Annotated in this window: 176 protein-coding genes, 2 tRNA genes and 1 other RNA gene (2 of these 179 only partly in view); 107 read left to right on the top strand and 72 right to left on the bottom strand. The window is 41.1% G+C overall.

The window, feature by feature from the left end:
- Both ilvB and ilvD read right to left on the bottom strand, forming a co-directional pair.
- A protein-coding gene (gene ilvB / locus BMW53_RS01135) for a biosynthetic-type acetolactate synthase large subunit (protein WP_038561210.1) crosses the window boundary here: on the bottom strand, positions 1-1,589 show its 5' portion. The gene continues 109 nt to the left of window position 1, outside the view; 1,589 of the gene's 1,698 nt are visible here — the first part of the coding sequence; its start codon is at positions 1,587-1,589; its stop codon lies off the left edge, out of view.
- A 73-nt stretch (positions 1,590-1,662) separates the two neighbouring features.
- A complete protein-coding gene (ilvD, locus tag BMW53_RS01130) occupies positions 1,663-3,492 on the bottom strand; it encodes a dihydroxy-acid dehydratase (RefSeq protein ID WP_074780091.1) in 1,830 nt (609 codons plus the stop codon).
- A 392-nt stretch (positions 3,493-3,884) separates the two neighbouring features.
- Here ilvD and BMW53_RS01125 point away from each other — a divergent pair, with 392 nt between their 5' ends.
- Together BMW53_RS01125 and BMW53_RS01120 are read left to right on the top strand one after the other, a co-directional pair.
- A complete protein-coding gene (locus BMW53_RS01125) occupies positions 3,885-5,351 on the top strand; it encodes a TolB family protein (protein WP_051567957.1) in 1,467 nt (488 codons plus the stop codon).
- Positions 5,352-5,361: 10 nt separating this feature from the next.
- The gene (locus BMW53_RS01120; protein WP_038561216.1) at positions 5,362-7,122 is read left to right on the top strand and encodes a DUF6057 family protein; all 1,761 of its coding nucleotides are present in this window, start codon (positions 5,362-5,364) and stop codon (positions 7,120-7,122) included.
- 38 nt (positions 7,123-7,160) lie between these two features.
- Here the strand turns inward: BMW53_RS01120 and BMW53_RS01115 are convergent, their stop codons facing one another.
- From BMW53_RS01115 to BMW53_RS01090, 6 genes are all read right to left on the bottom strand, one after another.
- On the bottom strand, positions 7,161-8,357 hold the full coding sequence (locus BMW53_RS01115; protein WP_038561219.1) for an MFS transporter: 1,197 nt from the start codon (positions 8,355-8,357) through the stop codon (positions 7,161-7,163).
- A gap of 249 nt (positions 8,358-8,606) precedes the next feature.
- Positions 8,607-10,472 (bottom strand): RagB/SusD family nutrient uptake outer membrane protein, encoded by a 1,866-nt coding sequence (locus BMW53_RS01110; protein WP_074780085.1) that lies wholly within the window; start codon positions 10,470-10,472, stop codon positions 8,607-8,609.
- A gap of 29 nt (positions 10,473-10,501) precedes the next feature.
- On the bottom strand, positions 10,502-13,933 hold the full coding sequence (locus tag BMW53_RS01105) for a TonB-dependent receptor (RefSeq protein WP_051567959.1): 3,432 nt from the start codon (positions 13,931-13,933) through the stop codon (positions 10,502-10,504).
- Positions 13,934-14,066: 133 nt separating this feature from the next.
- Positions 14,067-15,035, bottom strand: a complete 969-nt coding sequence (locus BMW53_RS01100) for a FecR family protein (RefSeq protein WP_038561225.1) — start codon at positions 15,033-15,035, stop codon at positions 14,067-14,069.
- 125 nt (positions 15,036-15,160) lie between these two features.
- Entirely contained in the window at positions 15,161-15,760 is a 600-nt protein-coding gene (locus tag BMW53_RS01095) for an RNA polymerase sigma factor (RefSeq protein ID WP_051567960.1), read from the bottom strand.
- Positions 15,761-15,880: 120 nt separating this feature from the next.
- The gene (locus BMW53_RS01090) at positions 15,881-17,527 is read right to left on the bottom strand and encodes an alpha-L-fucosidase (RefSeq protein ID WP_038561229.1); all 1,647 of its coding nucleotides are present in this window, start codon (positions 17,525-17,527) and stop codon (positions 15,881-15,883) included.
- A gap of 239 nt (positions 17,528-17,766) precedes the next feature.
- Between BMW53_RS01090 and BMW53_RS01085 the strand changes: the two genes are divergently transcribed.
- From BMW53_RS01085 to BMW53_RS01070, 4 genes are all read left to right on the top strand, one after another.
- Positions 17,767-18,492, top strand: coding sequence for a FadR/GntR family transcriptional regulator (locus BMW53_RS01085; protein WP_038561232.1), 726 nt, complete (start codon positions 17,767-17,769; stop codon positions 18,490-18,492).
- A 14-nt stretch (positions 18,493-18,506) separates the two neighbouring features.
- A complete protein-coding gene (locus tag BMW53_RS01080; protein WP_038561235.1) occupies positions 18,507-19,940 on the top strand; it encodes a transglutaminase-like domain-containing protein in 1,434 nt (477 codons plus the stop codon).
- 100 nt (positions 19,941-20,040) lie between these two features.
- Positions 20,041-21,228, top strand: a complete 1,188-nt coding sequence (locus tag BMW53_RS01075; protein WP_051567961.1) for a C40 family peptidase — start codon at positions 20,041-20,043, stop codon at positions 21,226-21,228.
- Positions 21,229-21,246: 18 nt separating this feature from the next.
- Positions 21,247-22,260 (top strand): dipeptide epimerase, encoded by a 1,014-nt coding sequence (locus tag BMW53_RS01070; protein WP_038561238.1) that lies wholly within the window; start codon positions 21,247-21,249, stop codon positions 22,258-22,260.
- 101 nt (positions 22,261-22,361) lie between these two features.
- Here BMW53_RS01070 and murQ read toward each other — a convergent pair whose 3' ends face one another.
- Positions 22,362-23,183 carry an N-acetylmuramic acid 6-phosphate etherase gene (gene murQ / locus BMW53_RS01065; protein ID WP_038561241.1) on the bottom strand — a complete coding sequence of 274 codons (822 nt, stop codon included), beginning with the start codon at positions 23,181-23,183 and terminating at the stop codon, positions 22,362-22,364.
- Between the two features lie 4 nt (positions 23,184-23,187).
- Complete coding sequence (locus tag BMW53_RS01060; RefSeq protein ID WP_038561243.1) at positions 23,188-24,024, bottom strand: hypothetical protein; 837 nt, start codon at positions 24,022-24,024, stop codon at positions 23,188-23,190.
- A gap of 217 nt (positions 24,025-24,241) precedes the next feature.
- Between BMW53_RS01060 and BMW53_RS01055 the strand changes: the two genes are divergently transcribed.
- The 8 genes from BMW53_RS01055 (at position 24,242) to BMW53_RS01020 (ending at position 39,249) form a co-directional block, all read left to right on the top strand.
- Positions 24,242-27,214 (top strand): golvesin C-terminal-like domain-containing protein, encoded by a 2,973-nt coding sequence (locus BMW53_RS01055; protein WP_051567962.1) that lies wholly within the window; start codon positions 24,242-24,244, stop codon positions 27,212-27,214.
- Between the two features lie 17 nt (positions 27,215-27,231).
- Positions 27,232-28,698 (top strand): glycosyltransferase family 2 protein, encoded by a 1,467-nt coding sequence (locus BMW53_RS01050; protein ID WP_174416376.1) that lies wholly within the window; start codon positions 27,232-27,234, stop codon positions 28,696-28,698.
- An 87-nt stretch (positions 28,699-28,785) separates the two neighbouring features.
- On the top strand, positions 28,786-29,721 hold the full coding sequence (locus BMW53_RS01045) for a DUF4922 domain-containing protein (RefSeq protein ID WP_038561249.1): 936 nt from the start codon (positions 28,786-28,788) through the stop codon (positions 29,719-29,721).
- Positions 29,718-31,049, top strand: a complete 1,332-nt coding sequence (locus BMW53_RS01040) for a SpoIID/LytB domain-containing protein (RefSeq protein ID WP_038561252.1) — start codon at positions 29,718-29,720, stop codon at positions 31,047-31,049. Before BMW53_RS01045 ends, BMW53_RS01040 begins: the two co-directional genes overlap by 4 nt.
- A 1-nt stretch (position 31,050) precedes the next feature.
- Positions 31,051-33,228 (top strand): glycoside hydrolase family 9 protein, encoded by a 2,178-nt coding sequence (locus BMW53_RS01035; RefSeq protein WP_245749004.1) that lies wholly within the window; start codon positions 31,051-31,053, stop codon positions 33,226-33,228.
- A gap of 14 nt (positions 33,229-33,242) precedes the next feature.
- Positions 33,243-33,503 (top strand): hypothetical protein, encoded by a 261-nt coding sequence (locus tag BMW53_RS21205; protein WP_245749003.1) that lies wholly within the window; start codon positions 33,243-33,245, stop codon positions 33,501-33,503.
- Between the two features lie 26 nt (positions 33,504-33,529).
- Positions 33,530-35,371, top strand: coding sequence for an MFS transporter (locus tag BMW53_RS01030; RefSeq protein WP_038561258.1), 1,842 nt, complete (start codon positions 33,530-33,532; stop codon positions 35,369-35,371).
- A gap of 1,655 nt (positions 35,372-37,026) precedes the next feature.
- On the top strand, positions 37,027-39,249 hold the full coding sequence (locus BMW53_RS01020) for a tetratricopeptide repeat protein (protein WP_038561264.1): 2,223 nt from the start codon (positions 37,027-37,029) through the stop codon (positions 39,247-39,249).
- A 112-nt stretch (positions 39,250-39,361) separates the two neighbouring features.
- On the opposite strand, the gene BMW53_RS01015 is transcribed toward BMW53_RS01020, so the two are convergent.
- Both BMW53_RS01015 and BMW53_RS01010 read right to left on the bottom strand, forming a co-directional pair.
- Complete coding sequence (locus BMW53_RS01015; RefSeq protein ID WP_038561267.1) at positions 39,362-41,266, bottom strand: AMP-dependent synthetase/ligase; 1,905 nt, start codon at positions 41,264-41,266, stop codon at positions 39,362-39,364.
- A gap of 143 nt (positions 41,267-41,409) precedes the next feature.
- Entirely contained in the window at positions 41,410-42,447 is a 1,038-nt protein-coding gene (locus BMW53_RS01010) for an aldose epimerase family protein (protein WP_038565187.1), read from the bottom strand.
- Positions 42,448-42,779: 332 nt separating this feature from the next.
- On the opposite strand from BMW53_RS01010, the gene BMW53_RS01005 reads away from it, so the two are divergent.
- The 9 genes from BMW53_RS01005 to BMW53_RS00965 all read left to right on the top strand — a co-directional run bounded on the left by BMW53_RS01005 (position 42,780) and on the right by BMW53_RS00965 (position 50,433).
- Positions 42,780-43,787: a GntR family transcriptional regulator gene (locus BMW53_RS01005; protein ID WP_038561270.1), complete on the top strand. Its 1,008-nt coding sequence runs from the start codon at positions 42,780-42,782 to the stop codon at positions 43,785-43,787.
- A 123-nt stretch (positions 43,788-43,910) separates the two neighbouring features.
- A complete protein-coding gene (locus BMW53_RS01000) occupies positions 43,911-45,200 on the top strand; it encodes a galactokinase (protein WP_038561273.1) in 1,290 nt (429 codons plus the stop codon).
- A 191-nt stretch (positions 45,201-45,391) separates the two neighbouring features.
- Complete coding sequence (locus tag BMW53_RS00995) at positions 45,392-46,435, top strand: UDP-glucose--hexose-1-phosphate uridylyltransferase (RefSeq protein ID WP_038561276.1); 1,044 nt, start codon at positions 45,392-45,394, stop codon at positions 46,433-46,435.
- A 30-nt stretch (positions 46,436-46,465) separates the two neighbouring features.
- Positions 46,466-47,767, top strand: coding sequence for an MFS transporter (locus BMW53_RS00990; protein ID WP_038561279.1), 1,302 nt, complete (start codon positions 46,466-46,468; stop codon positions 47,765-47,767).
- Between the two features lie 169 nt (positions 47,768-47,936).
- Complete coding sequence (locus tag BMW53_RS00985) at positions 47,937-48,851, top strand: metallophosphoesterase (protein WP_038561282.1); 915 nt, start codon at positions 47,937-47,939, stop codon at positions 48,849-48,851.
- A gap of 157 nt (positions 48,852-49,008) precedes the next feature.
- Positions 49,009-49,082: transfer RNA gene (locus BMW53_RS00980), tRNA-Asp, on the top strand.
- A 42-nt stretch (positions 49,083-49,124) separates the two neighbouring features.
- Positions 49,125-49,198 (top strand) — tRNA-Asp (locus BMW53_RS00975).
- A gap of 32 nt (positions 49,199-49,230) precedes the next feature.
- Positions 49,231-49,479 carry a GIY-YIG nuclease family protein gene (locus BMW53_RS00970; RefSeq protein WP_038565190.1) on the top strand — a complete coding sequence of 83 codons (249 nt, stop codon included), beginning with the start codon at positions 49,231-49,233 and terminating at the stop codon, positions 49,477-49,479.
- A gap of 186 nt (positions 49,480-49,665) precedes the next feature.
- Positions 49,666-50,433 carry a Mut7-C RNAse domain-containing protein gene (locus tag BMW53_RS00965; protein WP_217642861.1) on the top strand — a complete coding sequence of 256 codons (768 nt, stop codon included), beginning with the start codon at positions 49,666-49,668 and terminating at the stop codon, positions 50,431-50,433.
- 26 nt (positions 50,434-50,459) lie between these two features.
- Here BMW53_RS00965 and BMW53_RS00960 read toward each other — a convergent pair whose 3' ends face one another.
- From BMW53_RS00960 to crcB, 5 genes are all read right to left on the bottom strand, one after another.
- Positions 50,460-50,654, bottom strand: coding sequence for a hypothetical protein (locus BMW53_RS00960; protein ID WP_074780079.1), 195 nt, complete (start codon positions 50,652-50,654; stop codon positions 50,460-50,462).
- A gap of 355 nt (positions 50,655-51,009) precedes the next feature.
- Complete coding sequence (locus BMW53_RS00955) at positions 51,010-51,840, bottom strand: C-GCAxxG-C-C family protein (protein ID WP_051567964.1); 831 nt, start codon at positions 51,838-51,840, stop codon at positions 51,010-51,012.
- A 201-nt stretch (positions 51,841-52,041) separates the two neighbouring features.
- Complete coding sequence (gene eno / locus BMW53_RS00950; protein ID WP_038561285.1) at positions 52,042-53,340, bottom strand: phosphopyruvate hydratase; 1,299 nt, start codon at positions 53,338-53,340, stop codon at positions 52,042-52,044.
- Positions 53,341-53,565: 225 nt separating this feature from the next.
- The gene (locus tag BMW53_RS00945; protein WP_038565199.1) at positions 53,566-53,934 is read right to left on the bottom strand and encodes a putative PII-like signaling protein; all 369 of its coding nucleotides are present in this window, start codon (positions 53,932-53,934) and stop codon (positions 53,566-53,568) included.
- A 105-nt stretch (positions 53,935-54,039) separates the two neighbouring features.
- Complete coding sequence (crcB, locus tag BMW53_RS00940) at positions 54,040-54,420, bottom strand: fluoride efflux transporter CrcB (RefSeq protein WP_038565202.1); 381 nt, start codon at positions 54,418-54,420, stop codon at positions 54,040-54,042.
- A 109-nt stretch (positions 54,421-54,529) separates the two neighbouring features.
- Here crcB and dacB point away from each other — a divergent pair, with 109 nt between their 5' ends.
- The 19 genes from dacB (at position 54,530) to BMW53_RS00850 (ending at position 79,184) form a co-directional block, all read left to right on the top strand.
- Positions 54,530-55,957 (top strand): D-alanyl-D-alanine carboxypeptidase/D-alanyl-D-alanine endopeptidase, encoded by a 1,428-nt coding sequence (gene dacB / locus BMW53_RS00935; protein ID WP_038561287.1) that lies wholly within the window; start codon positions 54,530-54,532, stop codon positions 55,955-55,957.
- Between the two features lie 279 nt (positions 55,958-56,236).
- The gene (locus BMW53_RS00930; RefSeq protein WP_038561290.1) at positions 56,237-56,833 is read left to right on the top strand and encodes a contractile injection system cap protein; all 597 of its coding nucleotides are present in this window, start codon (positions 56,237-56,239) and stop codon (positions 56,831-56,833) included.
- Between the two features lie 56 nt (positions 56,834-56,889).
- The gene (locus BMW53_RS00925) at positions 56,890-57,705 is read left to right on the top strand and encodes a hypothetical protein (RefSeq protein WP_139177985.1); all 816 of its coding nucleotides are present in this window, start codon (positions 56,890-56,892) and stop codon (positions 57,703-57,705) included.
- Between the two features lie 18 nt (positions 57,706-57,723).
- The gene (locus tag BMW53_RS00920) at positions 57,724-59,148 is read left to right on the top strand and encodes a phage tail sheath family protein (protein ID WP_038561294.1); all 1,425 of its coding nucleotides are present in this window, start codon (positions 57,724-57,726) and stop codon (positions 59,146-59,148) included.
- A 25-nt stretch (positions 59,149-59,173) separates the two neighbouring features.
- Positions 59,174-59,608 (top strand): phage tail protein, encoded by a 435-nt coding sequence (locus tag BMW53_RS00915; protein ID WP_038561297.1) that lies wholly within the window; start codon positions 59,174-59,176, stop codon positions 59,606-59,608.
- A gap of 2 nt (positions 59,609-59,610) precedes the next feature.
- Positions 59,611-60,042, top strand: a complete 432-nt coding sequence (locus tag BMW53_RS00910) for a phage tail protein (RefSeq protein WP_038561300.1) — start codon at positions 59,611-59,613, stop codon at positions 60,040-60,042.
- 4 nt (positions 60,043-60,046) lie between these two features.
- Entirely contained in the window at positions 60,047-60,208 is a 162-nt protein-coding gene (locus BMW53_RS20865) for a DUF5908 family protein (RefSeq protein ID WP_168136436.1), read from the top strand.
- Between the two features lie 22 nt (positions 60,209-60,230).
- Entirely contained in the window at positions 60,231-60,935 is a 705-nt protein-coding gene (locus BMW53_RS00905; protein WP_217642860.1) for a CIS tube protein, read from the top strand.
- The gene (vgrG, locus tag BMW53_RS00900) at positions 60,928-62,673 is read left to right on the top strand and encodes a type VI secretion system tip protein VgrG (RefSeq protein ID WP_038561307.1); all 1,746 of its coding nucleotides are present in this window, start codon (positions 60,928-60,930) and stop codon (positions 62,671-62,673) included. The genes BMW53_RS00905 and vgrG overlap by 8 nt, the downstream gene beginning before the upstream one ends.
- A 1-nt stretch (position 62,674) precedes the next feature.
- Positions 62,675-62,968, top strand: a complete 294-nt coding sequence (locus BMW53_RS00895; protein WP_038561310.1) for a PAAR domain-containing contractile injection system baseplate protein — start codon at positions 62,675-62,677, stop codon at positions 62,966-62,968.
- Position 62,969: 1 nt separating this feature from the next.
- Positions 62,970-63,380, top strand: a complete 411-nt coding sequence (locus BMW53_RS00890; protein WP_038561313.1) for a gp25 family contractile injection system sheath assembly initiator — start codon at positions 62,970-62,972, stop codon at positions 63,378-63,380.
- 11 nt (positions 63,381-63,391) lie between these two features.
- Complete coding sequence (locus BMW53_RS00885) at positions 63,392-66,496, top strand: baseplate J/gp47 family protein (RefSeq protein ID WP_038561315.1); 3,105 nt, start codon at positions 63,392-63,394, stop codon at positions 66,494-66,496.
- A complete protein-coding gene (locus BMW53_RS00880; protein ID WP_038561318.1) occupies positions 66,484-69,246 on the top strand; it encodes a contractile injection system baseplate wedge protein in 2,763 nt (920 codons plus the stop codon). The genes BMW53_RS00885 and BMW53_RS00880 overlap by 13 nt, the downstream gene beginning before the upstream one ends.
- 10 nt (positions 69,247-69,256) lie before the next feature.
- Complete coding sequence (locus BMW53_RS00875; protein WP_038561321.1) at positions 69,257-71,872, top strand: hypothetical protein; 2,616 nt, start codon at positions 69,257-69,259, stop codon at positions 71,870-71,872.
- A gap of 241 nt (positions 71,873-72,113) precedes the next feature.
- Positions 72,114-73,604 carry a contractile injection system tape measure protein gene (locus BMW53_RS00870; RefSeq protein ID WP_038561324.1) on the top strand — a complete coding sequence of 497 codons (1,491 nt, stop codon included), beginning with the start codon at positions 72,114-72,116 and terminating at the stop codon, positions 73,602-73,604.
- Between the two features lie 4 nt (positions 73,605-73,608).
- Positions 73,609-75,747 carry an eCIS core domain-containing protein gene (locus tag BMW53_RS00865; protein ID WP_051567967.1) on the top strand — a complete coding sequence of 713 codons (2,139 nt, stop codon included), beginning with the start codon at positions 73,609-73,611 and terminating at the stop codon, positions 75,745-75,747.
- A 181-nt stretch (positions 75,748-75,928) separates the two neighbouring features.
- Positions 75,929-77,071 (top strand): ATP-binding protein, encoded by a 1,143-nt coding sequence (locus tag BMW53_RS00860; RefSeq protein ID WP_139177984.1) that lies wholly within the window; start codon positions 75,929-75,931, stop codon positions 77,069-77,071.
- A 130-nt stretch (positions 77,072-77,201) separates the two neighbouring features.
- A complete protein-coding gene (locus BMW53_RS00855) occupies positions 77,202-78,467 on the top strand; it encodes a glucuronyl esterase domain-containing protein (RefSeq protein WP_074780076.1) in 1,266 nt (421 codons plus the stop codon).
- An 18-nt stretch (positions 78,468-78,485) separates the two neighbouring features.
- Positions 78,486-79,184, top strand: coding sequence for a 3-keto-disaccharide hydrolase (locus BMW53_RS00850; RefSeq protein ID WP_038561328.1), 699 nt, complete (start codon positions 78,486-78,488; stop codon positions 79,182-79,184).
- Positions 79,185-79,316: 132 nt separating this feature from the next.
- Here the strand turns inward: BMW53_RS00850 and BMW53_RS00845 are convergent, their stop codons facing one another.
- Complete coding sequence (locus BMW53_RS00845) at positions 79,317-80,579, bottom strand: aminotransferase class I/II-fold pyridoxal phosphate-dependent enzyme (RefSeq protein WP_038561331.1); 1,263 nt, start codon at positions 80,577-80,579, stop codon at positions 79,317-79,319.
- 266 nt (positions 80,580-80,845) lie between these two features.
- On the opposite strand from BMW53_RS00845, the gene BMW53_RS00840 reads away from it, so the two are divergent.
- The 6 genes from BMW53_RS00840 to BMW53_RS00815 all read left to right on the top strand — a co-directional run bounded on the left by BMW53_RS00840 (position 80,846) and on the right by BMW53_RS00815 (position 86,745).
- Complete coding sequence (locus BMW53_RS00840) at positions 80,846-81,661, top strand: outer membrane protein assembly factor BamD (RefSeq protein WP_217642859.1); 816 nt, start codon at positions 80,846-80,848, stop codon at positions 81,659-81,661.
- Between the two features lie 3 nt (positions 81,662-81,664).
- On the top strand, positions 81,665-82,000 hold the full coding sequence (locus tag BMW53_RS00835) for a DNA-directed RNA polymerase subunit omega (protein WP_038561334.1): 336 nt from the start codon (positions 81,665-81,667) through the stop codon (positions 81,998-82,000).
- Between the two features lie 18 nt (positions 82,001-82,018).
- Positions 82,019-83,221 (top strand): bifunctional phosphopantothenoylcysteine decarboxylase/phosphopantothenate--cysteine ligase CoaBC, encoded by a 1,203-nt coding sequence (coaBC, locus tag BMW53_RS00830; protein ID WP_074780073.1) that lies wholly within the window; start codon positions 82,019-82,021, stop codon positions 83,219-83,221.
- 3 nt (positions 83,222-83,224) lie between these two features.
- Positions 83,225-84,136 carry a type IX secretion system protein PorD gene (porD, locus tag BMW53_RS00825; protein ID WP_038561337.1) on the top strand — a complete coding sequence of 304 codons (912 nt, stop codon included), beginning with the start codon at positions 83,225-83,227 and terminating at the stop codon, positions 84,134-84,136.
- Between the two features lie 105 nt (positions 84,137-84,241).
- On the top strand, positions 84,242-85,897 hold the full coding sequence (gene recN, locus BMW53_RS00820) for a DNA repair protein RecN (RefSeq protein ID WP_038561339.1): 1,656 nt from the start codon (positions 84,242-84,244) through the stop codon (positions 85,895-85,897).
- Between the two features lie 11 nt (positions 85,898-85,908).
- Entirely contained in the window at positions 85,909-86,745 is an 837-nt protein-coding gene (locus BMW53_RS00815; RefSeq protein WP_038561340.1) for a CvfB family protein, read from the top strand.
- Positions 86,746-86,898: 153 nt separating this feature from the next.
- Here the strand turns inward: BMW53_RS00815 and BMW53_RS00810 are convergent, their stop codons facing one another.
- From BMW53_RS00810 to BMW53_RS00795, 4 genes are read right to left on the bottom strand one after another with little or no spacing between them, the layout of a single operon-like run.
- Positions 86,899-88,086 carry a DUF6340 family protein gene (locus tag BMW53_RS00810; protein WP_038561343.1) on the bottom strand — a complete coding sequence of 396 codons (1,188 nt, stop codon included), beginning with the start codon at positions 88,084-88,086 and terminating at the stop codon, positions 86,899-86,901.
- A 3-nt stretch (positions 88,087-88,089) separates the two neighbouring features.
- Positions 88,090-89,109: a DUF6340 family protein gene (locus tag BMW53_RS00805; RefSeq protein WP_038561346.1), complete on the bottom strand. Its 1,020-nt coding sequence runs from the start codon at positions 89,107-89,109 to the stop codon at positions 88,090-88,092.
- Entirely contained in the window at positions 89,106-90,158 is a 1,053-nt protein-coding gene (locus BMW53_RS00800) for a DUF6340 family protein (RefSeq protein ID WP_139177983.1), read from the bottom strand. The genes BMW53_RS00805 and BMW53_RS00800 overlap by 4 nt, the downstream gene beginning before the upstream one ends.
- 18 nt (positions 90,159-90,176) lie before the next feature.
- Positions 90,177-92,264, bottom strand: coding sequence for a hypothetical protein (locus BMW53_RS00795; RefSeq protein WP_038561355.1), 2,088 nt, complete (start codon positions 92,262-92,264; stop codon positions 90,177-90,179).
- A 166-nt stretch (positions 92,265-92,430) separates the two neighbouring features.
- Here BMW53_RS00795 and BMW53_RS00790 point away from each other — a divergent pair, with 166 nt between their 5' ends.
- Positions 92,431-94,194, top strand: a complete 1,764-nt coding sequence (locus BMW53_RS00790; RefSeq protein WP_038561359.1) for a M28 family peptidase — start codon at positions 92,431-92,433, stop codon at positions 94,192-94,194.
- Positions 94,195-94,197: 3 nt separating this feature from the next.
- On the opposite strand, the gene BMW53_RS00785 is transcribed toward BMW53_RS00790, so the two are convergent.
- Complete coding sequence (locus BMW53_RS00785) at positions 94,198-94,887, bottom strand: YdcF family protein (RefSeq protein ID WP_168136437.1); 690 nt, start codon at positions 94,885-94,887, stop codon at positions 94,198-94,200.
- Between the two features lie 82 nt (positions 94,888-94,969).
- Between BMW53_RS00785 and BMW53_RS00780 the strand changes: the two genes are divergently transcribed.
- From BMW53_RS00780 to BMW53_RS00735, 10 genes are all read left to right on the top strand, one after another.
- Positions 94,970-96,403, top strand: a complete 1,434-nt coding sequence (locus BMW53_RS00780) for a RapZ C-terminal domain-containing protein (RefSeq protein ID WP_038561369.1) — start codon at positions 94,970-94,972, stop codon at positions 96,401-96,403.
- Between the two features lie 273 nt (positions 96,404-96,676).
- Complete coding sequence (locus BMW53_RS00775; protein WP_038561374.1) at positions 96,677-97,387, top strand: YebC/PmpR family DNA-binding transcriptional regulator; 711 nt, start codon at positions 96,677-96,679, stop codon at positions 97,385-97,387.
- Between the two features lie 161 nt (positions 97,388-97,548).
- Positions 97,549-98,778, top strand: a complete 1,230-nt coding sequence (locus BMW53_RS00770; protein WP_051567970.1) for a hypothetical protein — start codon at positions 97,549-97,551, stop codon at positions 98,776-98,778.
- Between the two features lie 222 nt (positions 98,779-99,000).
- Positions 99,001-100,005 (top strand): Gfo/Idh/MocA family protein, encoded by a 1,005-nt coding sequence (locus BMW53_RS00765; RefSeq protein ID WP_038561379.1) that lies wholly within the window; start codon positions 99,001-99,003, stop codon positions 100,003-100,005.
- A gap of 239 nt (positions 100,006-100,244) precedes the next feature.
- Positions 100,245-100,910, top strand: a complete 666-nt coding sequence (locus BMW53_RS00760; protein WP_051567971.1) for a redox-sensing transcriptional repressor Rex — start codon at positions 100,245-100,247, stop codon at positions 100,908-100,910.
- A 17-nt stretch (positions 100,911-100,927) separates the two neighbouring features.
- A complete protein-coding gene (locus tag BMW53_RS00755; RefSeq protein WP_038561385.1) occupies positions 100,928-101,128 on the top strand; it encodes a hypothetical protein in 201 nt (66 codons plus the stop codon).
- A gap of 178 nt (positions 101,129-101,306) precedes the next feature.
- Positions 101,307-102,143, top strand: a complete 837-nt coding sequence (locus BMW53_RS00750; protein WP_038561391.1) for a sugar phosphate isomerase/epimerase family protein — start codon at positions 101,307-101,309, stop codon at positions 102,141-102,143.
- Between the two features lie 147 nt (positions 102,144-102,290).
- Entirely contained in the window at positions 102,291-103,031 is a 741-nt protein-coding gene (locus BMW53_RS00745; RefSeq protein WP_051567972.1) for a hypothetical protein, read from the top strand.
- 361 nt (positions 103,032-103,392) lie between these two features.
- Positions 103,393-103,980 carry an RNA polymerase sigma factor gene (locus BMW53_RS00740; RefSeq protein ID WP_038561396.1) on the top strand — a complete coding sequence of 196 codons (588 nt, stop codon included), beginning with the start codon at positions 103,393-103,395 and terminating at the stop codon, positions 103,978-103,980.
- The gene (locus tag BMW53_RS00735; RefSeq protein WP_038561400.1) at positions 103,970-105,472 is read left to right on the top strand and encodes a tetratricopeptide repeat protein; all 1,503 of its coding nucleotides are present in this window, start codon (positions 103,970-103,972) and stop codon (positions 105,470-105,472) included. Before BMW53_RS00740 ends, BMW53_RS00735 begins: the two co-directional genes overlap by 11 nt.
- Before the next feature lie 47 nt (positions 105,473-105,519).
- On the opposite strand, the gene BMW53_RS00730 is transcribed toward BMW53_RS00735, so the two are convergent.
- Positions 105,520-108,408: a CHAT domain-containing protein gene (locus BMW53_RS00730; RefSeq protein ID WP_038561405.1), complete on the bottom strand. Its 2,889-nt coding sequence runs from the start codon at positions 108,406-108,408 to the stop codon at positions 105,520-105,522.
- 136 nt (positions 108,409-108,544) lie between these two features.
- Here BMW53_RS00730 and BMW53_RS20860 point away from each other — a divergent pair, with 136 nt between their 5' ends.
- The 3 genes from BMW53_RS20860 to BMW53_RS20850 are packed head-to-tail and all read left to right on the top strand — an operon-like array spanning position 108,545 to position 109,020.
- Positions 108,545-108,691 (top strand): hypothetical protein, encoded by a 147-nt coding sequence (locus BMW53_RS20860; RefSeq protein ID WP_157470848.1) that lies wholly within the window; start codon positions 108,545-108,547, stop codon positions 108,689-108,691.
- A 30-nt stretch (positions 108,692-108,721) separates the two neighbouring features.
- Positions 108,722-108,859 (top strand): hypothetical protein, encoded by a 138-nt coding sequence (locus BMW53_RS20855; RefSeq protein ID WP_157470851.1) that lies wholly within the window; start codon positions 108,722-108,724, stop codon positions 108,857-108,859.
- Between the two features lie 17 nt (positions 108,860-108,876).
- Positions 108,877-109,020 carry a hypothetical protein gene (locus tag BMW53_RS20850; RefSeq protein WP_157470854.1) on the top strand — a complete coding sequence of 48 codons (144 nt, stop codon included), beginning with the start codon at positions 108,877-108,879 and terminating at the stop codon, positions 109,018-109,020.
- Between the two features lie 73 nt (positions 109,021-109,093).
- Here BMW53_RS20850 and BMW53_RS00725 read toward each other — a convergent pair whose 3' ends face one another.
- From BMW53_RS00725 to guaA, 6 genes are all read right to left on the bottom strand, one after another.
- Complete coding sequence (locus BMW53_RS00725; RefSeq protein WP_074780067.1) at positions 109,094-110,230, bottom strand: THUMP domain-containing class I SAM-dependent RNA methyltransferase; 1,137 nt, start codon at positions 110,228-110,230, stop codon at positions 109,094-109,096.
- A gap of 16 nt (positions 110,231-110,246) precedes the next feature.
- Entirely contained in the window at positions 110,247-111,173 is a 927-nt protein-coding gene (epsC, locus tag BMW53_RS00720) for a serine O-acetyltransferase EpsC (protein WP_038561408.1), read from the bottom strand.
- Between the two features lie 85 nt (positions 111,174-111,258).
- A complete protein-coding gene (locus BMW53_RS00715; RefSeq protein ID WP_168136438.1) occupies positions 111,259-111,783 on the bottom strand; it encodes an ATP/GTP-binding protein in 525 nt (174 codons plus the stop codon).
- Positions 111,767-112,372, bottom strand: a complete 606-nt coding sequence (gene pnuC, locus BMW53_RS00710; RefSeq protein ID WP_038561417.1) for a nicotinamide riboside transporter PnuC — start codon at positions 112,370-112,372, stop codon at positions 111,767-111,769. Before pnuC ends, BMW53_RS00715 begins: the two co-directional genes overlap by 17 nt.
- Before the next feature lie 5 nt (positions 112,373-112,377).
- A complete protein-coding gene (locus BMW53_RS00705) occupies positions 112,378-114,012 on the bottom strand; it encodes a S41 family peptidase (protein WP_038565218.1) in 1,635 nt (544 codons plus the stop codon).
- A gap of 77 nt (positions 114,013-114,089) precedes the next feature.
- Positions 114,090-115,619 (bottom strand): glutamine-hydrolyzing GMP synthase, encoded by a 1,530-nt coding sequence (guaA, locus tag BMW53_RS00700; RefSeq protein WP_038561422.1) that lies wholly within the window; start codon positions 115,617-115,619, stop codon positions 114,090-114,092.
- Between the two features lie 204 nt (positions 115,620-115,823).
- On the opposite strand from guaA, the gene BMW53_RS00695 reads away from it, so the two are divergent.
- From BMW53_RS00695 to BMW53_RS00675, 5 genes are all read left to right on the top strand, one after another.
- On the top strand, positions 115,824-118,247 hold the full coding sequence (locus BMW53_RS00695) for a LysM peptidoglycan-binding domain-containing protein (protein WP_081804891.1): 2,424 nt from the start codon (positions 115,824-115,826) through the stop codon (positions 118,245-118,247).
- A gap of 73 nt (positions 118,248-118,320) precedes the next feature.
- Positions 118,321-118,854: a DUF8685 domain-containing protein gene (locus BMW53_RS00690; RefSeq protein WP_038561431.1), complete on the top strand. Its 534-nt coding sequence runs from the start codon at positions 118,321-118,323 to the stop codon at positions 118,852-118,854.
- Positions 118,855-118,856: 2 nt separating this feature from the next.
- Positions 118,857-119,759: an alpha/beta hydrolase gene (locus BMW53_RS00685; RefSeq protein WP_038561435.1), complete on the top strand. Its 903-nt coding sequence runs from the start codon at positions 118,857-118,859 to the stop codon at positions 119,757-119,759.
- 75 nt (positions 119,760-119,834) lie between these two features.
- Positions 119,835-120,371: an NUDIX domain-containing protein gene (locus tag BMW53_RS00680; protein ID WP_074780064.1), complete on the top strand. Its 537-nt coding sequence runs from the start codon at positions 119,835-119,837 to the stop codon at positions 120,369-120,371.
- Positions 120,368-122,149: an aminopeptidase P family N-terminal domain-containing protein gene (locus BMW53_RS00675; protein ID WP_038561436.1), complete on the top strand. Its 1,782-nt coding sequence runs from the start codon at positions 120,368-120,370 to the stop codon at positions 122,147-122,149. Before BMW53_RS00680 ends, BMW53_RS00675 begins: the two co-directional genes overlap by 4 nt.
- On the opposite strand, the gene BMW53_RS00670 is transcribed toward BMW53_RS00675, so the two are convergent.
- From BMW53_RS00670 to BMW53_RS00655, 4 genes are all read right to left on the bottom strand, one after another.
- A complete protein-coding gene (locus BMW53_RS00670; RefSeq protein WP_051567976.1) occupies positions 122,146-123,327 on the bottom strand; it encodes a hybrid sensor histidine kinase/response regulator in 1,182 nt (393 codons plus the stop codon). The two genes, BMW53_RS00675 and BMW53_RS00670, sit on opposite strands and share 4 nt — an antisense overlap.
- The gene (locus tag BMW53_RS00665; RefSeq protein ID WP_038561437.1) at positions 123,328-123,735 is read right to left on the bottom strand and encodes a response regulator; all 408 of its coding nucleotides are present in this window, start codon (positions 123,733-123,735) and stop codon (positions 123,328-123,330) included.
- Positions 123,736-123,742: 7 nt separating this feature from the next.
- A complete protein-coding gene (locus BMW53_RS00660) occupies positions 123,743-125,155 on the bottom strand; it encodes a PAS domain-containing sensor histidine kinase (protein WP_051567977.1) in 1,413 nt (470 codons plus the stop codon).
- A gap of 186 nt (positions 125,156-125,341) precedes the next feature.
- The gene (locus tag BMW53_RS00655) at positions 125,342-126,670 is read right to left on the bottom strand and encodes a sodium:solute symporter family protein (RefSeq protein WP_168136439.1); all 1,329 of its coding nucleotides are present in this window, start codon (positions 126,668-126,670) and stop codon (positions 125,342-125,344) included.
- Between the two features lie 177 nt (positions 126,671-126,847).
- Here BMW53_RS00655 and BMW53_RS00650 point away from each other — a divergent pair, with 177 nt between their 5' ends.
- The 8 genes from BMW53_RS00650 to BMW53_RS00615 all read left to right on the top strand — a co-directional run bounded on the left by BMW53_RS00650 (position 126,848) and on the right by BMW53_RS00615 (position 138,815).
- The gene (locus BMW53_RS00650) at positions 126,848-128,809 is read left to right on the top strand and encodes a GNAT family N-acetyltransferase (protein ID WP_038561444.1); all 1,962 of its coding nucleotides are present in this window, start codon (positions 126,848-126,850) and stop codon (positions 128,807-128,809) included.
- A gap of 126 nt (positions 128,810-128,935) precedes the next feature.
- Positions 128,936-131,041, top strand: a complete 2,106-nt coding sequence (locus BMW53_RS00645; RefSeq protein ID WP_038561449.1) for a S9 family peptidase — start codon at positions 128,936-128,938, stop codon at positions 131,039-131,041.
- Between the two features lie 181 nt (positions 131,042-131,222).
- The gene (locus tag BMW53_RS00640; RefSeq protein WP_217642858.1) at positions 131,223-132,569 is read left to right on the top strand and encodes a 3-keto-disaccharide hydrolase; all 1,347 of its coding nucleotides are present in this window, start codon (positions 131,223-131,225) and stop codon (positions 132,567-132,569) included.
- 3 nt (positions 132,570-132,572) lie between these two features.
- The gene (locus tag BMW53_RS00635; RefSeq protein ID WP_038561451.1) at positions 132,573-133,916 is read left to right on the top strand and encodes a Gfo/Idh/MocA family protein; all 1,344 of its coding nucleotides are present in this window, start codon (positions 132,573-132,575) and stop codon (positions 133,914-133,916) included.
- A gap of 168 nt (positions 133,917-134,084) precedes the next feature.
- Positions 134,085-135,020 carry an FAD:protein FMN transferase gene (locus BMW53_RS00630; protein WP_038561454.1) on the top strand — a complete coding sequence of 312 codons (936 nt, stop codon included), beginning with the start codon at positions 134,085-134,087 and terminating at the stop codon, positions 135,018-135,020.
- A complete protein-coding gene (locus tag BMW53_RS00625; protein WP_038561459.1) occupies positions 135,017-135,940 on the top strand; it encodes a DUF6807 domain-containing protein in 924 nt (307 codons plus the stop codon). Before BMW53_RS00630 ends, BMW53_RS00625 begins: the two co-directional genes overlap by 4 nt.
- A gap of 213 nt (positions 135,941-136,153) precedes the next feature.
- Positions 136,154-137,464, top strand: coding sequence for a Gfo/Idh/MocA family protein (locus BMW53_RS00620; RefSeq protein WP_038561462.1), 1,311 nt, complete (start codon positions 136,154-136,156; stop codon positions 137,462-137,464).
- 220 nt (positions 137,465-137,684) lie between these two features.
- Positions 137,685-138,815 (top strand): glycerate kinase, encoded by a 1,131-nt coding sequence (locus BMW53_RS00615; RefSeq protein ID WP_038561465.1) that lies wholly within the window; start codon positions 137,685-137,687, stop codon positions 138,813-138,815.
- Positions 138,816-138,953: 138 nt separating this feature from the next.
- Here the strand turns inward: BMW53_RS00615 and BMW53_RS00610 are convergent, their stop codons facing one another.
- The 3 genes from BMW53_RS00610 to BMW53_RS00600 form a co-directional block, all read right to left on the bottom strand.
- Positions 138,954-139,373 (bottom strand): putative quinol monooxygenase, encoded by a 420-nt coding sequence (locus BMW53_RS00610; RefSeq protein ID WP_074780060.1) that lies wholly within the window; start codon positions 139,371-139,373, stop codon positions 138,954-138,956.
- 359 nt (positions 139,374-139,732) lie between these two features.
- Complete coding sequence (locus BMW53_RS20845) at positions 139,733-139,873, bottom strand: hypothetical protein (protein WP_157470857.1); 141 nt, start codon at positions 139,871-139,873, stop codon at positions 139,733-139,735.
- A 105-nt stretch (positions 139,874-139,978) separates the two neighbouring features.
- Complete coding sequence (locus BMW53_RS00600) at positions 139,979-140,389, bottom strand: hypothetical protein (protein WP_038561471.1); 411 nt, start codon at positions 140,387-140,389, stop codon at positions 139,979-139,981.
- Positions 140,390-141,053: 664 nt separating this feature from the next.
- Here BMW53_RS00600 and BMW53_RS00590 point away from each other — a divergent pair.
- Complete coding sequence (locus BMW53_RS00590; RefSeq protein WP_038561477.1) at positions 141,054-141,788, top strand: DUF6261 family protein; 735 nt, start codon at positions 141,054-141,056, stop codon at positions 141,786-141,788.
- 540 nt (positions 141,789-142,328) lie between these two features.
- Here the strand turns inward: BMW53_RS00590 and BMW53_RS00580 are convergent.
- On the bottom strand, positions 142,329-144,125 hold the full coding sequence (locus tag BMW53_RS00580; protein WP_074780057.1) for a histidine kinase N-terminal 7TM domain-containing protein: 1,797 nt from the start codon (positions 144,123-144,125) through the stop codon (positions 142,329-142,331).
- Positions 144,126-144,412: 287 nt separating this feature from the next.
- On the opposite strand from BMW53_RS00580, the gene BMW53_RS00575 reads away from it, so the two are divergent.
- Both BMW53_RS00575 and BMW53_RS00570 read left to right on the top strand, forming a co-directional pair.
- Entirely contained in the window at positions 144,413-146,560 is a 2,148-nt protein-coding gene (locus BMW53_RS00575) for a S46 family peptidase (RefSeq protein WP_038561499.1), read from the top strand.
- Between the two features lie 238 nt (positions 146,561-146,798).
- The gene (locus BMW53_RS00570; protein ID WP_038561501.1) at positions 146,799-150,209 is read left to right on the top strand and encodes a sensor histidine kinase; all 3,411 of its coding nucleotides are present in this window, start codon (positions 146,799-146,801) and stop codon (positions 150,207-150,209) included.
- Between the two features lie 28 nt (positions 150,210-150,237).
- On the opposite strand, the gene BMW53_RS00565 is transcribed toward BMW53_RS00570, so the two are convergent.
- Positions 150,238-151,215, bottom strand: a complete 978-nt coding sequence (locus tag BMW53_RS00565) for a lipid A deacylase (RefSeq protein ID WP_038561504.1) — start codon at positions 151,213-151,215, stop codon at positions 150,238-150,240.
- A 129-nt stretch (positions 151,216-151,344) separates the two neighbouring features.
- A complete protein-coding gene (locus BMW53_RS00560) occupies positions 151,345-152,157 on the bottom strand; it encodes a hypothetical protein (RefSeq protein WP_038561506.1) in 813 nt (270 codons plus the stop codon).
- 113 nt (positions 152,158-152,270) lie between these two features.
- Here BMW53_RS00560 and BMW53_RS00555 point away from each other — a divergent pair, with 113 nt between their 5' ends.
- Positions 152,271-154,328, top strand: coding sequence for an acetate--CoA ligase family protein (locus BMW53_RS00555; protein ID WP_038561508.1), 2,058 nt, complete (start codon positions 152,271-152,273; stop codon positions 154,326-154,328).
- A 194-nt stretch (positions 154,329-154,522) separates the two neighbouring features.
- The gene (locus tag BMW53_RS00545) at positions 154,523-155,767 is read left to right on the top strand and encodes an ATP-binding cassette domain-containing protein (RefSeq protein ID WP_038561513.1); all 1,245 of its coding nucleotides are present in this window, start codon (positions 154,523-154,525) and stop codon (positions 155,765-155,767) included.
- A gap of 71 nt (positions 155,768-155,838) precedes the next feature.
- Here the strand turns inward: BMW53_RS00545 and BMW53_RS00540 are convergent, their stop codons facing one another.
- Together BMW53_RS00540 and BMW53_RS00535 are read right to left on the bottom strand one after the other, a co-directional pair.
- Positions 155,839-156,627 (bottom strand): class I SAM-dependent methyltransferase, encoded by a 789-nt coding sequence (locus BMW53_RS00540; RefSeq protein ID WP_038561516.1) that lies wholly within the window; start codon positions 156,625-156,627, stop codon positions 155,839-155,841.
- A 121-nt stretch (positions 156,628-156,748) separates the two neighbouring features.
- Positions 156,749-158,371: a PepSY-associated TM helix domain-containing protein gene (locus BMW53_RS00535; protein ID WP_139177982.1), complete on the bottom strand. Its 1,623-nt coding sequence runs from the start codon at positions 158,369-158,371 to the stop codon at positions 156,749-156,751.
- A gap of 210 nt (positions 158,372-158,581) precedes the next feature.
- Here BMW53_RS00535 and BMW53_RS00530 point away from each other — a divergent pair, with 210 nt between their 5' ends.
- Together BMW53_RS00530 and BMW53_RS20715 are read left to right on the top strand one after the other, a co-directional pair.
- Complete coding sequence (locus tag BMW53_RS00530; RefSeq protein WP_038561520.1) at positions 158,582-160,201, top strand: thiamine pyrophosphate-dependent enzyme; 1,620 nt, start codon at positions 158,582-158,584, stop codon at positions 160,199-160,201.
- 6 nt (positions 160,202-160,207) lie between these two features.
- Complete coding sequence (locus BMW53_RS20715) at positions 160,208-160,789, top strand: indolepyruvate oxidoreductase subunit beta (protein WP_038561523.1); 582 nt, start codon at positions 160,208-160,210, stop codon at positions 160,787-160,789.
- A gap of 177 nt (positions 160,790-160,966) precedes the next feature.
- Here the strand turns inward: BMW53_RS20715 and tnpA are convergent, their stop codons facing one another.
- A complete protein-coding gene (gene tnpA / locus BMW53_RS00520) occupies positions 160,967-161,374 on the bottom strand; it encodes an IS200/IS605 family transposase (protein WP_038561526.1) in 408 nt (135 codons plus the stop codon).
- A 371-nt stretch (positions 161,375-161,745) separates the two neighbouring features.
- Here tnpA and BMW53_RS00515 point away from each other — a divergent pair, with 371 nt between their 5' ends.
- The 9 genes from BMW53_RS00515 to ppgK all read left to right on the top strand — a co-directional run bounded on the left by BMW53_RS00515 (position 161,746) and on the right by ppgK (position 170,272).
- Positions 161,746-163,035 carry a DcaP family trimeric outer membrane transporter gene (locus BMW53_RS00515; RefSeq protein WP_038561529.1) on the top strand — a complete coding sequence of 430 codons (1,290 nt, stop codon included), beginning with the start codon at positions 161,746-161,748 and terminating at the stop codon, positions 163,033-163,035.
- Between the two features lie 3 nt (positions 163,036-163,038).
- A complete protein-coding gene (locus BMW53_RS00510) occupies positions 163,039-164,358 on the top strand; it encodes a phenylacetate--CoA ligase family protein (RefSeq protein WP_038561532.1) in 1,320 nt (439 codons plus the stop codon).
- A gap of 75 nt (positions 164,359-164,433) precedes the next feature.
- Entirely contained in the window at positions 164,434-164,868 is a 435-nt protein-coding gene (locus BMW53_RS00505; RefSeq protein ID WP_038561535.1) for an ACT domain-containing protein, read from the top strand.
- Between the two features lie 33 nt (positions 164,869-164,901).
- The gene (locus BMW53_RS00500; protein ID WP_038561538.1) at positions 164,902-165,081 is read left to right on the top strand and encodes a symporter small accessory protein; all 180 of its coding nucleotides are present in this window, start codon (positions 164,902-164,904) and stop codon (positions 165,079-165,081) included.
- Between the two features lie 9 nt (positions 165,082-165,090).
- On the top strand, positions 165,091-166,677 hold the full coding sequence (locus tag BMW53_RS00495; RefSeq protein ID WP_038561541.1) for a sodium:solute symporter family protein: 1,587 nt from the start codon (positions 165,091-165,093) through the stop codon (positions 166,675-166,677).
- A gap of 108 nt (positions 166,678-166,785) precedes the next feature.
- Positions 166,786-167,217: an ACT domain-containing protein gene (locus tag BMW53_RS00490; RefSeq protein WP_038561544.1), complete on the top strand. Its 432-nt coding sequence runs from the start codon at positions 166,786-166,788 to the stop codon at positions 167,215-167,217.
- 65 nt (positions 167,218-167,282) lie between these two features.
- Entirely contained in the window at positions 167,283-168,581 is a 1,299-nt protein-coding gene (locus BMW53_RS00485; protein WP_038561547.1) for a phenylacetate--CoA ligase family protein, read from the top strand.
- Between the two features lie 4 nt (positions 168,582-168,585).
- A complete protein-coding gene (locus BMW53_RS00480; RefSeq protein WP_038561550.1) occupies positions 168,586-169,014 on the top strand; it encodes an ACT domain-containing protein in 429 nt (142 codons plus the stop codon).
- A 523-nt stretch (positions 169,015-169,537) separates the two neighbouring features.
- A complete protein-coding gene (gene ppgK, locus BMW53_RS00475; protein ID WP_038561553.1) occupies positions 169,538-170,272 on the top strand; it encodes a polyphosphate--glucose phosphotransferase in 735 nt (244 codons plus the stop codon).
- Between the two features lie 61 nt (positions 170,273-170,333).
- Here the strand turns inward: ppgK and BMW53_RS00470 are convergent, their stop codons facing one another.
- The 4 genes from BMW53_RS00470 to BMW53_RS00455 all read right to left on the bottom strand — a co-directional run bounded on the left by BMW53_RS00470 (position 170,334) and on the right by BMW53_RS00455 (position 174,055).
- Positions 170,334-171,119, bottom strand: a complete 786-nt coding sequence (locus tag BMW53_RS00470) for a DUF6090 family protein (RefSeq protein ID WP_051567982.1) — start codon at positions 171,117-171,119, stop codon at positions 170,334-170,336.
- Positions 171,094-172,137, bottom strand: a complete 1,044-nt coding sequence (locus BMW53_RS00465) for a serine hydrolase domain-containing protein (protein WP_038561556.1) — start codon at positions 172,135-172,137, stop codon at positions 171,094-171,096. Before BMW53_RS00465 ends, BMW53_RS00470 begins: the two co-directional genes overlap by 26 nt.
- Before the next feature lie 28 nt (positions 172,138-172,165).
- Positions 172,166-173,254, bottom strand: coding sequence for an acyltransferase family protein (locus BMW53_RS00460; RefSeq protein WP_038561559.1), 1,089 nt, complete (start codon positions 173,252-173,254; stop codon positions 172,166-172,168).
- A 201-nt stretch (positions 173,255-173,455) separates the two neighbouring features.
- Positions 173,456-174,055, bottom strand: coding sequence for an ankyrin repeat domain-containing protein (locus BMW53_RS00455; protein ID WP_038561562.1), 600 nt, complete (start codon positions 174,053-174,055; stop codon positions 173,456-173,458).
- Positions 174,056-174,266: 211 nt separating this feature from the next.
- On the opposite strand from BMW53_RS00455, the gene BMW53_RS00445 reads away from it, so the two are divergent.
- A complete protein-coding gene (locus tag BMW53_RS00445; RefSeq protein WP_038561567.1) occupies positions 174,267-176,321 on the top strand; it encodes a helix-turn-helix domain-containing protein in 2,055 nt (684 codons plus the stop codon).
- 176 nt (positions 176,322-176,497) lie between these two features.
- Here the strand turns inward: BMW53_RS00445 and BMW53_RS00440 are convergent, their stop codons facing one another.
- The 7 genes from BMW53_RS00440 to BMW53_RS00410 form a co-directional block, all read right to left on the bottom strand.
- Entirely contained in the window at positions 176,498-178,357 is a 1,860-nt protein-coding gene (locus BMW53_RS00440; protein ID WP_217642857.1) for a BamB-related PQQ repeat family beta-propellar protein, read from the bottom strand.
- 3 nt (positions 178,358-178,360) lie between these two features.
- Positions 178,361-179,545, bottom strand: a complete 1,185-nt coding sequence (locus tag BMW53_RS00435) for an exo-beta-N-acetylmuramidase NamZ family protein (RefSeq protein WP_038561570.1) — start codon at positions 179,543-179,545, stop codon at positions 178,361-178,363.
- A gap of 352 nt (positions 179,546-179,897) precedes the next feature.
- Positions 179,898-181,730, bottom strand: coding sequence for a RagB/SusD family nutrient uptake outer membrane protein (locus BMW53_RS00430; RefSeq protein WP_038561573.1), 1,833 nt, complete (start codon positions 181,728-181,730; stop codon positions 179,898-179,900).
- A gap of 13 nt (positions 181,731-181,743) precedes the next feature.
- Positions 181,744-185,109 carry a SusC/RagA family TonB-linked outer membrane protein gene (locus tag BMW53_RS00425; protein WP_038561577.1) on the bottom strand — a complete coding sequence of 1,122 codons (3,366 nt, stop codon included), beginning with the start codon at positions 185,107-185,109 and terminating at the stop codon, positions 181,744-181,746.
- A 132-nt stretch (positions 185,110-185,241) separates the two neighbouring features.
- On the bottom strand, positions 185,242-188,238 hold the full coding sequence (locus BMW53_RS00420) for a serine hydrolase domain-containing protein (RefSeq protein WP_038565252.1): 2,997 nt from the start codon (positions 188,236-188,238) through the stop codon (positions 185,242-185,244).
- A 47-nt stretch (positions 188,239-188,285) separates the two neighbouring features.
- Entirely contained in the window at positions 188,286-189,395 is a 1,110-nt protein-coding gene (locus BMW53_RS00415; protein WP_038561580.1) for an acyltransferase family protein, read from the bottom strand.
- Between the two features lie 772 nt (positions 189,396-190,167).
- Positions 190,168-190,602 carry a hypothetical protein gene (locus BMW53_RS00410; protein ID WP_038561583.1) on the bottom strand — a complete coding sequence of 145 codons (435 nt, stop codon included), beginning with the start codon at positions 190,600-190,602 and terminating at the stop codon, positions 190,168-190,170.
- A gap of 635 nt (positions 190,603-191,237) precedes the next feature.
- Here BMW53_RS00410 and BMW53_RS00405 point away from each other — a divergent pair.
- The 4 genes from BMW53_RS00405 to BMW53_RS00390 all read left to right on the top strand — a co-directional run bounded on the left by BMW53_RS00405 (position 191,238) and on the right by BMW53_RS00390 (position 198,963).
- The gene (locus BMW53_RS00405; protein WP_038561589.1) at positions 191,238-195,140 is read left to right on the top strand and encodes a hybrid sensor histidine kinase/response regulator transcription factor; all 3,903 of its coding nucleotides are present in this window, start codon (positions 191,238-191,240) and stop codon (positions 195,138-195,140) included.
- Positions 195,141-195,615: 475 nt separating this feature from the next.
- On the top strand, positions 195,616-196,191 hold the full coding sequence (gene nrfH, locus BMW53_RS00400) for a cytochrome c nitrite reductase small subunit (protein WP_038561592.1): 576 nt from the start codon (positions 195,616-195,618) through the stop codon (positions 196,189-196,191).
- 9 nt (positions 196,192-196,200) lie between these two features.
- Positions 196,201-197,724 carry an ammonia-forming cytochrome c nitrite reductase gene (gene nrfA, locus BMW53_RS00395; protein ID WP_038561595.1) on the top strand — a complete coding sequence of 508 codons (1,524 nt, stop codon included), beginning with the start codon at positions 196,201-196,203 and terminating at the stop codon, positions 197,722-197,724.
- Positions 197,725-197,745: 21 nt separating this feature from the next.
- Positions 197,746-198,963: an alginate export family protein gene (locus BMW53_RS00390; RefSeq protein WP_038561598.1), complete on the top strand. Its 1,218-nt coding sequence runs from the start codon at positions 197,746-197,748 to the stop codon at positions 198,961-198,963.
- Between the two features lie 281 nt (positions 198,964-199,244).
- Here the strand turns inward: BMW53_RS00390 and BMW53_RS00385 are convergent, their stop codons facing one another.
- A complete protein-coding gene (locus BMW53_RS00385) occupies positions 199,245-200,810 on the bottom strand; it encodes a Fic family protein (protein WP_038561601.1) in 1,566 nt (521 codons plus the stop codon).
- A gap of 976 nt (positions 200,811-201,786) precedes the next feature.
- Between BMW53_RS00385 and BMW53_RS00380 the strand changes: the two genes are divergently transcribed.
- The 5 genes from BMW53_RS00380 to BMW53_RS00355 all read left to right on the top strand — a co-directional run bounded on the left by BMW53_RS00380 (position 201,787) and on the right by BMW53_RS00355 (position 205,424).
- A complete protein-coding gene (locus tag BMW53_RS00380) occupies positions 201,787-202,383 on the top strand; it encodes a mobilization protein (protein WP_139177980.1) in 597 nt (198 codons plus the stop codon).
- A 111-nt stretch (positions 202,384-202,494) separates the two neighbouring features.
- Positions 202,495-202,845: a helix-turn-helix domain-containing protein gene (locus BMW53_RS00375; RefSeq protein ID WP_038561606.1), complete on the top strand. Its 351-nt coding sequence runs from the start codon at positions 202,495-202,497 to the stop codon at positions 202,843-202,845.
- 357 nt (positions 202,846-203,202) lie between these two features.
- Positions 203,203-203,928, top strand: coding sequence for an ATP-binding protein (locus BMW53_RS00365; RefSeq protein ID WP_139177979.1), 726 nt, complete (start codon positions 203,203-203,205; stop codon positions 203,926-203,928).
- Positions 203,929-204,103: 175 nt separating this feature from the next.
- Positions 204,104-204,511 (top strand): ribbon-helix-helix domain-containing protein, encoded by a 408-nt coding sequence (locus tag BMW53_RS00360; protein ID WP_038561614.1) that lies wholly within the window; start codon positions 204,104-204,106, stop codon positions 204,509-204,511.
- Between the two features lie 10 nt (positions 204,512-204,521).
- Positions 204,522-205,424: a relaxase/mobilization nuclease domain-containing protein gene (locus BMW53_RS00355; protein ID WP_038561618.1), complete on the top strand. Its 903-nt coding sequence runs from the start codon at positions 204,522-204,524 to the stop codon at positions 205,422-205,424.
- A gap of 75 nt (positions 205,425-205,499) precedes the next feature.
- Here the strand turns inward: BMW53_RS00355 and BMW53_RS00350 are convergent, their stop codons facing one another.
- On the bottom strand, positions 205,500-205,835 hold the full coding sequence (locus BMW53_RS00350; RefSeq protein ID WP_038561621.1) for a winged helix-turn-helix transcriptional regulator: 336 nt from the start codon (positions 205,833-205,835) through the stop codon (positions 205,500-205,502).
- 232 nt (positions 205,836-206,067) lie between these two features.
- On the opposite strand from BMW53_RS00350, the gene BMW53_RS00345 reads away from it, so the two are divergent.
- The 3 genes from BMW53_RS00345 (at position 206,068) to BMW53_RS00335 (ending at position 207,979) form a co-directional block, all read left to right on the top strand.
- Positions 206,068-206,502, top strand: a complete 435-nt coding sequence (locus BMW53_RS00345; RefSeq protein ID WP_038561624.1) for a cupin domain-containing protein — start codon at positions 206,068-206,070, stop codon at positions 206,500-206,502.
- A gap of 93 nt (positions 206,503-206,595) precedes the next feature.
- Positions 206,596-207,099, top strand: coding sequence for a YybH family protein (locus BMW53_RS00340; protein ID WP_051567984.1), 504 nt, complete (start codon positions 206,596-206,598; stop codon positions 207,097-207,099).
- A 127-nt stretch (positions 207,100-207,226) separates the two neighbouring features.
- Positions 207,227-207,979 (top strand): 3-keto-alpha-glucoside-1,2-lyase-like domain-containing protein, encoded by a 753-nt coding sequence (locus BMW53_RS00335; RefSeq protein WP_051567985.1) that lies wholly within the window; start codon positions 207,227-207,229, stop codon positions 207,977-207,979.
- 228 nt (positions 207,980-208,207) lie between these two features.
- Here the strand turns inward: BMW53_RS00335 and BMW53_RS00330 are convergent, their stop codons facing one another.
- The 14 genes from BMW53_RS00330 to BMW53_RS00265 all read right to left on the bottom strand — a co-directional run bounded on the left by BMW53_RS00330 (position 208,208) and on the right by BMW53_RS00265 (position 224,312).
- On the bottom strand, positions 208,208-210,448 hold the full coding sequence (locus tag BMW53_RS00330; RefSeq protein ID WP_038561627.1) for a xanthine dehydrogenase family protein molybdopterin-binding subunit: 2,241 nt from the start codon (positions 210,446-210,448) through the stop codon (positions 208,208-208,210).
- A gap of 21 nt (positions 210,449-210,469) precedes the next feature.
- Positions 210,470-210,925 (bottom strand): (2Fe-2S)-binding protein, encoded by a 456-nt coding sequence (locus BMW53_RS00325; RefSeq protein ID WP_038561630.1) that lies wholly within the window; start codon positions 210,923-210,925, stop codon positions 210,470-210,472.
- Positions 210,926-210,983: 58 nt separating this feature from the next.
- Complete coding sequence (locus BMW53_RS00320; protein ID WP_038561633.1) at positions 210,984-211,436, bottom strand: nuclear transport factor 2 family protein; 453 nt, start codon at positions 211,434-211,436, stop codon at positions 210,984-210,986.
- A gap of 227 nt (positions 211,437-211,663) precedes the next feature.
- On the bottom strand, positions 211,664-212,944 hold the full coding sequence (locus BMW53_RS00315) for a PQQ-binding-like beta-propeller repeat protein (RefSeq protein WP_038561636.1): 1,281 nt from the start codon (positions 212,942-212,944) through the stop codon (positions 211,664-211,666).
- Between the two features lie 256 nt (positions 212,945-213,200).
- A complete protein-coding gene (locus BMW53_RS00310) occupies positions 213,201-213,896 on the bottom strand; it encodes a carboxymuconolactone decarboxylase family protein (RefSeq protein ID WP_245749002.1) in 696 nt (231 codons plus the stop codon).
- 55 nt (positions 213,897-213,951) lie between these two features.
- Positions 213,952-215,598: a carboxylesterase/lipase family protein gene (locus tag BMW53_RS00305; protein WP_038561642.1), complete on the bottom strand. Its 1,647-nt coding sequence runs from the start codon at positions 215,596-215,598 to the stop codon at positions 213,952-213,954.
- A 36-nt stretch (positions 215,599-215,634) separates the two neighbouring features.
- Positions 215,635-216,081: a nuclear transport factor 2 family protein gene (locus BMW53_RS00300; protein ID WP_038561645.1), complete on the bottom strand. Its 447-nt coding sequence runs from the start codon at positions 216,079-216,081 to the stop codon at positions 215,635-215,637.
- A 27-nt stretch (positions 216,082-216,108) separates the two neighbouring features.
- Positions 216,109-217,119, bottom strand: a complete 1,011-nt coding sequence (locus tag BMW53_RS00295; RefSeq protein ID WP_217642856.1) for an alpha/beta hydrolase — start codon at positions 217,117-217,119, stop codon at positions 216,109-216,111.
- 110 nt (positions 217,120-217,229) lie between these two features.
- Positions 217,230-218,210 (bottom strand): alpha/beta hydrolase, encoded by a 981-nt coding sequence (locus BMW53_RS00290; protein ID WP_139177978.1) that lies wholly within the window; start codon positions 218,208-218,210, stop codon positions 217,230-217,232.
- A 194-nt stretch (positions 218,211-218,404) separates the two neighbouring features.
- On the bottom strand, positions 218,405-219,388 hold the full coding sequence (locus BMW53_RS00285) for an aldo/keto reductase (protein WP_038561651.1): 984 nt from the start codon (positions 219,386-219,388) through the stop codon (positions 218,405-218,407).
- 22 nt (positions 219,389-219,410) lie between these two features.
- On the bottom strand, positions 219,411-220,262 hold the full coding sequence (locus BMW53_RS00280; protein ID WP_038561654.1) for an aldo/keto reductase: 852 nt from the start codon (positions 220,260-220,262) through the stop codon (positions 219,411-219,413).
- A 17-nt stretch (positions 220,263-220,279) separates the two neighbouring features.
- Entirely contained in the window at positions 220,280-221,422 is a 1,143-nt protein-coding gene (locus BMW53_RS21200; RefSeq protein WP_245749001.1) for an alpha/beta hydrolase, read from the bottom strand.
- 114 nt (positions 221,423-221,536) lie between these two features.
- A complete protein-coding gene (locus BMW53_RS00270) occupies positions 221,537-223,768 on the bottom strand; it encodes a DUF5916 domain-containing protein (RefSeq protein ID WP_217642855.1) in 2,232 nt (743 codons plus the stop codon).
- A gap of 49 nt (positions 223,769-223,817) precedes the next feature.
- Positions 223,818-224,312, bottom strand: a complete 495-nt coding sequence (locus tag BMW53_RS00265) for a cupin domain-containing protein (protein WP_038561657.1) — start codon at positions 224,310-224,312, stop codon at positions 223,818-223,820.
- Positions 224,313-224,499: 187 nt separating this feature from the next.
- Between BMW53_RS00265 and BMW53_RS00260 the strand changes: the two genes are divergently transcribed.
- On the top strand, positions 224,500-225,393 hold the full coding sequence (locus BMW53_RS00260) for a helix-turn-helix domain-containing protein (RefSeq protein ID WP_074780033.1): 894 nt from the start codon (positions 224,500-224,502) through the stop codon (positions 225,391-225,393).
- Between the two features lie 692 nt (positions 225,394-226,085).
- Here the strand turns inward: BMW53_RS00260 and BMW53_RS00255 are convergent.
- Together BMW53_RS00255 and ssrA are read right to left on the bottom strand one after the other, a co-directional pair.
- Positions 226,086-227,303 carry a site-specific integrase gene (locus BMW53_RS00255; RefSeq protein ID WP_038561660.1) on the bottom strand — a complete coding sequence of 406 codons (1,218 nt, stop codon included), beginning with the start codon at positions 227,301-227,303 and terminating at the stop codon, positions 226,086-226,088.
- Between the two features lie 251 nt (positions 227,304-227,554).
- Positions 227,555-227,952, bottom strand: a transfer-messenger RNA (tmRNA) gene (gene ssrA / locus BMW53_RS00250).
- A 404-nt stretch (positions 227,953-228,356) separates the two neighbouring features.
- Here ssrA and BMW53_RS00245 point away from each other — a divergent pair.
- Complete coding sequence (locus BMW53_RS00245; RefSeq protein WP_081804895.1) at positions 228,357-230,234, top strand: sulfatase family protein; 1,878 nt, start codon at positions 228,357-228,359, stop codon at positions 230,232-230,234.
- A gap of 401 nt (positions 230,235-230,635) precedes the next feature.
- Positions 230,636-230,686: the 5' portion of an ArnT family glycosyltransferase gene (locus BMW53_RS00240; protein ID WP_038561663.1), read on the top strand. 1,503 nt of this gene lie beyond the right edge of the window; only the first 51 of its 1,554 coding nucleotides appear in the window; its start codon is at positions 230,636-230,638; the stop codon falls past the right edge of the window.

Raw genomic sequence — 230,686 nt, 5'->3', positions numbered from 1 at the left:
AGCATTTTTTTGATACTTGCATCCAGATCCTCGCGTTTGTCAACGGTGTGGCCCGGAATCCCAAATCCTTTACCGATTGTTATAAAATCAGGATTATGCAGCTCGGTAAACGAATAGCGCTTCTCGAAAAATAACTGTTGCCACTGACGTACCATTCCAAGGAAGTTGTTATTCAGTAACATGATTTTAACCGGCAATTTATTCTGTGCAATCGTTCCCAGTTCCTGAATGGTCATTTGGAAACCACCATCGCCAACCACTCCAACCACAGTACGGTCGGGCGCTCCAAGTTGCGCTCCCATGGCAGCCGGCAAACAAAATCCCATTGTTCCCAAACCTCCTGAAGTTACATTACTTCGCGATTTTTTGAATCCGAAATAACGCTGGGCGATCATCTGGTGCTGACCAACATCGGTAACAAGAATAGCCTCATTATTTGTTTTTTCTGATACTATTCTAACAGCTTCACCCATGGTTAATCCAGGTTTTGTCGGGTACAGGTCTTTCTGAATCACCTTTTCGTTTTCAATGGCATCGCATTTTTTAAATTCGTTGTGCCAGTTCTCGTGGTTGTTCGGGTTTACATTGTCGATAAGCATTTTTAAGGCTTTTTTTGCATCGCCCAATACGGCCACATCTGTTTTTACGATCTTGTCAATTTCAGCCGGATCGATTTCAATATGAATAATCTTAGCCTTTTTGGCGTATTCGCTAACCTTACCGGTAACACGGTCGTCAAAGCGCATTCCCACAGCAATTATCAGGTCGGCTTCGTTGGTTAATTTATTCGGCCCGTAGTTTCCGTGCATTCCCAACATTCCAACATTCAGCGGATGATCTGTTGGCAGTGCAGAAAGTCCCAGCAAAGTCCAGGCTGCGGGAATTCCGGTTTTTTCGATAAAAGCTTTTACTTCTTCTTCAGCGTGGCTGATAATAATTCCCTGGCCAACAAACAGCAACGGTTTTTTAGCTTCGTTTATCAACTCGGCAGCGGCTTTAATCTGGTGCGGATCAATACTGGTCTCGGGCACGTAGCTACGAATTTTTGTACATTTTTCGTATTTGTAGTCGAGTTCTCCAAACTGAGCATCTTTTGTTACATCAATTAAAACCGGGCCCGGCCGGCCTGTTGTGGCAATATAGAAAGCTTGTGCAATTACTCCCGGAATTTCTTCGGGTGTGGTTATCTGGTAATTCCATTTGGTAACAGGAATTGACATTCCCACGATATCCGATTCCTGGAAAGCATCGGTTCCGAGCAGCGGCTCAGCAACTTGTCCGGTAATACATACCAGAGGAGTTGAATCGATCATTGCATCAGCGATTCCTGTCATCAGGTTAGTGGCTCCCGGGCCAGAAGTGGCCAACACGATTCCTGGTTTGCCGCTTACACGGGCATAACCCTGGGCACCGTGAATGGCTCCCTGTTCGTGGCGGGTTAAGATATGTTTTACCTCTTTGTCAAAATCATACAACGCATCGTAAACGGGCATAATTGCACCGCCGGGATAGCCGAAAATAGTATCCACCCCTTCTTCCATAAGCGACAGAATCAATGCTTGTGAGCCGGTAACTTTTTTTGCTGTCATATTGTTTGTTTTTTAGGCCGGTGCTGAATGCCGGCTATCAGTTTGTTCTATGTTTTATTCTTTTTTATTTTAATTAGTCTATTAATCTTACGGCGCCCATATCGGCCGATGAAACGAGGCTTGCATAAGCTTTAAGTGCTTTTGATACGTTGCGGACCCGCGTTGCCGGCTTCCATGCTTTTACGCCTTTTGCCTCTTCTTCGTTGCGGCGTTTTTGTAATTCTTTGTCAGAAATTACCAGGTTGATCGAGCGCCCGGTAATGTCGATGGCAATTTTATCGTTGTTGCGAATGAGTGCAATTGCACCACCACCAGCTGCTTCCGGCGATACGTGGCCGATCGACAATCCTGATGTTCCACCCGAGAAACGTCCGTCGGTAATCAGTGCACAGTGTTTATCCAGTTGCATCGATTTCAGGTACGAAGTAGGGTAGAGCATTTCCTGCATTCCGGGTCCTCCTTTTGGCCCCTCGAAGCGAATAACGATAACATCACCTTTTTGAACTTCAGCACCAAGAATCCCGTTTACGGCGTCTTCCTGCGAATCGAAAACTTTTGCTGTTCCGGTGAATTTAAAGATTGATGCATCAACACCTGCAGTTTTTACAATGCAGCCTTTTTCAGCGATGTTGCCGAAAAGAACAGCTAGTCCGCCGTCTTTGTTGTAGGCATTTTCAAAATCGCGGATACATCCGTTGGCACGGTCATCGTCCAGTTCTTTGTAAACACTTTGCTGCGATCCCATAACCAGGTTGCGCCCTCCGCCCGGAGCCGATTTAAAACGGTTTATGGCATCTTCGGTAACGGTATCGCGTTTGATATCGTATTCGGCAATGGCTTCGCCCAAGGTCCTTCCGTCGATGCGCGGAACGTTGGTTTCCATTAATCCGCCGCGTTCCAATTCGCCTAAAATCGACAGGATTCCGCCGGCACGGTTTACATCCTGAATATGATAATGACCGTTTGGCGCTACTTTACACAAGTTGGGTGTAATGCGCGAAAGCTCGTCGATGTCGTTCATGGTAAAGTTTACTTCGGCTTCGTGCGCAATGGCCAGCAGATGAAGAACCGTGTTGGTCGATCCACCCATGGCAATATCGAGTTTCATGGCATTTAAAAAGGCATCGCGTGATCCTATACTTCTTGGAAGTACGGAATCGTCGCCATCGAAATAATAAGCTTTTGTTGCCGCTATAATTTTTTGGGCCGCTTCTTCAAATAATTTCTTTCGGTTGGCGTGTGTGGCTACAATTGTTCCATTTCCGGGAAGTGCCAATCCAATGGCTTCGGCCAAACAGTTCATCGAGTTGGCGGTGAACATTCCCGAGCACGAACCACAGGTAGGACAAGCGTTTTCTTCCACTTTTTGTACATACGAATCATCGATTTTTGTGTCGGCAGCCATAACCATGGCATCAACAAGGTCGAGGAATTTATCGTCAACTTCGCCGGCTTCCATCGGCCCGCCCGAAACAAATATTGCCGGAATATTCAGGCGCATAGCGGCCATCATCATTCCCGGGGTAATTTTATCGCAGTTCGAAATACAAACCATTGCATCCACTTTGTGGGCGTTACACATGTATTCAACACTGTCGGCAATCACATCGCGCGACGGAAGCGAATATAACATTCCGTCGTGGCCCATTGCAATACCATCGTCGATGGCGATGGTGTTAAATTCAGCAGCAAAATAGCCTTCTTTTTCAATTAAACTTTTTACATACTGGCCAATTTCGTGTAAATGAACATGCCCCGGAACAAACTGTGTAAACGAGTTAACTATTGCAATCAAAGGTTTTCCAAAGTGTTCTTCTTTCATTCCGTTAGCTCTCCAGAGGCTGCGTGCCCCGGCCATTCTACGACCCTGTGTGGTTGTGTTGCTTCGTAATGTGTTATGCATACTTTTTTGTCTTTTTCTGTCAGTTGTAACATTAAAAAAGCCTTTCTCTGTTTTGAGAAAGGCTTATAAATATCTTTAGTATCTATACAAATTAATGACCTTTCTCAGTATTTCCAAGAATGACAACGAGTAGGACAATAATATTGATAGATAAAACTTTCATAATTTTTTATAACGATGAAGCAAATGTAAAAATTAAAATTTATTATCAAAACGAATTGAAATCAAAATCCATAAATATGAACGAAATTTAAAGATATTTGAAGAATTACTTCTGAATTGTAATTGTTTCGGTCACAAATCTATCAATTATTTCCAGGTATGATAGGTGTGTGTTTTGAATGATTTTATTAATTTCAGGCTTTACAATAAACGCTAACATAGAACTAACAATGAGCCTGCGGTACCATTCCATATGCCTTATCGGGGTACTTTTTTTATCCGCCTGTGTATCAAAACCCAAAGGGGATATTCTGAAAAATAGTGATTCGGTAAAAATTTATCCCGATTACACCGAAGTAATAATTCCGGCCAATATTGCACCTCTGAATTTTTTTGTGGAGCAAGAAGGAGATGCTTATTATTTGAATATTTTAGGTGAAAATGAAGGTAATTTATCCGTTTCTTCCCGTGACGGAGCATTTCGCCTTTCTGAGAAAAAATGGAAAAAGCTTCTTGACGAAAACCGTGACGCAAAAATCAGTTATCAAATATCGATTGAGAAAGATGGCAAATGGATTCAATTTCCAGAGTTCAGCAACACTGTTTCTTCCGAAAAAGTTGATCCGTTTTTGTATTACCGATTGTTGTATCCGGGGTACGAAAGCTGGACGGAGTTGAGTATTGTACAACGAAGCCTCGAAAGTTTTAAAGAAAAAACCGTCATTCAAAATAATGTGGTGGGGCAAAATTGCGTTAACTGCCATGCTTTTAATAACCAGAATGCGGAAAACTTTATGTTTCACATGCGCGGAAATTTGGGCGGAACTTATTTTGTTGAAAACGGAGATTTGAAAAAGGTAAACCTGAAAACCAAAGAAATGGAAAATGGGGCGGTGTATCCGCGCTGGCATCCGTCGGGAAAATATGTGGCGTATTCAGCCAATAAGGTGGTTCAGCAATTTCATTCGATGAAAAACAAAAAGATTGAGGTTTCGGATTTAAATTCTTCGCTGGTGCTATACGATATTGATAAAAATGAAATGATGCAGGTGCCGGTTGATCCGGAAACGCAATTTATGGATACTTATCCGGAGTGGTCGGCTGATGGAGAGTTTTTGTATTTCTGCCGCGCTGCTCAAATTGCCGAAAATTACGATTACCGGGATATTAAATATGATTTGTACCGTGTTGCTTTCGATCCGGAGCAGCGAAAATTTTCAGCACCAGAGTTGGTGTTCGACGCTGCAGGCATAGGAAAGAGTGTTTCCTTTCCGCGGATATCGCCGGCCGGAAATGTGTTGGTTTTTACCTTGCACGACTATGGAAACTTTTCGATTTGGCATAAAGAGGCCGATTTGTACTCGATTAACCTGGGAAATTTGCAGGTGAAGAGATGTGAAAATAACAGCGATTTTACCGAAAGTTACCACAGCTGGTCGGCCAATAGTAAATGGTTGGTATTTAGCAGCAAACGCGGAGATGGCTTAACGGCTCGTCCGTATATTTCGTTTGTTGATGAAAACGGAATTACCAGCAAACCTTTTGTTCTGCCACAGCAAGATCCCCGGTTTTACAGGGAATTTGTAAAAACATTTAATATTCCTGAATTTGCCATAAAAGACGTTGATCTTACTCCGGGCGAAATTCGCAAGGCTGCGGGAAAAGAAGCCATACAAGCCCAGTGGGCCACTAACTAAATCTATTGAAATGAATTCTGTTCTGCATAAAACCAATATAATAACCCGTTTTCTTCCTGCCGCGTTGCTGTTTCTGTTCGCAACAGTTTTTCTATACCGTTTTGCCGACTATATTTTCTTTTACCAGGAGAAGTCATCCCTGTTTCAAGTCTCTTTTGCTTACCTGAACCAACATCTCGACAAACCGGGGGGTTTCCTGGAATATCTGGGGCAGTTACAAATTGCATTTTATTATTATCCTTTGGCTGGTGCACTGATTGTGGGTTTCCAGCTATTATTAATTGTTTTGATAATTTCGGAAATTGGCAAACAGTTAGGCGCTGAAAATTTTCTGTTTGTGCCATTCTTAGCGGGAGTTCTGCTTTTTTATCTGCAAACCAATTACCAGTATCAGGCCATAAACAACCTGGGGATTTTGGCTCAGCTGCTGCTCTTTTGGGGACTGATAAATAGTAAACCCAGGTATCAGTGGTGGGTGGTAATTCTGATTCCAGCTGTGTATTTTCTTTTTGGAAGCTTCTCTTTTCTGTTGCTAGGATTGTCAACACTTTACTTCCTATACCAAAAAAGTTGGATGAAACCAGCGTTAAGTTGGGTCAGTATTGCGGTTTTCTTTTGGATCGGGAACGAATTCTTGTTTTTTTATACCACCGATTCGCTTCTGGTATTTCCGTTTTCGGTTATCGCTATCGGGGGGCAGCTTGTACTGTTTGGATTGACGGCTTTGATATTGCTGTTTATTCCAGTGTTTGCAAAAATCAGGATTAAAGCAATCGAGCGGATAAAAATCAAGAACATAAAATTGGCCGGACTGTCTCCATATTTGATTTTGGTTTTGCTGGTAATTGCTGCTTTTCAGCATATTGATGAAAAGAGTAAACACTATTTTCACGCCGAAAAATTATTTTACGAGCAAAAATATGATGAGCTGATTCGTTATAATTTTAACGAGCCCACCAACAACAAACTAACGCTGTTTTTAAATAATGTGGCTTTGGCCGAAACCGGACGTTTGGCCGATTCGTTTTTTAAATTCAGGCAAAGCAGCGATGGTAGTACGCTGTTTTTAAAGTGGCAAAATATAGGTCAGTATTTACAGTTTGGTGGTTATTATTATTATGCCATTGGCGTTATAAACGAAGCGCAACGCTGGGCATATGAATACACGGTAATTTATGGCTATACCCCTGAAACGCTAAAAATGCTGATTAAAACCGAGCTGATTAAAGGAAATTACCGAACAGCAGTAAAATACATCTCGATTCTTGGCAAATCGTTGTTTTACAGGGATGATGCGCGCCAATTCAGGAAGTTTCTGAACAATGATGCTGCCGTTTTGAGCGACGACGAATTGGGGAAAAAGAAGCAACTAGATACCAAACTCGATTTTTTTGTAAAAAGCGATACGCCCTGGTTAAACCTGCTGCCTGTTTTAGAGGCCGACTCGAATAACCCGGTTGCATTGCAATATGAACTGTCGTGGCTGATGCTTCAGAAAGACATGAAAGGAATCGTAAACTTGCTTCCGGCGATGGAAAATGCGGGTTTGAAAGAGATTCCTAAAAATGTTGAAGAAGCTGTGGTTACCTATAAATTAATGCGGGTAGGAGAGATGCCCGGGCTAACGAAGCTACAAATTGATTCCAAAACCGAACAGCGTTTTCAACGGTATTACCAGCTATATCAGCAAAACCAGGCGAGCAAACGTAAAGCACAAATTGCGCTGCGTGATTTTGCTGATACGTACTGGTATTATGTTTTTTTCAATTAACGGTTTTCCTCACTTTTTTTGTTGATTTCTAATTGAAATTATCTCGATTTTAAGTGTTCGTCGTTGTTTTTAAATAACAACATAAATGCAACAACAAGTACCACCGAGCTTAGGGTGGTTATTCCCCAAATGGCATTCCAGTTATAACCTGCATCGCTTTTAAAGTTGGCTATCAATTCGCTGCAAATAAAGTTGCCAACCAAAAGGCCGGCACCAAATGTTACCAGGAAAATAAAACCCTGTGCCTGCGATTTTAATTCGGCAGGAGCTTTTTTATCGATATAAATCTGGCCGCCAACATAAAAGAAGCCAAAGATTAACCCGTGAATCAAAATTCCGATAAAATACATCCAGCTTTGGTTGATAACACCACCGGCATAAAATGAAAAGTAGCGAATGGTTAAAGCAATCAGACCAAAGATCATTACTTTGCGTAAGCCCAGCTTTTTAATGGCCAGCGGAACCAGGAGTAAAAATCCCATTTCGGCCAACACGCCCCAGTTCATGGTTATCGAAATGTATTTGGTATTGATGTTTAAAAGGAACTCAGAAAAAAATGAGTAATACATGGCAAAGGGAATCATCGAGAGGAAAGAGAAGGCAATAAAAATGGCAAAATTTTTATCGCGCATTAGCTCAACTGTTCGCAAACCAAAAGCATCAATTAACGAACCTTTTTGCCCTTTGGCCGGAGGTGGTGTATTTGGCAAGGTAAGGTTTACGAATACGGCAACGATACTTACTGCGGCACCGCAATAAAAAGGAATATTCGTTCCGTCGAAATCAAAGCCCAGGAAGCGAATAAAAATAACACTGAAAATACCGGATGCCACCCAGCCTATGGAGCCAAACACCCTTATTTTTGGAAATTGTTCGGATGGAATGTGCGCCATTGCAATAGAACTGGTTAAACTCCAGCTGGGCATGTAACCCAACATGGCAATCAGCAGAAAAATAAAGAGCAAATCGGGTTGATTTGTAGTTCCGGCAAGCAACAACATAACAGCATTCAGCAAATTTAACGAGGCCAACACTTTTTGTCCCGGGAAAAAACGATCAGCCAGCATGCCAATTACCGGCGAAACGATACAGCCAATAGCCATTGAACTTAAAATCATCGATTTTTCGAAACTGCTAACATCGAGGTTGGTTAAATAAGCAGCCAAAGGAACCCACCAAACAGCATACATCATGTATTGGAGGAGCATCATCAGCGACAGTTTTAGTTTAATCATTACAATAGGATTTTAGGCAATGGGCAAATGCCACTGCATAGGTTTTAGCAATATTATTAATTTGAGAACCGTTAACCTTTTCAGGTTCAGATAAGTTTTATTGAATGTTTGGTAAAATTCAGCTTGTATTTATTTATGTTCAGTTACTGAACTTTGTCTTTCTTATTGTGAAAAATACTGAAAGAACAGGTAGATATAAAAAGACCGGCAAACTGAGCCGGTCTTTTATATACTAACTAAACTAAACGACTAGTTGTAACCGGGATTCTGTTTCAACTGTGGAGCTTTGTTTATTTCCGTACGTGAAATAGGTAACCAGTAGTTGGCATCCTTCCACGCTCTTACATCAGCATCTGATGAAGTGTCGTAGAACCATTCGTGGCTACCATCTTCGTAATGGTAGATTTTCATCGGGTGAACAGTTTTGATCACGTCTTCTGCTATCATCCATTTACGAATCATATACCAGCGGTCGCCTTCTCCGAAGAATTCAACCATTCTCTCGTGGCGGACCCATTCTCTGGCTTCCGCCTGGTCAGTTGTCATTTTATCAGGTAGTCCTGCACGGTTACGAATCATATTCAGTGCTTCCATACCTTTTTCAACTTCGTTCAACTCAATACAAGCTTCGGCATAGTCTAATACTACCTCGGCGTATCGCATTTCAATCCAGGCATTTTCGTTGTTAAAGTATTGCCCAACGGTTGCCGGATCCTGGTATTTTTTTATGTAATAACCGTTTTTAGTACCGTTCCATGCTTCAATTGGACCCTGGCGGGTATCAACTCCTGATGCTTTTGTGCTACCATCGGCTGCAATATAATAACCGGTTTGAACACGATTCTCGGGGTCGAAAGCTACTGCATCTGTTGGACGCTCGATCCACGGTGCACCATCAAAAAGAACGGTTGCATAAAAGCGAGGTTCTCTTCCAACGTATGGATTGATTTCCGGATCAGCTGCTAATTCTGCAGCTGTAGCTTCGCGTACTTCTTCGTCTCCCGGATTGTATTTATCCCAAACGAAAGGACTACCATCGGCCATTTCAAATTCGCGAACAGCGAGTTCGTTCGGACCATTGTTTCCCCAGTTGTGGTACCCATTTGGGCCCCACCATCTGTTTTGTGTGGTTGTATTTCCTTGCGATTGCAGGTGTTGCACACCCCAGATCGCTTCATCATCCCATTCTCCTTTTTGTGTAAAAATGTTAAAGAAGTTTTCAGAATAAGCTTCAACATCTGCTTCGGTTAATGGAGACGGAGGATCGTCGGTTCCACCGGTTAATGAGTAATCTCCATGCATTCCGTCCATGATTTCTTTGGCTATGGTTTGCGCTTGAGTCAGTAATGACTCTCTGCTGTGCGACTGGAACGAAACCAGCGGATCATTAGAATAGGCACCGTGCATTAATTCTCCGGTACTCCAGCTTAAAATTCGTGATTTTAATGCTGCAGCTGCACCTTTTGTGGCACGTCCCTGTTCCATTTCGTCTTTGGTTGGAAGTCCGGCAATTGCCTTGTCAAGGTCGGCGATAATAAAATCAAGTGTTTCATCTAACGAAGACCTGTTAATAGATAAGAAATCTTCACCTAGTTCAAATGGCTCGTTAACCAGTACCAAACCACCGTAAGAGCGCATTAAGTTTACATAGTCGAAAGCACGGATAAAATAAGCTTCGGCTATATATGTAGCCAGTAGTGCTTCTTCTCCGGAATTCTCGGTAGGCACGTTTTGTGCATTTGCAAGAAATACGTTTACGTTTTTAATATTGCTGTATAAGTTCCACGTAATCCAGTTAAAACGCCAGTTTCCAAAGTGTCCTAATTCGTCGGGGCTCATAATCCCTTTCAGAAACGGATAGCCGCTCGGACGGTGTATGCACAGTAGCTCGTCAGTAGCTCCGGCCAGAAGGTCTTCCCTTAACCCCAATAACATATTGTTATCAACGCCAATATAGTCATAACATCTGCCCAAATATGCTTTTGTTAGGTTTAAGTCTTCAAAAACAGATTCCTCGTTAAAAGCATCAACCGCTTTTTGGTCGAGAATATCGTCGCATGATGTTGTTGCAATAATCAGCGTCAACACCAGTATCGAACCTAATATTTTTTTCATATTCTTCATTTTTCAAAATTCATTAATTACTAAAATGTAACTTTAACACCAAGCGCCAGCGTTCTTACGGCCGGGTAGTTCATAGGAGCTCCAATTTCCGGATCGAAATTTTTCTGAGCAGCATAAATCAGGAACAGGTTGTTTCCTGCAAAATATACCTGAGCTCTTGAAATTCCCAGGTCGCCAAATACCTCGTTAGGTATGGTATAGGTGAGAACGGCATTTTTTAAACGGCAATAAGCCATGTTGTCCAGGTGGTATGTACTCATATTGTTATCAAACGACCAGTATAAGTCATCGCGGTTGTAGGCTCTTGCTACATCGGTATTGGTGTTTTCAGGTGTCCAGCGATCGTCGAAACTCCACTGGAAGTAGTTACCTGCTTCACCACGACGTCCGTCAGCAATGTTCATACGGTAATATTTGCCCTGGCCTTGTGCCAGTAACGAAAGGTGCCAGTTTTTGTAGTCTAAGTCGATAGATAAACCGTAAGTAACTTCCGGCATATCGGTTTGATCAACAAGGATTTTGTCGTCGCTGGTAATCGATCCGTCGCCATCTACATCGCGGAAAATAACATCTCCAGGTTTGGCGTTGTCCCAGGAAGGATATCCGTCAACAGCTGCCTGATCGGCAAAAATACCAATGGCATCGTACATTAACCAGGCTCCGTAAGGGTGTCCGGTGCGTTGTTGCCAGGGCTCTGCTCTTTCCGGCTCGTCCATAAATACCACTTCGTTGTGGTTGTACGAGAACTGGCCGGTAAGGTCGAGACGAAGATCGGAAGTAATATTCTTGTGGTATCCGGCTTCCAGCTCAAAACCACGGTTATCAACTTCTGCAATATTCTCATCAGGTAATGCCAATCCTGTAAATTGTGGTACTGAAGCATCTCTTGAAGCTAAAATATCAGAACGTTTGCTGTAGAAAACATCAGCATCGAACGAGAATAAGTTATCAAGAATTTGCGATTCGAAACCAATGTTGTAAGTCGTTTGTTTTTCCCAGGTAATATTTGGGTTTGCCACACCATCTTGTTGTACAACGGTTTCAACCTGTTTTCCTGATCCCATGGTTAAACCGGTTCCCAGAATGTATTTATTCATGAACTGGAAAGGATCACCCGGGTCCATACCCATTTTACCATACGATGCCTTCAGTTTGAAGTAGTTGATGGCAGATAAATTATTTTGCCAGAAACTTTCTTCCGAAGCTCTCCATCCCAGCATTAAACCAGGGAAATTACCCCAACGGCTGTCAGGAGGGAATTTTAACGAACCATCGCGACGGAACAGTGCTTCAACCAGGTATTTTCCTGCATAACTATAGTTGGCACGACCAATGATTGATTTGCGCGCATAAATCCAACTCCAGCCCCAGTTATCTTTATCGGTATCGGAACCTGCATCGATAGTTTGAACAACGTCTGAAATGTAATATTTGCGGAATGCTCCCATTTCATTTCGGCTTTGGTCAATCTGTTCATAGGCACCGAAAATTGAGAATGAATGTTCACCAAAATCACGTGCATAGTTGAAATTGAAGTTGGCTAATTTTCGAATCTTCCTTTGGTAGGTTTCAGCAAGTTCTGGAGAAGAGTATCCACGTTTAGCAGGAGTTAAATCCATATCGATGATATATCCCTCTGAATCATAGGTTGCTGAATCTTCGTTTTCAGTGTATAGTGTCCATGGTTTACGGAATTCTTTTCTATACCAGTTTGATACATCGTAAGAATAATATCCGCTAAGCGTTAAACCTTTAATCGATGGCGGTGCAATTGTTGCCTTAAAAGTTAACTGGTTGATGTAGTCTTTCTGATCGTCGTAACCACCTTCGAAAGTTGAAGTAACAACAGGGTTGTCACCGTATTCAATATCCGGGCCGGGTAATCCGTTTGGCCAGAACGACCAACGGGTAGGCAGCAAACGGGTTGATTGACCATAAATATCGCCTGCACCTTTAGTTGGGTACATTTTGTTATTCAGGAAACCTGCATAATCAATCGAGGTGGTTAACCAATCGGTAATAGGAAGTTCCAGTTTTGCACGCAAATTATATTGCTTGTAATTGGTTGATTCCTGCTCGTATATTGCTTCTTCGTTTTTATAACCCAACGATACGTAGTAATACATTCCGTTACTTCCACCGTCGATACTGAAATTGTGTTTGCTGGTGGTGGTCCAGTTAGATACAAGGTCGCCAACCCAGTCGCTATTCGGGTGTTTCCAGGGGTCTCTGCCGCTGTAAAACAAGGCGATATCTTCATCAGAATACGTACGCTCTTTGTTTTCGTAGTCCTGGTATTCACTCAACATTGTGGCATAGTCGCCAGCGTTGGTTACTTCAGGAAGAATAGTTGGAGACATAAAACCCTGATAGAACTGGTAGTTCATTCTTGGTTTTCCTGATTTTCCCCGTTTGGTAGTTACCAGAATAACACCGTTTGCTGCCGATGATCCGTAAATGGCAGCCGATGCATCTTTCAGTACCGATACACTTTCAATGTCAACAGGGTCAACATCGCCCAGCGAACGGCCAGGAATTCCATCAATAACCACAAGCGGAGCTGTAAGCTCAGGATTGTCGTTTCGGTCTCCTAAAGTGGTACGTCCACGCACAAGAATAGTAGCGTTACTCTGTCCCGGCTCGCCGGTTGTTTGAATACCGGTAACACCACTCATGCGGCCCGAAAGGGTGTTGGTAACGTCGGCAGCAGGAATAGCTTCAATTTGCTCTCCGCTAACGGTTGCAACCGAACCTACTACATTGGCTTTTTTCTGCGAAGCGTAACCTACGGCAATAACTTCTTCCAAACCGATTGCTTCAGCCTCGAGAGTAATGTCGATGATTGCTTTGTTGCCAATGTTTACTTCCTGTGTTCTCATTCCTACGAATGAAAAAACCAGCACTTTGGCATCTTCAGGAATACCGGTTAAATTGTACTTACCGTCAACATTGGTTACAATACCTACGGTTGTTCCTTTAACGATTACCGATACGCCCGGAAGAGGCATGCCTTCTTCGTCGACTACAGTACCCGAAATGGATTTTTCCTGCTGACTGGCGGAGCTGACAGCAGATGTTTCCTTACTTGCTTCCGGATAAACAATAACTTGTCGGTCAATAACCTGGTAAGCGAGATGGTGTTGTGGTAAAATTTCATTTAAAATTTCTTCAACACGCGCATCTTCAGTCGTTACCGACACTTTTTGATTGTCGTTTACAACGTCGTTGTTGTAAACAAACTTGAACTCGCTTTGATCAGCGATGGTTTGAAATACTTCTTTCAGGCTGGCCTTTTTCATTTTTAAATCGAACTTAACCGATTCAGAATACGTGCTGGCCTGTACACTAACAACTATCGCCAGTAACAATGCCATGGTGACACCGGCTACGCGACGAAATTTTGTTAGCCATCCCGATGAACAGGAAAGCTTAGCATTAATGCATTTTTCCATACAATAATAGTTTAGTTTGTTAAACAATAAAATTTAGTTCATTTAAATCTCCCTTGTAAAGAGTTGATCAGACTCACCGGAAGATTTTCAGTTTTGTTCTTAATTCATCATTTCAATCGTGTCTTGTTTTATTTTATTCTATAATTATTCCGTTATTATTTATTTTGTATTCAAATGTTTTGGCCACGCTCAGTAATTCGAGTATCCTTTCCAGCGATTCTTCTTCAAATTCGCCTGAATACTTAAAGTTGCCTGTAACTGAATCGGAAACAAAAATCCGTGTTTCAAAATGGCGTTCCAGTTTTTTCGAGATGCTAAACAAATCTTCATCGTAAAACCGCAATATTCCATCGCGCCATTGAGCCGGTTTGCCCAGGTCGGTGTGCAATAGCTTCATTTTGCCGGTGTTGGTGTGGTAATAAGCGCGATCGCCCGGATTCAAAATAGCGGTATTGTTATTTGTATTCGGATTTAGCTGAACCTTGCCTTCGTATAGCGAAATCTCATGAATATCGTCGGTAGGGTAGGCAACAACATTAAAATGGGTTCCCAAAACTTTTGTTTTAAGGTTCGAGGTTTCGATAATAAAAGGCTTTTCAGCGTTTGGTGCAACTTCAAAGTAAGCTTCTCCAAACAAGGTGACTTCTCTTTTGTCGCCAATAAACGGTTCGCTGGCAATTAACAACGACGATGAGTTTAACCATACTTTGGTTCCGTCGCTTAAGGTTATATTTTTAATTTCTTTGGCTCTGCACCTGTACTGGTTTAATGTGGGCGCCTGTTTTCTTTCTATTAAATAGTTTATTGAAAATGCCATTGATACAATTAATAATATAGTAGCTGCAATTCCGATCCATTTCCATTTACTGGTTTTCGGACTTTGGTGATATGTGAATCCGAGCTTTTTTTCAGTTTGCTGTATTATAGTGTGTTTCTTGGCTTTTGGGAAATATTTCCTCCAAAAGGTGTTAATTATGGAATAGCTTCGTGCAGTGGATATATGTTTGTCCATCTTATCATTAAGAAGACCATCTTCTTCTTCGCTGATGGATTCTGTTAATTCTTTTACAATAAGCTCGTAGATATTGTCTTTCTTCGTCATCTTTTGTCTTTCTATCTAAAAAGACGTTTGTATTTTATTCTATACCTAATTCAACAATAAAAAAATCAATAATAATTAATTTCTAAGGTAAGAGGGCGGGAAGTAGGTTTGTACGCCGAGCGCTTTTACCATACAAAGGAGAATAAACTGGCTTGTTTTAACGGCGAATTTTTTGCTTTGTTTTTCTTATCAATGCCCAGCGCTTCGGTAATTTTTTTGAGTGCGGTTACCAGGTGGTTATTCACTGTTTTTTCTGAAATGTTCATTATTTCAGAAATCTCGCGGTGTTTAAACCCATTTATTTTTGCGAGCGAAAAAGCTTCTCGGCATTTCGGAGGCAGTTCGCCAATGGCTTCGTAAATTTTATTTAGCATTTCTTTTTCTATCGTCTCCTCGTCGGTACTTTCTACCGCGGGGAAAAGAAAATCGTTGTATTCGTCGATGAATACAATTTTTTCATTTTTCATTTTGCGGAGATGCGACAGGCAGCTGTTTTTTACTGCAATAAAAAGGTAGGATCTGATATTATGGATGTTGGGTAGTTCTGATCGTTTATGCCATATCTTAACATAAACATCGCTTACCAGTTCTTCGGCAATTACCTGATTGCGTACAAAACTTAAAGCGTACTGAAGTAATTCATCGGAGGTGACTTCCATTAATAACTGAAAGCTGCGGGTGTTACCTCCGGCAATTAACAGTTTAGTTTTTTGATCGTTTAGCATCTAGTTATAGCTAGTTGTGTAGCTCTTCTATCAAAAAGATACACTTTAGTTTAGTTTAATTAAAATAAAAGTAGTGAACCTGAACGTAAAAAAAAAGTATTTTTACATAAAATGATTTGTTTAGTTTATTGATATGGTTCTGTAATTGCCATAAATAGTGGCTTTTGGGTGTTTTGCAACCGTTCGGTACTGGTAGGTAATTTTTTTGTTTTTTACCGGAAGCCTGAACATAAATACGTTATCTGTTATTTCCAGATTTTTAGTTTCCGTCCATTGATTAGCAATGAGCTCATCAATAAAGTCCGGGCGAACACGATATTGAAAACAAACGTTAAGATTGTTTCCGTCGCCCTGTTCAATAATTTTACCGTTAAATTGTATGAAATTTGTGCTGCCTGATGGTATGATTTGTGCCTCTTCGGTAGCAACTACAGGCGGATGAAACGCAGGCCGGACATTGGTAATTTTTAAAACAAGCGGGTAGTTCCATTTATTATTGTTGTATAAACGCTGTGCGCGCACACACGAAATGTGCAGGCCATCTTCTTCCTGGTTAAAAAATGTAGTTCCATTTGTTTCCGGCATGTATTCAACACGTTTTCCCGATTGCCCCAGCACTTCAACATTGGAATTTTCAGTAGTACCAACCGATTTCAATACAAATTCGCGACGTTCGCCACGCGGCCATTCCGTTTGTTGGGTAAGAATGGCATAAAGTGTTTTGTCTTCCGGTTTCCAGGTAAACCAAATATTTTCTTCGTTCGGAATAATCCACGGTTTTGTTGCTTCAATTGCTTCGCCGTTAAGGAAATTCCAGGCGGCAATTTCGCGCAACAGGTTTTCCTGCTCTTCGGCAACTGCACCATTTGGTTTTGGCCCTATATTGAGTAGTTGATTACCTCCTTTTGCGCGTGTTTCAACCAATATTTCAATTAGCCGGGCACCGGATTTATATATTTCGTTAGCCGGTTTGTAAGCCCATTGCGTTCCCATGGTTAAACATGCTTCCCACGCATCGGGAAGCGGGGTGCCGGGCAACGTTTGTTCCGGTGTTTCCATGGCGCCGCGGGTAATTACCACATCGGGGTGAAGTTCCCACGCTACTTGTTTGCATTTTTCAAGTAAAGGTCCTTCGCCTCCATCGTAGAAAAGAATATCGATATCGCCATATTTGGCCATTAGTTCAATGGTCTGAAGTTCATTCAGCTCCGCATATTTGTTCATAATATGCTGAGGAATGTCGTTGATGTTTGTGCGGCGGATTTCGAGCCCGTTTTCATGCAGGAAATGAAAATCTTCAGGAGAAAAATAAAATCCAACAGCCAGCCCTGCCTCGCGCGTAGCTTCTACATATTCTTCCAGCAGGTCTTTTTTATAGGGCGTGTTGGTAATGTTAAAGTCGGTGGTTTCGGTGTCCCACATGCAAAAGCCGGAGTGGTGTTTTGTGGTGAACACAATGTATTTCATTCCGGCCAATCTGGCCAGAGTTGCAATTTCTTTGGCATCAAAATCTTTCGGGTTAAACGTTTTTGGAAGCTCGTTAATGTAACGGTCCAGGTAATCTTCAGATGCTCCAACCATCGAATGGCTGATTACAACTCCCAGTTGGCTGTCGAAACTAAAATGGATGAACAGGCCAAAACCGAGATCGCGAAACCATTCAACACGTTCGGGTTTGTTCAGGTTTAGTACTTCGTTGTTTGGTGTTTGTGCCCATAAAGCTAACGAGAATGTTAGTAGCAGAAATGTTATGCCCGACTTTATCATAGTAAGAAAGATTGATGTTTTAAGGACTGTTAATGTACTAAAAAATAGCTGGCGTGCAAGTTCTGAAATGGGGATGTTTTTTTTGAGAAAAGCAATGTTTTGCTAATCAGGACTATACATTTTTTATACAATGAAATAAAACCATATCGACTGGAAAAAACCAAAATTTCTATTAAAATACTACATTTGTAATATGTAGTACATTAAACGTATTTACCACTCGACCAAAATTTACCAAAATGGATGAAGTCTTTAGAAAAATCGGGAGCAAGTTAACGCTGAGCCAAAAAATTGAGCGCAGAATTGAAGCTGCTATTCGTGAAAAAAAATTGCCGGTAGGATCAAGATTACCAACCGAAAGAGAATTGTGCGAATCGTTTGGTGTTAGCCGAACAGCATTGCGCGAAGCACTGCGTAGGCTAAGTGCACGAGGATTGGTAGAAATAACAAAAGGCAGCGGAATGACGGTTACCGGGTTAAAGATTGACGATGCCATTGAAAACCTGAACTTGTATTACGACATGCAGTTCGACCACAACCTGATTGCACAAATTATTGAAGTGCGCAGGTTATTTGAGCCCGAGATTGCCGGCCTGGCAGCCAAACAACGCACACAAAACGATTTAAGCGATATTCAGGATAATATTGAAGCTTTTAAAGCCTGTAACCCTGATAATATTCAAATGGAAGCCGATTTGGACAATAAATTCCATTTGCTTATTGCAAAAGCAACGCATAACCCGATTGTACAGATTTCGATGGAGCCAATATATTCGTTGCTGCCACGTATGAGAAACCTTATTTATGCAAATGTGGAAGGCGAAAAAGACATTACTCTGGAATATCATCTGAAGATTTTTGATGTAATAAACAAACAAAAAAGCGACGAGGCAGCAGAGCTGATGAGAGTGCATTTGCGCCGTACAATGGAAATCTATCAGAAATACCTGCACAACTCTTATTAGCATAAAATGGTTGTATGAAATTTTTAACTGGAGTTTTTTTTATTGGGCTGGCATTATTTGTTTTTGCCTGTCAAAATAAAAACAGCGAAGTGTTCAACTATCAAAATTATTTATCAAAGGGAAAATTCAAAGAAGCCGAAAGCAGGTTGAATGAGCAACTTGCTGATGACCCGCAGAACGACAAGTTGCTGGTTCAACTGGAAACCATTCGTCGTTTACGAAAAGAGTTTCCTTACACGCAGGCTGATGTAAAAGAGCAGTTGCGCGAATATTTCCCGGATATCACCGACGAAGACCTGAAGCAATGGGAAAATGCCAGGCAGTTGGAGATGCGTGTTATCGATGGTGAAAAGCGCTATTTCTCAAGGTCGGTGAGTAACTTTTTTCGTTTGAATGAAGCCGCGGGAAAAATAAGGGAAGAAAAAAACGGGAAAGCTTACGATGGCGTGGAAGATTTTCAGCAAACCGTTATTCCGCAGTGGTTTAAAAAAAACATGGAGCCACGCACGCCTTTTGCTCCGCAGCGAATAAAAGTAAATTATACGATTACCTTGGATGCCAATGCCGTGCCGGATGGCGAACTGGTAAAATGTTGGTTGCCCTATCCGCGAACCGGATCGGAGCGTTTGCCGAAAGTGGAATTTTTGGAGGCCAGCCAGGGCGATTATACTATTGCTCCGAACGAAACCATGCAGCGAACCGTTTACATGGAGAAAAAGGCAGTGCAAGATGAGGAGACCGTTTTTCAAATCTCCTACCTGTTTGAATCCGCAGCACAGTGGTTCGATATTAAACCGGAAGAAGTTCAGGCTTACGACAAAAACTCTGAACTATATAAAAAATTTACTGCCGAGCGTTTGCCGCACATCGTATTTAACGACCACGTAAAATCGTTAGCTAAAAGTGTTGTTGGCAGCGAAAAGAATCCGGTAAAGCGGGTCGAATTACTGTATTACTGGATGAACGATAATATTCCGTGGGCCGGTGCGCTCGAATATTCGGTTATGTCTTGTATTCCGTGTTATGTGCTCGAAAACAAGCACGGCGATTGCGGTATGCAAACCTTTTTGTTTTTGAGTATGGCCCGCAGTCTAGGAATTCCGTGTAAATGGCAAAGTGGCTGGTATTTGTTACCGCAAACCAAAAACCTGCACGATTGGGCCGAAGTGTATTACGAAGGAGTGGGTTGGGTGCCGGTAGATCCATCGTTTAAACTGATCGATTCAGACGATATGCGTATAAAAGAGTTTTACCTGAACGGACTGGATTGTTACCGTTTGGTGGTAAACGATGATTATGCCTGCGAACTGGTTCCGCCTAAAAAGTTCTACAGAAGCGAACCTTTTGATTTCCAGCGTGGAGAGCTGGAGTGGGAGGGCGGTAACCTGTATTTCGACACATGGGATTATCACCTCGATTTTGAATATTTGCCGGCTACCGAAAACTAATCGTATATTGATGTTTAGTATGAATTTTTAATGGGTTATTCTTCGGAAACATCGCTTTAAAATTTATATTTGTAATATGTAATACAAATCTTGTAAGGCAATGAAATTTACTCACATAATTTTTCTATTCTTTTTGCTTATGGCATCTTGTACGCAGCAGCAGCAATCATCACACATTGAGCAACAAGTTGATCAGTTGATCGATCAGCAAATTAAAGATAAACGTGTAGAATACTGTAAAGTAAGTGTTTCTGAAAAAGATGGTCAGACGGCGATAACCGGAGCCACCGTTTCGAAAACTACCTTTGATGCGTTGAAAACATTTGCATCGGAAAAAAGATGTGACTTTTCTGTTGTCCTGTTGCCCGATGACACTTTTAGCGAAAATCCGTGGGGCATTGTAACTATCTCGGTTTGTAATATTCGGAGTAATCCAAGGCATTCAGCCGAAATGTTAACGCAGGCCATTTTGGGAACACCTGTTAAAGTTTACCGCAAAGACGATGGCTGGTATTTAATCCAAACGCCCGACCGTTATTTTGGCTGGGTTGACGGCGCCGCGATTGTCGTAAAAAGCAACGAGGAAATGGTGGAATGGAAAGCCTATAAAAAAGTTCTTTATAAAAATCAATATGGTTTTGCCTATGCTGAAGCGGATGCGAAATCAAGCATCGCAACCGACCTGGTACTGGATAACTTGCTGACTGTGGCCGATGAAACAGCCGGATTTTATAAAACTGTTTTGGCCGACGGGCGTGAGGCTTTTGTGAAAAAAGACGAATGTATGGGCCTTGATAGTTGGTACAATAAAAGTGTTGCAGCAAAAGATGTGCTGGCAACGGCCCAAAAATTTATGGGTGTTCCGTATTTGTGGGGCGGTACTTCGGCAAAAATGGTGGATTGTAGCGGATTTGTTAAATCGGCTTATTACAATTACGGAGTAATTTTGCAACGCGATGCATCGCAGCAAACTTTATACGGAGAGTTGGTTGACACGCAAAATGGCTACGATACATTAGCGCCCGGTGATCTGGTGTTTTTTGGACGAAAAGCTACTGCTGACCAACTTGAAAGAGTTACTCATGTTGGTTTGTTTTTGGGCGATCAGGAGTTTGTTCACGCATCAGGAAAAGTGCGTGTAAACAGCTTGAATCCCGACAGTGAAAAATATACCGGGCATTACGAAAAAGGCTTTGTTCGTGCCCGCCGTATTATCGACAATGTTGATGGCGATGGAATTGAGTGGGTGGTCGACAACGTGTTTTTTAAACAGGTTTTACCGGAATAATATCAAGAATAAGAACACATGCAATTACGTTTTAAACCTTTTGAACTTCAGTTAAAACACACGTTTACACTAGCCACAAGTTCGCGCACAACCACACCAGTTATGTTGGTTGAGTTGGAACACGATGGGCTGATTGGATACGGCGAAGCTTCGATGCCGCCGTATTTGGGCGAATCGCACGAAACAGTTGCCCGATTTTTGAAAAAAGTGGACTTGACGGGTTTTAACGATCCGTTCCGTATGGACGAAATTCTGGAATATGTAGATCAGTTGGAGCCCGGAAACCGCGCGGCAAAAGCCTGTATTGATATTGCATTGCACGATTTGGTAGGTAAAATACTGGGGCAGCCCTGGTATAAAATATGGGGATTAAAACCGGAAAACACGCCCTACACAACATTTACCATTGGTATAGATACGCGCGAAGTGGTAATTGAAAAAACCAAGGAGGCTGCCGAGTTTAAAATGCTAAAGGTGAAGATGGGGCGCGACAACGACAAAGAGCTGATTGAAACCATTCTTTCGGTTACTGATGTGCCTTTATGTGTGGATGTAAACCAGGGCTGGAAAGATAAACATGAAGCGCTGGAAATGATTCACTGGATGAAGGAGAAAGGGATTGTTTTTGTGGAGCAGCCCATGCCAAAAGAACAGCTGGATGACATGGCCTGGCTAACAGCACACAGCCCGCTGCCAACGATTGCCGACGAAGCTTTTCAGCGCATTTACGATATTCCGAAATTTAAAGATGTTTACTCGGGTATAAACATTAAGCTGATGAAAAGCACCGGCATGCGCGAAGCAAAGAAAATGATTGATGTGGCGCGGGCTCTTGATATGAATGTAATGATCGGGTGTATGACAGAAACTTCGTGCGCCATTTCTGCAGCCTCGCAATTATCGCCACTTTGCGATTGGGCCGATCTTGATGGTGCCTTGCTAATTACCAACGATGTTTTTGATGGGATGAAAGTGATTGACGGAAAAGTTACTTTGTTCGATCTTCCGGGAATTGGCGTGGTTAAGCGCTAATTGGTTCGAAACCGCTTAGCGCTTATACAAAAAAAAGAACCGAAAAACTGAGTCGTCAGTAGTTTCGGTTCTTTTTTCTTTTGTAAAGACTTTTAACTGTCTTAAAGCGATTTCTGTTCTTTTTTCTTGTAGTTATCGAGTACGGCCCGAACTGAACCGTGCAGGAGTAAAAGGCGTTTGGCTTCTTCAAAATCAATACCCAGTTCATCAACGATCATTGTCGATCCGCGCTCAACCAGCTTTTTGTTTGTGAGCTGCATATCCACCATTTTGTTGCCTTTTACGCGTCCCAGTTTTATCATCAGCGAGGTGGTGATCATATTCAACACCATTTTTTGTGCTGTTCCGGCTTTCATTCGTGTGCTTCCGGTTACAAACTCGGGGCCAACAATGGGCTCTATGGCGATTTTTGCCACCTTTGCAATTTCCGAGTCCGGGTTACAGGTGATGCAGGCCGTAAGCAGTCCGTTGTTGTTGCCATCTTTCAGGGCGCCAATAACGTAAGGTGTACCTCCCGATGCTGCAATTCCAACAATGGTATCACGCTCATTCACCTGAAACTTTTGCAGGTCTTCCCAACCACCATGAATATTGTCTTCAGCAGCTTCAACAGCTTTGCGAATGGCGCGGTCGCCACCGGCAATAAGACCGATTACAACGCCATCGGGCATGCCATATGTAGGTGGTATTTCCGATGCGTCAAGAATGCCCAATCGTCCGCTGGTGCCGGCTCCCAAATAGAACAGGCGGCCACCTGACTTGATGCGGTCAACCAGTTGGGTAACCAGTTTTTCTATCTGTGGAATTTCTTTTTGTACGGCAATATGAATTTTTGCATCCTCGTTGTTTATTCCCGTTAACAGCTCTTCAACTGTCATTTGGTCGAGGTTGTCGTATAAAGATGATGATTCTGTAACCCTCATTTTCTTATAAATTGGTATGAAATTTTTTTAGACCGTTTATCGGTTTGTCAATAATATTTCCGATCTCTATTTTCCGATTGAATGCGACTTCTTTTAGTAAATCTGAATAGTGGTACGCAATAGAACCCACAAAGTTTACTGTGTAGTTCTGGTAGTTGTTATAGCGCTCAATGTTTCGGAAAAAGAAATCGGTAAAACTTCTTTTAATCAGGTTTTGAACGTAAATATGATTTCTGTTTTGGTTAAGAAAAACTGAAAATTTAGCCAGGTAGCGACTGGGGGACGATTCGCGATAAACAGAATTTAAAACATCCGCCATTTCCAGATGCAGTTCGCTTTCCATTTTTTGTTTCAGGTCTTCGGGAACGGCACGTTTAAAATAGTCGTTCATAAGAAGTTTTCCCAAATAAGCGCCACTTCCTTCGTCGCCCAAAATAAAACCCAGCGTTGGAACTTTATCTGTAATTTCCGATCCGTTGTAAAGGCACGAATTGGTTCCGGTGCCCAGTATGCAGGCTATGCCCGATGATCTTCCCAAGAGCGCGCGTGCGGCTCCGAGAATATCGTCTTCAACCGATATTGTTGCTTTTGAAAATACTCTTTTCAGTGCATCTGAAACAACGTGGTCGGTTTTTCCTTTTATGCATCCCGCACCATAGAAATGTACTTCGCTCACCTCTTCTTTTTGGTCGTTGGTGAATGTGCCTGAAAGAGAAGCAAAAATTTCTTCTGTTTGCTGGAAGAAGGGATTAATCCCGTGGGTGCTAATAATGAATTCTTTTTCAGGATTCAAAAACAACCAATCGGTTTTTGAGGAGCCACTGTCTGCTATTACAATCATTCTGATATTGTTGATTTATTTTCAGAAATTTTCTGTGACAAATGTACAAAATCTTTTCTAATTTGTAATATGTAATACAAATTTTGCCTACATTTGTTGCCATTGTCTTAGTCGGAAACTATGAAATGGGCATGTTAATGGATTCTTGCCATTCAAAAATGACTAAATTTAAATTACGAATTCCATACGGTGCTAATCGAGTAAACAATTTTGTCGTATGAAAAATTTAAACCTGACTAAATCCCACGTGCTTAAAGTAAGCAAGAAAATGGTAAAATTCCTGTTTTTCTTGTTCTTTCTTCTCTTTTCTACTTCTGTAAGTGCTCAGCAAAACGAATCGCTGAAAGAGCAGGTAAACAATGTGCTAACGCAAAAAAGCAGTTCGGCTTTCTACGTGGGTAACGAAAATTATATAAACGGAAAAAGGGTGGCGCTTGACACTGCATACTTTTCGCCAGACAATGATACATTGTACCTCTATTTTGATAAAGCGCTGGCAGAAATGCCTTTTCGGGAAAGTAGTTTGCCGGTAGTGCAAGACTCCATCAGAGCGGTCTTGCCCGATTCTTTACAAAATATTCCTTTAAAAATATGGGCCAATCAGTTGGCGTTAGAAGAACTGGTTCCGAATTATTACAGAAACGAAATTTCTGTGGATAAAAACAGGCTAACACCCGAAGCGCGACATCGAAAAAATGTGGTTAAAAAATTACGCCCTTATTCGATTTCGGAAGGTTTGGATGGAGCAAATATTGCCTTGTGGAACAGCCATGGCTGGTATTACGGACCTGCCCGCGACCGCTGGGAATGGCAACGTGCACGTTTATTTACCAACCTCGAAGATATTTCGCCGAGTTCGTTTGTAATTCCTTTTATTATTCCGATGCTGGAAAATGCCGGTGCCAATGTTTTTAATGCCCGCGAGCGCGACTGGCAGATTCACGAAGTGGTTGTTGATAATGACCAATCGACAGGGAAAAGCAAATTCAAAAAACCACGAAAACGCAACGATGAGGATAAAGGATTTGTTTATTCTGAATTCATACAGGGAACAACAAATCCTTTTCAGGAAGGGACTGCAATTCAGTTTGATAGTAGAAATAAACCCAATGTTGCTACTTATATTCCTGATTTTCCGGAGGCGGGAGAATACAGCGTTTATGTATCGTATGCAAAAGGTGATGGGCCGGTGACTTATCGTGTAACGCATTCGGGTGGTGTAAGTGATTTTCTGGTTGACCAACGAATGGGCTACGGAACCTGGATTTATCTCGATAAATTTTATTTCAATGCAGGAAAAGATAAAAAGGCTGCTAAAGTAGAGTTGATCGCCCCGGAAGGCGAGGGAAAAACATTTTCGGCCGATGCTGTACGTTTTGGCGGAGGAATGGGAAATATTGCGCGCAATGGAAGAGCAGGCGGATTGGCACGTTATTTTGAAGGTGCCCGTTACAACCTGCAATATTCCGGTGCGCCCGACACGCTGGTGTGGAATCTGCACAACGGCGAAGACGATTACAAAGACGATTATATGAGTCGTGGTGAATGGGTAAACTGGCTGATGGGGGCGCCATTTGGCCCGACCAAAAACCGAATGGCTCCGGGATTGGAAATCCCTATTGATCTGGCTTTTGCATTTCATACCGACGCCGGAATTTTGCCCGACAATAAAATTGTGGGGACCTTGGGCATCTATTCAACCGACCGGGATACTTCTGTTTTCCCCGATGGACAATCAAAATACGCCTCGCGCGATTTGACCGATCTGATACAAACGCAGATTGTAAGCGATATAAATGCCGTTTATAAAAGCAACTGGACGCGCCGCGGAATGTGGAATTCGCAATACAGCGAGGCCTACCGTCCACAGGTGCCGACCATGTTACTGGAGTTACTGTCGCACCAAAACCTGGAAGATGCAAAATATGTGCTGAACCCTAAATTTCGGTTTGATGTTTCGCGTGCCATTTACAAAGGGATGTTACGTTTTATAACATCGCAAAACGGGCAGGATTACATAGTGCAGCCTTTGCCGGTTGATCATGTAAACGCCCGGTTCACCAACGGAAATGCCGTTAAGTTAGCATGGAAACCCGTAATGGATGAGCTGGAGCCAACAGCTGTTCCAGAAAAATATATGGTGTATAAACGAATTGGCGACAATGGTTTTGATAACGGAACATTGGTAACCGAACCGGAAATTACCTTGACCGATCTGGAGCCCGGTAAAGTTTACGGATTTCGGGTAACTGCCGTTAATGCCGGCGGTGAAAGTTTTCCCTCGGAAACAGTGGCAGTAGGTAGGGCAGAAAACAGCAAAGGACAGGTTTTGATTGTAAATGGTTTCGACCGCACTGACGGGCCGGCCATCTTTGAAACCGATTCGTTGGCCGGCGTTTGGCGTTTCCTCGATCATGGAGTGGCTTATGGTTACGATGTGTCAACCACCGGCGATCAGTACGATTTTGAGCGTGAATCGGCTTGGTTGGATGATGATAGTCCCGGTTTAGGAGCGAGTTATGCCGATCTGGAAACAACCATTTTCAGAGGCAATACCTTTGATTTTTCATTGGTTCACGGCAAGAGTTTGCTGGCCAATGGTTATAGTTTTGTAACATCGAGCGATGAGGCAGTGGAGAATGATCTGGTTGTTCTTAAAGACTATCAACTCGTTGATTTGCTCTACGGCGAAGAAAAACAGACTTTGTTACCCGGAAAAGATTCAGTTCCTTATTTTGAAATCTACACCGAAAAAATGCTAAATGCGCTTTCGGAATATGCCGAAAATGGTGGAAACATATTCATGTCGGGAGCGTATGTAGGAACTGAAATCCCAAAAGAAAAATTGCAAAAGGAACGAATTGGTAATCTGCTTGGGTTTAAATGGCGAACAGATCATGCGGTAAAAAACGGGCAGTTTTATTCCGTGAATTCAAATAGTAACTTTACCGGAACGTTCAACACCGATTACGTTTTGGAGCAATACCCGGTTGAAGCACCCGATGGAATAGAAGCATTTGATGAAAACGGGAAAACGATTTTCCGATACGCAGAAAACGGAATTAGTGCAGGTGTTTATTACGAAAGCAAACACAAATCGCTGGTGCTGGGCTTTCCTTTTGAGAGTGTAAAAGGGCAGAGTGAGCGTGATGCCTTAATGCGTGAGATACTTAGAATGTTAAATGAATAAGTAAAAAACAATTTATAATGACTAAAATTAACTGTTTCGTACCCGCTGCGGCATGGTCGCAAGTAGCGGAAATGATTGGAGAATTACAGGCCAATCCTTCAGTAAATAAAATATTTTTACCCGAAAATGTGGCCAAAGAAGCCGGCGAAAAGGCAGAGGCTTTTTCCTTTGAAACACTAACTTCTACCGATACCGTAAAAGCTATGGCTGCTTTGGCAGAAGGTGTGGATTACGTTTTGTTGCTTACAAAAGTAACGGCTGTAAAGCTGGGGCAATTTGCCATCGAGCGTTTGGTTGACACCGCAGAATTAACCGGCGCCGTTAAAGTGTATTCCGATTATTACGAGGTGAAAGAAGGCAAACTGGCCACACATCCGGTAATCGATTACCAGCAGGGCAGTTTGCGCGACGACTTTAATTTTGGGCCATTGGTGTTGTACAAAGCCGATGCATTTACAACGGCAGTAAAAAATATGACACAGAATTTTGAACACGCCGGAATGTATTACCTGCGTTTAAAAGTGGCACAGCAGGGCGAATTGTTCCGCATTCCTGAGTTTTTATATACCATTGATGAGACCGACAACCGCAAAAGCGGCCAGAAAATATTTGACTATGTTGATCCGAAAAACCGCCAGGTGCAGGTTGAAATGGAGCAGGCTGCCACCGAACATTTAAAAGATGTAGGCGCGTGGTTGAGTCCTGATTTTACGCCGGTGGAGTTGGATGAAAAGGCTTTTGCGAAAAAAGCGTCAGTAATTATTCCGGTGCGAAACCGCGAAAAGACTATTGCCGATGCTATGGAATCGGTATTGATGCAAAAGACGGATTTCGATTTTAACCTGATCGTTATCGATAATCACTCCACTGATAAAACCACTTCAATTGTTCAATCTTTTGCAGATAAAGATGATCGCGTGGTACACCTTATCCCGGTGCGCGAAGATCTTGGAATTGGCGGATGCTGGAACCTTGGAGTTCACGATTCGCGTTGCGGAATGATTGCTATGCAACTCGATAGCGATGATATTTACAAAGACGAAAACACGCTGCAAAAAGTGGTTGATGTTTTTGAAGCCGAAAAATGTGCCATGGTTGTGGGCACCTATCAACTGGTGAATTTTGATTTGGAAGAAATACCACCGGGTATTATCGACCATAAAGAGTGGACACCAGACAATGGAAAGAACAATGCCTTACGAATTAACGGTTTGGGAGCGCCGCGTGCTTTCTATACGCCGGTGCTGCGCGATGTGAAAATTCCGAATACCAGCTACGGAGAAGATTATGCAGTTGGTTTGGCTATTTCACGAAATTACCAGATCGGCCGTATTTACGACAATCTGTACCTGTGCCGCCGCTGGGACGATAACTCGGATGCAGCCCTGGACATTGTAAAAATGAATGCGCATAATACGTACAAAGACAGGATACGTACTATCGAGTTAAAAGCCCGCCAGAAGAAAAATAAACGCTCCCTTTAGTTCTCCAATAGGGAATGCATGAAGATGAATAAAACAAATTTATAGTATATCAAATTCCTCCCCTCTGGGGAGGTTAGGAGGGGCTTTATGTCAATTACAATAGAAATAAAACAACTGCTTGCCGATCAGAAAACGGAATGGGAACTGGCAGGAAAAAACTTCGCCGGACTGGAAAATGTGCAGGTGCGCGAATTTCAGTTCGACGGATTTTCGGTAAAAGTACAGTTTAACCCCGGTCGAATTGTTTCGTCGGCAGCCAAAGTGGATAAAAAGTCGATTGAAGCGCGCCCGTGTTTTTTGTGTGCGGCCAACCGACCGGCGGTGCAGCGCGGCGTAACTTTTGGCGATTACGAGGTATTGGTCAATCCATTCCCGATTTTTCCGGAGCATTTTACAATCCCCGCCTTTGCGCACACGCCTCAGCAAATAGAAGGAAACTTTAGTGATATGCTTGATCTGGCAGAGGTAATGGAAGGTTTTACCGTGTTTTACAATGGGCCAAAATGTGGCGCCTCGGCACCCGATCATTTCCATTTTCAGGCCGGAAACGCAGGTTTTATGCCCCTTGATGAAGAAATGGTCGCATTAAAAGAAAAATATGGTGATGAGTGGGAAAAGAACAAGGTGAATTTTTGCGCCATAAAAGACGGTCTTCGCAATTTTTTGGTGTTGGAAGCGGCCGATAAAATGGCCATAACCCATGCTTTTTCACACATTTATACTGAGCTGGAAGCTTCACAAAGTGATGAGGAACCAATGCTGAATATTCTTGCCCAATATATCGGTGGCGGTTGGCGCGTTTGGGTTTTTCCACGTGCGCTGCATCGTCCGTCGCAGTATTTTGCCGAAGGCGAAGAAAATATTCTGATCAGTCCGGCCTCGGTTGATATGGGTGGTGTTTTAATTACGCCACAGGAGAAGGATTTTTTTAAGATCAGAAAAACCGACATTGAAAGTATTCTAAAACAGGTTTTGTTGCCTGTTGACCAATTTGATAAACTAACTACAAAACTTAAGCAATGAACAGACCAAATATTCATGTAGGCATAATGAGTGCCGATAAAATCGATTTTAAATTTCACGGCGAATACCAGTTGGTGGGGACAAAACATACTTTTTCGGGAGATGGATCAGTATGTTTCGAAAATGGAACGCTTCAACTTGCCGACTCCAAAATCAGTGGCGATAAATTGTATTTTATGCCGCTCGACAAAGGGAACTCGGAGTTTGAATTAAAAGATGTTACCATCGGTGTAAATTTTCACTGGGAGCAAAAGGAAGATCAGAAATTTCAGGGAGCACTGAAGTTTATCATCGAAGAGGGCCAAATTACTGCTGTAAATATTTTGTCGATCGAGGATTACCTGATCAGTGTAATTTCATCGGAGATGAGTGCGAAAAGTTCGCTCGATTTGCTGAAAGCGCATGCCATAATTTCGCGCAGCTGGTTAATTGCACAAATTGAAAAGCAGGATAAACTGACCGATGCAGGAGAAGCGTATGAAAGCACTTTTAAATCTGATGAGGAGTACATAAAATGGTACGACCGCGAAGACCATACGAATTTCCATGTTTGTGCCGACGATCATTGCCAGCGCTACCAGGGAACTACGCGTTCGCACAACCCGAATGTGGTGAAGGCGGTGAACGAAACGGCCGGCGTGGTACTTTCCTATAACGGTGCGATTTGCGATGCACGTTTCTCGAAATGTTGCGGTGGTATTGCCGAGCTTTTTGAGAATTGCTGGGAGCCTGTAAATCATCCGTATTTAACGGCAGTAATTGATAATCCGGCAGCTCCAAAAGGTTTTGAAACCGATCTGACTGTGGAAGAAAATGCCGTTCCGTGGTTAAAAAATGCACCGGAAGCGTTTTGTAATACCGATGACGAAGAGGTGCTAAAACAGGTTCTGAATGAATACGACTGGACTGCCAAAGATTTTTACCGCTGGACAGTGGAATACAAACAAGATGAACTTTCGGCATTGATACTGAAACGCTCGGGGCATGATTTTGGAAAAATTCTGGATATGATTCCGGTGGAACGTGGTGCGTCAGGGCGCCTGATAAAACTGAAAATAGTTGGTTCGAAAAAGACTTTGACAGTTGGTAAAGAGCTGGAAATCCGCAGATGGCTGAGTGAGTCGCATTTATACAGTTCGGCATTTCTGGTTGAGAAAGAGGATGTGGTTGATGGAGTTCCCGGCAAAATTGTTTTGCACGGAGCCGGTTGGGGGCACGGCGTTGGACTGTGCCAGATTGGAGCGGCCGTAATGGGCCACAAAGGTTATAAGTACGACGAAATTCTGAATCACTATTTTAAAAATATTAAGCTCGAAAAACGATACTAGCATGATTAAACAAGCTGTCCTTTTGTTCGTATTTGTGTTGGCTGCGGCAAGTGTTTTTGCACAGCAGAAAGTTATTCGCATCAATCAGTTGGGCTACCTGCCTCAGTCGGTTAAGGTGGCTGTTTTTCTTTCAACAGAAGCGGAAAACGCCGGACAGTTTCAGGTGTTTGATGCCTTAACCGATAAGCTGGTTTATGAGGCGAAAGTAAAGCAAGTTGATGGCTCCGATTGGGGAATGAAGGCCGCTTTTCGCCTTGATTTTTCTGCAGTAGAAAACAGAGGCGGTTATTACCTGAAGTTAGGCGAAACCCGTTCTCCGGCTTTTCAAATTGCGTCGGATGTGTACGACGGAACAGCCGATTTTCTGTTAAACTACATGCGCCAGCAGCGTTGTGGCTACAATCCGTATTTGCAGGATTCATGTCATTTGCACGATGGAATAATTGTGGATCATCCAACAAAAACAGGACAGAAAATTGATGTGACTGGTGGTTGGCACGATGCCTCGGATTACCTGCAATACCTTACAACATCGGCCAATGCTACTTACCAGCTGTTGTATGCCTACGAGCAAAATCCGGCGGTGTTTAACGATGAATACCGGGAGAATGGTGAGTCGGGAGCCAATGGAATTCCTGATATTCTGGATGAAGCCAAATGGGGCCTCGACTGGCTGGTGAAAATGAATCCGTCGGCCGGGGAAATGTACAACCAGATTGCCGACGACAGAGATCACCGCGGTTATCGTTTGCCCAATAAAGACACGGTGAGCTACGGGCTCGAAGGAGAATATCGACCTGTATATTTTATTACAGGGAAACAGCAGGGGGTGGCTGAGCATAAAAACCGCACTACCGGAGTTTCGTCGAGTGCTGCAAAATATGCGTCATCATTTGCTTTGGGATCGCTGATGATGAAAGAGTTTTACCCGGAATTTGCCGAGCAAATAGCCGCGAAAGCTGCCGAAGCCTACACGTTTGCATTGAGCGATATAGGCGCTTGTCAAACAGCCTGTAATGTGTCGCCGTATTTTTACGAAGAAGCCAATTACGTGGACGACCTTGAACTGGCGGCCACAACTTTATATCAGTTAACCGGTGAGGCTTATTACCTTACTGAGGCCAAAAAATGGGGTAGCGTTGAAAATGTTACTCCGTGGATGTCAACAGGTTTTGCGCGCCACTACCAGTTTTATCCTTTTGTGAACCTGGGGCATGTAAAGCTGGCCGAAAAGGATGAAACTTTTGCCACTTATCTGAAACAGGGATTAACGCATCTTTATGATCGGGGAAAGGACGATCCTTTTCTGAATGGAATACCGTTTATCTGGTGCTCGAATAACCTGGTGGCAGCAGCGATTACACAGGCCCGTACCTACGAAGAAATTACCGGCGACCGATCGTTTGCCGAAATGGAAGCCGCCTTGCGCGACTGGCTTTTTGGCTGTAATCCGTGGGGAACAAGTATGATTTGCGGATTACCAGCAGGTGGTGATAATCCGGAGGAGCCACATTCCTCCATCACCAAAATTTTGGGTGAAACCACTTATGGCGGTTTGGTTGACGGGCCGGTTTATAATTCAATTTTTTCAGGGCTTATTGGTATCGAAATTCAGCAACCCGATCCGTTTGAAGCTTTTAACAAGGGCAAAGCGGTTTACCACGACGATCTGGGGGATTATTCATCGAACGAACCCACCATGGACGGAACAGCAAGTTTGAGTTACTATTTGTCGTCGATGGAAAAAATGGGAAGGAAGCAGCAACAGAATTACAAAAAAGATGAACAGGGCGCTATTCGTTATTTCAATACAAACGAAAAAAATATTTACCTTGTATTTTCGGCGCATGATAAAGCTGAAGGCGCAGCGCATATCTTAAAGACACTCGATAAAAAGAACAGTAAAGCATCGTTCTTTTTTACCGGCGACTTTTTACGCGACAATCAATTTCAATCTACCATAAAAAAAATAATCAAAAGCGGCCATTATTTGGGTGCACATTCCGATAAACACCTGTTGTATTGCGACTGGATAAAACGAGATTCATTGCTGGTTGACCGTACCACTTTTGAGCAGGATTTAAAAGAAAATTACAAGGCTTTGCAGCAATTTGGTATCAACCGCGAAAATGCAGGCTGGTTCTACCACCTTATGAGTGGTATAATTCCGCCATTGTAAACTGGACTTCAGCAATGGGATTGACGACAATCAATTTTTCGCCCGGAATACGGAGTAACGCCGATTATACCATGCCCGATATGGCGAATTATATGTCGTCTGATAAAATCTTTAAAAGCATTTTAAAGGTAGAGGAGGAGCAGGGGTTAAACGGTGCAATTATGCTCATTCATCCCGGAACGGAGGAAAAAAGAACGGATAAATTTTATCTTCGTTTGGAAGAACTGATAGAAACATTGCAGACAAAAGGATACAATTTTAAACGATTACCATAATTCAACAAATAAACCGATCAACCAGCATGGCTAAAACAAAAACTCAACGCAATCCGTGGTTTTGGATTCCCACACTTTATTTTGCAGAAGGATTACCCTACGTAATTGTAATGACCCTTTCGGTGATTATGTACAAACGCCTGGGCATATCAAACACCGATATTGCTTTATACACCAGCTGGCTGTATTTGCCGTGGGTGATAAAACCGTTGTGGAGCCCGATTGTGGATTTGCTGAAAACCAAACGTTTTTGGATTGTAATCATGCAGTTGGTGGTTGGCGTAGGCCTGGCCGGAGTGGCGTTTACCATTCCTGTCAGTAATTTCTTTCAATATACGCTGGCGTTTTTCTGGTTGCTGGCTTTTAGTTCGGCCACTCATGATATTGCTGCCGATGGTTTTTATATGCTCGGATTGAGTCAGGGCGACCAGTCGTTTTTTGTGGGCATCAGAAGTACGTTTTATCGTTTTGCCATGCTTACGGGGCAGGGGCTTTTGGTTATTCTTGCCGGTGCTTTGGAAACGGCAACCGGCTTGGAGCCGTTAGAGGTAAATGTAACCGCACAGAATATTCCTGTTCAGGAAATTTCGTTTAATCCTGAAAGCTATCAGAAGTTGCACGAATCGGGGTATATTTATTTTGTGTCGGAGAACGAGGTGAAAGTGCCCATTGGTTTGGTTTCAAAAGAACAGGCTGCTGACATTAAACGCAAGGTGGATGAATGGAACATCAGCAATAACTTTTATGCCAGCGAAACGCCGGTAGCAACAAAAGATGCCGGCTGGTGGACACGAAAAGTGTCAACTCCTTTAAAAGAAACGTTAAAAGAAAAATTCAATAAAGAAACGGTTGATCGGAGTTCGGAAGTTGGTAACCTGGCCATCATTCCTATTCAGCTTTCAACCTTACCAAAGGCAGGCGAAGAGGTGGTGCTGAATTTTGGCTACGAAAAAGGCGATGCCAGTATAAAACTGGTACATACTTACCGTTATGTGTTTAATGAAACGAATTGCGACAAACCTGCTTTTGCCGTTGTGCAACTCGATCCGAAACTGAAGAAAGCCACACAGGCTACTTTTGTTGGGCGCTCGGGAAATATACGTTTTTCATGGTTGGTGGTTATGGCCTGCATTGCCGTTTTGTTTGTGGCCTTTTCGCTGTATCACCGTTTTGCATTGCCGCACCCTGCAAGCGATGTGGCCAACAAAACCGAAGGCAAAAGTGTGTTGGGCGAGTTTTTCGAAACCTTTGCTGCCTTTTTCCGCAAAAAGGAAATTGTGTCGATAATGTTGTTTTTGTTGTTGTACCGCCTGGCCGAATCGCAGCTGGTGAAAATGGCCTCGCCGTTTTTGCTCGATGCCCGCGAAGCCGGAGGACTGGGACTTACAACCGGCGATTTGGGTTTGGTGTACGGAACAGCCGGAATGATTGCGTTAACAGTTGGCGGTATTTTAGGCGGGATTGTAGCCTCGCGCAAAGGACTAAAACACTGGCTGTGGTGGATGGCGCTGGCCATTAACCTGCCTAACCTTTGTTATTTGCTGCTGTCGTTGTTCAACCCCACATCGTTGTGGTGGATTTCGGCCGCGGTAGTGATCGAGCAGTTTGGTTACGGCTTTGGTTTTACGGCTTATATGCTTTTCTCTATCTATGTTTCGGAGGGAAAACACAAAACCGCACACTACGCCATTACAACCGGATTTATGGCACTGGGAATGATGATTCCGGGAATGTTAAGCGGTTGGCTGCAGGAAATCATCGGTTACCAGAGTTTCTTTGTTTGGGTGATGATCTGTACTATCCCGATCTTTTTGGTGTTGCCTTTTGTAAAGGTTGATCCGAAATTTGGAATTAAGGATAGGGAGTAGTTTTCCGGTTTTTTATAACCGCTAAGCGCATAGTTTGCACAACAAAAGGTTCGCAAGGGATGTCATCTCTCTGAGTTTTTTATAGAGAGATGACATCCTTATTGGTACTGCAAGGATTTTACTATCCCTGCGGGCTTGCTGACCGTCCTGCAGGGGTTTGTACCGTCCTGCAGGGGGTGGCCCCTTTCCTGCAGCGCAGGGAAGCAACAAAATGTTGCAGGAAGCCTAAAAGTGCTGCAGGATTGTCAAAAAGTGCCGCAGGGCGGGTAAAAACCATGCAGGGAGAGCCAAAAGCGCCGCAGGACGCTAAAAAAGTTCGCAGGACGGGAAATAATCCCGCAGGATCGGGATTTTTTGTGGACTTTTGGTTAAGCGCTAAGCGGTTTAAAACCGCTAAGCGCATGGTTTGCACAACAAACGGTTGGTAAGGGATGTCATCTTTCTGAGTTTTTTATAGAGAGATGACATCCTTGTTTGCACCTGAAATGGTGAGTTTTCGTCCTGAAAGGACAGGTAATTTTAGCCCAGGGCATCGCCCTGGGGATATTTGCAGAAGTGATATCGGGCTGAAAGCCCAGCTTAATAACCGGCCCTTTCAGGGCGATGAGCCAACAGACTGTCGGTTTCCCAAGGCGTCGCATTCGCTTTGCCGTTGGGTTAGAATAAATTGGGCTTTCAGCCCGGTAATATTTTCAATGTTTGGTTAAGCGCTAAGCGGTTCAAAACCGCTAAGCGCATGATTTGCAGAACAAAAGGTTCGCAAGGGATGTCATCTTTCTGAGTGTTTATAGAGAGAGATGACATCCTTGTTTGTATTAATAACCTGCCCTTTCAGGGCGATGAGCCAACAGGCTGTCGGTTCCCCAAGGCGTCGCCTTCGCTTTGCCGTTGGGTTAGAATAAATTGGGCTTTCAGCCCGGTAATATTTTCAATGTTTGGTTAAGCGCTAAGCGGTTCAAAACCGCTAAGCGCATGGTTTGCAGAACTAAAGGTTGGTAAGGGATGTCATCTTTCTGAGTGTTTATAGAGAGAGATGACATCCTTGTTTGTACCAGAAATGGTGAGTTTTCGTCCTGAAAGGACAGTTTATACCGATTTAACAACAAAATGTCGCATACTTTCACTTCGTTCAGTCTTCTCCTTTGTTGTATTATCGGCATTTACCATTGTAAACTTTCTTATTGCCATGCGGCAAAATAAAGTACAATTGGTATAATTTTAGCCCAGGGCATCGCCCTGGTGATATTCGCAGAAGTGATTTCGGGCTGAAAGCCCAGCTTAATAACCTGCCCTTTCAGGGCGATGAGCCAACAGACTGTCGGTTTCCCAAGGTGTTGCATTCGCTTTGCCGTTGGGTTAGAATAAATTGGGCTTTCAGCCCGCTGATATTTTCAATGTTTGGTTAGCACTAAGCGATTCAAAGCCGCTAAGCGCATGGTTTGCAGAACAAAAGGTTCGTAAGGGATGTCATCTTTCTGAGTTTTTTATAGAGAGATGACATCCTTGTTTGCACCTGAAACAGGACGTGAATTTTTCCTACAGGACGGCCATTTTTTGAAACTTTGTCAGCCCCAAGGCCCGTTTTGCGACAAATCCGCCGATAACAATTTGTGGAAAGCTTTTTGATTAGCCTTAGTCTTTATAACTTTGATAAAATGAACGACAAAGACCTTAAAATAAAATACGATACCATTTGCCAGCATTTGGCTGAGCGGAAATTGAAACCGGCTTTCGATTTGCTGGAAAAGCTGATTCGTGAAAGCGGCCTGCTCATTCATCTCGACGAATGGCGCAACCTGGAGCAAAACTACAGCTACATGCTAAAATATACGGTGGAAGGAATTCAGGATCCCGAGCGCCAAAAAGTGTATCGGAAGCTGATTATTTCGGTTTTTGAGCTGTGTGACAAACTATATGATGAGCTGAGGATGAAATTATCATCGACAGTTACCTACGAGAAAAAACGTGGTTTTAATACCACTCTTCAATTTGATACGCTTTTAGAGGAACTGGAAGATTTTTACCTGCAGGAACAGCTGGTTTCGCTGGTTGACGATGCCGAGGTGCAACAGTCGTCGAAGCGGATTAGCGCACGCGATCATCAGCAAAAAATGGTGACTTTGTTCTATTTTGTATGGTTTCAGAACGAATTAAACGACGAGCATCGTTCATTTTTAAAAGCCTTTTTAAACAGCGAATTGATTGAGAAGTCGTATAAGTCGTTTATTGTTTCGGCCTTGCTTATAAGTTTGTTACGTTACTTCGATGAGGCCAAGTTTTCGGTGCTTTTTGATGCCTACGAACACGAACTGCCCGAAATCAATCAGCGGGCAATTGTTGGCTTGCTCATTGCTTTTTACCGTTACGACAGTCGCTTGTCGTATTACCCGGCAATAAGCGGCCGGCTGAAACTGCTGAACGAAAACCCCGATTTCAAACACAACCTCGAACAAATAATTATTCAACTGATCAGAAGTAAGGAGACGGAAAAGATTCAGAAAAAAATTACCGATGAGATTTTGCCGGAGATGATAAAGATTAGTCCGAACCTGAAGGACAAAATCAATCTTGACAGTTTGATGGACGAAACGCCTGGCGAGGATGAAAACCCCGAGTGGGAGAAGATATTTGAAGATTCGCCGGGACTGATGAATAAAATGGAAGAGTTTTCGGAGCTGCAAATGGAGGGCGCTGATGTGTTTATGAGCTCGTTTGCCATGCTGAAAATGTTCCCGTTCTTCAGCGAATTTACCAACTGGTTTATGCCGTTCTTTACCAAAAATCCGGAGATAGATTTTGTGGTCAATCGCGCCGATTCGGTTACCGACCAGTTTCTGAAAGCCATTTCTGCTGCGCCGGTGTTGTGCAATTCCGATAAGTATTCGTTCTGCTTTAGTCTGCAAAATATTCCGGCTCAAAACCGCGAATTCATGGCGGAAGGATTAAAGGCCGAAATGCAACAGTTTGACGAACTTCAAAACGATGAGATTTTGACTGATCCGGGTAAAAAGGCGGCCTTCATTTCAAATCTGTACATTCAGGACTTGTACCGCTTTTTTAAACTTCATCCGCGCAAAAACGATTTTGAAGACATTTTTAACTGGCGTTTCGATTTTCATAACAAACAAATGCTTGGCGAAATGCTGAAAGAAGATGCCGGCATTGTTCGAAATATTGCCGAATACTATTTCTCGAAAAATTATTACAACGAGGCCGCCGAAGTATTTAATTACCTGCTGAGTGAGGAGAAAAGCGGGGAGTTGTACCAGAAGCTGGGTTACTGTTACCAAAAGCTTGGCGATTTTGAACTGGCCCTGAAAGCGTATAAAAATGCCGAGTTGTTTGAGCTGAATAAAAAGTGGAACCTGAATAAAATAGCTTTGTGCTACCGCAATTTAAAACAACCGAAAAAAGCGCTGGAATATTACCGCGAGATAGAAATGCTGGATGAGGAGAATTTGAATGTTCAGCTGAATATCGGGCATTGTTTGCTGGAGCTGGATCGTTTTGAAGAGGCTTTAAAAACTTATTTTAAAGTAGAATACCTGATGCCGGAAAACAAGAAAGTGTGGAAACCTATTGGCTGGTGTTCGTTGGTGGCCGGTAAATTTGAGCAGGCCGAAAAATACTTCAAAAAATTGATAGATGACAGCCCGAACAAACACGACCTGATGAACATGGGGCATGTGCAGTGGTGTTTGGGAAAACGAAAAGAGGCGCTGGATTATTACAAGCAGTCGATTGTTAAAGCCGAATTTACCGAGCGTGCTTTTTTCGAGGTTTTCCACGAAGACCTGCATTATTTAATCAAGTTGGGAGTTGATAAGGATGATGTGCCGATTATGCTCGATCAGCTGCGGTATTTTGTTGAAGAATAGCCGGGGAATATTGAATGATGATTAACGAATGCTGATTTTAGATTTGAGAAAAAGACCGTTCGTATTTTTCAATCGTCAATCAGTATTCGTTAATCGAAATTCATCATTCAATCTATTTCATCCACTTTTTCATCGCCTCAATATTCATTTCGTTAACGATGTTTTTGGCTTGCGCGGTGTACAAAAATTCCAGCTCTTTGGCAAAGTAAGCTGTAACCTTATCGCGAACCATTTTCATAGTGGCGTTCAGCATTTTATTTTCGGTGGTAAATGCTTCGGGTAAGATCGCAACTGTTGCAGGCAGCCAGCGTTCGGGAAACTCTCCGTGGTACTTGCCGCCTTTTTTGTATTCGTTAATTTCTTTCTGAATAATTTCTATTGCTGCAGTTACAGCTTCGTCGCTGCCTTTTGCAATGCCGTGGCGTTTAAGCTCGCGGTTAATGGCTTCCATATCGGGCACAACCATGCCAACCGTGTAGGGATTCTGGTTGTTGTAAAGCATTACCTGTTGAATGTATGGCGATTGGTCGACCAGTGCTTCTTCAATACCTTCGGGGCTGTATTTTTCGCCATCGTTACCAATTAGCAAACTTTTAAAACGGCCCAGAACATAGAGGAAATCATCTTTTCCCATATAGCCCATATCGCCGGTGTGTAACCAGCCGTCTTTCAGGCTGTCGGCGGTGGCAGTTGGATTGTTCCAGTAGCCTTTCATAACGTTATCGCCTTTAATTACAATTTCACCTTTTTCGCCTGTCGGAAGTTCGTTGCCATTATCGTCAAGAATTTTTATCTCGAGATTCTTCACCAGTTTGCCCGATGAGCCAAAAACTACGTCGTGCGGCACATTCGACGAAATAACCGGAGCAGCCTCGGTAAGGCCATACCCCTGACAAATGGGAAGTCCCACAGCATAAAAGAAACGTTGTAGTTCCACATCGAGTAAAGCGCCGCCTCCGATAAAGAATTTCAGATTTCCGCCAAAACCTTCACGAACTTTGGCAAACAGAATTTCGTCGAATAGCCAATACAGTGGTTTCAGGAAAAATCGCCAGCCTTTGCCGCGGTTGTTGCCATAGCCGTTGTGGGCATACGCCACTTTTAAAGCAAACTGAAAAACTTTATACAGGAATTCTCCTTTTTTGCGAATGCCTGCTTCAATGTTTTTCCTGAACGTTTTTGAATAGGCCGGCACACTCATCATAAGCGTAGGTTTAATTTCCTGTATGTTTTTCGGGATATTCCGGAGGGTTTCCATTGGTGAGTTACCAATTTCAACCGATGCAATACTTGCTCCTTTGTACATAAACACATACAGACAGGTGGTGTGCGCAAAGGCATGATCCCACGGTAAAATGGCTAAGGTAATCCATTCCGATTGCATATCGAGCAGCGAATTGGATTGCACCACATTGGCCGCATAATTCAGGTGGGTAAGCATAATCCCTTTCGGGTCGGCGGTAGTTCCTGAGGTGTATGAAATATTTGCCACATCATCGGGCTGAATTCCTTTCCAAACCTGTTCGGTAAGCTCGGTGTTTTCTTTTCTGAATTTTGCTCCGGCAGCTACTAATTCTTTGTAATCAATATCATTTTCGCCCGGGTTTTCTTTGCCATCGATGTAGATTACTTTCTCTACTTCGGGCAATTCATCGCGAATCTCCTCAACTTTTGCGGCGTGTAGTTTCGATACAAAAATATACCTACTGCCACTGTGTTTTAAACGGAAAGTAAGCTCGTTGTTTTGCAAACGAATGGAGAGCGGCACGTTAATGCCACCGGCGTAGAGCATTCCCAGTTCGCTAATGATCCAGTCGTTGCGGCCATCGGCTATTAGTGCGGCCCGGTCGCCTTTTTTAAACCCTAATTGAATTAATCCCGCTGCCAGGTCCAGGACCTTCTCGCGGGTTTGTTTGTAAGTAGTAGGCCGGTATTCTCCTTTTGATTTTTCCCAGAGATAGGGATTATCGGGGTAGTTAGCAACAGCGGTTTCAAATAGCGCAACAATGGTTTTCATAAGTTGATAAATGTTAAAAAAGATCCCGGTCAGATCTTCTATTTATATTCACACAAAATGTTCGTATTCAAAAATAGAAAAAATACTGTAAGTTGGTTTTGTTGGAGGCAGATCAAAAAAAAAATGCCCGAAAGGGCATTTTTTTATTCGGTAATAAATTTGTAAATCGTTTTCTGATCGTAAAGCTCTCCGGGCTTTAAAGTTGTAGTTGGAAATTTTGGGTGATGCACCGAATCGGGGTAGTGTTGTGTTTCCAGCGCAATACCCGAGTAGCTTCCGAATTTCTTTTTACCATCGATGGTGAACTCGGGGATCCAGTAGCCGGTATAAACCTGCATTCCCGGTTGGGTGGTATATACTTCTACCTTACGGCCACTTTTTGCTTCGCTAAGCGTTCCGGCCATAATCAGATCGCCATCTTCGTTGTCAAAAACAAAGTTGTCGTCGTAACCCATTTCCAATCCGTCGGCATTAATTTTTTTTGCCGAAGTAAAATCAAAAGCAGTTCCCACCACCGGAAGAATTTTTCCTGTCGGAATCTGTTCCTCCATGTCTGTTATTTTTGTCGCATTCAATTCCAGCTCGTGGTTTAAAATGTTCTCTTTGCCACCGGTTAGGTTAAAATAAGTGTGGTTGGTTAGGTTCACCACAGTTGTTTTATCGGTTTCGGCGTAATACTGAATGCCCAGATCGTTTTCTTCGTTAAGCGTGTAAATGCAGGTAACTTTTAAGTTGCCCGGGTAATTTTCTTCACCATCGGGGCTGAGGTAGCTTAATTTTACACCAACTTCGTTTTCCGTTTCAATAAGCTCGGCCTCAAACAATTTTTTGTCGAATCCTTCCAAACCTCCATGCAAGTGGTTAGGGCCGTTGTTAATGGCCATTTCGTATGTTTTGCCTTCAATTTCGAGGTGGCCTTTTGCAATGCGGTTTCCAAACCGGCCGATAATAGCTCCGAAATAAGGGCAGTTGCCCAGGTATTCGTCGCTTTGGTAGGTTTCCACATTGTTAAAACCACAAACGATATTATCTATCGAACCATTTTTATTTGGCATATCAATGGCCGTAATAATGGCTCCGTAGTTGCTTATTTTAATTTTAATGGTATCGTTGCTAAGTGTGAAAAGCTGCGCTTCGCGCCCGTCTTTTAGTGTTCCGAATGGTGTTGTAGTTATTTTCATTTTAATCTGTATTTTTTTTCACTTTTTTGAGCAACCGGTTAATCTCCGGTCTTCAATTTTTTTGATTTTATCGAATTAAATTATCAAGTGCTATTTTACTCTTTTTTCCTGAATTTTCATTCAATTTTAGCTTTGGTTAAAATATAGCCAGTTAAAGTTAATACGCAGCGAATACACCTGCTGCGTGGTTTACTTTGTTAGTAACCGTTGGCTTTTAATATATTGAATTGACAAAAATGCAAAAATCAATAATTTAACTGGTAGGTACTGGTGGTGTTTTAAAACATCATTTTGTAATAAAAAACTACTATTTTTGTGAAAAGCTTAACTAAATGCCAAGAAGACGAGTAATTGCAATCAACTCCAAATCGTCCGTGCCGAAGTATCGTCAGATCATCGATTCGGTGCAGAAAGCAATAGAAAAACGACATTTGAAGAAGGGAGATAAAGTCCCGTCGATAAATCAAATCTGTTCAGAATTTAACCTTAGCCGCGACACGGTGATGTTTGCTTTTAACGAGCTAAAGTCGAAAGGCATTCTGAAAAGTCAGCCCGGAAAGGGCTATTATATTGCCAGCACCGAGATAAAAGTTGAAGAACGTGTTTTTGTTTTATTCGATGAGTTGAATGCGTTTAAAGAAGACCTGTACAATTCGCTGATAAATTCGCTAAAAGGCAAAGCAACAGTTGAAGTGTATTTTCATCACTTTAATTACAAGGTGTTTAAAAGTCTGGTAACAGAAAGTATCGGGAATTATACCTCGTATTTAATTATGCCGGCCACGTTTGATAATACAAGTCATTTATTATCGAAATTGCCGCAAGACCGGGTTTATATTATCGACCGTTTAAAACCGGAATTATCAAAATATCCGGTGGTTTACCAGGATTTTGAGCAGGATTTTTACGACGCCCTGGTAGAAGGGAAGGAGATGATAGCGAAATACCGAAAGCTGGTGTTTGTAAATCCGGGCGGAAAAGAACCGGCTGAACGATCGGAAGGGTTTCGGCGTTTTTGCAAGGAAAATAATTTTAAGTACGAAATTGTAAAATCGATTACAGGCGTAAAACCCGCGTTGTGGGAAGCCTATTTCCTGATATCAGACCGCGACCTGGTAGAAATGGTAAAAATAGCCAAATACTGCAAGTTTAAACTGGGGAAAAAATTTGGTATCGTTTCTTTCAACGACACCATGTTAAAAGAAGTGGTTGCGGGTGGAATTACAACCATTTCAACCGATTTTACTGAAATGGGAAAAATGCTGGCCAATATGGTGGTTACACGCGATAAGTCGCAGGTTCGAAACAAAGCACGAATGATTGTCAGAAATAGTTTATAATTATTAAATCTGTTGTGCAACATCTTTTTGAGGTGTTTGTAGCTGGCTTTAAAAACTATATTTGTACCCACCAGTACCTACCAGTTGAAAAATAGAAATTATAATATAAATCAATAGCAGATTATGACTAAGATTAGCACATTAAATGAAAAGATTAACGGAGGAGATAATCCGTTATTCAAGGAGTTATACGGTAGCGATGTGGCCGAATTGAAAGTTCAGGCAGATCGTTATGCTGACTTGATGGGAGAGTTTGAAAAAACGTTTGGAGCCGATGATGTTTCGTTGTTTAGTTCTCCGGGACGTACAGAAATTGGCGGAAACCACACCGACCATAACCACGGACGTGTTTTGGCAGGTGCCGTAAACCTCGATAATATTGCAGTAGCTGCTAAAAACGGAACAAATACCGTTCGCATTAAATCGGCTGGTTATGCTCAATTTGAAGTGGAATTGAGCGATTTTCAACCCAACGAAGAAGAGTTTTACACATCAACTTCGCTGGTAAAAGGTATTGCAGCCAAAATGAAAGAGAACGGTTACGAGATTGGTGGTTTCGATGCCTGTATTGAAGGCCGTGTTCCAAAAGGATCGGGTTTGAGTTCTTCTGCATCATTCGAGGTGTTGATCGGCGCCATTTTTAGCGAGCTGTTCAACGACGGAAAAATGGATGCTGTTGAAAACGCCATCATTGGTCAGTGGAGCGAAAATAACTACTTCGGAAAACCATGTGGATTGATGGATCAAACAGCTTGTTCGGTTGGTGGTTTAATTACCATCGATTTTGAAGATCCGGCTAACCCTATTGTTAAAGAAGTTGATTTTGATTTTGTGTCAACCGGCTTTTCGTTGGTAATTACCGATGTTGGTGGTGGTCATGACGATCCTGCTTCTCAGGCTGAATATGCATCGCTTCCTACAGAAATGAAATCGGTTGCTGCCGAGTTGGGCGCAAATGTTCTTCGCGAAGTTACACTAGAGCAAATTGTAGATAAAATTCCTGCAATCAGAAAGAAAACAGGTGATCGTGCAATTCTTCGTGCCTACCACTTCCAGGGCGATAATGCTCGTGTTGTAAAACAGGTTGAGGCGCTGGAAAACAATGACTTTAAAGCTTTCCTTGATATGGTAGTTGAGTCGGGTTACAGCTCGTATATGTACAATCAGAACATTTACGATATCGTTCACAAAGACGAGCAGGTAGTTTCGCTGGGTCTGGCATTAAGCGAAATGGTGCTGAAAGGCAGCGGCGCATGGCGTGTTCACGGTGGTGGATTTGGTGGAACTATTCAGGCATTTGTACCACAGGATAAATTGGATGAGTATGTAAAAGTGCTTGAACACGTTTATGGCGAAGGAACATGCCATAAATTATTTATACGTGCCAAAGGATCGATTAAGCTCGATCTGTAAATAAACAGTAAGGTTTAAAGCCAAAACTGTTATTTATCATTGGAAGAAAGATAGTTGTAAAAAATACATCTTATTTCTTCTGAATTTCAAACGATATTTTAACTTTGAGGCCGAATATTTGACTTATCCCGATTCTTCAGTCGGGATAAGTTAGTTTTTCGACCTAAATTATAACTGACATAATAAATCAGATGAGTTTTAACATAGAAGACCATCCGCATAAAAGATATAATCCATTAAATGGCGACTGGATTCTTGTGTCGCCACACAGGGCAAAACGCCCCTGGCAGGGACAGGTTGAAAAACCGGTTGTTGAAGAACGACCAAAATACGATCCGAATTGTTACCTCTGCGCAGGTAACGAAAGAGCCGGCGGAAAAGTAAATCCTGATTATAAAGGAACCTTTGTATTTACCAACGATTTTAGCGCACTGCTTACCGATACTCCTGAGGGAGGTATTGATGATGGCGAACTGTTTCAGGCGCAAAGCGAAAGCGGCATTTGTAAGGTAATTTGTTTTAGCGAAGATCACAGCCTTACCATTCCGGAAATGGAAGTAGCAGATATTCGTAAAGTAGTTGATCTGTGGTGTGAGCAATATGCCGAGCTGGGCGAAAATCCAGCTATTAATTACGTTCAGATATTCGAGAACAAAGGTGCCATAATGGGCTGTTCAAATCCGCATCCGCACGGACAGATCTGGTCGTCGAAAGGAATTCCTACCGAACCGGCAAAAGAAAGCAAAACACAAAAAGCATATTTCGATAAACATGGAAAAACCATGTTGCTCGATTATGTAAATGCCGAACTGGAAAAGAAAGAACGTTTGCTCAATCAGAACGATTCTTTTGTGGCATTAATTCCGTTTTGGGCAGTTTGGCCGTTCGAGGCAATGATTATCAGTAAACATCCGGTTCAGAATATTCTGGAGCTGACGGATGCCGAGCGAACCGATTTGGCAGATATCTACAAAAAGCTAACCGTAATGTACGATAACCTTTTTGAAACATCGTTTGCCTATTCGGCCGGTTTGCACCAGGCTCCAACCGATGGCGAAGACCATCCTGAGTGGCATTTGCACATGCATTTTTACCCGCCTTTATTACGCTCGGCAAGCGTTAAAAAGTTTATGGTTGGTTACGAAATGCTCGGAACTCCGCAACGTGATATTACGGCCGAAGGAGCCGCCAAAAGGTTACGTGATTTGCCCAAAATGCACTTCAAAAAGAATTAATTATTAATTACTTAAATCAATAAAATTATTATGGAAGCTAAAAAACAAAATTACACAGTGCCTATTATCATGATGATTCTGCTGTTTGGTATGATTGCGTTCGTTACCAACCTTGCAGCTCCAATGGGTGTTGTGCTTAAATCACAATTCGGTGCAAGTAATTTGCAGGGAATGTTGGGGAATGCCGCAAACTTTATTGCTTATGCGGTAATGGGAATTCCCGGTGGTTTATTACTGCAGCGTGTTGGCTATAAAAAAACCGCATTAATAGCAATTGCTGTTGGATTTGTAGGTGTAGGTATTCAATACTTATCAGGCCATTCAAGTGAATCAATGGCATTTACTGTTTACCTGATTGGTGCATTCGTATCAGGTTTCTCAATGACTTTGTTAAACACTGTTGTAAACCCAATGCTTAATACCCTTGGTGGTGAAGGTAATAAAGGAAACCAGTTAATCCAGGTTGGAGGTTCATTCAACTCTGTAATGGCTACTTTTACTCCTGCCTTTGTAGGTATTTTAATTGGATCGCAGGTAGCTAGTGCCCGTATTACCGATATTTTCCCGGTAATGTACATTGCGTTGGGTATTTTTGCTTTGGCTTTCTTTGTATTGTTGGCAGTTAATATTCCTGAGCCTCACGTTAGTGCAGCATCTGAATCAATTAAAAGTCTGATGGCAGGTGCTATGCAATTCCGTCACTTCATTTTCGGAGCAATCGGAATTTTTGTGTACGTTGGTATTGAAGTTGGAGTACCGGGAACATTGATTTTCTGGTTAACAGATCCGAGTGCCGCTATTGGTATGGATGCAGGTACCGCAGGTTCTGTAGCCGGTACATATTGGTTGCTAATGCTTGTTGGCCGATTGATCGGAGCTTCTATTGGTAGTAAAGTGTCGAGTAAAACTATGTTAACAGTTGCTTCATTCGTTGGTATGATATTGGTTCTTTTGGCTATCCTTCTACCTACATCAACTGTAGTAAGTATGCCTGCATTCCAGGCGCAAAGTAGTTCATTGTCGTTTGTGTTCGCACAAGTTCCAATTAACGCCATGTTACTTGTATTGGTAGGTTTATGTACATCAATTATGTGGGGTGGAATCTTTAACCTTGCTGTTGAAGGTTTGGGAAAATATGTTGCTGCTGCTTCAGGTATTTTTATGACACTGGTAGTTGGTGGAGGATTGCTTCCTTTACTTCAGAATGGTGTTGCCGACGGTATCGGATTCCAGCCTTCGTACTGGGTACCATTCCTGGGCTTGGCTTACCTGTTCTTCTATGCAGTAGTTGGTAGTAAAGTAACTAAACGTGCCGAAAGCGTTAAACTTTAACGACTATTAAAACCTCACTTGTTGGGGAATTAAATATCGAATTCGGGATTATCCCGGAAAGCCATCCGTTAGCTGACGGATGGCTTTTTTTCTGCTACAAAAAAAGAGAGGGGAGATCGTTATGTGTTGCATACATTATTTTTTATTTTAGCAACACTTAATTACTACTATGTACGACATTATTGGAGATGTTCATGGATATGCAGCCCAGCTAAAAAAGCTATTGATTAGTATGGGCTACCGGAAAACGAATGGTAGTTATTCGCATCCTACCCGAAAAGCAATTTTCGTGGGCGATTTTATCAACCGCGGGCCCGAAATCAGAAAAACAATCCGTACGATCAAAGCAATGGTAGAAAGCGGCAACGCATACGCCGTGCTTGGTAATCACGAACTCAATGCAATTATTTATCACCTGAAAGACAAACAGGGAAGATCAATTATATCCAAACCGAGTAAATACTTTTTATCGCTTTTTAAAACCATCAACGAGTATTCAGCCGGATCGAATGAACTGAACGAGCAGTTGCGATGGATGCGTACATTGCCGCTGTATCTCGATTTGGGCGAAATAAGGGTGGTACATGCCTGTTGGTGCGAAGATGCCATTAAAGTGGCCGATTCGCTGTATGAAGATGGCCGAATAAGAAAGCGCGTGTTTCGTAAAGTTTACAAGAAGTCAGGTTCGGAAGAAGCAAAAAGTGTGTGGCGGCTAACAAAAGGAGTTAACCTGAAATTACCGCCGGATATACGAGTAATGAATAATAAAGGTGTTTCGCCCCGTTCTTTCCGAATCCGCTGGTGGGATAATCTGGATGGAAAAACATTCAAAGAAGCTTCGTTCGAAAGTAAGTTCGCAATGCCATCATATACTATTCCTCCCGAAATCGTACCGGAGACCTTCCCATATCCCGATGATGCGCCGATTGTTTTCTTTGGACACTACTGTAGAGGGGCCGGACCACACATAATAAAACACAATGTTTGTTGCGTTGATTCGTGTGTTGCGGGCACTAAATCGCTTTTAGCCTATCGGTGGAGCGGAGAAAAGGAGCTAGATATGAACAACTTAGTAAAATTATAAGAAGAATATCTGTCCTAAAATGTTCATAATGAGCTGATTAAATAAAATTTCAAAAAAATATTCTTTTGTATTGCAGGTAAAAAAAAAGAGTATATATTTGCATCACCTTTCCAAAGGGTACTAGCCCAAAAGAAAGGAGAGAGTTCTAAGAAAAAACGGTGGCGTAGTTCAGTTGGTTAGAATGCCGGCCTGTCACGCCGGAGGTCGCGAGTTCGAGTCTCGTCGTCACCGCTTATTTTTTTTTGACAAAAAAGTTTAGAACATCAATTTATTGGTGGCGTAGTTCAGTTGGTTAGAATGCCGGCCTGTCACGCCGGAGGTCGCGAGTTCGAGTCTCGTCGTCACCGCAAAAGCAGCTCACAAGGCTGCTTTTTTTGTTATGAAGTATTTCGTTTACATCATCTATTCTCCGGGAATTGATTCCTATTATAAAGGACAAACATCTTGTTTGGAGGATCGTTTGTTCCGTCACAATTCCGGCTACGAAAAAGCAACACGGCACGGTGTTCCCTGGAAATTGGTATGGAGCACAAGCAAACCAACACGAGGAGAGGCATTAATGCTTGAAAAGAAGTTAAAAAATTTGTCAAGAGCGAAAACCATTGAATTTATTAAGAAATATAGCTGAATGGGTTGCGAGCCCTGACGTCCGAAGGAGTCAGGATGCTGACCTTAGCGTCAGCATTCGAGTCTCGTCGTCACCGCAAAAGCAGCTCACAAGGCTGCTTTTTTGTTATGAAGTATTTCGTTTACATCATCTATTCGGATCTTGCAGATTATGTTGTAAATTTAGTATTCATAAAAACGGAGAGGAGTGAAAGAATCGGAAACAAATCACGAAGCACTTCTGCGCACATCCATTTTTCGCTTTTACGAAGAGTTGAACGAGTTTTTACCTGTTCGTCAACGAAAGAAATCATTTGAATATACTTTTACGGGTACGCCATCGGTAAAAAATTGTATCGAGGCAATTGGAGTGCCGCACACCGAAGTGGACTTAATTTTGGTGGATGGTGTTTCTGTTGATTTCGAGATCTTGCTGAAAGGAGGCGAGCGGGTTTCTGTTTACCCGGTTTTCGAGTTGCTGGATATTTCTCCGCTTGTTCGCCTTCGCCCGAAACCTTTGCGGGAAACACGATTTATAGTAGATGTTAATTTGGGGAAATTAACTAGAAAGCTGCGTTTACTGGGTTTTGATACGCTTTTTCGAAATGATTTGGAAGATGATGAAATTGTAGAAATAGCTGTTAACGAAAACCGTGTTATCTTAACCCGCGATAAAGGCGTATTAAAACATACAGCAGCCATTCGAGGTTACTGGGTGCGTAACAGTGATCCGCAGAAACAAGTTCGCGAAGTGGTAGAGCGTTTGCAACTTCAAAACAGTTTTCGGCCATTTACGCTGTGTTCTTCCTGCAACGGAAGGTTAGCAGCAGTTGATAAAGTAGAAGTGAAGGGTAATGTTCCCAATGATACTTTAAAAATGTGCGACGAATTCTGGAAATGTAAAGGATGTGGCCAGATTTACTGGGAAGGTTCGCATTTTAGCAAAATAAGGAATTGGATTGAAGATTTAAAGTAGATAAAAGCACAGCAGCTTTCGGTTCTTTACTTTCGCTTTTTGCGTCGCCAGTAAATGTACAGAATAACGATTATAACCGGCAGCACAATAAATACGATAATATTTGTCAGGGTTAACTCCAAAGGCTCGGGAGTGCCCGACGGAATACCACTGGGTACTTGTGCCATTACCACTGCTGTAACCATAAGTAATAAGGAGAATATCGCTGCTTTTTTTATCATGCGCTGTAAGTTTATTATTCTTACTACTAAAGCAAGTAGATGGGGTGGTTTGTTCAAGGGGATTCAATTAATTCTCAAAATTTCAAACCAAAGTTTAAGGCATAAAAAAAAACGCCCTTCAAACGAAAGGCGGTTTTGTATCTTTTGGGATCGAAGGTATGAAACCTCCTGTTTATCTGCGGTTAAAAACCGCAAATCCCTACTTCTTGCAGATTTTTTTTGTACGGTTATTTCTTCATTTTAACCTGTATAATTGCCAGTTTAACCTTTTTTACAAATCTGCTCATGTAAGTTAAGGTACTCGTAAATAAAATTGGTACTCCAGGATTATTATTTGCTTGGTGATTTTTAATACTTACTCCATGTATTTGTAATGTATATCGCCAAATACTTCATGTGCAAGAGATTTGGTGTGGCACGAGTTACAGTTCATTTGTCCGCTAATATTGTTCAGTTTACCTTTTTCTCCGTGGCAGGTAAGGCAAGTTCCGGCATTTTCGTTGTTCTGATACACCGTAACATAATTATGGTTGAAAAAGGCATTTAGCGATGTTGTAACTTTAGCTGCTACTTCGCCCGTTAGTCGGCGACACCGCTCTTTTCGTTCATCGCTGTCGATCTTAAAACCCGACGCTTTTCCCCAGTTGGCAGTAGATGCATGGCAAAGCGTAGAATGTGAAACCGACGATGCCGGGGTGTAATTCATTACTGCTTTCTTGGGTTTAAAAACCGGAAGCTGGCTGTTTTCGTACCATTGAAAGAGATCGTTTATCATGCTGTCGCGTGTTTTTTTATCGCTTACAAACAAGCCTATTAGCGCGGCACCTCCATTAAGCGCACCACACAAGGTTCCGAACCCACCAACTCCTCCGTGGCCATATTTCATCATATCAAAAGGAAAGGAAGCATAAGGTTCTCCAAGTTTGGCTGCAATTTGCGAAGCCACACCATAAAAGGTGGCGTACATACAACTTCCAACACTGTATTGGTGGTAAGCTATTTGGCCCGATTCGGTTGGATCTAACTGCGCATATTGCCAGTTTGTTGCATTTTCGCCGGGTTCGAGTTTCTGTGCCGGTTTTTCGGGAAGTGGTTCGGGCTTAAAAGCCTGGGTAAGCGAAATTAATCCGGCTCCACCTCCAATCATAGCGCCGGCCGCTATTTTCATTGCGTTACGTCGATTCATTTTTAGTTGATTTTGGTGGGTCTAAAGTGCATTTTTTTCAGCAAAAACGAACTAATGTTTTACGAAAAGCACGAATGGCAATTATAATTTTACAATGAAATAATAGAGTAGGGGAAAGGCTGGATTGTGTCGGGGGATTTAAAGAAAAAAACCGCTTCGTTGGTTGACGAAGCGGTTTCGTTATATCGTTAATAAATAAGTTTACTTCTTGTAGATTTTTTTGTATCCGTAGATAGCGCTTGCACCCAATTCTTCTTCAATACGAAGCAGTTGGTTGTATTTTGCCATACGGTCTGAGCGGCTCATAGAACCTGTTTTAATCTGACCAGAGTTGGTAGCCACTGCAATGTCGGCAATGGTTGAATCTTCAGTTTCGCCCGAGCGGTGAGAAGTTACTGAAGTATAACCTGCACGGTGTGCCATTTCAATAGCATCTAACGTTTCAGTTAATGTACCAATTTGGTTTACTTTAATAAGGATTGAGTTTGCAGCACCCAATTCAATACCTTTTTTCAGGTACTCAACGTTGGTTACAAAAAGGTCGTCGCCAACCAACTGGCATTTGTCGCCAATGGCAGCGTTCAGTTTTACCCATCCGTCCCAGTCGCCTTCGTCCATACCGTCTTCGATTGAATCGATAGGGTATTTTGCAATCAATTCAGCCAGGTAAGCAGCTTGCTCTTCCGAAGTGCGTTTAACACCGTTGGGCTCGAAAATGCTGTAATCGTAAACACCATCTTTGTAGAACTCTGATGAAGCACAGTCCATAGCAATAGACACATCGCCACCGTCTTCGGCGCGACCGGCTTTGTAACCTGCATTTTTAATTGCAGTAAGAATTGATTCGATAGCTTCTTCAGTACCACCTAATGCCGGAGCAAAACCACCTTCGTCGCCAACCGCAGTTGAAAGGTTTTTAGCTGCCAATACCTTTTTCAGTGCGTGGAAAACTTCAGCACCCATACGTAAACCTTCGCGGAAAGTTGGAGCGCCAATAGGGCGGATCATAAATTCCTGGAAAGCGATAGTTGCATCGGAGTGCGAACCACCGTTAATAATGTTCATCATCGGAACAGGCAATGTTTTTGCGTTAGTTCCGCCGATGTATTTGTATAAAGGAAGTTCAGAGTACTCAGCAGCAGCTTTAGCAACAGCCAAAGAAACACCCAACATAGCGTTGGCACCTAAGTTCGATTTTGTTTTTGTACCGTCAAGTTCCAGGAGTTTACTGTCAATAGCTACCTGGTCAGTAGCGTCCATGCCAATAATTTCTTTTGCAATAACGTCGTTTACGTTTGCAACAGCTTTTAAACAACCTTTTCCTAAGTAACGGCTTTTGTCGCCATCACGTAATTCAAGTGCTTCGTTTTCGCCGGTTGATGCTCCTGATGGAACAGCCGCACGGCCAAATGCACCACTTTCGAGTGTTACATCAACTTCAACAGTTGGGTTACCACGAGAATCGATAATCTCTCTTGCTTTTACGTCGCTAATTAACATTGTGAGTAGTTTTTATTAAATTAAAATATAAATCTGTTATTTTCAGTAAATCAAGGCATTATGCCGTGATTTTTAAAAAGCAGACCAAAGTTAGTAAATTCTTGCACACCAAAACAGGGGGAGGTTTTCTTGTAGCAATTATTTGATGTTGGGTTAACAGTTGAAAAACTCTTGTTGGGCTTGGCTTTTGGCAAGCTGGAATCTGGCACAAGCGGTGAAAAAAATTTAATGGTATTCTTCGCGGTATTTTAGCCCTTTTTCGTAACGAACCACATCCAGTTCCTGGAAAGTTACCAATCCTCCTCTTTGGCTTTGGTCCATTATTTTGTTCAGCTTTTCTATAAATTGATCAAGCTTATCGATGTTATCGATGATTTCAATGGTTATCGGCAAATCGCTCGATAGGGCAAATATTTTCATGGTATGTATGCTGTGGCTGGCACCAAACGACATTATTCCTTTATAAACGGTGGCACCGGCCAGCCCGGCATTTCGTGCTTCAAAAACAATTTCTTCAAACAACACCCGGCCATTTATTTTATCCGATTCTCCGATGTAGATCTTCAGAATTCCTGTTTTCTCCGATGTTTTCATAGCGCTGTTAATTTTAGGTTTTTCACTACAGAGTTTTACAGAAATAATGGTTTTAAGTTTCAATAAATGCCTTGAAACTAACCGGGAAAAATGGGGCGGATAAATTTACCAAATAAGGCGTACGAGAATCATTCCGAGGTAAACCGCCAGTAATCCAAAGAATAAACTTCCGCCCACATTTAATATAAACTGGCCGTAGGCTTGTTCTTTTAACATGGTGAGGTTGTTGTAGGCAAACGACGAAAAAGTGGTAAAACCGCCGCAAAAACCTACGGCTAAAAACATGCGCCACTCAGCATTCAGCAGGTTGCCTTTTTGCGCCAGGGCAAACACTACCCCAATAATAAAACTTCCGGCCATGTTGGCAACAAATGTTCCCCACGGAAAAGTGGTGCTCATTCCTTTTTCCACAAATAACTGAACAAGGTAACGCAAAACACTTCCGATAAAACCTCCCGAGCCAACTAATAGTATTGTTCGTAGCATATGTTTATTTTTTGGTATTAATTGATTGAATTTGTCATACAAATTAGTTCCGATTTGTACAGCAAAGTCAAACAATCTGCTATTTTTAGACTTTCAAAAATAATAAAAAATGCAGGTACGCTATTTTTCTTTACTTTTTCTCCTGGTTTTTAGTGGGCAAATCCTTGCTCAGAATCGTTTAAAATTGGCAGTTGAAGAGCTGCTTCAGCAAGACGATTACAAAAATGCTTCGGTTGGGATGAACGTGATCGATCTCAATTCGGGCGAAACGGTTTTTAGTCTGAATCCCACTAAATTGTTGATTCCGGCTTCAACCATGAAGATGATCACTTCGGGAACGGCCTTAGAAATTCTGGGGGCTGATTACCGCTTTAAAACACAAATTTCGTACACCGGAAAAATCGATAAAAATGGTGTTTTAGATGGCGATTTAGTGGTGGTTGGTGGTGCCGATCCGGCTTTGGGATCGGAGTATTTTCAGGATCATTATTTTGAGTTTTTGAAGAACTGGGCTAAACAGGTAAAAGCATCGGGCATAAAAAAAGTAAAAGGCGACTTGATTCTCGACGGTGGAATTTACGATACAGAACGAATTCCCGACAGCTGGGTGTGGGGCGATATTGGCAATTATTATGGCGCCGGCGCTAATGCTTTTACGGTTTTTGATAATATGTACCGAATAACATTTTCGTCGCCCAAGAAGGCAGGAAAGCTTACGAAGGTGATTCAAACCTATCCTAAAATTGATGGTTTGCACATCGATAATGAAGTACTTTCGGCGGAAAATAACGGCGATAATGCTTATGTTTTTGGCGGCCCTTTCGACAAACATCGAATAATTCGGGGTACTATTCCGCGTAATCGCAGTGCTTTCACCATTAAAGCATCTGTTCCCAACCCGGAAGAGGTTTTGACTGCTGCATTTCTGCAAAACCTTTTAGCTGAGGGTGTTTTTGTTGACGGAGAAACACGTTTCGAAAAAAATGTGAGCAACAAAGAAACGTTGATCTATACCCAGGAATCGCCAACGCTGGCTGAAATTGCGGAAGTGTTGAACCATGAAAGTGTAAACCTGTTTGCCGAACATTTTCTGAAACAGATTGCTGTTGAAAAAAACGGATTGGGAAACCGAAATGATGCCATCGATTTGGTAAAAGACTACTGGAAAGAGCAGGGATTAAGTATGGAAAACATTTTTATGGAAGACGGTAGCGGGCTGTCGCATTTTAATGCTGTTTCTCCGGAATTCTTTACCCGCTTTTTAACCCGAATGGCTTCGAACGATGCTTTTGTCCAGTCGTTGCCGGTTGCCGGAAAAGGGACATTTAAACGTTTCGATACCCAAAAACTCCCCGGCAAAACACTGCAGGCAAAAAGCGGTTCGATGACACGTGTGCGCTGCTATTCCGGTTACGTAACAACCGATAAAGGAAACAAATTGGTATTCTCATTCATGTTTAACCATTTTGGTGGTTCGCACAGCGCATTGATTAAGGAAATAGAGCAACTTTTTGTTGATTTAAAACAAAACTACTAGCCCCTTGTTTCTTCAAAATTCGGAAAATCAATAAAAATACTTGTTGTTTAACCATCTGATAAACAGCGGAGAATTGTCTTTTTGCTTATTTAGATTCAGTATAAGTATTGACTTGTACCTCATATTGTCGTAACTTGTATTCACCATTAAATGATTGAGGCTCCTAAAAGTTTCAATAAGTACAGAAGATAATAACCATTGCCCTTTTAGTATTAGGATATCCTTTTATAAGGACGCGACTTACTATGTTTTGATAGTAAGAAAACTAAAAAGGTAAATATGATTTACGAAGCTCTTCAAATTCTTAAAGAACAACTGGAACGTTATCTGGACGATGTCGGATTGGGTAAAATTGTGGTTCTTGAAAACCTTGCATTACTTGATTCAGGAAATGATAAAGCCGATAACCTCGAAAATAAAGTTGTTATTTCCTTATTGAATATCGAGGAAGAATCGACCTTAAAAAATATACCTGCAAATAAAGTGGTTAACAACAAAGCCGAAAGTTATAATCCGGCAGTTAATGTTAACCTCTTTTTTATGGTTAGCGCCAACTGCGATTTATATAGCAACTCCTTAATTAGTATTTCTAAAACTGTGGAGTACTTCCAGGGGAAAAAGGTGTTTACTGCACAAAACACGGTTTACAACCGCTCAAATGTATCCATGCAGGAACTGGATGATTTCAAATTTATTGTTGAACTGTACACACCGGGTTTCGAGGTGTGGAATCACATTTGGGGAACACATGGTGGCAGGCAATTGCCATCGGTAATTTATAAAGTACAACTACTGCAGGTTGACCGCCACAAAAAACAAGCAAGCACCGAATTAATAACTGAAGTAAACGGAACTCTTACGGATATAAACTCATGAGCTTTAAAACAAAATATAAGCCTTTATTTGCTGTAAATATTCTTCATAAATATTTTTTGAATAAAGGCAATGACGATTATTTCAGCATGACTGATGTTGAAAAAGAAAAACAATTGGCCGGTTATCCTCTTTCCGAACTCTTTTCTATCGTTCCTTCAGCACTGACCAAACAAAAACTGAATGGTCATAAATTGATTTGTAAAAATACCGATCGTGGATTCATGGTCTGGTTGCAAATAGCAGAGAGCGACAATAACAATTCTTTTGTCCCGTTAAGCGACTCTCTGTCCCTCTCTTTTCTGCTGAAAACAACAAATAGCACATTCAATCACTTTACTCAGCTCGGATTGACAAATGCCGGTCATTGTTTTTTCTTTTCCAATAATCGTTTATCAACCGAAGATCCCGGGTTTCCGCTTATAAAAAAAGCGAATAACACAACAGCAGTTAACGATTCATACCGATTAAATAGCGTAAGTTTTAACAACGAAATGGAATTGTTGAACGCTGAAGAACAGCAAAACCTAATTGGTATAATTCGTATTGGAATGAAAGGCGAAAACGGTTCTTATCACATCACTAAAACCGATGGTTCGTTGCGCAATGAGCACCGCGAATTCAATATTGTTTTTGCCAATCGTAAAACAACGTGGCGTTATTTTTTCAATGCTGATCAGCAAACCAATAACAGCGACGATGTTAAAAAGGAAAACGGAAATCCACGTCAGCTTATTACCAAAACAGAGCAACCGCTTACCACAAAAGGTTTTGTTCCCATAAAGCTGGGCGAGTTGGAGTTACCTAATCCCGATGCGCGTCAAATAAATGCAAACAGTACTCTCACAAAAATATATTCAGAAATATTCATGTAACATTAAAATTTAATACTTATGGCAACAACGTACAAAACACCAGGCGTTTACGTCGAGGAGATTTCGGTTCTACCGCCTTCGGTGGCTCAGGTTGAGACCGCCATTCCTGCCTTTATTGGCTACACTGAAAAAGCAAAAAACATTGTTGACGATGATTTGCTGAATACGCCCAAAAGAATAACATCGTTGCTCGAGTATGAGCAATATTTTGGAGGAGCAGATAACGAAAAAAACATTGTAGTAAATATCGATGATGTTTACGATTCATCGGGAGCACTTACCCGTACTGTTGAAGTTCCGGAGCCGGCCACAAAATCGCCCTATAAAATGTACTACTCCATGCAAATGTATTTTGCAAATGGTGGAGGGCCATGCTACATTATCTCAGTTGGCGATTACGATACAACTGTAAGTAAAACCGATTTGGGAGCTAGTGGTGGCTTGGCCGAATTAGCCAAAGAAGACGAACCAACATTAATTGTATTTCCCGATGCAACAAGTCTTGCTGCATCAAACAATTTTTACGGTTTAGCTGAAGAGGCGCTTACGCAGTGCGAAAAACTGCAAGACCGCTTTGCAATAATTGATACGTTTAACGAAGCCGCTTCGTTTGCCAGTACTTTGCGTTCGGGAATAAGTCTTGGAACCGATTTCCTGAAATACGGAGCTGTTTATTATCCGTGGCTAAAAACCAGCTTGCCTTATGCCTACAACGAGGGTGAAGTTTCCATTGCACATAACGAAACTACTCCGCCTGCGCCAACCGCAGCGGGAGCTTTAGATGGATTATTTGTAAACGACACAAGTGTTGTTGAAAATACAGGCTTGTACAACCAAATTAAAACGGAATTGGCAAAACTAACGGTAACGCTGCCTCCTTCGGGTGCAATGGCCGGTATTTATGCCCGCGTTGACCGTACACGTGGTGTATGGAAAGCACCGGCAAATGTTGGAGTTACAAATATTATTGGCCCTAATAAAAAGGTAAGCAACCAGGAGCAGGACGGATTAAATATTGATACTTCAGGAAAATCGATAAATGTGATTCGTGCATTTGCCGGACGAGGTACTTTGGTGTGGGGAGCCCGCACATTGGCCGGAAACGATAACGAGTGGAAATATATTCCTGTTCGCCGCTTTTTTAACATGGTTGAAGAATCGGTGAAAAAAGCTACCGCACAGTTTGTATTCGAGCCCAACGATTCAAATACCTGGGTTAAAGTTCGTGCAATGATCGAAAACTTTTTGGTGCTGCAGTGGCGGGCCGGTGCGCTTGCCGGCGCTAAACCCGAAGAAGCATTTTTTGTACGTGTAGGACTTGGCCAAACAATGACCGCCCAGGATATTCTGGAAGGTAAATTGAATGTGGAAATTGGTATGGCAGCTGTCAGGCCCGCTGAGTTTATTATTCTCAAGTTCTCTCACAAAATGCAGGAATCATAATTGTTAAAATTTAAAAGAAGAAATCATGGCAACAGAATATCCAATTGTAAAGTTTCATTTTCAGGTAGATTGGGGTGGAACCAAAATAGGATTCACCGAAGTTTCGGGGTTAGATGTTGAAACCGAGGTGGTAGAATATCGTCACGGCGCAAGCCCTGAATATGTTAAAACCAAAATGCCCGGAATGCAAAAGTACAGCAATATTACGCTTAAGCGCGGAACCTTTGCTACCGACAACGAATATTTCGATTGGTGGAATACGGTAAAATTAAATACCATCGAACGCCGAAACATTACCATTAGTCTGCTGAACGAAGAGCATTCGCCGGTGGTAGTCTGGAAAATTAAAAATGCATGGCCTACTAAAATTCAGTCGACCGATTTAAAAGCCGACGGAAACGAAGTAGCCATTGAAACCATGGAGTTGGCACACGAAGGTTTATCCATTCAAAATGAATAAAAATGGCTGATTATTATCCACCACTCGGTTTTCATTTTAAAGTTGAATTTGTGGGTTATCCTGGCGAATTCCAGTTTCAATCGGTTTCCGGCCTTACGGTTGATGTGGAAACCGAACAGATTGCCGAAGGGGGAGAAAATCGGTTTAAACACAAAGTTCCGGTTCGTACAAAGTATCCGAATTTAGTATTGAAACGGGGCTTGTTGGTTGATTCAGAACTAATAAAATGGTTCAGAAATGCAGTTGAAAATCTTGATTTCAAGCCGACAAACCTAATTGTGAAATTGCTGAATGAAAAGCACGAACCCTTGCTGAGTTGGAATGTAGTACATGCTTACCCGGTAAAATGGAGCATCAGCGATTTTGATGCTGAGCAAAACAACCTGGTTATTGAAACACTGGAACTTTCCTACAATTATTTTAACGTAATGTAGTCTTATGCCTATTGAAATTAAAGAATTGCATATAAAAATTGCGGTTGGAGAAAACGGAACGCAGCCGACGGAACAAAATACCGAAGCAACCGGCAGTCGCGATGAAATTATTGAAGCCTGTGTGGAGCAGGTAATGGAAATTTTATCGAGAAAGGAGGAACGCTAATATGGCGGGTGAGTTAATAAAATTGCAAATAAAAGCTTATTCCGACGAGATGTTCAGAACGGAAGTTGCGAATGGCGAATTCCGTACTTTGCTCAATCCTGAAAAGTATAACTTAAAATACAAGGTTGAACAAAACACTCGTCAGGGAGCGGGTACCAGTTCTTCGGCGCCACGATATAACCGTACTCCACCCGAAGATCTTCAGCTTGAGTTTATATTCGATCGTAGCGGAGTGCTGATAAATTACGGCGGTCCGGGCGATTTTGATAATAAACTGAATGTTGATGAAGGTGTTGGGATTGATGATGACATCAAACTTTTTAAACGTGTTGTTTTCGATTATAATGGCGATGAACACAGGCCCAATTACCTGGTAATTTCGTGGGGAACACTTTTGTTTAAAGGTGTTTTAACCGAGCTGGATATTACCTACAAAATGTTTAAAGCCGATGGTACACCGTTACGTGCCACCGCTACTGCTAAATTCAAAGGTTTAATTGAGGACAACCTGCGTGTGGCTAAAGAAAACAATTCGTCTCCCGATTTAACGCACGTACGAATTGTTAACGAGGGCGACACGCTGCCCTTGATGACTCACCGGATTTATGGCGATTCGAAATACTACCTCGAAGTGGCTAAAGCAAACAACATAACGAACTTCCGTAAATTAAAAACCGGACAGAAAATATTTTTTCCACCCATAAAACAAGTAACTGTCAATGCCTGAAAAAAGAGTCATACCTACAGCCCGCTCAGTCGATTTGGTTAGCTACAATGTTTTGGTTGACGGAGAAGAATTGTCATCGGTTTACCAGCTGTTGAGTATCACTGTTGAGAAAGAGATTAACCGTATTCCGTGGGCAAAAATTGTATTGGTTGATGGTGATCCTGCATCGCAGGATTTCGAACTGAGTAACCAGGATTTTTTTGTTCCCGGGAAAGAGGTTGAAATTAAAGCCGGTTATCACGCACAAAACGAAACTATTTTTAAAGGAATCGTAATACGTCACAATTTAAAAATTCGTTCGGGTGGGGCAGTATTGATAATTGAATGCAGAGACCTGGCTGTAAAACTTTCGGTAGGAAGAAAAAGTAAGTATTTCTACGAAAGTAAAGACAGTGAAATTGTTGAGCAAATAATTGACGCATACGGAATAGAAAATGAAATTGAAGAAACAAATGTGGAGTATCCGGAAATGGTGCAGTATGATGTTAGCGACTGGGATTTTTGTGTAACACGTGCCCAGGCAAACGGAAAAGTTTGTGTTGCTGACGATGGGAAACTGTCGGTTTTAAGTCCGGATTTTAATCAGACCGAAAAACTAAACCTGGTTTATGGTGCTACAATTTTTGATTTCGATGCGGAGATTGATGCCCGCAATCAATTCGATACAATAACATCGTATGGATGGGATGCGGCCAATCAGGATTTATTTGAAATTGATGCAAATACTCCTGAAATAAATACCAGTGGAAATATTTCGCCTGCTGAATTAGCATCGGTAATTGGTGCTGAAAAATTGGAATTAAGAGACGGTAGCGAAATATCGGATGCCGGTTTACAAGATTGGGCAAATGCCAAAAGTTTATTTAACCAGCTTTCAAAAATACGTGGGAAAGTAAAGTTTCAAGGGGTTCACGATGTGAAACCCAATACTACCATAACCTTATCAGGAGTTGGGAATCGTTTTAACGGAAAGGTTTATGTATCGGCGGTTCGACACGAAATTGCCGATGGAAACTGGACTTGCGACGCACAGTTCGGCATAAATCCAAAGTGGTTTTCTGAAACTGTAGATATAAATCCATTACCGGCTTCGGGTTTATTGGCAGCGGTAAACGGGCTTCAAATTGCCAAGGTAACGCAACTTGAAGATGACCCTAAAGGCGAACACCGTGTTTTGGTGCGAATGCCACTGGTAAATAACCAGGAGCAGGGCGTTTGGGCGAGAGTTGCAACGCTGGATGCCGGCGAGGATCGGGGATCTTTTTTCCGCCCTGAAATTGCCGACGAAGTAATTGTTGGTTTTTTAAACGGAAATCCAAACGATCCTATTATTCTCGGAATGCTTAATAGCAGTGCAAAACCTGCACCAATTAATGCCTCGGATGAGAACCATGAAAAAGGTTTTGTTACTCGAAGCGGGATAAAGTTCATATTTAATGATGAAATGAATTCGGTGACCCTCGAAACGCCAAACGGAAAAATTATAAAGATTGACGAAGATGCCGATGTTATAAAGTTGGAGGACGAAAGCTCGAATAGTATAACGCTTAATAGCGATGGAATAACAATGGAGAGCCAGAGAGATATAAACCTAAGTGCTTCCGGCGATGTGAGAATTGAAGGAACCAACGTGGAGATATCGGCAAACGCCGATTTTAAAGCTGAAGGAACTACAGGTGCAGAAGTTTCTGCGCAGGGCATTACAAATATTAAAGGATCACTTGTAAATATTAATTGATATGCCAGCAGCTGCAAGATTAAATGATATGCATACATGTCCGATGCTAAATCCAAACGCATTGCCACATATTGGTGGACCAATAATTGGCCCGGGAGAAACTACTGTGTTAATTGGCGGAATGCCGGCAGCGGTGGTTGGCGATAAGGCAACGTGTTCCGGACCGCCTGACTCAATAGCCGTAGGATCAACAACCGTAATGATTGGAGGCAAGCCGGCTGCCCGAATGGGAGATTTAACATCGCATGGAGGAACAATTGTAATTGGATGTCCAACGGTAAATATTGGAGGTTAAAATGGCAACATACAATTCATTTTTAGGAACAGGATGGAGCTTTCCTCCCGAATTTCAAAAAGAAACAAGGGGGGTAAAAATGCTTCAGGATGAGGCGGACATAAAAAGCAGTCTCGAGATTTTATTGTCTACCCGTTTGGGAGAACGAATAATGGTGCCCGACTATGGTTGTAATCTCGACGAACTGTTATTTAAACCATTAAATATTACCGTAAAAACATACGTGGTCGATTTAATAAAAACAGCAATTCTGTACCACGAACCACGAATTGATGCACGAAAAATAAGCATTGATCAAACAAACGAATTGAATGGTGAACTGCTGATTAATATTGAATACATCATCCGGGCAACAAACTCAAGAAAAAATATGGTATTCCCTTTCTACAAAGGCGAAGGCACCGAACTCTAAAATGTTGAAACATGGCAAATTGTGGCAAAAATATATTATTAGCGCGAGAAGGGACTGAACAGCAGGAACGGTTTCTCGAATCACTAAAACCGGAATCACTTCATCTGAATGATTTTGGCTTGGAGCAGTGGATGGAGTTTGCGTATAATTTTGCTTCTCATGTTAATTATTTCGATACACAGGATGCTGCAACACCAAAGGGTAACTGGCAGGATTTTTTTAAAACAAAACCAGAGATTGAGGATTTTATTTCGGAACTTGAAAAAGACGGTGCCGTTACTCCGCATCTGGCATTATTCGTTACTTTTCTAAAATTGCTCGAACACTCAAAACAACGTTTTAACAAGCTTACTAAACGGCATCTTGATTTTTACTTCGGGCAAATACTGCAGATTGAAAAGCAAAAACCAACAGCGGATAAAGTACATGTCGTTTTTGAACTGGCAAAAAATGCTGTTGCTGAAAAAATTGAAAAAGAAACACTTCTTGATGGCGGGAAAGATGCGAATAATAAAAAGCTACTTTACGAAGTAACTGATGAGTTAATCGCCAATAAAACAAAAGTTGCCAGCTTGAAAAGCGTTTATAACGACCACGATAATTCGAAGCTGAAAGCCGCAGCAGTGGCTGATTCGTTTGATGGTAAGGGGGAGGATTTTCCGGACAAGGAAGTTAGTTGGTGGCCTTTTGGTTATTACGAGCAAAAAAATAATCCCGACACACGCGAATACCCCGAACTGGCTGATGCTAAAGTTGGATTTGCAGTGGCCGGAGAAATTTTGGAATTACAAGAAGGGAAACGAACAGTTCAGTTGCGTTTGAGTTTTGCCAAAGCATTGGCGCAAAACATTTCTGCTAAAGATTTACAAGACAACTTATCCATTTTTTGCACAGGAGAAAAAGATTGGTTGGGACCATTTGAAATTATAAATACCACTGAATTTGTATCAGGATCAGAAAGTAACAGAAAGGATTTAAATATTGCATTTCAAATTCCGAATGAAGAAAAAATGGTGATGGGCTACAGCGCCAAAACTCACGGCGAAAGTTTTAAAACTTCACAAGCAGTTTGTCGCATTCTCATAAAAACCGGAAATAAAAGGGGGCATCAGTTATACCGTAATTTTGTAGCTCAAAGTCTTACAAAAGTAAACTTGAAAGTTACCGTTTGTGGTATTAAAAAACCTGCTTTGCAAAACGACGTGGGAGCACTTAATCCTGAAAAACCATTCTATCCTTTTGGCAACCAGCCTGTGGAGAAATCCAAATTTCACATCACTTACCCCGAATTATTCAAAAAGAATTGGGACAATTTAAAAGTTAATGTAGAATGGAAAAATGCCCCGGATAGTCTTAAAGATTGGTACGAAGCCTATCAGCATTCATTTCTTAATGGTTTGTCGCATCAAAAGATGGCAAAATATTATTTGTCAAAAAAGAAATCGAACCTGATTGTTAAAAGTGATAGTTACTTTACTGCAGAAGTTGAAATTAATGATGCGAATGATTGGAAACCTTTGGATGAACCACAGAATATTCAATTGTTTCATAGAAACGGAGATAGTTCTTATACTGAATTCTCGGTGCCAAACGCAGACCGAAAAACGACAAGCAAATCAATACGTTTGTCGCTTAATCAATCCTTTTTGCACGACATGTTTCCGCGACTTTACGCCTTGTCAATAACTGATGAAAATGCATCAATACCCAACGAACCTTATACTCCATTTATTGAGCAAATAAGTTTGGACTATTCAGCATTGGCAACTTTTAAACCCGGAGACAAAAAGTTTACAAATGAGTTTCAACTTTTTCACGAACATCCGTTTGGGCAAAGTGAGGTAGTGCCATCCAACGCGGAGGATGCAGATATTTTTGTGGTACCGGAGTATTGTAAAGGAGGGGAGTTGTATATTGGCCTCGAAAATGCAGCACCGCAACAAATCGTCTCCCTTTTAATTCAGGTTTTGGAAGGTAGTGAAAATCCGGAGGTGAAATCGTTTGTTGGAAAACAACACGTTGAGTGGGACGTGCTTTGTTCTGATAATTGGCAGTCGCTGGATTCATCAGCCATTATTTCCAATAATACCGGGAATCTGTTGAAATCAGGAATTTTGAAATTCAATTTACCTAAAGAAGCAAACACCGATAATGCTTTATTGCCGGCAGGTTTAATTTGGCTGCGCGCCCGGATTCACAAAAACTACAATGCTGTTTCAAAAGTTATTGGAATTCATGCGCAGGCTGTTTTGGCAAAATTCAATAATAACGATAACGACCTAAAACATTTAAGCAATAGTTTGCCGGCTGAAACCATTTCAAAAATGGTGAATCGTATTCCAAAAGTAAAAGGACTTACTCAACCTTATAATTCATTTGGTGGGAAACCGCAAGAAAGCGATGAGGATTATTACCGGAGAATAAGCGAGCGATTGAGACACAAGAATCGTGCAGTAAGTATTTGGGATTATGAGCATTTAGTACTGCAGAATTTTCCGGAAATTCATAAAGCAAAATGTTTGTCGCACACCTGTACAAAGGTTGTAGGTAATAAACGGCAAACCAAATATCTGGCTCCCGGAAGTGTTGTTGTAGTAGTAATTCCCGATATCGTCAACAAAAACGTTTTCGATATTTATCAGCCGCGGGTAAGCAAAGCTACCTTATCGAAAATTCAGCAATTTCTTAAAAGGCATAATTCAAAACTGGTACAAACACTGGTCATTAATCCTGAGTATGAGGAGGTGCGAATTGATTTAAAAGTGAAATTTCATAAAGGATACGACAGCGTTTATTACAAAAGTGTATTGAATGACGATCTTACCCGTTTTCTTTCTCCCTGGGCTTTCGATCGCACTGCACCCATTCGTTTCGGGCAAACACTGCATAAAAGTGTAATTATAAACTATACCGAACAGCTTGATTATGTTGATTTTATTACTGACGTACGGCTGTTTCAGAAGACTGCAGCTTCAGGAGCAGTATCGGAAGTGAAAATTGCAACTCCATCGAGCCCTGAAGCGATTTTGGTTTCATCGAAGCAACACAGTGTAAAAGATGCAGTAAAAAATTGTTTAGCAACAACCATTGAACCGGCAGAAACATGTCAGAAGTAAACAAACATATCACCATACCGAAAGAGGTAAATTCGGGCAACGATCTGGATTATCAGTTTCTGAAGGAAAAAGGACAGGAGTATATCGAGAAACTGGCAAATAATATCTGGACTGATTACAACTCGCACGACCCGGGAATTACAATTCTGGAAATGTTGTGTTATGCCATTACCGATCTTGGAGCACGTATTTCATTGCCTATAGAAGATATTTTGGCACCGGCTGACAGTACAAAATCAAACGAAGATCAGTTTTTTAACGCATTGCAGATTTTACCATCGAAACCGGTAACCGAAGATGATTACCGGAAACTATTTATAGATATTGAAGGTGTTAAAAATTGTTGGCTTCAGAAATACGAAAAAACAGTTTATGTAGATTGTAAAAACGATCAGCTTTCGTATGATTCCGATGCTTTTAATACCGTAGAAGTTGAACTGCGACGAAGTTTTCAGTTAAATGGTTTGTATAAACTAGTTGTGGATTTTGATGAACTGGACGATACTAAATTTCCGCACAAAGCTGATAAAGATGCAGAGATAACCCGCTTAAAGGATTTAATATTCTCGCGTTATCACAAAAACAGAAATCTGTGCGAAGATTTGATAGAAGTTTCGGAAGTGGAAACGCACCCTATTGAAGTATGTGCCAGCATTGAAGTAGAGCCGGAAACCGACGAAGAGTTGGTGCATGCCAAAGTATTGCGGGCCATCGATCGTTATTTTTCTCCCAATTTGTGGTTTTATTCGCTTCAGCAAATGTTGGACAAAGGTTATTCAAGCGACCAGATTTTTGAAGGACCAACACTTACCAATGGTTTTATCGATCCAAAAGAATTGGCAGATGCTCGACTGCGAACAGAAGTTCGCTTATCGGATTTGATGCAGCTGATTATGAAAATTGAGGGAGTAAAAGTCATTAAAGATATATCGATAAATGACTGCCTTGATGAGGAAAATAAAAATGATGCATGGTTGATTTGTGTTCAGCCCGGACTGAAACCCAAACGTTGCGACAGCAGTGCATTTAGCTACTACAAGGATGTACTTCCATTAAATGTAAACAGCAAAAAAGTAAAGGAGTATAGTCAGCAATTATACGCCGAAGAACAGGAAAAACAAGAGCTTGCCAATGTGGGCATGGAACTTCGCGGGCCAAAAGGAAGTTTTGCCAATGTTGGTGAAACAACCACTATACAGAATGATTTTCCGGAAACTTATGGAATTGGAGCAGTTGGTTTGCCGGCGCGAGCCACTGAAGAACGTAAGGCACAAGCCAAACAATTAAAAGGCTACCTTTTGTTTTTCGACCAGATTTTTGCCACTTATTTTGCACACCTTGAAAAGGTTAAAGATCTGCTATCAGTAGACGATAAACTAGCTGCTACATACTTTACACAGGCTGTTAAAGATTTAGACGGGATGTCTGACCTGGTGAATAATTACCCATTGGCAGATGATGAGACACTCACCAAAAATCTATTGGAAGACCTCGACGATAATATTTTGCGTAAAAATGAATTGTTGGATCATCTGATTTCGCGTTTTGCCGAAAAATTCAGCAAGTATTCATTTTTAATGAAAGAGATTTACGGAACCTACGCTGACCAGGCAATAATAGATGCTAAGCAACTATTCTTATCGGAATATGGCGAAATTAAAAACACTGATGGAAGCATTAAAAACAAAGGAATAAGCAACTGGCGTGCAAGTGCTTTCAATTATTTTAACAGAACACCCGAAGAAATTTGGGATACCGAAAATGTGGCAGGAGCGCAAAAACGAATTGCCCGATTAAGTGGCATTCGTAATTTTAAACGCCGCAATCTTTCCCCTTCCTTTATCGAAACCTACAAACTCACCAATTCCGATAATAAAGAAGTATTTCGCTGGCACGTGAAAAACAACGATGGTGTTTACTTTCTTTCGTCAACCGAAGAATATAACACACGTGCTTTTGCCGAAGACGAACTGTACCAAACCATTGTTAAAATTGTTGAAACCCGGCCCGAAACAGTGGAAGCCATATTTGCCGAAGGGGTTGCCGACGAAAAGGAAGTTGGCAATTTTGAAATTCAGGTGTCGCCAAGTGGTAAATATTCGTTTGATGTAATAAATACAAATGCCGACCCGAAAAGTACCGACCGTATTATTGCCCGTCAGTTTTTGTATTACGAAACTCCAGGCGAATTGAAAACTGCAATTCTGGAAATGATAGAATTTTTCACGGTTGATTTTATTGAGGAGGGGATGTTCATTGTTGAGCATATTTTGCTTCGCCCCGACGTAACAAGCGACGCCGGAATGCAGGATCAATTTATGCCTGTTTGTACAAAACAGTGTACCAGTTGCGAACCTGTTGATCCGTATTCGTACCGGGTTACCGTTGTTTTACCCGGCTGGACACATCGTTTCCGGAATATGGATTTTAGAAAATTTATGGAAGAACTGATACGGAAAGAATTACCTGCCCACGTACTTGCCCGCATTTGCTGGATTGGCGAGCGTGATAAACTTGTGCCGGATGAGGAAAATGAAATGATACAGTTTGAAAAGGCTTATCATGAATTTTTACTGGCAAAAACAAATTCGGGACAGGAACAGGACGAAACAAAATTGAAAAATTTGATTGCGATACTTACAGAATTGAACACGATATATCCGACAGGAAGACTTATTGATTGCGACGATGATGAAGATTTGCTGGGAGGCAAAATTGTTTTGGGTCGCACAAATATTGGAAACCTTTAATTGAAAAGCGATGGAATCGAAATTAGCGAAAATAACAAACGGCTACCACACTTTTATAGAAAACCAGGTATTAACAGCCGAGCAGTTGAATGAATTTGTGAACTATTTGGATGACCAGAACAGACTGTCAAAAGTGTTTCTGCATGGCGTTGGAATTGTTTGTGGGTTTCCGGTAAAAATGAGCCAGCCGGCAGAAAATGGACCGTTGAATTCGGATAACGACAATACTGTTGAGATTGGTCAGGGTGTTGGCCTAACCACTGATGGCGATTTGTTACAGTTGAAAAAGGCATCGCAAATAATTGATGGCTCGGTTACCTATACACACTATAAAAAGTTCACGGATGAAGTTGCAGAATATGAGCCTTTCAGAGAAGATTCGGAAGTAATTGATATGTGGGAAATCTTCCCGGAAAGTGGCGATAACCGGACAAAACTTAATAACCTGAAACTGGATGACAAAATTGCTTTGCTTTACATCGAATCGTATGAAGACGGTGGAAACTTGTGCACCAGTATCGACTGCGATAATCAGGGAATTAAACAGGTTCAGAATTTAAGGGTTTTGCTGGTGACTGAAAAAGGTGCCGAGCAGATTATAAAAAACGATTCAGTTTTTACCTGGCATAATGTGCCCGAATTATATACGCAACTGCCGGAGATAAAATTACCGCGAATTAGTTTGCTAAATGTTGACAGTCTGGCTGCTTTTCGTCAAAGTTTTTTAGCTGCATTTTCGCAAACAGTTATTACCAATTTAAAAGATGGTTATGAGGCTATTTTGGATTTATTTGGACTTCCTTCGGTTTCAACAAAAATCGACGAGTTGCTAAAACTCAATCTAAGTGCGATCAATTCAATGGTCGATTTTCAGTACCGTTACGATTTATTGGCCGATTTAATTGATACGTACAACGAAATCAAAAAATTGTTGTTACACATTAATGTTGAGTGCTCGCCTGCAATTGATTCTTTTCCAAAACACCTGTTACTGGGGCGGCTTCAGGAAACTGAACCGTATAAAACTTTTCGTCACCGGGTTTATAAATCACCTTTGTCAGCTACAGAGCAGTTTAATCGAAGTAAAATTAAGAGCTTAATTTTGAGGGCGCAACACTTGCTGAATAACTACAATGTTACTTTAAATGAGAGTGTTCAGGAAATTCGTATCACACCATCGCAGTTGAATGGAGAATTAGGCTGCAAGGCAATTCCATTTTATTACAATTTAGATGCAGGATTTTTAGAAACCTGGAGTTTTGAGAAAACAACGAATCTCAAACAAAATTATAATCTCAGTTATTCAACCGATGTACTTGCTAATGTTCCGGAAGTTCAAAGCCCGTTACAATTTAGTACCGATGAATTTAATTTTTATCGAATTGAAGGCCATTTGGGGCTCGACGCAGAAGCCTGCGAAAATGAGATCGACAATTTGCTAAGGACAAATGGACTTGATTTTAAGTGCCGGATAATTCCGCTTGATGATACTGAAAATCCGTTTGCCCAGTTTCTAAAAAAGCACTCTCAGGCCGTGCATCGTGGAGGCGTTGTAAAAGGCGGAACATTTTTGTTGGTAGCACAGCAAAACAAGGTTGTGTCCGATTTATTTCTGCCTTACCGCATAATTGAGGAAACGGCACAAAACGATTGTTGCTCGTTAATGGAATGTACATATCCATGGATTAGTTCGTTGAAATACCTGAATAACCTGGCACGCAGTACCAAAGGCACGCAAAGCCGAAACAAAGTTATGCCAAAAGAATATGTGTTACAGGTGGTAGAATACCGAATTAACAGACAAAATTTGATAAATGGAACTACAACAATTCGTATTCCTCTACAGCAAATATTTTTACGGCGAATACACGCCATAACGGAGGCTTTGAATACGCGATTTGATAAGGGTGTGGTTTTTGATTTTAACGAGAGTCAGAAACGGTTTGTAATTACCCGCGCCAAAGAGGATTCGTTTGTGATTCGGTTACGCGATGTCACATTAAATTATTCGAATCCGATTTACACTTACAGTAACAAAGGAATGTTCCGAAATAACCTCGTTTTTAGAGCGGATGCTATGCGGTGTCGCGATTTGAAAAAATATAACCCAACGTTTTACGAGGCATTGCAGGGCAAAATTGCTCCGGTGAATAAAGATGACGATTATGGAAAATTTAACGATAAGTGGGCAAAATGGAATGTGCTGAAAGAACGCATAAAAACCCACCCGGAAATTGTTCGGTTAAAACTTACCCGAATGATAAGCAGTGCAAGCGAGCTTCCAGGAGAAATAAAACGACAGCTGAGAACACTAAAAGCAGACTTTCAGCAGCGAACAGAAACTGATTTGCAGTTTAAATTAGATGGCGATTGGGTTACCGGCGATTGGGTAAATTCAACCATGTTGGATTTTTACAAAGCCAATAAAAAGAACACGCACGATGATTTGGTTTTGTTTGTACAGCTTAGAAAATACCTGCATAGCGAAACCGGCGTAACCAAACTTTCAATATACCTAACAAATGAATTGTATACCAATAATTTTGATGAGCTAATTGAACGTTATAGTGGTTTTGCTGATATTTATTTTGGTACACCTACGGGAGAAAATGCAATAGACCTTTAATGATGAGAACGTATATAAATAAAAAAGGATATCAGTCGTTTAAATGTATACGTCGAATGATATCCCGATGGGCAAAAAACACTTTGAAAATTGTACTAAACTTAACAGACAAAAATAAAGCCGCTAACGCTTTGCACTATCATCGCTATGTCAACCAACCCAGTAATTCATCTCTGAATCCTATGTTATCAAATTTAGGGTATTTGGAAATAAAATGCAAGAGATAAGCATTTAAAATAGAATGTATTCTGAAAAAAAACATATCATCGAAAAAGTTATTCTTGATATCAATGAATCGGGAGAGCAACAGGCGCAACAGATTAAAAATTATATTGGTGATTATGCGCAAAACAAATTATTTCCGGTAATTCAAGAACTATTAAATGAATACGATACCGAAGAAAATATTATTCGTTTAGACCGGCTTGATATTAACTTCTCTTTGCAGGACTGGGAAGATGATGAGACCATGAAATTTAAGCTAAGCGAGAAACTAAGAGCTCAGTTAATTCAGGCAACAAAAACGGCTTCGAAAACTCATGCAGAGCAAAACGGAACTGGGCAACCTGGTAGCGAATCACAAATTGTAAAAACGAAAGACAACATACAAAATACCTTTTTGTTTTTTATAGAAAAAGGCTACCTGCCATGGTTTGGGAAACCAGAATATATTGACGAAATAACTTCTGCCTCAAAATGGAATAAAAGTATTGCCGATCAAAAATTTGTAGCAGAACTTAAACGTTTGTTTCGGAAAAATGATACTGCAACAGAACGATTTACTCTGCAGGTTTCGGAGGAACTTATCCTGAAATTTATTGGTGTTTCGGGAGTGTTGAAAATCAAAAACGAGAAAAAGTTGTTGCATTTTGTCAATTCGTGTGACACCGGTTTTAGAAAAAACTTTTTGATGGCGCTTATACTGCTTTCAGTAAATGCTACGAGAGGTTATGAGTTTTTAAGAAAGATGCTACTTTTTCAAATAAAAGAGCATAAGATTACAGACGCCAATTTAGAGGGAATTGTAACCCATTTAAAGATTTTAATTAATGAAATCAATCGACATTTTGAGGAAGAACCTATTAGTGAGTTTCTTCCTACAGAAGATGAAATAAGAGAATTTGTTGAAAAAGAAAAGGGATCCAAAGAGTCGGTTAATTTGAGCAGAAAAATTGAACCAACCATTTTAAATCTTTCCGATAAAAAAGAGTTCCAATTTTTTGATAAGGACAAAACTGAAATTTTTGTTCGTAATGCGGGGCTCGTAATTTTGGGTCCTTTTTTACCAACTTTTCTGAAACAATTTAACTGGACCAGCAAAAGTGGCAAGATTAAGAAAGATGCAAAAGTAAAAGCTGTTCAGGCTTTTTACTTTTTAGCCACTGGCGAAATCCACTTTTTTGAAGCCAATATGGTATTTGAAAAATTTTTGTGTGGGCTGCCACTTTCAACTCCAATACCCCAAAAAAGTTTGCTGAATAACGAAGTGAAAGAAGAAGCAGAAGATTTGTTGCGCCAGGTTATAAAATACTGGCCGGCCTTAAAGAATACTGGTGCCGGTGGTTTGCGCCAAATGTTTCTTAATCGAAATGGGAAACTCATAAAAACGGAAAATGGGTTTAAGCTCCTGATTGAGCGCAAAACTCAGGATATACTATTGGACAAATTGCAGTGGAATATCTCGCTGCTAAAATTGCCATGGAAAGAAGAATTGTTATTTGTAGAATGGTAAGCTTATGAAAATAAAAGTAAAGAGACCCGGAAGTTCAGGGAAAAGCAGTCAGTCGTTCTTTTCAAAAAATAACGAGTCAGGCTTTTTCTCCAGGCAGGCTAAATTGAATGTTGGTCAACCCAACGATAAATACGAACAAGAAGCAGATCAGGTTGCCGATCAGGTTGTAAGCGAAAGCAACAGTTCAAAACCATTTTTTAGTCCTGCTGAAAATTCAATAACTCAAACAAATTTACTTTCAGAATCGATAACTCCATTGGTGCAGAAACAAGAGGAAGAAGAGGAAGAAGCTCAAGCTAAAATGGAGACGCAGAACATACAACGAGAATCTGAAGAGGAAGAGTTGCAGCCTAAGTTGGAAATTCAGCAAGAATCTGAAGATGAAGAAAAGGAAGAAGCACTGCAGCTAAAACAGGAAAATAGTGGCGTTAGTAGGCAAAATATGACAGAACAGTTAATTGCTAAGAGCAGAGGCGCGGGAAGTCCGTTAACTACAAAAATACAGGCGGAAATGGAAAGTGGATTCGGGGCTGATTTTAGTGGTGTTAAAATACATACTGGCAGTCGTGCAATTCAAATGAATAAAGATTTGGGTGCCCGGGCCTTTACGTCTGGCAACGACATTTATTTCAATTCCGGGCAGTTTCAACCTGCTTCTGACAGTGGGAAAAAATTGCTCGCTCACGAGTTAACACATACTTTACAACAAGGAGCCAGCTCTACACAAACATTGGTACAGCGATCGACAGCAGACGAGGCTTATCAACAGGTTGTTGATGCTGCAAGTGGCTGGGGAACCGATGAAGAGGGTATTTTTAGCGCAATAAGAAGCTGTAGCGAGAGAAATCAGTTAAGAGGCCGAATTCAGGGGATTTTAAGTTCTGAATTATCCGGTTACGATTTGTTTAAGGCTAGGTTGTTGTTAAAATATGGTCCGGAAACCAATTTTCCACCGGGAATTTTAACCATATGGGAAGCCACCGATGGAGCCGGAACAAATGAGGAATTGGTGTACGATGCAATTAGAAGTTCTTCAAACCGGGCTTTATTGAAACGGTCAACATGGGTGCAGCGAACTTTAACAAATGAAATGTCGGGACATGAATATGCAAAAACTCAATTGCTTTTTAGGTACGGAATCGAGTCTTCTTATCCCGCTTATATAAACTCATTGTGGACTGCTACTGTTGGAACAGGTACAAATGAAAGTTTGATCTATAATACCATGCTTACCATGTCGCCTACACAGCTTGCAGAATTGCGAACGAATACAACTTTTGTGGGAGTTGTTCGCGATGACTTGTCGGGGGCAGAATTGCAGCGCTTTAACTCCATGTTAAGCGGGACAGATCCTGCCATTCAGGCAAACGATTCAACAGCGGGTTATGGAGCAACACAAACCGGGCCGATTGCAACCACAGGAGGCGATCGTGATGATACCGATGCGTATTCTCCTGATGATATTCGACAAGGTGCTCTCGGCGATTGCTATTTCCTTGCATCACTTTCTGCTGTTGCCAGAAGTAACCCTGCATCGCTGAGAAATAGAATAACAAGACAGTCGGACGGTTCGTATAACGTCATTTTATATGTGAGAGATGAGGATAATTTTAGGCAACAGGTTGTTAATGTAACGGCAACTTTTCCGCAGGGGAGTGGTGGAACCGGTGGCTTTACCTATGCACGCGGAGGTGATGCAAATGCACATGGAACTGAACTTTGGGTAAGGTTATTTGAGAAGGCTTATGCCAAGCTGCGCGGAAGTTATGATGCCATTGAAGCGGATTGGGCAGCAGTGGGGCTTGGTGCTGTAACAGGTGAGCAGGCTGAAAATATTGCCCTGAGTAGTATCACTAATGCCAATTTAAAAACAAGAATCGATCAGGCGTTTAGAGCCCAAAAACCGGTAACAGTTACTTCAAATAGCGAAAGCTTTTTTAACGGATTAACAGGAATATTACAGACATATGCCAACTCGCACAATATTGTTGGACCGCATGTATATGCAGTAATGTCGGTAACCGACGATGAAATTACCTTGAGAAATCCACACGGAGGAAGTACTGCAGTAGTGACGATGCCGTGGGTATTGCTCAGGTATTATTTTTACAGAGTGACAAGCATTCGACTTCCATCAAGATAAAAGAAGAAAAGTGAGATTTAGCCAGATAGAAACAGATTTAGTGAATTTTATTCGGTATCGATTAGACATTGAATTAAAGAATAAAATTTTAGACCCAATTGAAATAAATTCGGATAGCAATAACTTCGAACTCTCTCAATTCATTAAGGCCCATAAACTATCTACACCTGAAATTGTAACGATGTTAATTGCTCTTGTACCACATTTATCTCCCGAATTCTTCAGTAATATAATTGCCGAGTATCTTCCTAATGGCGGCGATTTTCCTGAGTTTGGTGGCGTAAAGGGTAAAAATCATCGCGGACTTTTACCAACAGGAGAAACGGTGCTTTACATTTTGGCTGGGTACGATATTGAAAAGCGAATTGAATTGGCCAAAATGTTTGAGGAAGACCATTTGTTTGCACAAAAAAGTATACTGTATGTTGAGCCCGTTCCTGCCGGAGAACCCAAAATGAGTGGTCGCTTAATTATGGACGACGAATATGTGGATCTTTTTACTTCAGGTAAAGTGTCGAAGCCCAAACTTAGTAGCGATTTCCCGGCACAGCGGATATCAACTAATTTGGAATGGACCGACCTTGTATTAAAAGACAAAACTTTAGATGAGGTAAAAGAGCTTGAAACCTGGTTAAATTTCAACGAGCAGTTAATGAGCGAGTGGGGTATGCGCGAAAAAATAAAACCAGGTTATCGCGTGTTATTTCATGGCCCGTCGGGAACCGGAAAAACATTAACCGCCTGTTTACTTGGAAAATATACCGGTCGCGATGTTTACCGCGTTGATTTATCGATGGTGATTTCGAAATATATTGGCGAAACAGAGAAAAATCTGTCGGGATTGTTTAACAAGGCAGCCCACAAAAATTGGATTTTGTTTTTTGATGAGGCCGATTCGCTCTTTGGTAAACGCACAAACGTTCGCGATGCACACGATAAATACGCTAACCAGGAAGTTTCGTACCTTTTGCAGCGCATTGAAGCTCATCAGGGTTTGGTTATACTGGCATCGAATATGAAAGGAAATATCGACAGTGCTTTTACCCGCCGGTTTAATGCATTTGTAGAATTTGATCCTCCTGGAGTTGCCGAACGCTTGAAATTGTGGAAGGTTTACATGCCCAATAGCAACAAAGTGAGTAAAAAGATTGGGCTGGAAGAGCTGGCTAAAAACTACGAATTAACCGGCGCCAACATCGTTAATACAATTCATTATGCCGGTTTGCTAACCATTAAAGACAAAAAAGCACAACTTGATAAAAACGCGTTGATGGCCGGAATACGAAAAGAGTACAAGAAAGAAGGAAAGATATTTCAGAAGTAGTTCTTTTCAGTACATATTCGGTTTGGTATTTAGTTGGTTTTTTAAAGAATAAAATTTTAACGAATCCTTTGGCATAACATGCACAATTTCCCAATTTTAGAAAATATTGATTAAATCCATATTTCAACTTATGAATAGACTTATTTTGTGCCTGCTTTTTTTTGCCTTTGTATCAACCGCTTCGGCGCAGTTTGATGCTAATTACGATGAAAGTAAAGTTCCCGAATTTAAATTGCCGGATCCATTAAAAATGTTTAACGGTAAAAAGATTCGCAATTCAAAAAAGTGGGAAAAAAATCGGTGTCCGGAACTACTCAATTTTTTTACCGAAAATGTGTATGGTGAGGTTCCCGGCGAGTTGGCAATTTCTTCGGTGCAAATATTGGAACAAAGCGAAAATGCTTTGAATGGAAAAGCAATACGAAAACAAGTTGATCTTGTTTTTAAGAACCACGGTAAAACATTAGATTTTACCGTTTTAATCTATCTACCTAAAAGTGTTGAAAAAGCTCCCTTGTTTGTCGGGTATAATTTCTATGGAAATCACACAATAACTGAAGACGTCGAGGTTATAATCTCGGGTTCGTGGGCAAGAAATAATCCGTCGTTTGGAATAATAAACAACCAGTTAACGGAGCAGTCGAGAGGTGTTAGAACCAACCGTTGGTGTGTTGACAAGATAATTGACGCAGGTTTTGGACTGGCAACTATTTATTACGGAGAAGTAGATCCCGATAAAGATGATTTTTCGGATGGTATTCACCCGTTATTTTATATCGACGATCAGCAACAACCTGCTGCCAACGAATGGGGATCGATCGCAGCCTGGTCGTGGGGCTTAAGTCGTGCAATGGACTATTTTGAGCGCGATAATGCTATCGATGAATCGAAAGTAGTGGTTTTTGGCCATTCGCGCCTGGGAAAAACAGCTTTGTGGGCTGGTGCAAGCGATGAGCGTTTTGCCGGGGTAATTTCTAATGAACCAGGATGTGGCGGTGCTGCGCTATCGAAACGCCGGTTTGGCGAAACAGTGTGGCGGATTAATAATTCCTTTCCGCACTGGTTTTGTAAAAATTTCAGAAACTACAGTAAAAACGAGGAGGCCTTACCGGTTGATCAGCATGAACTGATTGCTTTAATTGCGCCGCGTCCTGTTTATATTGCAAGTGCCGAAGAGGATCGGTGGTCGGATCCAAAAGGCGAATTTCTCGGAGCCTTATACGCCACCCCGGTGTTTGAACTTTACGGAAAAAAGGGAATAGAGCAAACAGAAATGCCGGGAGTTAATCAGCCCATTCAAAACACAGTTGCTTATCATATTCGGACAGGAGAACATGATGTAACTGAATTCGACTGGGAGCAGTACATAAAATGGGCGCAGAAATTCATTCATTAATCAACTAAATTTACTACTGTGAAAAAACTTGGTCTATTATTTATCCTGGCAGTATTTATTGCCTGCAACAAGGAAAAGGCACCTGAAACAATACACTTGTTTAACGGAACAGATTTATCGGGTTGGCATGCCGACGTGCCTGATGCTGATAATAACTCCAATATTGAGAAATCGTTTGTAGTTCGCGATTCTTTGCTGGTAAGTATGGGCGATCCGAGGGGCCATTTAATTACGGATTCGGTTTATCAGAACTACCGACTGGAGGTGGAATATCGCTTTGCCGGTGAGCCGGGGAACTGTGGTGTTTTGGTTCATGCTTCAACACCACGGGCGTTATATGATATGTTTCCTAAATCGTTGGAGGTACAAATGCAGCATGGCGATGCCGGCGATTTTTGGTGTATTGTTGAAGATATTGAAGTGCCGGATATGGTTGTAAGACGCGGACCGAAGGAAGAGTGGGGGATTACTGAAGGTAAAAAACGTCGGATAATGAATCTGACAGACGATTCGGAAAAACCTTTGGGCGAATGGAACAACATGCTAATTGAGTGTGTGGCTGACACCATAAAAGTTTGGGTAAACGACGATCTTGTAAATTACGGTTATAATTGTACTGTCACCAAAGGACAAATTGCCGTTCAGGCGGAAGGAGCAGAGGTTGAATTCAAAAAGATTGATTTAGCTCCTATTCTCAAAACCACACCGATTGATTAAGCTACTTTGAAAGGCGTAAAAAGCAAATCATGATTTCCGGGAATCACTAACAGAATTAAAATAAGGACAGATACACGCTCATAAAAAAAGGGAACTTTGCAGTTCCCTTTTCAATATCGTAGTGATTGATAATTATTTATCCACTTCAACTTTTGCCAGATGTTCACTTTTGTAAGCTCCCGAAAGTAATTTCTCACGTGCTTCTTTAAATGCTTTCAGCGTAAGTTCTACATCCTCTAAAGAATGCATTGCCGTTGGTATCAGGCGTAAAAGAATTTCTCCTTTAGGAATTACCGGGTAAACCACCATCGAGCAGAAAATTCCATAATTTTCGCGAAGATCGTAAACCATTTGTGTTGCTTCAGCTTCGCCACCTTTCATGTAAACCGGAGTAACTTGCGTATTGGTTTTTCCAAGGTCGAAACCGGCTTCTTTTAAGCCGCCTTGCAACGCATTAACAATTGTCCACAGTTTTTCGCGTAACTCAGGCATGGTACGAATCATGTCCAAACGTTTCAATGCACCAATTGTCATCGGCATTGGTAACGATTTCGCAAAAGTTTGCGAACGCATATTGTAACGTAAAATGTAGCAGATATCCGTTTCGCAAGCAACAAAACCACCAATCCCGGCCATTGCTTTTGCAAATGTTCCGAAGTAAATGTCAATTCCATCCTGAACGCCAAAATGCTCACCCGAACCGGCACCTGTTGGTCCCATTGTTCCAAAACCGTGTGCATCGTCAACAAACAAACGGAAATCGAATTCTTTTTTCAGTGCAACTATCTCATCAAGTTTACCAACCTGACCGGTCATACCGAAAACCCCTTCAGTAATTAATAAAATACCACCTCCGGTTTCGGCAGCGCGTTTTGTTGCGAAACCTAACATCTTGCGGCATTTCTCCATATCGTTGTGTTGGTACACAAAACTTTTTCCACCTTTTGCTTTATGAAGGAAAACCCCGTCCATAATACAAGCGTGCGATTCCGAATCGTAAACAATAACATCGTTACGGCTGGCAAGCGCGTCGATTGCAGAAACCATTCCCTGATAACCGTAGTTCAATAAAAATGCATCAGGTTTGCTAACAAAAGCAGCTAACTCACGCTCCAGTTGTTCGTGTTTAACTGTTTGTCCCGACATCATTCTAGCTCCCATCGGATAAGCCATACCATACTGTGCTGCAGCTTCAGCATCAGCTTTTCTAACCTCTGGGTGGTTGGCCAATCCCAGGTAGTTGTTCAAACTCCATGTCAATACTTCTTTACCACGGAAATTCATTCTGGCTGCAATTTCGCCTTCCAGTTTTGGAAACGCAAAATAACCGTGAATTTGGTCCATCCACTTGCCAATATCACCTTTATTATTTCTGAATTTATCAAATATATCCACGATGATTTGTTTTTAAGTTTAAATTATAAGGATGCAAATGTAATCTTTTTTAAAATCTCAGCAAATGTGTTAAATAATACTAACACATCAACTTAACGTTAGCAATTAGTCCTATTTTCACACACTGTAATTAGAGGTATTATAGCTATGCAATTGTTAATGAGTGAAATAACATATTTGGGAAAAGCTGTAAATTCCTTAAATTTTGACGATTAATTCGTTTCAATTAATTAAAAAAAGTATATTTTTGCGCCATGTTTATGAAAATGAGATTTTTGGGGATCGGACTACTAGTAATTTTATTGATCACAGCTTCGTGCGGAGACTATAACAAGATTGTAAAAAGTACCGATTACGAGTTTAAATACAAAAAAGCTGTTGAGTATTACGAAGACGGCGAATATGTTCGTTCAGCAACTTTGTTTAGAGAATTGGTGAACATTTACCGCGGAACCTCGCGAGCCGACAAAATTTATTATTACTATGCTAAAAGTATGATCGGTCAGAAAGACTATTTAATGGCGGGTCATTATTTTAAGTCGTTGGTAAAAGAGTTTCCAACGAGTGAATATGTGGAAGAGGCACAATTTATGATTGGCTACTGCTCTTATTTATTGTCGCCAAAACCAAGGCTCGATCAGCAGGTAACTCAACAGGCTATTGATGCCTTACAATTATACATTAACTTGTATCCGTATAGCGACCGTGTTGACGAAGCTAACCGCTTAATTGACGAATTGGTTGATAAGTTGGTATACAAATCGTTTTTAAGTGCTAAATTGTACTACGATTTTGAGCAATACAAAGCGGCGGTAATTGCTTTAGGTAATAGTCTTGATAAATACCCTGAAAGTAAATATCGCGAAGAACTGAAATTTATGTTGTTAAAATCGAAGTATTTGCTGGCTGAAAAAAGTATTGTTGAAAAACAAAACGAACGATATACAAATGCGCTCGACGAATATTTTTCATTTATCGATGAATATCCCGACAGTGAACACAAAAAAGAGGTAGATAAGTTTTACGAAACAGCCTCTGAGATATTGAATTATAAAGAAGAAAATGATTTAAACATTAATTAGAATATGGATTACAAGAAAACAAAAGCAGCTCCGTCAACTATTTCGCGCGATCTTGAAGTATTAACTCAAGAAACCGGAAATATTTACGAAACCGTAATGATTCTTGCTAAAAGAGCAAATCAGATTTCGTCGGAATTAAAAGAAGAGCTTAACCAGAAATTACAGGAATTTGCTTCGTATACCGACAATTTGGAGGAAATCTTTGAAAACAGGGAACAAATCGAGATTTCTAAATTTTACGAGCGTTTGCCAAAGCCAACTCTTATTGCGTTTGAAGAATTAAAAGAAGGTGAAATTTACCACCGTAATCCAACGCGCGAGAACAAAAAACGTATCTAATTTTTCTGATGCCCTGATATGAGGCTCAAAGGAAAAAATATAATACTCGGAATAACAGGAAGTATTGCAGCTTATAAGGCAGCAATGCTTCTTCGGCTTTTTATAAAGGAGGGTGCCGAAGTGCAAGTGGTAATAACACCTGCAGGAAAAGAATTTATTACACCCGTTACTTTATCAGCATTGTCGAATAAACCTGTTATTAGCGAGTTTTTTGGAGCAAACGATGGTACGTGGAACAGCCACGTTGATCTGGGATTGTGGGCCGATGTAATGGTTATTGCGCCGGCAACTGCTTCAACAATGGGGAAAATGGCCAATGGTATTGCCGATAATATGTTGATAACAACCTATTTGTCGGCTAAGTGTCCGGTAATGGTGGCACCTGCCATGGACCTCGATATGTTTGCGCATCCTTCAACACAACGTAATATTTCTATTCTGAAAGAGTACGGAAATATTATTGTTGAACCCGGTGAAGGAGAATTAGCCAGCGGTTTAACCGGCAAGGGCAGGATGGAAGAACCTGAAAAAATACTCGAAGCAGTTATTCAACAGCTTGGAGTAAAAAAAAAACTGCTGAATAAATCCTATCTGGTAACTGCCGGACCTACTTTCGAAAAAATTGATCCTGTTCGTTTTATTGGTAATTATTCTTCAGGGAAAATGGGGTATGCCATTGCCGAAGAACTAGCCGAACAAGGTGCCGAAGTAACTTTAGTATCGGGTCCTGTTTCAGTTACTACTCAGAAAACTGGCGTAACCGTGGTTCCTGTTGAAGCGGCTGAAGAAATGTATAATGCATCGATTGAGCATTTTAAAACTGTTGATGGTGCAATTATGTGTGCAGCAGTAGCCGATTTTACTCCTGCAAAAAAGGAAGAGGAAAAAACAAAGCGGGGCAAAGAAAACTGGCATATCGAGTTGCAACCAACAAAAGATATTGCTGCCGAATTGGGTAAATTAAAAACCAACAAGCAGCTTTTAATAGGTTTTGCCCTGGAAACCAACAACGAACTGGCAAATGCAGCGAGTAAACTTTTAAAAAAGAACCTCGACTTTATTGTACTGAATTCGTTAAAAGACAAGGGAGCCGGATTTGGTGTTGATACCAATAAAATAACGATCATTGAAAAGGGCAATAAACAAACCGATTTTGAGTTAAAAGATAAAGCTGAGGTAGCAAAAGATATCGTAGCAAAAATTATAGAATTGAATAATTAGCATATGATAAAGCAAATCGTAATAGCGCTTTTCTTTCTGTTTATTTTCATTGGAGAAGGTGTCGCTCAGGAACTTCGTTGCAACGTAACCGTTTCGGCACGGGGAATTCAGGGGGCAAACCAAAACCTGTTCCGTACCATGCAGTCTGACTTGTATGATTTTATGAATAACCGAAAATGGACTGATCATGTGTATAGTTACGATGAAAAAATCAGGTGCAATATTCTAATCCGTCTCGACGAGCAAATTTCTGCCGACGAGTTTAAAGGATCAATTCAGGTGCAGTTAACACGCCCGATATTTAATACCAGTTACACGTCAACTGTGCTTAATATTAAAGACAATGATTTTCATTGTAAGTATGTGGAGTTTCAGCCGCTGGAGTTTAACGAAACATCAAACCGCGATAACCTGACCAACATTATGGCGTTTTATGCCTATGTGATTCTGGGTTTTGATTACGATACTTTTTCGGAAGAAGGCGGAACCGAATATTTTCAGAAAGCACAGGCGATTGTAAATAATTCGCAAAATGCACGCGAACGCGGCTGGAAGGCTTTCGAGAGTGAAAGGAATCGCTACTGGTTAATCGAGAATGTATTAAATAAATCCTACTCATCGTTTCGCACCTGCATGTACAATTATCATCGAAATGGCCTGGATTTAATGTCGGATAAAGTAGAAGAGGGCAGGGCAAACATCGCCGATGCATTGCGCGATATTCAGAAAGTATTTCGTCGTCGCCCATCTACTTACATTTTGCAGATGTTTTTTGATGCCAAGGCCGATGAATTGGTAAATGTTTTTTCCCAATCGTTCCCCGATGAGCGAAATCGGGTTATGGCTATTCTTAACGAGGTTGATCCTTCAAACGGCAGAAAGTACGAGAAGATTGCCGAAAACGAAGGCTTTTAACAAGGTGGGCTAAAAAGATATCCCCATTTTTTCCAGAAAGTAAATCCGTGTGCTCATTTTGGCTATTTTAGCCATTGAAATTATTAATGAAGATCTATTGTCATTATGCTATCCAGATTATCCATTTCGAATTACGCACTCATCAATAAATTGCAGGTTAATTTCCATGCCAATTTAAACACCGTTACGGGTGAAACCGGTGCCGGTAAGTCGATTATTCTTGGGGCTTTAAGCCTTATTCTGGGGAATCGTGCCGATCTTTCGGTGCTGAAAGAAAAGGATAAAAAGTGCATTGTTGAGGGGCAGTTTGAAGTGAGTAATTATCCTGTTAAACGTTTTTTTGAAACCAACGATCTGGATTACGATACTTCCACAATTTTACGTCGCGAAATAACGCCTTCAGGAAAATCTCGGGCTTTTATAAACGACACGCCGGTTAACCTGAAAGTAATGCGCGAACTGGGATTGCAGCTAATCGACATCCACTCGCAACACCAAAACCTGGAGTTGAGCAACCAGAAGTTTCAGTTGAACCTTGTTGATTCGGTTGCCGGTGCCAGTGAGGTGTTGGCGAAATACAAAACTCAATTCTCAGCCTACAAAAGCACAAAAAAAGAGCTTCAGCAGCTGCAGGAAAATGCAGAACAGGCGCAGGCCGATCTTGATTATTACCAGTTTCAGTTTACACAACTGGAAGAAGCAAGACTTGAAGAAAATGAGCAGGAAGATCTGGAAGCAGAACTGGAGCAGTTAAACCACGCTGAAGAAATTAAAACAGCGCTTACTGAAACGGTGGCTTTGCTGGATAACGAAACATTTTCGGTGTTGCAGGGCGTAAAAGACGGACATCGTACCCTTAGCAAGGTAACCGGCTACCTGAAAGATGCGGAAAGTTTTGCCGAACGTTTGGAGAGCGTTGCCATCGAATTAAGCGATATTCACCAGGAACTGGAAATGCTGGCAGAGCGCGTGGAATTTAATCCGGCGCGAATTGAAGAGGTGAATGACCGGTTGAATTTGTTGTATTCGCTGCAGCAAAAGCATCATGTGGCAACGGTGGCTGAATTAATTGTTTTGCGCGACGAGTTCGATCAGAAAATAAATAAAGCGGTGGGGTACGGCGATGAAATTGAAGCCCTGAAAAATAAACTGGAAAACCAGAAAAATGATTTAGAAAAGTTGGCTGAAAGTTTAAGTAAAACGCGGCAAAAAGCTTTTAAAAAGATCGAAAGTTCGGTTGTTGGCGATTTGAACCAGCTGGGAATGACAAAGGCCAGGCTACAGGTGGTACACAATTACCTCGAAGATTTTCAGCCGGATGGTAAGGATGAGATCGCGTTCCAGTTTAGCGCTAATCCAGACTCAGAACCGGATGAAATCTCGAAAATTGCATCGGGCGGTGAAATGTCGCGGTTAATGCTGGCCATTAAAAACCTGCTTCGCAACTCAAAAGCATTGCCAACCATTGTGTTTGATGAAATTGATACCGGCGTATCGGGCGAGATTGCATTAAAAATGGGCACTATTATTAAATCATTTTCGGCAAATACACAGATTATAAATATTACGCATCTGCCGCAAATTGCAGCTAAAGGCGATACGCACTTCAAGGTATATAAATTCGAAGAAAAGGGAAAAACCTTTACTTCAATTAAGGCATTGGATGCCGCCGAACGTGTGGAAGAGCTGGCAAAAATGGTGGGTGGCGAAAATCTTACGGAAACAACAATTAAAGCAGCAGAAGAACTGTTGCGAATTTGACAAATTCACTCATGGCAGAAATAGGAAAATTTAATACCCTGGAAATTCTCAGGGAAACAGACAACGGTGTATATCTCGATGGTGGTGAACACGGCGAAATTTTAATGCCGCGAAAGTACGTTGAGGAAGAAATGAAAGAACAGGGAACTGCAGAGGTTTTTGTTTATACCGACTCGGAAGACCGCCTGGTTGCTACTACCGAAAAACCTTTGGCAACGGTAGGGGAGTTTGCCCGTTTAACCGTAAAAGCTACTGCTAAATTTGGTGCATTTCTCGATTGGGGGCTGGCAAAAGATTTGTTGGTGCCGTTTAGCGAGCAGCGCAGTAAAATGCAGGAAGGCAACAGCTACTGGGTTTACGTTTACCTCGATTTGTTAACCAACCGTGTTGTGGCTTCGGCAAAACTGCATAAGTTTCTGGATAATACGCCTCCTGAATATACCAAAGGACAGGAAGTTAGCCTGATTATTCTGGAAGAAACTGATTTGGGTTATAAAGCCATCATTAATCAGGAACACACCGGAATGCTGTATAAAAATCAGGTATTTCGGCAACTGGAAATTGGCAGCCAGACAAAAGGCTACATTGCTAAAATAAGAAACGATGAAAAGATCGATTTGATGCTGGAAGAGCCTGGTTACGAAAAGGTTGATTCCATTTCGGAAAAGATTTTGACAGCGCTGGAAGCCAGTGGTGGTTTTATGGCTGTATCGGATAAATCGTCGCCGGAAATGATTAAAGCGATGTTTGGTATCAGCAAGAAAAATTTTAAGAAAGCAATTGGCGGATTGTATAAAAAACGACTGATTACTTTTGTTTCTGACGGGATTAAAATGTTAAAAAGCTAAATACCTTTTATAAAACATAAGTTTGAATTTGGAACTTTACAACTAAAAGTTCTAATTTTAAAACTACAATATTTTCATGTTGTGATTTTTGGTTAAATATGGAGGGAAACACTGGTTTCCCTCTTTTCTTTTAACCATTCCCGATTCGAGGTACTAATCTCCAAATTGTTGCTCCAGAAGCTTCATGTCGGCTTGCCGGGTACTCAACAGCTTGATGTATTCCATACAATTTTGGGCATGCAGTTCATTCTTTGATCCCAGAATATGATACGATTTAACCACCCATGCCAAAGCAGCTTCCAGGTCGCCTTCCATTTCACATGCCAGGCCCAGGTTGTACATACATTTTGCAACAATATTCTGGTTATCGTTTTTAAGTTGTTTGCGCCACAATTCTGCCACATCCAACCATTGAGCTTTCTGAATGAGTTCGTCGGCTTGCTGCAGTTCCACATGCCCCGACGAGTAATACATTCGTTGTACCTGCACCCAGTGTGGCACAATTGATTGTGCAAAATTTTCGGCAGATATTTCTGCTGCATTGTAAATTGCATCAGTTCGCGGTGGTAAAAGCTCATCCGCTTTACTCTGGCTCGATGAATATTCCATCCACTTCACCGTGTCGGGTTTTGAATAGGCCAAAACATATTTCATGTCAATAAGATCGTAAAAGCTCCATTGTGTCCAGTTGATAACCGGTTCGCTGCCAAGTTCCATCTGGGGGTAGAAATAGCGTCCATCACTGGCACCAAAAAAATCGAGCGAAAGCAAAAGGTCGGCATCTGTGTTATTGCGAATCGATTGAAGTTGCCCGGGCGTGTATAACCCGAATTGCGGATGTATAATTAACGAATCGGTTTTGGGATGAACCGACGATGTATTGGCCTGCAAAAAATAGCTTGAATTAAACACATTAATCTGTTCCGTAGTCATGCTTACCCGAGTTGCCGAATCTTCACGGAAAAAAGGTTTGTAATCAACTGTGTCAATAATTCCGGTTGTAGAATAATTACGCTCGTTTATGGTAATTAAAGTATCGAAAAATGCCTGTTTGTTAATCGCTGAGATGAAATTTTCGAAATAAATGCGCGAGGCAATACTGTCGGAGTTTTCTTCCTCCGTTTTTTGTTTCCCAAATTCTTCGTACTGGCTTAAGTACTGGTTTGGCGAACAATTAACGTTGTTATACTGAACCGCAATATTTCTGTATTTCGGGGAGATAGTCAGTACTGAAGGTTCAACAATTTCGATGTCGATGGTTTTTACATTGTACAGCGTATTACAGCTGGCAAAAACCAGCAGTACTAAAACGCCAAACAAAAAATCAGCGCGGTTTTTCATTGGTTATTGGTTTAAACGCAAGATATCTTTTTTTCTTTTAGCAAGTAGCTGTTGGTATTTGAAAATCATTTTCAGATCTTCCTTGCTGTTGTATGCAGTGGCAATTTGTAAAGCGGCATTTAGCCATTTTTCGGCCGTATCAAAATCGTCTTTCATCTCGTAGCCCAGCGCCAGGTTGTACCGCGCGTTAATGGCCATTTTTCCGTTACTGTCGTCGGCGTATCGTTTCCAAAGCATAATTGCATTGTCCCAATCACCTTTTTGTACATACTCGTCGGCCATAGCAAAATCGGGCAGTGGCGGAACAGAATACATCCTGTTCACATTTTCCCATGAAGCAAAAAAGCGTTTCGAATAATTTTCGCCAACCATTTGCGAAGCGATTTTCAGTGCGGTGATACGCGGTGGCAATTTGGCCTTTCGGTTATAATTTCCGTTTGCATCGTAGCCGTTCCAGAAAATGGTGTCAATCATTGTTTTTCGCTCAATAAGTTGCTGATCGAAAGGACTGTAAACGGCCCAAACAGCAGCGGTAATCACTTCGTTCGATTTTGTCGGCATCTCAGCCGTTGTTGAATATTCAGAGTAAAAACTGGAATAGGTCTCCAGCGAAATTACCAAATCGGTATTGGTTTTTGTGGCCAGTTGCTGAATCGCCTCCATATTTAACGCCGGAAGTTTATCGCTCGTATGTGGCTCGAAAAGTTCGGGGAATATGCGAATTTCCTTAAAAGCATTTTTCTCTTTCAAATTTTTTGCCAGTTCGCTCATGCTTAAATTCACTAAAATACTGTCGAGGTTTTTCGGATCGTTTTTGGCTTTCTTCAGGCGGAAATCATCCTGAAAATAGTGAATCAGCGTGTCGTTGCTGTATTTGAAATTCCGGTAAACAATGGCTACATTTTCGGCATTGGCCGGATAGGCAATTTCACCGGGAGTGTAAATTTCTATGGGGTAATCTTTGTAAACAGTACACGAAACCGTACTAAGTAGTAGTAAAGTCCATAAGCTCAATCGGTTCATTTTGAGTTGTTTTTCGGTTGTTTTTTCTTGCTTTTAAGCAATTCAAGATACTGATAAGTGATGGGGTGGTAGGCTGTATTATACGATTCGAGCGCATATTGAATGGCACAGTCGATATCGCCCTGTATTTCGCAGGCGGTGGCCAAATTAAATAAGGCTTTGCTTTTTTCGCTTTTCGATCCCGATTCGCTGGCAATTTTTTGCCACGCTTCAATGGCTGTAGCCCAATCTCCGTTATCGATGCGTACGGCTGCCTCTTTTAGTGCAGTACTTCCTTTGTCGAACAGTATCCGGTATTCGCTTTGCCAGCCTGTACTTATTGTTTCTGAAAAATCGAGTGCTATTGCAATTCCTGCTTCTGTAAGCGCTTGTTTAACAGGGGTGAAATCTGCGAACAAATTTCTTACACTAAGTGCATAGTTTTCCCAAAACAGTGTATCCTGAAAGACTTCACGAACCAGAATTTTTTCCTGCTGCGGATCGTAAATACGAAACAGGGCATCGTAAACAATAGCCATTTTTGCACCAACAGCCGTTCTGAAAACTCCTTCATTCGGATCGAAAACTGATTCTTCAGAGAGTTCTGTTGCAACGTGTGTTTTTAACAGATCCATTGACAGAACAGCATCGGTTTGGTAAAGGTCGCAAAGTTCCTTCGCCTCCTGCCAGCTCATCGAACTGGAGAAGAATGCGTTTTTATCGGCGTTCAGAAAACGGTCTTCCGGAATTACGTAGTCAAACCTGCCCGATTCAAAAAGCAATTCGCCCAGAACTTTTAATGAGGTATCAGCTGCGGTGAGATCATATATGGTCGTATCGAGATTAAAATCCTTCTGATAAAATATTTTTTGCATCGAATCGGCGGGCAGATCGTTGTACTTGTCGTCAACAGTTCGGTTTACCAGCAGCAGGCTCTGTATATCCTGCGGAATTTCGTTTTTCGGCTTTTGCGGAAACTCAACCATAATCCGCTTTGTAGGGCTACAAGCATACGACAAAAGAACAATGCTAACAAGTAGGATGTAATTTGTTTGTTTAAAAATGCTCATACGTAAATTGAATAATGTTTAGTAAATTCCCCAGTACTTTCTCAAAAACCATTCCGCACTTAACAGCACTAGTAAAACAATAAATAACCAACGAAGGTTTATCAGCTGATTTACCATCTCCTGAAAGTATGTTGTTGCTTTTAATTTACTGGTTTTTTGCAATTCGTTTACCAAATCGTTGGCTTGCGAGGGCTGATAGAATTTGCCGCCGCTTAACTCGGCCAGTTGGTATAACAGGTTGTGATTGGCCTGGGTAATAATATTCTCAATATTAACCGGAACAACGGTAAAATTGCCTGTTTCGGTAAAAGCTTCGTTACCAATGTTTACTTCGGCAGTAAATGAATAATCGCCCAGTGGCAGGTGGCCGGCGTTGAGGTAATAATTTTTATCCTGCATATCGAAAGTCAGGTTGTATTCTTCGTTGTTTTCATTTTGCAGTTTAATGTTTACTTCTTCGGACCCGATTTGCTCAAAAGCATCGTTATAAACTTCGGCCGTTAAAACCACGTTCTCCACTTCATTGTAAACCGGATTGAACTCAACAATAAAATTATCCTCGTTTTCGCGCAAGGCAAGGTATTGTACCAGTTGGTTTATGAGCTCGTTAAAATGGGTGTGTTCCTGGTTTTGGTAGTAATCGAACAGTCGCCAGCGCCAAATTCCTTCACCAAAAATATAAGCTCGTTTCTGTCCTTCGAGTTTCCCGGTGGCGATTAGCGGTTTGCCGGTTGTTATGCCTTTTAGCTTTTGGTACAACAGTGGAGAGAATTCCGCATTCAACTCGAAATTGGCAAACGGAACCTGAACCGGAGGAAATTGAGGAATAAGTTCGATCAGCTCTTCCGACAAATTAAATGTGGCGTAATTTGAATTAAAAACCGGTTGCGCTTCTTCTCCGCTTCCGGCAAGTGGTTCAATGTTTGCACCCTGACTTAAAATATTCAACTGTGGCAAATAGGTTTGGTTACCAACGATGAAAAGTAGGGGCAAACGATTGTTATTTGCTTTTTCCATTACTTCGGCCATCGACTTTCCTGTGCTTGGCAGCTGGTTTAAAATAAGCAGGTTGTATTCGCTCAGATCGGTGGGATAAGGTTCGTCGGTAAATACCGAAACCTCGTATGTTTTTTGCTGATCGAGTGTATTTTTTATAGCTCCCACATCGGGGTGCGATCCGTTGGAAATAATCAGTACTTTTTGTTTGTTTTCCAGCACGTTAATCACAAAACCGGCGCTGTTGTTTTTGGTATTTCGTTCGTTGGCTGCAGCCTGAATTTGCATGGTGTAGTGTTTCAATCCGGCAGATCCGGCTTCAAGAACAAATTCTTTGGTGTCGAAAAAATTATCGTTCGATGGAGTAATTATCACACTTTGCAGCTCTTCAGCATCCTGAAAAAGCGAAAGTTTCAGCGGCGTGTTTTTAAGTTTCGAAAATAGCAGCTCCACTTCAACCGGAAATTTATTTCCGGAAAATGTGGTTCGGTTAACGCGGATGTTTTGTACGCGGGCATCGGCAATAACCGTGGTGTCGCCAAGCCCGATGGTGTAAATCGGGAAGCTCACCTGGTCGAGCATGTTCAGCGGATTTTTTCCCTGGTTGTAAATACCGTCTCCGGCAACAATCAGCGCTCCGATATTCTGGTTAAAATGATTGTTCGTAATTGTGGCAATCAAATCGCTGTAGTTCGATCCTTTTTCGGTAAAGTTTAAAGCGTTACCGGTTTGTGTTTCTTCGCCAAAAGTGTAGCTTACCAGTTCAAAATCGCTTCCTAATTGCTGTTCAATTTCGGCTTTTTCATCATTAATGGCTTTGGCAAGTTGCAACGAATCGGCATACGAAACAACCGAACCCGAATTATCCCAGGCTGTAATAATTACCGGATTCTGTGTTACCTTTTTCAGGTTGCGGATAAAAGGCGATAAAAGCAAAAATGCAATGAAGAAAAAAGCCAGAAACCTGAGTGCCATTAACAGGCTTCGCTGAAGTTTTGAGAGTTCTTTTAGCGCTTTGTTTTTATAGTATAGAAGTACTACAACTCCCGCCGATGCGACGGTGATGGCGAGCAAGAATAAAAACCAGTATTTTATGCCAAATGAGATCAAAATTGTTAGTTTTTTAGGAAGTGGTAAATATACACATCTCCTTTTTTTATATCGTGTTTTATGGTTATTATTGCTATGCAGTTGTCAACTCGTTAAAAGTGTGTACAAAACATAAAACCAAAACTATTCCCTGATGTTTTCAAAACCAAAAATAAATTTCGTGTTTATGAAGAATTTCGTATTTGCTGCGCTTGCGATTCTTGTGGTGGCTTGTGGCCCAAAATTCGATAAAGAAATAACGCTTGATGATATTCGTGAGAATATCGACTACCTGGCTTCCGATTCGTTGAAAGGGCGTAAATCGGGCGAACAGGGCGATTTGCTGGCAGCACAATACATTGCTCAAAAGTTTGAGGCTGCAGGTTTGGAACTGATGTTCGATAACGGTTTTCAGGAATTTAACCTGGTAGCATCAGCCGAAATTGCCGATGGGAATCAGTTGCAGGTAAACGATACGGAGTTCGAAGTTGAAAAAGACTTTTTGCCTTATGCTTTCTCCGCCAACACAAGCATAACTGCCGAAGTTGTTTTTGCCGGTTTTGGTATTGAAGTAAACCGCGATTCATTACAATGGAATGATTTTGCCGGCGCTGATGTAACTGGAAAATGGCTATTGGTATTGCAGGGCGATCCTGATCTTGACAATCCGAACAGTCCGTATCTTGAATTTTCGAGTGAACGCGCAAAAGCATTAAACGCATCGGATAAAGGAGCTGCAGGAATAATTTTGGTGGCAGGTACAAAATTCAGTGAAAATGACGAGTTATCATCTTTGTTCTTTGATAAAAACAGCAGTCGTTTTTCTATTCCTGTAATTCAGATAACAAGGAAAGTTGCGAATGAAATATTAAAGACCACAGACCAAACGGTAGAAAAACTTGAAGCAAAAATACTGGAACAAAATGCCGGTTTAAACCTCGCGGTGTCGGTAACGGTTAGCGCAACAGTAAATGTGAAATTGAAAGAAACAACCACCCGAAACGTGGTGGCCATGTTACCTGGCAACGATGAAATCTTAAAGGATGAATATGTGGTTGTAGGCGCCCATTTTGATCATTTGGGAATGGGTGGACCCGGTTCCGGATCGCGCGCAATCGATACAGTTGCGGTTCATAACGGTGCCGATGACAACGCCTCGGGAGTTTCGGCAGTTATTCAGCTGGCAGAAAAATTGGCCGGAGATAAAAGCAATAAACGCAGTGTACTATTTGTGGCTTTTGGAGCGGAAGAAATAGGGCTGCTGGGCTCGAAAGCGTTTACAATGAAACCGCCGGTTGAAACGGATAAAATGGTGGCCATGTTTAACTTTGATATGATTGGCCGCCTAAAAGAGGATAACAGCTTAACGATTAGCGGAACAAAAACCGCTGAAGAAACTGAAGATTTGTTAAATAACCTGAATCCGGATTTTACGTTGGCGTTTACCGGCGAAGGAATCGGACCATCAGACCATGCTTCGTTTTACCTGCAGAATATTCCTGTGATTTATATTTCTACCGGTGCGCACCCCGATTATCATACCCCGCAGGACGATGCGGAACTCATCAATTTTGAAGGTGCACAGAAGGTAATGAGCTATTCGGCTGCATTGCTTGACGATGTGGTGAACCGTGCTGAGAAATTAACTTTCCAGGAGGCCGGAAGTAAGTTTCAGCGAAGCCGGGGAGGACGTTTTAAAGTTACGCTGGGAGTAATGCCCGATTTTGCCGGTGTGGAAAAACGCGGAATGCGTGTTGATGCCGTTTCGAAAGGCAAACCTGCGTATGCTGCCGGAATGAAAAAGGGTGACATTATTATTGCCATCGACGGGAAAAAGGTGAGCAATATTTATGAATATATGGATCGGCTGCAGAAACTGGAAGCAGGTACAACCATTTCGGTTGATATTTTGCGCGACGAAAAACCAATTGTTTTAATCGTTCAGCTCTAGTATTTAAATCCAACCCCGAAGTTTGTAGTAGCTAAGTGCGACCATTTCGCGGGCAATCAGAATCTCATATTTTAAATGGTTCCACATTTGGTAACGCATATTTATGTTGTTGCCAACGTCTGGAATCATAATGGAGTTGCCGCCCAGTTCATCGTCGGTAAACGAAAAATCGGCTTCGGCAGCATTTTCAAAAGCGGGTAGGGCGTTTACCTTCTCAAAGCCAACTTTTTTGAACGCCAAAACGGCACGGCGCATGTGTTCAGGAGAAGTGACCAATAAAATGGGATCCTGCATTTTTATTATTCCCTGGCAATTCAAAGCCTGCGAGCGTGTGTTTGTTCCTTCAGGTTCAAAAGCAATCCGTTCAGCAGAAACACCTCTCAGTTCCAATTCCGATTTCATTAACTGAGGCGTGCTTAAAGGGTCGCTTAGTGCGCCGGGCATAGCTACAAGTACTTTTGATGCGGGAAACGATTTTGCCGCTTTTTCGGTGTACCAGCTGCGCATCAGGTTGCTTTGGCTTGGCATTCCGCCACCGCCCAGTAAAATAATAGTTTTGGGTTCCCATTTTAATTCGGCTTTGCTTGTGCCCAGCCAGTGGTAGCCCCAATACGGTTGTTCGGTGAAAGAAAATACGAGACAAACAACAAAGAAAATTCCAATCAGTACCAAGAATTTTCGTAGTAATCTCAAAAAAAGGATACTTTTGAATTTTGTTTTAAACATAGCTCACGTTTAAGACTATAAATGTAAGTTTAATTTAAAAGATCGATCATTGAAGACATCAGAAAAAAACGAAATAATCCAACTCTTTGAGAGTCATTTTAACGAAAAAGTTGAAGGTTTTGAGTTACTGCCTCCGTCGGGTTCATACCGCCAGTATTGCCGGTTGAGTAGTGAAAACCGAACTGTGATTGGTGCTACTAACAACGATGTAAAAGAGAATACGGCTTTTCTTTCGTTCAGCAACCATTTTTATAACAAAGGAATAAAAGTGCCGAAAGTGTATGCGGTTAGCTCCGATTTAAAAAAGTATTTGTTGGAAGATTTGGGTAATACCACACTTTTCGAATTTCTGACAAAAACGCGCGAAGAGGAAGGATTTTCGGAAAATATTATTTCCGTATATAAAAAGGTGCTTCAGGCCTTGCCAAAAATTCAGATAATTGCCGGAAAGGAGATCGATTACTCAGTGTGTTATCCGCGCGAAGCTTTCGATAAACAATCGATGATGTGGGATTTGAACTATTTCAAGTACTATTTTCTGAAACTGGCAAAAATACATTTCGATGAACAGGCACTGGAAGATGATTTTCAGTTGTTTAGCAATTATTTGCTAAGTGCCAGTTCCAACTATTTCTTGTACCGTGATTTTCAGTCGCGCAATGTCATGTTAAAAGACGATGATGTTTATTTTATCGACTATCAGGGCGGACGTTTAGGGGCATTGCAATACGATTTGGCATCGTTGCTTTACGATGGAAAAGCCGATATCCCGGAGAGCGTGCGCGCGCAGCTTTACGACTTTTATATTTCGGAGTTGAAGAAATACATGAAGGTTGATGAAGAGAAGTTCGCGGCTTATTTTAAAGGTTTTGTACTCATTCGTATTATGCAGGCGATGGGAGCATACGGATTTCGTGGCTTTTACGAGAAAAAGGAACATTTCCTGAAAAGTATTCCATACGCCCTGAAAAACCTGGAAGTATTACTTGACGATTTAAAATTGCCGGTTGATTTGCCGGAACTGACCAGCGTGTTGAAGCAGCTTACCCATTCCGAAGTACTAAAGGAAATAGGGCAGGGAAAATCGAATTTAACTGTTCGTATAACCAGTTTTTCGTATAAAAAAGGGTACCCCGAAGATCCATCGGGAAATGGTGGCGGCCATGTTTTCGATTGTCGCGCTATCAATAATCCCGGGCGCTACGATGAATACAAAAAGCTAAGTGGTAAAGATATGTCGGTTCAGGAATTCCTGGAGCAAAAATCAGAGATCAGGCTTTTTATCGATGCCGTAAAAGTACTGGTCGATCAATCGGTGAAAGTTTATCTCGAGCGCGGATTTACACATCTTTCGTTAGGTTTTGGTTGTACCGGCGGACAGCACCGATCGGTTTATTCGGCCGAGAAAATTGGCGAATATTTGCAAAACAATTATCCTGTAAATGTTGTTTTAGTACATCGTGAACAGGAAAATTGGAGATGAGCAAAAAAGCATGTAAAAAAAAGGATTTTCAAGATAAAGAAGATCCAAAATACAGCTGCAAAAAATGTGGCGCCAAAGTAAAAAAGGAAGACAAGGTTTGTAAACCGAAAAAGATTGCAATCCAGAAAGTGGAATAACCGGATACATTTATACGGCACATTTCTTACCGAAAATTCTAACAGTAGTGTTATAAAGGTAAAAACCCTAGCGCTGTTTTTGGTAATTAGGTTTTCTGTATTTATTTTCGCAAAAATTTTCAAAACAGACTTATTCATGGGAAGAGCATTTGAATACCGGAGGGCAGCGAAGGAGAAACGCTGGGATAAAATGTCGAGAGTTTTTCCAAAACTTTCGAAGAAAATAACCATTGCAGCTAAAGAAGGTGGCCCTGAAGCGGATTTGAATCCTGCACTACGTACCGCAATCATGAACGCCAAGGCGCAAAACATGCCAAAGGCGAATATTGATGCAGCTATTAAACGTGCATCGGGAAAAGATGCAACGGCATATATTGAAACTACCTACGAAGGAAAAGGCCCGCACGGAGTTTTGGTTTTTGTTGAGGCAGCAACCGATAATACAACCCGTACAGTGGCTAACGTTAAAAGTTATTTTAACAAAGCTGGCGGAGGTCAGGTTCCAAACGGTTCGTTAGAATTTATGTTCTCACGAAAAGCTGTTTTCGAGTTTGATATGCCGGAAGGTATGGAACTGGAAGAGATTGAGCTAGAGCTGATTGATGCCGGTCTCGATGAAATTGAGGAGAACGAAGGAACGTATTATGCTTATGGCGAATACACCAGCTTTAGCGACATGGCTCATAAATTTGAAGAGCTGGAAATAGACGTTAAAAAAGCAGAATTGCAACGTATTCCAACTACTCCGGTTGAATTTACCGAAGAACAAATGGAAGAAATTGAAAAGATGTTGGATAGAATGGAAGAGGACGAAGACGTTCAGGCTGTTTATACCAACATTGCATAATAACCTGCAAGTATCATTTCAAATGCATTGACTTCTGTTCAGCGTTTGAAATGATACTTACAGCTTCAAAAGCTCATTTAACCCTCAAAAATCCCACGATTATCTAATAAATTGCCCGCATTTCTTTTGTATCCACTAATTTCGGTGGAAAACAAAGATTTATGCTACCTGTTCAGAATTACATCAACCATTTTAAGGAAATGTGGGAACGAAGCCCCGAAACCTTTCCGCAATTTCACAAAACTTATTCTGCAGAAGAAAAACTAACTCACGAGCGCAATTTCGATGGTTTTCAGAAAAAGTTGAAAGAGCTGCAGAATGTTAGCAAAGTTCAACAGGTTAAAAATGATCCAACAAAATCTTTTTTCCCCACGTTCCGGTCGTTCCTTGAAACTGTTTTTGATTTTGATCCCGGTCATCTTAAAATTATCCTGTCAGAAGAATTTAAAGATGTTTCGAAAGGTTTTTTCTATCGGGTTAGGGCATTTGGCCCCGAGTTAAAACCGGAAGACATTTACCAAGGAATGCGAAATGTGTGGATAATGAATGGCTTGCAGCTGATGGCTGAAAAGCCGGTAAATATCACTCCCTCGGTTTTTGCTTATTCAATGATCTATCCGTACAGCGATAATTTATTGGATGATCCCAAAATCAGTGATAATCAAAAACAAGCCTTCTCAGCACGTTTCGATCGACGTTTGCATGGCATATTAGAAGTGCCCTTAAATCACACCGAAAAGCAGCTGTTTAAATTGATACGTATGTTTGAGGAGGAATTTCCACGTAGCAAATTCCCCAAAGTTTATGAAAGTTTATATGCCATTCAGCAGGGACAAACCAATAGTTTGAAAATGATAGCGCATAATGGATTATCTGATGATGAGATCTGTAACATTTGTTTCGAAAAAGGTGGAGCATCAGTTTTAGCCGATGGTTATTTGGTTGCCGGTGAAATGTCCAGAGAGCAGGAACAAGCACTTTTTGGTTACGGAATTTATTTGCAGTTGCTCGACGATATTCAGGATGTGAGAGAAGATTCACTGGCTTTTACCAAAACTCTTTTTTCTTGTTTGCCTGAAAGTGATTTGGGAAGATTTGTAAATAAGACCATCCATTTCGGGCGGATGGCACTGGAAGAGATGCGTTGTTTTAAAGGTGTAAAAAGCGATGATTTTTTAGGTTTGATGAATCGGAGCATTGAAATGATGATTGTTGAATCGGTGGGCCTGAATGAGACCTGGTATAGTAACGATTATTTAGAAGCGATAGAAAAAGTATCACCCTTGCATTTCGCGTATTTACGCAAGAAACGCACGCAAAGCAAATCGCAACGCTTCGCATTATTTCAAAAATATTTCGACATGCCGAAATCGAAGCAAATGGTGGTGTAAATTCTTGCATCGGGTTAGGAGTTTGCAAACTAAAGGCTCATTTCGGTATTAAATCGGTATAAATTGCCAGTTGAATTAATGCCGGTAACGAAGCGTATCGGTAACAGGTGCCATAGTGCCCCGAAGCACTGCATCTGAAAAATGGGAAGCGGATTCTACCCCGGGGTTTTATACTTTTGATTTAGTTTGTACATTTAGCCTCCAAACTAAATCGAAAAAATAATGAGTAAAATATACAATTGGGCGGTACTAGGATGTGGCAGAATTGCCAATAAGTTTGTTAACGATCTTAAATTGCTGCCAAATGCCAAACTGTATGCCGCAGCGTCGCGCGACTTGAATCGGGCACAGCAGTTTGCAAACGAACTGGGTTTTGAAAAAGCGTATGGAAATTACACCGAAATGGTTAATGACCCCAACGTTGATGTAGTTTATATCGCAACGCCGCACTCACATCATTTTGAGCATACCATGTTGTGCCTGAAGCATAAAAAAGCAGTACTTTGTGAGAAGGCATTTGCTATGAATCAGCACGAAGTAGCGCAAATGATACAATGTGCAAAGGACAATAATACTTTTCTGATGGAAGCTTTCTGGACCATGTTTCAACCTAGTTTTCAAAAAGCTCTTGAGATCATCAAATCAGGCGAATTGGGGAAGTTAAAAATGGTTCGGTCAGACTTTGCTTTTAATGCCGAGTTTAATGAGGACAAACGCTTGTATAACGTCAAACTGGGTGGCAGCTCGCTTTTGGATATTGGTATTTACCCGGTATTTGCAGCACTTTCAACACTTGGCGTTCCTGACCTTATAAAATCATTTGCAGATTTTAGCAGCACCGGAAGCGAGGAAAGTGTGCAAATGATCTTTAAATACAAAGGCGGAGAAATGGCCAGTCTGTCCTCAAGTTTTGCTGTACATTCACCGGTTCAAACCGAATTTTGCTGCGAAAAAGGATATATCGTTTTGCATCCGCGCTGGTTTACACCAACCGATTTAACGGTTTGGAAAGATGGGGAAAAGCAACAGTTATTTCCAAACGAAACAAAAGAAGGTGCCGGTTATCAGTACGAAGCCAAACATGTTATGGAATGTTTGGATGCCGGATTGATTGAAAGCCCCAAAATGACCTGGAAAATGAGCGAGGATTTAATACAAACGCTTGACCGTGTTCGTATTGATGCAGGAATATTCTTTCCCGATCATGATAAGAAATTATTTTTCTGAAAGCTGTAGATTACGAATTTAAAACTTTACTTTCTGTATTTTTAATTAATGACTTAATCTTACACCGATTGGAATAGTGTGTTTAATGAAATTTACATCATTCTGTGTAAATTGCAAACTGCTCTTTGCAATTGAAAACTAATAGGATTTATTTGTTAACTTTTGGTAAATAATTGTAGAGATATAATAAAGAAAAAATTCTCTAATGTTGAATTGTTGCTATATTTAACGTAAACTAAATGACAAAAGCTACAAAAGTGATTGCAGTAAGAAAAAATAAAAAGCAGGTTCCGGAACCAACTTTACGAAGGTTGCCGGGCTATTTATTTTTTCTTGAAAAAGTTCGGGAGAAAGGGGTGATGAATATTTCAGCACCATCAATTGGAAAAGAATTAAAGTGCGATCCTACACAAGTGGTGAAAGATTTGGCATTTACTGGTGTTAAAGGAAAACCCAGGGTAGGGTACAATACCTACGAATTGTGTCATGCGTTGGAAAAATTTCTGGGATTCAATCAGGTAAATGAAGCTTTTCTGGTTGGAGCCGGTAATTTAGGTTCTGCTTTAATGGCATATCAGGAGAACCAAACGTTGGGGCTGAAAGTGATAGCTGCATTTGATGTAGATGAAAAAAAAATTGGGCAAAACATCGGAAATACTCCGGTTTTAGAATATAACAAGTTGTTCCACCTCTCGAACCGCTTAGACGTTGAGATTGCCATTTTAACCACACCCAATAATGTAGCACAGGAAGTAGCTGAAGATTTGGTGAACTGTGGAGTAAAAGCAATTTGGAATTTTACGCACGAAATATTGGATCTGCCCGATCATATAATAGTTCAAAATACTTCAATGAGTTCGTCCACCGCTGTTTTGTTGCAACGCTTGAACGATTCAAAGAAATAACTCAAAAAAGCAAAAAAATGAAAAAGGTTAATTTATTTTTTAGATGCGTAGCTGATAGAATAAAGAAAAAATTCTTTAAAGGCGAAAAAAATGACAATAGTCAGGCGTGTGTTGAGCTCCAAAATATGGAAGCTGAAAGTAAACTAACAGCTGATGAGATTTACCGCGAAGAGTATGCTAAAAATTATTGTATAACAACCCGCTGGCAAACCGTTTAATTGCTTTATACTGCTATTTCAACTGCATTTTGTTCCCTTTAACTGATTGTTAAGCGAGTGTAATTCACTGCACAGAATTTAAACCTGCGATTCTCAAAAACATGCAACGCTTGTAATAGCCGTGTTGTATTGGTTTAATTGTTACATTTGTTTTTCTGAAACAACTAAATTTAATACAATGAACAAGTCAGCACTTACTTTTCTGCTACTACTTTTCTTTACCCTCTCGTTAACTGCGCAGGATGTAAAACGTCCTGACCCTCAGCCGGCACCTGAAACCAATGAATCGTTTAAACTTGGAATGGCAGGTTATACTTTCGTACATTTCGATTTGCAAACCACATTGGAAACCATGAAACGGTGCGATGTGCATTACCTCTGCATAAAGGATTTTCATTTACCGGTAAACAGTACTTCGGAAGAAATTGAGGCATTTCATAAAAAATGTGCTGAATACGGTGTTACCGGTTATGCGGTTGGACCACTTTACATGAAAAGTAAAGAGGATATCGATAAGTATTTTGATTATGCCAAACGAGTGGGTGTTAACACGATTGTAGGTGTGCCCGATTACGCGTTGCTTCCCTACGTAAATGAAAAAGTAAAGGAAACCGGTTTGTATTTTGCCATTCATTTGCATGGCCCCGATATTGATGTGTATCCCGATGCTGATGATGTGTGGAAACATACCAAAGATCTTGATCCGCGCATTGGCATGTGTCTCGATATTGGTCACGATACGCGAAACGGAAAAGATCCGGTTGCCGATTTGAAAAAATACCACTCCAGGGTTTTCGATATTCATTTAAAAGATGTAACCGGCCGAACAAAAGACGGTTATTCGGTAGAAGTTGGGCGAGGTATTATTGATTTTCCCGCTTTTGTAAATATGCTTCGTGAAGTGAATTATACCGGAGCTGTAAGTTTGGAACACGAACGAAATATGGATGATCCGTTTATGGGAATAGCAGAATCAATCGGTTATTTCAGAGCAATGATCGCCGCAACAAAATAAATTCAGCTAAATAAAGTGAAAAGAGTTTTCCATGCCTGGGGAACTCTTTTTTTGTTTGTTTATCCCGGATCATGTTCAACATAAATAAATTAGTATTCTCATTGATTTCCGGCTTATATCGCAGCTAATTTTATATTTTTGCTGCAAATGAAGATTGGAGAGTTATACAGAAGAAATGTTTATGGAGTAATCGGTACGCTGGTATTTCATATTCTGTTATTTTCTGCGTTTTTGCTGGCCGATGTAAACAGGAAAGGCATTGTAAAAGAAGAGGAAATTTTAATTGAATTTCCGGCGGAAATGCTCGAATCCGAAATTATTGAACCCGAAACTGCAGAAGAAGAAAGTACAGATCAACCCGATAACGAGCAAACTACCAATACTCGAACAAATGTTGCTTCAAACCGGTCGGCAACGGAAAATACCACAACTTCAACCGACGAGTTTTTCGACGATGACTATTTAAAAGAGGTGGAAGCCGCCAAACAACTCGTTTCAAATGTCAATAAAAATCTTGCAAAAGAAACAGTTGATTTAAGCGATATTGAAATGCCGGTTGAAACAACTGAAGGCATGGATCGCGATTCGATAAAGAACGTAATTTATGCCGGTGAAAGTAATATCGTTTATTACCTCGAAAATCGGTATCATTTGCGTTTGCCTGTTCCGGTTTACTTAAGTCAGGGTGGAGGAACAATAATTGTCGATATTGTGGTAAATCGTCAGGGCGAAGTTATTGAAGCCGAACCTCGCGACGATCGGTCAATCCGTGATAAGCAGTTGTTCGCCTACGCAAAAGAGGCTGCAACCCGAACTGTTTTTAACAGCGATAACTCAGCGCCGGCGCGCCAAAAAGGAACAATCCAATACACTTTCGTAGCACAGTAAATTCAATGTTAATTGTTGGCAGGTTTAACACCATTTAACATCTTTTTCTTGTTGAATTTGCGCCATGGCTTTATCTTTGCGGTACGTTTATTTTCATAAGTTTAGGTTTAGTTAGGTTAGTTAGTTTAATGAGAAAAGGATGGGTTGTTGAACCCGTCCTTTTTGTTTTTATAAGCCCTCAGAACATTAAGTCCAAAAGTTTCTTCTTTTTTAATTTAATTTTTATCTTTATCAAATCTTGTAACCGCTTGTTAATAAGCGAAATTACACGTTTGCCAGGCGGGCAGGTATTAAGTTGAGGATAGAATAATTTTAAAAACAGGGTTACCTTTTACCCAATAATCGAATAATATATTAGAAGATGATAAATTATACGGATGCGCAAATCCTGAAAGGAATCTTAAGGCACGATAATTTAATTTTGCAGTACATATACAAACAGTACTACTATAAAGTAAATTATTTCATTAAGAAAAACCAAGGAAGTGAGGACGATGCCAGTGACATTTTTCAGGAGGCTATTATCGTAATTTACAGGAAAATAAAAGAAAATGATTTAATTTTCGAAAAGAGTTCTTTTCAAGGTTATTTGTTTTCAGTGTGTCGGTTTTTGTGGTTAAAGCAACTGGAGAAACGACGTATTGAGAAAGAAAAGCTGAACGATTCATTACCGTTCCAGGAGGATGTTTACGACGACAACCTGGTAGAATTGGTGGACAAAAACCAGAAATACGGATTATATCAGAAGCATTTCAAAACTTTGAGTACAGATTGTCAGAAGCTATTACAGATGTTTTTCGAAAAGGTTCCGCTAAAAGAAATTGCGAGAATCATGGGATACAAATCTGAAAAATATGCTAAAACAAGAAAGTATAAATGTAAAGAACTGTTGATAAAGCGCATAAAGCAAGATACAGAATTTAAAAAGATACTTGAAGATGACACCTAAAGCAGAATTATTTGGACGCATTGAAGATTACTGTTTAGATCTTTTAAACAAACCAGAGAGAGAAGAATTTGAAAAAGAGTTAAAATTAAACCCGGAATTAAGAGAAGAAGTTGAACTTCAGATGAATATCCAGAATGCCATATTGGAGATGGATGTTCTTGATCTTAAGGGGAAACTCGAAAAAATTCAAACAAACAGTACAAAAAATGGCAAGTTAAATGGCTCTTTCGAGCTGTTAGACGATTTCAGCGAATTTGAAGAAGCCACCGCAGAGTTAACACCCGAAGAACTCATTGAAAGTTTCGAATCGCTCCCAAAAGTTCATGTGTATCAGCATGAGCGAACCAGCAACGAAAACATACACCATTATTACAAAGAGCAAAACGGCTCTGAGCAGGTTGTTGTTGAAGATGACCTGAATGGTTTTGATATGGAAGGTCTGGAAGGACTTGAAGAGGCTATTCTGGAAACAGACATTTTGAACTTGCGCGAAACATTGCAGCAGGTTGCAAAATCTGTTGAACCACAATACTCGGTTGAAGATATTGACGCCTATCTTGAAGGAGAAATGGGGGATGATATTTTGGCCGAATTTGAAGGAGAGTTGAGCCAAAATGAACTGTTGCAATCTGAAGTTAATTTGCACAAGGAGCTTGAAATGGCTGTTGCAGAAAACGATGTAATGGATCTGAGAAGTGAATTGCGAAATATCATGGAGTCTGAAACATCGTGGAATGTTAGTGAGCAAGCCATTGAAGACTTTATTGATGGAGTACTGGAAGAAAGTTTGTTAGAAGAATTCGGTGCCGAATTGAAAGAAAATACCGATCTGATGGCGGAAGTGGCACTTCGCGAGAACATAAACGCTGCCGTTTCGGAAATGGATATTATGGGCTTACGTCAGAAACTGAAAGACGCAAGAGACGAATCGGAGAAGAAAGAGGTGAAATCGATAATAATGCCTCGTATCGAGATCGGTTCTACCAAATTCTGGCGCAGCAGTGTAGCCGTTATTTTGGTGCTGGTTGGTTTACTTGGCGTTATGCGAATGAATACCAATACGCTTGACAATTCGTACGATAAGTACATTGAATCATCAACATGGGCATCTGAACGTTCGGTTGACAGCGATATGAGCATAATACAGCAAGCTCAAATGTACTATCAGCAGAATGAGTTCCAAAAAACTATCGACCTGTTAAATAATGTAACGGTTAACGCTGATGAGCAATTTGTGCCACAGTTTTATAAAGGATTAAGCTATCAGAATTTGAATAAATACCCGAAAGCGGTTACCGAATATTCTAAAGTTATCGATCACGGCAATAACATGTTTATCGAGGAAGCCGAGTGGTATAAAGCACTTTGTTACCTGAAAATGAATAAAAGGGCAGAAGCTAAGAAAGAATTGCTGGCAGTTATTGATCGCAGAGGTCATTACCAAAAAGATGCCAAGGCAATTTTAAGAAAGCTGAAGTACTCTTTTAAATAATTGAAGAATCGTCCAATAGATTAATTCGAAAATAGATACACATTCAATTAAGCCTGTCGGTTTCGACGGGCTTTTTTTATGCGAATTCCCTGATCAATAGAAAAGGCAATAATCAGAAGAATAAGAATGGCAAAAAAGTAAAGATCGTAACTGGTATAAACCGGAGAATTATCGCCAATACATTTAAAACTCATCCAGTAATGCGGATGAGAAAGTCTTGAATTCGATTCTTCCAGGTATTTTAGTTTTGCCAGCCGAAGTGCTTCGTCTTTTGTTTTTCCTGCTTTTAAGTACTTATAAAAGGAGGTCATAATTTTTGTGCCGGCCGCATCTTCAACTTCCCACAGCGACATAATTACCGATGGGCATCCGGCATACAAAAAACCTCGGGCCAAACTCATCAAACCTTCTCCCTTTTGTAGTTTTCCTACACCGGTGTTACATGCGCTAAGCACGGTCATGCTTGCATTTAAGTCAAGGTTGTAAATATCAGCCGTATTTAGCCAACCGTCATTGTCCAATGTGGTTGAGTCGGCTATTTGGCTAAAAGCTAAACGAGAGTAGGCTGGTAACGAGTCGTTTATGTAGGCGTGCATTGCCAGGTGAAGAATGTCAAAATTGCCGCTCTTCTCTCTGAAATTTTGCTCGCTGGCATCTTTACTTCTAAAAATTGTCGTGTTAACTGATTTTGCAATTTCGTCAACTTCTTTTTGTACGCCCGGTAGCGGTGCCAGTTTATAGCTTGTGCCTGTCATTTTAAATTCTTCAGAATTGTATTCAGGAGCAAATGCCAGTGTATGGTTTCGAAGCTTTGGTTTTGAAGCTTTGTTTTTCAGGAAAATATTTACTGAATTGGCGTAATTAATATTTACATCTTTTACCAGGTAATTCAGTTCGTTAAAGCGTATGGTTTCGCTCGTGTCGGGTAATGTTTTTAGTAAGCCGTCGAATGAAATGTAATTTAGTTTACCATCAGGTATAATAGTCAGATGTTTTTCATGAAGATCGTTTTCAAAAGGAGCAATTAGTAAATTGTATAGATTGTGCGAAGAAATACAGTACTGTTTAGCATCTTCGTTGTGTGTAAACATGTAATCGGTTGATGACATAAACCGAAAAGTTTCTTCTAAAGCTTGTATGTCAGAAGGACGAAGTGTCTTTTTGTGAAAATCAATCTTTTCGTTTGTAATAAAAAACGTGTACAACGAAGCAAGTGTGTCGGTTTCATTGCCATTGTTAATTTTTTCTGATGCTGGTTCAGCTAAAAAATACTCAACAATCGCTTCTTTTCTATCAACCTTATCTTGAATTTCATTTAAACTGAGGGCAGAATTGGAATATTTTAACTGGTAATAATCGGGGTAGCTTTCTTCCATGTAACGATTCAATTCGTCTCGTTGACGTGATGCACTAAAAATCTTATCGTTATATTCTTCCAATAATGAACTATCCGGTTCATTGTAGCTTAATTCTTCGTATTGTAATTCGGAATAGTTGGCAATGGTATTGTTTAATTTACGTTCCAGTTCCAACAGGCTATCAGGAATTAAACTATTTTCCTGAGCCAGTTCATTGGCAATTTTATCGAACAGCGCGCTACTTTTTAGCTGTTCTGAATTGTTAAAAGCAATGTAAAGGAACTCCTGATTTTTCGAGTAATTGTAGGCAAGATACGCGGTTTCAATAATTTTGCTAATGGTTTGGTATTGCAGGTTCGACAGCTGAATTTTGCTTTCATCGTTCGAAATTTCTTTTCTGGCCTGTTGGATAAGGTTGCTGGTATTATTATAAGAGCTTAGGGCATAATCAAGGTTTTTACTGAACTCCATGCCTTTATTTTCATTGTCAAGCAGAGCTATTTCATGGTAAACATCACCAATTACTTTTATCAGACCAATACAGTCTATTAGAGAACGAGTTTGTCGGACTTTTATGTCAGAATATTCAGGATTAGTTTGTTCAACTTCCAAGGCAGCTAGTCCTTTTTTATAGGAATCTATTGATTTTATAAGATTTTGTTTTTTCTCTCTTCGGAATCGGTTTATTTCCTGCGTATTTATAGCTCTATTTCGGTATATATTTCCTTCATATTCATAGTAATTGGAAAGTTCTCTTCCAAAATTTTGTTGATTTTGCAATATTTTATATGCTAGAGATAGGTTTTCAATTGCCTTTTCAAAGTTATTAATTGCAGAAAGAAATTCTGCGTAACTCATATAGGCATAGGCGAGGTCTAAACCTTTGCCATAATACCGTTGTGAGAATGATATAGCATGGTTGTAATGATAATCTGCTCTTTCGAATTGTTTAAGGTTGTAATAACTACCTCCCATAATATTATCAAAATATATTTGATTGGATGTATCTGCTGATGCATAACATTTTTTAGCAATCTCGATAACGGATTGGTAGTTCTTTGTAACAAACTCCACCTCTGCAATAGCATAATAAGAGTCTACTAGATTTGCTGTATTTATTGGAGTTTGTGAATTATAGAAATTAACTGCTTGATTATAATATTTCAGGGCATTGGTATAATCCAATTTAGCTCTGTATGTATTTCCAATATTTATATAAAGGTTACCGAGCAAACCATAATTTAATGGCTCCCGAAGAAACATATTTTTCTCAGACAACATATAATTTTTCAATGCCTTTTCATTTTCTCCTAGATTTTTATAGCTGATTCCGATGGAATAATAGGCTGTTGCCAGATAATAATTTTCATTTCCGAAAATTTTTTTTCGATACTCGAGGTATTGTTTAAAAACTTCCAGTGCCTCGTTGTGTTTCCCATCACGAGTAAAAATCGCTCCTTCTCTTCGTAAGGCGTTGGAAATCTGAAGTAAGGAGTCGGTATTCAGTACTTGGCTAAGTAATATATTGGGTAGGAATAATAAGTAAAAAACGAAGCTTATTCTCTTTGCAATTGTCATCAGATGTTGTGATTTATACCACCAAAATAGAACTTTTTTCAATTTTTTTCAAAAAAGAGGGGTTACCTTTTTCTACTTATCAGAATATATTAGTGAATGTGTGTTTTAAAAGTTTAACGAATTAATTTATTATACGATGAAAAGGGTACAGTTTGAATCAACAGAAAATACTTTCGAAGTTAAGGGTTTTGAAGTAATCAGCGAGCAAGCAATGAGCGAAGTTCGTGGTGGCGGAACTCCAAAATCAAGAGACAAAGACATTTTTGACTTTGAAGAAGAATAAGAAAGTATTTAACTGGTAAGATTTAAAGATATGAAAGTTATAGCTGATTTTTTTATAGAAAGCAATAGAGGTTTTGATGTATTGACTGAAGAAGCGATGAACGAAGTTCGTGGTGGAGGAACGCCAAAATCAAGAGATAAAGATATTTTCGATTTTGAAGAAGAATAAGTCATAAAAACAGAACGATGAAAGCTATAACGATACAATCACAATACAATTTAGATAATTTCGGTTTTGATGTTCTTTCGCAAGAAGAACTAAATGAAGTTCGTGGGGGAGGAACACCAAAATCAAGAGATAAAGATATTTTCGATTTTGAAGAAGAATAGCCTATATACAGAACCAATTGAGTTGTTAGTACAGGGGTTAAAACACGGACGGTTTTACCCCTTTTTTTTGTACTTACTTTTCCTTTCCCTCAAATAGCCGGTAATTATTAAATTTACATTTTAAAGCCCCGTTAAACAAATCGATTCGTTGTGCTGGTTTTAGTCCAACAAACTTTAAACTATCTATCGATGAGCTTAAAATCCAGGCACTGTTGCCGGCATATTGGTGTTTTAAGCGCTCACCAATCATTGCATAAAGACCATCGAGGTCATTTTCCTTCAACCTTTCTCCGTATGGAGGATTTGTAACGATGGTTGCATTATCTAAATCAATATCCAGGTTTTTAAAATCGGTACAGGCAAATTGTATTTTATTAAACACTAAGGCACGTCGTGCGTTAGTTTGTGCATTTAATAAATTACTTCCCGAAATATCCGATGCATAGATTTTATGTCTGAATTCTCTTTTCTCAACCGGTTCCGTAACTTTTTCCCAAAGCAAAGGGTCAAAATCGTTCCAAAGTTGAAAAGCAAACTCTTTTCTGAATTTAGCCGGAGGAATATTCTGAGCAATCATTGCGGCTTCAATAGGCAAGGTTCCTGATCCGCACATCGGGTCCATAAAATCCGAATTTCCAAGCCAACCTGAAATATAAATCATACCGGCAGCAAGTACTTCGTTTAAAGGTGCGTCGCCCTGTTTTACACGATAACCTCTTTTGTGTAACGATTCGCCCGAGCTGTCAATCGACAAAGTACAGTTATCCTGAAAAATATGAACATTTATAATAATATCCGGATTATCGGTGTCAACACTAGGACGTTTCCCGAAATTCTCACGAAAATAATCGGCAATGGCATCTTTCACCTTAAGTGAGGCAAACATGGAGTTTCTGAACTCTCGTGAGTTTACAACAACACTGTTAATTACAAAATTCTGATCGACGTTAAAATAGTTTTGCCACTTTATTCTTTTGCATTTTAAGTAAAACTGATCGACGTTTTTAAAATTGAAATGTTCAATTTCTTTTAAAATGCGCAAAGCTGCACGAAGGTTATAGTTTGACTTATAGATGATTTCAAGGTCTCCGTCATAAAATACGGCACGTTTTCCGCGTCGTACGTTTTTACCGCCAATGCGCTTCACTTCTTTGGCCAAAACATCTTCCAGTCCGGAAAAGGTTTTTGCAATTAATTTATACTCTTTCAATGATTTGATTTTTTTTTTAAATACCTGCTCCGTCCATAAACGGAATATCTCTCGGGCGTTTTTGCACTACACGAGAATTGGCCGGAAGGTCGTTGGTTACCCACACATTACCTCCAATAACAGAGTTTTCGCCAATTGTTACGCGGCCCAGAATGGTTGCTCCTGCATATATAACTACGTTGTTTTCCAAAATCGGGTGACGTGGAATTCCTTTTATCGGGTTACCATCGTCGTCAAGTGGAAAACTTTTTGCTCCTAAGGTTACTCCCTGATATATTTTTACATGATCGCCAATAATACATGTCGATCCAATTACAACTCCAGTACCGTGGTCGATCGTGAAACTCTCGCCAATTTGAGCACGTGGATGGATATCTATTCCGGTTTCGCTGTGCGCCATTTCGGTAATAAAACGTGGAATAAGCGGAACGTCCAACTGTAACAATTTGTGGGCGATTCGGTAGTTTGTAATTGCCCGGATTCCCGGATAGCTAAAAATAACTTCGCCAAAGTTTTTTGCTGCCGGGTCATTTAGAAACGTGGCCTCAACATCGGCTACTAATCTGCGCCTGATTTCGGGCAAAAACTCGATAAAAGCAACCGCTTTTTCCTGAGCACCTGTTCTGTGCTTTTCAACTCTTTGTTCCGACTCGTCGGTGCACTCAAAACACAGTCCGGCTAAAATCTCACGGGTAAGCATGTCAAGTAACTCATCAACATAAACTCCCATATAATGCGGAGTTATGGTGGTTTTTAACGTGGTTGTTCCGAAATAGCCGGGGAAAAGAATCTCGCGAACCAGGTTGATAATTCGTTTCAATTGTTTATTTGATGGTAGCGGGTCTCCCATCAAATGTTTATGACAAACTAATTTGTACGATTCCGGGTTACTCAGTTTGCTTACTGTTTCTGAAATTATCTGGTCTACTGTATTATTTGTCATATTCTCGAATTATATTACAAAACTAATTACATTCATTTAAGAATTGTAACATATAACGTATAAAACAAGGTTCTTGTTGAAGGTTTTAATCTAAACTTGAGATGACCTTAATTACTGCTTTTTTCCGCTCTTCGTAATTCCCCTTTATTATATGATAAGGGAAGTCGTAATTTTTCAGTTCCTGGATGTAAGTTTGCTGAAGTTTTTCGCGATCAATTCCGCCGTTCTCGCGAACACTGTCCGGAACCCACGGCAAATCAATATCACATACTAAGAAAGTGTCTATATGGATTTCTTTTATCGCCTGTTCAATCCAGGAAGGAACTTTGTCATATACAACATCCAGCCAGATTTTAGTAATCAGAAGCCAGGTATCTAAAATAATTAATGGGGGCTGCTGCAAAACCATTTCGTTGTATTGTTCAATTTGCTTTTTAGCAATCAGAATAACATCATCGTAGGTGTATGAGCGATGCAATTGTTCTACGTAACTTCTTGCAAATTCGGGTACGAAAGGTACATTATAATGCGTTGCCAATGCTTTGGCAAGTGTACTTTTCCCGGTTGATTCGGCTCCGGTAATGGCAATTATTTTAGTTTTTTGCTTCAATATTTTTCAGGTCTTTTCTCCACTCAATATAGCCCAGCAGAGCCATAACGGTGTAAACAATAAATAAAATTACGGTTGCCCACAAGCCTTTGTACACATACAGTCCTGCTGAAAACGCATCGATAAATATCCAAAGCAGCCAGTGTTCGATGTACTTTCGTGCAAGCATCCAGGTGGCAACAATACTTAGTGCTGTTGTAACTGAATCCATGTGCGGAACATCGGAATTGGTATAATTGCTTAATATAAAAAAGAGTAGGGCATAAAGGGCAATTGAAACCACTGTCAACTTCATCCACAATGCTTTGCGCGTGGTTTTAACAGCAACCTTCTTTTCGTTTTGTTTTTTACCCGTAAGCCAGAAATACCAGCCGTAAATACTAATAACGACGTAATAGGCCTGAAGGCCCATGTCGGCGTATAAGCGGGCATTAAAAAATACAAACACATAAAGAGCCGAGGTTAATAACCCGGTTGGCCACGTTAAAATGTGTTGTTTAATGGAAAAGAAAATGTAAACTAAACCAAGAATGGCTCCCAGTATTTCAATATAATTACCTAAGAGCCATTCCAAAACTATATCAGTCATAAAATTTAATCAACTGTATCAACTGTAACTAAGAGCGCTGCATATTTATCCTGGTTATCAAAAACCTCAAGAGCTTTTAAAATAGCATCGTCATCTTCGTTCAAAATTTTATACATGTCGTTTCTGGAGTACACATCGCGGGCAATCAAAGCTTTGAGTTCGCGCTTAAGCTCATCTTTAAGGTATGATAAACTTTCTTCGTCTTTCTCAATTCCTTCCTCAATACCAATGGCAACAATTTGCTCAATGTTCTCTTCCGTGATTTCGAATTTGTCATTGAACCTGTCAAAGTCAGGATATTGTTTGGCCATATCTTCACGATGAAGATCAACATAATCTAAAACAAAATTATAGGTAACCCGCTTTCTTCTCAGGTTATTAATGTAGGCATAATGCGAAGATGTGTCCATGGGTACAAAAATATCAGGCATTACACCACCGCCACCATAAACATTACGGCCGTTAACCAGCGTTTTATGTTTTAATTCATCGTCAAAATGAATACTATCGGCATTAAACATCTCACCGTTACTAATTCGGTTGGCATAATCTTTACGGTATTCGCTAATGCCTTCTTCATAAGGCTTCTGAATACATCTGCCACTTGGTGTGTAATAGTGTGCCGTTGTTAAACGAATCATCGATCCGTCGTTCAGGAAGAATGGTTTTTGTACCAATCCTTTTCCAAACGAGCGACGGCCAATTATCACTCCACGGTCCCAATCCTGAACAGCTCCCGAAACAATTTCGCTTGCAGAGGCCGAACCTTCGTTAACTAAAACAACCACTTTCCCGTCCTCAAACGAACCTTTTGCTGTAGCTTTGTAGTCTCTTTTCGGATCGTTTGTGCCATCCGTATAAACAATCAACTGGTCATCGGTTAAAAACTGGTCGGCTAACTCAATGGCCGACTTTAAGTAACCTCCGCCATTGTTTCGTAAATCAAGCACCAGGTTCTGGATTCCTTCTTGTTTTAAATCCGACATGGCTGATAAAAACTCTTCGGTTGTAGTTGCCGAGAATTTATTTAGTTTGATATAGCCGGTAGTCTCATCAAGCATGTAAGAAGCATCCAGACTATAAATTGGAATTTTGTCTCTTTCAATGGTAAATTCAAGTGGATTGGCTTCCCCTTTTCTGGCAATGGATAAGTCAACTTTGCTACCTTTTTCCCCACGTAACAAATCAAAAACATCCGAGTTTTTCAAGCCTATTCCGGCAATGTTTTTACCGTCAACCTCAATTATCCGGTCGCCTGCAAGCAAGCCAACTTTTTCGGAAGGACCTTCGGCAATTACGGTAGTAACCATCAAGGTATCTTTATAAATGTTGAATGAAATCCCGATCCCCTCGAAGTTTCCTTTTAGCGGTTCGTTCATTTTATCCACTTCTTCTTTCGAAATATAGGTTGAGTGCGGATCAAGCTCCTCAAGCAAATGCACAATGGCTTTTTCTGTTAAGTCATTAACATCTGCAGAGTCAACATAGTAGCCATCTACCAGTCGCAGTAAACGGGCAAATTTTACCTGGTTTTCCTGCACCTCGTTTTGTGCTTGCGTGTAAACAGGGCCAATCAGGAATATTGCTAAAAATAAACCCAGACCAATTGTTTTAATATGTTGAATTTTTGTTACAGCCATAATTCTCATTTTTTAGTAATAACGAAACAATCACGCAATAAGTCTGCCAAATTTAATTTCGTTACATTGTGCAACAACTATTCCCACTCAATTGTTGCAGGTGGCTTCGAACTGATATCGTAAACTACGCGGTTGATACCGCGAACTTTATTTATGATTTCGTTCGACATTTTTGCCATAAAATCGTAAGGAAGATGTACCCAGTCGGCAGTCATTCCATCAGTTGAAGTAACGGCGCGTAAGGCAACGGTATTTTCATAAGTACGTTCGTCGCCCATAACACCTACCGACTGAACCGGAAGTAACATTACGCCGGCCTGCCAAACTTCGTCGTACAGTCCCCAGTTTTTTAGCCCGTTAATAAAAATGGCATCAGCTTCCTGAAGCATACTAACTTTCTCGGGAGTTACATCGCCAAGAATACGAATTCCCAACCCCGGTCCCGGGAATGGATGACGGCCTAACAATTCTTTCTTAATGTTTAAAGCAGCACCTACACGACGTACTTCATCTTTAAACAAAAGTTTGAGTGGTTCAACCACTTTAAGCTTCATTTTCTCAGGAAGACCACCAACATTGTGGTGCGATTTAATGGTTGCAGAAGGCCCGTTTACCGAAACCGATTCAATTACATCGGGATAAATGGTTCCTTGCGCCAACCATTTTACATCCTGTATTTTGTGTGCTTCTTCATCAAAAACTTCGATAAAGTTGCGACCGATAATTTTTCGTTTTTGTTCCGGATCAGTAACTCCGGCCAAATCGTCCCAGAATTTTTTACGGGCATCAACGCCAATTACGTTCAATCCCATATCTTCGTACGAATGCAAAACATCTTCAAATTCGTTTTTACGAAGCAGGCCGTTGTCAACAAATATGCAGGTAAGATTTTTTCCAATGGCTTTATTTAATAAAACGCCGGCAACCGACGAGTCAACACCGCCCGAAAGACCCAACACAACTTTGTCGTTGCCCAGTTGATCTTTTAATTCCTGAACCGTTGTTTCCACAAACGAATCAGGAGTCCAGTTTTGTTCGCACCCACAAATTGTGGTAACAAAATTCTGTAGCAACTGCTTTCCTTCTGTGGTGTGGTAAACCTCGGGGTGGAATTGAATTGCCCAGGTTTTTTCGTCATCAACTTTATATGCTGCGTAGTTTACATCTTCGGTTGATGCAATTACCTTATAATTTTTCGGAAGTTTTACAATGGTATCGCCATGCGACATCCAAACCTGCGAGTGCAGACTAATATTTTCAAACAGAATACTATCGTGATCGATAAATCCCAGATTTGCTCTTCCGTATTCGCGCGTATTCGATGGGGCCACTTCGCCACCATAAAAATGCGCCATGTACTGTGCTCCGTAACATACACCCAAAACCGGCAGTTTACCTTTAATTTCTGATAGATCAGGACGAGGTGCATTTTCGTCGCGAACCGAATACGGACTACCCGAAAGAATCACACCTTTTACACTTTCATCAATTTTCGGAAAGTGGTTAAAAGGATGAATTTCGCAATAAACATTTAGCTCGCGGACCTTGCGACCGATCAATTGTGTGTATTGAGAACCAAAATCAAGGATTAAAATCTTTTCCTGCATGAAAAACTTCTTTAGTTAATGAAAGCACAAAAGTACTAATAACGTGTCAAAATCTTTTCAAAAGTGAATGAAATTAAGGCTCGTGTTAATATTAGGATTGTGTTTGCCTCAGAATATGTGAAATTAATTCCGAAACTATGCGTTAAGATTTAAGTGTTCTTTCAGAATTACTAAATTTGAGCGAATTTTTAAATCCACTTTTTAATGAGAAGTTTTTTGCTGCTATGCATGGCGTTTTTACTGTTGTTACCAACCGAACAGGTTTTTGGGCAGAATTTTGCTCAAAACGAGGTGGTTATTTTTCAAGGCAAAAAGTTTGTTATGCACCAGGTGCGCACCGGCGAAACCGTTTATTCGCTTAGTAAGAAGTTTGGTGTATCGCAATCAGCGCTTGAGGAAAATAATCCGGGAATAGATAAAGGGTTAACAATAGGGCAGGTGCTAAAAATTCCTTATGTTGAAGGTATTGAACTGCCGGATTCTAAAGCCGATCAGAAAGGAGATCCTTCTGGATTTACCAAATATAAAATCGAGTCGCGTAAAGAAACAGCTTATTCCATTGCTAAAAAGTTTGGAATAACGGTGGAGGAACTTTATGCCTACAACCCAACCGTTCGGAAATTTAAAAAGCGAACAGTATTGAATATTCCTTATTGGGAAAAAGAGACAATTTCAGAGATCGACGATTTAGCTCCGAAAACCGAAACGGGCGTACAAACTATATTGCATCAGGTAATTTCGGGAGAAACCTTGTATTCGCTTGCCCGGAAATACGGAACAACCGAGCAGGAAATTCTTGCATTAAATCCCGATGCCAGGCAGCTAAAAACCGGAATGACCCTGAAAATAAAAACCGGCACTTTGGAGGGCAATGTAAATAAACCACAGCCAATGGAATATGCCGGTGATCGAAATTACATCGAACATATTATTGAATCGGGTGAAACAATGTGGGGGATAACCCGCAAATACAATGTATCGGAAGAGGAGCTAAAAGCAATAAACCCGATTTTGAATACCGGATTTCCGGCAGGAGCGGTAATTAAAATTCCACTTGCAGAAGCCAGCGAACCAATAGCCAAACCGGTAAACGAAGAAGCTTTTGAACAGCATTTGGTGGAAATAGGAGAGACTTTATATGGTTTGTCGGAACAATACAATGTTAGTATCCCCGACATTATAAAATATAATCCGATACTCGATCGCCGGAATCTGGCGTACGGCGAAACCATTTTAATTCCTAAAAAACCGGAGGATGTTTTTGCCCGGCCGGAAAGTGACAATATCGTAATTGAAGACATTGATTCGGCTAAAATGCTCGAAGAATTTTATGCCGTGGAAATGCCGGTTGAAATTCCCGAGTCGTGTGTGCCTGATTTGTCGGGATCATTTTCGGGAAAAACATATAATGTTGCCTTGTTTTTGCCTTTTTATTACGAAGCGAATGATACACTGAACCGCGAAGATATAGTAATTGATTCAACAGCAATTTTTACAAGGGAAGAAACCGAAATTGCACAGGATACAACCATTGAACTGGAAGAGCGAAAAGAATTGTTTAAGCAGTTTTATGGCGGAAGTGAGAACTTCGTACAGTTTTACGAGGGTGTACTTTTAGCTGTTGATTCCTTGCAACGAATTGGTTTCGATGTAAAGCTCAATGTTTTTGACACACAGCGAAGCAAAGATTCGATACGCCAGTATTTTACTACTAACGAATTCTTTATGACTGATTTAATTATTGGGCCGATTTTCCCAAGTGTGCAACAGGAAATTGCAGGCTACGCAGCGAAGAACCGGATTCCAATTGTTTCGCCACTGGCTTCGCAGGCCGCAATTACACAGTCGAATTCCAGTTACTTCCAGGTAAATCCTTCGCGCGATTACCTGACTCGTCAAACGGCAGAAATGGTGGCCGAAGAGCATTTTAACAGTAACTTCATTATCTTAAAAACATCCGATTATGCAGGTACCCCGGAAGGAGAACTGGTTGAATTGTTGCGCGAAAAATTCTTCAATTCAGGAATGTTAAGCAGTTTCGAGGGCGTTAACTTTACGATCTACGATTTTGAAAACGAAGGAAGTTTCGGTTTGCGTCGAATTATGTCGAAAACCAAAGAAAATGTGGTTTACATTCCTTCTGAAAATGAGGGTGAGTTAAGTGTGGCCATTTCTAATTTAAACAACTTGTCTGACGAGTATTCGATTACGCTGATTGGTTCAAACCGTTATCCAAACTATTCGAGTATTCAGTTGGAGCAGTTTCATAATCTGAAGCTGAAATACATTGCGCCATACTACACCGACTATGCGAATAAGCAAACCATTAATTTTGTTGAAAAATACAAGAACAATTTTGGAACAGAGCCTGATAATTTTAGTTTCCAGGGCTACGATGTAACGCTTTATTTTTTAACGGCATTAATTACTTATGGAAACGATTTTGCCGCTTGTCTGCCATACATGCATACTTTCCAAATGCAGGGGAATTATCATTTCGGGCAATTAACGCAGTTTGGAGGCTATATGAACGAAGGGGTTTCTGTAATTTCATATACCCGCGATTACGAGGTAAAACGTAAACGCATTAAGGGGCAGCCTCGTTTGGTTATGGCTTCCGACAATTAATAGTTGGGGGTATTTTCCATAAACTGATACCTGAAAATATTTTATCTTAACCAATCAATAAACTCAACTTAAAATGGAAGATTTAACTGTTGGAACCAGGGTGGAACATCCGCGTTACGGAGAGGGTATTATTAGTAAAGACAACCTTACTGCCTACGAAATATTTTTTGAGCGGGGCGGTAAAATAGAAATTACAAAACGAAATACCGACCTTACTGTTTTGGAGGCCAATGAAACTGCACCAAAATCACAACTTTCAATTGGCGAAATAGAGAAGGTTTTAAGCTACGTATTAGATAAACATGCTGCACTGAATGAGGTGGTTCCTTTAGGCGAAAAATGGGAAGGTGGAACAATGATACTTCAACCGGCCAATCCAGAGCTAAAACCAAAAGAAATTCCTGTTGAAACATTCTTTCACAAAATTGTAATGTTGCGCGACAGACTGCGTGTTTTGGAGCAAAATATCAACAGTAGCAAATCGCTCACCGACGAAGAAAAAGTAAATATCCAGCAATACATAACGCGTGCCTATGGTTCGCTAACAACTTTTAATGTGTTGTTTGCCGAAAAGGAGCATTATTTTGTTGGAGCAAAAACTAAATAATTATGAAGACAATCAACCTAATCCTTCTATTTTCATTACTAACCGGAATTACTATCGCACAAAATAAAACACTAAAAGTGTGGCCCAACGGCGCACCAAACGACAACGGAGTGACCGAGCCCGAAGAGAAATACGACGGTGTGCGCGTTCGAAATGTGTCGGAAGCGGAAATGTATGTTTACACTCCTGCAGCTGAAATTAATAGCGGTGCGGCCGTGGTAATTTGTCCGGGCGGAGGCTATTGGATTGAGGCAATGGACCACGAAGGATTTGATATTGCCCGTTTTCTTCAGGGTAAAGGAATTACCGGAATTGTACTAAAATACCGATTGCCTTACGGTAACCACGAAGTTCCGTCGAGCGATGTCCGGCAAGCCATTCGAATGGTGCGTGCAAATGCCAAAGAGTGGGGCATCAATCCTGAAAAAATTGGAATTGCGGGCTCTTCAGCCGGTGGTCACCTGGCTTCAACAGCCGGAACGGTTTTCGATTATGGAAATGCCGAAAGTGCGGACAAAATTGAACAGCAAAGTTGCCGGCCCGATTTTATGTTGTTACTCTATCCGGTAATTACCATGGATGAAACGTTTACGCACATGGGATCGCGCGAAAACCTGATTGGAAAAGGACACGATAAAGAATTGATCCGGAAATATTCGAACGAGCTAAATGTGAGTGCTGAAACGCCACCAACTTTTCTGGTGCTGGCCGACGACGACACAGCTGTATTGCCAAAAAATTCGATTAGTTTTTATTCAAAACTGAAAGAATTTGACGTGCCAGCAGAGCTGCATATTTTTCAAAAAGGTGGTCACGGTTTTGGTATTCGGGAAAACGGTATTCCGGCAGATAACTGGCCAAATTTGTTTATCGACTGGCTAAAAGCAAGAGAAATAATAGAATAATGAATGTAGAATGACGATTAACGAGTTGGGAAGGAAAATCTAAAATCATTAATCATCATTCGCAAATCGAATTAAATGAATACCCATCCTTTAAAAGTTTTAAAATATTGTCCGAAGTGTGGTTCTGCTGAGTTACACAAATCAGGCGACCGTTCGTTAAAATGCGCTGACTGTGGTTTTCATTTCTTTATTAACTCATCGGCAGCAGTAGCCGCTTTGGTAACCGATGAATCAGGTAAATTAATGCTGGTAACGCGTGGCGTTGAACCCAATTACGGAAAGCTGGATTTGCCCGGCGGTTTTATCGACCCGTTGGAATCGGCAGAAGATGCCGTGCGTCGCGAACTGAAAGAAGAGCTGGGCTTGAAAGTAAAAAACTTAAAATACCTGGAATCAGCACCAAACGAGTATGTGTTTTCTGCATTTACCGTATTTACACTTGATATGGCATTTCAGGTTATCGCAGAATCGGTTGAGGACCTGAAACCGATGGACGATATACTGGCTTATAAATTCTATGCAGAAGAAGAACTGGATTACGATGATATTCCTGCACCTTCGATACGGAAATTTGTGAAAGACTATTTTCAAAGCACAAAGCATAAACAATGAAAACAGAAATAAAACAACGACTAACGGCCTTACGCGCCGAAATGAAAAAGATTGGTGTTGATGCGTGGTACATCTCGGGTACCGATCCGCATTCGAGCGAATATTTACCCAAACGATGGGAAACACGCGAATACATTTCGGGATTTACAGGCTCGTATGGTTTGGTGGCGGTAACGCTTGAAAAAGCAGCTTTATGGACCGATTCGCGTTATTTTTTACAGGCTGCCGACGAGCTGCAAGGTACCGGAATTGAGATGATGAAGATGCGCGTTGCAGATGCTGTATCGCCCGAAACGTGGCTAAGCCGGAATTTGCCAGCCGGAAGTAAAGTGGGGCTCGATGCAAAATCGTTAACTGTTGACGCATTCAGAAGTTTACAGAAAGGCTTTTTGAAAAAAGATATCGAGCTGGTGGAAACACCGGATTTGCTGGAAGCGATTTGGGAAGATCGCCCCGCTGCTCCCGATGATAAAGTTTTTGAACTCGATGTAAAATACGCAGGAGTTGCACGACCTGAAAAGCAACAAAAAATTGCCGGTGAATTGGCTGGCGTTGGTGCCGGTGTTCATGTGGTTTCGATGTTAGATGAACTGGCGTGGCTGTACAATCTTCGAGGTTCGGATGTGCCTTACAACCCTGTTTTTACCGCTTTTGCCGTTATTGGAAAAAATGAAAGCATACTTTTTGTCGATCCCGAAAAAATTGATTCGGAGCTAAAATCGAAATTGGAAGCCGATGGTGTTACGTTGAAAGATTACACCACTTTTTACAGCTACCTGGCGGAAATTAAAGGAAAAACGATTTTCATCGATCCGTCAACATTAAATTTTGCAGCCTACAGTGCGCTTGCCGGCAAAAACGAAATTGTTGAAGGAACTTCATTGGTGGCCATTCAAAAGGCTATAAAAAATGAAACCGAGCTGAAAGGTTTCAGAAATGCGATGAAAAAAGACGGTGTGGCACTGGTGGAGTGTTTACACTGGCTAAAAGATACGATTGGAAAAACAACGATAACAGATTACGAGTTTGGGAATAAGCTGGCCGAATTCAGAGCGAAACAAGAGGGATTTAAAGGCGAAAGTTTTCCGCCAATTGTAGGCTACAAAAGCCGCGGTGCGCTTGTTCACTTACATATTGGTGCCGATGATGCTTTGCCACTGGAAGCCGATGGTGCCGTGCTTTTTGATTCCGGCGGCCAGTACATCAACGGCACTACCGATATTACCCGCACGGTTGCGCTGGGGCCGGTTTCCGATCAGTTTAAAACCGATTTTACGCTTACCCTGAAAGGAATGATTGGCTTAACGCAAGCCAAATTTCCTTACGGTGTAAAAGGTTGTCACCTCGATATTCTGGCGCGTCAGGCATTGTGGGAAAACGGCATGAATTACGGCCACGGTACCGGTCATGGTGTTGGCCATTTTCTGAATGTACACGAAGGGCCTATGGCAATCCGGTTGGAATACAACGAAAACCTGATGCTGCCCGGTCAGGTACTTTCGAACGAACCTGCGTTTTACCGCGAGGGGCAATACGGACTTCGCACCGAAAACATGATGGTTTGTGTTGAGCGCGAAACCACTGAATTCGGGCGCTTCCTCGGTTTTGATACGCTTACACTTTGCCCCATCGACACAACCTTGATAAAAGTAGATTTACTGACCGATAAAGAGCGAAAGTGGCTGAACGATTACCACCAATGGGTAAACGGTCAGCTAAAGCCACTACTTAATGATAAGTATCACAAATTTTTGGATGAGTTAACAGCCAAAATTTAAATTGCTGCCGGTAAGGTGAAACTGAAGGTGCTGCCTTCGTTTTCCTTGCTGGTAACAGCTATTTCTCCGCCGTTTTTTTCCACAAATTCTTTACAAAGAAGAAGTCCTAATCCTGTTCCGCTTTCTTCCGATGTGCCAGCACGCTGCGTTTTGCTATTCAACTTGAACAAGTCATCTTTTGTTTTTTCATTCATGCCAATACCGTTGTCGGTAACGCTAAATTCATGATATTCGTTTTTTGTACAACCGGTAATCGTTATATTTCCCTGCGGATTGGTAAACTTTATGGCATTGGAAATAAGGTTTCGGAAAACGGTTGAGATCATGTTCTTATCGGCCTGACAAAGAACTTCATTGTTTATTTTATTCGTAATTGAGATCTGTTTCGTATCGACATGTTGTTTTAAAACCATAATATTTTCATTAACCAACTCTACCGGGTTAAATACTTCGGGATTAATTTGCAAACTTCCTATCTGCGAACGCGACCATTCCAACAGGTTTTGCAACAATGCGTAGGTGTTTTTCGAGGTATTGTGAATATCCTGAACAAACTCCAGTTTGTCTTCATTTTCAAATATTTCCCAGTTTTCGAGCATGGCATCCGATAAGCCTAATAGTGCATTAAAAGGGCTTTTCAGGTCGTGTGCAATAATGGAAAAGAACTTGTCTTTAGCGGCATTGGCTTCTCTTAATTCTTCAGTACGTTGGGCAACCTGCTCTTCTAACGACGCATTTAGCTCCAGTAATTTCTTATTCTGTTTACGAATTTTAATTTCCTGAATAAAACTTTTTACCGCCTCTTTTACGGTTAATACCAAATCGGCTTTATCCCAGGGTTTAGCGATGAAACGATAAAGCTGGGCATTGTTAATGGCGTTGCTAATTCCTTCGATACTGGCTTGTCCGGTAAGCAATATTTTTAGCGATTCAGGCGAAAGTTTGTGTATTTCCTTCAATAATTCGTCGCCTTTCATGCCTGGCATAATATAATCCGAAATAATTACCGGAACCTGCTGGCCTTCATCCATTAGTTCTTTAAAAAATTCCAGTGCATCTTCTCCGCTATCTGAAGTTTCAATATTATATTCTTCCCCAAATGTTGATTGAAGTTGTTCCTGTATCGCTTCCAGGATTATTTCTTCATCGTCGACACAAATGATTGTTTGTTTTTGCATTTACTCCTGATTTTCAATTTTTGACAAACCTGTTTTTATTACTTTTTCTAAATCTTCAGCCGACCATGGTTTTGAAATATACGCATGCAATTCAGCATTTTTAATTGCATTGTTAATGGCTGCCTCATCAGCTTGGCCGGTTAACATTACCTTTACTATTTTTGGAAATTTTTTGTGGACTTCAATTAAAAATTCGTCGCCTTTTTTTCCCGGCATCAACCAGTCGGAAACAATTACCAGTACATCAACTTCTTCTTCTGTTAATTCTTCAATTACTTCCAGCCCCTCTTCAGCATTTTCGGCTGCTTCATACAAATATTCATCTCCAAAGATATTTTTTATCTGCTCGCCTAAGCTATCGAGAATTATGCTTTCATCGTCAACACAAACTATTGCCTTTTTCTTCATAACTTAATTAATTAACTGGTAATGTAACAGTAAAGGTGGTTCCTTCTCCTACTTTGCTCTCGAACTCTAAATTACCACGGTGTTTTTCAATAATTTTTGATACAAGCTCAAGGCCGATTCCCGTGCCTTCTCCAGCCTTTTTGGTAGTAAAGAAAGGTTCAAATATTTTTTGCTGTATTTTTTCCGGAATTCCGCAACCGGTATCCGCAATCGAAACTTGAATACGTTCTCCCAGATTTTTTATTGTAATCGTTAGTTGCCCTTTGTTGTTCATTGCCTGAATTGCGTTGGAAACCAGGTTGTTCCACACTTGCACCAGCTCGTCCGGATAACAGCTAATTAAAGGAAGGTCATCATCGTAATTCTGAATAACATCAATGCCTTGTTTTATGCGGTTATGATGCAGCGTAAGCACCATATCAATATTTTCTTTCAGGTTGCTCAACTCTTTTGCCATTCCCTGATCTTTATGGGTAAAACGTTTCAGAGCATATACAACTTTCGAGGCCTTTTCTACAGCCATTTTTATATTTTCAGCGTTTTTCCGCACCGAGTAAATGTCCCGAATCGATTTTAAAATGAATTCAGGATTATCCACTTTCAGCAATGCAATTATTTGATCTACTGTTTTGTAAAGATTCAGGTAAATCACATGGTCTGTCATCGTATACGTATCTTCAAAACCGGCATTATCCAGCTTTTCTTTTACCAGTTTTTTGTAGTAGCGTTTTTCTTTTGAGACCATCGGTGGCTTCTTTCGGTCGATCATGTTCATCACCTCAAGAAAAACCTTCAATTCATGTTCTGATAAACGGGTAAATAGAATGTATAGGTTCTCAATCGCCGCATCAAGCGATCTGGAGATATTGTCAATGGAAGCGTTAATGGCTCCAATCGGAGTGTTTATTTCGTGTGCAACACCGGCTATTAGATTTCCAAGCGCCCGCATTTTTTCTGACTGAACCAGTTGCGATTGGGTTTGTTTCAGGTCGGCAATGGTCGCTTCCAGTTCTTCGGTTTGTTGTTTTAATTTATCGTTTTGCTGGCGGATTGTTTTTTCGCGCTCAACGTGTCGGGTAACATCGTGGGCTACTCCTTCAATGGATATAAGTTCACCGGTTTCGTTATACAGAGGCGACTCGGTAATCGCCAGAACTTTTATTGATCCGTCTTTAGCAAATAATTCCAGATGAAAGGTATTTTGCTTTACCCCGGTTGCACTTTTTTTCTGCGTTTTTTTTGCCTTGTCATTCAACTTGCTGTCAGTCATGTGTTTTAAAAGACCAAGTTTTGCCTCTTCCACATCGTAACCCAAAATGGCTTTTACCGATGGGCTCATGTACAGATAATCACCATCAATATTATGAGAATAAAAAAAATATTCGTTTTTCAGGCTTTCAATAAGCTGCTTGTATTTCATTGTCCCTTTTGTTTTGTATAAGCGTCTCTCAATTTTCGGATTTCCCTGTTTCAATAGTATTAAACCTACTTACGTTTGTAACGAGGAATTGTTTAAACGCAACAAAATAAAAACAATTGTAGGAAAATTGAATATGGAAAAGCAAATTCAGCCCAAATTGTGAAGAATTTAAAGTATGTTGATCGTTCAGCTGTGTTTTTTTGGATTACGTCCGGCAAAAAGGAAAAGGCTGTTTACAAAATAACTGAGAATGACAATACCATTTCCCAGGCTCTGATAATTAGATAAAGTTAGCAGTTTGCCTGCCAGAGCTGTGACTCCGCCAAAAACAATTGCCCAAATTACGTTTTTGTTGTTTACTTTAAACCCCAGCAATCCGCATAATACCGGCACTACAAATGCCCCCGAGAAAAAACTGAGCGCCAAAAGTAAAGCCTGAATTACCGAAGTGACATACAATGCGATGATCAAGCTTAAAATGCCAATTACAACAACCAGCCAACGGGTAAGCGGGAGTGCTTGTTTTTTCTCCAGGTTTCCGCTAAACAGCTCGCTTAAAATCATACTCGAAGTAAGCAACGTAGTATCGGCCGACGACATTACTGCCGAAAGCAGTGCCGCAATAAACAATCCGTAAGCCCAGTTGGGAAGCAGGTGCCCGGCAAATGCCATAATGCCTTCATTTTCTTTTCCGGAATAAACGCCTAAATAGGTTAGTGCAAATGAAACGGGGATTAATATTGACGCAACAATAATGATACTTCTTCGTGCAGTTTTTTCATTGCCGGCACAAAACAGGCGTGAGTAAATATCGGGGCCTACAATAAATGTTACCGAATAAGTCATTAACAAAACGATCAGATCGACAACCGAGAATTTTGAATTGAACAGCGCTGAAAATTTTAGTGGCTCAACCTGCAAATGTTCCGGCGATTGAATGGCAAAAAACAGCAGCGCCACCAATCCGCTAATGATTAATATGGCCTGAAAAGTGTCTGTTTTCAGAATACTTAACTGGCCGCCCAGCAAGGTGTAGGCAATAAAAACCAGTCCCGACAAAATCGCTGCATTCTGGTACGAAATGAAACCCAATCCCTGCAGAATTTGCGCCGCAGCAATAATTTGTGCCGCTACAATTCCCAGCCAGGCTAACGGAATTATAATGGTAGAAAAACGTTCTGCTTTACGTCCAAAAAATTTTCCTAAAAGTTCTGGCAGTGTGTAATTCCCGTAGCGACTTACATATTTTGAAATGGGAGCCAGAATAAACAAGCCGATTGCTGCCGAAAACAAAAACCACAAGGCTGCCCAGCCTCTGCTTTGGCTTAACTCAATGGTGCCCATCAATGCCGAGCCGCCCAGAATGGTAGCTAGTAAACTACCTGAAACTGGTAATAATCCCGCTTTCTTTCCGGCGACATAATAATCCGATGGATTTTTGATTCGAAATGCTGAATAAACGCCAATTGCAACAATAAAAACAAAATAAATAAGTATGGTTATTTCCGTTTGCATAATTAAGTTGACAAATATCGGAATTAATGTTTCAATATTGTATTTTTGCTTGTCAATAAAATAGGAAAACGTATTCATTTTATTGATCCTGTGAACAGAGGCGGTAGTTGCCGAAAAGTGTTTACGGGGTTGAAGTGTTAATTAGGTTTCAATTAGTTTTGATTTATAACGCAATAAATGGATTTGAATATCAGGAAATCACAACCCGGTGATTTTTATTTCCTTGAAAAGCTGGAAAAAGAATCTTTCCCTCATTTTCAACAGAGTTCCCGTAAAAGTTTAAAACACAGTCTGGATAGTACATTTCAGGAAGTTCTGATTGTAGAAGCGAAAGAAGACCAAAAGGTAACTTCGGTAGGGGCGCTTACATTGTTTAAATACAAGCATGCACTGCGAATTTATTCGATCGCGGTGGTGGCAGAATACAGAAATGCCGGTTTGGGCACTTTCATGCTGAATTATGTGAAGAATAGGGCAATCGAAAATCATTATCAAAAAATATTGATTGAGGTTCAGTCTAAAAACAGCGAGCTCATCGAATGGTATAAAACGAAGGGGTTTAAGCAATCGCATACCTTAACGGATTATTACACGAGTGGGGAAGATGCCATAAAAATGGAATGGAGTGTGGAGGCCGAAGAGGTTCGGAAAAAGACAACGAATATTATTGTAATCAACCAGCCGCACAAATGGACTTTTACCGATGTGAATGCTAAAGTTATTTCGGTAAAAGAGTACATCAGCAATCCGGTTTACCAGAACAGTACCGATATGCGGGTGTTTAACCTCTGCAGTTCGTACAAATACCAGAGTTACGGTTATTATGTGTCGTTGCTGGCGGCAGCCCGCGGGCACCGTGTAATTCCCAGTTCGGTTACTTTGCGCGACTTTAAAATGCTGAATGTTATCCATTCCACATCGTACGACATTGATGAACTGATAAACAAAGCGCTGCAAAAAGTTAAAGACGATAAATTTCAACTGAAAATTTATTTCGGGCAGACGGCCACCAAAGGATTTAGCTCCATTGCCAACCGGCTTTACCTGTTGTTTGAAACGCCGCTTTTCGAGATTGAATTTGTAAAACAAGAGAAATGGATCATTAAGGGAATAAAAGTTCTCACTTTAAACAAGTTGCCTGAAAGCGAAATTGAGGTGATTTACGAATTTGCCCGTAAATATTTCAGCAAGCGGCGTTTTAACAAAACCACGCTCATTAATTATAAATACGACATTGCCATTCTGATCGATCCTGAAGAGGAAACGCCACCATCGTGCAAACGGGCGCTTCAGAAGTTTAAAGCGGCGGCCAACCGAAAAGGATTGTATGCCGAGTTTATTACAAAAAACGATTTTGATAAGATCAACGAATTCGATGCACTGTTTATCCGCGAAACCACCAATGTAAACGACCATACCTACGAATTTTCGCGAATGGCTTATGCCGAAGGGTTGGTGGTTATTGACGATCCGTGGTCGATATTGCGGTGCTCCAATAAAATATTTCAGAACGAGATTTTCAGAAAACATAAAATCCTGACGCCGCAAACGGTTGTTTTCACCAAAAATATTTTTGAAAAGAAAGATCTTGACGATATGAATTTTCCGCTGGTGTTAAAACAACCCGACAGTGCATTTTCGCTGGGAATAACAAAAGTGGAAAATAAGGAAGAGGCTGCTGATGCCATCAATCAGCTGTTTAAAAAATCGGATATGATTGTTTGCCAGGAGTTTCTTTATTCGGAATTCGACTGGAGAATTGGCGTGCTTGATAACCGGCCGCTTTTTGCCTGCAAATATTACATGTCGAAAGGGCACTGGCAAATTTACAACTGGACGGGTGAAGCCGAAGAATATTCCGGCGATTCGGAAACAGTGAATATCGAAGATGTGCCCGAAGAAGTAATAAAAACAGCCTTAAAAGCGGCTGCTTTAATTGGCGACGGATTGTATGGCGTTGACCTGAAACTGGTAAACGATAAGGTTTATGTAGTTGAAGTGAACGATAATCCGAACATCGATGTGGATATTGAGGATTACATTTTGAAGGATAAACTGTACGATCAGGTTATCGAATCGATTTATAACCGGATTGAAATTTTAAAAAATATCCAGAAGATAAATTTCCGAAATAAGTAAAGGTCTTTTTCGGATGTAAGATTAATCATAATAGAATGAACTTTCATTTTGAAAGTTGGTTGTTTAGTTGTAATTTAAAAACTTCCTGAAAAAAATATTAATAATAATCACCTAATTACCAATAGCATGAAGAAGTTAATTTATTTGGGTTTTATTTGCGTTCTATTTTTAGTGGCATGTACTTCGAAAGAGAAGATTGAGCCACCTGTTGCAAAAAAGATAATGAAAGAACTTACGATACATGGTCATACGCGTGTTGACAATTATTACTGGTTAAACGAACGCGAAAATCCTGAAGTAATCGCACATCTTGAAGCCGAAAATGCTTACAAAGATGCCATGATGAAACACACCGAACCGCTTCAGGAGAAATTGTTTGAGGAAATTAAGTCGAAAATTAAGCCGGAAAATGAGTCGGTACCCTACAAAAAAAATGGTTACTACTATTATTACAAGCAGTTACCGGGGAAAGAATACGATGTAAACTGCCGCAAGAAGGGGAGTCTTGATGCCGAAGAAGAAGTGATGCTCGATGAAAACGTGCTGGCTGAAGGGCAGGATTTCTTTATGCTTGGCGGATTGTCGGTAAGTCCCGATAATAAATTGATTGCCTACGGTGTTGATACCGTTAGCCGGAGAAAATACACCATTCATTTCAAGAACCTAGAAACCGGCGAAACGTTGGAAGATGCCATTCCGTTAACCACCGGAAGTGCGGTTTGGGCCAATGATAACAAAACGGTTTATTATACTTTGAAAGACGATGTTACGCTGCGTTCAGAAAAAATTATGAAGCACGTAATTGGTACTCCTGTTGAAGATGATGTGGAGGTTTTTTACGAAGACGATGAAACTTTTTCGGTTTTTATCTTTAAAACCAAATCGCAAAAATACCTGATCATCGGCAGCGAAAGTACACTGACTTCGGAATACCGGTTTTTGGATGCCAACAACCCGGAAGGAGAATTTAAAATTGTTCAGCCGCGCGAACGTGGACTGGAATATTCGGTAGATCATTTTGGTAACGATTTTTACATTCGCACCAATCTCGATGCCTTGAACTTCCGCTTAATGAAAACACCGGTTACAGCTACTGAAAAAGAAAACTGGAGCGAGGTTATTCCGCATCGCAGCGATGTTTTCTTCGATAATTTCGAAATTTTAAAAGATTACCTGGTGCTTACCGAGCGTATCGAGGGCATTAACCAGCTTCGCGTTATTCCGTGGAATGGCGAAGAATATTTCATCGCTTTTGATGAGGAAGTTTACACGGTTAATCCGAATGTGAATTTAGATTTTGATACCGATGTTTTCCGTTTTAGTTATACTTCGATGACCACACCGAATTCGATTTACGATTACAACCTGAAAACGAAGGAGCGCACCTTGTTAAAGCAGGATGAGGTGTTGGGTGGTTTTAACAAAAACGATTACGAAACCAAACGTATTTATGCAACTTCCGGCGACGGAACAAAAATTCCAATGTCGATTGTATATAAAAAGGGCATGGTGAAAAATGGCGGTAATCCAACTTTGCTGTACGGTTATGGTTCATACGGATATACATACAATCCAGGCTTTTCGTTGGCGCGTTTGCCTTTGCTCGATCGTGGTTTTGTGTATGCAATTGCGCATGTTCGCGGAAGCCAGATCAATGGGCGCCAGTGGTACGAAGACGGTAAATTGCTGAAAAAGATGAACACTTTTACCGATTTTAACGACTGTGCACAATTCCTGATCGATGACGGATATACCAGCTCCGAAAAATTATTTGCTATGGGCGGAAGCGCCGGCGGATTGTTAATGGGAGCCTGTATAAATCTTCGCCCCGATTTGTACAAAGGTGTTATTGCCGCGGTTCCTTTTGTTGATGTGGTAACTACCATGCTCGACGAAACTATTCCGCTTACTACAAGCGAATTCGACGAATGGGGAAATCCAAAAAACGAAAAATACTACCATTATATGCTTTCGTATTCGCCCTACGACAATGTGGAAGCCAAAGATTATCCGGCCTTGCTGGTTACAACCGGACTGCACGATTCGCAGGTACAGTATTGGGAACCCGCCAAATGGGTAGCCAAATTGCGCGAATTGAAAACCGATGATAATCCGCTCTTATTTCATATTAATATGGATTACGGGCACGGTGGCGCCTCAGGTCGCTTCGAGTGGATAAAAGAAACGGCACTGGAATATGCATTTATTTTCGACCAGATCGGAATAGAATAATAGAGCTGATAAAATGTAAAAAAGCCTCGATATTAATTTATCGGGGCTTTTTTATTCCTTCCAGATTATCTTGAATTTTAAAGCAATCGCATTGCCAACTCTAAAAATTGATTAAATTTGCTGGTGTCGTGTTCGTACACGACTACTATAATAAACCAATTTAAACGTAAATCTAATACAAGTGAAAAACTTCATTTCTATTTTATTCTTTACTATCTTTTCAATTTTTGTAACCAATGCAAGTGTTCAGCAAGGCTGGGAGAATCTATTCAATGGCAAAAATCTCGACGGATGGATACAGCGTAATGGCAACGCAAAATTCGACGTGGTTGATGGTGTTATTGTTGGAACTACGGTTGCCGGTACGCCAAACTCTTTTTTATGTACTGAAAAAAATTACAGCGACTTTATTTTCGAAGTGGAACTTTTGGTGGAGCCCGATATGAATTCGGGTATTCAGTTCAGAAGTTTAAGCTCGCCGGAATATAACAACGGGAGAGTACATGGTTATCAATGCGAAGTCGATCCCTCGGAACGTGCCTGGAGTGGTGGTATTTACGATGAGGCACGGCGCGGCTGGTTGTATCCGCTCGACTTAAATCCCGATGCCCGGAAAGCCCTCAAAATGGGACAGTGGAACAAGTATCGCATTGAATGTATTGGAAACTCAATTCGTACATGGGTAAACGATATTCCGGTTGCTCATGTTATCGACGATATGACTTCCGAAGGTTTTATCGCACTTCAGGTACACGCAATCGGGAACAATAAAGAAAAGGAAGGCGAGCAAATAAAATGGCGTAATATTCGCATAAAGACCGAAAACCTGGAGCCTGATTTTTATTCTGATATTCACGTGGAAAACCTTGTTGCCAATAACTTGAATATTGTAGAAAAGAAACAAGGCTTTCATCTCTTATTTGATGGACAATCAACCGAATGCTGGAAAAATGAAAAAACCGGAGAATTTCCGGAGAAAGGGTGGCAGGTAAAAGATGGCATCTTAAGTGTATTATCGAGCCGTCAGGATTCCAGCCAAAAAGGAGGTGATATTATAACCAAAGAAATGTTTGGCCCTTTCGAATTTAAATTTGATTTTATGTACACCGAAGGAGCTAACAGCGGAATAAAATACGGCCTTGGTAATAACGGACCGGGCATCGGATTGGAATATCAGATTTTGGATGATGAGAAACATCATGATGCTAAAAAGGGTGCAGTGGGCAACCGTACCATGTCGTCGTTGTACGACCTGATACCATCGGGTAAGGAAAAACGATTTACAAAAGGTCCCAACGAATGGAATCGCGGTCGTATCGTTGTTTTTCCCGACGGAAAAGTACAACATTGGTTAAACGGAAGAAAAGTAGTTGAATATACCCGTGGCGATAATATTTATAAAGCGCTTGTTGCACGCAGTAAATATGCCAATTATGAAGGTTTTGGAATGGCCGAAAAAAGCCCCATCCTTCTACAGGATCACAACGACACGGTTCACTTTAGAAGTTTAAAAATACGAAATTTATAACCTATGACTAACAGAAGAGATTTTCTAAAAAAAGTGTCGGCAGGTGCCGCCGGTGTTGCAGTTGGTGGAACTGCCATGGGCATGTCGGCAAAAAGTTACAGCAAAATTTTAGGTGCCAACGATAAACTGAATGTTGCCATTATGGGGCTGGGCCGCCGTTTGGGGGCTTATTACGAACCAATTGCTGAAAAAGAAAGCAATGTGGAGTTAAAATACCTGTGCGATGTTATGGAGCACCAACGAAAACGTGCTGCCGAAAACTTCTCGAAACACATCGATTATCAACCAAAGCTGGAGAACGATTTCCGAAAAATTCTGGATGACAAGGATGTAGATTGTATTATAAACGCTACTCCCGATCACTGGCATACTCCCGGTTCGGTTATGGCCATGCAGGCCGGAAAACATGTTTATGTTGAAAAGCCCTGCAGCCACAATATGGCCGAAAATGAGATGATCGTTAAAGCAGCTGAAAAATATAATAAAGTTGTTCAGATGGGGAACCAGCAGCGTTCGTCGGATCATACCATCGAAATTATTAAGGAAATACATAACGGAATAATTGGAGTTCCGTACCGGGCAGTGGCTTTTTATGTAAACCAAAGAGGCGAAGTGCCGGTACAGAAAAAAGCAGCAGTTCCAAACGGCCTGGATTGGGAAATCTGGCAAGGACCGGCAATTCATCGCGAGTACACCGAAGAAACCTGGGATTATAACTGGCACTGGTACGGCTGGAATTACGGAACCGGCGAAACCGGAAACAATGCAACACACGAGCTGGATGTGGCGCGTTGGGCATTACAGGTGGGCTTGCCAAATAATGTACATGTTGAAGCCGGTAAACGGCACTTTTTTAACGACGGTTGGGAAATGTACGACACCATGGATGCTACTTTCCTGTTTGTCGGCGATAAAGTAATTAAATGGGATGGCCGCAGCCGATCGGGTCACGACACATACGGAATGGGAGGCCGCGGAACAATTATTTACGGTAGCGAAGGAACCGTTTTTGTCGATCGTGGAAAGTATATTCTTTACGATCGCGGTGGAAAAATTGTAAAAGACAGCGTTTCGGCTTCGCAGGAAGCCGGTACAGCACTTGGCGGTGGCGGCGATACATCAACCAGGCACGTTCAAAACTGGTTTGGGGTAATTCGCGGTAAAGGAACACTGAATTCGCACATTATGGAAGGTGCCATTAGCCAAACAATGGTACATTATTCAAATGTGGCTTACCGTATCGGACACGGTTTCGATATTTGCGATAAAACCGGAATTATGTACGACCGCGATGCCATGAAATTGTGGGGCAGGGATTACGATCAAAATTGGGAACCAAAACTATAGAATATAACAAAATTGAAAAGGCGGGGATTTCCCTGCCTTTTTTCTTTCTTTCAGGTTAAAAAGAAGGAATATAAATTAGCTAAAGTGCCGGATTTGTTCGCACGAAGATCACTAATTTTGGCTTACTTTTTTAATTTAGTGCTCAACTGAAACAATAAAACTTTTTGAATGACAGAACCTGCTATTTTTAGTGATACTTTTCTGGCCTTTGGCAGCCATTGCGACGTAGTGCTCCCAAATCTTGAGGCCGATACCGCAAAAAAAATATTTCAACAAATAAAAGCCGAAATGGAGCAGCTGGAAAGTACCATCAGCCGCTTTAGTTTATTGTCTGACATTCATGAGCTGAATCAGGCCGGAAAAGGCGTGTGGATGGATGTTTCCGGCGAGTTGTGGGAAATCATCACCATTGCCAGCGATTTTAACCAGATGAGCCAGGGCGCTTTCGATGTAAGCCTGTTTCCGCTGCAATCGCTTTGGGTTGAAAAGGAAACTCTTGATGAAAACGAACTCCGGGAAGCACGACAAAAATGTGGTTTCGATAAAATAGAACTCGACATTGATAATAAACGACTTCGTTTTAAAGAAGAAGGTGTTGAGTTGGATTTTGGTGCCATCGAAAAAGGATATGCTCTTGATTTGATTAAACCGCTTTTGATCGAATTGGGTGCTCACGATGCTATTGTCAGTTTTGAGGAAGATGTGGTTTTGGCACTCGGAAACCATCCGGCTGGTACAGAGTGGCCACTGGGAATCAGAAACCAGCAGCAGCCCAACGAGTTTGTGCATGTTTTCGAAGTATCAGGACAAACGGTTTATTCCACCGGAACTGTTTATATACGCGATGACGGCGAGGGAATGAAAACCCGCAAGATTATCAGTCCGGCAACCGGCCTTCCTGTTCAAGGAAAACGAACCGTTTCGGTAAAGGCCGACTCCGCAACTATGGCAGCTTTTATTGCCAATATCTGGCTTATCCTACCCGAAAACGATAAAGTCATTATCTCCAACCAACTCAGTAATATTGAAATTCTGGAAGTTGAATATACCGAAGATGATGTTAAAACAACAACAACGATAATAGAAAAGGAGGATCCGTCATGAAAAGATCTTTCATACTATCGCTACTCTTTGTGCTGCTCACCAATGGTTTGGTGTGGGGGCAATTGACCATGAAAAAGCAGCAGGATGGAATTAAAATCGTTGATGGTTCTTCAAACGTGTTGTTTTACCAAATGAGTCCCTTGAATAAGGATGGGGCTTACGAGCGCTGTAACTATATTCATCCGCTTTGGGGATTAAACGGCAAAATTCTTACCGAAGATTTTCCTGCCGATCATTTGCATCACCGTGGTATTTTTTGGGCCTGGCACCAGGTTTGGATTGGCGATAAGCGCATTGGCGATCCCTGGGAAATAAAAGATTTTGATCAGGAAATTACCGAAATCGAATTTGTGAAAGATCCGGATGAAACCGTGTGGCTGAAAAGCGAAGTGCTTTGGTTGTCCGACAAGTGGAAAGTTAATGGCATCAAAAAGCCGTATATTCAGGAGAATGTTGCTATTCATATACACAAAAGCAATTTAAAATACCGAAGAATTGATTTTGAAATCAGCCTGCTGGCACTGGAAGAAAATTTACGCATTGGCGGCTCGGATGATGAAAAAGGTTATGGCGGTTTTTCTGTTCGTATGATTTTACCCGATGATGTTCAGTTTTCAGGAAAAAATGGAAGCATAAAACCTCAGGAAACGGCCGTTGAGTCGCAGGGATTTGTGAACATCTCCGGATCGCTCGGAAAGGGAAATTCCAAGGCCGGAATTGTAATGCTCGATAACAAGGAAAATCCCGGTTATCCGCAAAATCTCATTCTGCGCGAAAAAAACAGCATGCAGAATATAGCCTGGCCGGGTGCTGAACCGGTTGCACTATCTACAACAGAACCATTGGTTTTAAAGTATTCGCTTATTGTTTATTCAGGCAAAATGAATGCAAAAAAAATTGCAAAGTTGATTGACGAATAAAAAAAAATTGGATGTCCGCAATTGGTCACAACCAGCACGTCACCCTGAACTTGTTTCAGGGTCTTTCTTGCAAATAGTTGATTATTAGATGCGAGAGATGCTGAATCCGTCAGCTGATGGACAGCATGACTTGCTAAATAATAATTATGACATAGAACGGATAATCAATTAAAATAATAACAACTACAGAAAACATAAGATTTTGATACAATAATGACAGATAGAAGAGAATTTATAAAACATTCGGCAATAGCCACAGCGGCAGTTGGCGTTGCTCCGGGGCTTCTAAATGCTTGTGCATCGCCAGCCGAGCAGGTAAATGTGGCGCTTATCGGCTGTCGTTCGATGGGATTTAATAATCTGAAAAGCTTTTTGCGCGAGGAAAACAATGTAGCCTGTGTGGCGCTGTGCGATGTCGACAGTAATGTGCTGGAGAAAAGAGCTGCTGAAGTGGAAAAAATGACGGGTAAACGACCGCTAACTTACGCCGATTTCAGAGATGTATTGGATAATAAAGATGTGCAGGCTGTAATAATTGGTACACCCGACCACTGGCATGCCATAATGATGATGATGGCAATGGATGCCGGCAAACATGTTTATGTGGAAAAACCAATGGGCCACAGCATTGAAGAATGTAATGCCATGGTAGCTGCCCAGGCCAAACATCCTGAGCTATATTGCCAGGTGGGCATGTGGCAACGGAGCTCGAAACATTGGTTCGAAGCATCAGAAATGGTGAAATCAGGAATATTGGGCGAAGTTCATTTGGTAAAAGCATGGATTTATAAAGGCTACGATACGGCCTATCCGGTAATGGAAGATTCCGTAGCACCAGATTATGTTGATTACGATATGTGGCTGGGGCCGGCACCCCAACGCCCGTTTAATATGAATCGTTTTCATTATAATTTCCGCTGGTGGTGGGATTATGCAGGCGGTGCCATGACTGATTGGGGTGTTCACCTGCTCGATTTTGCGTTATATGCAATGGACGCCGGTATGCCTATGTCGATTTCTCCGGGCGGCGGTATTTTTTACCACAAGCCGGGAGCCATTGAAACACCCGATATTCAGCAGGCCATTTATCAGTACCCTAAACATACTATGATTTGGGAATGTGGCTTAAATCCGGGAATCGGCCCTTACCAAAAAGCGCATGGAGTGGCTTTTGTTGGCGAAAAAGGAACCCTGGTAGTTACCCGAAGTGGCTACGAAATTTTACCCGACCATAGCAACGAACTGAAAGGTCCGTTTTTTGAAGCGAAAGCCCAAAAAGCATATGGCGATGGCCTTGACGAGCACGTACAAAACCTGCTGTCGTGCATTCGAAAAGGTGGTACCTTAAATGCTCCGGTTGAAGTGGGCGCGAAAACGGCTATCGTTTCCGAGATGGGAAATATGGCTTATCGGGTGGGGCAACGCATTCACTGGAATAATGATTCGCAGTTGTTTAACGAAGCGGCTGCCAACGATCTTATGAAACTGAACTACAATAAAAACTGGCAGTTGCCAAACGTGTAGTCAATCTTTAAAAATTAGGATAGTGAAAACGGGAGGTTATGGCTTCCCGTTTTTGCGTACCATCAGGTTCTTATAAATATTCTTATACCGATGATGAAAAACATTGAGCCATTGGTTCGCTGACTCCCAATGCCTGTGTTTTTTTATATCGGCATTATACCAATCTGAAAATAGTTAAAAATAGCCTAAACATTTTCAGAATTGGTATTATTTTAGGGAAATGAAGAAGATCGTAATCGCGCCCGACAAGTTTAAAGGATCGTTAAGCGGAATTGAATTTTGTAATGCCGTTGAGCGTGGCATTAAAAAACAAATCGAAAATGTTACGATTGTGAAGTTGCCATTGGCCGATGGAGGCGACGGAACGGTTGATGCCCTGAAATTTTATACCGGCGGAAAGTTGATAGCTGCTGCGGTACACGATCCCTTACTACGGCCCATACAGGCCAGGTATTTGTATGCCGAAAACGAAATGCTGGCTTTTATCGAAATGGCCGAAGCTTCAGGAGTTCGCTTATTGAAGAACAACGAGCTAAATCCGTTGGAAACTTCCACCTACGGAACCGGCGAGTTGATACTGGATGCCATAAATCGTGGGGCTAAACATATTCTGTTGGGAATTGGCGGAAGCGCAACCAACGATGCCGGAATGGGAATGGCATGTGCACTTGGCTTTCGTTTTTTTGATGCTGAAAACAATTTATTGGAGGGGAGAGGGAAGGATTTAAACCGCCTGACGACTATCGATACTTCAATGGTAAATACGGAGCTCAGGAATATAAAATTTGAAGTGGCCTGCGATGTGGATAATCCCTTGTTTGGACCCAAAGGTGCCGCACCTGTTTATGCGCCGCAAAAAGGCGCCACAAAAAGGGTAGTGGAAGAGCTGGATGCCGGCCTTAGAAATTTTAACGAAAAAGTGGAAACACAATTTGGTAAGAACCTGCAAAATATTGCCGGTGCCGGCGCTGCCGGAGGACTGGGTGCCGGCTGCGTATTGTTTCTGAATGCAGAGTTAAAATCGGGAACTGAGCTGATAAAATCAATTGCCAATTTTGATGAACAGGTAAAAGATGCCGACTGGATTGTTACCGGCGAAGGCAAATTTGATGAGCAAACATTTTCAGGAAAAGTAATTAAAGGAGTGCTCGATTCAAGAACAAACCAGCAACTGGCTGTGTTTTGCGGATTAAGTGAATTAACTGCAGAACAAATAGCAGCGCATAAAATCGATTATCTGGCTGAAATAATACAACAGGCCAGTGGTGTTGAGGATTCAATAAAAAATGCAGGAAAATACCTGGAAGAAGCCGCCGCACAGTTTGCTGCAAACGGTATAGTATCTAAATAATTTTCGGGGAATTAATGATTGCCTGAATGATTTCGGTGTTAAAGGTAACTTGTAAGTTGTAGGGGCGGAGTTGGCGCACCAATGAACCCCGCCCTGCAATATGTGCCATGTAAGCTGCCGGCTTTTTTCAATTTGTATTTATTGCCCAATTTTTTTAAATATTTTTGGCATTGTTTGTTCGTCTATTGCACTCATGTCAATAAGTTCCAACGATTTTACCATTTTTAAAGTTGTCGTTTTATAATGCTTGAAATGAGGTGTTTGCAAATGGTTTTCGTAGGCTTTTTTGTCGGTATAAATTTCCAATATCCTGATTTCATTTGGATTTTCTTTTTGGAACATTGGATAAATAGAAATTACACCTGGTTCCAATTCAACTGAAGCCCTCGCTTCTTCTTTTAGGATGGATAAATATTCGTTAAGATACTCCGGTTCTATTTCTATTTCCGATATTCTGATCATCATTTTATCCATATTAATATTTTCTTTTTTTTGATTTTCCTGAGCAGAGCAGTTAAAAGTTAACGCAATCAATAAAGTCAAATAAATTAATCTCATATTATCTGTTTTTTTTAGTTATACCATATTAGTATTTTAATTTTAGTTTCAGCATTATGTCGGTCTGTTCATCATCTCCCAGTTTAAAGAAATGTCTGTCGGGTTTTGATCCAAATTGAAAATATCGGTTTCATTTTTAAAGGTTAAAGTTATTTGGTTCCTTTTTTTATGTTTATTTATAACGGTTGGTACATGTTGTTGGAGCGGGTTTCGAAGAACTATTCTGTGCGCGTGGACGGAACGATGTTGCGAGAGCCGCAGTTGGCACACCACCACACCCCGCTATGCAATATGGCACTTTGTTGGCAAATTGTTATTTTTTTTTACAACTCAATTGGGCGCTATTTTTAATGAATAAATCATTCCAAAGCAAATTTATAAGTCGAACCACCAAAGGCAATAACAACCATTATTTTCCCATCGGCATTTACTATTTCGTTGTATATCTCACTTTGTGACCAATCGTAGTATCCATATTTTATTTGGTTCTTTACACCCATTGCCCCAGTTGTTAATTCTTTGTATCCAGTTAACGTAACTGTGCCGTCTAAAAAAGATGCCGAACTTAAGTTCGCCTCTATTTTTTTACCTTCTGATGTTTTAATTTAAATAATTCCATTTTTAACACCTATCATACTTGCTTTAATGTCTTTATATTCATAAAGTTTAAATCGAATGGAGCCGTTAGTATTTTTGACAGTCTCGATTGATTTTTTAGCGTATTTTAAAGTAGTCTGAATTTGTTTTTCTGTATATCCATATTCGTTCAGTTGCTGTTTCAAATAATCTTTATATTCATCTAAGCTTTTAAATTCTGGCATTTTTTCTAAAATTGAATGCACATGTAAAGGAGAATCATTAGTTGCTGAATTTGAAAAAGTACCTATCGAAACATTTCTTTGAACTTCACCAATTTTATCGCCAAATTCATCCACTAAATCAGTCTTTTCGAAAAGAGATTGAGCATAAGTAATATTTATAAATAATAGAAAGGAAAGTGTTGTTAATATTTTCATAATTATCTTGTTTTTATACTGTCTGCTAAACTTGCTTGTTACACCCCAATACGATAATTGTTATCAGGTTTAGGCGTACAATATCCAATTTTGTAAATGCTATTTTCTTTTGTTATTTTCAGATGTGTATTCACGCATATCGGTTTTTAGTACACTAAAACTAATCATATTTTTTATGTTTCAGGCAACAAATACATGAAAACACTTCATCACAACTAATAGGATTAAAATAACCGGCAATTTGTTTCTTCGGAAAACCGGAAGGCAAAATCCGGCCCCGATTTATACTTCCGAAAAACCGGAGATGAAAAACAAGCTCCAGTTTTTGCTTCCGAAAAACCGGAGATAAAAATGAGCTCCCAATTTAATACTCCGAAAAACTGGAGGGCAAAATCCGGCACCGATTTATACTTCCAAAAAATCGGAGATAAAAAACAAGCTCCAGTTTTTGCCTCCGAAAAACCGGAGACAAAAATTAGCTTCCAATTCAGAACTCCGAAAAACCGGAGAACAGAAACAATAAAGCTTTTCGCCATTCTTGCAGATTTAAAGTGGCGGAAATTTTAGCGAATCTTTCCGGATAATTTTATGTTATCTGTTGACTTTCTGAAAAAATGACCTTAACTTGTATTTCTAATTTTAATCACCAATAAAATATTTAATCATGAAAAAGGTTATTTTCTCCTATTACACACTTGCTGCATTAACTGCATTGGCACAAAAAATCATTAATCTTTTAAACGCTAAACTTCCTGAAAACGCAATGGTAATTGCCCTGCTTAACCGTTTTCAGCCGCAGATTGAAACAGCTCTGCAGGCTATTGGAAGCTCAAGGAAAACACCGCTTACCCAAATTGTAACAGCTGCCGATTTGCGCCGCGATGATACATTCCGTTCGTTGCGCGACACGATTAAAGCCGGGTTGCGCCGCCAAAACGAAGCGTATCGTAGCGCTTGCGAAGCACTTTGGCTCGAGTTTGAAAAAAACAACCTGGAGCTGTATTACCTCGCCCGCGATAAACAAACTGCCGCTACTGAGAGTTTGTTGGCTGACCTGCGCAAACCTAAAAACGCCCCGCACCTGGCAACTACTAATACTACCGAATGGGTAACAGAACTGGATAACGATAATCAGGCATATGTAGCAGCAGCTACACAACGCAGTGCTGCCCGCTCGGCCGACGATACCTTGCAAGATGCCGAGGCCTTAAAGGACCTGAAAACATCGCTCGAACTGCTGGAAAATATACTAAACACCATGCAGGCCATGCAGGAACCACAAAATATCGACGAGGTGGTGGCCGAAGTGTCGCAATACATCGCCGAAGCCAATGCCGCTGCCAAACAAAGTCAAAGCAACAGCAGCAACGACGAGAACGATAACGACGACACGGAATAAACATCAATCCAAAAGAAACTCTCGGTCGATAGGTTAAATTTTGGTTTTACCGGCCTGCCCTTTCTGGGGTGGGCCGGTTTTTTGTAGATGCCGGCAGCATCACATGTTTATAGCATAATACGAATGAAAAATATCCGACTCCGGTGGGAGTCGCACCATGCCCCGTCAATTAATTTTCTATAAATAGTTGAATCCTCCGGATTCGATCAATACCCCCTGGTAAGAGCTCCCGTCAGGGAGAGGGGTTGAGAATAAAAATCTCATTATACCAATTGTACTTTATTTTGCCGCATGGCAATAAGAAAGTTTACAATGGTAAATGCCGATAATACAACAAAGGAGAAGACTGAACGAAGTGAAAGTATGCGACATTTTGTTGTTAAATCGGTATTAATTGCTTTACCCTTTTGTCTGTCGACATTTCCCCTCACGAGGGGAAACCGTTTTGATGAAAAGTCTGTTAACAACCGGCTCCCCTGGCGAGGGGAGCTCCCGTCAGCTGAGAGGTAGGGGGTCTTCCCATTTTGGCGGGGCATTTGTCTATCGCACCTCAGTAAGTGCGTCAACCCTTACCGCCGGAAGTTTAAAATAAAACAGCGAGCCGGCACCTTTTTCGCCGGTACTTTCAACACCCACTTTACCGCCCAGCTTTTCGATAATACGTTTTACAATCGATAGCCCAAGTCCGTAACCGCCGGCTTTATCGGGTTGCAGTCGTGTATGTTTCCGGAATATTTTCGTGTGCTGATCTTCAGGAATTCCATCGCCATTGTCTTTCACCCAGTATTTCACCATTCCTTGTCCGCTAAGTTCGCAGCCCACTTTTATATGTGGCGGAGCACCTCCGTATTTCATCGCATTCGATAACAGGTTTATCCAGATTTCCTCAATCCACGGCGCATAAGCCTGTGCATCAATCCAATTGTTTTCCAGTTCAATGGTGGCTTTGCAATCGGCAACCATATCGGCAATCTGTGCCATTGCGGCAGCATAAACTTGCTGCATTTCAATGGGGGCGATTTTAACATCCTCGTGTCCGGCAGTGGCCATTTTCAGCAATTCGTTGGTTACGCTTATGGTTTTAGCCGACGATTCTTTAATTACCGCCGAAAACTCCTTAATCGCATCCATATCGCCTTCTTCAATTGCTCCTAAAATAATATCGCTTGACGAATAAATTACGCCTAACGAGTTTTTCAGATCGTGCGCCAGCGTGTGGGCATACGCATCCAAATCGTCGATTAGCTTTTCGTTTCGTTTATTCTGTAACTTTAGCTGTTCGTTCTTTTTGGTAAGCTCAATTTCCGCCAGTCGGCTTGACGAAACATCGCTTAAAACCATCAGCTTTCCGCTAAGTTTTCCCCGCTGGTCGTAAAGTGCAGTAATCCTTACCTGGTAATAAAATGTTTGGTTATTGTGCTTCAATTCAAAGTCGGTAAACCGATCTTCATTTGCCTGAAGCAACTCAATAATAGCAGGGAATTGTTGAAACGTATTCATAAAGTTGGAATGAATGCATGTCTTTTTATTCAACCCAAACGTTTTTATCAGGGCCGGATTGGCTTCTTCAATAATCCCGTTGGTATTGATTACCAAAACCCCTTCATTCATGGTGCCCAGCAGTTTCTCGCGGGCCAGCGGAATCAGCTCAAATATTTTGTAGCGGAATATCCCAAATGCAATAATCAGCCCGGTTAAAACAAACGAAACGGTGGTCCAGTCGAAACCCGGAACCGGATTAATATTGAAAATATACATCAGGTTGGCAATTACCGGAATAAGCGAGGCAATGATGAGTATTCGGATTTGTTTTTTGTAAAAACTGGTAAAGGTCGAAATTGAGCTAACCAGGTTAAAAATCCCCCAGGCAATTAGTGTAAACGCATACATATCAAAAATCCAAAACCAAATGCCGTGTTTGTAATACAGCATATTGGTGCTGCTGTCTAAAGTGTAATCTTTCCAGATAAGCCCGTGTTTGTTGTTGGTAAATACCAGAATTAGCGTTATTATCGGAATAATAAGCGAAAGAAGAATACTCTGTTTATTTACCAAACTAAATTTCTGACTAAAAGCGGTGGTGAAAAAGAAATAGGTAAGCGGGATAAACACGATGCCCAGATACGACATTTGCGAGAAGAAAACTTTTTCTTCAAAAACAGGAGTACCAAACTCAAGGGCGTAACTAAATGCCCAGATGGTAACAAAAAACTCCAGTAAAATAAGGAAGCGAACCTCAGCGGCTTTTCTGAACTTCCATAAAAGTAAACATGTGCCAATGGCAGTAAAAGCAGTTATTAATTGAATAAGACTGTTACTCGGTAAAAAATCTATCATAGTAAGGGTCTGTTGCTATTTTTTCAAAATTAATCATTAAACCGAATACTTAGGCATCCTGCTAAGTATTGTTGGAACCGGGATTTTACAATTGGCAATAAATGATTACTACAATCCTTCACTGTTTTACTTGCTAAAAAAAGATCTGGCTTTACGTCAGCACTCCGTAATAGCACAATAATTGTTTCCTGTTATTAAGTCAAATGACAATTCAACCATCAAAATGTTTTAAATCCTTGTTTTTTTTCCGGCGTTTTATTCTCTTTAACGCATTAAAATATTTTAAGATGATGAAGAAAAGTTTGTTGCTGGTATTACTTGTTTTTAGTTTGTTTCAGCTTTCGGCCAAAGAAGGAATGTGGATTCCTATTCTGCTGGAAAAATACAACCTGGCAGAAATGCAGGAAATGGGGTTTAAACTGAGTGCCGATGATATTTACGATGTAAACCACTCGAGCATGAAAGATGCAGTGGTAATTTTTGGCGGAGGATGTACCGGAGAACTGATATCGGATGAAGGACTGCTGATTACCAATCACCATTGCGGATACCGCCAGATTCAATCGCACAGCACCGTAGAACACGATTACCTTACCAATGGTTTTTGGGCCATGAGCCGCGATGAAGAATTGCCCAACGAACGCTTAACGGTAAGTTTTCTGGAGTACATGAAAGATGTTACCGACAGTGTATTGGCCGGAACCGAAAATATGGATGGCGAAGCAGCAGACAAAAAAATAAAGGAAAATACCGACCGCATTATTAAAGAAGCCCGTAACGACGGGAAATTTACCGCTTCGGTAAAGCCGCTTTTTTATGGCAACCAGTATTTCCTGTATGTTTACAAAGTATATAAAGATGTGCGTTTGGTGGGGGCGCCACCATCGGCCATTGGCAAGTTTGGCGGCGATACCGACAACTGGATGTGGCCGCGCCATACCGGCGATTTTTCGCTGTTCCGTATTTATGCCGATAAGAACAACGAACCGGCAGAGTATTCGCCCGACAATGTGCCTTTTAAACCAAAAAAATCGTTCCCCGTTTCGATGAAGGGTATTCAGCCCGGCGATTTTACAATGGTTTTTGGTAACCCGGGAACTACCATGCAATACTGGCCACACCAGGCAGTTGATGTAACCATGAACCAACGCGATCCGGATCGTATTATGCTGCGCGATAAAAAACTGGATATTATTGGAAGCGATATGGAATCGGATCCGAAAATTCGTATTCAGTATGCTGCAAAATATGCAGGTATCAGTAATGCGTGGAAAAAATGGCAGGGCGAAATTAAAGGGTTAAAACGCCTCGATGCCATTAATAAAAAGCGGGACTACGAAGAAGAATTCAAAAAATGGGCACAGCAAAACAATACCTGGGAAAATAAATACAAACCGGTGTTTGATGCTTTCGATGTGCTGTATGCCGACTATTCAACCTACATAAAAGCTTACGATTATTACCGCGAAATTGTGATGAGCGGAGTAGAGGTGTTTAAAGGCGCACGCACCATCAACTCTATAATCAATAACATTGAGAACGACCAGGATGAAAGAGCCGAAAGCATGCGTTCGGCCATGCTTAAAGGGCTGCCCGGCTTTTACAAAGATTTTAACCAACCAACCGACGAAGCTTTGTTTGCCACGCTTATGCCCGAGCTGATTAATGGCCTCGATGCCTCGTTTTTACCTGCTGAAGTGGTGGAGACAATTAGAAACCTCGATCAGGAAAAACTGGTGAAAAAAGTCTATCAGAAATCGATACTTACCGATCGGAAAAAGCTGGAAGATCTGCTGGAAAATGGTTCGGAAAAACAATTGTTAAAGTTGCGCAAAGATCCGCTTATTTCTATGTTCAACCAACTGAACTTTATTTACGAAAAGGATATTATGCCGGAGGTTCGGAAAATCAGTAAATCAATCGACGATAACATGAAGGTTTACATGGCCGGATTGATGGAAATGAAAAAAGGACAGGCTTTTTACCCCGATGCCAACCTTACGTTGCGTGTTGCCTACGGACAAGTGGAAGGTTACGAGCCCAAAGACGGTGTGAAATACAAGTACTATACAACGCTTACGGGGATTATGGAAAAAGACAATCCGGAGATCTACGACTACGATGTGCCTGATCGCTTAAAAGAACTTTACCACGCAAAAGATTTCGGACAATACGAAGTAAACGGCGATGTGCCGGTTTGTTTTACAGCCTCAAATCATACTACCGGTGGTAACTCGGGCAGTCCGGTTGTAAATGGTAACGGCGAGTTGATCGGGGTAAATTTCGATCGTTGCTGGGAAGGGACAATGAGCGACATTATGTTTGATCCGGAGCGCTGTCGCAATATCTCGCTCGATATTCGTTATGCCCTTTTTATTATCGATAAATTTGCAGGAGCCGGTTATTTATTGGAGGAGATGGAGATTGTGAAGTAAATTCAAACAGGTAAATTTTACGGTTAAGGCTAATCGGTTTTATTTAACTAAAACACAATTAAAATTATAGTCTGGTATCGATTTTTAATCTTTTTTGAAGGCAATATCAGCCCTTTTAACCTATTGACTTTTAAAAATTACAATATTTTTGTAGTTAACTGAAGTGAACATCAATAGTAATTCTCTATTTATTCGGGAAGGGATAAGAATTATCGGGATGTTTTAAAGGGCTTTTTTTATGTATTACCGAAACCAGCTGACTTTTAAATTGTTTAAGAGTATGGTTTTTATGATAAAATCGATTAAAAAAAAATATTGGGTTAAATCTCTCTTACTGTTTTGTACAATCATTATTTCTGTTGTTTCATTTGCCGAAACCATCGATTTAATTTATGCAGATCCGATTCCTGATAAAGAATTTAAAAGTAAAAACAGTACATGTATTGTTCAGGATGATAAAGGATTTGTTTGGATTGGAACCAACGACGGACTTTATTGCTTAAGGGGCGACAATTTGGCGCGATACCTCTCAGGAGGTAATGATAGCACAAGTTTATACGATAACCGTATTCAGGATTTGTTTGTCGATAAGTCAGGAAAGCTTTGGATTATATCCATAGATGGCTTATGTACGTACAACCCGTGTTTCGATAACTTTAACCGTATTATCAGCTCGTTTGAATTGGGTGATGGCGAATTTCGTCAAATTTCAGCTATACAACAGGATCAGACGAACAATATTTATATCTCTGTTACCAATTCAATTTACCGAATCGATAAGGAGCAAAATACACTCGAGCTTGTTTTCCACAATCCCGATTTCTGGATAACTGACTTTCTTTTCGATGAAAACAATAATATATGGATTTCATCGAATAACGGAGGATTGACCTATTTTGACATCACTGAACGCACATCGGAAAGATTTCTTTCAGATGCCACAGATAAAACGAGCCTGAGCAATAATCATATCTTTGATATTTCTTTAGTAGATAATTCAAAACTCTGGATTGCAACTTATGGTGGTGGTGTTAATTTACTGGATACTAAAACCCGGGAAATTAAAAGATATACCACTGGGGATAATTATTCTGATTATGTGGTTTTCATCTATGCCGATCGCAATAATACTATTTGGATTTGTGATTTAAAAGGTATGCGGAGATACGATAAAGAATCAGATACTTTTGTGCGGATACAAAGCGTTAATACCGCCGGAGACCTTGTTAAAGAATTTCCTTCCCGGGTGCTTCAGGACAAGCAGGGGAATTACTGGACCGTTAATAGCCCCGGTGGTATTGGTTTAAGATATCAATCGAAAGGAATAAGCATATATGATGAAAATCCGGGGAAATTCTGGCATACGATTAATAACAATACTTTGACAATTGCTTTTAATGATAATAACGTTTGTTGGATTGGAAATGCGAATGATGGTATTGATGTTTTTGATTTTAAAAACAAACGTCACCGGGTTTATCATTCTGACCTGAATGATCCCGGGAGTTTGGGACGAGGCGCAGTTTGCTGCTTATATAACGACAGCCAAAACAGAATGTGGGTGGGGACCAACCTCGGAGGCCTGCAGTGTTACGACCCGGTGAACGACAAGTTTATTACTTATGTGCATGATCCGCAGGATTCATTGTCGATTTCGAATAACGATATCAGGGGAATACAGGAGGATGCTGATGGTAATTTCTGGGTGATTACGCACGGAAAAGGAATTGATTATTTTAATTATAAGGAACAAAAATTTTATAATTACAACGTTGCAGAAAACGGATTATCGAATGACTGGCCTTTTCAGCTATTGCTTGATTCGGATGAAAATCTTTGGGTAGCATCGCCCAGTGGTGTGAGTGTATTGAAAAAAGGTGAAAAGAAATTCACATGCTATTATCATGTGCCGGAATATTCGTATACCATTCCCAGCGATTATATAAATTGTTTGTTTCAGGATTCAAAAAAACGAATCTGGATTGGCACATTCTCGGGATTGTGCAGATACATACCTGATGGTGATAATTTTCATCGGGTTGATCCCGGATTTCCTGCGCATAACATTTGTTCTGTTGAAGAAGACCGGAACGGAAATTTGTGGGTTAGTTCGGTTACCGGAATTACAGGTTTTAATCCTGAAACAGAACAATTAATTGTCAACCTTGATGAAGCTGACGGACTTCCCTCTGGAATATTTAAAGCCGGAAGTAGTGCAAAAAGTGCAAATAACGTGCTGTTTTTTGGAGGCGATAAGGGAATAGCGAGTTTTAATCCTGAAAAACTAAAACTAAATACCGGGGTGCCGGATGTATTTATCAGTGGAATTTTTCTTCAGAATAAGAAAGTTGAAAAATTCGGGCCAGATGAAATTCTTCCAAAGAGCCCGCTTTGTGCCGACAATATTAATTTAAAATACAACCAAAATTCCGTTGGTTTTGAATATACTTCCACCAACTATGTCGATCATGCCAATAATAAGTATAAATACAAACTTGAAGGTATTGATGAAGACTGGATTGAAACGAATCATTCGCATGTAAACTATAATTACCTGCCACACGGTAAATATGTGTTCAGGGTTATTGCGGCAAATAACGATGGAATATGGAACAACACAGGAGCATCGATGAAAGTAATTATTCAACCTCCTTTATGGTTGGAATGGTGGTTTATTGCAAGCTTTATCGTATTTCTTGGATTGCTGGTTGTTGTAATTTTCAGATACCGGGTTGCTAAACTTAAAGCAGAAAAAGAAAAGCTGGAAACCCTGGTAGAAGAAAGAACCAAAGTTTTAAACGATAAAAACCGTTTACTTGAGCTCCAGAAGGAGAAACTCCATGTACGAAATTCGTTGCTAAAACAACAAAAACAGCAAATTGAAACCCAGGCAAATAAAATTACCGAGGTGGCTGAAAACCTCTCGTTGTTAAATGCTGAACTTACAACCGCGAATACTACAAAAGACAAGCTTTTCTCCATAATTGCACACGATCTCATCAATCCGTTTAATGCAATTTTAGGTTTCTCGGAAGTGTTAAATAAAGGATACAAAAACATGGATGAAGAGAATCGGGTGGAGATAATAAAGCATATACACGAGTCGTCGCGCAACGCATTTGATTTGCTGAACAGCTTGTTACACTGGGCCCGAAGTCAGGACAAAAAAATTGAGTTTAACCCGGAGAATTTAACTATTGCTGAAATCTTTTCAAATGTAATGGTTGAAGTTTCGGCAACGGCATTAAAAAAGCAGATAAATGTTGAAAGCAAACTCGAGAATAAGGATCTGGCAATATATTTCGACAGGAATATTATCCGGCTTATTTTGCGAAACCTGTTGATGAATGCCATAAAATTTAGCAACAACGAAAGTAGTATATTTATTAATGCGGTTCAAACAGAGGCGGATACAGTGCTGTTCTCTGTAAAAGACTTTGGTGTGGGAATGAACGCTGATTATGCATCAACTATTTTCAGTGACGACATGAATATTGATGTGACAGTAGGCACAAATGGCGAGAAAGGTGTTGGCCTCGGACTATCGTTATGCAAAGAGTTTGTAACCAGCCATAACGGTAAAATCTGGGTGGAAAGCGAACCTGGAAAAGGCAGTACCTTCTTTTTCACTATTCCGGGGAAACAGTAAAATTCAAGCTCACAATTCCTGTCTGCAATTAATTACCAAAAACGTAAATAATGGAAAGTTGTTGCTGTTGATCGAGTGTATCCCAATCAACAACATGCATCGACAGGTTGAATTTTCCCTTTATTTTTTCGTGATTAATAAAATACCAGATGAAATCGGTGCGCCAGTAATCATCGGCCTGGTAGTAGGGATCGCCATACATAAACTTATGTCCGCCGCCCATATTCAGCACCGATTTTATTCCAAGGTTTTTGTAACTACCGGCTAACTCTGCAAACAGTGTGGTCGAAACATCATAACCATCAGTTATACCACGTTCACGGTAAGTTGAGTTCAGAATTCCTGCCTTAAAGTGTCCTTGCATGGCTGAATTTTCCGTGGTGCGAATACCTCCCTGCAGTGCAAATCCCATAAAATCTTCAATATGTAACGGCGGATCGTTATTCAGCGTGTGGGCATTATGAAACATCAAGAGGTAATTCTGAAAAAACAGGTTTTTATGGAAGATCTCGCCCGAGAATCCGGCCATAAACTGTTCGCGTTGTGTTTCGGTTTGGCGGCCAACCCAGTCAACAAAACCATTCTGATGGCCCCAGTTCCAGCTGATTTTTCCATACAGTCCTTCAATATTCGGTCGGTAGTACTGTAAAGTATCAGTTAGCATAGCCAGCGGAAAATCAATTTTATCGCGGCGCGGAAAGGCTCCAAACGCAAATTCTTTGCCTTCACCCTCAAACTGGTAATACAAGGTTAATTTTGGTTTTTGTGCATCCAAATCGCTGCCAAACTCCAGCAAGTGGCTCAATCCTCCGCGTAATTGATGGTTGTCGATATTAACACCCACTTCAAAGGCACCGCGGCTGCCCATAATGGTTTGCGGATAGGCATAAGGCTGCGAAAATTCGCGGTTATCGCCAATGCCTTCAAATAATAATTGGTATTTAAATTCCTGTGCGTGGGCTAAAAATCCCATTAATGTCAGTAGTGCGAGTAGCGTTTTTTTCATGCTGAAATGTTTGTTTGCGAATGTAATAAAACCTTTATCAAATGGTAAATTGCAAAACTGTAAAATTGAATAATTGTTAAACTGCTAAATTGTTAAATTGAGACTGGAAACTGTGACTGCGAGCTGATTTTAGTCGCACAAAATATAGTTGTCTTTGCGTGGATTAATAACCAATACCGGCAATTTTCCTGCTGCTTTTATCACCTTTCTTTCGGGCAAGCCAATCAGCAAATCCAGTGGAGTAATATTCGAACTGCCCAAAATTACCAGCAAGTTACAATCCGACGCCAGAGCCAGCTCCAGTGCTTCAAAAACATTGCGTAAACTCGATCGGCTTCCTTTAAAACGTTTGTGCACGATCTTGAATTTTTCGTACAGTCTCCGTGTCATTTCCGTATTTTTCATCACATTTTGTTTGGCTTCCTGTGTTTTGTCGTTTGCCGAGATGGTAACGATCTGCGCAGCATTAAACCGGCCGAAATAAGAGCACCAGAGCGAACTGTCACTAATTTCTTTACGCAGGTCAATAGGTTGCAGCAGATGGTTGTAATCCATAATTTTCGACTCGGGATGAACGAACAAAAATGGTATTGAAGTTTCGGTAAGTGCCGTTGAATAGTTTTTTAAATTAAGCGAGTTTAATACCATTATTATCGCTTCATAATCTTCGGCAAGCAAATCGGGAAGTTGTGTCTGACTTTCGGATAACAAAAGTGTGGAAATTTTTTGTGTTGGTACTTCCTGTTTTACAATAGCCGCATAATTCTGCAGTTTTTGCTTAAACGCTTGGTGTTGCTTTTTTTGTTTTAACTGGTAATTATAAAGTAAACAAAGCTCTTTTTTGAAAATAGCTGCCAGTTTCAATCCATGAACGATTAGTCCCTGGTCCGAATCTTTTAGCTCGGTAACCACAACTATTTTCTGCTCTTTGCTATTGGTCATAGACGTTTTTCAGGTAAAAATAAGGTTTTAAGCCATGCTTTTATTTGATGTTGAAAAAAATCAGGAAAGGTTAACATGGATTTACCTACTTTTATGCTGCTAAAGCACGAACTATGATTAACGAAAAATTGCTCAGGCCCAACAGTATTGTAGTTGTTGGGGCGTCGAATAATATTGCAAAGCCCGGTGGAAAGATCATTAAAAACCTGTTGGATCATCATTTTGCCGGCGATCTGTTTGCTATCAATCCCAACGAATCAAAAATTCAGGGAATTCCGGCCTTCCCCGATGTGGCGGAGCTCCCGGAGGTAGATTTGGCTATTTTGGCCATTCCTGCAAAATATTGTTTGCAAACCATTACCGATCTGGCAGAGCAAAATAACACCAAAGCTTTTATCATTGTTTCGGCCGGATTTGGCGAAACCAGTGAAGCCGGCAAAGAAATCGAGCAGCAAATTGTAAAAGTGGTAGAGGAGCACGACGCTTGTTTAATCGGGCCAAACTGTATTGGTGTGATGACACCCTGGCATGCCAGTGTTTTTACAACGCCTATTCCGGAGCTTACTTCCGAAGGTTGCGATTTTATTTCCGGATCGGGAGCTACCGCTGTATTTATTATGGAATCGGGAATCCCGAAAGGCTTACGTTTTGCCAGTGTTTTCTCGGTGGGGAACAGCGCACAAATTGGAGTTGAAGATGTTTTGGCTTACCTCGATGAGCACTACATTGATGGTGAAAGCCCGCGCGTAAAGTTGCTTTATATCGAGAATATTAACGATCCGGATAAGTTGCTTTATCATGCTACTTCATTGATAAAAAAAGGTTGCCGCATTGCTGCCATAAAAGCCGGAAGTTCGTCGGCCGGAAGTCGTGCAGCATCGTCGCATACCGGGGCGCTTACCAGTTCCGATGCCGCGGTGGAAGCACTGTTCCGTAAAGCCGGAATTGTGCGTTGCTATGGCCGTGAGGAGCTAACAACAGTTGCCAGCGTGTTTATGTGCAAAGAACTTCAGGGAGATAAGCTGGCGATTATCACACACGCAGGAGGCCCGGGAGTAATGCTTACCGATGCCCTGGAAGATGGTGGATTAAAAATACCTGAGATCGCCGAATCGGATGCAAAAACAGCTTTACTGCAAAAGTTATTTCCCGGATCGTCGGTAGAAAATCCCATCGATTTTCTGGCGACAGGAACCGCTGAACAATTGGGGCACATAATCGATGCCTGCGAGAATGATTTCGAAGTTAACGGAATGGCCGTGATTTTTGGAAGCCCCGGATTATTCCCGATTGGCGATGTTTACGATGTGCTTTCCGAAAAAATGAAGGTTTGTAAAAAACCGATTTATCCGATTCTGCCATCCATTATAAATGTAAAAGATGAGGTTGCCCATTTTTTGTCGCGGGGAAATGTAAACTTCCCCGACGAAGTGTTGCTGGGGCGTGCACTAACAAAAGTTATGAATACGCCACAGCCCGTTGCCGAAACAGAAGATGCACAGGAGGTTGATCCGGAGGCGGTTAAAGCTGTAATTGCCGAAACTGAAAATGGTTACCAGCCGCCGGAAGTAATTCATAAACTGTTTGATTTGGCAGGCATTCCGCGGGTAAAAGAGATGGTGGCCAAATCAGAATCGGAAGCAGTATTGGCGGCAATGAACATTGGTTTTCCGGTGGTGATGAAAGTAGTTGGCCCGGTGCACAAAACCGAGGTTGGCGGCGTAATACTGAATGTGCGGAATGTTACCCAGGTACGCAAAGAGTTTCATCACCTGTTTCAGATTGAAGGAACAGAAGGCGTTTTAATTGCCCAGATGGCTGCTGGTAATGAACTGTTTTTGGGAGCTACCTACGAAGAAACCTTTGGGCACGTTGTTTTGTGCGGAATGGGTGGTATTTACGTGGAGGTGATGAAAGATGTGGCTTCGGGTCTGGCGCCGTTAACACACAGCGAAGCACGCTCGATGGTTTCCAGTCTGAAATCGTATAAAATACTAAAAGGTTTTCGTAAACAGGAAGGTGTAAACATCGATAAGTATGTGGATATTATTGTGCGCTTGTCGTGGTTACTGCGTTTTGCCACCGAGATAAAAGAAATTGATATTAATCCGTTGTTGGGTAACGAACAGGAAATCTTGGCTGTTGACGCCCGAATCCGGATAGAACATTAAAAAAACGGCTGTAATGAACAAAAAGTCACGAAGATTAAGACTCAAAATTTTAGTGTTCTTCGTGACCTGGTGGTCTAAAAAGCTTATCAAAGTGGCTGGTAACGTCATTTTGTCGGTCAATTTTATTCGAATGCAGAAGTTCAGCGCACAAATTGGTCAGATATTTCTAATTTGGCGTATTCAAAACACGGAATATGCTTAAACATGTGGCTTTAAACGGCGATGATCTGGCGATGGATTCGGCATTTATGAAACAACTTTTGAAAGGGGAGTGCTCAGAGCATTTCCCCGAACTAACAGGAAAAAGGGGGGTGTTGTTTTCAAATACAACGCTGGCGAAGTTTATCGAGGAAGAATTCAGACACGATAATTTCGAGCTGACCAGAAGCTTTGGGCGCAGCATACGTACCTTGTCAAGCGGAGAGCAAAAAAAGGCGCTGCTGGAAGTTCTGATGGCCAAACAACCCGATTTTATTATTCTCGACAATCCTTTTGATGCGCTGGATGTGGCTTCGGTAAAGCAGTTAAAAGTGCGCCTGGAAAGTATTGCCAACGAAATGACAGTGATACAGGTGTTTAAACGAAAATCGGACCTGTTGCCGTTTATTAAACATGCCATGCGTGTGGATAAGGGTAAGGTGGTTTTTGCCGATGGAATAGAACAATACCTTAAAAAGTTTGAGCCGGAAAAGGAGATACACTTTTCTGTAGAAATTCCGGGGCCTTTACACGAGCAAAATTTGAGCTACAATGAGTTGATAAAGCTAAGTGATGTTTCGGTTAGATACCGGGAACGACAAATCCTGAATAATATCAACTGGACGATTAAACCCGGAGAATTTTGGCAATTAAAGGGCCCCAACGGATCGGGGAAAACCACCATTTTAACCATGATAAGCGGCGATAATCCAAAAGCTTTCGGGCAGAACATTGAATTGTTTGGCCGCCGAAAAGGAACAGGCGAAAGTGTTTGGGAGATCAAACAGAAGATCGGGTATTTTACACCATCGATGATGGAGCTGTTTAAACGCCGCCACACCGCCGAACAAATGGTGATTTCCGGTTTTCACGATTCAATTGGATTGTACCACCGGCCGAGCGAAATACAAAAACATGTAGCCAACGAGTGGCTAAAAGTGCTGGGACTGGCCGACAAGGGTAACCGGGCTTTTGTCGATCTTTCGCAGGTGCATCGCCGAATGGTGCTGATTGCCCGTGCCATGATTAAACATCCGCCACTGCTGATTCTCGACGAGCCATCAACCGGACTGGACGATAAAAGTGCAGCACTGCTTTCGGCACTAATCAATAAAATTGCGGCAGAAAGCCAAACAGCAATTCTTTATGTTTCGCACCGTACAGAGCCTGATTTAAAACCCGCGTTTGTTTTTGAGCTGAAACCGGGAGAAAACGGTTCGGTGGGAGAGGTGGTGGGTTAAAGAAAGTTCTTGTGCTTGATGGAACTTTTTGCGATTTTGAAAATCACGGGCCCATCGGGAGTTTTAAGAACTTAGCTTTTTTTTGCAATAAGCGAATACACCAATGGAAATTTATTCTCCAGCCCTTTAATTTTATATTTCCCTTTTTCAACCTCAACTAAATTTTCGAGGCAATCGTAGGGCGAATAGTTGTATTCTTTAAAGTGGGTAAGCGTAAGGCCTGCTTTTATCAGCGAATCGATTACCGTGCTCAGGCCGTGGTTCCAGCACACCGACTTTGCCTTAATTGGCGCATCTTTATTGGTATAGGTGCCTTCCAGTTCTTCAACAATTGCTTCCGATTCCATGTAGTCGAACTCCACCCGTTTAAAATCGTAGCTAAACATCCAAACAATCGGATGAAACTCAACAAAAACCAATTGTCCTCCGGGTTTTAAGAAATGCTCAATAAGGTTTGCCCACTTTTTCATAGTGGGAAGCCAGCCAATAACGCCGTACGAGGTATAAACGATGTCAAATTTTTCATCCAGCACTTCGGGCAATTTGTAAACATCGCATTGAATAAACCGTGTATCGGTACCGACCTGTTTATTTAACTGCCGGGCTTTTTCAATGGCTTTTCCCGAAAAATCAACTCCGGTTGCCAATGCACCGTGTCGTGCCAGCGAAATGGTATCCTGCCCAAAATGGCATTGCAGGTGCAGGATGCTTTTCCCTTCGATATTTCCCAGTAATCCAAGTTCAATTGAATTTAATGAATCCTTTCCTTTTACAAAGGTATCCACATCGTAAAACTCCGATTTAAAATGAATGTCGGTTTTCTCGTCCCACAATTTTTTATTGATGTTGATGTAATCCATAATACGTCAAATTTTATAGAAGGCTAATATAACCAGAAATTATAAGCCTGTGGATAAGGACATGCTGGATACTGGATACTGGATACTGGTCACTCAAAAATTGTAACGATTCTCCTGGTTGCTATCTTTTTTTTACCCGTTTTTTCCGAAACGTCATCCTCCACAGGAAAAATCCGCTGATGATTACCAGCATAAAGCAAATACCCGCCAGTGGCACAAACAAAATATAGAAACTACCCACCAGATGTTCAAAGATGCGGCCTGTATGAATTTCAAGCGCCAAATTCCATAACGACATGGGCGATGCTCTACGCATTTCATCGGGCATGGCAACCATGGTTGCGGGGTGGTTTTGTTCATTTAGCGCTATGGCTCCCCTGCTATAGTCGAACCACCAGGCATTGTCGCCCAGCTGTGCAAAACCGGCAACATTATTGGCCCCAATGGGGCGTGCCATTCCTTCGGGGCGGAGGTAAGGTTTACCGGTAAACAAGTCGGCTGTTCTGCCGTTATTCGAATTCCAGATAAACATACCGCTGAATGATCCTACTAACAAATGATTGTTGTCAATTGCTTCCAGTACATTGCAGCCCATAACACTTACCGGTGGCTGAGCTGGTGCCGGAACGAGTTTTTCGCTCAGGTATTCGTCGGCAAAGTAAAACCCGTCGGCAGTGGAAAAAATGTAACGTCGGTTGGCAGCATCCCAGTGAATGCGTCGTAGTTTATCGAACCACGGATTTGGACTGTCGAGGTGCGTACCGGGAATTATACCTACCTGCTTATTGGCAATTGCAATTAAAAAAGGCGGCCGCAGGTGCATCCCCGAAAAAGTGTTGATGAGCAGAAACAAGGCAAAAACATAACCCACAACATTGTGCCAGTTCAGGTTTTGCTTTTTTGTCCTCACCAACCTCTCAACCGATACAGTTTCATTTTTAGAAATCTTCTGATTTCGCTTACCCCCTCGAGGGGGCAGGGGGTGATTGGGTTTTTCTGTTCGCGACTGAATTTTCTTCTTCCTGCGTTTTATCCATTGCGGAAAGATAAAATGCAGCAGTCCGGTTACTGAAAGCAGAATGGTTACCAGCCCCAGTAAATCGACAAACAGTTTTCCTGCCAAACCAAAAAGTTCTCCGCTGTGTAATTCCCAAAAGGTATTAAATAATCCCGCTTTTCGCTGGTAGTTTACCGGCTCCGGTAATTGTATTTTTCTGAAGTTTTGCCCATCGGTACTTTCCAGCAAATAATGCCGCGTAAGCACCAGCAATTTATTGTCTTTTATTTCCAGGTCGGCAATGCGTTCTTTATTTACCGGAATTTCCTGTTTTTGCCAGAAGCCGCCTGTTTTGCTTCGTTTGTATAAGCCCAGTTGTGTTCCGGCAAATAGCTCATTATTAAACTGAATGATGGAATATATCTTCCGGTTGTCTATTCCTTTCGGAAATCCCTGGTTAAAATCTTCCAACTTTTGAACATCGTTATCAGTCTTCCAAACGCCGATATTTCCATAAATTAAATGGGTTTTTTCCAGCTGAACAGAACCACGAACCGCTGCCAGGTTCCAGTTTTTGTACTTGTAATTTTGGGGTAGTAAGTTTCTGGAAACATCAAAACCGGAAAATAGTTGCCGGTGGTTCATTACAATTCCTGATGTTGCAAAGAGAATGGCAATGAAAGCAATAATTATTGCCGGCCATTTATGTAGTTTTTTAAATGTCTTTATCCAATTTTTTCGGGCCATGCGGTAGTTTTTGTTGCGCAAATATGTTTAACATTTGTAATTTGTTTTGTAACAAATGGTACAAACGAGGGGGAATGGCAGAGTGCCGTTTTGCAGATTAAAATTAACGTGCCGGCTAATTTATATTGATTATAAGGACAAAACATGACAATCCTAATTGCATAAAAACCTCAAATTAATACTTTTGTTGACTTCGTAAAATAAACCAAAATGCAAAAAAATCTATTTTTAGGAGTCGAAGCCATTGGTCAGGGAGCTATTGATGGTGGAATATCAGGGGTTTATGCCTATCCCGGAACTCCTTCAACCGAAATAACCGAGTTTATTCAGGAGAATGAACTTGCCATCGAAAAAGGTATTCGCAGCAAGTGGTCGGCCAACGAAAAAACAGCTTACGAAGCTGCTTTGGGTATGTCGTACGCCGGCAAACGTACCATGGTTTGTATGAAACATGTAGGTTTAAATGTAGCTGCCGATGCATTCATTAACTCTGCAATTACCGGAATAAACGGTGGGTTGATCATTACTGTTGCCGACGATCCGTCGATGCACTCGTCGCAAAACGAGCAGGATTCCCGTTTCTACGGCAAGTTTGCCATGATACCCATTCTGGAGCCCAGCAACCAGCAGGAAGCTTACGACATGGTTCGCGAAGGATTTGAGCTGTCTGAAAAACTGGAAGTTCCGGTAATGGTGCGTATTACAACCCGTTTGGCGCATTCGCGTGCCGGAGTAATTCGCAGTGAGGTGCTGGCCGAGAACGATATGGTTTTACCAACTGATCCAAGTCAGTTTGTCTTGCTGCCGGCCATTGCCCGAAGAAGATACAAAGGTTTGCTTGAAAAACAGGAGCTGTTTGAGAAGACCGCTAAAAAATCGAAATACAACGAATACATCAAAGGCGAAGACAAAAGCTTTGGAATTATTGCCTGTGGTATTGCATACAATTACCTGAAGGAAAATTATCCGAAAGACGACTGTTCTTATACCATACTGAAACTTTCGCAATACCCGGTTCCGCAGAAGTTTTTGGATAAAATGGCCAAACGTTGCGAAGAGGTGTTGGTGTTGGAAGAAGGTTATCCGGTTGTTGAAGAGCATGTTAAGGCAGCCTTTAAAAAGGATGTTCAGGTATCGGGCCGATTAAGTGGTGCTTTGCCACGCGATGGGGAATTGAATGCCGACCTGGTTGCAAAAGCATTGGGAAAAGAAACACAACTTGGAGCCGATGTTCCTGAACTGGTGGTCAATCGTCCGCCGGCACTGTGCCAGGGATGCGGCCATCAGGATATGTACAAAGCATTAAATGAAGCGCTTGATAAATACACTAAAGGACGCGTATTTTCCGATATCGGTTGTTATACGCTGGGTGCTTTGCCGCCGTACAAAAGTATTTACTCGTGTGTTGACATGGGCGCTTCGGTAACCATGGCAAAAGGGGCTGCCGATGCCGGATTAATACCGGCTGTGGCGGTTATTGGCGATTCAACTTTCACGCACTCGGGAATTACCGGTTTGTTGGATGCTGTTAACGATGAGGCAAATATTGTAGTGGTTATTTCCGATAACGAATCGGTGTCGATGACCGGAGGACAGGATTCTTCGGCACTCGGAAAAATTGAAAGCATTTGTGCCGGAGTTGGTGTTGATCCAAACCATATTCGCGTGTTAACACCGCTGAAAAAATACCACGAACTAATGGTGCAGACTTTCGAAGAAGAAATTGCTTACGGAGGTGTTTCAGTAATTGTTTTCCGCAGAGAGTGTATTCAGGCAGCGGCAAAACGATTGCGCAAGGAGAAGAAAATGAAAGATAATCCCAATAAATAAGTAGAAATGAAAACAGATATTATATTAGCCGGAGTTGGCGGACAGGGAATTCTTTCCATTGCATCCATTATTGGAGATGCAGCTATTAACGAGAATTTGTTTTTAAAACAGGCCGAAACGCACGGAATGAGCCAGCGCGGTGGGGCAGTGCAGTCGCACCTGCGTATTTCCGACAGCGAAATTGCTGCCGATTTGATCCCGATGGGAAAAGCCGATTTGATTTTGTCGGTGGAACCGATGGAAGCCTTGCGTTACCTGCCATTTCTTTCGCCCGAAGGTTATGTGGTAACCAACACCACGCCTTTTATCAACATCCCGAATTACCCGGATGTGGAGGCTGTTTTGGCAGAAATAAAAAAACAACCACGTTTTGTGGCTATCGACGCCGATAAAATTGCGGCTGAAATTGGTAACAAACGCGCATCGAATGTGGTAATGCTCGGGGCAGCTACTCCTTTCCTGAATATTGAGCCGGAAAAAATTGAAGCCGGAATTGCACATATTTTCAGTAGAAAAGGTGAAGCCGTAGTAGAAATGAACCGAAAAGCTTTTAAAGCCGGTTTGGATTTTGCAATGGCAAACAAATAGAATATTCATAACCATCAATAACAAACCCATTCCTGACTTTAGTTCGAGAATGGGTTTTTTTATGAATAATACTTGTTCGTGTCTTTTTATTCATGTTAACTAACTCCGGCATTTATGCCGGAGGAAAAAGAATAGAGAAAGAATGGGGCTTTAGCCCTTAATCTTATGGAAACCATATTAATCCATGAATTCTTTGAATTCTTCATCCCACGATTTTATGGAATGATGCTTTTCCTGGTTTTTTATGTATTCACGAACAGAATTGATTTGAGATTCACTGACCGATACTGCAAAATATTCATCCGACCATTCGAATTTCCCGGGACACAAATTATTTTTATTAATCCAAAATGACGATTCGCCTTTTAGTAGTTGAATTGATTTTGAAAGCTTTTGGTCAGCATTTAATGATAAAATACAATGGATATGTTCTTGGTGCCCGTTAATAAAATCAAGGTAAATCCCTTTTTCTTTGGCGTTTGCTTTAATGTGGTTAATAATGACATCTTTGTTTGTTTGGTTCAAAAAAGGAATTCTTTTTTTTGTTCCCCAAACGCAATGTATCCAGATTCTTATGTAGGCCATAATTTGGATGGTTGAGGGCTAAAGCCCGGGTTAAAAGTTGTGGTCAATCCCCGACATAAATGTCGGGGTTAGTCAAAATTAAGTCTTTTATGCTCGAATACCAATTCTATTAAACCAATGGCAATAAAGACTTGGTGAATGATAGCTTTTTTATGTGTAGTTTGAAATCAAAATAAATAAGCCCTTTTTATATTCAAATTGTAAGTACAACCTTGGGCAGGGCTGTAAAATTGCTAATTTTGAGCCTTGTGTTTAAGAGTGCTACATATTATTTCTTATTAGATTACTTCTGTTATTACCCGAAGGGCTGATTCGCTGACTTCGGGTGTACAATCATTTTTCAATCAACAAAAACAACAACCATTTTCATAATGAAAAAATATTTATCACTAACGGCTATTTTGTGTCTGATTGCCATTTTTGTCACGGCACAGGACAACAACAAAGTTTCGGCAAAAAAATCATCGATCGAACTTTACGGTTTTATCCGAAGCGAGTTTTATTACGATTCGTACAAAGGAATTAACGCCGCGCAGGACAATTTTTATCTTTTCCCGAGTTACAAGGGACTGGATGCTGAAGGGAAGCACATCAATCAGCAAGGAATTGGTGGTTTTACCGCTATGGCAACCCGTTTTGGTTTTAACATCACCGGCCCTGAAATTTTAGGGGCGAAAACATCAGCCAATTTCGAAACCGATTTTTCCGGAATTGTAAGCGAGTACCCGGAGGTGTTGCGTTTGCGAAAGGCATATGTAAAACTCGATTGGGAAAAATCATCGTTACTCATCGGACAAACCTGGCATCCCTTATGGAATGGCAGCGGTGCCTTTTTTCCGCAGGTTGGTGGGTTGAATACCGGTAGTCCTTACAATCCGTTTAACCGTTCGCCACAAATCGATTTCGATTATAAATTGGGTGCTAAAACCTCGCTCTCGTTAACAGCGCTTTACGAGCAACAATATTGTTCGGCCGGATTTTACGATGTGCCGAATACCAACAGCAAGAACCTGGCAAAACGAAATGCCGGAATTCCGGAGTTGGTGGCCGGTTTATATTTCAACGATAATGGTATGAGTTTGGGAATTGCTGGTCAGTTTAATGCTATAAAACCCATCGATGTTACTGAAGGAGCCGCCGGAAAATTTCAGAGCGATGAGCTGAATACCAGTTATGCAGTAATGAGTTACGCAGGTTACAAAAAAGATAAGTGGTTCTTTTTGGTAAAAGAAATGGTGGGCCAGAACCTGTCGAATATGCTGATGATCGGTGGTTACGGTGTAAAAACATACGATGAAAGAACAGGTGGAATGACCTACTCCAATTATACCACGTCATCAACTTTTGTGAATGTGGTTTACGGAACCCAAAATCAACTAGGCCTGTTTGCCGGGTTAACAACTAATTTCGGTACAAAAGATGCCTTATACAATTTCGATGGGGCAGCAAAAACAAAAGGATTAATGCCTACCATGAAACAGGCCTGGCGTATTGCGCCGCATTATGCGTATAACTACAAAAACCTTCGTTTTGTGGCGGAATACGAAATCGATTCGGCCGATTACGGAACCGGAACTTTCGATTTCTCAGACGGACTTTACGATGATACTGTAAACGCCACCAATCATCGGATTCTGTTCATGCTGACCTATAATTTTTAGCGTATGGCAATAGAATTCTGGCAGGAGGAGTTTGAGACTCTGGGGAAGAAAGATTTGCAGAAACTGCAGGTCGATCGATTGAATAAAACAATAGAGAGTGCTTGCAGGTCGCCTTTTTATGGCAATTTGTATAGCAAAAAAAATATAAAACCGGGAGCAATAAAGGCGATATCGCAGATTGCGGAATTGCCGTTTACCACCAAGCAGGATTTACGCGAAAATTTTCCGTACGGCTTTTTAAGTTTGCCGAAAAAGGATATCATCCGTTTGCACAGTTCGAGTGGTACCACCGGAAATCCAACCGTAATTTTTCATAACCGCCACGACCTGAAATCGTGGGCAAACCTGATGGCACGCTCGCTGTTTTGTGCGGGCATTCGCGATACCGATGTTTTTCAGAATATATGCGGTTACGGATTGTTTACCGGCGGATTGGGTTTTCAGTACGGCATTGAAACATTAGGTGCACTAAGTATTCCTGCCGGTGCTGGCAACAGCCTGCGCCAAATAAAACTGATGCGCGATTACGGAACAACAGCAGCACATGCCATTCCCAGTTATTTGGGGCGTTTGTACGAAGTTTTCGAAGCTGAAGGTTTGGATCCGAAAAGAGATACACAGCTAAAAACGCTGGTAATTGGTGCCGAGCCACATACCGATGCGCAACGCAAACGCATTGAAGAAATGTATGGCGTGCGGGCATTTAATTCCTTTGGACTTTCGGAAATGAACGGCCCGGGAGTAGCTTTTGAATGTACACACCAAAATGGCCTGCACATTTGGGAGGATTCATACGTGGTGGAAATCATTGACCCGGAAACACTGCAACCCGTTCCGGACGGTGAATATGGCGAGTTGGTAATGACCACGCTCGACCGCGAAGCCATGCCGCTGATCCGCTACCGTACCCGCGATATCACACGAATTATTCCGGGAGAATGCGAATGTGGACGCACACATCGCCGTATCGATAGGATTACCGGCCGTTCCGACGATATGTTCATCATTAAAGGCTGTAACGTATTCCCGATGCAAATTGAAGGTGTGCTGATGAAAATTCCGGAAGTGGGATCGGATTATATGATCCATTTGGAAACCATGAACGGAGCCGATGAAATGGTGGTGGAAGTAGAAGTGAAATCCGATTGGTTTCAGGGAGATATTAAACGTCTGAATAGTTTGAGCAATACGATCACCCGTCAAATTCGTGATGAAGTATTGGCGAAACCGATTGTAAAACTCGTGGAAGCCGGTTCTATTCCAAAATCAGAAGGAAAAGCAATTCGCGTTACTGATAACCGCAAAAACGGACTTTTAAATTAGTTGACAGTTGCAGTTAGCAGCGAACTGAGTTAGCACGAACTTGAAACTTGAATCTAAAAACTTGAAACTAAAACTATGGCTTACGAAGTATCAATATTTCTGGAAAATAAGATCGGTCATTTCGAACGGATAACCAAAGTGCTGAAAGAAGCTGAAATCAACATCCGGTCGATGGCCATAAACGATACCGCAAACGGTTGGGGAATTCTGAACCTGATTGTAAACGATCCTATAAAGGCAAAAGAAGCGCTTGCCGAAAAGGGTGTGTCGGTGGCGCTGCGCAAAGTAATTGCACTTGAAATGCGCGATGAAGCCGGTGGCCTCGACGATCTGCTAATGGAAGTGGCAAAGGCCGAAGTGAATTTCGATAATGCCATTGGCCGTGTGATTACCGAAAAACAAAAAGCTATTCTGATATTAAATGTTGATGATTATGCCGAATCGATAAAAAAACTGGAACAACAAGGCGTAAAAATCATCGATGACCAAACCGTTTACGGAACCAGTTAACAAAAAATACTCAACCAAAAAACTAAAAAACTTATGCTTGGAATCAATGATCCCGGGGTAATTCTCGGTTACCTTTTAGCTGTGGTAGGTTTAATTGCCTGTGTGGTTTACGGGGCATTAAACTGGAATAAAGGAATGGAAACCAGTACCGAAGAAATTCAGCGCGACCTGGATTGGGAAGAAAAAGACGAACATTTAAAAGAAGAAATTTAAACAACTGCTATGAACACATTTACGCTGGGCCTGGTAGTTGTTATCTACCTGTTAGTAATTGCTTACCTCGGATACCGGGGCTACAGCCAAACAAAATCGGCAAAAGATTATTTGCTTGCCGGACGCGATATTCACCCTTTTGTGATGGCCATGTCGTATGGCGCAACATTTATTTCAACCTCGGCCATTATTGGTTTTGGCGGAATTGCTGGAGTTTACGGAATGGGCCTGATCTGGCTGACTGCACTGAACATTATTATAGGTGTGTTTATCGCTTTTCTGTTTTTTGGGCGTGTTACCCGAAAAATGGGGCATAACCTCGATGCACATACTTTCCCCGAATTTCTGGGCAACCGCTTTCAATCGAAAAAGATACAGGTTATCAGTGGTGCGGTAATTTTTATTTCCATGCCGCTTTATGCTGCCGTGGTATTAATTGGTGGCGCACGTTTTATCGAAAGTATTTTTGAAATCGATTTCTCGCTCGCTTTAACCTTTTTCTCCATAATTATTGCGGCCTACGTAATTGCCGGAGGTTTAAAAGGGGTAATGTACACCGACGCACTGCAGGGAAGTATCATGTTTCTGAGTTTGTTTTTCCTGTTGATTGTTACTTACCAGAAATTGGGAGGAGTTAGTGCAGCTCATCAAGCACTTACCAATATGGTCGATTTGGTGCCCGAAAACCTAAAAGCTGCCGGCCATGAAGGTTGGACTGCTTTCCCGAAAATGAATTCGGCCTGGTGGTGGACCATAACCACCAATATTATTCTTGGTGTTGGTGTTGGCGTTTTGGCACAACCACAACTTATTGTGCGTTTTATGACCGTAAAAAGTAACCGCGAACTAAACCGTGCCGTGCTTATTGGTGGAATATTTATTTTTGTGGCAACCGGCTTTATTTACACTGTTGGTGCGCTTAGCAATGTTTATTTTTATAAGGAAACAAGCCAGTTGGCAATTCAGTTTGCGCAGGGAAATGTCGATCTGATAATCCCGGAATACATTAGTGCAGCTATGCCCGAGTGGTTTGTCTACCTTTTTATGCTGGCACTGCTGTCGGCCGGAATGTCAACCTTAAGTTCGCAGTTTCATGCCATGGGAACATCGTTGGGGCGCGATTTTATCGAAAATATCTTTCCAAAAAAGCAATTCAATTCCATGCTACTGTCGAAAATTTCCATCATCGTAGCTATTATAATCAGTATTATAATTGGCTATAAATTGCCCGGAAGTATTATTGCCCGCGGAACGGCTATTTTCTTTGGTATTTGCGCTGCTGCTTTTCTTCCGGTGTATTTTGCCGCTTTATACTGGAAACGGGTAACAAAAACAGCTGCTTTATGGAGTATTTTGTCGGGATTGGCAGCCAGTGTTTTTGCCCTGGCGTTCATGCACGCAAAAGAATCGGAACCGCTGGGAATTTGTCAGGCACTGTTTGGCAAACCAACGCTGGCAACCGAGTTCCCATGGATGATCATCGACCCGATAGTAATTGCCTTGCCGGTATCGATTGCGGTTCTTATTGCCGTTTCTTTGTTTACGCAAAAAACATCCGACGAGCACCTGGCCGCCTGTTATCATGAAATAAAATAGTGGTACAGGTTTTGAACGAATTGAAAATATAGTTTTCGTTGGCGTATGTTTACCCAAGAAACTTTAATTTTACGAAAACCATGTTGAATAAACTAAAAAACTACAATTATGGCATTTGAAATATCTGTTTTTCTCGAGAACAAAATCACCCATTTTGAGGCGATTACCGCACTGTTGAACAAAAATGGAATCAACATTCGTACGCTTACTTTAAACGATATGTCACACGGGTGGGGCGTATTAAGTATGTTGGTCGATCGGCCCGAAGAGGCGTATAAAATTCTTTCCGACAATGGAAATTCCGTGTCGATGAAAGAGGTGATTGCGCTTGAAATGAAAGACGAAGCCGGTGGGCTTGATGAAATTCTGGTGAAAATAGCACGTACCGGAATTCATATAGAAAGTGCCTATACACGCCTTATTGCCGAGAAGAATCTTGCTGTGCTGCTGCTTGAAGTGCCCGATGTTTTGGAGGCCGTTCGCCGTTTGGAAATCAACCATGTAAAAATTTTGGATGACAAAGTGGTTTACGGTAAATAACAGTTGCAGAAATGCCCGATTGTAGTTCTAAAAACAACATGTAAAACCAAAGATCAACAAATTTTATGATTTGGAATGAAAAGATAGAATGCGCCTCTCGCGATGAGATGGCTGCAGTTCAAAGCGAACGATTAAAGCAAACCGTTCAGCGCATTTACCACAATATACCCAGCTACCGGGCAAAAATGCAGGAAATTGGCATGCTGCCCGACGATGTGCGCTCGGTTGAGGATTTAAAAAAACTGCCCTTTACCAATAAAACCGATTTACGCGATAATTACCCCTTCGGTATGTTTACCGTGCCCATGAGCGAAATTGTACGCGTTCATGCCAGTTCGGGTACCACCGGAAAACCAACAGTTGTTGGCTATACCCGCAACGACCTGAATATGTGGGCCGAAGTTGTTACCCGATCGTTGTGCATGGCCGGCGTAACACGTAACGACATTGTACAGGTGGCTTACGGTTACGGACTGTTTACCGGCGGTTTGGGCTTGCACTACGGAACCGAAAACCTTGGTGCAACAGTAATTCCTATTTCGGGTGGAAACACCAAAAAGCAAATTCAACTGATGCAGGATTTTGGCTCGTCGGTTATTGCCTGTACGCCATCGTATGCATTGTTTTTAGCCGAGGTAATGGCCGAAATGGGTATCGCGCCGGAAGCGTTGAAACTGCGCGTGGGAATTTTTGGTGCCGAGCCATGGAGCGAAAGCATGCGCAAAGAAATTGAAGCCAAACTGAAACTAAGAGCTATCGATATTTACGGATTAAGCGAAGTGATCGGTCCAGGCGTATCATGCGAGTGCGAACACCAGTCGGGAATGCACGTAAACGAAGATCATTTTATTCCAGAAATTCTTGATCCCGAAACACTGCAACCTGTTGCACCGGGCGAAGTGGGAGAGTTGGTGTTTTCAACCATAACAAAAGAAGGTATTCCAATTTTGCGCTACCGTACGCGCGACCTAACCCGGTTGATCTACGATAAATGCGAGTGCGGACGTACATTGGTGCGCATGGAAAAATGCAAGGGCCGGTCGGATGATATGCTGATCATTCGCGGGGTGAACGTATTCCCGTCGCAAATTGAAAGTGTGCTGCTTGAAATGAGCGAAACCGAACCACACTACTTACTGATTGTGGAGCGCGAAGGAACACTCGATGTGCTGAAACTAATGGTTGAAGTGCAGGAGCAGTTCTTCTCCGACGAAATTCGCGAACTGGAGAAACTGAAAAAGAAAATTACCCATAATATTCAGAGTACCTTAGGAATTTCGGTTGATGTAAAACTGGTGGAACCTAAGACTATTGAACGTACTGCAGGAAAAGCAAAACGTGTAATCGATAACCGTAAAATCTAAAGTCATGATTATTAAACAAGTATCTGTTTTTTTAGAGAATAAGTCAGGGCGATTGAACGAAGTAACAAAAATACTGGCGGATGCCGAAATAAACCTGTCGGCGTTTACCATTGCCGATACGTCTGATTTTGGAATTCTGCGGATGATTGTTTCCGATCCGGATAAGGCATGTACAGTATTAAAAGAGAATGAGTTTTCGGTAAAAACCACCGATGTTGTTTTGGCCAAAACACCAAACAAGCCGGGTAGTTTGAGCAAGCTGCTCGATATTTTGCAACAGGAGGAAGTGTTTATCGAATACATGTACGCTTTTTCGATGCAGGATGAAGGAGCGGTTACAGTAATTCGCCCAACGCGTGTTGAGCGCTGTGTAGAAATGCTGCAGAAACATAAAACCGAATTGATTCGGGCTGACGAACTTTACCAATTCTAATCGCAACCCGATAAGAAAATATAAAAGCGGATTTCCGAAAGGGAATCTCCTTTTCTTGTGTTTAGCAGTTTTAAAACCCAAAGATGTTATTTCACGCTGATGACGCTGATGACGCTGATTTTCGTTCAGCTACTTGGGGTTTAAGTTTTTTCTGCGTAAATCTGCGAGATCTGCGTGATACATTTCAGTGTTAAAAGAAAACGAGTTTTCGGTAAAATCCACTAATGGTGTTTGGCAAAAACAACAAACAAACCTGGTAGTTCGGAAGGGGATTCGTTCTTTTGTGTTTTGCTTTTTTATAACCTAAAAATTGCACGGTTTTGTTATTTCACGCTGATGACGCAGATTCACGCTGATTTTGTTCAGCCATTTGGGGCTTAAGTTTTTTTCTGCGTAAATCTGCGAGATCTGCGTGACATATTATTTTCTTGCGGAAATAAGGTCTGATTCAAGCTAAATTAATAATCATTGCAACTGAACGAAATCATTATTGTAAATTAGAGGATCAAAAAAACAATAAAAAATGGAAGTACTTGGAATTGATTTTGGTGGGTCGGGGATTAAAGGAGCAATTGTAGAGACCAAAACCGGCGAGCTGGTTACTGAACGGCACCGCATAGAAACCCCGCAACCTGCAACTCCTGATGCTGTGGCGGAAGTAATGGCCCAGCTTACCGAGCATTTTAACTGGAAAGGCAAGGTTGGTGTTGGTGTTCCTGCCGTGGTAAAAAACGGTGTGATGTTAACCGCTGCAAATATCGATAATAGTTGGATTGGGCAGCACGTGAACAAACAACTATCGGACAAAACAGGCTGCGAAGTGGAGTGCGTGAATGATGCCGATGCTGCCGGAATTGCCGAGATTCATTTTGGCGCCGGAGCCAAAGAAAAGGGAACGGTGTTTTTACTTACAGTTGGCACGGGTATCGGAACAGTAATTTTTATCAATAAGCACCTGGTTCCGAACCTTGAATTGGGGCACCTCGAATTTAAAGGCAAAACTATTGAACGCTATTCGGCCGATTCGGTGCGCAAAAGAAAAGACCTGTCGTGGGAAGAATGGGGCAAACGTTTTAACAAAGCCCTGGATTATTACGATAAAATGTTTAATCCAAACCTGTTTATTATTGGTGGGGGAGTAAGCAAAAAAATGGACAAGTTTGAAGAATACATTAAGCTGGATACCCCTGTAGTACCGGCCGAAATGGAAAACAACGCCGGAATTATCGGTGCGGCTTTAAATATGGTTTATAAGTAATTGCCGTTTTGTTATTCGGAGTGAACAGTTCTTTTACGGGAGCAACATACTTCACCGAAAATTATTCACCGGTAATTGCATCTATTTCTTTAATTACTGCGTTGCCTGCATCTTTTAATTGATCGTACTGATCAACCATGGCCTCAAACTGGAAAGCGGCCAGTCCAATAACATTTCGAAATGGGGCCGAGGATGTATATTCTGCAAAATCCTCGTAATATTCCGACATGGGTGTGGCACGGTTAATTAGCGAATCCTGGGGCAAGAAAGCAGAAGCCAGAATTAAAGATCTGTCGAACTTGGTAGAGATGTGGGCCTCCTGAAACACCACATAATTGTTATAACTTTTTTCATTTTCAGCAATGTCGTTAACCAAGCCATGATACCGGGTTAAAAGCGAATCGAGAGCTGTGTTATTTATTTTGCCAAAAAAGCGCGAATTTTTTAATGCCTCATATCCGCCGGTGCTGGGTTTAAAATAATAATCGGCAAATGCTACCCCGCATGCCATAAAGAGGATAAGGTCCTCATCTTCGGTTTTGTCTAAAACACGCGTACGGGCTTTTTTGCATAAATCAGCTAATTGTGTTCTGTAAACCGTTACTGTATCCAGTTTACGAAGATCTTCCAGGGTGTGCGACTTAATTTTTACCAGGTATTCATTCAAAATCTGGTCATCTTTTCTATTCTGGTTCCAGTTATTGATTTGCACAGCAATTAAAATACCAATCACCACCAACACAATTTCGCCAATGGCATATTTAATGTATTGTCCGAATTTGTTTTCGCGGACTAGTTTTAAGCGTATTTTCCGAAAAAATCTAATCTTTTCTAACGATTTTAACAACCCGCCTATATACAATTTCCATTATACTCCAGTGCAGCCCCTGGAAATCGGTTGTATTCACAAATTGAACAACCACCGTATCAATGTCTTTATGGTATTTGGCAATGCTCATATAGCCCGGCATCAGGCCCGTGTGGTTGTAAACGTAAATGGAGGAGTAAATTTCCTGTTCACCTTCGTTAAACACCGAGCCATAGTTTAGTGCACGCAGGAAAATGCCAACATCTTCAGCACTGGCAACCATCGATGTGAGTTTGGTGCCGTAATCTCCGGCTTTAATGTCTTCTTCAATGCCAACGTAATATCCGCTCATTACATCGTCGATATTTTCTTCGCTTATCGAAGCAAAAGTATTTGTAAGGCCAAGCGGATCGAGAATTTCTTTTTTAATGGTTTGAAAAATATCTTCTCCGGTTACTTTTTCAATCAGCATCGAAATCAATAAATAGTTGGTGTTCGAATACCTGTACTTTTGGTCGGGCTCAAAATCGGCGGGTAAATCCAGCACGCGTTCAAGCGCTTCCTCGCTGCTTGCCGGTGGTTCTGCCCAAAAGTTAGGCGTGTCGGTTAAATTTGGTATTCCGCTTCGGTGCTGCACCATCATTCTGAGGGTAATTTTGTCGGCATTTTCAATTCTTCCCACTAATTCCGGGAAGTAATCGGCCAGTGTTTTATCCAGCGACAAACGTCCGTCGCTTACCAGTTTGGTAATGGCAACTGCGTCGTACAATTTACTGATGCTGGCAATTTTGAACAGCGAATGAGGATCGGCGGGTATTTTGTTCTCCCTGTTTTTGTATCCTGCAGCATAAAAAGCTGGTTCTTTACCGGCTTCGTCAACATATACAATTATACCATCAAATCCGTATTTAATACTTTTATCGAGCTGAGCCTGCACAGTATCGGGGAGTGGGGCAAGCATAATTTTTAGCAATAACCAGGGTACAAAAAAAAGCGATATGGCGGTTCCGGTAAATAACATTATTCTGATTATTAGTGTTGTTTGTTTCTTTTTCATTATCACAATTTTATTCTGAACGGAGAATTTATGCCGCTTTCTGTAACAGTTTCTTCTCTAATTTGTTGATTTTGGGTTTTAATCCAAACAGCGGACGTAAAACGCCAACCCTTCTTATTATAAGTTCATAAACAACATAGCAAGTGGCAAAAGTAAATGCTGTAACAGCAACGAATTTTGCCATTGGTGGCAGTTGCGTTGGCAAAATGATTAGTGCACCTGCATATAAGGCAAACATATGAATTATATAAACCGGATAAGCAGCCTGGCTTAAGTAGCTTAGTGTTGCACTTGGTTTGTTAAGGTATTGGTAACCCAGACCAAAAACGGCAAATATCCAACAGTTTGATTCGATGGCCATTAAGTATCCCGGAGAATTTGTTTCGTATACTAACAAGCGAATGATGTATAAAAACAACGCTAAACCAAGGTACAACCATTTCCATTTCGATATTGTTTGCCAAAATTGCTGTCCGCTGTAAATAAACAGAAAGCCAAAAAAGAAGGCAAGCAGACCAAGAAAAAAGCCGTGCCATGTTTCGGCGTAAACCGAAAAAATCTGAGGTTTTACCAACAGCGCTTCGGCGATAAAAAATACCGATAGTGACAGCGGCCCCAGCGGGTTTTTCATTAAAGCAGACAGTCCTTTTTTGAATTTACCCTCTTCGTTTTTCAACAAGTAAAAGAACAGCGGAGTGAATACCAGCACATAAATAAATATGTTGCCAAGGAACCACAAATGGCCCATGTGTGGGTAATACCCCAAAGGCAAATGGTAAAATTTCTGAAAAATGATGAAATGTAGCGGGGCAATAGCCAGTGCCCCAAAAATTAGTGGAACCAGAATCCGACGTGTACGTTCGGTAAGCAACTGCTTGTAGTTGCGTTTTCGCATGGCAAAATACACACCCATTCCTGAAACGTAAAATAATAGCGGAATCCGCCAAACGTTTAACAGTGTCATGGGTTTCCATAAACTTTCCAGGCTTTCGTTGCTTTTAATAAAGCCAACAAACATAGCCCACGGTTGAAAAACAATGGCAATGTGGTAAATCAGTAATAGGCCTATTGCCAGCACGCGTAACCAATCAATATCGTATCTTCTTTCTGTTTTCATTTTCTTTTTGTTTTAATTTTTCACTTTACCCCTCTGTCTTTCGACATCTCCCCTCACGAGGGGAGAACATCTTAAGCGAATATTTCAAGCGTTATTATTCTGCTTAATGCCGGTTTGAAACTGCTTCCCCTTTGTAAGGGGAAGTGCCGAAAGGCGAAGGGGTAAAGTTTTGAACACTTTCACATTATTACGTTATCTTGGCTACTGCAACATCATGGCAACAACAGGGCGGTTTTTTTCCACTTCCTCTAAATCGATTGTTATACCGAGCGGCTCTAATTGTTGCTGCATCATTTGGTAAATGGGTTTCATGTCGGCAAATGGAGCCAGAACTGATTCGCGGGCAGTTGCACCATAATTGTTTTTTAAAGTTTTGTCGGCTTTTGCATCAATAAGCATCTGCACAATTTCCAGGTGGCAGAAAAAGGCGGCAGCATGTAATGCGGTCGATCCCTCGTTGTTTTTCAGGTTCAGATCGGCACCGGCATCAATCAGAGCTTTGGCAATTGCTGTTTTATTAAACGATATGGCTGCAATTAGCGGCGTTGAACCACTCATCTGGTCTTTTTTGTTAATATCGGTTCCGGCTTCAATGTGTTGTTTTACGGCTTCGAGGTTGCCCGACATAATTGCGGTATGCAAGTCAACTTTTGGTTTTTCAACGCCTGACTTCACTTCGGTATCATTTCCCGAGTGTACTTTGTTATTACTTCCCGAATTTGCACAAGCAGATAATAATACCAGGAGAATAAGTGAAAAATTTACTACTGCTTTAACTGAATTTCTTTTTAGTGTTTTCATTTTTTAAAATTTTAATGTTTTTGATTTTGAAAATTGTTTGTACAAAGATGAGGGTTTCGTAAACGACTGATTTAAACCATATGCGGCGATAAGTGTTACGTTTGAATCGGGCATGAAAATTATGATGCAGAAATGCAAAATTTGAAGCAAACGGCGTTTTTTCATCTGCATTTTCATAAATTTTTCTACTTTCGGGTTAATAAGAAACAGCATGTCGAACACATCAATTTTGGGAGCAGATTTTATCGAACAAGTGGAAGCGATTATTCTGGAGAATATCGCCAATGAGCAATTTGGCGTTTCCGAGTTGGCCGATCTTATGAATATGAGCCGTTCCAGTTTACTCCGAAAAATTAAAACCCATACACAGCTTTCGGCGAGTCAGTTTATTCGGCAGGTTCGCGTTACAAAAGGTATGGAGATGTTGAAGCAAACCTCGCTAACAGTAGCTGAAATTTCCTACGAGGTTGGTTTTGGAAACACTTCTTATTTCATTAAATGTTTTCGCGAACAATACGGTTATTCGCCCGGTGAGGTGCGAAAAGGAGCTGTACCTGAAGAAAACGGAAATGCTCAGGAAAGTGTTCCCGAAAATTACAAATGGTATGCGATTGGGGCGATGGCTGTGGTTGTAATTGTTGGGTTCGTTTTATTTTTCAGTAGAAAAAGCGAATCTCGTGTTGAGTTGGAGAAATCGATTGCCGTGTTACCTTTTGTAAACGAAAGCAGCGATTCGCTGAACCTGTATTTTGTGAACGGGCTCATGGAATCGACTTTAAACAACCTGCAGAAAATTGGCGACCTGCGCGTTGTTAGCCGAACTTCGGTGGCCAGGTATCGCGGTACAGAAAAAAGTATTCCGGAAATTGCTGAAGAGTTGAATGTGAATTACCTGGTGGAGGGAAGTGGACAGCGTTTTGGCAACCAGGTTTTACTCAATATTCAGTTGGTTGAAGCCGCTACCGACCGACCAATATGGGGAGAACAATACAGCCGTGAAGTAGATGATGTATTTGCGCTTCAGAATGAAGTAGCCCGAAAAATAGCACAGGCCATTAAAGCCGTTGTTACGCCTGCCGAATTACAACAAATTGAGAAAATCCCTACGGAGAATTTAGAGGCTTACGACTATTATTTGCAGGCACTTAACTTGTATTATAATCGCACACCGGAGAACCTGGAGAAAGCAATTTCCTTGTTTGAGAAAGCGATAGAAGAGGACGATCAGTTTGCGCTGGCTTATGCCAACGTGGCTATTTCGTATTATTTTCTCGATGTTAATCAGAAAGAAAAACAATATACGGAGCAAATCAACAATTTTGCTGATAAGGCATTGCTTTACGATTCTCGTTCGGCTGAAAGCCTGATTGCCAAAGCCCTTTACTACATGCAAATTGAGGAGTACAACCTGGCTTTGCCACACCTTGAAAAAGCGCTGGAGTACAATCCCAACTCCCTGGCGGTGGTACAAATGCTGGCCGATTTGTATGCGCGCGTAATTCCGAATACCGCAAAATACCTGGAGTATGCACTAAAAGGTATTCAGTTGGATGTTGCAGCCAACGATTCTATTGGTAAAAGTTACATTTATCTGGCACTGAGTAATGCGCTTGTTCAGAATGGTTTTGTTGATGAGGCAGCGACTTATATCGAAAAATCGCTCGATTTTAATCCTGAAAATTATTATGCGCCGCTGATGAAAGCTTATATTTTGTATGCACAAGATGGCGATGGTGAGCGGACCAAAAGACTGTTGCTTCAGGAGTGGCGCAAGGACACTACCCGTCTGGATCTTTTGCAGGAAGTGGCAAAAGTTTATTATTACCAGGAGGATTATGACAGCGCCTTTTATTATTTCGAAAAATTTGTTGCTGCCCGCGATAAAGGCGGACTGGATATTTATCCGCAGGAGGATGTGAAAATTGCCCGGGTTTATGAAAAGATGGGTTTGAAGGAGCAGGCCGCTAATTTTTTTGATAATTATGTGGAGTATTGCGAGAAAGATCAATCGATTTATAAAAGTGCCAGCATGGCCGTAATGTATGCCTATAAAGGAGAATACGAAAAAGCTGTAGAGCAACTCAAGATTTTTTCAACTCAGGATAATTACCAGTACTGGATTTTACTTTTTCAGGATATGGATCCGATTTTGAAACCGCTGGAAGCTAACCCGGAGTACCGGAAAACGATTCAGAAAATAAACGATCGGTTTTGGAAAAAACATGCGACCATAGAAAAGGTATTGGCGGAGAAGGGATTGCTATAGGGATTTGATCTGATTTTGGCAAAATTCCAATCGCGGAACTTGCTAAAGATCTGTTATGTACAAAATCATCCTCCACGGATTCTTTCAACAAAATAAATCTGTTACCAATAAAAAACGACCACATTACGCGGCCGTTTTTGTTGGATTATTTTGTAGCTCTTTTGAAAAAAATGCTGTCAATATTGTAAACACACAACTTTGCCATCGAGTAATGAAACGATGATACGGTCATTGTTAACCGGCAGAATATGGTTTACCAGCGCATTTGATAATTTGTACCTCCAGGCCACCTGGTGCGATGTTTTGTTAATGGCGCATACAATTCCTTCGGTTGTTGGCACAAAGATCAGGTTTCCGCTTTCGGTAATCGGCGAAGGAGCAATTTCGTACCCCAGCTCTGCCTTACATTCCCATGCCAGCTTTTGTTCGTCGGCAGAAGTATAAAAAGCGTCAACATTTCCTTCGGTCATGTTTTTAATGTAAACCAGTTCGCCATCGTTCGAAATGCCAATTGATTCGCGGCAGGAGTATTCTTTCGAATGCCAGATTTCTTCTCCGGTTTTAGCATCAAGCGCTGTCATGTACCGATCAGGTGCAACAATAAATATTTTACCGTTGGCAGCTACCGGCCAAACTGCTGCCGGCGATAACATGCGGTTGCTGTATTTCTCGCGTTTCCACTCCAGCTTGCCGGTTTTGGCGTTGAGGGCATAAAAAGTATTTCCCCACGAGCCAAAATAAACTGTGCCCTGGTAAACCAGTGGTTTACTTTCCACAAAGTTTTTCACATCGCTGAAGGCCCAGTTCAGCTGGCCCGAATTTAAATTGATGGAACGAAAAATCCCTTCAGACGACCCGATGTAAACCGAATTTTTATAAATTCCAGGAGAGGCCACAATGGATTTATCGGTAGAGAAACTCCATTCTTTCTCGCCGGTTTTCAGGTTCAGGCAGTAGATATTATTATCGGTTGAAGCACAAACTACCTTGTTTTTTGCGATGGCTGGCGTTGAATAGATTTTCCCGTTTGTTTGAAATTGCCAAATGTATTCACCTGTGTTCTCATTAAGTGCAACAATGGCTCCGGCAGCATTTCCGTAAACGGTAATCCCGTTTTTGCTGGCTAATCCTGTTCCTATATCGCTAACATCCTGCACCTCCCAAACCTTTGTAATTTCTGGATAATTCTGGTTTACCGAATAATCGGGGCGCGGGTAGTCGTTTTCTTTTTCAGTAAAATGGTGATTTTGCAGTGGTATTTTGCACCATTCTTCGTGTGTTTTTACCCCGGTAGTGCGCTCGGCATAGTACATTGTATCTTGCTTGATGGTAACAATATTGTACCCGCCAATTTCCTCTTTTGCTCTCAGGTTCGATCGTCCCATTACACCCGGAATACCTTCAAAATCGAACAATATGTTGCGGTGCCCGTGGCCCAGCAAATCCGCCTGGATATTGCGTGTTTTTAACAGGTCGATGATCTTGTACCAGTTCGACAGTGAATTGTCGAGCGGATAATGATTAACAAAAATAATGGGCTGTTCAGGATCTTTCATATTGTGCAAAACCGAATCGAGATAAACGATCTGCTCGTGTGGAACCAGTCCGGGAGCCATTCGCATATTGGGGCCACTGGCCGTTCCTATAAACAGGTAACCACCGGCTTCGAACGAAAATTCCTCGCACCCGAAAACACGAACAAAACTGTTATTGCCGCTTTCCGACCATTTTGAATCGTGATTGCCGGGAACAACATACCAGGGTTTATTTAATTCTGACAGGATTGATTTTGCTTCCCTTAGTTCTTCGTCGGAGCCAAATTCGGTAACATCGCCCGACAGAATGACAAAGTTGATGTTGGCCTGGCTGTTAATATCTTTCACTGTTCGCACCAAGTCTTCTGCTCCTGTACTTCCGCCAACATGGGTGTCGGTAATATGGGCAAAACATACTTGTTGAGCACGTGCAAAAGGCACTAAAAAAAGAAATAAACTTGCCAGAAAGAGTGTTTTCTTCATCATAAAATTGTTTTTCATCTTTTAATACAATAAGTATTTTTTACGCATTTGTTTGAAGTTGTCGAGATCCGCTTGCCACGACTTGCGAATTTCATCTTCGCTAAGTCCGGCAATAATTTGTTCCCGTAATTGGTCTGTGCCAGCCAGCTTATCGAAAAATGGCGTGAAAAAATTCTCCTTGTCATCCGATTTATTGTAAAAATCGATGACGTATTTTATTTCCAGCTGTTTAATATTTTGAAGTTCGGCCAATGGCGTTTCCGAAAGGTCGTAACCGTAGCAGGTTTCGCCTTCAAACTTCGGATGCAGTGCCAACACCGGTATCGATTTCGGTACGTATGAAACATCTTTTGGAGTGTAATAGGGCGCTCCAAATACCTGAAAAGGTTTATCAGTTCCTCGTCCTTCGTTTACATCGGCGCCTTCAAACAAACAGATGGAAGGGTAGAGGTAAATCGATTTCATATCGGCCAGGTTGGGCGAGGGAAGTACCGGAAGCTGGTATTTGGTTTCGTGGGTGTAATTTTTCATTTTAACCACTTCCAAATCACACTGAATACCATCTTTCAGCCAGCCTTCGCTATTCACCATTTGGGCATATTCGCCAACAGTCATTCCGTGAATAACCGGAATTGGAAATAAGCCTACACCGCTTTCGAAACCCGGTTTTAACACTGGGCCATCAACGTAATATCCAAGAGGATTAGGTCGATCGAGAACGATAACTTTTATACCATTTTCGGCCGACGCTTCCATTACTCTGGTCATTGTGTTGATATAAGTAAAGAAGCGAACGCCAACATCCTGCATATCAAAAATCATTACGTTGATGCCTTCCAGCATTTCCGGCGTGGGTTTACGGTATTGTCCATACAACGAATGCACCGGAATTCCGGTGTCAGGATCAGTTGTCCCGTCAACGTGCTCACCGCGTTCTACATTGCCTTTATAGCCGTGTTCAGGCGCATAAATTCCTTTTATGGAAACACCTTTATTAAAGAGATAATCGATAAGGTGAACAGAATCGATAACCGAAGTTTGATTGACAACCAACCCAACATTTTTGTTTTCGAGAAAGGGGAGATACGAATCTGTGAGTTCGGCTCCAACAATTACCTGTTGTGGCGGAGTTTTAGTTGTAGTTTTGCAACCAGAGAAAAGAATGTATGACAGAAGAATTATGACTGATATTGTAACCTGTTTCATTCCTGATTATTTAATTGATTTAAAAAAAAGAGGCTGCGATAACAAGTAAGGCAGCCTCTAAGGTATTAACCTGAGTTCTGCTTTAAAATAACTCACAGCTTTAGCTATTTTTAGTCAGAAACTTTCACCGGTTTTCGCAGTACTATCGGGATAATACAAGAAAATTGGGGGAAGTTTATGGCAAAAAGAGCAAAGCCTGAAAGGAAAGTCCTTCTCACGCCATCTTCACATTTAAAATTCTTTGAAATAACTCGTTATTCCTTCAGAATTTTAAATGCAAATCTGACGCAATTATGACTTTCTGTGAAATATTTTAAAATTGAACTCAGGTTATTAATTCCAGGCTATATTTTTAGTTCCATCCTGGTGTTTGAGTCAAAGTGTAGCCTTTGTCAGCGTATTCACTGATTTGTGCATTTCCTACCGGAGCAAGATATACACGGTCGGTAAATTCGTCGCGTTCGGCAATACTTTCAGGAACAAAATAGCCCACCATTTCAGCGGCGTTTGTACCATCGTAGGTAACAATTGTTCCGTTTTCATTTTCCACTCTTAACACGCCTTCTTTTTCTTCAACCAGCCATTCAGGGAATTCTGCCTGGAAATCAATCCATAATCCACGCATGATATCCGGATTTTCAGAAGCCCGCATGTAGTCGATTTTATTCCAGCGTTTGATGTCGAGCAGACGAGAGTGTTCGTAAACAAATTCCATACGGCGTTCGCGTCGGATTTCCCAAATTAAGGCAGGTACATCTGAATCGCGGGCAGGATCGTCAGGCAATGCATTTAGCAACAGCGGAGCTGTTTGTGTAATACCTTTTTCAATCGCTACGTCATCCAACGGGCGCTGGCGAATGGCATTTATAGAAGCATCAATGTCGGCCTGAGTAACCGCTGCGCCGCCCATAGTTGCCAGTTCGGCTTTTGCTTCAACCCAGTTCAATACCACCTCAGCCAAACGCATTACCGGAGCATCGTTGGTATTGGTGTTTGAACCGTAGATTGAAGGATAACCAGAACCATAGTAAGTTGGACCAACTCTGTCGATAAATTTATCGGCATACAACAAGGTAGCTGATTCTTTCATTGGTGCATCCCAGAAAGTGGCTTCAAAACGTGGGTCGCGGGTGGCAGCCATGTTTTGAATATCCAGTTTGTCGGCATTTTCAACCGACGAAAGTTGGTAGGGTTTTGCATCGGTACAAATAAATGCTTTTGCCAATGAAAGGTTAGGTGCAGTAGCTTGTCCTTCTGTTAAGTTGGAATAAGAAGCAACATGGTGTGTTACATTCAATGCAGCATCGTAGTGACGGTACATAATAACTTCGGCATTTCCTGCCAAATCCTGAGAACCGAAAAGCGAACGGAAATCACTGGTAAAAGAGTATTTACCCGATTCCATCACGATAGCCGCTGCATCAACAGCCATTTGTAAATATTTGCTTGCTTTTTCCGTGTTATTCAGATGGTATTTTTGCCAGGTTCCTTCAAACAACATAAAGCGCGAAATAAATCCGGCAGCAGTATAGCGGTTAAGGTACTGTGCATCGCCGTCCGATAATCTCATGTTGGCCAAAACATACTCAAAGTCTTCGTACACCTTGTCCATTACCTCGGTACGGTCGTCGCGATCTTTATACAAAACATCCAGTTCAGTGTCTGCAACAACGCTTCCGTAGTAAGGAACATCACCAAACACACTTACAAGTCGGCTGTACTCGTAACCTCTGAAAAAACGGGCAACTGCAGTCCAGTGATTTTGTGCTTCTTCGGTAAGAATTCCGGCTTCCATATTTTCAATTCTATCTAAAAACAGGTTCGATTTTCTTACCCACGAAAAGTTCCAGCTTGGTCCGGCATAAGTTGTCATCATGCTTGGCGTAGAGCTTGTACTGGCTCTCGACGATGGAGCTTGTGTTTCAAAACCACCCTGTTTTCCACGAGAAGTAAAATCATCGGAGAAATAGTAACTACGAAGTGGGGTGTACGACGAACTCCACGACGAGTTATATCCAACAAAGTAATTTTCGTAAAAACCGTTGGCAAACAAACGAAGGTTGTTTTCCGAGGTCCAGTAGGTCTCGTCGTTCATTTCGGTAAGCGAAGGTCTGTCAAGAAAATCGTCGCAGCTGGTAAATGCCAGTAAGACCAGTGTTATTAATATTAAACTATATTTTTTCATGATTGTGTCGATTTTAGAAATTTAACTGAAGACCAATTGACGCACTTTTAAAGGTTGGTGTTCCAATACCTGTACGACTTAAGTTGTAGTTGCTGCTGTTCCACATTGAGTAACCTGAAATTTCTTCCGGATCGATTGGCAGGTCGCGCAAATTATCGAAAGTGAAGAAGTTTTCGAGTGATACATAAACACGCAGGCTGCTTAGGCTGGCTTTTTCAACAAGCTGAGCCGGTAATGTATAACCAAAAGTGATGTTTTTAATTCTCAGGTACGACATGTCGAGCAAATAGCGTGATTGTCTGGCCAAATTTAATCCGTTATTACCATTGGCCATGTTGTATGGGCGAGGATAGAAAGCGTCAGTGCGGTCTTCTCTCCAGAAATCAGTGGCCATTGCTTCTGGCATTGCACCGTCGGAAGCGTTAAATCCGGGAATAGCAAAAAATCCGTTACCCCAAACATCGCGTTTTCCTACACCTTGAAGGAACACAGATAAGTCGAAACCTTTATAGTCGGTATTGATTCTGAAACTGTATTCGTAGCGAGGAGTACTGTTACCGATTTTTTTCAAATCGCCATGGTCGTCCAACAAACGGCTGCCATCGTTAATAACTCCGTCGCCATTCAGGTCTTTGTATTTAACATCGCCGGGGCCAAACATAAAGTTACCCGATTGCAGGTAGCCTTGTGTTGCTGCATCTGGATCAGAAAGCTGATAAACGTTTCTGTCGTCAGATGATGTTACGGTTACCAATTCGCCATCACTGTATACAAAGTCGTCGGCCTGGTACAACCGATCTGTTTCATACCCCCAAATTTCGCCATAAGTTTTTCCTACATACCAGCTGTCAACAACTTGTGTCGATCCGTATTTGGTAATCTTTGTTTTTGCATCGGCTACTGTTGCCACAATATTTAACCCTAAACCATTGCGGAAACGGTGGTTGTAGTCTAACTGCAATTCAAATCCGTTGGTACGCAACGAACCAAAGTTGCCTTTTGGTGCCGATGTTCCATAAGTGGTTGGAAGACCTTCCTGAGGAACAATCATGTTTTCGGTATCACGCTGGTACCAGTCAAATGAAAGTCCCAGTTTGTTATCGATAAAACGTGCGTCGAAACCTAAGTCGAGTGTAGTAATATCTTGCCAGGTAATGGCAGCTGCTACCGAAGCAGGAGTGCCGAAATCATAAAGTTTTGAACCGCCAATAATCCAGTTGTTGTATCCACCTGACATGGTTGGGATATATAATGAATTTCTTACGGTTTGGTCGCCAATTGTACCCCACGATCCGCGCAGTTTTAGCGAGCTAAGCACGGGTTGCAAAGCTTGCATCCAATCTTCTTCGCTAACACGCCATCCGGCAGAGAACGAAGGGAACCAACGCCACTGAAGATCGGACGGGAATTTAGAAGTACCATCGTAACGCAGGTTGGCTTCCAAAAGGTACTTGTCTTTCAGACTGTAGTTGATACGGCCAAAAAATCCAAGTTGTGATTCCCAGGCTTCGCTTCCGCCAGCAGTTTGAGTACCGGTAGCCAAATCGAACTGAGGATTGTTATAGTCAATCAGTGCCGTTTTTTGCGACCAGTTTGAAGCAACGTCGTAAGCTACCCGGTTCATACCGGCCATAAAATTGAACTTGTGAATTTCGTCTAACGTAAGAGCGTAAGTGGTATTCAGGTTAATTGTTGACCACTTTTTGTTTTGAGCAATACGATAAACACGGTCGGGGTTGGCACCAACTCCGGTGTAGGTTAGCAGGTTCAGTTCGTAAGCTTCCATAGCACCATTGGCCGTTGAAGCCACTTGCTCACCCGCATTGTTTACATAGATACGGCTGCCGCTTTCGTCGTATTTTGGCAATGCCGAACTCCAGCTGTTACGTGCAGTGTAACGTGTTCCGGGGTTTTTGTTAATGTATTCCTGGTTGGCATAAGTATAATCGAAGTTAATATTCCAGTCGTCAACCGGAGTAATAACAAAACCACCGTTCATACTGGTGTAGTTGGTTTCCTGAAATGCTGTGTTAGCCTGTGCAACTTCTGAAACGGGGCTCCTGATCGGGTCTCCCTCTTCTGTTGTTAACGGATAAATCGGGCTCCAGCGGTAAAGGTACAACCACGGGTCGGCAGTCGTAGATGCTGTTGCAAAAGGATATCTTTTTACGCGTTTCGAGAAAATCGATCCTCCGTGAACTTTCAACCAGCTGTTCACTTGCGTTCCAACTTTTATCGAACCGTTGTATCGTTTAAAGTCATCTTCTTTGGCGGTTTTCATCATACCATTTTGGTCGAGGTAACCAAAGCCAATATTAAAGTCGGTATTGCCGGTTTTTCCGTTAACCGAAAGGTTATGTTGCTGACTTGGTGTCCATTCTTCGATCATATAATCGTAAGGGTCATAAGTACGCAAACCCAATTTATATCCGTTGGCATCAACATACCAGTCGCGTCCGTAAAGCATTGGGTCGTTTGGTTTTACAACATCGCCATATTGTTGTTCCCACTGCACTGCTTTTTCGTAGCTGTCGCGGGTAACCTTCCAGAAAGCACCGGTAGCAGTTGCACCAACTCTTTCGGCGGCCAAAATTGAATACTCCAAGGCTTCAACTCCACCCATTTCAATTTTTTTCGAGATGTTTTGGAACGAAAGGTTAGCAGAGTAAGAGATATTTACGCTTTCGGTTGAAGCTCCTTTTTTAGTGGTAATAAGAATTACACCAAAAGCTCCTTTTGCTCCGTAAATCGATGCTGACGCAGCATCTTTCAGTACGGAGATAGAAGCAATATCGTCAGGATTAACCAGCTGGATAGAAGGAATTTCAACGTTGTCGAGCAAAATAAGAGGAGCAGTACCTCCTTCGAAAGATGCCAGCTGACCACGAATTTTCAGAATTGGGTCGGAGCCAACTTCTCCACTCGGAACAACAACGTTCAAACCCGGAGTAAGGCCTTGTAAACCACGACCTACGTCGGGAATTGGTCTTGCTTCCAGTTCTTTGGTATCCACCGATGCAACGGCACCGGTTAAGTTGGTTTTTTTCTGGATTCCGTAACCCACAACAACAACCTCGTCCAGTTCTTCCGACGAAGGTTTTAGCGCGAAATTGTAGGTAGTTGCGTCACCAACAACAACTTCCTGCGATTCCATACCAATAAAACTAACTTTTATGGTGGCGTTAGCACTCACGGTAAGTTGGTACTGTCCGTCAATGTTTGTAACAACACCATTGGTGGTTCCTTTTTCAAGGATCGACACACCAGGTAGCGGTTCATTTGTCGACTCTTCCCGTATTACACCGGAAATCTGACGTTTCTGCGCAAAAACCATAATGCCCATGCACAGAAATAGAATTAGTAATAAGCCTTTCTTCATGATAGATAAGGATTTAAATTAAATTAATGTTTGTTTTCATAATGTTCAAATTCATTACGTGTAACTCAAGATTATGTAAATAAGTAAATTAGTCTTTGCGTGATCAAATAATATCATGGATATGATTTTTTATCACTTACTTTCCATTTCATCGTAAAATGCCTGTAAAATGTTGGTTCTAACATTTAGTTTACCAAGCATGTTTCCCTCTCGCGTTGGGTAAACACGGTTGCTCAGGAAGATGTAAACCAGGTTATAAGTAGGGTCGGCCCAAACAAATGTTCCGGTAAATCCGGAATGCCCGAAACTTTCGGGGCTCGCTCCCGGACATGGATAACTCTGTTCCGGGCTAAGTTCGTTGTTGTTCAGCAGCGGTTTGTCAAAGCCCAATCCCCGGCGGTTGTTATTTTCCGGAAACTGAACACGCGTAAATTCTTTCATGGTCGATTGGCTTACATACTGCTCTCCGCCGTAAGTGCCCATTTGCAGATACATTTGAATTAGTTTTGCCAGGTCGTTGGCATTGGCAAAAAGACCGGCATTACCTGCCACACCGCCAAAAACGGCAGCAGCTTCGTCGTGTACCGTGCCCTGAACCTGCTGTTTGCGGTAGTACGAATCGTATTCTGTAGGGACGATGCGGCTTTTCGGAAATTTATTTAGCGGGTTGTAGGTAATATTGTATGCTCCGAGCGAGTGGTAATAATTGGCATCTAAAAAATCGGTGTAAGCTTGCCCCGACAGGTTTTCGGTGATTTCAGGGATAAGCAGAAATGATAAGCCGCTATAGACATATTTGCCCGGAGGATTCAACTCCGATTTTCGTATATCCTTGTAGATCTTTTTTGTGAAATCGTTTTTTAGAAACAGGTTTGGAGCCACTTCCAACTGATAATCGTGTGTTTTTTGAACGGAATACCAGCGGTTTTTTAGCTGCCCGTTTTTTGTTGTTTCCGACCAGTAATTGATGTAGGGAATCAGCCCGGCCTGATGTGCCAGAATTTCGCGCCAGCCCAAATCTTCTTTGTCCGACGAATGAAATAAACGTTTTTTCCAATCGGGCCAGTAAGCTGAGAATTTATCGTTGATATTGATTTTTCCTTCGTCGCTGAGTTTAAGCACTGCTGCCAGTGCTCCCGATACTTTTGTAACCGAAGCCAGATCGTACAAATCGTTTTCCGAAACCGGAATTCGTTCTTCGTAAGTATGATAACCATAGGTTTTCCGGAATACTATTTTCCCATCTTTTGTCGCTAAAACGCTACAGCCCGGTGTTGCCCGTTTGGCAATGGCATCGCTAACAAGTGAATCGATACGGTGATTCAAACGTGTGCTGTTCATTCCAACTTCTTCAGGAATGGTGTATTTCAAACGAACCGGCTTGCTGATGTTTAGCCCGTTGCCCATTTTGTAGTAGTTGCCAAGCGTAACCGGAAGTTTACCCAAGGCACCAATGCCGCCAAAAATTTGCTGAGCAGCTAACTCCTGTACCAGCGAGTCTTTTTGATAAGCCATAATCAGACCGGCCGGTGGAGTAAAGTCGCGAACTTCGGTTATTGCATACGGACTGGAAAAGAATACAACGATCGACTTTTTATTATTCGATAAATAGTCCAATAAATTTTCGGTTTCGTTGCTTAACCCGTAAGGCCTTTCGGGCTTTGCCTTTTGCAGGCTGCCTACCTGCATCGATCGCCTCGTTTTGCTTTCGTACAAATGCAGGCCGGCAATTACCAGGTTGTAATCCTGAAGTTTTGCTTTAACCGCAATTAATTCCTTTTCCGAAAACTGTTCAGGAAGGAAAAAGTTATCGGTTTTTGTGTACTTCGAAAGCATCTCCTGGAAAGGAGTTACTGTTGACTCTCCAACAGTAAGGCAGGCGATTTTTAAAGTGTCGAGGCGTTTTAGCGGAATGATATCGTTTTGGTTTTCCAGAAGCGTTAACGAGGCCTCAATTAATTTCCTTTTTACCAGTTCGGCTTCAGCACTGTTTAAGTCTTCCATCAGGTTGATACGCGAAACAGGAGCCAGTTTATTTAAACCAGCATCGTATTTTGCAGCCAGTACTTTCCGGCATTTAAAATCTATTTCGTCTTGTGTTAACAGGCCCGACTCAATCGCCTTTTTTATTCCGGCAATTGTTTGTTCTACATCTTTCGGAAATTCCACCACATCGTTACCGGCTTTTAGCGCCAACGCTTCAATTTCGCCGGGTTCACCATAACTTTTGGCACCGGCCATATTCATGGCATCGGTAATTACCAGCCCCTGGTAATTCCATTCATCGCGAAGAATTCCGTTGAGTATTTTCGTTGACAGGCTGGATGGAATGCCTTTTATGCTGTCCAGTTGAGGAACATTTAAGTGGGCGCTCATTACACCGGCAACGCCGTTTTTGGCCAGTTCTTTAAACGGATAGAGCTCAACTGAATCCAGTCGCTCGCGCGTGTAAGGAACCAGCGGAAGGGTAAGGTGCGAATCGGTTTGTGTGTCGCCATGTCCGGGGAAATGTTTGGCAATGGCCAGAATATTATTTTCCTGCAAGCCCTGCATATAAGCAATACCACATGCTGTAACTTGTTTGGGCGATTCGCCAAACGAACGCATCCCGATAATTGGGTTTAGTGGTTGGGTATTTATATCGACAACCGGACCGAGGCTAACCTGTACGCCCAAACGTTTCATTTGTTTGGCCATTTGGGTGGTGGCCTGTTTTATTAATTCCGGACTGTGCGAGGCCCCCATCATCATATTGTAAGGGAAGGGCATTACTCCGGGAAGTCGCATTGCGGCTCCCCATTCGGCGTCCATAGCAACAAAAAGCGGCGTTTGTGCCGATGCCTGATAGAAATTGGTAAGTTCTGCCTGTTTTACCGGATCGCCGGTAAAGAAAATCACGCCTCCCAGGTTGTATTTTTTTATCAGCCCGGCTACTTTTAGCTGGCTGGCAATGTTCTTATCGGCTGCTGTATTAATCCATACCAATTGTGCTATGCGCTGCTCGGCCGTCAGCGATTGAAATACAGAATCTACCCAGTGATTTTTGTCGGTTTCAGCAGGCTGTGTTTGTGCCATGGCAGTTGCTCCGATTACAAAAAACAGAAGTAGTAGTAAGGCCGTTTGTTTCATGTTCCAGATCATTTCTGAATGCTGTTAAAGGATTGAATTGTTAGGGTTTAAACTTTAATGAATATCTTTTTTTGGTAAAGTATTCGGGCAATTATCCAGAAGAAGGCAACATGTGCCAACGCAAAAAGCAGCGAGCCGTTTAGTGGTCCTGCCAGTGGTACAAAAACCTGGTGATAAAGCCAGCTGTTTCCGCTGGTTAATTGACCTTCGTTGTTCGTGAATTTAATGATACGCGAAAGGGTATTGGCCCATAATCCGGAAAGTGCAAATATGAATAGGGGATTCATTCCGAAAGCCACAAAAAAGGATGTCCATTTTTTGTAGGATTTTATATCGATAATCCAAATGAGTCCTGCCAAAACAACAGAAGCCCAGCCTGCAGCATACAACACGTATGAGCTTGTCCATAGCGGTTTGTTGATAGGGAAAATCAATCCCCAGATTAATCCGGCCGCAATACCTGTCAGGCCTGCAACAAAAAGCTGCTTTATTATTTTTGTTTCTTCCGATTTGTGAATAAGCGCACCAGCCATATGACCCAACAATGCAGTAACAATTGCCGGAATGGTACTCAACAGCCCCTCGGGATCGAACGGAATGCCAAAGCCATGATACATATGGTTTTCGCCAAGAATTGCCCGGTCGAAAAGTAGCGTTGCATTGCCTTCCAAACTAAAGGGAGCTTCGTTGCCAAAGTAGTAGAGGATGCCCCAATACAATAAAAGTATGGTTGCAGAAATATACGGTAACCACGATTTTCTGGCCGAGAGCACGATTAAGGATGTTATTCCGTAAACAATTGCTATTCGCTGAAGGACGCCAAGGATGCGCAGTTTTGAAAAATCTCTGGCCCATTGTGGAAATGAATTAAGAAACAGGCCGATAGCAAAAATTAAAATGGTTCGTTTTGCCAGCCGTTTAAACGATTCCTTATTTAAGGTATTTCCATATTTTGAAAATGAAAAGTACATGGAAACTCCCACAATAAACAGGAAAAAAGGAAAAACGAGGTCGGTAGGTGAACACCCGTTCCATACCGAGTGTTTAAGTGGTTGATAGATATGTGACCAACTGCCGGGATTGTTAACAGTAATCATTGCTACTATCGTTAAACCGCGCAGAACATCAAGAGCCAGATACCGTTTTGCTGTTTTCATTAATCGTTTTTTAGGTCATCAGGTTTGCTAACTTTCTTCTGTTCTTCTTAAAAGAAGGTGTTCAAATATAAGGTATTTTTGTAATATGTATTACAAAAATGCAAAAAATCACAATGTCGCATTAGTTTGCAAAAAGATTTAATTGGTTCCTTAATGGTGTCATTGTGTGTTGAAATTGCTTTGTATTTTGTTGAAATGCCTGTTTTTATGAAGTGTCGAGTGGTAGTGTTTTATTTTTAGCCCGGAGTTTACGACTTGTTTAATGTGCCATATAACATGTAATACAAATATTTTGAATGTGTTTGTGCAAATCGTATCACGGTTGTCTGGTTAAAATAACGACAGGTATATAAATGGTGTCAATGCGTTCGCAATTTAATCTTTTGTCCGTGCTCTATGGTAACAATAATTTGTTCAATAAGTCTGCTAACTGTTTTTCTGCGGGTTTCAAATACGCCAAATAATGCTCGACCTGTTTGGCTATACGACTTTTATACTGATTTGTGATAAAAGGAAGTGATAAACAGGATTAAGCTCGGGTGAAAACCGGGGACAGAGCGAAAATAAATCAAAGGCGCATTCAAAAAGCTGTTTAACGCACAATCGTTTTATGCGCCTGGTAATCCGGCTATTTTTATGAAGTGCTGCCGACAGGCTCCACTTGCACATTGTTGCTACTTCCCATAAATCATGAAGTTTTTTTGTGAAAATGAATTGCAAAAAAAAATGGCTGCAAGATTTATCCCGCAGCCATTTTCTATTGATTGATACACTATTGCTCAGCTCTAAAATCGAACCACAGTTTTATTGAGTAACTATCGTCGCCCCAACGTTCGAAAAACATGCCTTTTTTTGCAGTTGGCCCCAATCTGTCGGTTTGGAAAAACTTGGTTCCAATGGCCGGAATCTCGTATAAGAACGAAATATCGCCTTCAGGAAATGCCGGAAAAGTGCCGCCTGCCACGTGTTGTGGTTTTGCCGGTTTAAACAGTGGGAGATACAGGTTTGGCGTTTCCGAGATAATGGTTATCGGGCTTTCGGTTGTTTCCAGTGTTGCCCAGAATAAGTTGCGATGGTAGCCTTTAAACTCCGGGTAAACCATATTTTCAAAGCTTTCGCCGGTTATGGTGTTGTTGTAATCTTTCTCCCAAACACCAATTTCGCTGCCTTTTAAACTTTTTACAATGGCAACCGGCTGCACCTGCACCGGCGACCATATTTCTTTAATGGTGTAAAATCTGGCTTCTTTGTTGAGGAAGAAACAATGCTATCATACGTTTTTAGCCATGAAATATGCAAGAGTAAAGAACGGCCCGCTCCTTAAATAACAAATTTCAACATGAGAATTGCCAGTTTTCTGTATAACGACACTATAAAATGAAATGTTTTTGATGCCCATGTGACAATGCCCGGTTAAAATGTGTTTTGTACTACCAGCGATGTGCTGAGCACATGAAAAAATACGTTTTGTATCTACTCTGTTTATCTGGCGGCGTGCGAAAATCCGTTTGAAACCCTCTTCAGTCACCTGGTGGAGCAAAGAAACGCGTTTGAAACCGTTTTCTGTTAGCTGGGGGCGTAAAAAAACGCGTTTGAAACTAACTTCTGGTACCTGAGGGAGGTTTAAAATCAGTTGTTTACGTTGGTTACTGTTTTTCAGCTTTCGGCAATCCGTTCTCAGCAAGGCTTACAAATAAAGGCCCTGAAGCTATATCGATGTATCGGATGCCAGGCTAAAGCCTGAGGGAGAAATAAACAAACGATGAGATTACTGTTTTTTTGAAAGTATCTTTTTTCCTATCATTGCAATGGTTACAATAATTTCGGAGGGTAATAATGAGGATGAAAAGATACATACTATCAGGCCTGCTTAGCTTGCTGATTACGGGTTTTTCTATAGCACAAAACAAGAACAATGTTCATTTTTATAACCTCAACGACAAATTCGGGATTTCCTTACGCGAAACCAATTCGGTGTGTGGCGACGATGATGGCTTTATCTGGGTGTCATCAAAAATGGGCATCATTCGCTATACTCAGGACGATATCAGAATTTATCAGCTTCCGTATGAAAGCACCAATGTGGTAACTGCTGAGTTAACCTATAGTCAGAATGAACTTTACGTTTATACCAATGCCGGACAAATATTCAAATACAATACTATAAGAGATCGTTTTGAATTGTTGATTAATTTATCGCGGGTGCTTCGAAATCCCTATTTGGGTGTTTCTGCAATGCTTGTCGATCAGGGAAAACGTTTATGGATTTCCTCAACAGCAGGGCTGTTTCATTTTAGCGAAGAAAATGGGCTTAAGGCAACCACGGCGGTAAATAATGTTCTGGCAATGACATGGTATGATAACGAAAACATTATTTATGCTGAACAGGAGGAGTTGAGACTATTCAATATTCAGGAACTGGTTTACAAGCCCTTTTATAAATTTCCAACAGACGATGGGTATAATATTTCAACGTTGGTACACGACGAACAGCAGGATTTTTGGTGGATAGGGACTATGGGCAGCGGGCTTTTTGTGTTTGATAGTAAAGCGGAACCGAAACTTTATCCAATCGAAAATATTCCCGGTCAGCCAATATTGGCAATCGAGAATTTTACAGCATCATCGGTGTTAATTGGTATCGACGGGCAGGGTGTTTGGGAGTTGGATAAAAACAGCCACGATGTTCTTGCCGTTATGAAAGAGAACGCCGACAACATGGGCTCGTTAAAAGGCAATGGCGTTTATGATATTTACCGCGACACGAATAAACGTGTTTGGGTATGTACCTATAGCGGCGGAGTTTCCTATATGGATATGGCCAACCCGGTTATTACTCAAATTAACCATATTGCAAACAACCAAAACTCGCTTGTAAATAACGATGTTAACGCAGTGCTGGAAGACAGTAACGGAAATTATTGGTTTGCCACCAATAACGGAATCAGTTTCAGGAATAACGCTACCGGACAATGGAAATCGTTTTATTACAATAACGAAAAGGATGCACAGGTATTTTTAACCCTAAAAGAAGATAGCCGGGGGCGTATCTGGGCCGGCACGTATTCATCGGGTGTGTATTTGCTTGACAACAAAACGGGGGCAGAATTAAAACACCTGAGCCTTGAAACAACCGGCGGGAAGTTTGGTAATAATTATGTATTCGAAATAATTGACGATCAAAATGGCCAATTCTGGATTGGTGGCGTTCGTGGAGATTTAATCTGTTATGATATTAAAACCGATACTTACAGGTCGTTGTTGAATGTAACGGTGGGCAAGTTGCTGAATTATAAGGAAAACAAATTGTTGATTGGGAACACCAACGGTTTGATTCTGTTCGACAAAAATTCAGGGCGAACCGAAACCATTGTGGAAGGATACATTGTAAACGATATTTTTCTGAAAGATAATGTGGCCTGGCTTTGTACTGTGGGGAGTGGTGTAATTCGATACGATTTTATTACCCGCGAACAGGAGAATTTTACTGTAGATAATGGTTTGCCATCGAACTTTGTGTCGAGTATTCAGTACATGAGCGGTTATTTCTGGATTGGAACCGAGCAAGGGCTTTGTCGTTTAAAGCCAAGCGACCGGTCGGTTTTAACCTTTAACGCCTTGCCGGCAGTAAGCAATGTGTCGTACAATCTGAGGGCCATTCAGGTGCTTGGTGGCGAAAGATTAATGATGGGAACCAACAACGGTGCATTAATTTTTGATCCGAACGAAATTAAACCCGTTCAGAACAGAGGAAGTATTTTCTTGCAGGAACTCAGCGTTTCGGGGCGTTCCATTCGCGAACTCGAATCTCCGTCGCTTACGAAACCTTTAAACGATTTGGAAAAACTATCGTTAAAATATGCGCAAAATACCATAAGCCTCGAAATGTTGCCAATTGGGGTAACATCTCCGGGAGCCCGTTTCTCGTGGAAAATGGAAGATCTTGATGCCGAGTGGACAAAACCCGCCAACAACAAAATTTTGTCGTACTCCAATATTCCAAGCGGAAATTATACGTTGCGGATAAAAATGTACGATAGTTCGAATACCCAGCTTCTTGCCGAGCGCGATATAAAACTTTATGTAATTCCGCCGTATTGGGCCACCTGGTGGTTCCGGATACTGATAATTTTATTTGTTTTTGGCCTGGTAGTTTTCATAATGGTTTATTATATCGAAAACCTTAAAAAAGTACATTCCGAAGAGAAAATTCGCTTTTTTGCCAATACGGCACACGATATCCGTACCTCGTTAACGCTGTTAAAAGGGCCGGTTGAAGAGTTGAACAAAGAGCCCGTGCTAACATCCAAAGGGCACCATTATTTGCATTTGGCTACCGAACAAACACAGCGGCTGTTAAATGTGGTAACACAGCTGATGGATTTTCAGAAATCAGACATTGGTAAAGAACGTATTTCGCTACAAATGGTTGATGTGGTGAAGGCCATTAAAAACCGTGTTATGATGTTTGAATCGTATGGCCAAAGTAAAAATATTGAGATTCATTTTAAATCAAATCTATCGAAGTTTGTTACGGCTATCGACGAAACGCTGATTGATAAGGTGGTTGATAACCTTATTTCGAATGCCATAAAATATTCGAATCCCGATAGCCATGTAAATGTAAGTTTAAATTGTACGGAACACCGATGGGTGCTGGAGGTACAGGATTTCGGAATTGGAATAAGCAAAAAAGCGCAGCGGCAGCTTTTTAAAGAATATTACCGCGCCGAAAATGTTGTGAACTCCAAAATTGTTGGCTCAGGGATTGGCTTGTTGCTGGTGAAAAATTATGTGAATTTGCATGGCGGAAGAATCAATTGTTTCAGCCAGCTGAACGAAGGATCAACATTTCAGGTGCTTATTCCAACCAAAGCGCTCAACGAAGAGCCGGTTGTAAGAGCGAACACTCAGCAAAAAGGTTTGCAGGTGCCGGTAACAAAACAAGAGTTTAGTCCGGTTGTGCCGAATGAAGATGAAGAACCTGAGGCACTAAAAATGAAAGTACTTATTGTGGAGGATAATGAGTATTTGCGCGAGTTTTTGAAAACGGCAATGGAACCGCAGTTTCAGGTTTACCTGGCCAAAAATGGCGTGCAGGCCTGGGAACTGATACAGAAACAAACGCCCGACCTGGTTGTGTCGGATATAATGATGCCGGAAATGGATGGTTTTGAGTTATGCCGGAAAATTAAATCGACTTACGAAACATCGCATCTGCCGGTAATATTGTTAACCGCACTGGCCGGAAAAGCTGAGCAGTTAAAAGGTTTGGGATTAGGCGCTGATGATTATCTCACCAAACCTTTTGATGTTTCTATTTTGCAGCAGCGAATTCGCTCGTTGGTTGGTAACCGGAAGCTCATCAGAGAGAAAGCCATAAAAATTATCAATGGTGGCGATGATTCTGTAATTGTAGAGAACGAACTCAACGATAAGTTTCTGAAACGAATGGTAGAAGTTATTCATGAAAATATGGCCAATGCGCAATTCTCTAAAAAAGATTTTGCTTCGGCTATGCATGTTAGTCCGTCGTTACTGTACAAAAAAGTAAAATCGCTCACCGATCAGTCGCCTACTGATTTTATCAAGATGGTTCGTTTAAATCATTCGCTCGAGTTGTTGCGTACCAAACAATATAACATTACGGAGGTAAGCGAACTTTGTGGTTTTGCCAGTGTGGGGTATTTCAGCACTGTTTTCAGGAAACATTTTGGCAAATCGCCCACGCAAATGATCGGATAAATATTTTTGTACGTGCTGCTACGTACATTTTTCTTGTTATACTATTAAAATTGTTTGTTTCAAGCGGTCCGTCAGCTGACGGATAGAACTCGCACCTATTTTAATATTCCTCTTTGATGTAATATTTTACATGCTTGTTTCATATTTTCTCTGCCGCCGGAGTTGAAAAATCTGTTCTCTGTAGGACAAAGTGTAAAAAGGCTTAATGAGTGAATGAAAGGCTCATCAGGTTATGTGTGATTGCATAATACGCTTTGCTCGTCCTTCTGCGTGGCTGAAATTTTCAGGAATAAAATAGTTTGTTTTTAAGGTTGATTGGAGGGAAAAATGAAGCCATCTGGCTGAAAACTGTATTTCGGGTTGGCTTCCGGTTTCCCTTATTTTATTGAATTTGTTAAAAATGTAACATTTGGTACAAAATTTATGTACGATTCTAAAGAAATTTACTGCATAAAAGATCGATTAACCAATTGCTATGTTAAAACAACTACTTCCGCCAAAAAAATGGCAGCTTCCGGTAATTTTCATTTTAAGCATATTTGCGGGTCTGGTTTTGTTTCTGCTTTATGTTTCAAAAGCACATTCATATCTCAGCGACCGACCTGAAACCTGTACCAATTGCCACATAATGGCGCCGCAATACGCTACCTGGACACACAGCTCGCATCGTGAGGTTGCCCACTGCAACGACTGTCATGTTCCGCATAACAACGTATTTAACAAATATTATTTTAAAGCAAAGGATGGTTTGCGCCACGCTACAATTTTTACCTTGAGGAAAGAGCCTCAGGTAATTTATATACATGAAGAAGGTGCTGAAGTGGTGCAAAATAATTGTATCCGCTGTCATCAGAAATTGTTGGAAGATCCCAAACTGGTTGGGAATGTAAAAGCACACAAAGCACATCGCGAAGACCGGCGTTGCGTTGAATGCCATCGCGAAGTTCCGCACGGCCGGGTTAACAGCATTTCGAGTGTGCCTAATGCACGTGTTCCACTACCCGCGAGTCCTGTACCGAATTGGATAAAACAATACATAAAAAATAACTAAAACAGAATCATGAGTACAAAACAAAAACTAACCGAGAAACGCCCCTGGTTGGCGTGGATATTTTTTCTGGCAACTGTTGTTGTGGTTTTCTTTCTTGGCCTGCTGGCCTCTTCAATTGTTGAAAGAAGAACGGAAGCTGCTTACGTTAATGTTCCAAAAGCTGAAATTGGCAAGTTCGAACCACGAAACGAAGTGTGGGGACAGAATTATCCCCGCGAGTATCAATCGTATTACGGAACGGCTGACACCAGCTACCGGAGTAAATACAACGGTAATACCATGATCGACATGCTTGAAGTTGATCCAAGACTGGTTGTTCTGTGGGCCGGTTATGGCTTCTCGAAGGATTACAATCAGGGACGAGGCCATTATTATGCAATAACCGATATTCAAAATACCTTGCGCACCGGAGCGCCAAAAACGCCAACTGACGGGCCGATGCCTGCAACCTGTATGACTTGTAAAAGCCCGGATGTTCCGCGGCTGATGAACGACAGGGGTGTGGCTGCATTCTACACCGGAGCCTGGGCCGAACTGGGAGCCGAAGTGGTAAATCCGATCGGTTGTGCCGATTGTCACGACAACGAAACGATGAACCTTACCATTACACGTCCGGCTTTGGTAGAAGCTTTTGAACGCATGGGTAAAGATGTTACAAAAGCCAGCCATCAGGAAATGCGTAGTTTGGTATGTGCTCAATGCCATGTTGAATATTATTTCGACAAGAAAAAAGTGGAGGGCGCACAATACCTTACTTTTCCCTGGGATAACGGCTTTAGTGTTGAAGCCATGGAGGAATACTACGACAATTTGGAATTCAGCGACTGGACACACGCCTTGAGTAAAGCGCCAATGCTGAAAGCACAACATCCGGGCTATGAAATACATTCAACCGGAATTCATGCTCAACGCGGAGTGTCGTGTGCCGATTGCCACATGCCATACAAAAGCGAAGGGGGGCAGAAATTTACCGATCACCACATGCAATCGCCGTTAAATAATATAGCCAACTCGTGCCAGGTTTGTCACCGCGAAGAAGCCGGAACTTTGCTGGCAAATGTTTACGAACGCCAGGATAAGATTATTGAAAACCGCGATAAGTTGGAAGAGCTGCTGGTTCGTGCTCATGTTGAAGCTAAAAAGGCCTGGGATTTAGGTGCCGGCGAAACACAAATGCAGGACATTTTGATGGGAATTCGTCATGCGCAGTGGCGCTGGGATTATGCCGCAGCCAGTCACGGAGGATCATTCCATTCGCCTGTAGAAGTAGGACGCGTAATTTCAACAGGTATTACCATTGCCCAGGAAACACGAATTGAATTAGCACGTTTACTCGCAGACCTTGGGCATAACCACGCAATTCCATATCCTGATATTACAAGCAAAGCTAAAGCCCAGGAGTTTATTGGCCTGGATATGGAAAAATTGAACGAAGAAAAACAGGATTTCCTAAAAACCATCGTACCCAAATGGATGAAGGAAGCCGAAGAACGTGAGAAAACTTACGACGCTGTTGTAGAGTTGCAGGAGTAATAAAACTTAAATCCGGAAATCATGAATAATTCCAGAATTACCATATTGGTAATAGTAATTATGTGCGTTTCTTATGCTGCAAAAGCACAGTTTTCGCTATCGGGAGAATACAGGCCGCGAACCGAATTGAGCCGGGGCTACAAGTCGCTTGCCATTGAAGACCAAAAAGCATCGCTGATTACCTCGCAACGTACAAGGTTAAATGCCATGTTTAAAAACGAACACATTGTTACCAGTCTGGTTTTACAAGATGTGAGGCAGTGGGGGAGTCAGCTGCAATTGGTGGGCAACGAAGACTTTGCACTTTCGGTTCACGAGGCATGGGCCGAGGTGTTGTTTACTCCTCAGTTTTCGTTAAAAGCAGGCCGGCAGGAAGTGGTTTACGACGACCACCGCATTTTTGGAAATGTGGGCTGGGCACAGCAGGCACGCTCGCACGATATGGCTATTCTTAAATACGAAGACGATATTAAGCTCCACCTGGGAATTGCGCATAACGAAAACAGCGATATCACCGATAATATTTACAATGGGCCCGATGCCTACAAAGACCTTCAGTTTCTGTGGTTCAATAAGAGCTGGGAGAGCAGCGCATTGAGTTTGATGCTTTTAAACAATGGAGTTCCGTATATGCAAGCGGATGAACAGAAAAACCGATACAGCCAGACCATTGGCGGAAGATATACCACCCTTGTTGAAGAGGTGAAACTGGCCGGTAACCTTTATGTGCAAACCGGGAAACACGTTTCAGGGGCCAAAATAAGTGCATTAAACTTATTGTTTGAAGCGGCATATAAAAACTTTGTTGCAGGCTATGAACGTCTTTCAGGAACCGATTACAACGAAACGGAAAAATATGAATCGTTTACGCCACTTTACGGAACCAACCATAAATTCAATGGTTTTATGGATTATTTTTATGTTGGCAGTCACATTGGTTCGGTGGGATTAAACGATATTTATTTGAAATACAAGTACACGAAAGATCAGTTTGTGTTTGATGCCCATTTGCATTATTTTGGAGCCGCAGCTGCAGTTGCTCCTGACGCATCCAATTATTTGGGCACCGAGCTCGACCTTTCCGGAAAATGGATCGTAAATCCGTTCACCTCAATTACGCTTGGATATTCAACGATGTTTGCAGGCGATTCGATGGAAATTCTGAAAGGTGGCGATAGTTCGGTGGGTCAGCACTGGGCTTACCTGATGTTATCTGTTACACCGTCGTTTATAAAGTAGCTTGGAGAGAACGGAAGTTTATTGTATTTCAAATTTTTATTAATGAAATAGCGAAGCTTTAATTTTTCGTTTATTTACTTAGGTATTACTAAAGCACTAACATTCTTCATGTTAGTGCTTTATTGTTTTTTGATCAAAAATTGTATGTAAAATAGTGGAGCTGGCGGGAGTCGAATAATATGGGTATTGGACACTAAATCAGTTATTTATGGAAGGGCGAATTTGAGTGTTAACCGAATTGTTCACCAGCGTTGTTTTTACATTTATTTTGGTACTAATTATTACGTTTTGAATATTTCATTATACCTCATTTCAATTTGATGAACTTCGGTTTCTGATAAAGCTTCAAACTCTTTTTCTCTTGCGCGTTTAGAAAGTTCTCCATTGTTCTGTTCTAAAAATCGAACCAATAATGCTACCATTTTATCCGGCATTTCAAATTCATCATCTACAAAACGTTTGAACTCATCGTAATGTCCTAGATAGGATACCTCCGAAGGTATAATATTTTCAATGGTATCGATTACACAATCGTAAAGAAATTCCGCTTGAGGAGTTATATCGAAGTAACGGTAATAGTCAATAGTATCATTTAATACCTCAATATTATGGTCTTCAGTTTCTCTCCATTCGATATAATCTAAAAGAGGATGAGAATATTTCTCCAGTATTATTCGGTAATCATCAATATGGTCCAGTATTGAAGCTGAAACCGGAAATATTATACCTTGTTGTGAGAAATTCTTCTTAGCCAGGGTATGATGAATTAAGTACCGGTGAATCCTGCCATTCCCGTCTTCAAATGGATGAATAAAAACAAAGCCAAAAGCTATCATCGAAGCAGCTAGAACTGCATCAAATTCATCTTCTGTTAATAGTTTGTTTGTAGTAATCAGACCAGCCATTAAGGTTTCAATATCTTGCCATCTTGCTGAAATATGCTCTGGTATAGGCTCTCCTGTGGTTCTATCATGTTCACCAACAAAACCTCCCTTTTTTCGAAAACCCATTTCAACGAAGCGGTCGTTTTCAATAACGATTTGTTGTAGTCTGGCCAGTTCTTCAAAACTTAAATCTTTACTGCCTGCTTGCCCTATGGCTTGTCCCCAGCGGGCAGCACGTTTCGCCTTCGGACTTTCTCCTTCAATTGTAAATGATGCTTTGGAATCTTTCAGTAATAGAAATGAAGAAGCTCTTTGTAAGATATCTTTATGTATATCGTTTAAATATAGCCTGTTTTTTTCAGAAAATTGGGTTTGGATATAATTTTCAAGTTTTGGTGTTTTTCTGACTAGTGGGCAAAACTCCGGAGTTCCGGGTAGATTGTTAATTACTAAGTGTCGGGTAGATTTTTCACCCAATACAGCAAATTGAAGTTTTTCATCAACCAAAGGAACATAACTTTTCCGGGTAAGGTCTTCTTTCCCCTCTAACTGCTTCCCTGTAATCCATTCGATTAAAAACCATATTCTCCTGCTGTATTGACCGGTTGGTTCAATATTAACCAGGTTTTTTAATTGTTCTGCTGAATAATGCTGAGTAATCTTTCTATATACCAGGAGGTTGATACCTTCATATTTCAGTGCAAAAACCAATTGTTTGTACAAGGATTCAATTTCTGTCATTTCAGAATTATCCTCAGGTAGATATGATTTGGGAAGTACTCTCCAATTATCGGTTTCGTAGTTTTTATTCTGGTTACATACCAAAGTAATTTGATAGGGAATTGGAATTGGTAGTCTTAATTTTTCGATGATTGCAGCGTAGCCAACTATATAGCCTTTTTCAGGACACTGTTTCCCATGAAAAATAGGTGCGATCTGAGAAAAATGGGTGCTATTATTCATTTTTGTATAATTTCAAGTGCAATATATAAATAAAATAAGTGCAATGCAATAATTATGGGTGTAAATAATGGTGTTTGGATAAAAATAGGTGCTAATTTTGATTGGGTGTGCTTATCCAACTCTATTAAAATAAAGTTACCTGTATCAGATCTGATACAGGTAGTGCGACAGGAAGAGGGACAGCTACTGATACCGGAAGTAATACTGGAAAAATTGTAGTAAATGAATTAGCATTACAAATTATCTGTTTCTTCCCGTGCCGCAGCCATTTCCACTGACCGGCTCCAACGCTCCCTGATCCCGTTCGCTTACTCACGGAGAACGGTCGCTTTTTCCGCCGTTACAGTGAAAAACGCCTTCAGGCACCACACGTAAAAGAGCCATCCTTTCGTTTCACTGCAGTCTTGCACTTTTCTTTAGCCCGCCCACAAATAACGATTTTACAGGTTTTAAAGCTTTTACAGGTGGAAAAACAAAAAAGAAACCCAAGATAGCCGGCCTCCCCACAAAGCCCACGCTTGGAAAAATGCAAGATCAAGGTGAATGCCCCGGATTAGTAATATTGCAGGTAAGTCTAATTTGTTTACAGGTATCCGTGGCAATCCTGCATTTTATCCACGGCCGTCAACACTCCGGCTTTCTTTTCTTTTTTTTCCTTTTTTCGTTTCTTTTGAGGAATGTTTTATTTGTTCAAATAAAATCAATTCAGATTCTTTATTTCCCAAAATATTTATAGGATTGAATAACAACACTCAAAAAGCAGACACTTTTTATTACAATCAATTTACATTTGTTACCTTGCAATAGTAAGAAACACATATCATTAATTAGATTCAATAAAAACCACGGAATTACAGAAGTTTTAGTTCCATTTATAGTCAGCTGATAAAAAGAGATGCACTCCAAATATTTTGAAAATATCGTAATTTATTTATCCGTTTTACTGGGGTGTCTCATATTGGGCATTCTTGCAAGAATGTTTGCCATAAGTGTTGGAGCAGATGAGTTTACTGCGAACATTGTTTTTGTCGCCGTTACTTTGTTAGGAATCCTGGTTTATGGTTTGCTTTCAATTTTCATAAAAGACCTGTTCACTCTTATTAAGCAATGGTTTTTCCCAAAGGAGAAACTAGTAAAAGAGCCTATCGAAAAATCTAATGATTCGGCCAGGATCGATAAGATCAGGACCGAGCAAAAACAGCTGGTCGCAGATCAGGAAAATAATAAGAAAGCAATCACACTTAAATACACACAAACCGCTTTTGCACCCTATACCTCCGATAAAGATTTAGTCCTACTTTCCCGAAATATAACATCTTATGCCGAGAAGAAGCCGATCAGTGAAATTCAATCGGTAGAAGTCAAAAAATTAACCAGCCTTGACCTGTATCATTTCGGCTGGAATATCTGGAACCATTTCAGGATTGGCAATCAGCTGCAAATGGCAGCCTTTCTTAAAAAAGTCTTTCCTTCAATTCTTGATGGGGTGGAAACAGAAACTATCAAACGGCATTTAAAAGATGACGAGCAGAGAGGTATTATTCAAATCAGGAAAGATCTTTCCGAAGAATAAGCACAAATAAGAATCATCATCCCCTGTGTTTTTGAAGTGTTTCTTCTGTGTTTTTACGACACAGGAAAAACACTGGCTTTATTTGCTCCATAACGATTAAAAAACATAGTTATGGATGTCAATGAAATTTCTTTTGAAAATTTACCAAAAGCAGTAGCCCACCTGGTTACCGAAGTGGCGGAATTAAAAGTGCTGGTTGAAAAAGGTCAGACACCGGTCGAAAATAAAAAACGTATTCCGATCGGGATTGACCAGGCATGTAAGATCATCAAAAAAGCCAAACCAACCGTTTACACGCTTGTGCGCAAACGTATGCTTCCCTGTTACAAAAACGGAAAACAACTCTACTTTTTCGAAGACGAATTACTCGAATGGATCACCAGTGGCAAAAAGAAAACACTGCAGGAGATTGAAAACGAAGCAAAAGCCGGATTCAGAAAGCGTTCGCAAGTGAAAGGATAATGAATATGTTTGAGTTGATTAACAACTTCTGGTGACTGGATGAACAGCTAAATTTTACCGGAAATGAAACCCGGTTGTATTTTTTTTTGCTTCATGTGGCCAACCGTTCACGATGGCCGGAATGGATCGAATATGCCGACAAACGACTGGCAGCCAATGCCAATATTTCTTTGCAGGTACTGAAATCGTCCCGGGGACAGTTAAAGGAAGCGGGATTGCTAGATTATGTTCCCGGGGGTGGATTTAGGATTAAAACTAAGTATCAGATTCTGACACCTAGGTCTACACTTAGGTCTGACCTTAGACTCTCACCCTATTATATAAAGACTAAAGACAATAATACAAAGACAAAGACGAATGGAAAAGGGAAAGGATTTGTCCACACAGGAAGTGATTTCGACTAAGCAGAAATTTTGTGATGTATTGCTCAACGATGCCCAAAATATAATTGCCGGTGAAAAAGAAAAAATGCGCCGCCGCCGATTAATTTTTCCTTTTGAATATGCTGAATTTCAAAATCTGATAAAAGCATTCGGGAACACGTGCCTGGCTCAACGAAATCAGGACCGGAATTTTGTTATCGATAAATTCAACGAGCCGGTGATAAAACAACTTTACTTGTACGTTACCGGTAATTCTTCTTTCACCGGAGATCTCGCAAAGGGATTGTTATTGCAGGGAAAATACGGATGTGGCAAAACAGTTTTGCTCGAAACCTATTCCATGCTTCACAACCATATCGTCAGAAAATTGAGTTTGAATTATCCGGTGCTTCGGTTTGTCAAATCCGTTCAACTCCAGGAGCAGATTAAAGAGCAGTCCATGGAAATGTTTGTCAAAAGGCCTTTGATCATTGATGAATTCGGAAGGGAATCTAAAACGGTCATGGATTACGGAAATATCAGCCGTCCAATTTCTGAATTATTAAGCCTCAGAAGTGATGTCGGGACGATCACCCATGCCACTTCAAATTTTACATTCAAGACCCTTTCTTCCGATGAATTCTACGGAGGAATGATTGGCGACCGGCTAAAAACCATGTTCAATTTTATCACGCTGCAGGGAGAAAGCAGAAGAAAATGATTCAATAAAAATTGACTTTTAAGGTAGGCAGTTTGGAAGTTCTCCGACCAAAGAAGACCTCTAAAAATCACTAAGAAATAACTACGGGGGGAGGGGACTGCAAGATGTGTTTTTATTACCATAAAAACCTTCGGTATCTTGTCTGGCAGGAGCCCCTGGTTTTGACCACACCAACATGCAGTCCCCTCCCCAAAAAAGCAAAACAAAAGTAAATATGCGACCAAAATTACCGGAGCACGAAAAACGAACCGAGATTATCCGGCTGCTTCTCACGAAAGAGGAAAAGCAGCGACTGGATAGTTTGGTGCGTACCGGGAAGTTTGGCTGCCGGAGTGATTATATACGCTTTGCCATATTTCGGAGATCAGTGAAGAAAGAAGTTCGCTTAGATTCGGAGACAAAAGAACGGTTGACTAATTTGGACTATGAATTGAATAGGATTGGTGTGAACCTGAACCAACTCTCAAAGAAGATGAATTCCTTTTCAGCATACAATGTTGGAGATAATGACCGGCAACTACTCAAACAGGCTTTTCAGATGATGATGCAATGCCTGGCTTTTTTACAAAAACACCTGCGCTAAATTTTTTACTATGGTAATTGTAATCCATCAATCCGGCAATACGCAGAATGCTTTATTTTACAACGAAAAGAAGGTAGAACAGAAAAAGGCACATTTCTATAAAAGTGGGAATACGCCAACCATAAATCCTTTTGCCGGAACAAAACACGACCGGCTGAATACCCTGAAAGAGATTGAGGAAAGGAATACCCGGGTGAAAAAGAAAGGTTTGCATATTTCTGTAGATCCAACGGTAACGGATTTGGTGAAACTGGGAGATAAGGGAATCCGTACCGAAATCGGAAACTTTATGGAACACATGGGTTATGGAAATCAGCCTTACTTTGTGTATAAGCATTCAGACCTTGACCGGACACACTTTCATATAGTTTCTACACGAATTGATTGCGAAACAGGGAAGAAGATCAAAGACAATTATGAGAAGGCGAAAACGCAACGTTTTATCAAATCCCTGGAGCAAAAGTATGATCTCTCCAAAGAACAAAACCAGGTACAATCGAATTTAAGATTTTCTGCAGTTAGTAGAAACCTGAAACAAAACCTGGAAAGTTTGTTTTACCAGTTAAATCAAATGGAATCCATAACCACCAAGCAGCTTTACGATAAATCGCTTGAGCTTTTTAATGTGGAGGTTAGGAGATCAGGAAGGGGGCACGTTGTTTTTGTCACGGATGGAGACGGGAATTCGATTCGGTACCCGATTAGGCTTTCCAAGTTTCAGGAACGGCCTCGATTTTATTTATCGGCAAAGGCTGAGCAGGAACTACAAATGCAGCCACAGGTGATTGATCAATTTCAGTTGGCGCAATGGGCGAGAGATATGAATCGGTTGGTGGAGAAAAGTAAAGGGCGTAAAAAGGACCCACATATGAAACATAAGGTTAAGAATAGAGATAGGGGTATGAGCCGTTAATATTTTAAGTTTATGTGATTTTTTTATATCTGGGCTAACAGCTAATATTCCTGAAAATAGATCTTGACTAACTTATCAACCAACAATCTCATCAAAATGCTCCAAAGCCCAGTTTACCATCATATCAACAGCAGGCATAAATTCTTTTCCGGTTTTGGTAAGCGAATACTCAACACGTGGAGGAATCTCTGCATACATTTTCCTGTTGATTAATTTATCCTCTTCCAGCCTTTTCAGTGTACTCGAAAGCATTTTTTGCGAAATATCCGGAATGGCTGCATTTAACTCCTTGTAGCGCATAATACCGTTCTGATTCAGCGTGCCTAAAATTAAAAGCGACCATTTATCGCTCATCCGGTTTATAATATTTCGGATGGGACAGGTGGGGTAAAGCGGATCTAATGTGTGCATAATTACTGTTTTTAATTCATCACAAAACTAATCAATAATCTCTTTTAGAGAGTAAGGAAACCATGATAATGTTACCATTTGCAAGAAGATTAACTTTTCTGAAAATATTTTCAGGTTTTAAATGTCTGGTAATCTGTAATTCTAACCTCCCGGTTAGGTAACGAACCTGTTTGCACAGGTGTAACCCGATACCGAAATTTGAAGTATTCAAACAATAAAAAATAACGATGTTATGAAAAATCTAATAGTTAAAAATGTAGAAACTTTGGAAGGTCAGCTAATCGACCGCGAAGGAAATCAGTTTACTCAAAAAACCATTATTCCCGACGAAGAGACTTCAAAGTGCAGAGCCAATTTTGTGGAAGTGGAACCTGGAAATTACGCTTACGGTTACCATTACCACGAAGCCAACGAAGAGGTATTTTACTTTATTAGTGGAACAGGAGTGGTTCGCACAATCGATGGCGAAATAGATGTAAAAGCCGGTGATGTAATCGGATTCCCAACCGGCGAAAAAGGAGTACATGTTGTGCTGAATAAATCGGAAAACGAAAAACTCGTTTATATCGATTTTGGAACAACCAGTCTTCCGGAAGTGGTTCATCTTCCCGATTTTAATAAAATAATGGTGATTAGTGAAGAAGTAAATGGTATTTACGATAAGTAGTTTTTAACAAGCTTTTCCAAAGTTTCAAACTTTGGAAAAGCTTATTGCCTGAGTTTTGTAAAAGCTGTTTTAAATTCTGATAAACTTATAAATATGAAAAAAGGATGGTTCATTTTCGTCGTATCAATATTAGTGGCTACTGTTCTGAACACACAAAAAGCCGCCGCTTTTGATAAAACTCAAAAGGATATTGAGGCTGTAAAGAATGTAATTGAAGCGTACAAAAAATCCATTAACCTGGCCGACACTACACTGGCGGCCACATTTTGGCTGACGACTTCAGAAGCCAGTTTTATTCACCCCAAAGGGCACGAAAAAGGCTGGGAAGAAATAAAATCAGGTATCTACGGAATGTTTGGAAGCCGTTTTTCCAAACGGGATTTAAAAAGTTATAATGAAACCATTCAGTTATATGGTGACATGGCAGTTGTTGAATTTTACTGGATTTATGATGCTGTCTTTAATGGAGAGAATCCGGAATCAATGCAAAGTAAAGGTCGCGAAACACAGGTATTGAAAAAGATTGGAGAAGAATGGAGAATTGTTCATGTACATTATTCCGGCATGCCAAAAAACGGAGAAAGGGAAGGGTTTTAATTGACTATTGTAAATAAATAAAAAGAACTGCTATGAAACGAGCATGTAAAAAAATTACACCCATGAGTATAATTAAAATTCATGCGAGTTCCATGCTATACCTTTGAAAACAAACAAGTTTAATAGTATGAAAAAATATCAAATTATTTTCGTCTTGATTTTAATCGTTGGCTATAGTTATGGCCAGGGATTTAAACAACTCGATTTTAAGAAGCAAACTTTTGAGCTACATAATGTAACGGGAGAAGTTATCAAATTTCAAGGTAAAAAAGTATTAAAACTCGAGCGCGATTTAGAAGCATTGCCTTTTGATGAACATAACCTGGAAGCCACAGTGGATGACCGTCATTATGCTCGTCTGATAGATATCGATGATTTTGAAAATGGTACCATTGAGGTAAAAATGTATAGCCAATTACAAGATCCGGCTTCTTATCCGGGTATTGCCGGTTTTATTGGAGTTTATTTTAGAATTGCGGAAGACGATTCGGGATGGGAATCCATTTATGTGCGTCCCAAAGTTGGCAGAGCAACTAATCAACGATTAAGAAATCACACGGTTCAATATTTTTCTTACCCTGATTTTAAATTTGACACTTTACGTAAAATAGCTCCTTTTGAGTATGAAGGTTCTGCTCCTGTGGCTTTAAACGAGTGGATTACAATGCGAATTGAAGTTAATGGTGAATCTGCAGAAATGTTTGTTAATGATTTAAAATATTCCTCGTTTGTAGTGGACAAAATGTTGGGTAAAACTAAAAAAGGGTATGTTGGGCTTTATGTGGATGTAGGTACAATCGGCTATTTTAAAGATTTGAAAGTAACTCAAAAAGCCTGCAAAGAAGTCGAGGATAATAGTGAAAAGATAAATGATATTTAAATGAAAAATACTGTCAGGGGAATGAACCTGGCGTGGGGGTAATACTGAAGTAAAAGTTTAAATCTAATGGAATAATTATGCTGTCAAGAAACACACGCTACATTTTCACAAAAACCACACGTCCTTTTTTAAAAACCACACTACGTTTCTACAAAAACGTAGTGTGGTTTTTATATACTTCCGAAAAGCCCTGTTATCAAGCATTTTCGTACTTCAGGTTTTTAAACTTTAAGAATCTTCTTTATTAAATGGCTGATGATAGTAGCGATCGCCGGTTAATTTATACAAAGCGTTTCCGAGTGCGGCAAAAATGGGAGGAAACGGAGGTTCGCCCAAACCTGTTGGAGCGATCTCATTTTGCACAAAATGAACATCAATTTTTTTAGGCGCCTCGTTGTACCTGATCATTCGGTACGAATCAAAATTATCCATATCCGGTGCTCCATCTGTAAATGTTATTTCGCCATACATCGCACATCCAATTCCGTCCACAACAGCTCCTTCTACCATATTTACAGCGGCATCGGGATTTACAACAATGCCACAATCCATGGCACTGACCACATTTTCCACCCGGGGCTTACCATTTTCCATTACCACATCAACCACGTGTGCTGCATAGCTGTTGTGACAGAAATACGCTGCTACGCCGCGCTTACGACCCGAGTCATTTTGTCCCCAACCGGATTTCTCACGAACCAGTTCGAGCACTCCTGCATAACGGGCTGCATCGTAATCGTTACGTTCGCCCACCGGGTTTTCCTGTGCCTTTTTAAATAAATCGAGACGGAACTGAATGGGATCCTTGCCTGCAGCTTCGGCCACTTCGTCCAGAAACAGCTGTTCTGCTGGTCCTATAAAATTAGATCCTGGCGCACGAAATGCACCAATTGTAATATTCGAGTCAACGGTCCAGGCTTCAGCCAGGTAATTATCTACTGCACCGGCCGGAAATCGATTGGCATGCAAAGGGCTTTCAGGAACTCCGCCGGCTTTTACATGAAAAGCAATCATATTATTATTGGCATCTAATCCGGCACGGAAAGTAACGTAGTAAGCCGGGCGAAACACACCAAAGCGGGTCGTGTCTTCGCGCGAATAAACCAGTTTTACCGGCGCTTTTACTTGTTGTGAAATTACAGCCGCCTCGGTTGCATAGTGATTATATGCACGACGTCCGAAACCACCACCCATTCGAGTTATTTGAACATCAATTTTTTCGCGTGGGATGCCCAGTCTTGCTGATATCGTACCTTCAACAAACTCGGGTGCCTGCGAAGGGCCGATCACTGTTACCATATCCTCTGTAACATCAGCATAAAAGTTTATGGGTTCCATCATAAAGTGGCCCAAAAATGGAGCAGTATAGGTGCTTTCGATGACTTTAGCCGCATTTTTAAATGCTTCATCCGGATTACCATCTTTGCGGACTATATTCCCCGGTTTGGCAGCTGCTTCTTTCATTTTAACCATGTGATCGGCAGTGCTTTCAAGACCCGCAGGAACAGTTACCTCTTGAGATCCTCTGAAACCTCCGGCGGTGTATTGATAGTCTGAGAATGGTTCCCATTCCACATTCAACATCAGCTTGGCATTCATCACTTCCCAGGTTGAATTTCCAACAATGGCTACTAATTCCGTGAAAGCATTGGTATCAAACATATTTTGTTCGTAATCGTCGTTGTATGATTTAAACGAAAAAATATCCTTAATCCCAGGCATTGTTTTGGCTTCAGTGGCATCGAATGATTTTAATTTCATGCCAAATGCCGGAGGAATAGCAACCGTTGCTATCAGCATTCCTTCCTTCTCCACATCCAGACCAAACAATGGTTTTCCGGTTACAATGTCTTTACCATTTACATTTTTCTTGGATTTACCAACGATTGTAAAATCTTTTGGCTCTTTCAATTCTACTTCTGTTGGAACAGGTATCTGTGCGGCCGCCGAAGCAAATTCGCCATAACCCGCCTTTTTACCACTACCGGTATGTTGAAGCATTCCGGCAGCAGTGGTAATTTCAGCCACAGGAACATCCCAGGCTTTAGCAGCAGCTTCGCGAAGCATCTGGCGTGCAGCAGCACCTGTGGTACGGAGCATTTGCCACGAACTTCTCAATGCCTGACTTCCTCCGGTAAACTGACGTTCGAATCGTGCAGCATCGAAAGGAGCCTGTTCAACCATCACGTTTTTCCAATCTACATCCAGTTCTTCGGCAATTACCATGGGCATTGATGTCATTACACCTTGTCCAAACTCCGGATTTTTCGACATGATAGAGACTACACCATTTTCGCCAATTTTAAGGTAGGCATTGATTTCGAACCATTCGTCGGGTATTTCCAGTTCGTTTGCAGAACCGGGTTTACACGACGCCAAAAGATTAAAGCCCAGCATTAAACCTCCACCTGCCAGAACAGTACTTTTTATAAATGATCGTCTTCCGAACTGTATTTTTGCTGTTGTCATTTCTTTTGTTTTTAGGTTAAATTATGAATTGGAAGCTGTTTTTATGGCTTGCTTAATTCGGGTGTAAGTTCCACAGCGACAAATATTTCCACTCATCGCTTCTTCAATTTCCTCATCGCTCGGATGCGGATTTTCTTTGAGAAGTGCAGCAGCCTGCATAATTTGTCCGGGTTGACAATAACCGCATTGAGCTACATCATGTTCGAGCCAGGCTTGCTGAACCGGGTGATCTCCATTTTCAGAAAGCCCTTCGATGGTTGTTATTTCTTTATCTCCAACCGAATCGACAAACGTTATACATGACCGTACTGCCTGCCCGTCGAGATGAATCGTACATGATCCGCATTGTGCCACTCCGCAACCATACTTGGTGCCTTTCATTTTTAAATGATCTCTGAGTACCCACAACAGGGGCGTTGATGGATCAACATCTACCTGATGTTGTTTCCCATTAATTCTCAAATTGAATTGTGCCATAAGAATTCAGATTATATAAGTTATCATCAGCAGTTGCATAAATCTAACTGATTATTTATTAATGTTCAAGAACATGCGTATCTCGCACACTGCTAAATGTTAGAGCAAGGAGTTTCCAGCCTGTACCTTGTTTTTGAAAGACTTCAGTTACAGTAAACTCAACTTCTACATCATTTCCCCGAACATTGGAGGCAAGGGTAATACGGCTCCATATAATTGCCGTTTCCCCGGAAACTTCCACCGCCACATCATGAACAGTAGCTTTTCGATACCAGATACTTCCGGTTTTTATGATTTCAAGCTCTCTTTCTTTTCCCCATGTTCCGCTCATGTGGACAAATTTCGACTTGTCGTCAAAGAGACTGGCAAGATTGTCCACATCTTTGTCAGACATCCACTGCCATTTTTGTTTGGAAAGATTAATAATTTCCTGTTCAACTTCAGAAGTCTGTGCGAATGACAATTGCACACTCATAATAATTAGTGATAATCCCAAAAAAAGTGTTTTCATTTTAATAATTGTCTTATTAGTTATTACAGTAGATTGGACACTTAAAACCTTCTTGTTATTAATGCTTAATTGATTTATGTGTAAATCATAACTATTTGTATAACAAATGCTTATGCATATTGTTCGTCCGTTTTGAATTTCAACGATTTACAGATTTTTATATCCTTTATTAATTTCTAAAAATAGCCATGGAGTGCCGGCTGAAAGCACCTCATGGCTGTACTTTTTTACTCAGCTACTTTTACGCACAACATTCGTTTCTGGTCACGAATCAACAGTTTCCCATCGACCAGCGCAATCGGAGCCCAGTTTTGCCCTGTTTCAAGCATCTCGGCAGAAGCCAATGGCTTAAATCCTGAAGGATCAGGCTGAATGAGATACAGCATTTTACTGCCATCCGTAGCCAGAATCAGTCCGTCAGCCAGTATCATACTGCCTTTATCAAAAGAAGGTGCACGCATTGTTTTCCAAAGAACTTTACCGTCCATATCCATACAGCAAAGGCCTTCGCGACGGTTGTTTGTCGAGAATTGTCCATAGAAATAACCATCACATAACAGGGGTGGTTTTGTGTGATCACCAAAATCATTATTCATGAAAAGCTCTTGTACCGCATAGTTATTATCCGTTGTTTTTTCAACTTTTATCATTACCACACCATGTTCATAACCACCAACAACAATAATTCTTCCATCGCCTGCATCAAGTGCTGGCGCTGTCTGGATCATATTCTGCCAGTCATTGTATTCCCAAAGCATTTCGCCTGTTTGTGGTTTTAAGCCGAATATCCTGCCCGAGGTCTTTTCAACATCTCTGTGCATAAAAGTATTGGTTGATGAATACACCATTACTAATTGATCTTCGCCTGCAATCTTTATAATAGTTGGGCTGGCATACGTTTCATTTCCGTTAGCGTCGGTTTTCCATACGATATCGCCTGTTTGTTTGTTATACGCAACCAGTCCGGCATAAGGATCCTTCGAGTAGGATACGATTAGCAGGTCGCCATAAATAAGCGGGCATTGCGATATTGCCCATACAGGTATTTGAGTTCCACCAAAATCTGTCATTATATTCTTGTTCCACACCGGCTTATGTGTATCAACATCGATGCAGTACAGGTCTCCGTAAGGTCCGCAGGAATAGACCTTGTTGCCGTCAACGGTAGGAATACTTCTTGAACCCGAATACGAAACCGTGCCAGGTGCATCATACGCAAAGCTCCATAATTCATTTCCACTGTTAAAATCAAAACACCTCATAATGTCACCAGTTGCATCATCCCTGTCGAGCAAATAGACTTTCCCATCTTTAATTACCGGCCCACCATAACCCTTTTTTACTTCCACACTCCAAAGCACTTCCGGTCCGGTTTCTGGCCACTCCCGAAGCAGATTTTTTTGAGGTGAGGTACTGTTTCTTTCAGGACCAAGAAATTGGGGCCAGTCCTGGGCGTGAATAGTGGACGCAAAAAAAATGGTGAACAAAAGGGCGAAAAGCTTTTTCATAATCTGTAGTTTTTTGGTTTTAATTCTAGTCTGATTATATCAAAAATATTATCTCAACGCAATTCTTCGAGACCAATACCAGTTTAACGAAGATGAATAACAGGCAACCTAAAATTCACACTCTGAAAATTAAGCGGAGTAGGCTGGGAGAGAGGTAGTTCATTTGAACCGGATATGATGTTTCATTTACCCATCTAAGCTTCGAGCATTTCTACATAATCCGAACTTTACCTTCCTGTACCTACCGCCGAGTTATTCATCTGTTTTTTAACACCTCATTTAATACGACTTGCGCTGCTTTGGCTTCATCTTTTCCTACGGTTGCCTGAATAATTGAAACGAATTCCTGTAACTGATCAGGCGTATAACCCACATTCAAACAAATTGATAAATGACTGCGCAACATCGGTTCTGCACTGCCAATTGCACTAATAACCGATACCGTTACCAATTCCCGTTCTGCGTATGTTAAAACATCACGATCAAAAATATCGGCAAACAGGTGCTCCTTCAGGAAGATCTCTATTATTGGGGCAAAAGCCGCATAACCACTTTGAGGTCCGTCTAAAGGCCTTCCGATCAATGTTTCCAGGTTTGCTTTCCCACGGTCGTATTTACTGCGTTCGTCGTTTAACAGTGAGGCTTCAACACCTGTTTCATCAGTAATCCCTTTAGCTTTACGTTCATCCATTACTTCCATAAAGGTTTGTAATCCGCGAATACTGCGTGGAAAACCGCAATAGGCGTATAGATGAACCATAATTTCTTTAATCTCATTAACCGTGAGCCCCGCCTCTAATCCAGCATTCAATGCAGGTTTCAATTGTTCTAACTCGCCCTGAGCTGTAAATGCAGCAATTGGAATTATGCTTTGTTGTTTTTCGGTTAAAGTCGTACTCTGATCACTTTTATACTCTGCTAATACGCTCACTTGAAGGCCTACTAAAGCCATAAATATGAGTATTACGAGTTTACTTATTTTCCTCATTTTCGTCATGTCTTAATTTTTAAATACCACCTCGTGTCTGGATTCTAGCCCTGTTTTTAAATGCTTTTTCAATAACATCCAGTCGGGCTTTCGTAGGATCAGTCTCGCCAACAACTTTGCCATCACGCTGAAATTCGAGGATCTGGTTCGTTTCGGGTTTATTTAACGGCCAATTCGGCAATCCCTCACCATTCGGATCACCTGTTTTTGCAAAGTTAACCCAGTAAGCATTCATTGTCCGGGCTACATCCTGGTCTTCTGCTGTCGGAGTTGGTGGTGGCCCGAAACCTCCTCCTTCCCCAAGAATATCGAATGCAAAAGAAATATCGGTTCCATGTCCGGGACCATAGGGCGCTCTTTCTTTCATGTAAGAAGGCACATAATCAAACAGGAAAATGTAGGCTGGTTCACCAATGGCTGTAAAGGCTCTTGCGGAAAACCGGGCCGGTTCAGCCCAAACCCAGTCGGTATTAAATCGTGCCTGCACCTCTGCGAATTCTTTGGTTCCATCCGGATCGTAAGCTGCTTTTGCCTCATTCTCCAAATCACCGAACAGAGCGAAAAGTTCTTCTTTTGTTGTGCTTGAATTAACGAAACCTCCGCCAATTTCGGCACTGTTGTTTCCGATCATCAGCGGAACTTTTGCCTGTCTGCCTGCATTGTATGCACTTTCGGCAGTTTCTACTACAAACTTCCCGTCCAGAATCGGGCCTGGATAAATACGCGGACCTCCCTGTCCATCAGTCTCTCCACCCCCAACAATTTTGACAACAGGAAGGGCACGAAGTTTAGCCAGTGCTTCTGCATCAGTTCCTTCAATACCATGCATTTTAGCAAAATTTATCCCAATCGTTTCGGCTGAAACCGGGTAAAGTGCATCAGCATTTTCCTTATTCATTGGTCTGCCGGTAAGAACTCCGTCGCGTCCACCGCTTGAATGACCGATTGCCTTATGGAAAAGACCGCTAGCTGTTGGGATCGTAAGAAGTGAGTGTACAGAAACACCGCCTGCAGAGAAGCCAAAAATGGTTACATTATTTGGATCGCCTCCAAAAGCAGAAATATTTTCCTGTACCCATTTCAATGCAGCAATCTGGTCCATAAAAGCATAACTGCCTTTAGCTTCTTCAGGACGCTCTGCACTCAATGCAGGGAAAGCAAAATGACCAAGGCGTCCAAGACGATAATTCATTGAAACCAGGATCACGCCTTGTTTGGCAAATCCTGCTCCGTTTGTATTACCGCTGCCTCCTGTAAAACCACCACCATGAATCCAAACCATAACAGGCAATTTTGCTCCCTCTTTGGCAGTGGCAGGAGTCCATACATTGAGGTAAAGGCAATCTTCTGATGAACCTTGCTGGATGGTTCCCGCAGCAGCACCCCAGCCTACTGCGGCACAAGTAGGACCAAATTCTGAAGCATCGCGAACTCCTTCCCAGGCTTCTACCGGTTGTGGCGGACGCCAGCGAAATTCGCCAACGGGAGGTGCTGCAAAAGGAATTCCCTTGAAACTGGAGACATCGCCTTCAGTAACACCTCTAACAACACCTGATTTTGTTTTTATTTCTGGCCCGGAAGTCTGTTTTGTATTTCCAGATGCCGATTGCACATCTATTGATATTGCCAATAGAAAAGAAAGAAATCCGACTAGTAAGTTTTTCATTTTGTTCGATTTGCTTTAGTTTTTTGATTGATTTTGTTAATGATCTCCGGGAGTCATTAATCGAGTGAATGAAAGTGCCCCAAGCATCCATTTACCGTCTTGTTTTATATAAACTTCGGTAACTTCAAATGGATTGGTAACTTCATTTCTGCCAACCACAGCAAGCAGATCAATTCGGTTTAAAAGAATGGCAGTATTATCGATAATATTAACCGATACTTCGTGTATGTCAGCCTTTTTGTACCAAATTCCACCACTTTTAATGATGGCAAGTTCCTGTTCTGTTCCCCAGTGCCCACCCATGTGAACAAACTCGGCTTTTTGGTGAAAGAGTTTACTTAACTCATCGACATTTTTATCTGACATCCATTGCCATTTGTCTTTTGAAAGCTGAATGATTTCACGTTTCGCATCTGTATCTTGAGCGAATGAGTACTGTCCCCATGAAAGTAGTACAATTAGTCCGATAAGTTTGAATCTCATAATATCTGTTTTTATTAGTTACGCTTTTTATAAATTTTCCCCAAAAAATTCTTTCAATTTATTCATTGCCTGCTCGACATATTCAGGAACATAATAGGTTTGAATATGCGTGGCTCCCGGTATCAGGAATAATTCCTTTTCTGTAGTTCCGGTAGCTTTTTTAAAAGCATCCTCAGTCATATAGTAGGTGTCTGCTTTGCTTCCGGCCATCATTAACAAAGGCTGATTGATTAAGTCCATATTTGAAGTTGCATCAAATGCCATCAAATCGAGCAAACTGCTCATTGTGTATCGAAAAGTAGAGTTTGGATGAGCATGGGTTCTGTTGTAATAATAATGTCCTTCACGATAAAGATCAAAGGGCATTTTATCAGCAACTTTATCGCTTGCTACCGTGTTGGCGGCATAGAGCACTTCTCCTCCTGCAGCTTCCTGTGCACGGGCATCAGAGGCTTGTTTTAACCGCTCCTGAATCGTTTCTAACTGAGAATCCCTGAATCCGTTTTTTCTTACAATACCTGAATTAAACATACTTAGTGTTGCCACTGCCTTAAATCGCTTATCGGTTTGTGCTGCAGCCAGTGTATAACCACCGCCGCCACAAACTCCCAATACACCAAGTTGTTCAGCATTTACACCAGCATATTGAGTAAGATAATCTGCCATTCCGCGAATGTCATTAATACGGTTGGCGGGTTTATCCACGTTACGGGGTTCACCACCACTGGCTCCCTGGTACGATGCATCAGCAGCAATGGTAATGTAACCCGATTCTGCCAAACGCTGTGCATACAATCCGGCAACCTGCTCCTTTACTCCTCCGTTAGGGTGTGCAACAACTATAGCAGGGTAACTTTTTGAAGGATCATAATTCGCAGGTGTATAAACATTGGCCGCGATTTCAATACCGCTTAGGTCATAGCTAATCGGATGAATATTTACTTCGCCTGATTTATTCTCAGTTATGGCATCTTTATATACAAGACCGAACGGATTTTCAATCTTGTTTTGACCAACTGCAATAAGGCTTGTTGTCATTACCATGATTATTAAAACTTGATTCTTTATTATTTTTTTCATTTTTAACTCCTTCTTATTACTTTTAAATTATCAGCTAAATCTTTCCTAAATGTATTAATGATAGAAATCTATTCATCAATATGTTGTTGCCAAAACTTAACGGCAAGATCAACCCAGCCGTCAGCATCCGTTCCGGTCCCCAACCCAAATCCGTGACCGGCGTTTTCGTATCTTTGATATTCAACTTCAACACCTGCGTTTCTAAGATTTTGAACCCGTCTTTCTACTGTATTTACATTGGCAATCCAGTCGTTAGCGGCCACCGTTATAAAGGCCGGAGAAAAATCACTGGAATAGCTTGATTGTCCGGTGTAGGCAATAACTGCTGTGACCGGTTTTGCAATACTGTCGCCACCAAAAGCTTCTACTCCTCTTAAAGCTATGTTTCCAGCCATTCTTGCTCCGGCCGATCCTCCCCAAACTGAATAATATTTTGTATCTACACCCAACGATTCAGCGTTGCGAAAAGTATATGATATGGCTGCAGCCAGATCTTCAGTTGCCATTTGTCCACTCCCGATACGGTATCGAATAACGAAGGCATTCAGCCCTGATTCGCTAATTCTATTTGCTATTGGGAAGCCTTCATGCAGCGACCCGACATAGGAAAAACCGCCACCAGGGCAAATAATCGCAAACGGAGCTCCCGGATTTCCTCGTAAAAAGAATAAGCCGGTATTTTCCTTACCCGTATCATGTTGCTTTTGATCTTCTGTGTAGAATTCGTAAAAGATTGTCTTGCCTTCATTCACATCGTCAATCATGCGATTCAGGGCATCAACCACATCTCCAGAATTCACGTCCCCGTGATAGGGCATCAGTGAGCCCACATTTGAAAGTGGAGTGTTGTAAACACCGGAATTGTTATCCCGGGGTAACAGTAATTCTCCAAATCCTTTAAATGCCTTATGATTTACAATATCACTAACATTATTACTGGTTGTCAAATGCTTGTCCATTTCATCGGATTCTTTAGAAAATTTTGTTTCATAGCTATCATTTTCTGCCTGGATTGGATCGCTGTTCGTACAACTTAAAAAGATGACCATTAAAAGGGATATTATTGATCTGTGGGCGAATCCTACATCCTTCCTTATTATCCTATATGTATCCCAATGTGTTGTCATTCTTTTTATTTGCGGAAATATTGCCTGCTGTTTTCTTCGTATAACCGTTTATTAATAATTCCTTTTTGATTTTGAATTATTCAATTAACATGCTTATTTACTTACTGTACCAATCACTAACGATTAACCAACTTTTGAGTCTGTTCCGAATAACGCGCACCTTGTACATCAATTTTTGAAAGCGCAATGTTGATTTGGTTCAGATCATCATTCGTTAAAGTAATTTCTGCTGATCCAAGGTTTTCATCCAATCGATGTATTTTTGTTGTACCTGGGATTGGAACAATCCATGGCTTTTGAGCGAGCAACCACGCTAATGCAATTTGAGCAGAAGTGGCATCTTTTTCTTTGGCGATTCCACCTAGCAGATCAACCAAAGCTTGATTTGCTTTTCTATTCTCTTCCGAAAAACGGGGAACAGTATTGCGAAAATCTGTTTTATCAAAACTGGTATTCGCATTAATTTTGCCTGTTAAAAAACCTTTTCCGAGTGGACTAAACGGAACAAAACCAATTCCTAACTCTTCAAGCGTTGGTAATATTTCCTGCTCGGGTTCGCGCCACCAAAGTGAATACTCACTCTGCAAGGCTGTTACGGGTTGAACAGCATGTGCCCTGCGAATGGTTTGGACTCCTGCTTCCGAAAGACCAAAATGTTTTACCTTTCCTTCTTTAATCAAATCCTTGACTGTTCCAGCCACATCTTCAATCGGAACATTCGGGTCTACACGGTGCTGGTAGAATAAATCAATAACATCGGTCTTCAACAATTTCAATGATGTTTCAGCAACCGCACGAATGGTTTCGGGTCGGCTATCTGTTCCTAGTGACGGTTTACCTTCTTTGAACCCAAATTTAGTGGCAATCACCACTTCGCTACGAAAGGGCTTTAAGGCTTCTCCAAGTAATTCTTCATTTGCATGTGGCCCATAAGCCTCGGCGGTATCAAAAAATGTTACGCCTTTATCGTAGGCTGCACGAATAAGATTTATTGCCTCCTTTTTTTGGGTAGAAGGCCCGTAACCAAAACTCAACCCCATACATCCAAGGCCAAGGCTGGAAACTTCTAAACCACTATTTCCTAGCGTTCTCTTTTGCATAATTCTTTCTAATATTCACAAATTATATATCAAGTTTTCTTTCTCCCATCCATTTTACCATAGCCGGATCACGATGATCAAAAAAGCAACTGGTTTTCATGTCCAGCGTTGCGATCCGTTCAAAGTCTTCAGCACTTAATTCAAAATCAAAAATGTTGAAGTTCTCTTCCATTCTTTCTTTACGTACTGATTTTGGAATTGCAACTACACCTCTTTGAATCAACCAACGAAGCACAACCTGGGCTACAGATTTATTATACTTTGCCCCAATTTCAGCTAATAATTCATTGCCGAAAAGATTATTCTTTCCTTCAGCAAAAGGTCCCCACGATTCCATTTGAACACCGTTTTCGGTGAGGAACTTCTCTGTATCAACTTGCTGATTAAAAGGATGTGTTTCAATCTGATTCACCATCGGAGTAATTTCATTGAATGTAATCATATCCATAACTCTGTCTGGTTGAAAATTGCTGATACCAATGGCTCTTACTCTTCCTTCTTTATACAATTCTTCCATAGCTCTCCACGATCCGTGCACATCTCCATAAGGTTGATGAATGAGATATAAATCGAGGTAATCGAGCTGAAGTTTTTTCAATGAACTTTCGAAAGATATTTTTGTGTTTTCGTAGCCGGTATGCTGAACCCATAATTTTGATGTAACAAACATAGCTTCCCTTGAAACTCCACTTTCTTTTATCGCATTTCCTACAGCAATTTCATTCATGTAAGACGAAGCTGTATCGATTAAGCGATAACCTGTTTCAATTGCATTAAGAACACTTTTTTCACATTCTTCCTGATTGGCAATCTGAAATACGCCAAAACCAAGGATTGGCATTTCTACACCATTATTTAATTTTACTGTTTTCATCTTCTTTTTAAACTGTATTATTTATCAAGTCCCTTTTCGATCAACCAATCTTCCATCAGGTCAGCTATTTCTACATTATTTAAATCTGAAAAGGGAAAGTGAGTGTTGCCTTTAATTCCTATTTCCGGCAAATGAATAACTGTTACATCACCTCCGTGCTTATTTACAACATCTCTCCATATTCTTGCCATTTCAAGCCTTGCACGCCACCCATCGGTTCCCGGATTGGGATCAGGTGTTTCAGGAATAAAATCACCATAATAAATAATGATCGGAATTTTGGTGAGTTTCATAAAATCTTCCATTGAAACAGTTGATGGTACCAGCGGTCCTGCAGAGTTATCAATTGGATCAGGCACTTCTCCTTCAGGAAATACAAAACCACTGCCGGGTTCATAAGAGACAACTGCTTTTATATTCTGATTTTTAATAGCCGTTAACCATCCCATTCCTCCTGAATGTGAATGTGACACAAGAATACCATCCCCTATTTTATCGAACAATGCTGAAACAGCATCAACATTTACTCCAATATCGATTGGGCCAACATTGGGTACCATTTGCCGGAAATACTGATTGAGTGTTTCTTCATCCTGAGCGAATTGAACTCCAGGGAAAAAGTTGGGCCATTCACCTACTCGGAAAGTATTAAACCAAAATTGCTCATCCGGAGTTGGTATGATTGTACCTTCAGCCATACTTCGGGCTGCGTTTCCCCTGCGTGGCTGATCCAACAAATACACGCTATACTTTTTCCGCAGAAACAGGTTCTGAAATCCGTCTCTACCATCCGGTGTTGTTTCAAAAGTTTTTGAGAACTGCCCAATGCCATGCCACATTACCAAAGGGTATTGATGTGCATCAGCAGGAACCTGATAAAAGACATAAGCGTGATCGCCATGAAAAGTCTGTCCTTCAGGGCCGCGTGTTATTGTATTGAATGTTCCCGGATTTTCTTTTACGGTACCTCCAACAGCAAAACTTCCCTGATCTTTAATAAGTATTAGATTTTCATCCGTTTGATTTTCATTATTTGTTGCCACGCAAGATGCCAGGCTCACAATCAAAAACACTAAAAGTATTTGCAACAGATTTACGTGTTTTCCAATAGATTGTGAGGTGTTAATAAAACGTACAGGTTTACGATGTTGAATTTCCATTTTCTATGCGTTATAATTTTTATAAATCAAAGGTAAGGTACTGTTATTAAACGGTTTTTATACAAATTACGGAATTGAGTGCCATAATTACGGATGTTGGAATTTTGATGAGTTTTATATATTCAACCAGTATGTCAATTTCAAATTAATTGACCGGAATCGAGGTCTGAAATTATCTGTATTGTAATTGTCGTTATATACAAGGTGCAAATCCGACAAAGGAGCAAAACGCCACTGAAGACGTGAATTAATACCTAGATTGCTTCTTTGGTTGCTGTATTGAACCAGCGTCGACCAGAATAAAGATTTACTAAAAGTTATATCCGCTTTTGGTGAAAGCAGCCAAATATCAGCATCTGCATGTGAATCGGGCAAGCGAATGCCATCGTAGTTAAAGGCCACGCTAAATGTTGCCCATGGTTGCACACGATAGGCTACTTCGCCACCAACAGAATAAATACTACCCTTGTAAAACTCGCCAAGAGTAGTTTCAAAATTGTAGGTAAACAAATTAGCCAGATTCGATTGATAAGTACCCTGGAATTGATTAAAAGTATAGCTCCGGTTCCCCGGAAGAGGTACTGCTCCCGGCGTTCGGGTTGGATCGAAATCGTTAAACAGATAAATGTAATTATTTACAAGGCTTAATTCCATTTCTGCCGAGTTTTTAAATAAGGCAGTCCAGCTAAAGGTATTTTCGTAGTCAGTTTGTTTTAAATCCAGACTTGGCCGTAACCACCGTAACGAAAGCAAACGAAAAGCATTTGAATTGATAATCCCGTTTGAGGGGTAGAAAGTGCGGGTTACAGAATTCCCAATCTTAAAAATATCTCTTCTCGGTATAAATCCAAGGTCAGATGTAAAATCCTCATTCACATATACAAAATCACTGGACAACCGCCATTTACGTGTGTTAAAAACGAGATAAGCCTGCGATGCCAGATTGCCCTTTGAATCATTAGGTTGAAATGATTTATGAAGAAAGAATTTCCCAGTCCATTTATCGTTGGCGGAGGCAAGGTTATAATCCAATCCAACAACACGGTTATATTCTTTACTACTATCCAGAAAGTCGTAATCTTTAAAGGCTTGACGGTTAATTGCGAAGAATCCGATATTTGAACGTGCAAACATTTTCTTTTGAACTGCCAGCATCATATTGTTATTTGATGCAATCCCGTTGTCAATATCTTCATCGGTCTGCACATTCAGAAATCCTAAACGCCAGTCTTCATTCAGCTTTCCGCTTAAACGTACACCACCTACAATCCTGTTTTCAATGGTGTTGCCGGCATTGTTACGAGCCAAACCAATTCTTCGCGAAAAAAACGGATTGGCATCACGACTGCTACCGAAGCTTCCGAACAGGTCGCTGTTATCGATAAAAAACTGCCTTTTTTCGGGTAAGAAAACTTCAAAACGGGTAAGGTTGGTAAAAATGGCATCCACTTCAGTGTTCGAAAAATCCGGATTGATTGTAATATCCAGGTTCATACTGTTTCCGATAGGAATTTTTGCATCGCCTCCAAACTTCAGTTTACTATCGGTGGTTCCCAGCTCAAAGTCTTTTGATGCCAGTGCATTTATGTATGGAATAACCGAAAAGGGAGTACGCGATTTTCCAAGAGGCTTTTCAAATTCCATGGTATTCATAAAAGCCAGACTTGAAAGCAATTGATTTTGCGGAACGTGTGCCCATGCACTTTGTTCGTTGGCTCCAATATCCCAGCGATAACACTGCATCCGCCATTCGGTGTCACCCTCCCTGAACTTTATTGAGGAAAATGGTATGGCTGCTTCAAGAATAAAATAGCCATCATTTATTTTGCTTTCCAGTTGCCATTTCTGGTCCCAGTTGGCATTAAATCCGGCTGCAGCTCCACCCTGAGAAATAAAGGCTTCACGTTGAACTCCATAAGGAGTCATACCGAAAAGAAAGGCGGTATTTCCATCCTTAAATGTATCAAACATCAGGCTTACATTATCACTGGTTGTTCCTCTGAAATCGCGACGCAAGGAAGAAACTACATATTTCTCTGAAGATGCTTCGCCCCGTACTCCTATGTATAGAAAATGATCATTGTACACTAACATAAATTCAGTAGGATACTTTGCTCGTGCTGTATCGGTTGGGAAAAATTGCCAGAAATCTCCTTCTTTATCAGCTTGTTGCCATGCTGCTTCATCTAAAATTCCATCCAATTTTATCGGTTCGGTGATGTAATTTACGCGTATCGCTCTTCCGTAATCCTGAGCAAATAGAGAAAATGTAAGAAAAAGTAGTGCCAGTAAAGAAATACTGGTTTTTATGATTTGTTTTATGATCACAATCGTCCTTCGATTCATAGTAAAGATTATAAGTAATATTGATATTGGTTTTATTCTTACTTTATAGTCACTGTTTCAGCGACAGGTAATCTTCATCGCTAACCGGGCCGGACCATTCCGTCGCACCTTTCAAGCGGCTGGTAATAGCCAACTGAACAAACTCAGTGTCGACACTTGCACCATGCCAATGCAGGATATTAGGTCTGATATTAACCACTTCACCTTTATTTACCACCCTGATCGGACTACCTTTTTCCTGATAATAACCTACGCCATCAAGGCAAATCAGAATCTGGCCATCAGGATGCGTGTGCCAGTTTGACCTTGCTCCGGGTTCAAAAACTACGTTGCCTACTGCTATGTGGTTTAAACTATCGGCAGCCAACAATCCTTCCAGCCAGGCTGTTCCTACAAAATTATTGTTCGTTATTTTCTCTCCTTTTGGAAAAATTGGTTCGGTCTGAGTTTCGGAAATTTTACCCTGACTGGAATTATCTGTATTTTGGCAGGAGCTAAATGCAAAAACACAAACTACGATGCAAACTGTCAAAATCTTTTTCATTTTATTGCTCTTTTAATTGATTATAATAATCTGTAAACTAATCACTTTACAAATATCGCTGATGTAATGTTCAATGTTTGTATACATATTACGGCAGTTATAACCAAGATTACGGATTTGCCTTGTTCGGGTTTAATTATGAATAAATTAAGAGTAAATTTGTGTAGCGAAATTTGAATTTATTGCGATGGAAGAGATCCTAAAATTTGACACGATCAAAGAATATAATTTGTTTAATAACAATGAAACCATGCATCCTTTGGTAGGCATTGTAGATTTATCAAAAGCAGATCCACGGAAAGCCAGGCGGCTCAGCTATGGCTTTTATACCATCTTTTTTAAAGAGATAAACTGTGGTGATCTTCGTTATGGATGTAATTATTACGATTATGACGAGGGCACACTTATATTCCTGGCTCCAAACCAGGTTATCGGAGAAAATAAGGATTATCAATATCAGCCACAAGGAAAGGCATTAGTATTCCATCCTGATTTTATTTTAGGTACTTCGTTGGGCAAGAAAATCCACGATTACGCATTTTTTTCATACGATGTGAACGAAGCCTTACATCTTTCAATTAAGGAAAGGGAGATCATTTTAGATTGCTTCAACAAAATTGATTATGAGTTACATCAAAATATGGATAAACACACAGCAAACCTGGTGATTTCAAATATTGAACTATTCCTGAATTACTGCATCCGATTTTACGACAGGCAGTTTATTACCCGTATAAATGTAAATCAGAGTATATTAACCCGTTTCGATACCTTGCTTAACGATTATCTTCACTCATATAAAACCAAAGAATCTGGTTTGCCTACGGTTGCCTATTTTGCCAACTTGCTCCATCTATCAGCGAACTATTTAGGCGATACCTTAAAAAAGGAAACCGGTAAATCAGCCCAGGAACACATACAATTAAAATTAATCAGTGTAGCAAAAGAACGCATCTTCGATACAGGAAAAAGTATTTCAGAAATTGCTTATGAACTGGGATATAAATCGCCTCAGCATTTTAACAGGATGTTTAAAAAAGCTACGGGACAAACGCCGAATGCTTACCGCAATTTGAATTAAAGAACGGAGGTTCATGTTTTAACATGAGAGCACTGTTTTTGAATACTTAAAATTACGTTACAACTTTTTAAATAAAAGCCCTTAAATCTGAAGTTCATAATTAATAAGGTTTCTTATTTCATAATAGCCTTGCTTAAAATGGTTAATTTACATTTGTTTTTTTGAATGTCCGTAATTAGTCACAACCAGACCGTCACCCTGGACTTATTTCAGGGTCTTTTTTGCAAATAGCTGATTATTAGTGGCGAAAGATGCTGAAACAAGTTCAGCATGACGTGCTAAATATTAATTATGACATAGAACGGATATTCAATTTTGTTTTTAATTAATTCTGCTGGTACTGTCAAATTCATTGTCACCTCTTTTGTTTACTAATTTGGTATCTAATGAAGAAAAGGTTGACTTTTGCATCAGGCTCCGGAATTTTATTTCAAAATATTCATCAACGAAACAAGATCATTTAAAACTAAAATGATGCTATTCCGGTTTTTCTTAAGTATTTTTGTTGTTTTGAGAACGGAGATGATACCGATGTGGCGTAGAAAAATAGATGATTATTTTGTGCCATGTTTGTACCATTGGTTCTTAAGCTACTGATAATCATATATGGTTATTTTTGAGGAAGTTGAAAAGCAAATCAGGTTCTCTCTCAATGAATTGATGATTATTATAATGCTAATGACACTGTTAGTTCAACTTAATTTTCTTTTAAGCTTATCCATATCCTCACTAATTTTTGCATTAATGACCTTTGAATAAATCTGAGTTGTTCGGATACTCTTATGGCCTAACATTGAACTTATTGATTCAATTGGTACACCATTAGCCAGTGTTACTGTTGTTGCGAATGTATGTCTTGCAATATGGAAAGTCAGATTTTTGTCCACAGATGCTAAATCGGCAATTTCTTTTAAATAAGCATTCATTCTTTGATTTGTGAAAATAGGGAAGATGTGATCTTCTGTTTTCTTGTTCGGGTACCTGCTGTATTTTTTTATTAGCTCATGAGCTTTGGGCAGGAGTGGTATATTTGATTGACTCTTTGTTTTGGTGCGTTCAGTGATAATCCATAAGTCACCGTCAATACCCAATCGAATATTGTTTTTAGTAAGATTTGCAACATCTACATAGGCTAGTCCCGAGTAACATGAAAAAACAAAAATATCCCGTACAATATCCAGACGCGGAAATGCAAGGTTTAAATCTTCGATATTTTTTAATTCATCCTTTAGTAAATACTCTCGTTTTACTTCTACTATCTTAGCTTGAAATTTTGCAAAAGGATCTTTTGACAGCCATTCATTTTTAATGGCCAGGTTAATTACTTTTCTAAAGTTCTTAATGTATTTAATTGTTGTGTTATGGTTGCACTTTCTGGTTACTTTGAAATAATGTTCTAGGTCAGTGATAAAAGAATATTTTAAACGGTTTAGAGGAATATCGTTAAGTTGATACTTAAACACCAGGAAGGCTTTTATGTGATCCAAAGTAGTTGTATATCGTTTAATCGTTGCTGATGCATAATTTGTCCCTTCCAATTCTTTTAATTGGTGATTGTGATATTCAAAAACTTCAATCAGCATTCTTCTGTCTTCTGAAATACCGAGAAATTTATTTTTAAGGCTCTGTGCTGTGATTTCTTCACCCATTTTTACCATTTCCGTGTGGTAATCATTCATTAAAGCTTTTAGCGTTTCCAAATATTGATTGAGTTGTTTAACCTCGCTTTTATAACCCTTAGCTTTGCAAGCTTTATTTTCCCAATTGTCTGTATGTATATTTCTTTTAATAGAAACTTCTGCTCGCTGTCCATTAACTGTAATCCTCATGTATACAGGGGATTTGCCTTCATTGTTCTTTCTTGATTTTCGGAGGACGAATGCTAGATTGTAGGTGTTGAAATTTTCCATCGTCAATGACATTGAAATTTGTTCACTAAAATTAATAAAATAATATTTAAAATGCAAAATTTCAACCGTTGTAAACGGTTGTTATATAGTATTTTGAGGTCTAATTGGTGAACAAATTATGATTCAAATTTTGTTCACCTAATTGTTCACCTAAAATATGGTTTTATATGGTTCTGTTTGGTATGTTGCAAAAACAAAAAGCACTGGATTACAGTGCTTTAATGTTTTTTGATTGAAAATTGTATGTAAAATAGTGGAGCTGGCGGGAGTCGAACCCGCGTCCAAACGAGGAAGCTACAAGCTTTCTACATGCTTATCTCTGACTTAATTTTCGAATAGCAGCCGGATCAAAGCCACCAACTACTACCTTATCTCTTTTAATTTCGCAAAAACGCCAGAGCCTCGTTTATGCTAGCTTCGATTTACTTGCACCGCCGAGCCGGACCGCTTCAAAGCATTAGCATCCGGGCGATGTCTTGTTCCAAAACCTTGTTTCGGAATTAAGTGTAATCTAAACTGTTAGATTACGCAGCAAGAGCGTAATTATTTTCGCCAATTATGGTTTTGATCATTATTTTTTACGGGTCAACAACCAAAACCCGACATGCTTACCTGTCTCTTCTACCCGCTGTCAAAACCAGTCAGCCCCATAGAAGTGGTGCAAAAGTATAAAAATATAGCTAATTGTAAAACGTATAAGCGGGTGTTAATGTTGCTGTGCAAAAATCTTTTGTCCGGTTTTTTACTGATTTGCTGATTTCCGATGCCATTGAGCCGGGCAACTAGCCGTTTGTTTTATCGCCAGCCTAAATAAATGTTCGCCAGGCAGGAAATTCTTTTTAGTATTTCCTGCATTTCTGATTGTCTTTCACCCAACCTGAATTCTTGTCAACTCTTGTGCAGGGAATTTTATAATTCAACGTAAAAACCTTTACTTCCATAATCTTTAACTTGCTTGTTTTCTTTATATTTAGCATTGATTTCTTCTGTTGGAGGTTGTTTACTGCCGATGATAAATAAAATCTAAATTCTTCGAAACTAAACTAAATCAGTATGCTAAAATTTAATAAGGTTAAAGTCAGTTTTATACTCACACTATTTGTGGTGTTATCTGGTTTAACTATGAGTGCCCAGCACCAGCGACCAAACATTTTATGGATAACAAGTGAGGACAACAGCCCGTTTTTAGGTTGTTACGGCGATGCCTTTGCCACAACACCAACTTTGGATAAACTGGCATCGGAAGGATTTCGATACACCAATGCTTATGCCAACTGTCCGGTTTGTGCACCCGCGCGAAATACCATAATTACCGGTGTTTATGCCGCATCAAACGGGAACGAACAAATGCGGAGTACTTATCCGAAATCGAAACTGGTTATTCCTTATTCCGAACTGCTGAGAAAAGCCGGTTATTACTGCACCAACAATGTAAAAACTGATTATAATTTTGCAGGCGATTACAAGGCCATGTGGGACGAGTGTAGCCCAACTGCACATTGGAAAAACAGCCCTGAGGGCAAACCATTTTTTGCCATATTCAATTTGCTGACAACGCACGAAAGTCAAATCTTTCCTTATATTTCTGATGCCGAATTGAGGCACAAACCCGAAGATGTGGTTTTGCCTCCGTATCATCCTGATACGAAAGAGATGCGACATGACTGGGCGCAGTATTACGACAAAATTGAGGATATGGATGCGCAGGTTGGTAGTTTGTTAAAAGAGCTGGAAGAAAGCGGACTGGCCGAAAATACCATTGTTTTTTACTACGCCGATCATGGAGGAGTGCTGGCACGCAGTAAACGTTATCTTTTTGAAACCGGAACCTGGGTACCGTTTATCGTTCGTATTCCTGAGCAATACAAGAAATATTTCCCGGCTGAAAAACCAGGCGATACCGTTGACCGTAACGTAAGTTTCGTTGATCTTGCACCAACCTTACTTAGCCTTATTGGAGAAGAAAAACCGGATTACATGCAGGGAAATGCTTTTCTCGGAAATGCGGTTGAGCCCGAACCCCGCTATGTTCATCTGACCCGCGGCCGGATGGACGAACGTATTGATATGAGCCGGGCTGTGCTAGATAAAAAGTACCGGTACATTCGTAATTACATGCCTTTCAGAATTTATATGCAGCACCTGGCTTATTTGTTTAATGCCCGTTCGGCCCAATCGTGGGAAAATTATTATCAGGCAGGTAGGTGTAACGAATTACAAAGTATAGCTTTTCAACCCAAGCCAGTTGAAGAGCTATACGATACGGAGAATGACCCGAATGAACTTTACAATCTGGCCGATGATCCTGAATATAAAGATGTGCTGGAACGGATGCGAAAAGAAAATATTCGCTGGATGAAACACATCAGAGATGTGGCACTGATTCCTGAAACAGAGTACGCGAAAAGGGCAGGAGACGGATCGATGTACGATTACATGCGATCGGAAGCTTGTCCGTTTGATGATTTATTAGCTGCTGCTGAACTGGCTACAGAGCCGGGCAAGGGAGCAATTTATGACTACATTGAATTGCTGAAAAACAAAGATTCGGCAATACGTTTTTGGGGTGTTACCGGCTTGTTGATTCATATTGATAATGCGGAACAGGCATTACCGGCTTTGAAAGCAGCGGCGGATGAAGACGCTACAGCAACAGCCGTTTTAATTGGAGAAGCATTGTGCCGATTGGGAGAAAAGGAACTGGCAGAAACAATTTTCCTTCGTATTCTTAAAGATGAGCATCGAACGATGATGGAACGCACCTGGGTGTTAAACAGTGTTGATGCTATTGATTTTAGAACTTTGGAACTTGAAAAATGGATAAACGATTTTTACAACGGCAAAAAGAGCGAATTAAAAGGATTTGATGTTTACAGTAATTACGATTTTTCGATGTGTAAAACAATTCTTGAAAAGTGGGATGTAATTTGATGAATCGGTGAAAATATTTAAAAATCGAAATCTGGTTACTGATTCACCCTGGTTTGCCAAGAGGATAGTCAACTTCGGGAATTTTCTTTAGTACAAAAATGCCCGGCAAATTTTACCGGACTTAAGATTTGCCGGCAATTTGGGAACAGAATACTCAATTAAACGATACGTATTTTAAATTATCACGAAGAATAATTTCTAAAAAAAAAACAGAGGATTCGAACTGATTTTAGATTTTCGTAAAAATTAGTAACTATGCATGTTTATGAGAGAAGAAATGATTGGACGAATTTCCGGAGTAAGCGGACTATAGAATAGCGACATACCGCTCTGGTTAAAACAATAAAAGTACTTGCTTGTTTAAAGTCGGGAAATCATAGTTTTATGCATAAAATTAGGAAATGAAATATTTTTTATTGATTCTGTTGTTTAGTGGTTTATTGTTTTTCTCA

Origin of the sequence: Draconibacterium orientale, assembly GCF_900111425.1 — a bacterium.
In the GTDB taxonomy this organism is placed as follows: Bacteria; Bacteroidota; Bacteroidia; order Bacteroidales; family Prolixibacteraceae; genus Draconibacterium; species Draconibacterium orientale.
This window is presented reverse-complemented; position numbering and strand designations above follow the sequence as displayed.

Bases quoted from the DNA above. Each gene is read 5' to 3' on its own strand.
- BMW53_RS20860 (WP_157470848.1), top strand. From the start codon at position 108,545: ATGAAAAGGGTACAGTTTGAATCAACAGAAAATACTTTCGAAGTTAAG.
- BMW53_RS00330 (WP_038561627.1), bottom strand. From the start codon at position 210,448: ATGACAACAGCAAAAATACAGTTCGGAAGACGATCATTTATAAAAAGT.
- BMW53_RS00425 (WP_038561577.1), bottom strand. From the start codon at position 185,109: ATGAAGAAAGGCTTATTACTAATTCTATTTCTGTGCATGGGCATTATG.
- BMW53_RS00315 (WP_038561636.1), bottom strand. From the start codon at position 212,944: ATGAAAAAGCTTTTCGCCCTTTTGTTCACCATTTTTTTTGCGTCCACT.
- BMW53_RS00390 (WP_038561598.1), top strand. From the start codon at position 197,746: ATGAATAATTCCAGAATTACCATATTGGTAATAGTAATTATGTGCGTT.
- BMW53_RS00650 (WP_038561444.1), top strand. From the start codon at position 126,848: ATGGATTTGAATATCAGGAAATCACAACCCGGTGATTTTTATTTCCTT.
- guaA (WP_038561422.1), bottom strand. From the start codon at position 115,619: ATGCAGGAAAAGATTTTAATCCTTGATTTTGGTTCTCAATACACACAA.
- BMW53_RS00355 (WP_038561618.1), top strand. From the start codon at position 204,522: ATGGTAATTGTAATCCATCAATCCGGCAATACGCAGAATGCTTTATTT.
- BMW53_RS00615 (WP_038561465.1), top strand. From the start codon at position 137,685: ATGAAGAAGATCGTAATCGCGCCCGACAAGTTTAAAGGATCGTTAAGC.
- pnuC (WP_038561417.1), bottom strand. From the start codon at position 112,372: ATGACTGATATAGTTTTGGAATGGCTCTTAGGTAATTATATTGAAATA.
- BMW53_RS00510 (WP_038561532.1), top strand. From the start codon at position 163,039: ATGGCAATAGAATTCTGGCAGGAGGAGTTTGAGACTCTGGGGAAGAAA.
- BMW53_RS00860 (WP_139177984.1), top strand. From the start codon at position 75,929: ATGTTAATTGCTCTTGTACCACATTTATCTCCCGAATTCTTCAGTAAT.
- BMW53_RS20855 (WP_157470851.1), top strand. From the start codon at position 108,722: ATGAAAGTTATAGCTGATTTTTTTATAGAAAGCAATAGAGGTTTTGAT.
- BMW53_RS00635 (WP_038561451.1), top strand. From the start codon at position 132,573: ATGACTAACAGAAGAGATTTTCTAAAAAAAGTGTCGGCAGGTGCCGCC.
- BMW53_RS00815 (WP_038561340.1), top strand. From the start codon at position 85,909: ATGGCAGAAATAGGAAAATTTAATACCCTGGAAATTCTCAGGGAAACA.
- BMW53_RS00575 (WP_038561499.1), top strand. From the start codon at position 144,413: ATGATGAAGAAAAGTTTGTTGCTGGTATTACTTGTTTTTAGTTTGTTT.
- BMW53_RS00305 (WP_038561642.1), bottom strand. From the start codon at position 215,598: ATGAAAAACTTACTAGTCGGATTTCTTTCTTTTCTATTGGCAATATCA.
- BMW53_RS01075 (WP_051567961.1), top strand. From the start codon at position 20,041: ATGAAATTTACTCACATAATTTTTCTATTCTTTTTGCTTATGGCATCT.
- BMW53_RS00590 (WP_038561477.1), top strand. From the start codon at position 141,054: ATGAAAAAGGTTATTTTCTCCTATTACACACTTGCTGCATTAACTGCA.
- murQ (WP_038561241.1), bottom strand. From the start codon at position 23,183: ATGAGGGTTACAGAATCATCATCTTTATACGACAACCTCGACCAAATG.
- BMW53_RS01005 (WP_038561270.1), top strand. From the start codon at position 42,780: ATGCCAAGAAGACGAGTAATTGCAATCAACTCCAAATCGTCCGTGCCG.
- BMW53_RS00930 (WP_038561290.1), top strand. From the start codon at position 56,237: ATGATTTACGAAGCTCTTCAAATTCTTAAAGAACAACTGGAACGTTAT.
- BMW53_RS00755 (WP_038561385.1), top strand. From the start codon at position 100,928: ATGAAAAAGGTTAATTTATTTTTTAGATGCGTAGCTGATAGAATAAAG.
- BMW53_RS00655 (WP_168136439.1), bottom strand. From the start codon at position 126,670: ATGCAAACGGAAATAACCATACTTATTTATTTTGTTTTTATTGTTGCA.
- BMW53_RS01115 (WP_038561219.1), bottom strand. From the start codon at position 8,357: ATGATTAAACTAAAACTGTCGCTGATGATGCTCCTCCAATACATGATG.
- BMW53_RS00990 (WP_038561279.1), top strand. From the start codon at position 46,466: ATGGAAGCTAAAAAACAAAATTACACAGTGCCTATTATCATGATGATT.
- BMW53_RS00910 (WP_038561300.1), top strand. From the start codon at position 59,611: ATGGCTGATTATTATCCACCACTCGGTTTTCATTTTAAAGTTGAATTT.
- BMW53_RS21205 (WP_245749003.1), top strand. From the start codon at position 33,243: ATGGGATTGACGACAATCAATTTTTCGCCCGGAATACGGAGTAACGCC.
- eno (WP_038561285.1), bottom strand. From the start codon at position 53,340: ATGTTAATTAGCGACGTAAAAGCAAGAGAGATTATCGATTCTCGTGGT.
- BMW53_RS00880 (WP_038561318.1), top strand. From the start codon at position 66,484: ATGTCAGAAGTAAACAAACATATCACCATACCGAAAGAGGTAAATTCG.
- BMW53_RS00580 (WP_074780057.1), bottom strand. From the start codon at position 144,125: ATGATAGATTTTTTACCGAGTAACAGTCTTATTCAATTAATAACTGCT.
- BMW53_RS00625 (WP_038561459.1), top strand. From the start codon at position 135,017: ATGAAAAGATCTTTCATACTATCGCTACTCTTTGTGCTGCTCACCAAT.
- BMW53_RS20715 (WP_038561523.1), top strand. From the start codon at position 160,208: ATGAAAACAGATATTATATTAGCCGGAGTTGGCGGACAGGGAATTCTT.
- BMW53_RS20845 (WP_157470857.1), bottom strand. From the start codon at position 139,873: ATGGGTGTAAAGAACCAAATAAAATATGGATACTACGATTGGTCACAA.
- BMW53_RS01070 (WP_038561238.1), top strand. From the start codon at position 21,247: ATGCAATTACGTTTTAAACCTTTTGAACTTCAGTTAAAACACACGTTT.
- BMW53_RS00325 (WP_038561630.1), bottom strand. From the start codon at position 210,925: ATGGCACAATTCAATTTGAGAATTAATGGGAAACAACATCAGGTAGAT.
- BMW53_RS00320 (WP_038561633.1), bottom strand. From the start codon at position 211,436: ATGAAAACACTTTTTTTGGGATTATCACTAATTATTATGAGTGTGCAA.
- BMW53_RS00540 (WP_038561516.1), bottom strand. From the start codon at position 156,627: ATGGATTACATCAACATCAATAAAAAATTGTGGGACGAGAAAACCGAC.
- vgrG (WP_038561307.1), top strand. From the start codon at position 60,928: ATGCCTGAAAAAAGAGTCATACCTACAGCCCGCTCAGTCGATTTGGTT.
- BMW53_RS00360 (WP_038561614.1), top strand. From the start codon at position 204,104: ATGCAGTCCCCTCCCCAAAAAAGCAAAACAAAAGTAAATATGCGACCA.
- BMW53_RS00945 (WP_038565199.1), bottom strand. From the start codon at position 53,934: ATGAAAACATCGGAGAAAACAGGAATTCTGAAGATCTACATCGGAGAA.
- BMW53_RS00760 (WP_051567971.1), top strand. From the start codon at position 100,245: ATGACAAAAGCTACAAAAGTGATTGCAGTAAGAAAAAATAAAAAGCAG.
- BMW53_RS00245 (WP_081804895.1), top strand. From the start codon at position 228,357: ATGCTAAAATTTAATAAGGTTAAAGTCAGTTTTATACTCACACTATTT.
- BMW53_RS01035 (WP_245749004.1), top strand. From the start codon at position 31,051: ATGATTAAACAAGCTGTCCTTTTGTTCGTATTTGTGTTGGCTGCGGCA.
- BMW53_RS00570 (WP_038561501.1), top strand. From the start codon at position 146,799: ATGTATTACCGAAACCAGCTGACTTTTAAATTGTTTAAGAGTATGGTT.
- BMW53_RS00280 (WP_038561654.1), bottom strand. From the start codon at position 220,262: ATGAAAACAGTAAAATTAAATAATGGTGTAGAAATGCCAATCCTTGGT.
- BMW53_RS00915 (WP_038561297.1), top strand. From the start codon at position 59,174: ATGGCAACAGAATATCCAATTGTAAAGTTTCATTTTCAGGTAGATTGG.
- BMW53_RS00500 (WP_038561538.1), top strand. From the start codon at position 164,902: ATGCTTGGAATCAATGATCCCGGGGTAATTCTCGGTTACCTTTTAGCT.
- BMW53_RS00740 (WP_038561396.1), top strand. From the start codon at position 103,393: ATGATAAATTATACGGATGCGCAAATCCTGAAAGGAATCTTAAGGCAC.
- BMW53_RS00870 (WP_038561324.1), top strand. From the start codon at position 72,114: ATGTATTCTGAAAAAAAACATATCATCGAAAAAGTTATTCTTGATATC.
- BMW53_RS00705 (WP_038565218.1), bottom strand. From the start codon at position 114,012: ATGGCTGTAACAAAAATTCAACATATTAAAACAATTGGTCTGGGTTTA.
- ppgK (WP_038561553.1), top strand. From the start codon at position 169,538: ATGGAAGTACTTGGAATTGATTTTGGTGGGTCGGGGATTAAAGGAGCA.
- BMW53_RS20850 (WP_157470854.1), top strand. From the start codon at position 108,877: ATGAAAGCTATAACGATACAATCACAATACAATTTAGATAATTTCGGT.
- BMW53_RS00350 (WP_038561621.1), bottom strand. From the start codon at position 205,835: ATGCACACATTAGATCCGCTTTACCCCACCTGTCCCATCCGAAATATT.
- BMW53_RS00455 (WP_038561562.1), bottom strand. From the start codon at position 174,055: ATGAAAACACTAAAAAGAAATTCAGTTAAAGCAGTAGTAAATTTTTCA.
- BMW53_RS00505 (WP_038561535.1), top strand. From the start codon at position 164,434: ATGGCTTACGAAGTATCAATATTTCTGGAAAATAAGATCGGTCATTTC.
- BMW53_RS00430 (WP_038561573.1), bottom strand. From the start codon at position 181,730: ATGAAAAAATATAGTTTAATATTAATAACACTGGTCTTACTGGCATTT.
- BMW53_RS00745 (WP_051567972.1), top strand. From the start codon at position 102,291: ATGAAGATTGGAGAGTTATACAGAAGAAATGTTTATGGAGTAATCGGT.
- BMW53_RS00365 (WP_139177979.1), top strand. From the start codon at position 203,203: ATGGAAAAGGGAAAGGATTTGTCCACACAGGAAGTGATTTCGACTAAG.
- BMW53_RS00415 (WP_038561580.1), bottom strand. From the start codon at position 189,395: ATGAAAACAGCAAAACGGTATCTGGCTCTTGATGTTCTGCGCGGTTTA.
- BMW53_RS00885 (WP_038561315.1), top strand. From the start codon at position 63,392: ATGGCAAATTGTGGCAAAAATATATTATTAGCGCGAGAAGGGACTGAA.
- BMW53_RS01010 (WP_038565187.1), bottom strand. From the start codon at position 42,447: ATGAAAATAACTACAACACCATTCGGAACACTAAAAGACGGGCGCGAA.
- BMW53_RS01000 (WP_038561273.1), top strand. From the start codon at position 43,911: ATGACTAAGATTAGCACATTAAATGAAAAGATTAACGGAGGAGATAAT.
- BMW53_RS21200 (WP_245749001.1), bottom strand. From the start codon at position 221,422: ATGGAAATTCAACATCGTAAACCTGTACGTTTTATTAACACCTCACAA.
- BMW53_RS00445 (WP_038561567.1), top strand. From the start codon at position 174,267: ATGTCGAACACATCAATTTTGGGAGCAGATTTTATCGAACAAGTGGAA.
- BMW53_RS00775 (WP_038561374.1), top strand. From the start codon at position 96,677: ATGGGAAGAGCATTTGAATACCGGAGGGCAGCGAAGGAGAAACGCTGG.
- BMW53_RS00765 (WP_038561379.1), top strand. From the start codon at position 99,001: ATGAGTAAAATATACAATTGGGCGGTACTAGGATGTGGCAGAATTGCC.
- BMW53_RS00890 (WP_038561313.1), top strand. From the start codon at position 62,970: ATGGCAACATACAATTCATTTTTAGGAACAGGATGGAGCTTTCCTCCC.
- BMW53_RS00290 (WP_139177978.1), bottom strand. From the start codon at position 218,210: ATGGTCATCTTTTTAAGTTGTACGAACAGCGATCCAATCCAGGCAGAA.
- BMW53_RS00335 (WP_051567985.1), top strand. From the start codon at position 207,227: ATGAAAAAATATCAAATTATTTTCGTCTTGATTTTAATCGTTGGCTAT.
- BMW53_RS00955 (WP_051567964.1), bottom strand. From the start codon at position 51,840: ATGAATCGACGTAACGCAATGAAAATAGCGGCCGGCGCTATGATTGGA.
- BMW53_RS01110 (WP_074780085.1), bottom strand. From the start codon at position 10,472: ATGAAAAAAATATTAGGTTCGATACTGGTGTTGACGCTGATTATTGCA.
- BMW53_RS00800 (WP_139177983.1), bottom strand. From the start codon at position 90,158: ATGAGCATTTTTAAACAAACAAATTACATCCTACTTGTTAGCATTGTT.
- BMW53_RS00610 (WP_074780060.1), bottom strand. From the start codon at position 139,373: ATGAGATTAATTTATTTGACTTTATTGATTGCGTTAACTTTTAACTGC.
- BMW53_RS01060 (WP_038561243.1), bottom strand. From the start codon at position 24,024: ATGATTGTAATAGCAGACAGTGGCTCCTCAAAAACCGATTGGTTGTTT.
- BMW53_RS00545 (WP_038561513.1), top strand. From the start codon at position 154,523: ATGCTTAAACATGTGGCTTTAAACGGCGATGATCTGGCGATGGATTCG.
- BMW53_RS00690 (WP_038561431.1), top strand. From the start codon at position 118,321: ATGGAAGATTTAACTGTTGGAACCAGGGTGGAACATCCGCGTTACGGA.
- porD (WP_038561337.1), top strand. From the start codon at position 83,225: ATGATAAAGCAAATCGTAATAGCGCTTTTCTTTCTGTTTATTTTCATT.
- BMW53_RS00835 (WP_038561334.1), top strand. From the start codon at position 81,665: ATGGATTACAAGAAAACAAAAGCAGCTCCGTCAACTATTTCGCGCGAT.
- BMW53_RS01120 (WP_038561216.1), top strand. From the start codon at position 5,362: ATGAATTCTGTTCTGCATAAAACCAATATAATAACCCGTTTTCTTCCT.
- BMW53_RS00855 (WP_074780076.1), top strand. From the start codon at position 77,202: ATGAATAGACTTATTTTGTGCCTGCTTTTTTTTGCCTTTGTATCAACC.
- BMW53_RS00750 (WP_038561391.1), top strand. From the start codon at position 101,307: ATGAACAAGTCAGCACTTACTTTTCTGCTACTACTTTTCTTTACCCTC.
- BMW53_RS00535 (WP_139177982.1), bottom strand. From the start codon at position 158,371: ATGGCCCGAAAAAATTGGATAAAGACATTTAAAAAACTACATAAATGG.
- BMW53_RS00730 (WP_038561405.1), bottom strand. From the start codon at position 108,408: ATGACAATTGCAAAGAGAATAAGCTTCGTTTTTTACTTATTATTCCTA.
- BMW53_RS00685 (WP_038561435.1), top strand. From the start codon at position 118,857: ATGAAGACAATCAACCTAATCCTTCTATTTTCATTACTAACCGGAATT.
- BMW53_RS00285 (WP_038561651.1), bottom strand. From the start codon at position 219,388: ATGCAAAAGAGAACGCTAGGAAATAGTGGTTTAGAAGTTTCCAGCCTT.
- BMW53_RS00960 (WP_074780079.1), bottom strand. From the start codon at position 50,654: ATGATAAAAAAAGCAGCGATATTCTCCTTATTACTTATGGTTACAGCA.
- nrfH (WP_038561592.1), top strand. From the start codon at position 195,616: ATGTTAAAACAACTACTTCCGCCAAAAAAATGGCAGCTTCCGGTAATT.
- BMW53_RS01085 (WP_038561232.1), top strand. From the start codon at position 17,767: ATGGATGAAGTCTTTAGAAAAATCGGGAGCAAGTTAACGCTGAGCCAA.
- BMW53_RS00270 (WP_217642855.1), bottom strand. From the start codon at position 223,768: ATGAATCGAAGGACGATTGTGATCATAAAACAAATCATAAAAACCAGT.
- tnpA (WP_038561526.1), bottom strand. From the start codon at position 161,374: ATGGCCTACATAAGAATCTGGATACATTGCGTTTGGGGAACAAAAAAA.
- BMW53_RS00680 (WP_074780064.1), top strand. From the start codon at position 119,835: ATGAATACCCATCCTTTAAAAGTTTTAAAATATTGTCCGAAGTGTGGT.
- crcB (WP_038565202.1), bottom strand. From the start codon at position 54,420: ATGCTACGAACAATACTATTAGTTGGCTCGGGAGGTTTTATCGGAAGT.
- BMW53_RS00435 (WP_038561570.1), bottom strand. From the start codon at position 179,545: ATGAAACAGGTTACAATATCAGTCATAATTCTTCTGTCATACATTCTT.
- BMW53_RS01040 (WP_038561252.1), top strand. From the start codon at position 29,718: ATGAACAGACCAAATATTCATGTAGGCATAATGAGTGCCGATAAAATC.
- BMW53_RS00260 (WP_074780033.1), top strand. From the start codon at position 224,500: ATGGAAGAGATCCTAAAATTTGACACGATCAAAGAATATAATTTGTTT.
- BMW53_RS00895 (WP_038561310.1), top strand. From the start codon at position 62,675: ATGCCAGCAGCTGCAAGATTAAATGATATGCATACATGTCCGATGCTA.
- BMW53_RS00480 (WP_038561550.1), top strand. From the start codon at position 168,586: ATGATTATTAAACAAGTATCTGTTTTTTTAGAGAATAAGTCAGGGCGA.
- BMW53_RS00620 (WP_038561462.1), top strand. From the start codon at position 136,154: ATGACAGATAGAAGAGAATTTATAAAACATTCGGCAATAGCCACAGCG.
- BMW53_RS00405 (WP_038561589.1), top strand. From the start codon at position 191,238: ATGAAAAGATACATACTATCAGGCCTGCTTAGCTTGCTGATTACGGGT.
- BMW53_RS00630 (WP_038561454.1), top strand. From the start codon at position 134,085: ATGACAGAACCTGCTATTTTTAGTGATACTTTTCTGGCCTTTGGCAGC.
- BMW53_RS00790 (WP_038561359.1), top strand. From the start codon at position 92,431: ATGAAGAATTTCGTATTTGCTGCGCTTGCGATTCTTGTGGTGGCTTGT.
- BMW53_RS00985 (WP_038561282.1), top strand. From the start codon at position 47,937: ATGTACGACATTATTGGAGATGTTCATGGATATGCAGCCCAGCTAAAA.
- coaBC (WP_074780073.1), top strand. From the start codon at position 82,019: ATGAGGCTCAAAGGAAAAAATATAATACTCGGAATAACAGGAAGTATT.
- dacB (WP_038561287.1), top strand. From the start codon at position 54,530: ATGCAGGTACGCTATTTTTCTTTACTTTTTCTCCTGGTTTTTAGTGGG.
- BMW53_RS01125 (WP_051567957.1), top strand. From the start codon at position 3,885: ATGAGCCTGCGGTACCATTCCATATGCCTTATCGGGGTACTTTTTTTA.
- BMW53_RS00565 (WP_038561504.1), bottom strand. From the start codon at position 151,215: ATGAAAAAAACGCTACTCGCACTACTGACATTAATGGGATTTTTAGCC.
- BMW53_RS00770 (WP_051567970.1), top strand. From the start codon at position 97,549: ATGCTACCTGTTCAGAATTACATCAACCATTTTAAGGAAATGTGGGAA.
- ilvD (WP_074780091.1), bottom strand. From the start codon at position 3,492: ATGCATAACACATTACGAAGCAACACAACCACACAGGGTCGTAGAATG.
- BMW53_RS00255 (WP_038561660.1), bottom strand. From the start codon at position 227,303: ATGGAAAATTTCAACACCTACAATCTAGCATTCGTCCTCCGAAAATCA.
- BMW53_RS01050 (WP_174416376.1), top strand. From the start codon at position 27,232: ATGACTAAAATTAACTGTTTCGTACCCGCTGCGGCATGGTCGCAAGTA.
- BMW53_RS00735 (WP_038561400.1), top strand. From the start codon at position 103,970: ATGACACCTAAAGCAGAATTATTTGGACGCATTGAAGATTACTGTTTA.
- BMW53_RS01015 (WP_038561267.1), bottom strand. From the start codon at position 41,266: ATGAAAACCATTGTTGCGCTATTTGAAACCGCTGTTGCTAACTACCCC.
- BMW53_RS00385 (WP_038561601.1), bottom strand. From the start codon at position 200,810: ATGAATAATAGCACCCATTTTTCTCAGATCGCACCTATTTTTCATGGG.
- BMW53_RS00665 (WP_038561437.1), bottom strand. From the start codon at position 123,735: ATGAAGAAAAAGGCAATAGTTTGTGTTGACGATGAAAGCATAATTCTC.
- BMW53_RS01055 (WP_051567962.1), top strand. From the start codon at position 24,242: ATGAAAAATTTAAACCTGACTAAATCCCACGTGCTTAAAGTAAGCAAG.
- BMW53_RS00675 (WP_038561436.1), top strand. From the start codon at position 120,368: ATGAAAACAGAAATAAAACAACGACTAACGGCCTTACGCGCCGAAATG.
- BMW53_RS00465 (WP_038561556.1), bottom strand. From the start codon at position 172,137: ATGAAAAAGAAACAAACAACACTAATAATCAGAATAATGTTATTTACC.
- BMW53_RS00840 (WP_217642859.1), top strand. From the start codon at position 80,846: ATGAGATTTTTGGGGATCGGACTACTAGTAATTTTATTGATCACAGCT.
- BMW53_RS00555 (WP_038561508.1), top strand. From the start codon at position 152,271: ATGATTAACGAAAAATTGCTCAGGCCCAACAGTATTGTAGTTGTTGGG.
- BMW53_RS01080 (WP_038561235.1), top strand. From the start codon at position 18,507: ATGAAATTTTTAACTGGAGTTTTTTTTATTGGGCTGGCATTATTTGTT.
- BMW53_RS00600 (WP_038561471.1), bottom strand. From the start codon at position 140,389: ATGAAAATATTAACAACACTTTCCTTTCTATTATTTATAAATATTACT.
- BMW53_RS00515 (WP_038561529.1), top strand. From the start codon at position 161,746: ATGAAAAAATATTTATCACTAACGGCTATTTTGTGTCTGATTGCCATT.
- BMW53_RS00380 (WP_139177980.1), top strand. From the start codon at position 201,787: ATGTTTGCCATAAGTGTTGGAGCAGATGAGTTTACTGCGAACATTGTT.
- BMW53_RS00310 (WP_245749002.1), bottom strand. From the start codon at position 213,896: ATGGCTTTAGTAGGCCTTCAAGTGAGCGTATTAGCAGAGTATAAAAGT.
- recN (WP_038561339.1), top strand. From the start codon at position 84,242: ATGCTATCCAGATTATCCATTTCGAATTACGCACTCATCAATAAATTG.
- BMW53_RS00420 (WP_038565252.1), bottom strand. From the start codon at position 188,238: ATGAAACAAACGGCCTTACTACTACTTCTGTTTTTTGTAATCGGAGCA.
- BMW53_RS00695 (WP_081804891.1), top strand. From the start codon at position 115,824: ATGAGAAGTTTTTTGCTGCTATGCATGGCGTTTTTACTGTTGTTACCA.
- BMW53_RS00660 (WP_051567977.1), bottom strand. From the start codon at position 125,155: ATGAAATACAAGCAGCTTATTGAAAGCCTGAAAAACGAATATTTTTTT.
- BMW53_RS00300 (WP_038561645.1), bottom strand. From the start codon at position 216,081: ATGAGATTCAAACTTATCGGACTAATTGTACTACTTTCATGGGGACAG.
- BMW53_RS00670 (WP_051567976.1), bottom strand. From the start codon at position 123,327: ATGCAAAAACAAACAATCATTTGTGTCGACGATGAAGAAATAATCCTG.
- BMW53_RS00645 (WP_038561449.1), top strand. From the start codon at position 128,936: ATGAAGAAGTTAATTTATTTGGGTTTTATTTGCGTTCTATTTTTAGTG.
- BMW53_RS00265 (WP_038561657.1), bottom strand. From the start codon at position 224,312: ATGAAAAAGATTTTGACAGTTTGCATCGTAGTTTGTGTTTTTGCATTT.
- BMW53_RS00490 (WP_038561544.1), top strand. From the start codon at position 166,786: ATGGCATTTGAAATATCTGTTTTTCTCGAGAACAAAATCACCCATTTT.
- BMW53_RS01030 (WP_038561258.1), top strand. From the start codon at position 33,530: ATGGCTAAAACAAAAACTCAACGCAATCCGTGGTTTTGGATTCCCACA.
- BMW53_RS00530 (WP_038561520.1), top strand. From the start codon at position 158,582: ATGCAAAAAAATCTATTTTTAGGAGTCGAAGCCATTGGTCAGGGAGCT.
- BMW53_RS01100 (WP_038561225.1), bottom strand. From the start codon at position 15,035: ATGACGAAGAAAGACAATATCTACGAGCTTATTGTAAAAGAATTAACA.
- BMW53_RS00460 (WP_038561559.1), bottom strand. From the start codon at position 173,254: ATGAAAACAGAAAGAAGATACGATATTGATTGGTTACGCGTGCTGGCA.
- BMW53_RS00345 (WP_038561624.1), top strand. From the start codon at position 206,068: ATGAAAAATCTAATAGTTAAAAATGTAGAAACTTTGGAAGGTCAGCTA.
- BMW53_RS01095 (WP_051567960.1), bottom strand. From the start codon at position 15,760: ATGCTAAACGATCAAAAAACTAAACTGTTAATTGCCGGAGGTAACACC.
- BMW53_RS00995 (WP_038561276.1), top strand. From the start codon at position 45,392: ATGAGTTTTAACATAGAAGACCATCCGCATAAAAGATATAATCCATTA.
- BMW53_RS01090 (WP_038561229.1), bottom strand. From the start codon at position 17,527: ATGATAAAGTCGGGCATAACATTTCTGCTACTAACATTCTCGTTAGCT.
- BMW53_RS01105 (WP_051567959.1), bottom strand. From the start codon at position 13,933: ATGGAAAAATGCATTAATGCTAAGCTTTCCTGTTCATCGGGATGGCTA.
- BMW53_RS00920 (WP_038561294.1), top strand. From the start codon at position 57,724: ATGGCAACAACGTACAAAACACCAGGCGTTTACGTCGAGGAGATTTCG.
- BMW53_RS00810 (WP_038561343.1), bottom strand. From the start codon at position 88,086: ATGAAAAACCGCGCTGATTTTTTGTTTGGCGTTTTAGTACTGCTGGTT.
- BMW53_RS01020 (WP_038561264.1), top strand. From the start codon at position 37,027: ATGAACGACAAAGACCTTAAAATAAAATACGATACCATTTGCCAGCAT.
- BMW53_RS00865 (WP_051567967.1), top strand. From the start codon at position 73,609: ATGAAAATAAAAGTAAAGAGACCCGGAAGTTCAGGGAAAAGCAGTCAG.
- BMW53_RS00375 (WP_038561606.1), top strand. From the start codon at position 202,495: ATGGATGTCAATGAAATTTCTTTTGAAAATTTACCAAAAGCAGTAGCC.
- BMW53_RS00560 (WP_038561506.1), bottom strand. From the start codon at position 152,157: ATGACCAATAGCAAAGAGCAGAAAATAGTTGTGGTTACCGAGCTAAAA.
- BMW53_RS01045 (WP_038561249.1), top strand. From the start codon at position 28,786: ATGTCAATTACAATAGAAATAAAACAACTGCTTGCCGATCAGAAAACG.
- BMW53_RS00440 (WP_217642857.1), bottom strand. From the start codon at position 178,357: ATGAAAAACAATTTTATGATGAAGAAAACACTCTTTCTGGCAAGTTTA.
- BMW53_RS00970 (WP_038565190.1), top strand. From the start codon at position 49,231: ATGAAGTATTTCGTTTACATCATCTATTCTCCGGGAATTGATTCCTAT.
- epsC (WP_038561408.1), bottom strand. From the start codon at position 111,173: ATGACAAATAATACAGTAGACCAGATAATTTCAGAAACAGTAAGCAAA.
- BMW53_RS00485 (WP_038561547.1), top strand. From the start codon at position 167,283: ATGATTTGGAATGAAAAGATAGAATGCGCCTCTCGCGATGAGATGGCT.
- BMW53_RS00495 (WP_038561541.1), top strand. From the start codon at position 165,091: ATGAACACATTTACGCTGGGCCTGGTAGTTGTTATCTACCTGTTAGTA.
- BMW53_RS20865 (WP_168136436.1), top strand. From the start codon at position 60,047: ATGCCTATTGAAATTAAAGAATTGCATATAAAAATTGCGGTTGGAGAA.
- BMW53_RS00805 (WP_038561346.1), bottom strand. From the start codon at position 89,109: ATGAACCGATTGAGCTTATGGACTTTACTACTACTTAGTACGGTTTCG.
- BMW53_RS00295 (WP_217642856.1), bottom strand. From the start codon at position 217,119: ATGACAACAAGCCTTATTGCAGTTGGTCAAAACAAGATTGAAAATCCG.
- nrfA (WP_038561595.1), top strand. From the start codon at position 196,201: ATGAGTACAAAACAAAAACTAACCGAGAAACGCCCCTGGTTGGCGTGG.
- BMW53_RS00340 (WP_051567984.1), top strand. From the start codon at position 206,596: ATGAAAAAAGGATGGTTCATTTTCGTCGTATCAATATTAGTGGCTACT.
- BMW53_RS00875 (WP_038561321.1), top strand. From the start codon at position 69,257: ATGGAATCGAAATTAGCGAAAATAACAAACGGCTACCACACTTTTATA.